At 72.1% G+C, this 224,513-nt stretch carries 216 protein-coding genes, 5 tRNA genes, 2 pseudogenes and 1 riboswitch (1 of these 224 running past the window's edge); of the genes and pseudogenes, 102 read left to right on the forward strand and 121 right to left on the reverse strand.

Annotated elements, in window-relative coordinates; genetic code table 11:
* Positions 1-204: hypothetical protein (locus J2W21_RS00005; RefSeq protein WP_307112459.1), on the forward strand; the 204-nt coding region annotated here is incomplete at its 5' end.
* A 276-nt stretch (positions 205-480) separates the two neighbouring features.
* Here J2W21_RS00005 and glgB read toward each other — a convergent pair.
* The 3 genes from glgB to J2W21_RS00020 form a co-directional block, all read right to left on the reverse strand.
* Positions 481-4,353 carry a 1,4-alpha-glucan branching protein GlgB gene (gene glgB / locus J2W21_RS00010; protein WP_307112460.1) on the reverse strand — a complete coding sequence of 1,291 codons (3,873 nt, stop codon included), beginning with the start codon at positions 4,351-4,353 and terminating at the stop codon, positions 481-483.
* Entirely contained in the window at positions 4,353-6,149 is a 1,797-nt protein-coding gene (gene treS / locus J2W21_RS00015; RefSeq protein ID WP_307112461.1) for a maltose alpha-D-glucosyltransferase, read from the reverse strand. The genes glgB and treS overlap by 1 nt, the downstream gene beginning before the upstream one ends.
* Positions 6,150-6,227: 78 nt before the next feature.
* Positions 6,228-8,255 (reverse strand): alpha-1,4-glucan--maltose-1-phosphate maltosyltransferase, encoded by a 2,028-nt coding sequence (locus J2W21_RS00020; protein WP_307112462.1) that lies wholly within the window; start codon positions 8,253-8,255, stop codon positions 6,228-6,230.
* A gap of 192 nt (positions 8,256-8,447) precedes the next feature.
* Here J2W21_RS00020 and glgP point away from each other — a divergent pair, with 192 nt between their 5' ends.
* On the forward strand, positions 8,448-11,063 hold the full coding sequence (gene glgP, locus J2W21_RS00025; RefSeq protein WP_307112463.1) for an alpha-glucan family phosphorylase: 2,616 nt from the start codon (positions 8,448-8,450) through the stop codon (positions 11,061-11,063).
* Positions 11,064-11,077: 14 nt separating this feature from the next.
* On the opposite strand, the gene J2W21_RS00030 is transcribed toward glgP, so the two are convergent.
* The 3 genes from J2W21_RS00030 to glgX are packed head-to-tail and all read right to left on the reverse strand — an operon-like array spanning position 11,078 to position 13,946.
* On the reverse strand, positions 11,078-11,410 hold the full coding sequence (locus J2W21_RS00030) for a barstar family protein (RefSeq protein WP_307112464.1): 333 nt from the start codon (positions 11,408-11,410) through the stop codon (positions 11,078-11,080).
* Entirely contained in the window at positions 11,407-11,880 is a 474-nt protein-coding gene (locus tag J2W21_RS00035; RefSeq protein ID WP_373423044.1) for a ribonuclease domain-containing protein, read from the reverse strand. The genes J2W21_RS00030 and J2W21_RS00035 overlap by 4 nt, the downstream gene beginning before the upstream one ends.
* Positions 11,877-13,946: a glycogen debranching protein GlgX gene (gene glgX / locus J2W21_RS00040; protein WP_307112993.1), complete on the reverse strand. Its 2,070-nt coding sequence runs from the start codon at positions 13,944-13,946 to the stop codon at positions 11,877-11,879. The genes J2W21_RS00035 and glgX overlap by 4 nt, the downstream gene beginning before the upstream one ends.
* A 174-nt stretch (positions 13,947-14,120) precedes the next feature.
* Here glgX and J2W21_RS00045 point away from each other — a divergent pair, with 174 nt between their 5' ends.
* Complete coding sequence (locus tag J2W21_RS00045; RefSeq protein WP_307112465.1) at positions 14,121-14,915, forward strand: carbon-nitrogen hydrolase family protein; 795 nt, start codon at positions 14,121-14,123, stop codon at positions 14,913-14,915.
* Positions 14,916-15,056: 141 nt separating this feature from the next.
* Here J2W21_RS00045 and rlmB read toward each other — a convergent pair whose 3' ends face one another.
* From rlmB to J2W21_RS00075, 6 genes are all read right to left on the reverse strand, one after another.
* Complete coding sequence (rlmB, locus tag J2W21_RS00050) at positions 15,057-16,061, reverse strand: 23S rRNA (guanosine(2251)-2'-O)-methyltransferase RlmB (protein WP_307112466.1); 1,005 nt, start codon at positions 16,059-16,061, stop codon at positions 15,057-15,059.
* Positions 16,062-17,582 carry a cysteine--tRNA ligase gene (cysS, locus tag J2W21_RS00055; RefSeq protein ID WP_307112467.1) on the reverse strand — a complete coding sequence of 507 codons (1,521 nt, stop codon included), beginning with the start codon at positions 17,580-17,582 and terminating at the stop codon, positions 16,062-16,064.
* Between the two features lie 82 nt (positions 17,583-17,664).
* Positions 17,665-17,997, reverse strand: a complete 333-nt coding sequence (locus J2W21_RS00060; RefSeq protein WP_307112468.1) for a hypothetical protein — start codon at positions 17,995-17,997, stop codon at positions 17,665-17,667.
* Between the two features lie 69 nt (positions 17,998-18,066).
* Complete coding sequence (ispF, locus tag J2W21_RS00065) at positions 18,067-18,552, reverse strand: 2-C-methyl-D-erythritol 2,4-cyclodiphosphate synthase (protein ID WP_307112469.1); 486 nt, start codon at positions 18,550-18,552, stop codon at positions 18,067-18,069.
* Between the two features lie 29 nt (positions 18,553-18,581).
* Positions 18,582-19,349: a 2-C-methyl-D-erythritol 4-phosphate cytidylyltransferase gene (ispD, locus tag J2W21_RS00070; RefSeq protein WP_307112470.1), complete on the reverse strand. Its 768-nt coding sequence runs from the start codon at positions 19,347-19,349 to the stop codon at positions 18,582-18,584.
* A 102-nt stretch (positions 19,350-19,451) separates the two neighbouring features.
* Positions 19,452-19,934, reverse strand: a complete 483-nt coding sequence (locus J2W21_RS00075) for a CarD family transcriptional regulator (RefSeq protein WP_066495480.1) — start codon at positions 19,932-19,934, stop codon at positions 19,452-19,454.
* A gap of 281 nt (positions 19,935-20,215) precedes the next feature.
* On the opposite strand from J2W21_RS00075, the gene J2W21_RS00080 reads away from it, so the two are divergent.
* Positions 20,216-20,833, forward strand: a complete 618-nt coding sequence (locus tag J2W21_RS00080) for a hypothetical protein (RefSeq protein ID WP_307112471.1) — start codon at positions 20,216-20,218, stop codon at positions 20,831-20,833.
* Positions 20,834-20,971: 138 nt separating this feature from the next.
* Here the strand turns inward: J2W21_RS00080 and J2W21_RS00085 are convergent, their stop codons facing one another.
* A complete protein-coding gene (locus J2W21_RS00085; protein WP_307112472.1) occupies positions 20,972-21,652 on the reverse strand; it encodes a response regulator transcription factor in 681 nt (226 codons plus the stop codon).
* On the reverse strand, positions 21,649-22,830 hold the full coding sequence (locus J2W21_RS00090; RefSeq protein ID WP_307112473.1) for a sensor histidine kinase: 1,182 nt from the start codon (positions 22,828-22,830) through the stop codon (positions 21,649-21,651). The genes J2W21_RS00085 and J2W21_RS00090 overlap by 4 nt, the downstream gene beginning before the upstream one ends.
* Before the next feature lie 173 nt (positions 22,831-23,003).
* Here J2W21_RS00090 and phoU point away from each other — a divergent pair, with 173 nt between their 5' ends.
* Positions 23,004-23,663, forward strand: coding sequence for a phosphate signaling complex protein PhoU (phoU, locus tag J2W21_RS00095; protein WP_307112474.1), 660 nt, complete (start codon positions 23,004-23,006; stop codon positions 23,661-23,663).
* 85 nt (positions 23,664-23,748) lie between these two features.
* On the opposite strand, the gene J2W21_RS00100 is transcribed toward phoU, so the two are convergent.
* The 4 genes from J2W21_RS00100 to J2W21_RS00115 form a co-directional block, all read right to left on the reverse strand.
* The gene (locus J2W21_RS00100; RefSeq protein WP_307112475.1) at positions 23,749-24,495 is read right to left on the reverse strand and encodes a phosphoglyceromutase; all 747 of its coding nucleotides are present in this window, start codon (positions 24,493-24,495) and stop codon (positions 23,749-23,751) included.
* Positions 24,492-25,319 carry a class I SAM-dependent methyltransferase gene (locus tag J2W21_RS00105; RefSeq protein WP_373423045.1) on the reverse strand — a complete coding sequence of 276 codons (828 nt, stop codon included), beginning with the start codon at positions 25,317-25,319 and terminating at the stop codon, positions 24,492-24,494. Before J2W21_RS00105 ends, J2W21_RS00100 begins: the two co-directional genes overlap by 4 nt.
* Positions 25,320-25,441: 122 nt before the next feature.
* On the reverse strand, positions 25,442-25,765 hold the full coding sequence (locus J2W21_RS00110; protein WP_307112476.1) for a DUF2516 family protein: 324 nt from the start codon (positions 25,763-25,765) through the stop codon (positions 25,442-25,444).
* A gap of 9 nt (positions 25,766-25,774) precedes the next feature.
* Positions 25,775-26,944, reverse strand: coding sequence for a trans-sulfuration enzyme family protein (locus tag J2W21_RS00115; RefSeq protein ID WP_307112477.1), 1,170 nt, complete (start codon positions 26,942-26,944; stop codon positions 25,775-25,777).
* A gap of 182 nt (positions 26,945-27,126) precedes the next feature.
* Here J2W21_RS00115 and tmk point away from each other — a divergent pair, with 182 nt between their 5' ends.
* The 3 genes from tmk to J2W21_RS00130 are packed head-to-tail and all read left to right on the forward strand — an operon-like array spanning position 27,127 to position 30,475.
* A complete protein-coding gene (gene tmk, locus J2W21_RS00120; protein WP_307112995.1) occupies positions 27,127-27,789 on the forward strand; it encodes a dTMP kinase in 663 nt (220 codons plus the stop codon).
* A complete protein-coding gene (locus J2W21_RS00125; RefSeq protein WP_307112478.1) occupies positions 27,786-28,928 on the forward strand; it encodes a DNA polymerase III subunit delta' in 1,143 nt (380 codons plus the stop codon). Before tmk ends, J2W21_RS00125 begins: the two co-directional genes overlap by 4 nt.
* 8 nt (positions 28,929-28,936) lie before the next feature.
* Positions 28,937-30,475, forward strand: a complete 1,539-nt coding sequence (locus tag J2W21_RS00130) for an alpha/beta hydrolase (protein WP_307112479.1) — start codon at positions 28,937-28,939, stop codon at positions 30,473-30,475.
* A gap of 13 nt (positions 30,476-30,488) precedes the next feature.
* Here J2W21_RS00130 and J2W21_RS00135 read toward each other — a convergent pair whose 3' ends face one another.
* A complete protein-coding gene (locus tag J2W21_RS00135) occupies positions 30,489-31,202 on the reverse strand; it encodes an HAD-IA family hydrolase (protein WP_307112480.1) in 714 nt (237 codons plus the stop codon).
* Between the two features lie 222 nt (positions 31,203-31,424).
* Here J2W21_RS00135 and J2W21_RS00140 point away from each other — a divergent pair.
* From J2W21_RS00140 to J2W21_RS00155, 4 genes are all read left to right on the forward strand, one after another.
* Positions 31,425-31,500: transfer RNA gene (locus tag J2W21_RS00140), tRNA-Thr, on the forward strand.
* 758 nt (positions 31,501-32,258) lie between these two features.
* Positions 32,259-32,555 (forward strand): DUF4193 family protein, encoded by a 297-nt coding sequence (locus J2W21_RS00145; RefSeq protein ID WP_307112481.1) that lies wholly within the window; start codon positions 32,259-32,261, stop codon positions 32,553-32,555.
* Positions 32,556-32,615: 60 nt separating this feature from the next.
* Positions 32,616-32,876, forward strand: a complete 261-nt coding sequence (locus tag J2W21_RS00150) for a hypothetical protein (protein WP_307112482.1) — start codon at positions 32,616-32,618, stop codon at positions 32,874-32,876.
* Positions 32,877-33,131: 255 nt separating this feature from the next.
* On the forward strand, positions 33,132-33,596 hold the full coding sequence (locus tag J2W21_RS00155; protein ID WP_307112483.1) for a hypothetical protein: 465 nt from the start codon (positions 33,132-33,134) through the stop codon (positions 33,594-33,596).
* Between the two features lie 28 nt (positions 33,597-33,624).
* Here J2W21_RS00155 and J2W21_RS00160 read toward each other — a convergent pair whose 3' ends face one another.
* The 3 genes from J2W21_RS00160 to J2W21_RS00170 form a co-directional block, all read right to left on the reverse strand.
* On the reverse strand, positions 33,625-33,963 hold the full coding sequence (locus J2W21_RS00160; RefSeq protein ID WP_307112484.1) for a hypothetical protein: 339 nt from the start codon (positions 33,961-33,963) through the stop codon (positions 33,625-33,627).
* 97 nt (positions 33,964-34,060) lie between these two features.
* On the reverse strand, positions 34,061-34,732 hold the full coding sequence (locus tag J2W21_RS00165) for a response regulator (RefSeq protein ID WP_307112485.1): 672 nt from the start codon (positions 34,730-34,732) through the stop codon (positions 34,061-34,063).
* An 824-nt stretch (positions 34,733-35,556) separates the two neighbouring features.
* Complete coding sequence (locus J2W21_RS00170) at positions 35,557-36,378, reverse strand: sigma-70 family RNA polymerase sigma factor (protein ID WP_307112486.1); 822 nt, start codon at positions 36,376-36,378, stop codon at positions 35,557-35,559.
* 153 nt (positions 36,379-36,531) lie between these two features.
* Between J2W21_RS00170 and J2W21_RS00175 the strand changes: the two genes are divergently transcribed.
* A complete protein-coding gene (locus J2W21_RS00175) occupies positions 36,532-37,086 on the forward strand; it encodes a TetR/AcrR family transcriptional regulator (protein ID WP_307112487.1) in 555 nt (184 codons plus the stop codon).
* 594 nt (positions 37,087-37,680) lie between these two features.
* Here J2W21_RS00175 and J2W21_RS00180 read toward each other — a convergent pair.
* Together J2W21_RS00180 and J2W21_RS00185 are read right to left on the reverse strand one after the other, a co-directional pair.
* A complete protein-coding gene (locus J2W21_RS00180) occupies positions 37,681-38,424 on the reverse strand; it encodes a hypothetical protein (protein ID WP_307112488.1) in 744 nt (247 codons plus the stop codon).
* Positions 38,425-38,790: 366 nt separating this feature from the next.
* Positions 38,791-39,471 carry a response regulator gene (locus J2W21_RS00185; protein ID WP_307112489.1) on the reverse strand — a complete coding sequence of 227 codons (681 nt, stop codon included), beginning with the start codon at positions 39,469-39,471 and terminating at the stop codon, positions 38,791-38,793.
* A 1,122-nt stretch (positions 39,472-40,593) separates the two neighbouring features.
* Between J2W21_RS00185 and J2W21_RS19745 the strand changes: the two are divergent.
* The 5 genes and pseudogenes from J2W21_RS19745 (at position 40,594) to J2W21_RS00205 (ending at position 46,175) form a co-directional block, all read left to right on the forward strand.
* Positions 40,594-41,011, forward strand: a pseudogene (locus J2W21_RS19745) (IS110 family transposase).
* A 259-nt stretch (positions 41,012-41,270) separates the two neighbouring features.
* Positions 41,271-41,801, forward strand: a complete 531-nt coding sequence (locus J2W21_RS19750) for a transposase (RefSeq protein WP_373423046.1) — start codon at positions 41,271-41,273, stop codon at positions 41,799-41,801.
* A gap of 79 nt (positions 41,802-41,880) precedes the next feature.
* Positions 41,881-42,486, forward strand: a complete 606-nt coding sequence (locus J2W21_RS00195) for a DUF1326 domain-containing protein (RefSeq protein WP_307112491.1) — start codon at positions 41,881-41,883, stop codon at positions 42,484-42,486.
* 1 nt (position 42,487) lies between these two features.
* Positions 42,488-43,282 (forward strand): DUF2182 domain-containing protein, encoded by a 795-nt coding sequence (locus J2W21_RS00200; RefSeq protein ID WP_307112492.1) that lies wholly within the window; start codon positions 42,488-42,490, stop codon positions 43,280-43,282.
* A gap of 250 nt (positions 43,283-43,532) precedes the next feature.
* Positions 43,533-46,175 (forward strand): PEP/pyruvate-binding domain-containing protein, encoded by a 2,643-nt coding sequence (locus J2W21_RS00205; RefSeq protein WP_307112493.1) that lies wholly within the window; start codon positions 43,533-43,535, stop codon positions 46,173-46,175.
* A 99-nt stretch (positions 46,176-46,274) separates the two neighbouring features.
* On the opposite strand, the gene J2W21_RS00210 is transcribed toward J2W21_RS00205, so the two are convergent.
* On the reverse strand, positions 46,275-46,688 hold the full coding sequence (locus J2W21_RS00210) for a hypothetical protein (RefSeq protein ID WP_307112494.1): 414 nt from the start codon (positions 46,686-46,688) through the stop codon (positions 46,275-46,277).
* Positions 46,689-47,612: 924 nt separating this feature from the next.
* Between J2W21_RS00210 and J2W21_RS00215 the strand changes: the two genes are divergently transcribed.
* From J2W21_RS00215 to J2W21_RS00225, 3 genes are all read left to right on the forward strand, one after another.
* The gene (locus tag J2W21_RS00215) at positions 47,613-48,005 is read left to right on the forward strand and encodes a nuclear transport factor 2 family protein (protein ID WP_307112495.1); all 393 of its coding nucleotides are present in this window, start codon (positions 47,613-47,615) and stop codon (positions 48,003-48,005) included.
* Positions 48,006-48,058: 53 nt separating this feature from the next.
* Positions 48,059-48,355, forward strand: coding sequence for a hypothetical protein (locus J2W21_RS00220; RefSeq protein WP_307112496.1), 297 nt, complete (start codon positions 48,059-48,061; stop codon positions 48,353-48,355).
* Between the two features lie 136 nt (positions 48,356-48,491).
* Positions 48,492-48,773, forward strand: coding sequence for a hypothetical protein (locus J2W21_RS00225; protein WP_307112497.1), 282 nt, complete (start codon positions 48,492-48,494; stop codon positions 48,771-48,773).
* A 143-nt stretch (positions 48,774-48,916) separates the two neighbouring features.
* Here the strand turns inward: J2W21_RS00225 and J2W21_RS00230 are convergent, their stop codons facing one another.
* The 5 genes from J2W21_RS00230 to J2W21_RS00250 form a co-directional block, all read right to left on the reverse strand.
* Complete coding sequence (locus J2W21_RS00230; protein WP_307112498.1) at positions 48,917-49,123, reverse strand: hypothetical protein; 207 nt, start codon at positions 49,121-49,123, stop codon at positions 48,917-48,919.
* Positions 49,124-49,456: 333 nt separating this feature from the next.
* Positions 49,457-49,723: a hypothetical protein gene (locus J2W21_RS00235; protein WP_307112499.1), complete on the reverse strand. Its 267-nt coding sequence runs from the start codon at positions 49,721-49,723 to the stop codon at positions 49,457-49,459.
* A 204-nt stretch (positions 49,724-49,927) separates the two neighbouring features.
* Positions 49,928-50,965 carry an AAA family ATPase gene (locus tag J2W21_RS00240; protein ID WP_307112500.1) on the reverse strand — a complete coding sequence of 346 codons (1,038 nt, stop codon included), beginning with the start codon at positions 50,963-50,965 and terminating at the stop codon, positions 49,928-49,930.
* Between the two features lie 142 nt (positions 50,966-51,107).
* The gene (locus J2W21_RS00245) at positions 51,108-51,311 is read right to left on the reverse strand and encodes a cold-shock protein (RefSeq protein ID WP_307112501.1); all 204 of its coding nucleotides are present in this window, start codon (positions 51,309-51,311) and stop codon (positions 51,108-51,110) included.
* Between the two features lie 178 nt (positions 51,312-51,489).
* Positions 51,490-51,837, reverse strand: a complete 348-nt coding sequence (locus J2W21_RS00250; protein ID WP_307112502.1) for a hypothetical protein — start codon at positions 51,835-51,837, stop codon at positions 51,490-51,492.
* Positions 51,838-51,963: 126 nt separating this feature from the next.
* Here J2W21_RS00250 and J2W21_RS00255 point away from each other — a divergent pair, with 126 nt between their 5' ends.
* Entirely contained in the window at positions 51,964-52,464 is a 501-nt protein-coding gene (locus J2W21_RS00255) for a hypothetical protein (RefSeq protein WP_307112503.1), read from the forward strand.
* Positions 52,465-52,487: 23 nt separating this feature from the next.
* On the opposite strand, the gene J2W21_RS00260 is transcribed toward J2W21_RS00255, so the two are convergent.
* The 3 genes from J2W21_RS00260 to J2W21_RS00270 form a co-directional block, all read right to left on the reverse strand.
* Positions 52,488-53,309, reverse strand: a complete 822-nt coding sequence (locus tag J2W21_RS00260) for an amino acid ABC transporter ATP-binding protein (RefSeq protein WP_307112504.1) — start codon at positions 53,307-53,309, stop codon at positions 52,488-52,490.
* Between the two features lie 13 nt (positions 53,310-53,322).
* The gene (locus tag J2W21_RS00265) at positions 53,323-54,087 is read right to left on the reverse strand and encodes an amino acid ABC transporter permease (protein WP_307112505.1); all 765 of its coding nucleotides are present in this window, start codon (positions 54,085-54,087) and stop codon (positions 53,323-53,325) included.
* Between the two features lie 147 nt (positions 54,088-54,234).
* On the reverse strand, positions 54,235-55,062 hold the full coding sequence (locus J2W21_RS00270) for a transporter substrate-binding domain-containing protein (RefSeq protein WP_307112506.1): 828 nt from the start codon (positions 55,060-55,062) through the stop codon (positions 54,235-54,237).
* Positions 55,063-55,278: 216 nt separating this feature from the next.
* On the opposite strand from J2W21_RS00270, the gene J2W21_RS00275 reads away from it, so the two are divergent.
* Both J2W21_RS00275 and J2W21_RS00280 read left to right on the forward strand, forming a co-directional pair.
* Positions 55,279-56,283, forward strand: coding sequence for a DUF6454 family protein (locus J2W21_RS00275; RefSeq protein WP_307112507.1), 1,005 nt, complete (start codon positions 55,279-55,281; stop codon positions 56,281-56,283).
* 89 nt (positions 56,284-56,372) lie between these two features.
* Complete coding sequence (locus tag J2W21_RS00280; RefSeq protein ID WP_307112508.1) at positions 56,373-56,681, forward strand: hypothetical protein; 309 nt, start codon at positions 56,373-56,375, stop codon at positions 56,679-56,681.
* A gap of 179 nt (positions 56,682-56,860) precedes the next feature.
* On the opposite strand, the gene J2W21_RS00285 is transcribed toward J2W21_RS00280, so the two are convergent.
* From J2W21_RS00285 to J2W21_RS00295, 3 genes are all read right to left on the reverse strand, one after another.
* Positions 56,861-57,520, reverse strand: coding sequence for a cyclodeaminase/cyclohydrolase family protein (locus tag J2W21_RS00285; protein ID WP_307112509.1), 660 nt, complete (start codon positions 57,518-57,520; stop codon positions 56,861-56,863).
* Between the two features lie 2 nt (positions 57,521-57,522).
* Positions 57,523-58,491 carry a magnesium transporter CorA family protein gene (locus J2W21_RS00290; protein WP_307112510.1) on the reverse strand — a complete coding sequence of 323 codons (969 nt, stop codon included), beginning with the start codon at positions 58,489-58,491 and terminating at the stop codon, positions 57,523-57,525.
* 71 nt (positions 58,492-58,562) lie between these two features.
* On the reverse strand, positions 58,563-59,213 hold the full coding sequence (locus J2W21_RS00295; RefSeq protein ID WP_307112511.1) for a hypothetical protein: 651 nt from the start codon (positions 59,211-59,213) through the stop codon (positions 58,563-58,565).
* Positions 59,214-59,416: 203 nt separating this feature from the next.
* Here J2W21_RS00295 and J2W21_RS00300 point away from each other — a divergent pair, with 203 nt between their 5' ends.
* From J2W21_RS00300 to J2W21_RS00310, 3 genes are read left to right on the forward strand one after another with little or no spacing between them, the layout of a single operon-like run.
* On the forward strand, positions 59,417-60,241 hold the full coding sequence (locus J2W21_RS00300) for a slipin family protein (protein ID WP_307112512.1): 825 nt from the start codon (positions 59,417-59,419) through the stop codon (positions 60,239-60,241).
* A gap of 9 nt (positions 60,242-60,250) precedes the next feature.
* Entirely contained in the window at positions 60,251-61,327 is a 1,077-nt protein-coding gene (locus tag J2W21_RS00305; protein WP_307112513.1) for a hypothetical protein, read from the forward strand.
* Between the two features lie 47 nt (positions 61,328-61,374).
* Positions 61,375-62,541, forward strand: a complete 1,167-nt coding sequence (locus tag J2W21_RS00310; RefSeq protein ID WP_307112514.1) for a cytochrome P450 — start codon at positions 61,375-61,377, stop codon at positions 62,539-62,541.
* 15 nt (positions 62,542-62,556) lie between these two features.
* On the opposite strand, the gene J2W21_RS00315 is transcribed toward J2W21_RS00310, so the two are convergent.
* Entirely contained in the window at positions 62,557-63,258 is a 702-nt protein-coding gene (locus tag J2W21_RS00315; protein WP_307112515.1) for a hypothetical protein, read from the reverse strand.
* Positions 63,259-63,428: 170 nt separating this feature from the next.
* Here J2W21_RS00315 and J2W21_RS00320 point away from each other — a divergent pair, with 170 nt between their 5' ends.
* The 5 genes from J2W21_RS00320 (at position 63,429) to map (ending at position 68,092) form a co-directional block, all read left to right on the forward strand.
* The gene (locus J2W21_RS00320; RefSeq protein ID WP_307112516.1) at positions 63,429-64,148 is read left to right on the forward strand and encodes a response regulator transcription factor; all 720 of its coding nucleotides are present in this window, start codon (positions 63,429-63,431) and stop codon (positions 64,146-64,148) included.
* Positions 64,145-65,488, forward strand: coding sequence for a sensor histidine kinase (locus J2W21_RS00325; RefSeq protein WP_307112517.1), 1,344 nt, complete (start codon positions 64,145-64,147; stop codon positions 65,486-65,488). The genes J2W21_RS00320 and J2W21_RS00325 overlap by 4 nt, the downstream gene beginning before the upstream one ends.
* A 56-nt stretch (positions 65,489-65,544) precedes the next feature.
* The gene (locus J2W21_RS00330) at positions 65,545-66,111 is read left to right on the forward strand and encodes a dihydrofolate reductase family protein (protein ID WP_307112518.1); all 567 of its coding nucleotides are present in this window, start codon (positions 65,545-65,547) and stop codon (positions 66,109-66,111) included.
* 148 nt (positions 66,112-66,259) lie between these two features.
* On the forward strand, positions 66,260-67,258 hold the full coding sequence (locus tag J2W21_RS00335) for an FUSC family protein (protein WP_307112519.1): 999 nt from the start codon (positions 66,260-66,262) through the stop codon (positions 67,256-67,258).
* Positions 67,259-67,309: 51 nt separating this feature from the next.
* Positions 67,310-68,092, forward strand: coding sequence for a type I methionyl aminopeptidase (gene map, locus J2W21_RS00340; RefSeq protein ID WP_307112520.1), 783 nt, complete (start codon positions 67,310-67,312; stop codon positions 68,090-68,092).
* Between the two features lie 60 nt (positions 68,093-68,152).
* Here map and J2W21_RS00345 read toward each other — a convergent pair whose 3' ends face one another.
* Positions 68,153-71,146: a transglycosylase SLT domain-containing protein gene (locus tag J2W21_RS00345; RefSeq protein WP_307112521.1), complete on the reverse strand. Its 2,994-nt coding sequence runs from the start codon at positions 71,144-71,146 to the stop codon at positions 68,153-68,155.
* A gap of 158 nt (positions 71,147-71,304) precedes the next feature.
* Here J2W21_RS00345 and J2W21_RS00350 point away from each other — a divergent pair, with 158 nt between their 5' ends.
* Positions 71,305-71,928 carry a hypothetical protein gene (locus J2W21_RS00350; RefSeq protein ID WP_307112522.1) on the forward strand — a complete coding sequence of 208 codons (624 nt, stop codon included), beginning with the start codon at positions 71,305-71,307 and terminating at the stop codon, positions 71,926-71,928.
* A gap of 42 nt (positions 71,929-71,970) precedes the next feature.
* Here J2W21_RS00350 and J2W21_RS00355 read toward each other — a convergent pair whose 3' ends face one another.
* From J2W21_RS00355 to J2W21_RS00405, 11 genes are all read right to left on the reverse strand, one after another.
* Complete coding sequence (locus J2W21_RS00355; protein WP_307112523.1) at positions 71,971-72,837, reverse strand: sigma-70 family RNA polymerase sigma factor; 867 nt, start codon at positions 72,835-72,837, stop codon at positions 71,971-71,973.
* Positions 72,838-73,006: 169 nt separating this feature from the next.
* Positions 73,007-73,267: a carbon storage regulator gene (locus tag J2W21_RS00360; RefSeq protein WP_307112524.1), complete on the reverse strand. Its 261-nt coding sequence runs from the start codon at positions 73,265-73,267 to the stop codon at positions 73,007-73,009.
* A gap of 37 nt (positions 73,268-73,304) precedes the next feature.
* Positions 73,305-74,264 carry a hypothetical protein gene (locus J2W21_RS00365; protein ID WP_307112525.1) on the reverse strand — a complete coding sequence of 320 codons (960 nt, stop codon included), beginning with the start codon at positions 74,262-74,264 and terminating at the stop codon, positions 73,305-73,307.
* Entirely contained in the window at positions 74,242-76,278 is a 2,037-nt protein-coding gene (locus J2W21_RS00370) for a flagellar biosynthesis protein FlhA (protein ID WP_307112526.1), read from the reverse strand. The genes J2W21_RS00365 and J2W21_RS00370 overlap by 23 nt, the downstream gene beginning before the upstream one ends.
* On the reverse strand, positions 76,275-77,420 hold the full coding sequence (locus J2W21_RS00375) for an EscU/YscU/HrcU family type III secretion system export apparatus switch protein (RefSeq protein ID WP_307112527.1): 1,146 nt from the start codon (positions 77,418-77,420) through the stop codon (positions 76,275-76,277). The genes J2W21_RS00370 and J2W21_RS00375 overlap by 4 nt, the downstream gene beginning before the upstream one ends.
* A complete protein-coding gene (locus tag J2W21_RS00380; RefSeq protein ID WP_307005786.1) occupies positions 77,420-78,178 on the reverse strand; it encodes a flagellar biosynthetic protein FliR in 759 nt (252 codons plus the stop codon). Before J2W21_RS00380 ends, J2W21_RS00375 begins: the two co-directional genes overlap by 1 nt.
* Before the next feature lie 7 nt (positions 78,179-78,185).
* Positions 78,186-78,461, reverse strand: a complete 276-nt coding sequence (gene fliQ, locus J2W21_RS00385; RefSeq protein WP_307112528.1) for a flagellar biosynthesis protein FliQ — start codon at positions 78,459-78,461, stop codon at positions 78,186-78,188.
* Entirely contained in the window at positions 78,458-79,336 is an 879-nt protein-coding gene (gene fliP / locus J2W21_RS00390) for a flagellar type III secretion system pore protein FliP (RefSeq protein WP_307112529.1), read from the reverse strand. Before fliP ends, fliQ begins: the two co-directional genes overlap by 4 nt.
* Complete coding sequence (gene fliO, locus J2W21_RS00395; protein ID WP_307112530.1) at positions 79,333-79,791, reverse strand: flagellar biosynthetic protein FliO; 459 nt, start codon at positions 79,789-79,791, stop codon at positions 79,333-79,335. The genes fliP and fliO overlap by 4 nt, the downstream gene beginning before the upstream one ends.
* Entirely contained in the window at positions 79,792-80,481 is a 690-nt protein-coding gene (gene fliN / locus J2W21_RS00400; protein WP_307112531.1) for a flagellar motor switch protein FliN, read from the reverse strand.
* Positions 80,478-81,464 (reverse strand): flagellar motor switch protein FliM, encoded by a 987-nt coding sequence (locus J2W21_RS00405; RefSeq protein WP_307112532.1) that lies wholly within the window; start codon positions 81,462-81,464, stop codon positions 80,478-80,480. Before J2W21_RS00405 ends, fliN begins: the two co-directional genes overlap by 4 nt.
* 104 nt (positions 81,465-81,568) lie before the next feature.
* On the opposite strand from J2W21_RS00405, the gene J2W21_RS00410 reads away from it, so the two are divergent.
* Positions 81,569-81,808, forward strand: coding sequence for a CsbD family protein (locus tag J2W21_RS00410; RefSeq protein ID WP_307112533.1), 240 nt, complete (start codon positions 81,569-81,571; stop codon positions 81,806-81,808).
* Positions 81,809-81,836: 28 nt separating this feature from the next.
* Here the strand turns inward: J2W21_RS00410 and J2W21_RS00415 are convergent, their stop codons facing one another.
* Complete coding sequence (locus J2W21_RS00415; protein ID WP_307112534.1) at positions 81,837-82,136, reverse strand: hypothetical protein; 300 nt, start codon at positions 82,134-82,136, stop codon at positions 81,837-81,839.
* Between the two features lie 174 nt (positions 82,137-82,310).
* Positions 82,311-82,799: a hypothetical protein gene (locus tag J2W21_RS00420; RefSeq protein WP_307112535.1), complete on the reverse strand. Its 489-nt coding sequence runs from the start codon at positions 82,797-82,799 to the stop codon at positions 82,311-82,313.
* Positions 82,800-82,953: 154 nt separating this feature from the next.
* Here J2W21_RS00420 and J2W21_RS00425 point away from each other — a divergent pair, with 154 nt between their 5' ends.
* Positions 82,954-83,415: a phosphotransferase gene (locus J2W21_RS00425; protein ID WP_307112996.1), complete on the forward strand. Its 462-nt coding sequence runs from the start codon at positions 82,954-82,956 to the stop codon at positions 83,413-83,415.
* Here J2W21_RS00425 and J2W21_RS00430 read toward each other — a convergent pair.
* The 19 genes from J2W21_RS00430 to J2W21_RS00520 all read right to left on the reverse strand — a co-directional run bounded on the left by J2W21_RS00430 (position 83,390) and on the right by J2W21_RS00520 (position 99,159).
* Positions 83,390-84,187 carry an OmpA/MotB family protein gene (locus J2W21_RS00430; protein WP_307112536.1) on the reverse strand — a complete coding sequence of 266 codons (798 nt, stop codon included), beginning with the start codon at positions 84,185-84,187 and terminating at the stop codon, positions 83,390-83,392. The genes J2W21_RS00425 and J2W21_RS00430 overlap by 26 nt on opposite strands.
* A complete protein-coding gene (locus tag J2W21_RS00435) occupies positions 84,184-84,984 on the reverse strand; it encodes a motility protein A (RefSeq protein ID WP_307112537.1) in 801 nt (266 codons plus the stop codon). The genes J2W21_RS00430 and J2W21_RS00435 overlap by 4 nt, the downstream gene beginning before the upstream one ends.
* 12 nt (positions 84,985-84,996) lie before the next feature.
* A complete protein-coding gene (locus tag J2W21_RS00440) occupies positions 84,997-85,287 on the reverse strand; it encodes a flagellar FlbD family protein (RefSeq protein WP_307112538.1) in 291 nt (96 codons plus the stop codon).
* A gap of 97 nt (positions 85,288-85,384) precedes the next feature.
* Positions 85,385-86,560: a flagellar hook protein FlgE gene (locus J2W21_RS00445; RefSeq protein ID WP_307112539.1), complete on the reverse strand. Its 1,176-nt coding sequence runs from the start codon at positions 86,558-86,560 to the stop codon at positions 85,385-85,387.
* 90 nt (positions 86,561-86,650) lie between these two features.
* Positions 86,651-87,088 carry a flagellar hook assembly protein FlgD gene (locus J2W21_RS00450; RefSeq protein WP_307112540.1) on the reverse strand — a complete coding sequence of 146 codons (438 nt, stop codon included), beginning with the start codon at positions 87,086-87,088 and terminating at the stop codon, positions 86,651-86,653.
* A gap of 13 nt (positions 87,089-87,101) precedes the next feature.
* Positions 87,102-87,839, reverse strand: coding sequence for a flagellar hook-length control protein FliK (locus tag J2W21_RS00455; protein WP_307112541.1), 738 nt, complete (start codon positions 87,837-87,839; stop codon positions 87,102-87,104).
* A 776-nt stretch (positions 87,840-88,615) separates the two neighbouring features.
* On the reverse strand, positions 88,616-89,746 hold the full coding sequence (locus tag J2W21_RS00460; protein WP_307112542.1) for a C40 family peptidase: 1,131 nt from the start codon (positions 89,744-89,746) through the stop codon (positions 88,616-88,618).
* Positions 89,743-90,192, reverse strand: coding sequence for a hypothetical protein (locus J2W21_RS00465; protein WP_307112543.1), 450 nt, complete (start codon positions 90,190-90,192; stop codon positions 89,743-89,745). The genes J2W21_RS00460 and J2W21_RS00465 overlap by 4 nt, the downstream gene beginning before the upstream one ends.
* The gene (locus J2W21_RS00470; protein WP_307112544.1) at positions 90,189-91,505 is read right to left on the reverse strand and encodes a FliI/YscN family ATPase; all 1,317 of its coding nucleotides are present in this window, start codon (positions 91,503-91,505) and stop codon (positions 90,189-90,191) included. Before J2W21_RS00470 ends, J2W21_RS00465 begins: the two co-directional genes overlap by 4 nt.
* Complete coding sequence (locus J2W21_RS00475) at positions 91,502-92,218, reverse strand: FliH/SctL family protein (protein WP_307112545.1); 717 nt, start codon at positions 92,216-92,218, stop codon at positions 91,502-91,504. Before J2W21_RS00475 ends, J2W21_RS00470 begins: the two co-directional genes overlap by 4 nt.
* Complete coding sequence (fliG, locus tag J2W21_RS00480) at positions 92,208-93,245, reverse strand: flagellar motor switch protein FliG (protein WP_307112546.1); 1,038 nt, start codon at positions 93,243-93,245, stop codon at positions 92,208-92,210. Before fliG ends, J2W21_RS00475 begins: the two co-directional genes overlap by 11 nt.
* On the reverse strand, positions 93,242-94,849 hold the full coding sequence (gene fliF, locus J2W21_RS00485) for a flagellar basal-body MS-ring/collar protein FliF (protein ID WP_307112547.1): 1,608 nt from the start codon (positions 94,847-94,849) through the stop codon (positions 93,242-93,244). Before fliF ends, fliG begins: the two co-directional genes overlap by 4 nt.
* The gene (fliE, locus tag J2W21_RS00490; RefSeq protein WP_307112548.1) at positions 94,849-95,178 is read right to left on the reverse strand and encodes a flagellar hook-basal body complex protein FliE; all 330 of its coding nucleotides are present in this window, start codon (positions 95,176-95,178) and stop codon (positions 94,849-94,851) included. The genes fliF and fliE overlap by 1 nt, the downstream gene beginning before the upstream one ends.
* Complete coding sequence (locus tag J2W21_RS00495; protein ID WP_307112549.1) at positions 95,175-95,570, reverse strand: flagellar basal body rod protein FlgC; 396 nt, start codon at positions 95,568-95,570, stop codon at positions 95,175-95,177. Before J2W21_RS00495 ends, fliE begins: the two co-directional genes overlap by 4 nt.
* Positions 95,570-95,911 carry a flagellar basal body rod protein FlgB gene (gene flgB / locus J2W21_RS00500; RefSeq protein WP_307112550.1) on the reverse strand — a complete coding sequence of 114 codons (342 nt, stop codon included), beginning with the start codon at positions 95,909-95,911 and terminating at the stop codon, positions 95,570-95,572. The genes J2W21_RS00495 and flgB overlap by 1 nt, the downstream gene beginning before the upstream one ends.
* Before the next feature lie 115 nt (positions 95,912-96,026).
* A complete protein-coding gene (locus tag J2W21_RS00505) occupies positions 96,027-96,365 on the reverse strand; it encodes a hypothetical protein (RefSeq protein ID WP_307112551.1) in 339 nt (112 codons plus the stop codon).
* The gene (gene fliS / locus J2W21_RS00510; RefSeq protein ID WP_307112552.1) at positions 96,358-96,783 is read right to left on the reverse strand and encodes a flagellar export chaperone FliS; all 426 of its coding nucleotides are present in this window, start codon (positions 96,781-96,783) and stop codon (positions 96,358-96,360) included. The genes J2W21_RS00505 and fliS overlap by 8 nt, the downstream gene beginning before the upstream one ends.
* Positions 96,784-96,805: 22 nt before the next feature.
* On the reverse strand, positions 96,806-98,215 hold the full coding sequence (gene fliD, locus J2W21_RS00515) for a flagellar filament capping protein FliD (protein ID WP_307112553.1): 1,410 nt from the start codon (positions 98,213-98,215) through the stop codon (positions 96,806-96,808).
* Between the two features lie 107 nt (positions 98,216-98,322).
* Positions 98,323-99,159, reverse strand: a complete 837-nt coding sequence (locus J2W21_RS00520) for a flagellin N-terminal helical domain-containing protein (RefSeq protein WP_307112554.1) — start codon at positions 99,157-99,159, stop codon at positions 98,323-98,325.
* Positions 99,160-99,378: 219 nt separating this feature from the next.
* Here J2W21_RS00520 and flgN point away from each other — a divergent pair, with 219 nt between their 5' ends.
* The 4 genes from flgN to J2W21_RS00540 are packed head-to-tail and all read left to right on the forward strand — an operon-like array spanning position 99,379 to position 102,548.
* A complete protein-coding gene (gene flgN / locus J2W21_RS00525) occupies positions 99,379-99,864 on the forward strand; it encodes a flagellar export chaperone FlgN (RefSeq protein ID WP_307112555.1) in 486 nt (161 codons plus the stop codon).
* Positions 99,865-99,877: 13 nt separating this feature from the next.
* The gene (gene flgK / locus J2W21_RS00530; RefSeq protein ID WP_307112556.1) at positions 99,878-101,299 is read left to right on the forward strand and encodes a flagellar hook-associated protein FlgK; all 1,422 of its coding nucleotides are present in this window, start codon (positions 99,878-99,880) and stop codon (positions 101,297-101,299) included.
* 2 nt (positions 101,300-101,301) lie between these two features.
* Positions 101,302-102,186 carry a flagellar hook-associated protein FlgL gene (gene flgL / locus J2W21_RS00535; protein WP_307112557.1) on the forward strand — a complete coding sequence of 295 codons (885 nt, stop codon included), beginning with the start codon at positions 101,302-101,304 and terminating at the stop codon, positions 102,184-102,186.
* Complete coding sequence (locus J2W21_RS00540; protein ID WP_307112558.1) at positions 102,183-102,548, forward strand: flagellar assembly protein FliW; 366 nt, start codon at positions 102,183-102,185, stop codon at positions 102,546-102,548. The genes flgL and J2W21_RS00540 overlap by 4 nt, the downstream gene beginning before the upstream one ends.
* A 70-nt stretch (positions 102,549-102,618) precedes the next feature.
* Here J2W21_RS00540 and J2W21_RS00545 read toward each other — a convergent pair whose 3' ends face one another.
* Entirely contained in the window at positions 102,619-103,464 is an 846-nt protein-coding gene (locus tag J2W21_RS00545) for a hypothetical protein (RefSeq protein WP_307112559.1), read from the reverse strand.
* 120 nt (positions 103,465-103,584) lie between these two features.
* Here J2W21_RS00545 and J2W21_RS00550 point away from each other — a divergent pair, with 120 nt between their 5' ends.
* The 3 genes from J2W21_RS00550 to J2W21_RS00560 are packed head-to-tail and all read left to right on the forward strand — an operon-like array spanning position 103,585 to position 105,462.
* On the forward strand, positions 103,585-104,070 hold the full coding sequence (locus tag J2W21_RS00550; protein WP_307112560.1) for a hypothetical protein: 486 nt from the start codon (positions 103,585-103,587) through the stop codon (positions 104,068-104,070).
* On the forward strand, positions 104,067-105,029 hold the full coding sequence (locus J2W21_RS00555; protein WP_307112561.1) for a hypothetical protein: 963 nt from the start codon (positions 104,067-104,069) through the stop codon (positions 105,027-105,029). The genes J2W21_RS00550 and J2W21_RS00555 overlap by 4 nt, the downstream gene beginning before the upstream one ends.
* On the forward strand, positions 105,022-105,462 hold the full coding sequence (locus J2W21_RS00560; protein ID WP_307112562.1) for a hypothetical protein: 441 nt from the start codon (positions 105,022-105,024) through the stop codon (positions 105,460-105,462). The genes J2W21_RS00555 and J2W21_RS00560 overlap by 8 nt, the downstream gene beginning before the upstream one ends.
* 88 nt (positions 105,463-105,550) lie before the next feature.
* Here J2W21_RS00560 and J2W21_RS00565 read toward each other — a convergent pair whose 3' ends face one another.
* From J2W21_RS00565 to J2W21_RS00595, 7 genes are all read right to left on the reverse strand, one after another.
* Entirely contained in the window at positions 105,551-105,910 is a 360-nt protein-coding gene (locus tag J2W21_RS00565; RefSeq protein ID WP_307112563.1) for an SPW repeat protein, read from the reverse strand.
* A 149-nt stretch (positions 105,911-106,059) separates the two neighbouring features.
* Positions 106,060-106,560, reverse strand: a complete 501-nt coding sequence (locus J2W21_RS00570; RefSeq protein ID WP_307112564.1) for a universal stress protein — start codon at positions 106,558-106,560, stop codon at positions 106,060-106,062.
* Between the two features lie 84 nt (positions 106,561-106,644).
* The gene (locus J2W21_RS00575; protein WP_307112565.1) at positions 106,645-107,955 is read right to left on the reverse strand and encodes an Nramp family divalent metal transporter; all 1,311 of its coding nucleotides are present in this window, start codon (positions 107,953-107,955) and stop codon (positions 106,645-106,647) included.
* A gap of 11 nt (positions 107,956-107,966) precedes the next feature.
* A complete protein-coding gene (locus tag J2W21_RS00580) occupies positions 107,967-108,599 on the reverse strand; it encodes a DUF6328 family protein (RefSeq protein ID WP_307112566.1) in 633 nt (210 codons plus the stop codon).
* A 136-nt stretch (positions 108,600-108,735) separates the two neighbouring features.
* Positions 108,736-109,626: a glycosyltransferase gene (locus tag J2W21_RS00585; protein ID WP_307112567.1), complete on the reverse strand. Its 891-nt coding sequence runs from the start codon at positions 109,624-109,626 to the stop codon at positions 108,736-108,738.
* Entirely contained in the window at positions 109,623-111,074 is a 1,452-nt protein-coding gene (locus tag J2W21_RS00590) for a PfkB family carbohydrate kinase (protein ID WP_307112568.1), read from the reverse strand. The genes J2W21_RS00585 and J2W21_RS00590 overlap by 4 nt, the downstream gene beginning before the upstream one ends.
* A gap of 1 nt (position 111,075) precedes the next feature.
* Positions 111,076-112,566, reverse strand: coding sequence for an aldehyde dehydrogenase family protein (locus J2W21_RS00595; RefSeq protein WP_307112569.1), 1,491 nt, complete (start codon positions 112,564-112,566; stop codon positions 111,076-111,078).
* A gap of 242 nt (positions 112,567-112,808) precedes the next feature.
* Between J2W21_RS00595 and J2W21_RS00600 the strand changes: the two genes are divergently transcribed.
* Positions 112,809-113,924 (forward strand): glycosyltransferase family 9 protein, encoded by a 1,116-nt coding sequence (locus J2W21_RS00600; RefSeq protein ID WP_307112570.1) that lies wholly within the window; start codon positions 112,809-112,811, stop codon positions 113,922-113,924.
* 33 nt (positions 113,925-113,957) lie between these two features.
* Here the strand turns inward: J2W21_RS00600 and J2W21_RS00605 are convergent, their stop codons facing one another.
* From J2W21_RS00605 to J2W21_RS00650, 10 genes are all read right to left on the reverse strand, one after another.
* Positions 113,958-115,721, reverse strand: coding sequence for an HNH endonuclease signature motif containing protein (locus J2W21_RS00605; protein ID WP_307112571.1), 1,764 nt, complete (start codon positions 115,719-115,721; stop codon positions 113,958-113,960).
* An 83-nt stretch (positions 115,722-115,804) separates the two neighbouring features.
* Positions 115,805-116,257: a DUF2332 family protein gene (locus J2W21_RS00610; RefSeq protein WP_307112572.1), complete on the reverse strand. Its 453-nt coding sequence runs from the start codon at positions 116,255-116,257 to the stop codon at positions 115,805-115,807.
* Positions 116,233-116,772 (reverse strand): DUF2332 family protein, encoded by a 540-nt coding sequence (locus J2W21_RS00615; RefSeq protein ID WP_307112573.1) that lies wholly within the window; start codon positions 116,770-116,772, stop codon positions 116,233-116,235. The genes J2W21_RS00610 and J2W21_RS00615 overlap by 25 nt, the downstream gene beginning before the upstream one ends.
* Positions 116,773-116,791: 19 nt before the next feature.
* Complete coding sequence (locus tag J2W21_RS00620; protein WP_307112574.1) at positions 116,792-117,532, reverse strand: SDR family oxidoreductase; 741 nt, start codon at positions 117,530-117,532, stop codon at positions 116,792-116,794.
* Positions 117,533-117,584: 52 nt separating this feature from the next.
* Complete coding sequence (locus J2W21_RS00625; RefSeq protein WP_444965503.1) at positions 117,585-118,994, reverse strand: PfkB family carbohydrate kinase; 1,410 nt, start codon at positions 118,992-118,994, stop codon at positions 117,585-117,587.
* Entirely contained in the window at positions 118,991-119,752 is a 762-nt protein-coding gene (locus tag J2W21_RS00630; RefSeq protein WP_307112576.1) for a D-sedoheptulose-7-phosphate isomerase, read from the reverse strand. The genes J2W21_RS00625 and J2W21_RS00630 overlap by 4 nt, the downstream gene beginning before the upstream one ends.
* A gap of 2 nt (positions 119,753-119,754) precedes the next feature.
* The gene (locus J2W21_RS00635; protein WP_307112577.1) at positions 119,755-121,041 is read right to left on the reverse strand and encodes a glycosyltransferase; all 1,287 of its coding nucleotides are present in this window, start codon (positions 121,039-121,041) and stop codon (positions 119,755-119,757) included.
* Positions 121,038-122,042 carry a glycosyltransferase gene (locus J2W21_RS00640; RefSeq protein ID WP_307112578.1) on the reverse strand — a complete coding sequence of 335 codons (1,005 nt, stop codon included), beginning with the start codon at positions 122,040-122,042 and terminating at the stop codon, positions 121,038-121,040. Before J2W21_RS00640 ends, J2W21_RS00635 begins: the two co-directional genes overlap by 4 nt.
* The gene (locus tag J2W21_RS00645) at positions 122,042-123,067 is read right to left on the reverse strand and encodes a glycosyltransferase family 9 protein (protein WP_307112579.1); all 1,026 of its coding nucleotides are present in this window, start codon (positions 123,065-123,067) and stop codon (positions 122,042-122,044) included. Before J2W21_RS00645 ends, J2W21_RS00640 begins: the two co-directional genes overlap by 1 nt.
* Positions 123,064-123,669 (reverse strand): D-glycero-alpha-D-manno-heptose-1,7-bisphosphate 7-phosphatase, encoded by a 606-nt coding sequence (locus J2W21_RS00650; protein WP_307112580.1) that lies wholly within the window; start codon positions 123,667-123,669, stop codon positions 123,064-123,066. Before J2W21_RS00650 ends, J2W21_RS00645 begins: the two co-directional genes overlap by 4 nt.
* Positions 123,670-123,797: 128 nt before the next feature.
* On the opposite strand from J2W21_RS00650, the gene J2W21_RS00655 reads away from it, so the two are divergent.
* Positions 123,798-124,775, forward strand: a complete 978-nt coding sequence (locus J2W21_RS00655) for a glycosyltransferase family 9 protein (protein WP_307112581.1) — start codon at positions 123,798-123,800, stop codon at positions 124,773-124,775.
* A gap of 138 nt (positions 124,776-124,913) precedes the next feature.
* Here the strand turns inward: J2W21_RS00655 and J2W21_RS00660 are convergent, their stop codons facing one another.
* On the reverse strand, positions 124,914-125,747 hold the full coding sequence (locus tag J2W21_RS00660) for a sigma-70 family RNA polymerase sigma factor (protein WP_307112582.1): 834 nt from the start codon (positions 125,745-125,747) through the stop codon (positions 124,914-124,916).
* Positions 125,748-126,375: 628 nt separating this feature from the next.
* Between J2W21_RS00660 and J2W21_RS00665 the strand changes: the two genes are divergently transcribed.
* The gene (locus tag J2W21_RS00665; RefSeq protein ID WP_307112583.1) at positions 126,376-126,786 is read left to right on the forward strand and encodes a hypothetical protein; all 411 of its coding nucleotides are present in this window, start codon (positions 126,376-126,378) and stop codon (positions 126,784-126,786) included.
* Between the two features lie 38 nt (positions 126,787-126,824).
* Here the strand turns inward: J2W21_RS00665 and J2W21_RS00670 are convergent, their stop codons facing one another.
* On the reverse strand, positions 126,825-127,808 hold the full coding sequence (locus J2W21_RS00670; RefSeq protein ID WP_307112584.1) for a DNA topoisomerase IB: 984 nt from the start codon (positions 127,806-127,808) through the stop codon (positions 126,825-126,827).
* Positions 127,809-127,888: 80 nt separating this feature from the next.
* On the opposite strand from J2W21_RS00670, the gene J2W21_RS00675 reads away from it, so the two are divergent.
* Complete coding sequence (locus J2W21_RS00675) at positions 127,889-128,773, forward strand: SDR family oxidoreductase (protein ID WP_307112585.1); 885 nt, start codon at positions 127,889-127,891, stop codon at positions 128,771-128,773.
* 89 nt (positions 128,774-128,862) lie between these two features.
* Here the strand turns inward: J2W21_RS00675 and J2W21_RS00680 are convergent, their stop codons facing one another.
* The 3 genes from J2W21_RS00680 to J2W21_RS00690 all read right to left on the reverse strand — a co-directional run bounded on the left by J2W21_RS00680 (position 128,863) and on the right by J2W21_RS00690 (position 130,442).
* The gene (locus J2W21_RS00680) at positions 128,863-129,144 is read right to left on the reverse strand and encodes a DUF2795 domain-containing protein (protein ID WP_307112586.1); all 282 of its coding nucleotides are present in this window, start codon (positions 129,142-129,144) and stop codon (positions 128,863-128,865) included.
* Positions 129,145-129,168: 24 nt separating this feature from the next.
* Complete coding sequence (locus J2W21_RS00685; protein ID WP_307112587.1) at positions 129,169-129,792, reverse strand: hypothetical protein; 624 nt, start codon at positions 129,790-129,792, stop codon at positions 129,169-129,171.
* Positions 129,793-129,875: 83 nt separating this feature from the next.
* Entirely contained in the window at positions 129,876-130,442 is a 567-nt protein-coding gene (locus J2W21_RS00690; RefSeq protein WP_307112588.1) for a very short patch repair endonuclease, read from the reverse strand.
* 120 nt (positions 130,443-130,562) lie between these two features.
* Between J2W21_RS00690 and J2W21_RS00695 the strand changes: the two genes are divergently transcribed.
* The 13 genes from J2W21_RS00695 to J2W21_RS00755 all read left to right on the forward strand — a co-directional run bounded on the left by J2W21_RS00695 (position 130,563) and on the right by J2W21_RS00755 (position 142,273).
* Complete coding sequence (locus J2W21_RS00695; RefSeq protein WP_307112589.1) at positions 130,563-131,072, forward strand: hypothetical protein; 510 nt, start codon at positions 130,563-130,565, stop codon at positions 131,070-131,072.
* Positions 131,069-131,692 carry a gluconate 2-dehydrogenase subunit 3 family protein gene (locus tag J2W21_RS00700; protein ID WP_307112590.1) on the forward strand — a complete coding sequence of 208 codons (624 nt, stop codon included), beginning with the start codon at positions 131,069-131,071 and terminating at the stop codon, positions 131,690-131,692. The genes J2W21_RS00695 and J2W21_RS00700 overlap by 4 nt, the downstream gene beginning before the upstream one ends.
* Complete coding sequence (locus J2W21_RS00705; RefSeq protein WP_307112591.1) at positions 131,689-133,389, forward strand: GMC family oxidoreductase; 1,701 nt, start codon at positions 131,689-131,691, stop codon at positions 133,387-133,389. The genes J2W21_RS00700 and J2W21_RS00705 overlap by 4 nt, the downstream gene beginning before the upstream one ends.
* 1 nt (position 133,390) lies before the next feature.
* Entirely contained in the window at positions 133,391-135,181 is a 1,791-nt protein-coding gene (locus J2W21_RS00710; RefSeq protein ID WP_307112592.1) for a thiamine pyrophosphate-requiring protein, read from the forward strand.
* Positions 135,178-136,314 (forward strand): enolase C-terminal domain-like protein, encoded by a 1,137-nt coding sequence (locus tag J2W21_RS00715; RefSeq protein WP_307112593.1) that lies wholly within the window; start codon positions 135,178-135,180, stop codon positions 136,312-136,314. Before J2W21_RS00710 ends, J2W21_RS00715 begins: the two co-directional genes overlap by 4 nt.
* Positions 136,315-136,447: 133 nt before the next feature.
* Positions 136,448-137,896 carry an MFS transporter gene (locus J2W21_RS00720; protein ID WP_307112594.1) on the forward strand — a complete coding sequence of 483 codons (1,449 nt, stop codon included), beginning with the start codon at positions 136,448-136,450 and terminating at the stop codon, positions 137,894-137,896.
* Complete coding sequence (locus J2W21_RS00725) at positions 137,893-138,417, forward strand: hypothetical protein (protein ID WP_307112595.1); 525 nt, start codon at positions 137,893-137,895, stop codon at positions 138,415-138,417. The genes J2W21_RS00720 and J2W21_RS00725 overlap by 4 nt, the downstream gene beginning before the upstream one ends.
* The gene (locus J2W21_RS00730) at positions 138,414-138,743 is read left to right on the forward strand and encodes a monovalent cation/H+ antiporter complex subunit F (protein WP_307112596.1); all 330 of its coding nucleotides are present in this window, start codon (positions 138,414-138,416) and stop codon (positions 138,741-138,743) included. Before J2W21_RS00725 ends, J2W21_RS00730 begins: the two co-directional genes overlap by 4 nt.
* Positions 138,743-139,042: a hypothetical protein gene (locus J2W21_RS00735; RefSeq protein WP_307112597.1), complete on the forward strand. Its 300-nt coding sequence runs from the start codon at positions 138,743-138,745 to the stop codon at positions 139,040-139,042. The genes J2W21_RS00730 and J2W21_RS00735 overlap by 1 nt, the downstream gene beginning before the upstream one ends.
* Positions 139,039-139,332: a Na(+)/H(+) antiporter subunit B gene (locus J2W21_RS00740; RefSeq protein ID WP_307112598.1), complete on the forward strand. Its 294-nt coding sequence runs from the start codon at positions 139,039-139,041 to the stop codon at positions 139,330-139,332. Before J2W21_RS00735 ends, J2W21_RS00740 begins: the two co-directional genes overlap by 4 nt.
* Positions 139,329-140,108, forward strand: a complete 780-nt coding sequence (locus J2W21_RS00745; RefSeq protein ID WP_307112599.1) for an MnhB domain-containing protein — start codon at positions 139,329-139,331, stop codon at positions 140,106-140,108. The genes J2W21_RS00740 and J2W21_RS00745 overlap by 4 nt, the downstream gene beginning before the upstream one ends.
* A complete protein-coding gene (locus J2W21_RS00750; RefSeq protein WP_307112600.1) occupies positions 140,105-140,452 on the forward strand; it encodes a sodium:proton antiporter in 348 nt (115 codons plus the stop codon). Before J2W21_RS00745 ends, J2W21_RS00750 begins: the two co-directional genes overlap by 4 nt.
* A 3-nt stretch (positions 140,453-140,455) precedes the next feature.
* A complete protein-coding gene (locus J2W21_RS00755) occupies positions 140,456-142,273 on the forward strand; it encodes a complex I subunit 5 family protein (RefSeq protein ID WP_307112601.1) in 1,818 nt (605 codons plus the stop codon).
* A gap of 16 nt (positions 142,274-142,289) precedes the next feature.
* Here the strand turns inward: J2W21_RS00755 and J2W21_RS00760 are convergent, their stop codons facing one another.
* From J2W21_RS00760 to J2W21_RS00790, 7 genes are all read right to left on the reverse strand, one after another.
* Positions 142,290-142,748, reverse strand: coding sequence for a rhodanese-like domain-containing protein (locus J2W21_RS00760; RefSeq protein ID WP_307112602.1), 459 nt, complete (start codon positions 142,746-142,748; stop codon positions 142,290-142,292).
* An 87-nt stretch (positions 142,749-142,835) separates the two neighbouring features.
* Positions 142,836-143,690, reverse strand: a complete 855-nt coding sequence (locus J2W21_RS00765) for an aldo/keto reductase (protein WP_307112603.1) — start codon at positions 143,688-143,690, stop codon at positions 142,836-142,838.
* Between the two features lie 107 nt (positions 143,691-143,797).
* Positions 143,798-144,238, reverse strand: a complete 441-nt coding sequence (locus J2W21_RS00770; protein ID WP_307112604.1) for a hypothetical protein — start codon at positions 144,236-144,238, stop codon at positions 143,798-143,800.
* Between the two features lie 8 nt (positions 144,239-144,246).
* Positions 144,247-144,894: a bacterial proteasome activator family protein gene (locus J2W21_RS00775; RefSeq protein WP_307112605.1), complete on the reverse strand. Its 648-nt coding sequence runs from the start codon at positions 144,892-144,894 to the stop codon at positions 144,247-144,249.
* 109 nt (positions 144,895-145,003) lie between these two features.
* Complete coding sequence (locus tag J2W21_RS00780; protein ID WP_307112606.1) at positions 145,004-145,255, reverse strand: YbdD/YjiX family protein; 252 nt, start codon at positions 145,253-145,255, stop codon at positions 145,004-145,006.
* Positions 145,255-147,573: a carbon starvation CstA family protein gene (locus tag J2W21_RS00785; protein WP_307112607.1), complete on the reverse strand. Its 2,319-nt coding sequence runs from the start codon at positions 147,571-147,573 to the stop codon at positions 145,255-145,257. The genes J2W21_RS00780 and J2W21_RS00785 overlap by 1 nt, the downstream gene beginning before the upstream one ends.
* A gap of 201 nt (positions 147,574-147,774) precedes the next feature.
* Positions 147,775-148,758: an NAD(P)H-quinone oxidoreductase gene (locus J2W21_RS00790; protein WP_307112608.1), complete on the reverse strand. Its 984-nt coding sequence runs from the start codon at positions 148,756-148,758 to the stop codon at positions 147,775-147,777.
* Between the two features lie 92 nt (positions 148,759-148,850).
* Here J2W21_RS00790 and J2W21_RS00795 point away from each other — a divergent pair.
* Positions 148,851-148,938 (forward strand) — tRNA-Ser (locus tag J2W21_RS00795).
* Positions 148,939-149,107: 169 nt separating this feature from the next.
* Here J2W21_RS00795 and J2W21_RS00800 read toward each other — a convergent pair.
* The gene (locus J2W21_RS00800; RefSeq protein WP_307112609.1) at positions 149,108-150,049 is read right to left on the reverse strand and encodes a hypothetical protein; all 942 of its coding nucleotides are present in this window, start codon (positions 150,047-150,049) and stop codon (positions 149,108-149,110) included.
* A 188-nt stretch (positions 150,050-150,237) separates the two neighbouring features.
* On the opposite strand from J2W21_RS00800, the gene J2W21_RS00805 reads away from it, so the two are divergent.
* A complete protein-coding gene (locus J2W21_RS00805) occupies positions 150,238-151,029 on the forward strand; it encodes a VOC family protein (RefSeq protein WP_307112610.1) in 792 nt (263 codons plus the stop codon).
* Positions 151,030-151,227: 198 nt separating this feature from the next.
* A complete protein-coding gene (locus J2W21_RS00810; RefSeq protein WP_307112611.1) occupies positions 151,228-155,709 on the forward strand; it encodes an ExeM/NucH family extracellular endonuclease in 4,482 nt (1,493 codons plus the stop codon).
* A gap of 201 nt (positions 155,710-155,910) precedes the next feature.
* On the opposite strand, the gene J2W21_RS00815 is transcribed toward J2W21_RS00810, so the two are convergent.
* Positions 155,911-157,908, reverse strand: coding sequence for an FAD/NAD(P)-binding protein (locus J2W21_RS00815; RefSeq protein ID WP_307112612.1), 1,998 nt, complete (start codon positions 157,906-157,908; stop codon positions 155,911-155,913).
* 38 nt (positions 157,909-157,946) lie between these two features.
* Here J2W21_RS00815 and J2W21_RS00820 point away from each other — a divergent pair, with 38 nt between their 5' ends.
* Positions 157,947-160,127: a prolyl oligopeptidase family serine peptidase gene (locus J2W21_RS00820; protein ID WP_307112613.1), complete on the forward strand. Its 2,181-nt coding sequence runs from the start codon at positions 157,947-157,949 to the stop codon at positions 160,125-160,127.
* Between the two features lie 77 nt (positions 160,128-160,204).
* Positions 160,205-160,293 (forward strand) — tRNA-Ser (locus J2W21_RS00825).
* A gap of 118 nt (positions 160,294-160,411) precedes the next feature.
* On the opposite strand, the gene J2W21_RS00830 is transcribed toward J2W21_RS00825, so the two are convergent.
* The gene (locus J2W21_RS00830; protein ID WP_307112614.1) at positions 160,412-161,392 is read right to left on the reverse strand and encodes a hypothetical protein; all 981 of its coding nucleotides are present in this window, start codon (positions 161,390-161,392) and stop codon (positions 160,412-160,414) included.
* 125 nt (positions 161,393-161,517) lie between these two features.
* Entirely contained in the window at positions 161,518-163,734 is a 2,217-nt protein-coding gene (locus J2W21_RS00835; RefSeq protein ID WP_373423047.1) for a RecQ family ATP-dependent DNA helicase, read from the reverse strand.
* A 101-nt stretch (positions 163,735-163,835) separates the two neighbouring features.
* On the opposite strand from J2W21_RS00835, the gene J2W21_RS00840 reads away from it, so the two are divergent.
* From J2W21_RS00840 to J2W21_RS00850, 3 genes are all read left to right on the forward strand, one after another.
* Positions 163,836-165,542: a thiamine pyrophosphate-dependent enzyme gene (locus J2W21_RS00840; RefSeq protein WP_307112616.1), complete on the forward strand. Its 1,707-nt coding sequence runs from the start codon at positions 163,836-163,838 to the stop codon at positions 165,540-165,542.
* A gap of 147 nt (positions 165,543-165,689) precedes the next feature.
* Positions 165,690-167,153: a phosphomannomutase/phosphoglucomutase gene (locus J2W21_RS00845; RefSeq protein WP_307112617.1), complete on the forward strand. Its 1,464-nt coding sequence runs from the start codon at positions 165,690-165,692 to the stop codon at positions 167,151-167,153.
* Between the two features lie 2 nt (positions 167,154-167,155).
* Positions 167,156-167,596 carry a hypothetical protein gene (locus J2W21_RS00850; RefSeq protein ID WP_307112997.1) on the forward strand — a complete coding sequence of 147 codons (441 nt, stop codon included), beginning with the start codon at positions 167,156-167,158 and terminating at the stop codon, positions 167,594-167,596.
* On the opposite strand, the gene J2W21_RS00855 is transcribed toward J2W21_RS00850, so the two are convergent.
* Entirely contained in the window at positions 167,545-168,489 is a 945-nt protein-coding gene (locus J2W21_RS00855; protein ID WP_307112618.1) for an EamA family transporter, read from the reverse strand. The two genes, J2W21_RS00850 and J2W21_RS00855, sit on opposite strands and share 52 nt — an antisense overlap.
* Positions 168,490-168,561: 72 nt before the next feature.
* Between J2W21_RS00855 and J2W21_RS00860 the strand changes: the two genes are divergently transcribed.
* From J2W21_RS00860 to J2W21_RS00870, 3 genes are all read left to right on the forward strand, one after another.
* Positions 168,562-169,497 (forward strand): LysR family transcriptional regulator, encoded by a 936-nt coding sequence (locus J2W21_RS00860; protein ID WP_307112619.1) that lies wholly within the window; start codon positions 168,562-168,564, stop codon positions 169,495-169,497.
* Between the two features lie 10 nt (positions 169,498-169,507).
* On the forward strand, positions 169,508-169,960 hold the full coding sequence (locus J2W21_RS00865; protein WP_307112620.1) for an RrF2 family transcriptional regulator: 453 nt from the start codon (positions 169,508-169,510) through the stop codon (positions 169,958-169,960).
* Positions 169,961-170,137: 177 nt separating this feature from the next.
* Positions 170,138-171,358 (forward strand): globin domain-containing protein, encoded by a 1,221-nt coding sequence (locus J2W21_RS00870; RefSeq protein ID WP_307112621.1) that lies wholly within the window; start codon positions 170,138-170,140, stop codon positions 171,356-171,358.
* A 94-nt stretch (positions 171,359-171,452) separates the two neighbouring features.
* Here the strand turns inward: J2W21_RS00870 and J2W21_RS00875 are convergent, their stop codons facing one another.
* Both J2W21_RS00875 and poxB read right to left on the reverse strand, forming a co-directional pair.
* Positions 171,453-172,061 carry an NAD(P)-dependent oxidoreductase gene (locus J2W21_RS00875; RefSeq protein ID WP_307112622.1) on the reverse strand — a complete coding sequence of 203 codons (609 nt, stop codon included), beginning with the start codon at positions 172,059-172,061 and terminating at the stop codon, positions 171,453-171,455.
* Between the two features lie 76 nt (positions 172,062-172,137).
* Positions 172,138-173,862, reverse strand: coding sequence for a ubiquinone-dependent pyruvate dehydrogenase (gene poxB, locus J2W21_RS00880; protein WP_307112623.1), 1,725 nt, complete (start codon positions 173,860-173,862; stop codon positions 172,138-172,140).
* Between the two features lie 155 nt (positions 173,863-174,017).
* Here poxB and J2W21_RS00885 point away from each other — a divergent pair, with 155 nt between their 5' ends.
* Positions 174,018-176,705 (forward strand): ATP-dependent Clp protease ATP-binding subunit, encoded by a 2,688-nt coding sequence (locus J2W21_RS00885; protein WP_307112624.1) that lies wholly within the window; start codon positions 174,018-174,020, stop codon positions 176,703-176,705.
* A gap of 105 nt (positions 176,706-176,810) precedes the next feature.
* Here the strand turns inward: J2W21_RS00885 and J2W21_RS00890 are convergent, their stop codons facing one another.
* Both J2W21_RS00890 and J2W21_RS00895 read right to left on the reverse strand, forming a co-directional pair.
* Positions 176,811-179,258, reverse strand: coding sequence for a PEP/pyruvate-binding domain-containing protein (locus J2W21_RS00890; RefSeq protein ID WP_307112625.1), 2,448 nt, complete (start codon positions 179,256-179,258; stop codon positions 176,811-176,813).
* A gap of 148 nt (positions 179,259-179,406) precedes the next feature.
* A complete protein-coding gene (locus J2W21_RS00895; protein WP_307112626.1) occupies positions 179,407-181,230 on the reverse strand; it encodes a phosphoenolpyruvate carboxykinase (GTP) in 1,824 nt (607 codons plus the stop codon).
* Between the two features lie 294 nt (positions 181,231-181,524).
* Between J2W21_RS00895 and J2W21_RS00900 the strand changes: the two genes are divergently transcribed.
* Positions 181,525-181,598, forward strand: a tRNA-Arg gene (locus tag J2W21_RS00900).
* Positions 181,599-181,695: 97 nt separating this feature from the next.
* Here J2W21_RS00900 and J2W21_RS00905 read toward each other — a convergent pair.
* Positions 181,696-182,652, reverse strand: a complete 957-nt coding sequence (locus tag J2W21_RS00905; protein WP_307112627.1) for an alpha/beta hydrolase — start codon at positions 182,650-182,652, stop codon at positions 181,696-181,698.
* 16 nt (positions 182,653-182,668) lie between these two features.
* Positions 182,669-183,397, reverse strand: coding sequence for a FadR/GntR family transcriptional regulator (locus J2W21_RS00910; protein WP_307112628.1), 729 nt, complete (start codon positions 183,395-183,397; stop codon positions 182,669-182,671).
* 235 nt (positions 183,398-183,632) lie between these two features.
* Between J2W21_RS00910 and J2W21_RS00915 the strand changes: the two genes are divergently transcribed.
* The 8 genes and pseudogenes from J2W21_RS00915 (at position 183,633) to J2W21_RS00950 (ending at position 193,346) form a co-directional block, all read left to right on the forward strand.
* Positions 183,633-185,261 carry an ABC transporter substrate-binding protein gene (locus J2W21_RS00915; protein WP_307112629.1) on the forward strand — a complete coding sequence of 543 codons (1,629 nt, stop codon included), beginning with the start codon at positions 183,633-183,635 and terminating at the stop codon, positions 185,259-185,261.
* 82 nt (positions 185,262-185,343) lie between these two features.
* Positions 185,344-186,303: an ABC transporter permease gene (locus J2W21_RS00920; protein WP_307112630.1), complete on the forward strand. Its 960-nt coding sequence runs from the start codon at positions 185,344-185,346 to the stop codon at positions 186,301-186,303.
* Positions 186,304-186,306: 3 nt separating this feature from the next.
* Positions 186,307-188,429, forward strand: a pseudogene (locus J2W21_RS00925) (dipeptide/oligopeptide/nickel ABC transporter permease/ATP-binding protein).
* A complete protein-coding gene (locus tag J2W21_RS00930; RefSeq protein WP_307112631.1) occupies positions 188,426-189,238 on the forward strand; it encodes an ATP-binding cassette domain-containing protein in 813 nt (270 codons plus the stop codon). Before J2W21_RS00925 ends, J2W21_RS00930 begins: the two are co-directional and overlap by 4 nt.
* Before the next feature lie 43 nt (positions 189,239-189,281).
* Positions 189,282-190,199, forward strand: a complete 918-nt coding sequence (locus J2W21_RS00935) for a dihydrodipicolinate synthase family protein (RefSeq protein ID WP_307112632.1) — start codon at positions 189,282-189,284, stop codon at positions 190,197-190,199.
* Positions 190,200-190,225: 26 nt separating this feature from the next.
* Positions 190,226-191,185 carry an ROK family protein gene (locus J2W21_RS00940; RefSeq protein ID WP_307112633.1) on the forward strand — a complete coding sequence of 320 codons (960 nt, stop codon included), beginning with the start codon at positions 190,226-190,228 and terminating at the stop codon, positions 191,183-191,185.
* Positions 191,182-191,865: an N-acetylmannosamine-6-phosphate 2-epimerase gene (locus J2W21_RS00945; protein ID WP_307112634.1), complete on the forward strand. Its 684-nt coding sequence runs from the start codon at positions 191,182-191,184 to the stop codon at positions 191,863-191,865. Before J2W21_RS00940 ends, J2W21_RS00945 begins: the two co-directional genes overlap by 4 nt.
* A 65-nt stretch (positions 191,866-191,930) precedes the next feature.
* The gene (locus J2W21_RS00950; protein WP_307112635.1) at positions 191,931-193,346 is read left to right on the forward strand and encodes a dihydrolipoyl dehydrogenase family protein; all 1,416 of its coding nucleotides are present in this window, start codon (positions 191,931-191,933) and stop codon (positions 193,344-193,346) included.
* A 61-nt stretch (positions 193,347-193,407) separates the two neighbouring features.
* Here J2W21_RS00950 and J2W21_RS00955 read toward each other — a convergent pair whose 3' ends face one another.
* Complete coding sequence (locus J2W21_RS00955; RefSeq protein WP_307112636.1) at positions 193,408-194,253, reverse strand: aldo/keto reductase; 846 nt, start codon at positions 194,251-194,253, stop codon at positions 193,408-193,410.
* Between the two features lie 56 nt (positions 194,254-194,309).
* Entirely contained in the window at positions 194,310-194,507 is a 198-nt protein-coding gene (locus J2W21_RS00960; RefSeq protein WP_307112637.1) for a hypothetical protein, read from the reverse strand.
* 205 nt (positions 194,508-194,712) lie between these two features.
* Between J2W21_RS00960 and J2W21_RS00965 the strand changes: the two genes are divergently transcribed.
* The 5 genes from J2W21_RS00965 to J2W21_RS00985 all read left to right on the forward strand — a co-directional run bounded on the left by J2W21_RS00965 (position 194,713) and on the right by J2W21_RS00985 (position 199,759).
* Complete coding sequence (locus J2W21_RS00965) at positions 194,713-195,603, forward strand: helix-turn-helix transcriptional regulator (RefSeq protein ID WP_307112638.1); 891 nt, start codon at positions 194,713-194,715, stop codon at positions 195,601-195,603.
* Positions 195,604-195,686: 83 nt separating this feature from the next.
* On the forward strand, positions 195,687-196,427 hold the full coding sequence (locus J2W21_RS00970; protein ID WP_307112639.1) for an ABC transporter ATP-binding protein: 741 nt from the start codon (positions 195,687-195,689) through the stop codon (positions 196,425-196,427).
* Entirely contained in the window at positions 196,424-198,457 is a 2,034-nt protein-coding gene (locus tag J2W21_RS00975) for a YhgE/Pip domain-containing protein (protein WP_307112640.1), read from the forward strand. Before J2W21_RS00970 ends, J2W21_RS00975 begins: the two co-directional genes overlap by 4 nt.
* Positions 198,454-199,107: a TetR/AcrR family transcriptional regulator gene (locus J2W21_RS00980; protein WP_307112641.1), complete on the forward strand. Its 654-nt coding sequence runs from the start codon at positions 198,454-198,456 to the stop codon at positions 199,105-199,107. Before J2W21_RS00975 ends, J2W21_RS00980 begins: the two co-directional genes overlap by 4 nt.
* Before the next feature lie 28 nt (positions 199,108-199,135).
* A complete protein-coding gene (locus tag J2W21_RS00985; RefSeq protein WP_307112642.1) occupies positions 199,136-199,759 on the forward strand; it encodes a hypothetical protein in 624 nt (207 codons plus the stop codon).
* Here the strand turns inward: J2W21_RS00985 and J2W21_RS00990 are convergent.
* On the reverse strand, positions 199,722-200,258 hold the full coding sequence (locus J2W21_RS00990; RefSeq protein ID WP_307112643.1) for a SixA phosphatase family protein: 537 nt from the start codon (positions 200,256-200,258) through the stop codon (positions 199,722-199,724). The two genes, J2W21_RS00985 and J2W21_RS00990, sit on opposite strands and share 38 nt — an antisense overlap.
* Before the next feature lie 67 nt (positions 200,259-200,325).
* Entirely contained in the window at positions 200,326-201,153 is an 828-nt protein-coding gene (locus J2W21_RS00995; protein ID WP_307112644.1) for a winged helix-turn-helix domain-containing protein, read from the reverse strand.
* Between the two features lie 644 nt (positions 201,154-201,797).
* A riboswitch (cyclic di-AMP (ydaO/yuaA leader) is annotated at positions 201,798-201,990 on the forward strand.
* Positions 201,991-201,997: 7 nt separating this feature from the next.
* Between J2W21_RS00995 and J2W21_RS01000 the strand changes: the two genes are divergently transcribed.
* Positions 201,998-202,831, forward strand: a complete 834-nt coding sequence (locus J2W21_RS01000) for a hypothetical protein (RefSeq protein WP_307112645.1) — start codon at positions 201,998-202,000, stop codon at positions 202,829-202,831.
* Between the two features lie 106 nt (positions 202,832-202,937).
* Here J2W21_RS01000 and J2W21_RS01005 read toward each other — a convergent pair whose 3' ends face one another.
* Positions 202,938-203,765 carry a hypothetical protein gene (locus J2W21_RS01005; RefSeq protein ID WP_307112646.1) on the reverse strand — a complete coding sequence of 276 codons (828 nt, stop codon included), beginning with the start codon at positions 203,763-203,765 and terminating at the stop codon, positions 202,938-202,940.
* A gap of 168 nt (positions 203,766-203,933) precedes the next feature.
* Between J2W21_RS01005 and J2W21_RS01010 the strand changes: the two genes are divergently transcribed.
* Together J2W21_RS01010 and J2W21_RS01015 are read left to right on the forward strand one after the other, a co-directional pair.
* Positions 203,934-204,674 carry a response regulator transcription factor gene (locus J2W21_RS01010; protein WP_307112647.1) on the forward strand — a complete coding sequence of 247 codons (741 nt, stop codon included), beginning with the start codon at positions 203,934-203,936 and terminating at the stop codon, positions 204,672-204,674.
* A gap of 2 nt (positions 204,675-204,676) precedes the next feature.
* On the forward strand, positions 204,677-206,182 hold the full coding sequence (locus tag J2W21_RS01015) for a HAMP domain-containing sensor histidine kinase (RefSeq protein ID WP_307112998.1): 1,506 nt from the start codon (positions 204,677-204,679) through the stop codon (positions 206,180-206,182).
* A 25-nt stretch (positions 206,183-206,207) separates the two neighbouring features.
* Here J2W21_RS01015 and J2W21_RS01020 read toward each other — a convergent pair whose 3' ends face one another.
* On the reverse strand, positions 206,208-206,963 hold the full coding sequence (locus J2W21_RS01020; RefSeq protein ID WP_307112648.1) for an SDR family NAD(P)-dependent oxidoreductase: 756 nt from the start codon (positions 206,961-206,963) through the stop codon (positions 206,208-206,210).
* A complete protein-coding gene (locus J2W21_RS01025; RefSeq protein ID WP_307112649.1) occupies positions 206,960-207,868 on the reverse strand; it encodes a DMT family transporter in 909 nt (302 codons plus the stop codon). The genes J2W21_RS01020 and J2W21_RS01025 overlap by 4 nt, the downstream gene beginning before the upstream one ends.
* A 231-nt stretch (positions 207,869-208,099) precedes the next feature.
* Between J2W21_RS01025 and J2W21_RS01030 the strand changes: the two genes are divergently transcribed.
* From J2W21_RS01030 to J2W21_RS01045, 4 genes are all read left to right on the forward strand, one after another.
* Positions 208,100-209,467, forward strand: coding sequence for a bifunctional glycosyltransferase family 2/GtrA family protein (locus tag J2W21_RS01030; RefSeq protein WP_307112650.1), 1,368 nt, complete (start codon positions 208,100-208,102; stop codon positions 209,465-209,467).
* A gap of 91 nt (positions 209,468-209,558) precedes the next feature.
* Positions 209,559-211,724, forward strand: coding sequence for an ArnT family glycosyltransferase (locus J2W21_RS01035; protein ID WP_307112651.1), 2,166 nt, complete (start codon positions 209,559-209,561; stop codon positions 211,722-211,724).
* A complete protein-coding gene (locus tag J2W21_RS01040) occupies positions 211,724-213,784 on the forward strand; it encodes an ArnT family glycosyltransferase (RefSeq protein WP_307112652.1) in 2,061 nt (686 codons plus the stop codon). The genes J2W21_RS01035 and J2W21_RS01040 overlap by 1 nt, the downstream gene beginning before the upstream one ends.
* Before the next feature lie 44 nt (positions 213,785-213,828).
* Positions 213,829-216,006: an ATP-dependent DNA ligase gene (locus J2W21_RS01045; protein ID WP_307112653.1), complete on the forward strand. Its 2,178-nt coding sequence runs from the start codon at positions 213,829-213,831 to the stop codon at positions 216,004-216,006.
* Between the two features lie 32 nt (positions 216,007-216,038).
* Here the strand turns inward: J2W21_RS01045 and J2W21_RS01050 are convergent, their stop codons facing one another.
* Positions 216,039-216,413 (reverse strand): VOC family protein, encoded by a 375-nt coding sequence (locus J2W21_RS01050; RefSeq protein WP_307112654.1) that lies wholly within the window; start codon positions 216,411-216,413, stop codon positions 216,039-216,041.
* A 202-nt stretch (positions 216,414-216,615) separates the two neighbouring features.
* Between J2W21_RS01050 and J2W21_RS01055 the strand changes: the two genes are divergently transcribed.
* The 3 genes from J2W21_RS01055 (at position 216,616) to J2W21_RS01065 (ending at position 218,777) form a co-directional block, all read left to right on the forward strand.
* Complete coding sequence (locus tag J2W21_RS01055) at positions 216,616-217,308, forward strand: protein tyrosine phosphatase (protein ID WP_307112655.1); 693 nt, start codon at positions 216,616-216,618, stop codon at positions 217,306-217,308.
* A 111-nt stretch (positions 217,309-217,419) separates the two neighbouring features.
* Complete coding sequence (locus J2W21_RS01060; protein ID WP_307112656.1) at positions 217,420-218,007, forward strand: RNA polymerase sigma factor; 588 nt, start codon at positions 217,420-217,422, stop codon at positions 218,005-218,007.
* Positions 218,004-218,777 carry a hypothetical protein gene (locus J2W21_RS01065; RefSeq protein ID WP_307112657.1) on the forward strand — a complete coding sequence of 258 codons (774 nt, stop codon included), beginning with the start codon at positions 218,004-218,006 and terminating at the stop codon, positions 218,775-218,777. Before J2W21_RS01060 ends, J2W21_RS01065 begins: the two co-directional genes overlap by 4 nt.
* Positions 218,778-218,826: 49 nt before the next feature.
* Here the strand turns inward: J2W21_RS01065 and upp are convergent, their stop codons facing one another.
* A complete protein-coding gene (upp, locus tag J2W21_RS01070; RefSeq protein WP_307112658.1) occupies positions 218,827-219,462 on the reverse strand; it encodes a uracil phosphoribosyltransferase in 636 nt (211 codons plus the stop codon).
* 60 nt (positions 219,463-219,522) lie between these two features.
* Positions 219,523-220,305, reverse strand: a complete 783-nt coding sequence (locus J2W21_RS01075) for a phosphatase PAP2 family protein (RefSeq protein ID WP_307112659.1) — start codon at positions 220,303-220,305, stop codon at positions 219,523-219,525.
* A gap of 96 nt (positions 220,306-220,401) precedes the next feature.
* Between J2W21_RS01075 and tadA the strand changes: the two genes are divergently transcribed.
* The 7 genes from tadA to J2W21_RS01110 form a co-directional block, all read left to right on the forward strand.
* Positions 220,402-220,899 carry a tRNA adenosine(34) deaminase TadA gene (gene tadA, locus J2W21_RS01080; RefSeq protein WP_307112660.1) on the forward strand — a complete coding sequence of 166 codons (498 nt, stop codon included), beginning with the start codon at positions 220,402-220,404 and terminating at the stop codon, positions 220,897-220,899.
* 75 nt (positions 220,900-220,974) lie between these two features.
* Positions 220,975-221,475 (forward strand): RNA polymerase sigma factor, encoded by a 501-nt coding sequence (locus J2W21_RS01085; RefSeq protein ID WP_307112661.1) that lies wholly within the window; start codon positions 220,975-220,977, stop codon positions 221,473-221,475.
* Complete coding sequence (locus J2W21_RS01090; RefSeq protein ID WP_307112662.1) at positions 221,472-222,137, forward strand: methylated-DNA--[protein]-cysteine S-methyltransferase; 666 nt, start codon at positions 221,472-221,474, stop codon at positions 222,135-222,137. Before J2W21_RS01085 ends, J2W21_RS01090 begins: the two co-directional genes overlap by 4 nt.
* Complete coding sequence (locus J2W21_RS01095) at positions 222,134-222,805, forward strand: alpha-ketoglutarate-dependent dioxygenase AlkB family protein (protein WP_307112663.1); 672 nt, start codon at positions 222,134-222,136, stop codon at positions 222,803-222,805. Before J2W21_RS01090 ends, J2W21_RS01095 begins: the two co-directional genes overlap by 4 nt.
* A gap of 12 nt (positions 222,806-222,817) precedes the next feature.
* A complete protein-coding gene (locus J2W21_RS01100) occupies positions 222,818-223,414 on the forward strand; it encodes a DNA-3-methyladenine glycosylase I (protein ID WP_307112664.1) in 597 nt (198 codons plus the stop codon).
* Between the two features lie 6 nt (positions 223,415-223,420).
* On the forward strand, positions 223,421-224,434 hold the full coding sequence (locus J2W21_RS01105; RefSeq protein ID WP_307112665.1) for a DNA-3-methyladenine glycosylase family protein: 1,014 nt from the start codon (positions 223,421-223,423) through the stop codon (positions 224,432-224,434).
* A 14-nt stretch (positions 224,435-224,448) separates the two neighbouring features.
* Positions 224,449-224,513, forward strand: a tRNA-Ser gene (locus J2W21_RS01110); it runs 20 nt beyond the window's last position.

The raw sequence follows: 224,513 nt of genomic DNA on the forward strand, positions 1-224,513 counted from the left end.
AGGATCAAACTCTCCGTCAAAGAACACGCCAACCAGGAACCCCAGGAAAATGAGGCACCCCGGCCGGCAGAAAATGATCCGGCATCAAACACCCGCCACCATGCACGGGGGTGCACAGCAACAGGCAACTTTGACAACCAAAAAAATGGCATCAACAAACTTGGCACACTATTGAGTTCTCAAACAACACGCCGCACCCGGTAACAACCAGACCAGAACCAGCCAGGCCCTCCCGGAGCAACTTCTCAAACCTACCCGCTCGCCCTCTCCGAGTCAAACCGTGCCTTGCGGCTCGATGACTGTTCGCGAACTGACGGGGTTGGTTGCGCCTTCCGGGTTGTTCCCCGGCGTCCGGCGCGGATAGAACTATACCACCGGCGCGCGGCCAACGCCAACCTGCCTTCAACGGCTGTGGGGAGGGGGCGAACCCCCTCCCCACAGCCACCGGCGATCGTCCCGGTATCCGTCGGCCGGCCCCGGCTACTCGGCGGCCTCAGCTGCCCCGTCTGCCTCGGCGGACAGGTCGGGAACGAGGTACACGACGCCCAGCGGGGGAAGCGTCAGGACTGCCGAGGCCGGCTTGCCGTCCCACTCCCTCGCTTCCGCGACCACGAGCCCCCCGTTCGTCACGCCCGAGCCGCCGAACTCTGTCGCATCCGTGTTGAGCAGCTCACGCCAGCGTCCCGCCTGCGGCAGGCCCACGGTGTAGTCGATGTGCGGGTTGCCGGCGAAGTTCGCGACGCACACGAGCGGGGCGCCGTCGTCGGACCAGCGGATGAACGAGATGACGTTGCGCTCCGCGTCGTCGCCACGGATCCACTCGTACCCGGACGGGTCGTTGTCCTTCTCGTACAGCGCCGGCGTGGACCGGTAGACCGAGTTGAGCTCGCGGAAGAGCCGCTGAATCCCCTGGTGCGGCTCAAGGTCCGCCATCCACCACTCGAGCCCGTGCTCCTGGTTCCACTCGGCCTCCTGCGCGAACTCGCAGCCCATGAAGATCAGCTGCTTGCCCGGGTGGGCCCACTGGAAGGCGTAGAACGCACGCAGGTTGGCAAGCTGCTTCCACCGGTCTCCCGGCATCTTCCGCAGCATCGACCCCTTGCCGTGGACAACCTCGTCGTGGCTGATGGGCAGGAGGAAGTTCTCGCTGAACGCGTACACGATCGAGAAGGTCATCTTGTTGTGGTGCCAGGACCGGTTCATCGGGTCCTCGTGCATGTACTGGAGCGAGTCGTGCATCCAGCCCATGTTCCACTTGATGCCGAATCCGAGTCCGTTGAGCGAGGTCGGCTTCGTGACACCGGGGAAGGCGGTGGACTCCTCCGCGATCGTCACGATGCCGGGATTCCGCTTGTAGGCGGTCGCGTTCGTCTCCTGGAGGAACGAGATGGCCTCGAGGTTCTCCCGGCCGCCGTACTGGTTGGGCCGCCACTGGCCCTCCTGGCGCGAGTAGTCCAGATAGAGCATCGATGCGACCGCGTCCACCCGCAGCCCGTCGATGTGGAACTCCTCGAGCCAGTAGAGCGCGTTGGCCACCAGGAAGTTGCGAACCTCGGTGCGCCCGAAGTTGAAGATGAGGGTGCCCCAGTCGGGGTGCTCGCCCTGCATCGGGTCGGCGTGCTCGTACAGCGGCTCGCCGTCGAACTTGGCCAGGGCCCACTCGTCCTTCGGGAAGTGCGCGGGGACCCAGTCCACGATCACGCCGATCCCCGCCTGGTGGAGGCGGTCGACCAGGTAGCGGAAGTCGTCGGGGTGGCCGAAGCGCGAGCTCGGCGCGTAGTAGGACGTGACCTGGTAGCCCCATGAGCCGCCGAAGGGGTGCTCGGCGACCGGCATGAACTCGACGTGGGTGAAGCCCATGTGCGTGACGTACTCGACGAGCTCCTCGGCCAGCTCGCGGTAGCCCAGCCCCGGCTTCCACGAGCCGATGTGCACCTCGTACACGCTCATGGGGGCGTTGTGCGGATCCTTCAGTGCCCGCGCGGCCATCCATTCGTCGTCCTTGAAGGCGTAGTTCGACTCGTCGACCCGTGAGGCGGTGAGCGGCGGGACCTCGGTGGCGAACGCCATCGGGTCTGCGCGCTCGACCCAGTGGCCGTGGCGCGTAAGGATCCCGAACTTGTAGCACATCCCTGCTACAACGCCGGGGATGAAGATCTCCCACACGCCCGACGTCCCGAGGCTCCGCATCGCGTGCTCGCGGCCGTCCCAGCCGTTGAAGTCGCCCTTCACCTGGACGGCCTGGGCGTTCGGCGCCCAGACCTTGAAGGACGTGCCCTCGACGTTTCCGAGCACGGAGTGGTGCCTCTCGACGTGGGCGCCGAGCGCCTTCCACAGCTCCTCGTGGCGTCCCTCCCCGATCAGGTGGAGGTCGAGCTCGCCGATGGTGGGCATGTAGCGATACGGGTCGTCGACGGTCACAAGGTGGCCGTCCCCGTACTCGACCTCGAGCCGGTAGTCCGGCACGTGGCCTTCGTCGGCCTCCGGAACGGTCCCGACCCACACGCCGTGCGACTCGTGGTCCAGCGGGACGCGGCCCTGGGGCGTGACGGCCGTGACCGAGCTCGCGAGGTGCTTGAGCGCGCGGATGGTCACCGTGCCCTCACCGTCGAGATGCGCACCGAGGACGGCGTGCGGCTGGTGGAAGGCGCCGGCTGCGACCTTGGCCAGGACGTCGCGGTCGACGGGGATGGGCGCCTTCTCGCCGGCGCCGGGCACGATGGCCGAGGGCGCCTCCACGGCGTCCCCTGCCAGGCTCCGGGCGCGGACCGCGCCATCGTGCTGTGCGGCAGTCTGGCCTGCAGCGCCCTGCGCCGCTCCCCCTGCGTGCTCTCCGTGTGCCACGTGCGCCTCCTCTCCGGGCGGCGGTGCCGCCGCCCCGACTGCTGTCTCGTCCGGCGTGCCTGCGGGCCCGCCGGGGATGCCTTCCCGTGATCGGTCCTGCTCCCGGCCCGGAAGCCAGGCCCCCAGCGCTGTGCGTGCCGCGTGCAGGGGGATCTCGGCCCACGCTGGCCGGTTCCGCTCCTCATAGGAGACTTCGTAGAGCGCCTTGTCGAGCCAGAGCGCGTCGAAGAGCGCGGTGCCGAAGGGGCTGTCGCCCCCGGCCACGGAGGCGTAGCCCTCCCAGTAGGCCCGCCCCGCAGCATCGGCCCATCCCTCGGGCACGCGCGCGGCGGGATCGGTGCGGCGCGCGGCCCCGGCGGCGTAGTCGAACGAGCGCAGCATCCCGACGACGTCCCGGAGCACCACGTCGGGAAGGCTGCGCTCGGCGACGGGCCGGAGCGGCTCACCCTCGAAGTCGAGGATGGCGAAGGGCCGCTCGCTGCCGGCGAAGTGGAGGATCTGGCCCAGGTGCAGGTCGCCGTGGATGCGCTGGAGGACGAGTCCCTCCCTGGCTGCGGGCAGCGCCGCCAGGAGGGCGTCGAGGGCCGCATCCGGCACGCCCACACTCCCTCGGACCTCGGCCCAGGCGGCCCGCAGGCGCTCGGAGAGGCGCTGGACGAACGCGTCGGCGGCGGGGCCATCGAGCGTCTCTGTCCCGAGCGTGGTCGCGAGCGCCGTGTGGATCCGGGCGGTGGCTGCCCCGAGCCCCCGCGCCGTGTCCGAGAGGTCCCGGCCGTCCGCGGCAGCGTCGAGCGCAACCCCCCACATGTCCGCGCCGCCGGCGAGGAATTCGTGCGCGACGGCGAACTGGCCCTGCGCGCGGCCCCCCTGGGGGCGCTCCCAGCCGACGTCGATCCAGCCGAGCGCCGTCGGGGCGTCGGTGGCGCGGGCACGGGCCAGGGCGGCCCCGAGCTCCACCTCGGGGTTGAGCCCCTCCGAGAGCTGGCGGAAGACCTTGACCATCGCATCGCCGGCAGCCGAGCGGACCACGATCGACGTGTTCGACTGCTCCCCCCGCAGGACCGAGGAGGTGAGGGCGCCGGAAGGGAGGCCGCCCTGCCCGCTCGAGGAGCCGACGGCGTCGGCGTGGTCGCCCGCGACCGCGGCACCGTCCTCCATGAGGGCGAGGAGCGCTGCCGAGAACGCGGGCTCGTGCACCGCGTCGTACACCCAGACGACCGTCCCGCCCGGTCCGCGCACCTTGCCGATGAGGGCGGCCTCGTCGCCCTCAGCGGGCTCGCGGCGCAGGCTCAGCGGCACATTGAGCACGGTGTCGAGCCGGCCGGCGCTGGCCCGGATGAGGTGCACCTCCAGGCGCGGGGCGTCGGGGCCCCCGCCCGAGAGCACGAGGCCGCCCGCCGGCTCGAACTCGACGTCGCGGCCCTTGGCCGGGAACCACCGCTGCTCGGGGATCCACTCGGCGAGAAGCGCCTCGAGTGACGGGAAGAGGGCGCGGGTCTCGGTGTCCATCACTGGACCAGCTCCCCCGCCGGGGACTCCGGGACAATGACCGGCAGCGCCGTGGTCAGCGGGCTGGTCGGCACGGAGGCGGCGTTGCGGACGCGCAGCCAGAAGTACCCGTGCGCGCCGAGCGTCACGTGGAAGCGCCCGTCCGGCCCCACCTGCGAGAACGGTTCCCCGCCGAAGATGTCCCGCAGGCCGCGCCCGGCGAACTCGGGCAGGTCGAGCGCGGTGGCCACGGGGTGCCCGGCGAGGTTGAACACGCACAGGATGGCCTCGCCGCGCCTGCCGTGCGCCTCGTCGTCGGGCATCTCCCTCAAGTAGGCCAGCACCCGCTCGCTGTCCGCGGGGACGTTGCGGTAGCCGCCCAGTCCGAACACGGGGTGCGCGCGGCGCACCCCGAGGATGTTGCGCATCCACCGCAGGAGGCTGCCGGAGTGTGCCATCTCGGCCTCCACGTTCGCCATCCCATAGTGGTAGACCAACGACTGGATCGTCGGGAGGTAGAGCTTGCCCGGGTCCGCCGTCGAGAAGCCCGCGTTGCGGTCCGGGTTCCACTGCATCGGCGTGCGCACCGCGTCGCGGTCCTCGAGCCAGATGTTGTCCCCCATCCCGATCTCATCGCCGTAGTAGAGGAAGGGGCTGCCCGGCAGCGAGAGCAGGAGCGCGTTGATGAGCTCGATTTCCGCGCGGGAGTTGTCCAGCAGGGGGGCCAGGCGGCGGCGGATGCCGACGTTGGCCCGCATCCGCGGATCCGAGGCGTACCACCCCAGCATCGCCTCGCGCTCCTCGACCGTGACCATCTCGAGGGTCAGCTCGTCGTGGTTCCGCAGGAAGGTGCCCCACTGGGCACCGCCGGGGATGGCCGGGGTGTCCACCATGGTGTCGACGATCGGCTGGGCCTTCTGGTCACGCAGCGCGTAGTAGAGGCGCGGCATGATCGGGAAGTGGAAGGCCATGTGGCACTCGGGCTCAGTCTCAGTGCCGAAGTACTCCACCACCTCGTGCGGGGGCTGGTTGGCCTCGGCGATGATGATGCGGCCGGGGTACTTGTGGTCCATGAACTCCCGCAGCCGGGCGAGGAAGACGTGCGTGGCCGGGAGGTTCTCGCAGTTCGTCCCCTCCTCCGCGTACAGGTACGGGATCGCGTCGGCCCGGATGCCGTCCACGCCCTGGTCGAGCCAGAACTGCACGACGTCGAAGATCGCCTGCTGGACCTTGGGGTTCTCGAAGTTCAGGTCTGGCTGGTGGCTGAAGAAGCGGTGCCAGAAGAACTGCCGCCGGATCGGGTCGAAGGTCCAGTTGGACTCCTCGGTGTCGATGAAGATGATGCGGGCGTCCTGGTACTTCTCGTCCGTGTCGCTCCACATGTAGAAGTCGCCGTACGGCCCGTCCGGGTCCCGCCTCGACTCCTGGAACCAGCGGTGCTGGTCCGAGGTGTGGTTGAGCGGGAGGTCGATGATGATCCGCACGCCGCGGGCGTGGGCCTCGGCCACGAGCCGCTGGAAGTCGCTGATCGAGCCGAACTCCGGCAGCACCGACTCGTAGTCGGAGACGTCGTAGCCGCCATCGCGGAGCGGGGACTCGAAGAACGGCGGCAGCCACAGGCAGTCGACGCCCAGCCACTGCAGGTAGTCCAGACGGTCGATCAGGCCCTGGATGTCCCCGGAGCCGTCTCCGTTCGCGTCGTTGAACGCCCGGACGAGGACCTCATAGAAGACCGCCTTCTTGTACCAGAAGGGATCGTGCTTGAGGCCTGGTGCGTTGACGTTGAAGTTCGGCTGTGCCTGTTGGCCGATGTTCATGGACTCTTCAGGTCTCCTTAACGGCGGGTCACGCTGGTTCGGGTCTACGCCACGTTAGCGCGGCGTCTGAAGGACCGGCTACCGACGCACGTGGAGGATGTGCGCCGGCTCGGCGTGTGCGTCGAGCCGCACGTAGTTGTGCTCCCCCCACATCCACGACTGCCCGGACAGGAGGTCGTCGACGCGGAACCTGCCCTCGAGGTCGAGGGCCTCGCGGTCGAGGTGGAGCGCGGGGAGGTCGAGGGTGACGGTGCTTTCCCGGGACGAGTGGGGATCGACGTTGACCACGACGATGAGGGTGTCCTTCGTCCCGTCCGCGTTCTCCTTGTGCTTGGAGAACACCACGGTCGCGTCGTCGGTGCTCGAGTGCAGGGTGAGGTTCTGCAGGTCCATGAGCGCCGGGTGCGCGCGCCGGATCTCGTTCAGCCGGGTCAGGTACGGCGCGAGCGAACGGCCCGCGGCCTCCGCGGCGGCCCAGTCCCGCTGCTTGTACTCGTACTTCTCGTTGTCGATGTACTCCTCGGCGCCCGGGCGGGCCACATGCTCGACCAGCTCGTAGCCGGCGTAGACGCCCCACAGCGGGCTGGCCATCGAGGCGAGGACCGCCCGGATCTTGAACGCCGGCCAGCCGCCGAACTGGAGGTACTCGGTGAGGATGTCCGGGGTGTTCACGAAGAGGTTGGGCCGGTAGAACGGGGCCCAGTCCTTCGAGATCATCGTGAAGAACTCCTCGAGTTCCACCCGCGTGTTCCGCCACGTGAAGTACGTGTAGGACTGCTGGAATCCCGCCCGGCCGAGCGCCTTCATCATTGCCGGCCGCGTGAAGGCCTCGGCGAGGAACACGACGTCGGGATTCTTCTTGGCCACCTTGCCGATGAGCCACTCCCAGAACCACACCGGCTTGGTGTGCGGGTTGTCGACGCGGAAGATCTTCACCCCGTGGTCGATCCAGAGGTTCACGATCCGCAGGATCTCCTTGGAGAGCCCCTCAGGGTCGTTGTCGAAGTTCAGCGGGTAGATGTCCTGGTACTTCTTCGGGGGGTTCTCGGCATAGGCGATCGAACCGTCGACCCGGGTGGTGAACCACTCGGGGTGGGACGTGACCCAGGGGTGGTCCGGCGAGGCCTGCAGCGCGAGGTCGAGCGCCACCTCGAGACCGAGTTCCTCGGCGCGGGCGACGAACGCGTCGAAGTCCTCGAACGTGCCCAGATCCGGATGGATCATGTCGTGGCCGCCCTCCGCGGCGCCGATGGCCCACGGCGAGCCGGGATCGCCCGGGTCGGCGGTGAGCGAGTTGTTCGGGCCCTTGCGGAACGCGCGCCCGATCGGGTGGATCGGGGGCAGGTAGATCACGTCGAAGCCCATCGCGGCCACTCCGGGGAGGCGCTCCGCCGCGGTGCGCAGCGTGCCCGAGGTCCACGCGCCGGTGGCATGGTCGCGCACGGCGCCCTCGGAGCGGGGGAAGAACTCGTACCACGCGCCGCGGCCCGCCCGCTCGCGCTCGACGAGGAGGGGGAAGTGCTCGCTCTCGGTGACGAGCTCGCGGATCGGGAGACGCTCGACGGCGGCCCGCACCTCGGGCGCCTCGCCCGCCGCGAGGCGGTCCTCGACGGAGCGGGAGGCGTCGGCGAGCGCGTACGACGCCGAGCGGAACGTTCCGCGGTCGGCCTCGCTGCGGTCCTCGTCCTCGGCCGCGGCGGCGAAGAGCGCCGCGCCCTCCGCGAGCATGAGCTCGACGTCCATGCCGGCGGCGATCTTCACGGCGGCGTTGTGGTGCCACGTGCCGTAGCGGTCATGCCAGGCCTCGATGGTGAAGGTCCACTCGCCCTCCTTGGTGGGGGTGAGGATGCCGTGCCAGCGGTCGAGGCCCTTGCCCAGCTCGCGGAGCCGGACGCGCTGCTTCTCCTTCCCGCGCGGAGAGTAGAGGACTGCGCTCACGCCGAGCGCGTCGTGGCCCTCGCGGAAGGCGGTGGCGCCGACTTCAATGCTCTCTCCGGCGACGGCCTTCGCGGGGAACGCCCCGCCCTCGACCACGGGGAAGACGTCCGTGATGGGGAAGCGGCCGAAGCGGAGCTTGCCGGGAATGTGCGGTTCGAGAGCGGGCACAGGTTGTCCTTTCGCATGGCGGGCGTGGTCCCTGAAGGCCTGTCCATCCGTCACGATAGCCCGGCTCGCGGACGATTGCGAAGGACGTGACCTGGCCGCCGGTGACCCCGCTCCCCCACCCATACCCGCAGTTCACCGCCATGTAACGTGGCGCTCTTCATCGGTGCTCGCGGCTCGGCTAGTGTGGCGCAGGTGAAGGCCATCCGTAGATTCACCGTCCGCACCGTGCTCCCCGAGCCGATCGCTGCGCTCGACACGCTTGCCACGAACCTGCGCTGGTCCTGGCACCAGCCGACCCGCGACCTGTTCGCCGGCCTCGACCCCGAGCTGTGGGAAGAGAGCCGGCACGATCCGGCGGGCCTGCTGGGCCTCATCACCCGCGAGCAGCTGCAGCGCCTGGCCCTGGACCCGGACGTGGTGGCCCGTGTGCGCGCGGCCGAGGAAGACCTGCGTGCTTACCTCGAGGAGCCGCGCTGGTACCAGGGGCTCGGGGCCGGGGCGCCGAAGTGCATCGCCTACTTCTCCCCGGAGTACGGCATCACCGAGGTCCTCCCCCAGTACTCCGGCGGCCTCGGGATCCTCGCAGGCGACCACCTCAAGAGCGCCTCGGACCTCGGTGTGCCGCTGATCGGCGTCGGCCTCCTCTACCAGGCCGGCTACTTCAAGCAGTCGCTCTCGCGCGACGCCTGGCAGCAGGAGACGTACCCGGTCCTCGACCCGGACGCGCTGCCCCTGACGCTGCTCAAGGAAGCGGACGGCACGGCCTGCGTCGTGACCCTTCCCCTGCCCAACGGCCGGAAGCTCCACGCCCACATCTGGCGCGCCGACGTGGGCCGCGTCCCACTGCTGCTGCTCGATTCGAACATGCCGGCGAACGACGACGGCGCACGCTCCATCACCGACCGCCTCTACGGCGGCGGCGGGGACCACCGGCTCCAGCAGGAGCTCCTGCTCGGCATGGGCGGCGTGAAGGCCCTGCGGATCTTCCAGCGGCTCACCGGCGGACCGGCTCCCGAGGTCTTCCACACGAACGAGGGCCACGCGGGCTTCCTGGGCATCGAGCGGATCCAGGAGCTCATGTCCGCGTCCCAGCCGCTCACCTGGGACGAGGCGCTCGTGGCCGGCCGCGCCTCCACCGTGTTCACGACCCACACCCCGGTGGCCGCCGGCATCGACCGGTTCGACGCTGCGCAGATCAAGTACTTCTTCGACGCCGGCCTGGCCCCGGCTGTGCCCACCTCCAAGGTGCTCGAGCTCGGGCGGGAGAGCTACGAGGGCGGTGACCCGTCCGTGTTCAACATGGCGGTCATGGGGCTGCGCCTCGCGCAGCGGGCCAACGGCGTCGCGAAGCTCCACGGCCGCGTCTCCCGTGAGATGTTCTCCGGGCTGTGGCCGGGCTTCGACCACTCCGAGGTGCCGATCACGTCCGTCACGAACGGTGTGCACGTGCCCACGTGGATCGACCCCAGGATCAACGCCATGGCCGAGGACCTCGCCCCCGGCGGCGGGGTCGGAGGCCGTTGGGACGTGGTCTTCAACGTCTCGGACGAGAAGATCTGGCAGATCCGCCGCGAGCTGCGGGCCCGGCTCATCGAGGACGTGCGCCGGCGTGTGCGCGCCGCGTGGCACAAGCGCGGCGCCGGCGAAGCGGAGCTGACCTGGACCGACTCGATCCTGAGCCCTGACGTCCTCACCATCGGCTTCGCCCGCCGCGTCCCGACGTACAAGCGCCTGACGCTCATGCTCCGTGACCCGGCGCGCCTCAAGCGGCTGCTGCTGGATCCCGAGCACCCGATCCAGATCGTGATCGCCGGCAAGTCGCACCCGGCGGACGACGCCGGCAAGAAGATGATCCAGGATCTCGTGCGCTTCACGGACGACCCCGAGGTCCGCCACCGCATCGTGTTCCTCCCGAACTATGACATCGCCATGGCGCGGACCCTGTTCCCGGGCTGTGACGTCTGGCTCAACAACCCGCTGCGGCCCCTCGAGGCGTGCGGGACCTCCGGGATGAAGGCCGCGATCAACGGCTCCCTCAACCTCTCGGTCCTCGACGGCTGGTGGGACGAGCTCTACGACGGCTCCAACGGCTGGGCGATCCCGACCGCGAGCGGTGGGGCGAGCGCCCATGAGCGGGACGACATCGAGGCCGCGGCCCTGTACGAGCTCATCGAGACCCAAGTCGCCCCGCGCTTCTACGGGCACGCCGGCACGCAGACGGGGGCGGAGTCCGCCGGCGCGGCGGGGCCGTCGTCGGGCCGCGCCGAGGGCGCTCCGACCTCGTGGATCTCGATGATCAAGCACACCCTCTCGTTCCTGGGCCCCGCCGTCTCGGCGGACCGGATGGTGGGCGACTACGTCAACGAGCTCTACACCCCCGCGGCCCAGGCCGGCCGGGCAGCCGTGGCGGAGGACTACCGGGCCGCGCGCGAGCTCGCCGCGTGGACCAAGCACGTGCGCAGCAACTGGTCCCAGGTCCACGTCGAGCACATCGACTCCGGCGGCCTCTCGGAGGTCCCGCAGATCGGCGACAAGCTCAACGTCAGCACCTACCTCAACCTCGGCGTCCTCAACCCCTCCGACGTGCTCGTGGAACTCGCCTACGGCAAGGTGGACGAGGCCGACCAGCTCACCGGGGTGGGCCTGACGGAGCTCGAGCCGAGCGAGCACCTCGGCAACGGCCGCTACGTCTTCGCCGGGGCGGCGATGATCGAGCACTCGGGCGCGTTCGGCTACACCGTCCGGGTCATCCCCCGGCACGAGGGCCTCGCGTCGAAGGCCGAGCTCGGCCTCGTGGTCAACGCCTGATCAGGGCCACCTGATCAGGCGTCCACGACGCGCACTGTGAGGGTGTCCTCGCTCGCGCCGACCGCGTCGGCGAGGATGCCCTCCACTGCTGCGAACGCGGCAGTGGCCCGGAAGGCCGGGTGCACGCGCCATTCGACCTCGAGCGGCGCCCCCTCGCCGTTGGCGAGCTCAGAGGCGAGGTCCTGCAGGCAGTCGTTGAGGGCGTCGAGGTTCTGGCCGTAGTAGTCGGGGAAGCCCAGCGCTGCCCCGAACGCGACGAGCACCTCGCGCTTGGACGCCGCGGCCGGCACGACCACCCGGCGGTGCTCCCCCGGGGACCGATGCTTCGGGGATCGATGTGCCGTCATTGGTCCTCCCGGATGAACCGGAACGACGCGTAGTGGTCGTCCGTGTAGTAGGAATCGCCCTGCTTCCCCGCCACGATCCGGCGTGCCCCGCGGTCCGACGAGCCTGGGGTGGGGACCGTGTACTCGTGGTAGTAGCCGCTGGGCCTGGCCGGCAGGATCTTCTCGAAGTTGCTGTACACGACGCCGTCCCGGCTGTACGGGTACGGGCCGCCCCGCGCGATCAGGGCGAGCGTGTCCCGGGCCTCCCGCGGCAGCTGGGACGCCTTCACCTCCGGGAGCCGGCTCGGGTTCGCCCGGCCGGCGGAAGCGGAAGTGGCCGCGGCGGACACGGCCGCGGCGGACGCGGAGGCGGAAGCGGATGGCGACCGCCCGGCGTCGGCCGTCAGCCCGCCGCAGGCGGACAGCAGGCCCGCGAGGGCCATCGCGAACAGCACGAGCGGCAGCGCCGCGCGGCCCAGGGTCCGCGTCACGCCGCGGACCGGGCCCGGTAGATGGTCAGGGAGTACGGCTCCGCGGCGTCCTGCTGCCCGGAGGCGAACACGGTGCCGATGCGCTGCTCGGCGTGGCGGGCGGTCGAGTAGCGCAGCTCGTAGGCCATCGCGTGCCCCTTCGCCTCGGGGAACGTCACCGCCGTCCGCGCCGGGCTGCCGTTGACCACCACGAGACCGTCGAGGTAGCCGTCCTTCGAACCGAGGAGGAACTGCAGGAGCCGCTCCCGCGGGTCCTGCCAGCGGCCCGGGTCCATGGGCTCGCCGTCCGGGCCGAACCAGTGGAAGTAGTTGCTCTCCTCGCGGGCCGGGTAGCTCGGCGGCTGGCGCTGGAGGAAGTCGCGGCGGATGCGGATGAGCCACGCCGTGTGCTCGAGCAGGTGCTGGCCCGTGGAGTCCAGGTTCCAGTTGAGCCAGGTCAGCTCGTTGTCCTGGCAGTACGCGTTGTTGTTGCCCTGCTGCGAGCGCCCGAACTCGTCCCCTGCCGTGAGCATGGGCACCCCGAGGGAGACCATGAGCGTGGCCAGGAGGTTCTTGGCGGACTGGGTGCGCGCCTCGAGGATCGACTCGACCTCGGTGGGGCCCTCGAAGCCGTGGTTGTAGGAGCGGTTGTGGGTGGCGCCGTCCCTGTTCTGCTCGCCGTTGGCCTCGTTGTGCTTGCGGTGGTAGGCCGTGAGGTCCGCGAGGGTGAAGCCGTCATGGGCGGCGACGAAGTTGACCGAGGCCAGCGCCGTGCGTCCCGATGCCGCGAAGAGCCCGTGCGAGCCTGAGAGCGCGTCGGCGAGTTTCGCCGTCGGCCCTCCCTGCCCGCCCGAGTCGAGCTGCGCCCGGTCGGAGAGCCAGAAGTCGCGGACGGTGTCGCGGTAGTGGTCGTTCCAGTCGGACCAGCCCAGCGGGAACCGCCCGGTCTGCCACCCGCCGAAGCCGAGGTCCCAGGGCTCGGCGATCAGCTTGGTGCGCGAGATCACCGGGTCGGCGGCGGCCGCGACGAGGAAGGGGTGCGCGGCCGTGAAGGAGTGCTGCCCGTCGCGGCACAGCGACACGGCGAGGTCGAACCGGAAGCCGTCGATCCTGTACTCCTCGGCCCACAGCCGCAGCGAGTCGAGGGCCAGCTGGACCACGCGCGGGTTCGAGAAGTCGAGCGTGTTGCCGCAGCCGGTCGTGTCGATGTAGCGGCCTTCCGGGTCGCAGCGGTAGTACTCGTGGTCCCCGAGGCCGCGGAAGCTGATGACCGGCCCGTCCTGGCCCTCCTCCGCCGTGTGGTTGTAGACCACGTCCAGGAGCACCTCGATGCCGGCCTGGTGCAGGAGCTTGACCATGCCCTTGAACTCGTCCTGGACCGCCTGCGGCCCGGCGGCGCGGGCGGACTCGGTGGCATAGTCCGGGTGGGGGGCGAAGAAGGCGGCGGTGTTGTAGCCCCAGTAGTTGGTGAGGCCGAGGTCCTGAAGGTGCGACTCGTCGAGATGGAAGTGCACCGGCAGGAGCTGCACGCTCGTGATGCCCAGCCGCCGGAAGTAGTCGATCATCACCGGGTGTGCGAGGCCCGCGTACGTTCCGCGCAGGTCCTCGGGGATGTCCGGGTGGAGCATGGTCTGGCCCTTGACGTGGGCTTCGTAGACGACGGTGTCGCGCAGGGGGACGGAGGGCCGCTCCACGTCGCCCCAGTCGAATCCGTTGTGGACGCGCACGTTCAGCCATTGGCCCTCGGCCTCCGCGACCGCGCGGCCGTAGGGATCGAGGAGGAGGGTCCCCTCGCCGGCGGCGGGCGCCTCCCCCGCCTCGTCGGTGCGGGCGGCGAACGCGTAGCGGGTGCCCTCGGGGATGCCTGCGATCAGGCCGTGGTGGACCCCGTCCGTGTACTCCGGCAGGGGTGCCTTGCGCCACGTGCCGTCATGGTCGAGGAAGTGGACGTCCACAGCGTCGAGCCCCGGAGCGTACACGGCGAGGTTGACCGTATGGGTTGCCTGCTGCTCGGCGGAGCGTGCAGGGGTGAGGCCGAGCGGAAACGGCTGCGACGGCGTCACCACGAACGCCAGCGGCATCGTCATGTTGCTCATGCTCATATGCATCCTTGGCCCGTTGGAGCCGGGCCGTGGTCCTTCCTCGTCGGTGTCAGGGTCGACAAGAGCGTGGGGCCACCCTCAGCATGCTCATCCTAGTATCCGGACCCGATCCGCCGAGAAGGCCGGGCCTTCTGCGACGCCTTCGGACATACTGGTGCCATGCGGATCGCACTCGTCCAGCTGACCTCCTCCCGCTCCGTCGAGGAGAACCTCGCCCTCGTCCGCGCCCGTGTGGCCGAGGCGGCGCGGCGGCACGCCGACGTCGTCGTGTTCCCCGAGGCGACCATGCGCGCCTTCGGGCACTCGCTCACGGAGATCGCCGAACCCCTCGGCGGCCCGTGGGCCGAGGCCGTGCGTGCCGCCGCCGACGACGCCGGGGTCGTCGTGGTCGTGGGGATGTTCACCCCCGGGGAGGGCGGCACCGTCCGGAATACGCTCCTGGTCCACGGCCGCGGCGTCGACACCCACTACGACAAGATCCACCTCTATGACGCGTTCGGCTTCCTCGAGTCGGACACCGTCACGGCGGGCAAGGAGCCGGTCACCTTCACGGCCGACGGCGTCACCTTCGGCCTCGCGACCTGCTACGACGTGCGCTTCCCGGACCTCTTCACCGCGACGGCCGACGACGGCGCCCAGGTCCAGATCGTGTGCGCCTCGTGGGGCCCCGGGCCCGGGAAGGCCGAGCAGTGGGACCTGCTCGTGCGGGCGCGCGCCGTGGACTCCACGTGCTTCGTTGTGGCCGTCGGCCAGTCCGACCCGGAGGCCGCGGGCGTGGACGCGAAGCACGGCGCGCCGACCGGGATCGGCCGCTCCGCGGTGGTGAACCCGTTCGGGCACCTGCTCGAGCGCGCCGGGTCGGGGCCCGAGACGCTGTATGTGGACCTCGACGTGGCCCAGGTCGCGAAGGCGCGGGAGGCCCTGCCGGTCCTCGCGAACCGCGTCCGCCTATAGCGCGAAGTCACCCCCTGGGGCGCCGAGGTCATCCCTGCGGGGTGACGTCGCGCACCCACGGGGTGACCTCGCGCACCCACGGGGTGACGTCGCGCACCCACGGGGTGACGTCACGTGCCTACGGGGTGACGTCGCGGGGCGCTACTTCGCCTCGGCGGCCGCCCGTCGGGTCGAGACCTCGTAGAGCGAGATCGCCACGGCCATCCCGGCGTTGAGGGACTCCATGTCGGAGTCGATCGGGATCGAGACGATCTGGTCGCACAGCTCGCGCGTGAGGCGGGAGAGGCCCTTGCCCTCGGACCCCACCACGAGGCACACCGGCTCGGTCGCGAGGGCGAGGCCCGGCAGCGAGACGTCGCCGTCGCCGTCGAGGCCGAGCACGAAGATCCCCAGCTCCTTCATCTGCCGCAGCACGGTGTTGAGGTTCGGGGCCTTGGCCACCGGGACGCGGACGGCAGCGCCGGCGGAGGTCTTCCATGCGGAGGCCGTCATGCCCACGGAGCGCCGCTCGGGCACGATCACGCCGTTCCCGGAGAACGCCGAGACCGAGCGGATGATCGCGCCGAGGTTGCGCGGGTCCGTGATCCCGTCGAGCGCCACGAACAGCGGGGCGTTGGCGATGTGGCCCTTGCGCCACTTCTCGCACGTCTCCTCGGCGAGCTCGAAGGCATCCGGGTAGCTGTACGGGGGGACCTGGAGGGCGAGACCCTGATGGATCGCGTCGTCCGTCATGCGGTCGAGCTCGGGCTTCTGCGACTCCATGAGCGGGATGCCCGCCTCGGCGGCCAGCTTCATGGCCTCGCGCACCCTGTCGTCCATCTCGATCCGCACGGCGACGTAGAGGGCCTTCGCCGGGACGCCCGCACGCAGCGCCTCGACCACCGAGTTGCGTCCGGTGACCATCTCCTCGGCGCCCTTGGACCGGCCGGTCCCGCCGCCCCGGCCTGCGGCGAGGCGCCCCGGCTGCCCGGTGCGCTTGGCGGCCGAGCGCTCGGCCAGCTCCTTGGCCCGGTGCGCCTTGTGGTACACGCGGTCCTCGGCCTTGGGCGTGGGGCCCTTGCCCTCGAGGGCCTTGCGGCCGTGGCCGCCGGTGCCCGTGGTGGGGCCCTTCTTCTTCCGGGTTGCTCCCGGGCGTCCCTTGGCCATCTAAGCTCCCATTCGGTTGGTCTGTGCGGTGTGCGGGGCCGCGAGGCTCCAGGCGGCACCGTCGGCTGAGTCCTCGACGGCAATGCCCGCCGCCGAGAGGGTGTCGCGGATCGCATCCGCGGCGGCCCAGTCCTTGGCGGCCCGCGCGGCGGCGCGAGCCTCGAGCTGGGCGTCGACGAGGACGGCGAGGGCGTGATGCGCTGCACTATCGGACGACGGCGTGTCGGTGCGGGCGGCGTCGAGGCCGAGGACGGCGGTCATCGCCAGCACCTCGGCCAGCGCGGCGGAGGACGTCTCCGCATCCCCGTCGGCCAGCGCCGAGTTGCCGCGGCGCACGGTCTCGTGCAGCACGGCCAGGGCCTGGGGGATGTTGAGGTCCTCGTCCATGGCCTCGGCGAACGCCTCGGGCACGGAACCGCCCGCGGCGCCGGCATGGCCCCCGCGGGGCGAGCCGCCGCCGTCGTACGCCGCATCCCCGCCGGCCCGAGCGCCCGCCTTGGCAATGAACCCGTCGATGCGCTCGACGGCGGCCGCGGCCTCGGTGAGGGACGTGGGCCGGTAGTCGAGCACCGAGCGGTAGTGGGCCTGGCCGAGGTAGTAGCGCACCACGCGCGGGCTGGCGAGGGCGAGCATCTCGGCGGGCGCGATGACGTTGCCGATCGACTTCGACATCTTCTCGCCCTCGAAGGTGACCATGCCGTTGTGCATCCAGAAATTCGCGAAGGGGTCCCCCGCCGCGGCGGACTGGGCGAGCTCGTTCTCGTGGTGCGGGAAGCGGAGGTCGAGGCCGCCGCCGTGGATGTCGAAGCGGGGGCCGAGGTACTTCGTGGCCATCGCCGAGCACTCGAGGTGCCAGCCCGGCCGGCCGCGGCCCCACGGCGAGGGCCAGGACGCCGTCACGGGCTCCCCCTCCTTGTGGCCCTTCCACAGCGCGAAGTCGCGGGGGTCGCGCTTGCCCCGCGGGTCAGCGTCCGTGGCCGCCTGCATGTCGTCGATCCGCTGGTGGGTGAGCGAGCCGTACTCGGGCCACGAGCGCACGTCGAAGTAGACGTCGCCCGAGCCGTCCTGGGCCGGGTAGGCGTGGCCGCGCTCGATGAGCCGGGCGATGAGCTCGTGCATCTCGGTGACGTGGCCCGTGGCGCGGGGCTCGTAGGTGGGGCGCTGGACGCCGAGGACCTCGTAGGCCGCCTCGAATTCCTGCTCGTAGCGGTAGGCGAGCGCGAACCACTCCTCGCGGGGGATGTAGGTGCCCTCGGGGACGAAGTCCGGCGCGAAGCTCGCCTCAGACTTGGCCAGGATCTTGTCGTCGATGTCCGTGACGTTGCGGACCACCGTGGTCTCGTAACCGCGGTACGCGAGCCAGCGGGTGAGCTGGTCGAAGACGATCGCGGAGCGGACGTGCCCCACGTGGGGGGATCCCTGCACGGTGGCGCCACAGTAGTACACCGAGGCCTTGCCGGGCTCGAGTGGGACGAAGTCACGGACTTCGGCTGTGGCGGAATCGTAGAAGCGCAGGGTCACTGGATAAGGGTATACGGGTGGGTGGGTGGGACGACGAGGAGGGGTGGGACGACGAGGAAGGTGACGACGCCTGCTGGCGGGCTCAGCTGGGGCAGACCTTGCCGATGCTGTTGAGCGCGTCCGTGAACTGCTTCTGCTGCTCGGGCGTGGCCACGGCGGTCGAGGAATCGGCGACCTTCTTCTGGACGTCTGACATGCCCTGGATGATCGTGCCGATCGACGGATCCACCTTCTTCGCCAGATCGGCATAGTGGTCGGCAATCTGCTTGGCCTGCTGGACCTGGTTGCCTGTGGGCTTGAACTGGTCGTTGCTGAGCAGCTTGCAGCTCTCCTGGACGCTGAGGCGGCCATCGCCTCCGCAGGCGGTCAGCAGCATCGTGGCCGCGAGGGCGGTGGCGAGCAGGCCTCTCTTCATGCGGTGGCTCCCTGGGGATCGGCGACGCGCGGCGCCGCGGTCGGTAGGTGGTCGGAACGGCCCACCAGTCTACCGGACGTGAGCGACGAGGGCGGTGGCGAGGGCCGCGACGCCCTCCCGTCGCCCCGTGAACCCGAGGTGGTCCGTGGTCGCGGCGCTCACGCTCACGGGCGCGCCGACGATCTCGGACAGCAGGGCCTCGGACTCTGCGCGGCGGGGCCCGAACTTGGGACGCTGCGCGACGAGCTGCACCGCGACGTTGCCGATCTCGAACCCTGCGTCCCGCACGATCCTCGCCGCCTCCCCGAGCAGCGTCGCCCCCGAGGCGCCAGCGTACTCGGGCCGGTCCGTGCCGAAGTGGGTGCCCAGGTCCCCGAGTCCCGCGGCGGAGAACAGGGCGTTTGCGGCCGCGTGGGCCACGGCGTCCGCATCCGAGTGGCCGGCAAGGCCGCGCTCGCCCTCCCACAGGAGCCCTCCGAGCCACAGCGGCCTGGGCTCCCCCTCCGGGGCGAAGGCGTGGACGTCGATGCCGATCCCGGTGCGGGGCATGGTCATGGGGTTCTCCTGGGTCGGTGTTCCGGGGCTCAGCCCTGGGCGGCGACGAGGGTCTCGGCCACGTGGAGGTCCATGGGCGTCGTGACCTTGAACGCCTGCAGGTCGCCCGGCACCACGTAGACGGGGGTGCCGATCGACTCGAGCAGCATCGCGTCGTCGGTGATCGCGGCGGCCTGCTCAGGCTCCCACGTCGCGGCCAGCTCGTGGGCGCTGCGGAGGGCAGCGACGTCGAACCCCTGCGGCGTCTGCACGGCGCGGAGCTGCTCCCGCACCGCGGTCCCGGTCACTACCTCGGCCGCGACCGCGGCCGCCTCGCCCTCCGTCGGCGCGGTGGACTTGATGGTGTCCACCACCGGGATCGCGGGCACGACGGCGCCCGCTCCCCTCTCGAGCGCCTCGGCCACCCGGTGGAACACCTCGGACGGCGTGAGCGGGCGTGCCGCGTCGTGCACGAGGACGTGGACGGTGCCGGGCGCGAGGGCTGCAAGGGCCGCCCGGACCGAGTCCGCGCGCGTCTGCCCGCCGGGGACGACGGTGATCTCCGGGGCCAGCTCGCCCAGCTCCTCCGCGAAGGTGCGGCACAGCTCGCCGAGCTCGGTGTCCCCTTCCGGGACGGCGACGCAGATCTGGCGGGCTATCCCGGCGCCGGCCGCCCCGCGGAGCGCGTGCAGGAGCAGGGGGGCGCCCGCGAGCGGAACGAGCGCCTTGGGAATGCCGTATCCGAGCCTCGTCCCCGAGCCCGCCGCCACGATCACGACGGCGGTCGGGGACGCGGGCTGGGGGGAGGCATCAGTCATGGGTTCCAGCCTAGACGAACGCGCCGGGACGCCCGGAAACGAACGAAGGCCCCGGCATCCGCCGGGGCCTTCGTGGACATCCTTGCCTCTGGGGAGGCAGCCTCAGGAGGCGAGGACCTCGTCCAGCACTGTCGCAGCCTGCTCCTCGTCCGTCTTCTCGGCGAGCGCGAGCTCGGAGATGAGGATCTGGCGGGCCTTGGCCAGCATGCGCTTCTCGCCCGCGGAGAGGCCGCGGTCCTGATCCCGGCGCCAGAGGTCGCGGACGACCTCAGCGACCTTGATGACGTCGCCGGAGGCCAGCTTCTCGAGGTTCGCCTTGTAGCGGCGGGACCAGTTGGTCGGCTCCTCGGTGAATTCGGCACGGAGGACATCGAACACGTGCTCGAGGCCTTCCTTGCCCACGACATCGCGGACCCCGACAAGGTCCACATTCTCGGCCGGTACTTCAATCGTCAGGTCACCCTGAGCCACTTTGAGCTTGAGATACATCTTCTCTTCGCCCTTGATCGTGCGCATCTTGATCTCTTCGATCTTGGCTGCACCGTGGTGGGGGTAAACAACCGTCTCGCCAACCTCAAAAACCATGTGGACATTCCCCTTTCCCGCAGACTAGTCTACCACGTCCCGCCTCCGGACCGGGCCCCCGGCCGCCCCGCGAAGCCCGGAATCACGCGGAAGTCGGGCCCTTCCGGTACCCCCAGGGGGGTTGACCCGGCGCGAAAAGCATGCTTCACGTCCGCGTCGCGCGCGCGCCGCGCGCGGTCAAGTGGGAGGATCGGGGGCGGCCGCGCCGAATCTACAGAACGTCGAAATTGGCGATACGCTAGGGGCGACCAGACACCTCACACCCTCTTCAGGAGCCAGCTGTGCGTTTTTCTGCAACGAAGCCGGCCAAGCGCGTCGCTGTCCTCGCCGCGCTGGGCGTCGGCCTGCTGACCGCCACGGGCTGCGGCTACATCAACGCCCAGCAGACCACCCACGTGTATTCCGCCTCGGACGGCGTCCGGGCGGACGTCGGCTCGCTGCAGCTGCGCAACATGCTCATCGTCTCCGCTGACGCCGCGGCCACGTCCTCCGCCTCCGCAGGCTCGGCCGGTGGCCCCGGCCGCCTCGTCGGCACGGTCTTCAACCCCACCGACCAGGACATGACCCTCACGTTCAAGGACGGCTCCTCGACGGTGCGCATCGACGTGCCGAAGAAGAACGAGGTCCAGCTGGCCAAGCCCGGCAGCAACGTGACCCTCTCGCACGCCGGCGGCATCCCCGGCGCCCTCGCGAAGGTTTCCTTCACGGCCGGCAGCACGAGCCAGGACGTCCAGGTCCCGATCGTGGACGGCACGCTCTCCGAGTACCGCCAGTACATCCCGAGCCCGTCCGGCTCCGCCTCGGCGACCCCGTCGGGCTCGGCGTCGGGCTCGGCGTCCGGCCCCGCCACGGGGCCCGCAACGCCTTCGGAGTCCGCCTCGGCCACCCCGAGCCGCTGACCCCACGGCCTCATCGGGCGCCGCGACGCGTCGCCTCAAGAAGCCGCTGACGACGCCGGCCGCTCACCCCGCGCGGGGTGGGCGGCCGGCGTCGTCCGTCAGCGGGCGGATGTCCCGCGGCCGGGCCGGGCCGGAGGCTCAGGGCTCGAACTTGTAGCCCAGCCCGCGCACGGTGACGAGGTGGCGCGGGTTCGAGGGGTCGGGCTCGATCTTGCTCCGCAGGCGCTTCACGTGCACATCGAGCGTCTTGGTGTCCCCCACGTAGTCCGATCCCCACACCCGGTCGATCAGCTGGCCCCGGGTGAGGACGCGGCCCGAGTTCCGCAGGAGCATCTCGAGCAGCTCGAACTCCTTCAGCGGCAGGGACACCTGCTCGCCGTCGACGCTCACCACATGCCGGTCCACGTCCATGCGCACGGGGCCGGCCTGCACGGTCGAGGAGATGAGTTCCTCCGGCTCGCCGTGGCGGCGAAGGACCGCCCGCACCCGCGCCACGAGCTCGCGCGAGGAGTAGGGCTTGGTGACGTAGTCGTCGGCGCCGAGCTCGAGGCCCACCACCTTGTCGATCTCGGAGTCCTTCGCGGTGAGCATGATCACCGGGACGCCCGAGCGCGCGCGGAGCTGCCTGCACACCTCCGTCCCGGGGATTCCGGGAAGCTGGAGGTCGAGGAGCACGAGGTCGGCCCCGTTGCGGTCGAACTCGACGAGCGCATCGTTCCCGTTGTCGACGACCTCGACCTCGTAGCCCTCCTTCGCCAGGAGGAACGAGAGGGGGTCGCTGAACGACTCCTCGTCCTCGACGATCATGATCCTGCTCAAGCCATCGCTCCTTGCTCCGGCGGCCGCCCGGCCGCGCTCTGGTCTTCCGTGCCGCCTTCCATGTCCGGCAGGCGCACCGTGAAGGTCGAGCCCTTCCCGGGCTGCGACCACACGGTCACCTCGCCGCCATGGTTCTCCACGACGTGCTTGACGATGCTCAGGCCGAGCCCCGTCCCGCCCGTCTGCCGCGAGCGTGCCGCGTCCGCGCGGTAGAACCGCTCGAAGACGCGCTCCTGGTCCTCGGGCGCCATGCCGATCCCCTGGTCCGTGACCGAGACGGACACGAGGCCGTCCCGGTGCCGGAGGCCGATTCCCACGGTGGTGTTCCCCGGCGAGTACCGCACGGCGTTGTCGATGAGGTTCCGGAAGGCGTTCGTCAGCAGGTCCGGGTCGCCGAAGACCTGGGTGTCGACGTGGCCGCCCACGCGGACCTCGATGCCCTTGGCCTCGGCGGCGAGCCGGGAGCGGTCGACGGCGTCGGCGACCACCTCGTTGATGTCCACTGCCTTGCCCTGGTGCACCACGTCGGCGCCCTGGAGGCGGGAGAGCTCGATGATGTCCTGCACGAGCGCGGCCAGCCGGCTGGCCTCCTTGTGCATGCGCGCTGCGAAGCGGCGGACGGCGTCCTCGTCGTCGGGGCTCGCCTCCAGCGCCTCCGCCAGCAGCGAGATGGCGCCCACCGGCGTCTTGAGCTCGTGGGAGACGTTGGCCACGAAGTCGTTGCGGATGCGCTCCGTGCGGGTGATCTCGGTCCTGTCGTCGGCGAGCAGGAGGATGTACTCGTCGCCGAGGACGGCGGCGCGCACGTTGACGATGATGGTGCCCTGCCCGAGCGGCCCGCGCGGCAGCTCGAGCTGCTTCTCGAGGATGACCCCGTTCCCGCGCACCTTCGCCGTCATCTGCAGCAGCTCGCGGTGCACGACCGTGTGGCCCCGGACGAGCCCGTAGGCGTACGCGGCAGGGCTCGCACGGACCACGCCGTCGACCGCGTCGACCACGACGAAGGCCTGGCCGAGCACTGAGAGGACATCGGCGGCGCCCTCCGGGAAGCTCGGCTCCCCCGCCGGCCCCTCGAGGAGCTGGCGCTGGCGCTGGCTCGCGCTGAAGGCGAGCACCCCGAAGGCGCCGAAGGACAGGCCGATCAGGGCCGCCACGATGCCGACGACGAGAGGGTCCACGATTCTTAGCTTAGGCCGCGGACCACCCTGCGCGGACCGCCCTGCTGGCTGGCGCGGTCCGGTTCAACTAACGTTCACCTCAAGGCGGTGAACTGTTCATTGACCGCTGGAAGTGTGACGAGTCGGAGCACCCGCCGGGGCTCTGCCTCGTCGAGCCGTGAAAGGACGCCACCGTGCGAAAGGTATTCCAGGAGGAGCTGCAGAAGGTCCACGAGGACCTCGTCGAGATCTCGCGCCTCGTGGCCACCGCGCTCGATCGCGCCGTCGAGTCGCTCACGAACGCCGACGTCGAGCTCGCCCAGGAGGTCATCGCCGCCGACGCGCGGATCGACTTCCTGCAGACCGCCCTCGACGAGAAGGCGATCGAGATCCTCGCGCTGCAGGGCCCCGTCGCGTCCGACCTGCGCATCATCGTGGGCTCGCTGCGGATGAGCGCGTCCCTCGAGCGCATGGGCGACCTCGCCCGCCACGTGGCCCAGCTGACCCGGCTCCGCTACCCCGAGAAGGCAGCCCCGGAGTCCCTCGCGGGCACGTTCGCCCGGATGGCCGAGCTGGACAAGGAGATCATCAACGAGGTCACCGCCCTGCTGGAGGACCACGACCTCACCCGCACGAGCCGCATCCAGGCCGCGAACGCCGAGCTCGACGAGCTGCACGCCGGGATCTTCCGCGCCATCGCCGACCAGACGTGGACGGGCTCGCCGTCCGTTGCCGTCGACGCCGCCCTCCTGAGCCGCTACTTCGAGCGCTTCGCCGACCACGGCGTGTCCGTGAGCCGGAAGGTCTCCTACCTCGTCACCGGCGAGTGGGACGGGGACAACACGTCGAACTGACCCGCACTGGCGCAAGTACGACGCCGGCCGCCCACCTCGCGAGAGGTGGGCGGCCGGCGTCGTACTCGGGTTTGCCTGCGGGACCCTACTTGCGGCCCTGGTTCTTGACGGCCTCGATCGAGGCTGCGGCCGCCTCGGGGTCGAGGTAGGTGCCGCCCGGAGTGACCGGCCTGAAGTCCTCGTCGAGCTCGTAGACGAGCGGGATGCCGGTGGGGATGTTGAGGCCGGCGATGTCCTCGTCGCTGATGCCGTCGAGGTGCTTCACGAGCGCGCGCAGCGAGTTGCCGTGGGCGGTCACGAGGACCACCTTGCCGGCCTTGAGGTCTCCCTTGATCTCCGACTCCCAGTAGGGCAGGAGCCGCTCGAGGACGTCCTTGAGGCACTCGGTGCGGGGGATCTCGTCGCCGAGGTCCGTGTAGCGGGGGTCGCCCACCTGCGAGAACTCCGAGTCGTCCGCGAGGGCGGGCGGCGGGGTGTCGTAGGAGCGGCGCCAGACCATGAACTGCTCCTCGCCGAACTCTGCGAGCGTCTGGGCCTTGTCCTTGCCCTGCAGTGCGCCGTAGTGGCGCTCGTTGAGGCGCCAGGAGCGCTTGACGTCGATCCAGCCGCGGTCCGCGACGTCCAGGGCGATGTTGGCGGTGTTGATCGCGCGCTTGAGCCGGGACGTGTAGAGGATGTCCGGCAGCAGGCCCTTCTCGGCGAGCATCTGCCCGCCGCGGCGAGCCTCCTCGCGGCCCTGGTCGTTGAGGTCCACATCCACCCAGCCGGTGAACAGGTTCTTGGCGTTCCACTCGCTGTGCCCGTGGCGCAGCAGGATGAGCGTGTAGGTCATGGGGCCATGCTATCCGGCGCGACCGCGGCCCACGCGACCGTTACTTCGCCCAGCCGCCATCGGCTGGGGCCGTGGAGCACCGGCCATCCGGCCGCCTTGACGGCCCGGCACATCGCGAGCCACCGCTGGCGGACCCCGAACGGGGCGAGCGGCGCGGCGGCCAGCCACGCGGCGTCGAGCGCGGTGAGGAACGCGTGCACGGGCTCCCCCGGCACATTGCGGTGGATGAGGGCCTTGGGCAGGCGCTCGGCAACGTCCGAGGGGCGCTCGAAGGAGCCGAAGCGGACGGCGAGGGAGAGCGCGCGGGGGCCGGCGGCGTCGAGCGTCACCCAGGCGGCGCGGCGGCCGATCTCGTCGCACGTGCCCTCGACGAAGATGCCCCCGGGGGCCAGACGCGAGCGGACGAGGTCCCAGATGCCCGGGACGTCGCGCTCCTCGTACTGGCGGAGCACGTTGAAGGCGCGCACGAGCGCGACCTGGCCGTCCACGGGGAGCTCGAAGCCGCCGACCCGGAAGTCGAGGCCCTCGCGCTCGAGCGGCTTCGCGGCCTCGACCCGGCCCGGCTCGATCTCGATGCCGGTCAGGCGCAGGTCCGGGCGCACCGCCCGCAGCCGGAGGAAGAGCTCGACGGCGGTGATGGGCGAGGCCCCGTAGCCGAGGTCCACCGCGTGCGGGGCCGGAGGATGCAGCAGGAGCCGTCGCGCCTGGGTTCCGGTGATCCACCGGTCGACGCGGCGCATCCGGTTGGGGTTGGTGGTGCCCCGGGTCACGTTGCCGACGACGCCGCCGCGCACCACCCGGACGGGCCTCGCCTTCTGCACCACGCAGGCCAGCCTAGCGGGCGGGGGCGGCCTTCCGGGGTGACGTCACGGTCCCCCGGGGTGACGTCGCGGTCCTCCGGGGTGACGTAGCGGTCCCCCGGGGTGACGTCGCGGGTGGGGGGGGGTCAGCGGTGGGCGACCGCGGGGCGCACGTCGGCGAGGTAGACGCCGGCCGCGGTCACGGCAGCGATGTTGAACAGGCCGTAGCCGCCGAATCCGAAGATGAAGCCGCTGCCCTGCGGCAGGAGGACCCCGAGCACCGTCACGAACGCCGCTGCTCCGGTGACGCCGAGCCAGAAGCCCTTGGTGCGCTTCATGCGCGCCTCGAACATGGGCCCCTTGCGGATCAGGCAGTCCACGAACGCCCAGACGGCGACGGCAGCACAGATCAGCCCGGTGACGTAGAACGAGGCGAACTGGATCCAGAAGATGAGGAATTTGCCGTCCACGCGCTCAGCCTACCGCCCGGAGTCGAGCGCCTGGCGGAGGTCGTCCCACAGGTCCTCGACATTCTCGATCCCGACGCTGAGCCGCACGAGCCCGTCCGGGACGGTGTGCGGCTCCGCGAGGTGGCGGCGGCGGCGCTCGATCGTCGATTCGACCCCGCCCAGGCTCGTCGCGGGCAGCCACAGCGCGACCCGGCCCACGAAGGCGTCGGCGGCCTCGGCGCCGTCGAGTTCGATGCTGATGACCGAGCCGAAGCCGGCGAGCTGGGCGGCGGCGCGCTCGTGCCCGGGATCGGAGGGCAGCCCGGGATAGCGCACGCGGGAGACCGCAGGGTGGGCGTCGAGGCGGCGCGCGAGCTCGCCCGCGGTGGCCTGGGACCGCTCGACGCGAAGGGCTAGGGTGCGCAGCCCCCGCAGCCCGAGCCACGCCTCGACCGGGCCGGCAATGGCCCCGTGCAGGGTGCGGTGCTGGTGCAGGCGCGCCCGCAGCTGCTCGTCCGCGGTCACGGTGACGCCGAGGAGCACGTCGGAGTGGCCGGCCAGGTACTTGGTCGCGGAGTGGACCACAACGTCCGCGCCGACGCCGAGGGGCTTCTGCCCCAGGGGGGTGGAGAACGTGTTGTCGACGACCACGAGCACGCCCGAGGCGTGCGCGGCGGCGACGAGGGCGGGGAGGTCGGCGACCTCCATCATGGGGTTCGTGGGGCTCTCGACCCACAGCACGTCGGCGCCGTCCAGCGCTGCGACGGTGGCGCCGATGTCCTCGATGTCCACCTCGAGGAGCGTCAGCTCGCCCCGCTCCGCCTTGAGCTGGGCGAGCCCGAGGGTGCCGGAGTACGAGTGCCGCGGTGCCACGAGGACGCCGCCCACGGGAACGAGGCCCAGCGCCGCGGCCACGGCACCCATCCCCGAGCTGAACAGCAGCGCCGGCAGCGGGGCACCCTCGAGCTTCCCCACCGCGTCCTCGAACGGCTCCCAGGTGGGGTTGGAGAAGCGCGCGTACCCGCGCGCGCCCTCGCCGACCCCGCCCAGGCCCACGAAGGTCGACGAGAGCACGATCTCCGGGTTCACCGGGGAGTCCGTGCCGCGTTCGGGGCGCCCGGCGGCGACGGCGAGGGTCTCCGGGGCGAGGGCTGCGAGCGCAGCGTCGTCGAGGTGCGGGTACTCGGGGTCGGCTCTCATGGGTCCCAATCTAGGACACGCTCGGCGTCAGGACGCGGCGTGCGCCGGGACGTGGCGGGCGCCATCCACATGGCGCCCGAGCCTTTGCGGCGACCGGCGCATCCACCGGTAACCTAGAAGCGGTGATCTCCCCTGTTGTCCCCCAGTCCAGCCCCCAGCCCAGAGTTCCGCATGGCTCAGGCCTGCGCTCCGCCCCGGGGCTCTTCGTGGCGTTCGAGGGCGGCGACGGTGCGGGCAAGTCGACCCAGGCCCGGCTCCTCGCGGACGCCCTCCGCGCCGAGGGGCACGAGGTGCTCCTGACCCGCGAGCCCGGCGGGACGGAGATCGGCGAGAAGCTGCGCGGCCTCGTGCTCGAGCACGGCCACGGTGAGATCGATCCGCGCACCGAGGCGCTCATCTTCGCCGCCGCCCGCGCCGCCCACGTGGCCCAGTCGATCCGCCCCGCGCTCGAGCGGGGCGCCGTGGTGATCACGGACCGGTACATCGGCTCCTCGGTGGTGTACCAGGGCGTGGCGCGGGGGCTCGGCGCCGGGGACGTGCGCGGCCTCAACGAATGGGCCACGGAGGGCCTCTGGCCGGATGTGACCGTGGTGCTCGACGTGGACGAGGGCGAGGGCCGCGCCCGCCGCACCGCGGGGCGGGGCGAGGAGGACCGGCTCGAGTCCGAGCCCGACGACTTCCACCGCAGCGTCCGCCGCGCCTTCCTCGACCTCGCGGCCGCCGATCCCTCCGCCTACCTCGTGCTGGACGCGGCCCGCGCTCCCGGGGACCTCGCGGCCGCCGTCCTCGGGCGCGTCCGGGCGGCGCTCGCGGCGCCCGCGGCAGCCGGCGGGGCGCCGGCATGAGCGTCTGGGACGAGCTGCGCGGCCAGGCCCCCGTCGTGGAGCAGCTGCGCCGGGCCGCCGCGGGCGACGGGCTCACGCACGCCTGGCTGTTCACCGGCCCCCCGGGCTCGGGACGCTCGACGGCGGCGAAGGCGTTCGCGGCCGCGCTCAACTGCGAGGTGGACGACGTCATGGCGCGCGGCTGCGGGCAGTGCCCCGGGTGCCAGGCCGTCCTCGCCGAGACCCACCCCGACGTCGAGTTCGTGCGGACCGAGAAGGTGACGATCACGATCGACGAGGCCCGCGAGATGGTCGCCAAGGCGGGCGACCGCCCCCAGACCGGACGCTACCGCGTGATCGTGGTCGAGGACGCCGACCGCATGGCCGAGCGGACCACGAATGTGCTCCTCAAGGCCATCGAGGAGCCCACCCCGCGCACCGTGTGGATGCTGTGCGCCCCCTCCCCCGCCGATGTGCTCGTGACCATCCGCTCGCGCTGCCGCCCGGTGGGCCTGCGCCTGCCGCCCGTCCGGGACGTCGCCGCGCTGCTCGTGGAGCGCGACGGCGCCGATGCGCCCCTCGCGCTCGAGGCCGCGCGGGCCGCCCAGAGCCACATCGGGATCGCCCGCAGACTCGCCAACGATCCCACGGCGCGGCAGCGGCGCACCGACACCGTGCGGGCGCCGCTGGCCCTCACCACCGTCTCCCAGGCCGTGGCCCTCGCCGAGCAGCTCGTGAAGATCGCCACCGAGGAGGCGAACGCGTCCAATGACGAGCGCGACGCCGCGGAGCGGGTGCGGCTCCTCGAGACCCTCGGGGTGGCAGAGGGCGACAAGCTGCCGCCGTCCCTGCGCGCCCAGGTCCGCCAACTCGAAGAGGACCAGAAGCGCCGCGCGAAGCGGTCGGTCACGGACTCGCTGGACCGCACCCTCACCGATCTGCTCTCGTTCTACCGGGACGTGCTGATGGTCCAGCTCGACGGCGGCCTCGAGCCGGTCAACGCCGAGCTGGCCGAGGACATCCGGGCCTTCGCCGAGAAGTCCACGCCGGAGGCCACCCTGGCCCGCATGGACGCCATCAACACCACCCGCCAGCGCATCACCACCACGAACGTCGCCCCGCTCCTCGCGGTCGAGGCGATGGCCGTTGCCCTGATCTGAGGAGACCCGTGACGTTCCCAGCTCCCCTCCGCCGGCGGCCGGCTGCCCTGCTGGCCGCGATCGTGACGGCCCTCCTGGTCCTCACCGGCTGCACCCCGTCCACAGGCGGCCCGCAGCCCAGCGGCGACCCCGCGGCCACCCAGGGCGCCCCGGCAGGGCTCGAGAAGTTCTACACGCAGGACGTCCAGTGGAGCCCGTGCGAGGGCGGCAAGTTCGACTGCACCACCGTCAAGGTGCCCGTCGACTACGCGAACCCGGCCGGCGACACCGCGGACCTCGCCCTCATCCGCCTCAACGGCCGCAACGCCAAGGGGAGCCTCCTGGTCAACCCGGGCGGCCCCGGCGGCTCCGGGTATGACATGGTCAAGGACTCCGCCCAGACCATGTTCTCCGCGAAGCTGCTCGACTCCTACAACGTGATCGGCTTCGATCCGCGCGGGGTCAAGCGCTCCGCACCCGTGACCTGCGTCAGCGACTCGGAGCGGGACGCCCTGCGGGAGTTCACCGCGGACCCCGACACCGACGCGGGCCTCACGGCGACGTTCGCGGAGCAGAAGAAGCTCATCGACGCGTGCCAGGCGCACAGCGGGCCCATGCTCGCCCACACCGACACCGTCAGCGCGGCCAAGGACATGGACATCATCCGCGCCGCGGCGTCCCGGCAGGTCCAGCTCGACTACCTCGGCTACTCCTACGGCACGTTCCTCGGCTCGACCTACGCGACCCTGTTCCCGGACCGCGTGGGCCGCATGGTGCTCGACGGCGCACTCGACCCCTCGCTCGACAACCACGAGATCACGCGCGGCCAGGCGAGGGGCTTCGAGGCCGCCGTGCACGCGTACGTGCGCTCGTGCCTCACGCAGTCCGACTGCCCGGTCTCCGGATCGGAGGACGCCGGGGTGGCGAAGATCCAGGCCCTGCTCGCCAGGGTGCGGCAGAGCCCCCTGCACACCAACAGCGGCCGCACCATCAACGTCACCGACTTCGTCAACGGCTTCATCCTGCCGCTGTACAACGACAAGAACTGGCCGGCCCTGACCCAGGCTCTCGTGGGCGCCTTCAAGGGCGACGGCAGCGGCATGCTCCGGCTCGCGGACATCGCGGCGGACCGCGAGCAGGACGGCAGCTACAGCTCGAACAGCAACTTCGCCTTCATGGCGTACAACTGCCTCGACTACTCCACGGACGCCTCCCCTGCCGCGATGCGGGCCGAGGCGGCCCAGCTCAAGCAGGACTCGCCCACCCTCGGGGAGTTCTTCGCGTACGGCGGGGTCAACTGCCGGGACTGGCCGTACAAGCCCGTCCGCACCCCCGCCCCCGCGCACTACACGGGCCAGAGCCCGATCCTCGTCGTGGGGACCACCGGCGACCCGGCCACCCCCTATCAGTGGGCCGAGAACCTCCGCAGCCAGCTCGGCAACGCGGCCCTGCTGACGTGGAAGGGCGAGGGCCACACCGCGTACGGGCGCGGCTCGTCCTGCGTGGACAACGCCGTGGACTCCTACCTCGCGGACCGGAAGGCGCCCACCGACGGAACGCGCTGCTGACCGGCCGGCCCGCTCAGCGGGGGACCCGCTCGGGCCACAGGAGCCCGGGCAGGTCCGCGATGGAGGGCACGACGGCGTCGGCTCCGGCGGCGTGCAGCTCGCCGGCGGTCTGGGCTCCCGTGAGGACGCCGACGGCGGCGCCCGCTCCCGCCCTCCGGCCCGAGACGATGTCCGCCTCGGTGTCTCCGACCACGACGACGTCGCGGACGTCCTCGACGTCCAGCGCGAGGACCGCCGTGAGGACCATGTCCGGGTAGGGGCGGCCGCGGCCGGCGTCCTCGGAGCAGAGCGAGAGGTCGGCCAGGCCCATCCACCCGAGCGCCTCGAGGACGCTGTTCTGGGTGTGCCGGCCGAACCCCGTCGCGAAGCAGACCTTGACGCCACGCTCCCGCAGCAGGTGCACGGTCTCCTCGGCCCCCGGGACGGCCGCCACGGCGCCCGCGGCGATCATCCTGTCGTACGCCCCCGCGAAGGCGCGCGAGGCCGCCCGGGCGGTGTCGGCGTCGTCCGTGAAGACGCGGGAGAAGAGCTCGGCGCGGTCGAGGCCCGCGCTGCGGCGGGACTGGGCGAGCGCGTCTGCGAGCCGCGTCCCCTCCACACCGCACGCGTGCAGCACCTGTTCGACCGCGCGTTCGGCGGCGCCGCCGTCCGTCACGGTGGTGCCGTTCATGTCCAGCACGGCAAGGCGTGGCGTGCGCTCGGGAGCCGGCCGCAGGTGCAGCGTCACGGATGGACCTCGTTCCTCTCGTTGGCCCGGGGGCGGGCCGGGGTCTGCCGAGCATCCCAGCCGCCGCGGTCAGGCGCCTGAACGCGCCGGGTACGCGGGGTGAACACCTCCCGGGGCGCCGGGCCGGGCACGCCCGCGGGGGCGGCGACCGTTTTGACCCCGGGCGAGGCGCTCGACTACAGTAGTCTCTCGGTGGTTCGACGAACGGCGGACCGCTGGAACGCCTCCTTAGCTCAGACGGTAGAGCGTCTCACTCGTAATGAGAAGGTCAGCAGTTCGATCCTGCTAGGAGGCTCCAAGAGCCCCTTCTGCCCTGCGGAAACGCAGACAGAAGGGGCTTCTTCATGCCCAAAGGTCCGATTCATGGTCCGACTTTGCCGCCATCGGCGGTGAGGGCGCCGCACCTCTCCGGACACATGCTGTGCATGACAGGAAGACCAACGCCGCGCACACGCGACGACTTCCCCGAGATCCTCCTCACCCGCCAGGAGGCGGCCACCTACCTGGGCCTGTCCAAGGCGTGGGCTCGGTCGGATGAGAGAGCAGCAGGCTGGCAAGAGTGGCCCCCGATCCCCCACCTCTTGCCTCGGCTTGGCCTCTTCATTGAGGTCCAGTCCGAGCATGGCCTCCTGGCGCCTTTCGGCGGCGAGGCGCACCTTTTGGCGGGCACGCTCCGACTGTTCGGCGTAGCGCTCCTGTTCTGCGAGGAGCGACTCGATGAGGCCATTGGGCACATGGGCGGGGCAGTGCCCTACACCCACCGGCGCCCGAGCCACGTCCACCTGATTGATCAACAGGCCACGCACGGGCCGGGTTGGCTGGAGCGGCCCGCCTCCTGCTGGGTGGCCGGGAAGTAGAAGCCAGGATCCCCGTTGGAATAACGGGACCTGGCTTTCGCGTTCCACGGACAACCGCTCAGGAGCCCGCCTCCTCAAGGCAGGGCCTCACCACTTGTCACCCCTGACCTGCGCCGCCGGCCTCCTGAGCCTCCCGCGCGCGCCGTGGTGTACAGTGACGGCTCGCATCCCACCCCATGAATGAAGGAGACCAGGCCCTGTGGCCACCGATTACGACGAACTTCGCACTGATGTGAAGGAATCCCAGCATGAGTCGCTGGAGGCCGCGAAGTCGGCCAACAAGCCCGATCCGCGGTCCGTGGTGCTCGAGCTCGACGGGGACGACTCCGCCGAGGAAGGCCTGTCCGGCGGCGAGATCGTCAACGACGAGCTCACCGTCATGGTGATCCCCCAGGGCGCGGACGAGTTCGTGTGCCAGTCCTGCTTCCTGGTCCACCACCGCTCCCAGACGGTGGTCCTGGGCGGGGTCGAGTACTGCCGCGACTGCGAGGGCTGACCCACGGGCCCTGCCGTGCCCCCGGTTTCTCCTCCCGGCCGTTCGGGCAATGACCTCTCCATGTTTTCACCGGAACCGGCCCTGCCGCTGCACGAGACGATGCTCGAGATGCTGCACGCCGCGCGCCTGCGCGGCCTGGGGCATACGGAGCACTCCCTCGCGGTCTGCGACCTCCTGCTGCAGATCCACGCCCCGGCCGGAGGCATGCTTGGGGAGCCCTGTGCCGGCTGCCGGGAGCCGTGGCCGTGCCAGACGGTGCTCGGCATCCTCGGTGGCCTCGCACCCTCTCCCCTGCCGGCGCCCGCGCACCCGGGCCCGTGACACCGGGCAGCTGAAGCGGCCACCCCGCCCGGGGTGGGGGGAGGTCCGGGACGGGGCGCCGCGTGCCGGCTTCCCATCCCGTCAGGCGGCAGGCCGGCCACCTCCAACGTAGGGCTGTGGGGTCGTTCACCCCAGAGGACTTCGGCCCGCCACACAAAGCGCCCACTTCAGCGGCCGGTGCTGCTTCCATCGGTCAAGGTGTGGGAGGCTCGGTGCGGGGACCCGCTGGGTCTTCTCATCAAGGTGGAGGTTCCTTTGGACATTGATGACGAGATCGGCGGCGTCAGCGCGCGTGCGTTCCCCGACGACGCATTGGCCACGGTCATGGACCTGTTCTTCGGGGTGGACGACGAGAACGGCCCAGAGGCATCGTTCCTGATCACGGTCAACGTGGGCAGCAGCGTGGTGCGCGGGGTCGCCATCCCTTTCAAGGCATGGCTTCTGGGCGTGTGCGAGGGCATTCGCGGAGCGGAGGGCGCGCAGCCGGCTATAGCGAGAGCCTTCGGAGACGCGTACGAGACGGTACTCGGTGCAGCGGTGGAAAACGGCCGGAGGACCGGCGCCGAGCACCCGGCCGACAGACATTGGCTGCACCTGCGTAACGCCACCACCGATGACCCCATCCGCGCCCAGTACAGCCCAGATGGAGGCGCCGCCGCGCCCGACTTCCGGTACATGCGGGTGAGGATCGACCGCGTGAACGCCTGGTCCTTGGCCTGAGGCCTGGGCCGGCCCGAGGGGTGGCCCCTCACCCGGGTCCTGAGGACCGGCCGGGGGACTGGAGTCGCGACATGTCCCGCTGCCTGTAGTGGCCTCCCTCCATTCTCGCGTCGTGGACAGCACTCCGACGGGTGGCGGCGTGGCGAAGGAGGCCCGCCGCGGGCCGGCGCGGGCGCGCGCTGGTCTTGCCGCCCCGGCCGAAGGGGTAGTGCGATGCGAGCCTGGAGAGCGCGCCAGTCACTCCCCGGAGGCAGCTGGCGACCGCCAGCGCCGCAATGAACGCCAGCGCGAGGAACAGTGCCGAGGCTGCGGCCAGGGCGACCGTTCCCGAATACACGAGGTCCATCACCGCAAGCGTGTCGTCCATGCCATTCCCTTGTTCCAGAACTCAGAAGACAAGTGGTGGCTCCATCGGCGGCCTGGTCCACCTTCGAACTGCTCTCCAGACCGGAGTTTGGCCGCCTTCACGGGTGCTGCCTCTGCCTCTGGGCCTGGGCGACGTAGAGGGCGGCCTGGGTCCTGTTCTCGAGGCCAAGCTTGGTCAGGACCGTGGAGACATAGTTCTTCGCGGTCTTCTCGGCGACGGCCAGTTCGCGGGCTATCTGGCGGTTCGTCATCCCTTGGCCGAGCAGCTCCAGCAGACGGGACTCCTTGGGGGTCAGGCCGTCGTAGACCGGCTGCCTGGGCGGCCTGGCGTCGGGAGCGCCGGAGAGGATCCTGTCCTCCTCCTCGGGGTCGATGAGGACCTCGCCCGCGGCGGCCCGGCGGACCGCGGCGGCGATGTCCTGGCCCGTGAGCTCCTTGAGGAGGTAGCCGGAGGCCCCGGCGAGCACGGCGTCGCGGAAACCCTGCTCGTCGTGGTCCTCGGCGAGTATCAGGCACCTGATGCGCCGGTCGACCAAGAGGACGCGGCGGCAGACGTCCGGTCCCGTGCCGTCCCTCAGTCGGGCGTCGAGGACAGCGACCTGGGGGCGCAGGGCCGGGATCCTCGCCACAGCTTCCGCGGCCGAGCTGCTCTCGCCCACGACGACCATGCCCTCATCCTCGAGCACGTCTCTTAGGCCCCTCCTGATCACCTCGTGGTCGTCCAGGAGGTACGCCCGTATAGGCTCGGTGGCCTTGTCACTGCTGTCCATGGAGCATGCCTCGCGCTCTGCCCTCTGAACGGGGGGCACTGGCCGTCGCCAGAGCGTGCGGGGTGCGGCGCACGCCAGGCGCCCGTTCAAGGGGTCTCACGATAGGGAGCGAGTCTGGTTCAGAGCTCCCCGCAGGCGCAGTTCTCGACCCGCAACCATGCTAGGACGCGGGTCCGATTACGAGCCAGTACGCGGCGTGGCGTGGCTCACATGGCCGGAACCCTACGCCGCGTGGTCCGACATGCCAGTCCAGGGTGAACGGCTCACGGCATCGCCGCGCAGCCCGAGCGAGTGGATGCGACCGGAACGGGCCGCGAGACGGAGGCCTTCTGCGGCGATGGGCTCTCCGGTCCACTGGCCCGAATGGGAGGGCAGGAACACGTCATCGACGGGGAAGCTCCTGCGGCGCTGCCGCCCCGAGGCCACGGCCCACACTACCTCTACGCGGGAGCCGCTGAGGCCGACGGCGTAGCCGTGGATCTCCCGACCGCCGTGCTGGACGACGACTTCCTGCGCCCTCGGAACCGGACCGGGCTCTCGTCCTCCTCGGCCAGTCTCCATTGCGGCCGTGCTGCCGTCGCCATTGTGCACTTCTGTCTCCCGTTCCACAGCCCCTGGTCGGGCTGCCGCCGCGGCGAGCGGCGATCTTTCTATGTCTCTATGTCGATCGGATCAGCGGCCCGCGGTCCCAGCGTTGGGCGACGGGGTCGTTCCGATACCGAGCTGGTGCCGATCAGGACCGGGCCCTCAGGTGTGCTGCCCCGCTGCGTGGGGTCCAGCACCTCCTGCTGAGGCGGTCCGGCCAGTCGGCCCGCGGCGGCGGTTCAGGCGGCGAGGTTGCGGCGCATGCGGTCCAGGAGCCGGCCCAGCAGGCGCGAGACCTGCATCTGGGACACCCCCAGCTCTACGCCGATCTCGCGCTGGCTCATCTCGTCCACGAAACGCAGCTTCAGCAGCCGCCGCTCGAAGTCAGTGGCGCCCTCGAGCGCGGCGGAGACCATCTGGCGCTCCTCGACCTGCTCGAACCCCGGATCGACCACGGGCAGGACGCGCGCCGGACGCGCGCCGTCGTCCTCCCCGGAGGAGTCGAGGGACTCGATCTGAACGGACCCCATTGCAGCACCGAGGCTGCGTGCCTCCGCGGCCTGCTCTGGGCTGCACCCGGCCGCCTCGCCCAGCTCGGCCAGGGACGGCTCCCGGCCCAGCTCCTGCACCAGCCGGCCCCGAGCCTCCTTGACCCCCAGCCGCAGCTCCTGCAGCGACCGCGGCGGGCGCACCACCCACGACTGGTCCCGCAGGTAGCGCTTGATCGTGCCCGAGATCGTGGGCACCGCAAACTGCACGAACCCGTGCCCGGCACCCTCCCGGTACCGCTGCGCCGCCATCACCAGGCCCATCCGCGCCACCTGCCGGATGTCCTCGAAATCATGCCCGGGCACCCGGTGCCGCCGCGCGAGCGCATCCGCCAGCCCCAGATGCTCGAGCACTAGGGCGGCAGTCCGCGCCCGGTCCGCCGGGCCTGCCGAGCCAGCCTCGGTAGCGGCCAGCGCGCCAGCGACGTCACCGGCGACGTCCTCCCCGCCGGAGGTGTCCGGCACAGCTTCCAGACGGACTTCGGGACGCATCTCCAGGTTCACAGCATTCACAGCGACCTACCTCTCCACGTTCCCACACCTCACGGCCTCCAACAGCCGATTTCAAGCCTTCGCCAACGAGACAGACCTGTCTGTGCCGCTGAGAAGGTTATATGCGTAGACAGACTTGTCTGTCTAGCCCGTCCGAAATATTCTCGGAGGACCATGGAGAACGTGAACGAGAGCGGCGCCGGGGCTGCCGCGCCGCGCAGGCCGGCACGGGAGCGCATCCTCGAGACCGCCTACGGGCTCTTCGCCCGGCGCGGGATCAGGGCCGTCGGCGTCGACGAGATCATCGCCGAATCGGGGGTCGCGAAGGCAACCTTCTACAGGCACTTCCCCTCCAAGGAAGCCCTCGTCCTGGCGTACATGGACCGCTGGTACGAAGTGCGCGAGAACGCCATCGAGGAAGCCGTCGCCCACGCGCACAACCCCGACGATGCGATCCTGGCCGCCTTCACCGTGCTGGACGACTGGTTCAGCCGCGGCGGGGACGAGGTCAACACCTTCCTGCACGTGGTGATCGAGTTCGGCCCCGGCCACCTCCTCGGCCGAGCGGCGATGCGCCACCTGACCGACATCCGCGAACGCCTCGCCGCCCGCGCCCGCAAGCTCGCCCGCGCCCTCATCGACCTCCACCGCCCCCAGGAGGGGACCGGTCGAGGCCTCGGCAGCAGCCACGGACGCGGGACCCGGCAGGCGAGCAGGGCCAGCGCCTGACGGCCAGCGACGGCCAGCGCCCAGTCACCGTGCCGCCGGGCGGCCGTCTTTGCAGGCCAGAGGCCCTCGGGCGCTCGACGATGAGCTAGGACCAGTCCCGTCCCAGGATGCCCTGCAGGGCTAGGGCGCCGCGGCGCGCTGAGCCTGCCGCGCCGGTCGGCCGCCCGCTGCGCGTCCAGCCACGCACCGAGCCTCGACTCCGCGAGGTCGCGGGCGGAGTCCCCTGGTGTACGACCGCGATCACGGGCGAATGCGGTCAGCTTTTTGACCGCCGCGGAGAAGTCGTTGTGGTCCTGCTGCCGAACTCCGGGCAGCCCTGCCTCCGGCACAGGCTGTGTGACTATGGCAGCTCGACTCAGGACCGGTGTGACGGCTTGATTCAGGACCGCCCGCCGAGGCCGGGACAGACGACGGCGCACCATTCAGACCGCTGAGGGAAGAAGATCACCGAAGATGCAGGGCGAGGTGCCCGTGGTGAGAGCCGAGGAAGCCGAGGAGTATGTTCTCGCCCGCGCTCCCTATTCGGGGCTGGGCTTGAATGTGGATTGGGGTATGCCGCGTTGGCGGACGGGCTGAGGATGCTGCCCCGGGCCGTCAGTGGAGTGCGATGAGCAGCATCTGCGACGTCCCGGGGATGCAAGTCTGGAGGAAGATGGGCGGGTAGCCGCCGGCGAAGCCCCCGAGTACCCCCTCCCCTGCGCCCTTGGGGACCACCATCCGCGCGAAGGCCGTGAAGGTGCCGTACCCCTGCACTGTGACCTTGGTGCCTGGCTGGATCCAGCTCATCCTGTTCCACCCACCGCACAGGTCGTGTTCGGCGATGCTGATCGACACCGTGACGGGAGTGAAGCGGACAGGTCCCTGGCAGGCATCCACGGAGGCCTGCCCTCCGGCGCCCACCACCGGGATGAAGGCGCTCGGCGGCTGGGCGGGTGCGGGCGCTAGCCGGACCGGGGCGGGCGGAGCGGCCGCAACCTGCGCCGGCTGCGTGCGGGCGGCCTGCGCCTGGGCCTGTGCCCGGGCCGCGGCCTGCTGCTGGGCCTGCCGTGCCGCCGTCTGCTGGGCGACAGCTCCCTGCGCAGCGCGCTGGCGGGACTCTTTTACTCGGGCGTTCTCGACAATCTGTGCCGCCTGCAGGTCAGCTGCTTCATGGGCCAGCTGGGCCAGCGTGCGTTGCTCCCCCGCGGGATCGGGAACCGGAGTGGCCTCCCGGACCGCGGTGGTCGGAACAGACGGAGTCGGAATGACGACGGACAGTCCCCCGATGGCCAGTAGGCAGGCGACGACCGCTGACGGCACGACGACGTGCGAGCTCTTGAAGGCTGGGAGTGCGGCCATGGCGACGACCTCTGATCGGGCCGGTACTGGGCTCCGGCGTCTGATCTCCAAGGTCCTCAGTTGCAGGAATGACGGTAAAGGCGGTCGAGCCGAATAGCGTCCTGGTCAGGCCCAAGTCGAGTAGAAGAAACCTCGCTCCCGGTGGCTACCAAGTACTGAGAGCGCACAGAGCAGGTAGGAGCGCCCCTCGCCCAACATCGCCGGCGATTGGCCAGCGGCGCCAGCCCCGCTGGCCATGCTCCGGCCCGTGCGTCAGAGGACCGGATCTGAAAGGCGGGCCCGTCGAAAAGCCACGCTGCAGCGGGTTGTCGCCGCTTTCGGCACGACGCCTGCAGGGGCCGAACCCGAGCCGGACCCGGGCCGTGGTCACACTGCCCGGCCGCCGTTGCCGTCCTGTGCGTCGCGTTCTGCTTGGGCGAGGTACAGGGCCGCTTTCGTCCTGTTCTCGAGGCCGAGCTTCTCCAGGCCGTCGGAGACGTAGTTCTTGGCGATCTTCTCTGCCAGAACCAATTCGTGGGCGATCTGCCGGTTCGTCATCCCCTGGCCGAGCAGCTCCAGGACACGGGACTCCTTGCGTGTCAGGCCGTCGTAGATCCGCGGCCTGGGCTCTGTCCCCTCGGTGGCGCCGGAGAGGATCAGGGCTTCCTCCTCGGGGTCGAAGAGGCTCTCCCCAGCCGCGGCGCGGCGGACCGACGTTGCGATGTCCTGCCCGGTGAGCTGCTTGAGGAGGTAGCCGGATGCCCCGGCGATGACGGCGTCCCGGGGCCCGTCCCTGTCGTGGTCTTCGGCCAGGATCAGGCAGCTGATGCTCCGGTCGATGGAGCGGATGCGCCGGCATACCTCCGACCCGGTCCCCTCCCGCAGTCGGGCGCCGAGCACGGCGACGTGCGGCCGCAGTGCGGGGATCCTCGCCGAAGCCTCGACGGCGGCGCGGCTCTCGCCCACTACGACCAGGCCCTGGTCCTCGAGCAGTTCCCTCAGGCCCCGCAGGACGACGTCGTGGCCGTCCAGGATGTAGACCCGGATGGGCTCGTCGCTGCTGTCCACGGTGCACGCCTCTTGGCTGGGCCCTGGGCGGTCGGCAGTAGCCGTCAGCGGGGCGTGCGGGGTGCGGCACACGCCTGGCCTGTCCGTCCGAGGAGTCCTACGGTTGGGAAGCCGGTTTGGTTCAAGGCTCCCCGCAGTCGCTTTCTTCACCTGCACTGAGGCTCGGAACCGTACGGGATTACGGGCCAGTACGCGACACTGTGCGGCGCGGCGGGAGGGGATGGCCGGCGCCGTGGACGCGCTGGACGACCGGGGCGGACCCGAACCCCGGCGCTGTCGTCGTCCCGCTCGAGTCGCTGACGGAGGGGCCCCGGCTGCCCGACCCTCTGGTGTCCCCCAGGGCGGGCAGGGCCTTCGACGACGGCCGGTCCGAGCGCGCCGAGGCCGCCTCCGCCCTGCACCTGGACAGCTCGGCACGTCGCAACCAGGTCATCTGGCAGGCTCGGTGCTGCAACGGGCGCCCGCGAGCTCCCAGTGGGGGCGGCCGGCCGCAATAGCTGTTCACCGGCCGTTGCGGCCGACAGCCGCCAGCGCTGCCCTCCCGCATACCCGGGCGCTTGGTCCGCGACGCGCCGTCCGTTTTGTGGGCGACGTGGGGGGCAGAGTGCAGCTTCGCGCCCCTGATGCGGCCGATCCATTCGCCCTTCGAGTTCGCGAGGGGCCCGGACTGCTGCCGGTTCCGGTCGGCCTTCTTCAGCTCCTCGCTGTGCGCCTGGAGCTCGGCTGCGAGCTTCTTCCGGCCGCCCCTGTAAACGTAGTCGGCCATGCTTCTGCCTCCTGGTGGTCGGTGGGCCGGGAGGTTCGTGGTGGCCAGCCGGGCCTCCCTCCTCCGTTCGTTGTTCTTACGGTGTTTGGGGTGTCGGTCCGGGGGTTCCGTAGGCTTCTGATCGTCCAAGGGTGCGGGTATGGCCTCCTCGTTTTCGCCCTCGCCGTGGCTTAGCCGGAATGGCCGCCCGCGTCCCACGACGACTCGCCCGCTGATTGAGAGATGCGCATCGATCGCTGTGTAAGGAAACGACGGCGTGGTTGTCCGTAGGCGCCCCAGAAGACTGAAAAGGAGAAAGGCGTACTGTGGCCGAACTGTGGGCCGGATCCGGCGCAGGCAAGACCCACCTCCACTGCATGGTCATCGACCAGGACGGGAGCCGGCTGTTCTCCCGGAGGCTGGCCAACACCGAGGACGCGATCCTCGCCCTGATCGCAGACGTCCTCGCTCTGGCCGCGGGCAGGGAGGTTCATTGGGCCACCGACCTGAACCAGGGCGCGTCGGCGCTGCTGATCAGTGCCCTCTTGGCGCACGCACCATGCCGCACGCATCTACAGCGGCGAGGGCACGACCGAAGCGAGGGACGTCGGGATCATCGCAGACCAGGCCAAGATGCGCCGCGACCCGCAGCCGGTGAGGGCCGAGGACGAGACAATCGTCGAATTGCGCCTGCTCACAGCCCGCCGGGCAGACCTCGTCCACGACCGGACCAGGTCGTACAACAGGTTCCGGGCCACCCTGCTCGAGTACTTCCCGGCGCTGGGGGCCTCATAAGACTTCTACCAGCGCAAGGCCGCCGCCATCCTCCTGACCAGGTACCAGACGCCCGAGGGGATCCGGCGGGCCGGGCAGGGGCGGATCGAGGACTGGCTGCGCAAGCAGGGCTGCTACCGCACCGACAAGACCGGCGGGACCGCCGTGGAGACGGCCGGGCAGCAGTCCACGACCGTGGTCGGGCAGACCGCCGCAGCGGCCCTCGTCGCGCGGATCGCCCAGAACATCCTGTCCCTCATCGAGCAGATTGCAGAGGTCGGTGGCGAGATCGAGACCCGCTGCAGGCGCACGCCCACTTCGAGATCCTCCGGAGCGTGCCAGGTTTCGCGCCGCAGCTCGCGGCCGAGTTCATCGCCACCGGCGGAAATTGGACCGCTTCGGCAGCGCAGACCGCCTCGCCGGAATCGCCGGAGTCGCGCCGGTTCCAAAGGGCTCAGGCAAGATCAGCGGCAACTGCCGCAGCGCCACGCGCTACGACCGAAGACTCCTCCGCACACGCTTCCTCGCCGCACAGAACGCCGCCGGGTACTGCCCCGAATCGCGCAGCTACTACGACCCGAAGCGCGCCGAGTGGAAGAACCACAAACAGGCCCATGGATGGGGACGGAGCGAAGCGGAGGCGCCGGCCAGGACCCGGGCCACAGCCCGAGCGCAGCGAGGACCGAATGTCAGGCGCGGCGCTGGCCACCTGCCCGGCGGGGCCGGGGTGTGGCCGTTCCTGCTGCCGCCGGCGGGCCGGGGTGCCGGGTTCCAGAGGCCGCGCTCGGAATCGCGGCCCACGGGGCCTTGACGCCTGTGCGTGCCGGGAGGACAGTGCCGACCGTAGGGGTTCGGTGTGCGGGGAGGTCCTTCGTGGAAAGGAGCCCGCAATGGCATGGCGGATCGAAGGAACGTACTTCGAAAACTGCAACTGCGACATGGTCTGCCCGTGTACGACCTCCGGCCTCACGGCGCCGGCCGACAACGACCGCTGCAAGGTGGCGCTGGCGTTCCACATCGACACGGGCGACGTCGACGGGGTCGATGTCGGCGGCCTGACCGTCGCCGTCGTGGCGGAAACCCCTGCCCTGATGGGTGAGGGCGGCTGGCGCATGGGGGTGCTGATGGACGCCGCGGCAACGCCGCAGCAGGCCGAGGCGCTCGGGGCCGTCTTCGGCGGCCAGCGCGGCGGACCGATGGAAGGCCTCGGCCCCCTGGTCGGGGAGATGCTCGGCATGGAGTCGCGCGAGATCGACTACGCCGACGACGGCCGCGCCCACCGGGTCAGGATCGGGAGCGCCGTCGACATCTCGGTGGAGGACTTCGTCTCCCCGCTCGACCCCACAGGCGCCGGAGTGAAGGTCAGCGGAGTCGGCTTCCCCGCCGACACCCTGGCGGCCGGGCACGCCACGGCCTCCAGCGTGGACGCGTTCGGGCTCTCGTGGGACAACACCGGGAAGAACTCCTTCTCGGCGCCCTTCGCCTGGTCAGCCTGAAGTGGAAGGGCAGGCATCTCCGGCCGTCCGCAGCCGGGCCGCACTGCTCGTGCTGCTCGGCTGCGCGGCCATCGCCTGGTACTTCACCGTCCTCGGGACCGGGGGCATGCCCCCGGGGCCGGGAACGATGGGGCTGGACCTCGCAGGCTTCCTGCTCGTGTGGTCCCTCATGATGTCCGCCATGATGCTCCCGGCCCTGGCACCGTTGGCCACCGCGTACCTGCGCTCCCTCCGCGCGGTGCCCGACGCGAGTGTGCGTGCGGTGCGGACGACCGGCCTCGTCCTGGGCTACCTGGTGTCCTGGGCCGTCTTCGGGGCCGGCGCCTTCGTGCTGGCCCTGCTCGCCGCCCAGCTCGCGATGGCCGCCCCCGAGGCCGCCGCGTGGACGGGCGCCGGAATCGTGGCCGCCGCCGGCGCCTACCAGCTGACTCCGCTGAAGGACTTCTGCCTGCGCCACTGCCGCTCCCCCATCGCTTTCCTCCTCCATGTCTCCAGCTTCAGAGGTCCCCTCCGGGACGTCCGTGTCGGGGCCTACCACGGCGTGTACTGCATCGGATGCTGCTGGGGCCTGATGGCCGTGCTGACCGCCGTCGGACTGACGAACCTGGCGTGGATGGCCGCCATTGCCGCGACCGTGCTGCTGGAGAAGACCTGGAGCCACGGCCGTGGACTGAGCAGGGCCGTCGGGGTCGCGCTCATCGTCTTCGCATGCTTCGTCCCGGCCAACCCCGCACTGCTTCCCGGGCTGCACGCGTCACAGATGCAGACCGCGGCGGCCCTGGTCCACCATCCCTGACGCCCGTCCGCCGGGGCGCTCCGGCTCCCGGCCAGACGTCGTCCGGGGCGCCCCGTCGACCGCGACTGTGTTCACCCGAGGATCATCGGCCGGTGCATGGCCATGGGGAGCTGGTTCCGCCCATCGCGGGCGCGCCAGGTACCGGATCGGCGTCCGGAGCCGGGACGACCCGGCGGGTGGGAGGGGCAGCAGCCGTCTGCTTCGCCCGCACGGCCTTCCGGGGCGCGGTCCCGGGTGCGAGGCTGGGGGCATGGAGAACGACCCTGGCCCTCTGGTCATCGGCCTGCGGGATCCTGCGTCCGCGGATGCGGCCGCAGCGGGAGGGAAGGCGGCCAATCTCGGCATGCTCATCCGTGGCGGGCTCCCGGTGCCCGAGGGATTCGTGCTCACCACAGCCGCCTACCGGCTCGCGGCCCGGCCGGGGATCGGAGAGCACGGTTCCTCGGCGGCCGCCGCTGCCGCGCTCCGGGAGGCTCCCGTTCCTCCCGCCGTCGCAGAGGAACTGCTGGACGCGTACCACACGCTGGGACCGGGACCGGTGGCCGTCCGCTCGTCCGCCACCGCCGAGGACCTCCCGGAGGCGAGCTTCGCCGGGCAGCACGACACCTACCTCGGAATCGTCGGCGACGACGCGGTCCTCGATGCCGTCCGCCGGTGCTGGGCCTCCCTATGGACCGACCGGGCGGTGGCCTACCGGCAGGCCAACAGGATCGACGGGCAGAGCATCGCCATGGCCGTTGTCGTGCAGAAGATGGTCGACGCCGCCGCGGCCGGGGTCCTGTTCACCGCAGATCCCGTCACCGGGACACGGCGGCGCGCCGCGGTCGACGCGGTCCCGGGCCTGGGCGAGGCCCTGGTGTCGGGAGAGGCCACCCCGGACCACTACGTCCTCGACACGGCGACGGGCTCGGTCCTCCAGTCCCGGCCCGCCGGGACCGACGCCGTCCTCACCGAGCCCGAACTGGTCGAGCTCGCCCGCCTCGGCGACCGCGTCGAGGGCCTGTTCGGCGCACCGCAGGACATCGAGTTCGCACTCGACGCCGGGCACCGGATCTGGCTCGTCCAGTCGAGGGACATCACCACCCTGTACCCAGTGCCAGCCGGCGCTTTCGATCCGGCGGACGGGCTGCACGTCTACCTCTCGGCGAATGTCATCCAGGGCTACTTCGACCCGATCACCCCTATGGGTGTGCAGTTCTTCCGCCTCCTCGGCTCGGGCGTGGCCCGGGCCATCACCGGGCACGACCCAGCAGCCGCAGGCGCGGGGCCCGATCCCGCGGCTGGGCCGCGGATGCTGGCCGAAGCGGCGATGCGCCTGCACCTCGACGTCACAGCAGCCCTGCAGGACCCGATCGGGCACCGGCTGCTCCAACTCGTGGCCGGCGTCGCCGAATCCCGCAGCGCGGCCGTCCTCTCCACCCTGGCCCACGACCATCGGTTCCGCATCCGGGGCGGCTCCCACCTCGCCTCCCTCCGCCGGATCGCAGAGCCCCTGCTGCGGCTGGGAGTGCCGCTCATCGCCCTGCGCACCTTCCTCGCCCCGACCTCGGCGCCCGCCCGGCTCGCACGGGAACTCGAGGCGGCCGTGCGGCCCCTCCTGGAGGCCGACGGCGCCCCCGACCGTCATCTCGATGCCGTGGAACGGCTGCTGCTCGAAGCACCGGCCCGCATGTTCCCACGGCTCGTGGGCCTCCTCGCCCCGGCGATGCTCTCCCTCGGGCTGGCCGGGCGCCTCCTGCGCGGACGGGCGACCCCCGACGAACTCAGGACGGTCACCCGGGGCGCCCCGCGGAACCCGACGACCGAGATGGACCTGGCCCTCTGGCAGGTCAGCGCGGCCGCCCGCCGCGACCCGGCAGCCAAGCAGGCGCTGACCGGGCGCACGCCCGCCGAACTCGCCGACGCCTACCGCACAGCATCCCTCCCGGCCACGCTGCAGTCACAGCTCGCCCGATTCCTGACCCACTACGGCTTCCGCTGCATCAGCGAGATCGACATCGGCACGCCCCGCTGGTCCGAGGACCCCACCCACCTCCTGGGCGCCCTGGCCAACTACGTCCGCCTCGGCGACGAACTGCCCGACCCCGACGCCCAGTTCGCCAGGAGCACCCGCGAAGCCGAGGCCATGGTCCAGGAACTGCTCGGCCGGGTCCACGGACCACAGCGCGCCGCCCTCCGCTTCGCGCTGCGCCGCGTCCGGCTGCTCATCGGCTCGAGGGAAGCCCCCAAGTTCCACCTCGTCCGCCTCCTCGCCACCCCGGCCCGCAACCTCCTCAAGCCCGTCGGGACGCAGCTCGCCGAAGACCACCGGATCGCCGACCCGGCCGACGTGTACTTCCTCACGCTCCCCGAAGCCAGACGCGCCCTCGGCGGGGAGGACCTGCGCGCCCTGGTCGCCCAGAGGCGCGCGGCCTTCGAGCGCGAACGGAAGCGGAAGCACATCCCGAGGGTTCTCCTCTCCGACGGGACCGATGCCGAAGCCACGACCGCCTCGACTCCCACGGGACAGGACCTGACCGGCACACCGGCCTCACCCGGCGCGGCCACCGGCCCGGCCCGCGTGATCCTCTCTCCCGAGGGGGCCCGCCTCGAACCCGGGGAGATCCTCGTCGCCCCCTCCACCAACCCGGGCTGGACCCCACTCTTCCTCACCGCGGCAGGGCTGGTCATGGAGATGGGCGGAGCCATGTCCCACGGCGCGGTCGTCGCCCGCGAATACGGGATCCCCGCAGCCGTCGGCGTCCCCGGGGCCACCGAGAAGGTCACCACCGGGACCATCATCACCGTGGACGGATCCCTCGGCACCGTCACCCTCCACCCGGCGACGGCACCTGCCCCACAGCTGCGCGGGCCCGAACCCGCTGCCCTCGAGGGCGGGCCGAAGGCGCCGTAGACGCTCCGCGCCGGCAGGGGGCACACGGGCCGGCGGCGACATCCGCGTCCTGCCACGGCCGTCCCGTCCAGTCGGCTCCGGCCGAGAGGGAGGACCGGCTCAGATCCGGACACCGCCGCCGCGTCGGATGCGGACCCTCCCCTGCCGGGGAAGCCTCCAGCCCAGGACGGCGATGGCGATCCCGATGCCGCCCACCAGAGGATGCAGGACAGGATGGAAGACCTGCATCCACAGCAACTGGACGAGAATCCATCCGACCAGGCCCGCCCCGGAGAGAACGGCAAGGAGCCGGGCAAGGCCCCAGCGGAGCACCACCGCCGCCCCGGCAACCAGCTCGCCGAGGCCCGGCAGGAGCATCAACGCGATGCCCGGGAACGTCCAGTCCTGGAAGGACGTCGTCTGCAGCCAGCCCTGCTGGAGCTCCATCCTTCCGATCAGCATCAGCCAGCCCCCGACGACCGCGAAGCACCCGACAAGAAACTGGAGGAACGCAAGCGGTGCCCGGATCTTCACTGCTCCTCCAAGAACGAGGCGGACGGATGCCGTTTCATGGTCGCCAACCGCGCCGGCCGCCCGGCAGTGCCCATAGTCCCCACCGCTACCTGCCCCGGCCGTCGCCCGCCGCGGCGGAGGAGCACGGGCATTCTGGCTGCCGGCCATGAGCAGGCGCAAGGGCTGCCCGAAGGCTGTCCCGCCGCATTCGGCGCGCGGAGCCGGACCACCCCGGATGACATGGCCAGCCGATGGGAGCCCGGCGCCGCGCGGTCCAGCTCCCCCCATGGATGTGAGCACAAGCTGGACGATCCTGAACATATGGGGGCTGGACGCACCAGTCAATGCAAGTGTTCCCACGTCACGTCACAGCGCCAGGGACGACAGCCGATCGCCCCTCAGAGCCGGCACCCGGGCGTGGCCGTAGACTGGTGCAGCAGTGCTCCGGCCATCCCCCCATGGACCGGAGCGCTGCCGTCTCCAGCGCGAGAGCCGAAGGCCTCTGGGCGGCCCGCGCTCCCAGACCTATCGTCGAACTGTGCCGGCCTGCCGCCCCCAGGGATGGGAAGCCGGCACACGGCGCCCCGCCCTGGCGTCCCCCCACGCCGGGCGGGGCGACCGTCCCCCGGTCGCGGGCCCATCGGCACCCCAGCCTTCCAGAGCCTCTTCGACGGCCCCGAGATACAGGCCTTCGTGGGGAACCCGGGTGGAGACCCAACATGCCGCCGGAATCACCTTCCGAAAGGCAATCGGCTCCCCCGACCAGTTCTGACGGCTCTGCAGCACTAAACGTCCGAACGGCCCTACCGGGCTGCTCCTCGGGCGCGTAATCATCAGGAGGAGGTGCTAGGGCCACCCGCCGGCGCAGGCAGGACCCTGCATGCAGCGAAGTCCTGCATGCGCCGAAGCGCCTCCGACAGAGAAGGATGACGGAAAGGTACCGACATGGGCGCAAGTGAGAACGCCGAAGTGGTCCGGCGCGGGTATGAGGCCTTCAACGCAGGCGATCTGGCGGCACTGAGCGAGCTGTTTGCCGAAGACGCGGTCTGGCACGCCGCCGGAAGCGGCGCACTGTCCGGGACCAAGCAAGGACGCGACGCCATCCTGGCCTACTTCGGCGAGCTGGGCGCGCGTTCCCAAGGTTCCTTCCAAGCGGCAGTCAAGGACATCGTCGGCGGAGAGAGCCACACGGTAGGGATCCAGCGAAGCCGCGCCGAGAACAACGGCAAGACCATGGACCTGGCCACGGCAATCGTGTTCGTACTCCGCGACGGAAGGGTCGTCGAAGGCCGGGAGTACTTCGAGGACACGGCCACGGCGGACGACTTCTGGAGCTGACCGTCCAGCAGCACAGCAACACACACTACACACGCACCGTCCAAGGAGCAGACATGGGAACCACCCCATACGGAGTCGTGCACTTCTTCCCAGGAGGCACAAAGGACCAGTACGAGGCCTCGATCGCCGCCGTCCACCCCGGCGAAGGCCTCCTCCCCGAGGGCCAGACCTTCCACGCCGCAGGACCTTCAGCCGGGGGGTGGACGATCATGGCCGTCCACGAGTCGAAGGAGAGCTGGGAGAAATTCCGCGACGGCATCCTCATGCCCCGCATGCAAGAGGGCATCGAGGGCGGATTCGCCTCGCCCCCGGAGGAGACCGTCATCGACCTGTACAAGATCATGCCCTGACCAACGCGCCATTCCACCCGGGTTCCGTCAGACGGAGCCCCCCAGAGCTCCACGAAGCGGACCTCGCTTCGAGCGCCCGGCGATCCTCGCGCGACCATGAGGAGGCCCCATAGCTTCTCTAAGGCTCCGTTGCTGAATGAGACGAGGCCCCCGCGACGGGCACTTGACTTGGCGCGCCGCCACCAGCCAGCAAAGGCTTGCCGGCAGCCTCTCCGAACTCGCCGAGGCCGACACCTCCGAGGTGTTCGCCGACCCGGACGCGGAGGTCTTCGAGCTCGTCTACGGCACCACCACGTTCGGGTGGTTCGCCGCCCGCGTCCGCGACACCGAGAGGACGCAGGTGACCCCGAGCTCGCCGGCCGGCCCGGACCCATCCACGAGATGGCCCTGTCCGTGGAGATCGGCCGCACCCGCATGAACGTCCGCGACGCCCTCGAGTGACGAACAGGGCCGCGGTGGCGGCGGCGGACGCGGTGCCGTGACCGGCGACGGTGAGGCCGGGGACGGGCAGGACGGCGGCGAGGCTGTCGGCGGCGCCCCGGGCGGTGGTCTGGTTGGTGGTCACGGGCGGTTCTCCTCGGTGGTGACGATCTGGGCGGCGACGCGCGAGCCCTTCAGGACGGAGACGGCGCAGGCGAGGTCCTTGCCGCCGACGGCGACGCGGAAGGGCTCATGCTCCGGACGGTCCCGAGCGCGTCGGCGGACCTGGGATGGCTCGGCCCGGGCGGCCATTAAGAACGTCTGCGAGGCGGTGAGCTTCACTGACACGCCGCGCTGGTCGATGAGAAGGACATCCCAAGCTGCTGAACTCCGCCGGCTACGACGTTGTCGTGATTACTGGGGCCGAGCAGCTTGGGTCATTCAGGGTCCGATTTATGGTCCGCCATTGAGGCAAACTAAGGCTATCGGGGTGCACCGCCCCGAAGAGTCGAATGACGAGTCTGCGCACTTCAGAAGCGGTTTGTATATCAGAGCCGACCCTAGTCAATCGTCGAGCTGTAATGAGAAGGTCAGCAGTTCGATCCTGCTAGGAGGCTCCGAGAGCCCCTTCTGACCTGCGGAAACGCAGTCCAGGAGGGGCTTCTTCGTGCTCGGCGCCCCCTACCCGGCTTTGCGCCATTCGTCGCCGACCACCTGCTGGATCCTCTCCCTCCGCTTCAGGGAGAGGGCGCCGTGTTCGTCGGCGGCCCGTTCTGCATCCAGCCAGGACCCCAACCGGGCCTCGTACGCATTCCGGGCCCGGGGATCGGGAAGGTGCCGGTAGTCCGCCAGGAATACCTCGACGCGATGCAGCGCCGCCGCGAAATCCGCCTCGTCCTGCTGTGCGGGAACCGGCAGCCCGGTGATCTGCCACGCCAGCTCATGCATGAGGTCTCTGTCCACGTCCGGCCCTCTCAGCCGGCCCCTCCCCGCATTGGAGTGTAGGAAACGGTGAGGGCGGTGGTGGAGAGGCGAAAGTCCTGTCCCAGATGAGCGGGGTCGGCGCACGCCCGGCGAACGGGGATGGAGTTCCCTGGGCGTTCCTGCTCAGGAGCGGGACGTGCACCCGCGTGACATCCGCCCGCGATCCGGTCAGACCAGCCAGCGGCGCCACCAGGGCTGATTCTCCGGTTCGGGCGTCGGTTCTGGCTCCGGGCCCTCGCCCAGGGCGAGCGCGGCCTCGGCGACATCGTCCGCGGTGAGCGTCATGACGGCCTCACGGCCGAGCGCGTCGAGGCTCTGTTCCTCGTCGCGCGAGAGCCGCAGCGCCTGACGGTTGAGCGCCTGCTCGAACAGCGTGCGGGCGAATCGAGCGTTGCCCGAGTCCTCGTCCGCGTGGAGCCCGGTGAGGATGCGATGAAGCATCTGGTCCGCCTCCGGCGCCAGTGTGTACTCGTGCTGGGCCAGCATCTGGTGGAAGATCGTCTGGAGTTCGTCGACCGAGTAGTCGGGGAACGTGATCTCGCGGGCGAACCGGGAGCGCAGTCCGGGGTTCGAGAGCAGGAAGGACTCCATCAGCCGCGGATAGCCGGCCACGATCACGACGAGGCGGTGGCGGTGGTCCTCCATCCGCTTGAGCAGGACCTCGATCGCCTCGGGGCCGAAGTCCATCCGGCCGTCCTCCGGTGCCAGCGCGTAGGCCTCGTCGATGAACAGGACGCCGTCCAGCGCGCGCCGGATCACCCTGTCCGTCTTGATTGCGGTGGCGCCGACGTACTGCCCCACCAGGCCCGAACGGTCGACCTCGACCAGGTGACCTTTCTGCAGCAGGCCGACCGCGCGGTACATCTCGGCCAGGAGCCGCGCCACGGTGGTCTTTCCCGTGCCCGGGTTCCCGAGGAACACCAGATGCTGGGATGTGGCCACCTCCGGCAGGCCGTGCGCCTTACGGCGGGCCTGGACCTGGAGCAGTGCGACGAGGGCACGCACCTGTTCCTTCACGGTCTCCAGTCCCACCAGCGCGTCGAGCTCGGCCTGCACCTCGGACAACGGCCTGGCCGGCCCGGGCCGCGCGCCGATGAGATCCCCGACCAGCTCGTCCATGCGCTCCGAACCGGGCAGTTTGAGCTGATCAGCCAGATGGCTGATGGTTCCGCGCAGGTCGTCGAGTGGATTGCGGCTGGCAGCCATGCACCCATGGTAGTGCTCAACTCCCGACGGGGGCGGGGGTTGATCACTTGGGCCTCAGGGTGGCGGCCGCCGCTGACCCCGCCGGGCAGCAGAAGAGGGGGAAGCCGCCGACAGCGCGGCCTCCCCCTCTCGGGCGGGTGGCTCAGATCGGGCGGATCTGCTGCGCCTGCGGGCCCTTCTGGCCCTGCCCGACCTGGTACTCGACCTTCTGGCCCTCTTCGAGGTTCTTGAAGCCGCGCCCCTCGATTTCGGAGTAGTGGGCGAAGAGGTCCGCCGAGCCGTCGTCGGGCTGGATGAACCCGTAGCCCTTCTCGGAGTTGAACCACTTCACGGTGCCTGTTGCCATTGGTGATGCCTTCCTGCGAACGGTGCCGTGGCCGCACTCCGGCCGGGTCCCGCACCGTCCACCATCAACAATCCTATGTGTGCAGGACCACATGCATATGCCGAGTGCTTGGCGTTCGCAACGAGGACGATGGGGCCGTGGCCGCCGACGACGACGAAGCGAGGGCGGCGCGGCTGCGTCACGTCTCCTGCACGGAGTGTCCACGCCGGAAGATGGCCTTGAGCACCTCCTGCTTGGTGACGCCGCGTTGCTGCGCGGCGAGGTCGGCGGCGAACGTGAGAGCGTCAGCCCTTTCCCCTTTGCGCAGGTCGGCCTTCACGGTCGTTCGCCCCAACTGCTCAGCAGCGGCAACACGGTGGTGGCCGTCCGCGAGCAGCAGCACGCCGCCGATGTCGAAAACCACAACGGGCGTGGCTTCGTCGAAATGCTCGACGTAGTACGACACCCGCTCCGGATCCAGATGAGGGCGGCTTCGTTCGATCGAGTCCGGTGAGAGCCGGGCGATGGGGAGCTCCACAATGGGCATGTGCCCAGTCTGGGGCGCTCGAGTTCCGCCGTCCACGCGCCTGTCTCCGTGATCCTCTGGCCGGCTGCGGGCCCATTCGGTGCTCAGGCATGGACAGAACCTCCGGGCGGGGGCAGGGTTTGGGCCATGACGCTCAAGCGAGGCCGCGGACCCCGGCCACCGGTCTGCGCATCGCTCGGCGCCCTGGCTATGACGGCCGCGCTGCTCACCGGCTGCACCACCGCGGCCGGCCTCCAAGCCGTGCCCGGGGCCCGGAACGGAACGGCGGTCACGGCCAGCCCGGTCGCGCCCGCGTTCTACAACCTGGTCACCGATCTCTTCTTCGTGACCCTGCCTCCAGGGTCGACGAGGACCGGGCAGAAGTGCCCCCGGCCGACGAGCGCCTCGCATGGCGGCGACTGCACCATCGAGTTCACCAGCGCCCTGCCGCCCCAGGACGTGTACGCCGACTTCGCCAGAAGGGCCGCCCAAACCGGCTGGGCGCCCGAGCGGAAGAACTCGGACGGCAGGGTCGTGGCGTGGGCGAAAACCTTCGCCGACGGCAGCAGTGCCCACCTCCTGCTGAGGCCGCTCGACCCCGGGCAGACGTCCCCTCCCTACAGCTACTCCGTCACCGGCTCCATCTGACCGCAGGGCTGTTCGCCGTCCGCTCAGTTCGCGGTTGCTGCGTTGTCCTCGGCCGTGACCTCCTCAGGAGCAATCACCATCGGATTGAGGACACGGTGCAGGAAGGATTTGGTCCGCGGCTCCTGAGGGTCGCCGATGACGTTGGCCGCGGGCCCCTGCTCAACGATGTAACCCCCGTCCATGAACACCACCCTGTCGGCGACCTCGCGTGCGAAGGCCATCTCGTGGGTCACGATGATCATCGTCATTCCCTCGGCAGCGAGGGCCTTCATGACCGCGAGGACTTCCCCGACCAGTTCGGGGTCGAGTGCAGAGGTGGGCTCGTCGAACAACATGAGCTGTGGGTCCATCGAGAGGGATCTGGCGATGGCCACCCGCTGCTGCTGGCCGCCGGAGAGCTGCGCCGGGTATGCGCCCTCCTTGTGGGACATGCCGACCCGATGGAGATTGCGCCGGGCAATGTCACGCGCTTCCGACTTCGGGCGCTTGAGGACTTTCGTCTGCGCGACCGTCAGGTTTTCCAACACCGTCAGATGTGGAAACAGGTTGAACGACTGGAACACCATGCCGATGCGTTGGCGGATCCGGTCAAGATCGGCATCAGGGTGGGTGATTTCCTCGGGCCCCACGAAGACCGTCCCGGAGGTGGGGGTTTCCAGGAGGTTGACGCAGCGGAGCAGGGTGGATTTTCCCGATCCCGAGGGGCCGATGATGCAGACGACCTCGCCGGGCTTGACGTCGAGGGAGATGTCCTTCAGCACTTCGTTGTCCCCGAAGGACTTCTTCAGGTTGCTGATCGAGATCGCTGTGACCGCATGAACATCCTCGGCTCCGGTCTCCGGCATTGTCGGCATGATTTCAGCGGGCTTTCGCGTAGCGGCGCTCGAGCCTGCGCACGAGCATGGACAGAGGGAGGGTGATGGCCAAGTAGCAGATGGCCGCCACAATGAGGGGGGTCGCGTTGACCGAGCGGTTGAGGAAGTCCTGGGAGAACTTGGTCAGTTCATACTGCGCGGCAGTCACACCGACGACGTAGACGAGGGATGAGTCCTTGACCAGCAGGATCATCTCGTTCGTCAGGGGCGGGACAACAATCCGGAACGCCTGGGGTATGACGATGCTCGCCATGGTCCTGCTGTAGCTCATGCCCAGCGTCCGGGCCGCCTCGGTCTGCCCCTTGGGCACCGCCTGGATTCCCGCCCGGAATGTCTCGGCCATGTAGGCGGCGGCTGTGATTCCCAGGCCGACCATGACCATGCCGTACTTGTCGCCGGGGAATTCGAATCCCGGGAACGCATTCGGGATGCCGTACGCGACCATGAACAACACGACGAGGGCCGGGACCCCGCGGAAGAATTCGACGTAGGCGCTGGCAAACCAGCGGTAGGGCCCGATTGAGCTGAGGCGCATGAGGGCCAGCAGGAGCCCGAGGCAGAAGGCGAACACGAAGGCGAGCAGGGTGTAGATGATCGTGTTCACGAGGCCGACCGTGATGACCCTGGGCAGCTCGCGAAGGAGGATGTCGGCCCGTAGGAAGGAGTTGCTGAAGGTGGGCCAGTCGGTCTTCGCCACAACGAGTGCGACGATGATGAGGCCGATGGCGTACTGGACGCCTCGCCCCACGCGGGCTCTCTGTCGTCGGGTGAGCCTGGGCTTGCCCGCAGCAGGCGCCGTCGTCTGTGTACTCATTGCCGCCCTCACTGGTCCCGTCTGCTCTGATCGCTGCGATGGGCGGCTGACACCGTGCGGCCTGCCGCCCATCGTGGTGGATTAGCTCTTCGGGACGTCTCCGATCCACTTCTTGTACATCTGGTCGTAGGTGCCATCGCCCTTGGCCTTGGAGATGGCATCGTCGACGACCTTCTTCAGCGCGGTGTTGCCGAGCTTCATGCCGAAGCCGTATTGCTCGCCCGTGTTGAACTGAGTCCCGATGGTGGCCTTGCCAGGATTGCTCTTCATGGCCTCGCTCCACACCGGCAGGTCATTGATCGCGGCGTCGACCTGCCCGGTGAGCAGGGCCTGGGTCTGGGAGGCCAGGTCCTGGAACTCGACGATCTGGCACCCGCATTCGGCCTTGTGCGCGTTCGCATAGTCGAGGCCGGTGGTCGCGGTCTGGGCACCCAGCTTCTTGCCCTTCAGGTCGCCGAGGGACTTGACGGTCGCGCTGCTGGGGGTGAGGAGGGCCTGTGTGGCGTCGAAGTACGGGGCGGAGAAGAGGATGACCTTCTGGCGGGCTTCGGTGATCGTCATGCCCGCGGCCGCAATGTCGCACTTCCCTGTCGACATGTCCTCACCGGACTTGATGCCCTCGAAGGGAGTATCCACGACCGCGACCTGCGCCCCCATCTCCTTGGCAGCCAGATTCATCAGGTCGATGTCGAATCCGACGGTGTTCCCGGAGTCGTCATTGGATTCGAAGGGCGCGTAGGGCAGGTGGGTGCAGACGGTGAGCTTGCCCGGGGATACCAGGCTCACGCCCTGCGCGCTGCCGGCCGAGGCGTTGTTCGCTGGGGCGGCCGATCCGCTGCCGCAGGCAGCGAGTGCGAGGGTTCCCGCCCCAAGCAGGGCGGCGATCTTCAGCCGTCTGAGTGACTTCACTGTTGTCTCCTTTGTTGGACGCTCCAAGGCCGGTCAGGCTGACTGCCCTACGGGTGATTCACTATGGCCACATCCTCCCCTCCCCCGGATCCTTACCGATCGCTGGACACGCCGTCGAGCTCCTGACGCGGTTCACCCTGCGGCCACGTGCGGTTCATCACCGGCGCCTAGCCTCTGAAGCTCATCGTGGCCGAACCACCGGAAGGTCCCACCATCGTGAGCACAACCCGAACTCGCACCCTCCTCGCAGCCGGCATCGCCATCCTGATCGCCGGATCCGCAGGCACCGTCGTCGCCGCCCAGGCAGCACCCCCGGCCCCGGCGCCCGACCACCACCAGGTCAGCACCGCCCTCGCCGACGACTTCAACGCCGTCGACCGGAACACCACATGGCAGCTCACGAGCAAGCTCAAGCTGAACTTCCCGACCTACCACACCGAGGGCATCGCCTTCAGCGGCGACCACATCTTCCTCTCCGCGGTCCAGATCATCGAGCCCACGCAGAAGTACGCGACCCCGCAGGGCGGCTACGACCGCACCCCCGGCAAGGGCATCGGGCACCTCTTCATCATGGACAAGGCCGGCAACCTGCAGAAGGACGTCACCCTCGGCGAGGGCGACATGTACCACCCGGGAGGGATCGACTTCGACGGCGCCAACGTCTGGGTCCCCGTCGCCCAGTACCGGCCCAACAGCAGCGCCATCATCTACCGCGTCGACGCGAACACCCTCAGCGTCCACAAGCAGTTCGAGGTCAAGGACCACTTCGGCGGCATCGTCATGGACCAGCAGACCGGCCACCTCGTCGGCAACACCTGGGGCTCGCGCCGCTTCGCCGAATGGGACCTGAAGGGCAAGCAGCTGGCCACCTGGGAGAACCCCAACTACTTCATCGACTACCAGGACTGCCAGTACGTGCCAAACTCCGCCATGCTCTGCGGCGGCATCACCAATCTGCCCCAGACCCCGGCCGCCGGCGGCGCGAACAGCACCTACGAGCTCGGCGGCATGGCGATGCTCGACCTGACCAGCCACCAGGTCACCCGCGACGTCCCTTTCCAGAAGTGGTCCACCGCCGGGCACGTCGCCACCCGGAACCCCTTCAAGATGACCGCGGACGGGCACCACCTGACCATGAAGGTGGCCCCTGACAACGGCGACGAGGGCAACGGCACCGAGATCCTCACCTACGAGGCCACCGTCACGCCGGCGGCGCGCTGACGATTCCAGTACCAAAGTCTCATCACACGGCTCGCTTTCACTGGGACATTGGGACAAGGAAGCAACAGCGGCATCAGGAGGGCCGGGCCATGGTGGGCATCGATGACGTGGTCCGGGCCTGGAGCCTGACCGGCACACCCGCGACCCAGGACCGCCTCAACAGCTACGCCCGGGCACTCGTTGCCGCGCGGCCCCTCGGCGCCTACAGGCCCCTGGATGACGATCAGGAGGATCTGGCGATCCTCGCCCTGTACCGCGTCGACCGACCGCACGCGACCATGGCGGACCTCCACCAGGTTCCCCCGCTGGCTCTCTCCTCGTACCACCAGATGCTCCACGACCTGGCGAGCGAAGGATTCGGCCCGCTCAAGCGCGTTCCCGGCGTTCTGGCTCCCTAAGGCCGCGACGCAGAAGCGGAGGGGCCCCAGCTGCCAGGGCCCCTCCATTCCGGTGCGGGTTACCAGTCCGCGATGAGAATCCTGTTCCGGGAGAGGAAGCTCGACCACACTCCTACCCGACGGGCCGCCCCGCCAAACGCGGCACCCGGTGCGTGGTCTCCGCTCGGGGTCCGGACCCCTTAGACGGTGCCGGTGGGGGCCGCGCGCCCGTCGACCTCGGCGGTCAGACTGTCGATGCGTTCCATCGCACGCTCGAGCTGTTCGACGGTCGACCACAGATCCGGGTGCAGGTCCCGGACCTCCTCGAGGCTCTTCCCGGCCGACCGGAGCGAGGCGAGATCGAAGCTGACGTTCGTTCGGGCTCCTGCAACGGCGGCCCGGAGGGCGCCGCAGGCGACCACGACGTCGGCAATGAGGGCCCGATTGCCGTTGGCCGCGAGCCACGCGAGATCTCCGATCGCTTCCACGGCGTGCTCGCCGAGGACGGCCGAGGCTTTCGCGGCGTCGACGCACGCGCGGTGGATGGCCTCGTCGCGCTCGGGACCCGGCTCCAGACGGAACGCGGCGCCAAAGGCGCGCGACGCGGAGGCGTCGTCGTCGGCAAGCCGGAGCGCCGTCCCGCGGAGGGACTGCGCCCGTTCCCGCAGCGACTCGACCTCGGCGCGCCGGGACCCCTCCGCCTCGGTGTAGCCGGCGACCATGGAGGCCAGCGACGCCGCCACGGCGAGCATCACCCCTGTTCCGGCGCCCCCTCCTGGGGAGCCGGTGGACTGCGCCAGGGCGTCAGTCCAGGCGTCGACGGTCGAGGTGCGGGTGGTGACATCTTGGGGTTCGTCCACGATCAGATCCACTCCTTGCGGCGGAACAGGATGTACAGTGCGACGCCGCCTCCGGCGATCAGGCTCAGGGACAGGACGAGCCCGAGGGTGCTCTGGAACCCGAGGAAGGGCACGTTCTGCCCGAAGAACCCGGTGACGGCGGTGGGCACCGCGATGATCGCGGCCCAGCTCGTGAGCTTCTTCATCACCAGATTCATCCGGTTGCCCTGGATGCTGACGTGGGTCTCGAGGATGCTGCTGACCATGTCACGCAGCGATTCGGTCCAGTCGGACGCCCGCAGGACGTGGTCGTAGACGTCCTGGAAGAACGGCTGCATCGCCGGGTCTGCGATGTCCAGGTCTCGGCGCAGGACCGTGTTGAGGACCTCGCGCATCGGGAGCACGACCCTGCGGAGCCGCAGGAGGGCCTTGCGGAGCTCGAACGAGCGCCGCTGCAGGTCGTGGTCGGCGGAATGGTCGTCGAAGAGCGCGTCCTCGAGGTCCTCGATGCGCTCGTCGAGCTCCTGGACGACGTCGAAGTGGCCGTCGACGAGCAGGTCGATCAGGCCCCAGAGCAGGAAGGCGACTCCGTGGCCGGCGACGTCGGTCTCCCGGTCCCACCGCTCGGTGAGCTGCTCGGCGGAGAAGCCCGGCCCGTGCACGGTGACGAGGGCGCGCCGGGTGATGAACGCCTTGACCTCGCTCACGGCCACCTCATTGACCCCGGGCGCGAGCGTCGCCTCGTAGGCGGCCAGGAACAGGTGCGTCCGGTATCGATCGAGCTTGGGGCGCTGGTGGTCGTGGAGGGCATCCTCGACGGCGAGGCGGTGGAGTCCGAGGATTGTCTCCATGGCGCCGAGGTCGTCCTCGGTCGGCGACTCGTAGTCGATCCAGACCGTCGCGCCCTCCTCACCGAGGAGCCCCTCGATCTCCTCGAGCGCGAGGTCCTCGCGCTCGACCTTGCCGTCGCGGTACAGCCGGGTACGAACCATTCGGCAATCCTAGTCAGTGCCACCTTGGGGCCAGCTGGGTCCGAGGCCGGCCCGGGCGGCACCGCACTGCGTCAGAGGCCCAGGACGTGGAGGGCCGTGGTCCAGTCGTGCGCGATGGCAGTCTGGGCGGCTGCGAGCCGGACCTTGTGGGCGCAGACCGCCCTGTGGAGGGCGTCCTCGACGGCGTCCTTGGGGTTGGTCGTGCCCGTGGCCCCGGCCCGGTTGGGCTCGGGCCAGAGGTTGGAGACGGAATTCGAGCCGCCGAGCTCGAGGCTGACCAGGTGGTCGTACTCCGTCGATGCCGACCCGCTCTCGCCGTACTCGCGCAGGCTCTCGGCCTTCACCTTCGCGGTGGCCGACGACGGCGGGCGGACGGCAGCGGTGTAGCCGGCCCTGCAGATGGTCGAGTCGATGGTGGCCTGGGTCACGGCCGGGTCCACGGCACCCGGCGTGCAGGCCGGATCGGGCAGGTACTTCCCGGCGGACGCGTCGACCACGCGCGCGCGGCAGTGGCCGGGGGCGAGCTGCTCGTCGACGGTGACCCGGGAGGGCGAGTGGACCTCCTTGACCTGTCCTTGGCCGGCAGACTGCGAGGGCTGGGAGGACGCGGTGGGCCGGCCGGCGGCGATGGCGGTCCCGAGGGAGGCCGCGGAACAGGCGGTGGCCCCGGTGACGAGGGCCGCGGCTGCCGCCGCGGAGGCAAGGAGGCGGAGAGCATTCATATCCCTCCATGTGTAAGCCGTATGCGGTGCCGGCGCGCGTCGGCGCGCCGTGCGGGCGCGCAGGTCAGCAGGCTGGGGTCAGGCGCGCCCGCAGGGCCGTCCGCCCCTAACCCTCTCGACCGGCCACAGGGAAGATGGATGTCAGGACCGTTGCGCTGCCAGACGGGAACCTCCTGCGGTCCGCGCTCCAAGGAGGGATCGCGATGGACGCCGTCTCCCTGACCGTCCTCATCATCGTCATCGTGGTGCTCCTCATCGCGGCGAGGATGTCCATCCGGGTCGTCCGGCAGTACGAACAGGGAGTCCTGTTCAGGCTCGGCCGGGTCGTCGGGGTGCGGCTCCCCGGGCTCAGGTTCATCATCCCGATCGTCGACCGCCTGCCCCTCGTGAGCATGCGGATCGTGACCATGCCGATCCAGTCGCAGGGCATCATCACCCAGGACAACGTGAGCGTGGACGTCTCCGCCGTCGCGTACTACCGGGTGGTGGATGCCGTGAAGTCCGTCGTTGCGATCGAGAACGTCGCGGCGGCCATCGACCAGATCGCCCAGACCACCCTCCGGAAGGTGGTGGGACAGCACACTCTCGACCAGACGCTTTCCGAGACCGGCCGCATCAACGCCGACATCCGCCAGATCCTCGACGTCCTGACCACCGAATGGGGTGTCGAGGTCACCCTCGTCGAGCTGAAGGACATCCAGCTGCCCGAGAGCATGAAGCGGGCCATGGCACGGCAGGCCGAGGCCGAGCGGGAGAAGAGGGCCAAGATCATCGCCGCAGAAGGCGAGGCCATCTCGGCCACTGCTCTGGGTCAGGCCTCCGACACGATGATGGCCCACCCGCTCGCCCTGCAGCTGCGCAACCTCCAGAGCCTCGTGGAGATCGGAGTCGACAAGAACACCACCGTGGTCTTCCCTGCGCCGCTCATGAGCATGATCGGCGAGCTCTCGGCCTTCATCGCCCGGGAGAACCAGGCCGCAGCCTCCGCTGCGTCCGCAGACGGGAAGTCCCCAGTCAAGGCCGCGTGAGACGAGTCGATGGACCGCGCCGCAGCCCCCACCCTCGCTGGTCCGCCCGTCCCCGCCCGCCGGTCCACGACGGCGTTCGAGGACGCCCTGTCCCTCGTGGCAGGGCTGTGGCTCCTGACCGGGACGTACATCGACGGCTGGGCCCACAACAATCTCGCGCACCTCGAGACCTTCTTCACCCCGTGGCATGCGGTCCTGTATTCCGGCTTCGCCGCGAACGCCGTGTGGATCGGATTCCTCGTGTGGCGCCGTCATCGTCGGGGAACCCCGTGGATGGACGCCGTCCCCGCGGGCTACGGAGGCGCGGTCGTCGGCGTCGTCCTCTTCCTCGTCTCCGGCGTGGCTGATTTCGCGTGGCACACCGTCTTCGGCATCGAGCAGGACATCAAGGCACTCTTCAGCCCGTCCCATCTCGGCCTGGCCACCGGCGGATTCCTCATCCTCGGCGCGCCCTTCGCCGCGGCTTCCGCGGCACCGCCGGGAAGGACCCGCGCCCGGCTCGCCCCCGCCCTCCTCAGCGCCGCCCTGTGCGGCATGGTGGCGATCTTCATCCTCCAGGAGTTCGCGGTGTTCGCCCGCCACGGGCTCATCCAGACCTATGGCCAGCCCCTCGGAGGGACCCGGCCCGTCATGCCGGGCACGTCGGCCAGCACCATCGTGGCCCTGGGCTCGTTCCTCGTCTCGACGGCCGCGCTCTTCGTCCCCATCCTCCTGACGGCGTCCCGGTGGCGGCTCCCGGCTGCCGTACCGGCGCTGCTGACCTTCGTGCCTTCGGCCGCCCTGCAGGCCATGGTCGGGTTCCGCGACGGATGGCTTGTCCTCGCTGCGGCCGCGGGAGCGGCCCTGGTCGGTCTCGCGTGGCTCGCCCTGAGGCCCCGTCCCGTCCGCCCCCTCCGCCTGCGGGCCGCCGCGGCCCTCGCGCCCCCGCTCTTCTGGGGCCCCTACTTCGTCGCCGTTGCCTGGGCCGACGGCAGGCTCAGCTTCTCCCCGGAGATCTGGGGCGGGATCCTCGTCTGGACCGCGCTCGAGACGCTCGCGATCGCCGTCCTCGTCTCTGGCACGAGGAGGGCCGCAGGAGCAGGATGAGCGCCAGAGAGTGAGCCCCGGCCACCCGCAAGCCAGCTGGAGGAACCATGAGTCTCGTGTCCGAGCTGCCAGGACGCTTCGATCCCTTCCCGCTGTACCGAGAGCTGCGGGAGGAGTCCCCTCTGCTGCTCGACCCCGCGCAGGAGGTATGGCACGTCTTCCGCTACGACGACGTCCAGCGGGTGCTCTCTGAGCACGCCGTCTTCTCGTCCAGGATGCGCGCGGGCCGGGAGCCGGACCAGAACCATCTCTTTGCCTCGAGCCTGATCAGCACGGACCCTCCGAGGCACCGCCAGCTCAGGTCCCTGGTCTCCGAGGCGTTCACGTTGCGGGCGGTGGCCGCACTGGAACCGCGGATCGCCGAGATCGTGGCCGAGCTCCTGGACCGGGTGGCCGGAAGGGGGTCCATGGACCTCATCGACGATTTCGCGTATCCACTGCCCGTGATCGTCATCGCGGAACTCATGGGCATCCCCGCCGAGGACCGTGACCGCTTCAAGCGGTGGTCGGACATCGTGGTGAGCCAGGTCCGCGAGTACGAGAGCAGCCCCGCCCGGGCGGCCGCCCAGCAGGAGATGGCCGAGTACTTCTTCGCCATGATCGAAAGACGGCGGCGCGATCCGGGAGAGGACCTCATCAGCAGGCTGCTCGCAGCCCAGGTCGACGGCGAGCACCTGAGCGTGATGGAGCTGCTGGGCTTCTGCGCGCTGCTGCTCGTGGCCGGCAATGAGACGACCACCAACCTCCTCGGCAACGCGGTGCTGACCTTCACGGAGTGGCCGGGCACCATCGAGCGGCTCGGGGCCGAGAGCGGTGCCCTGCCCTCGGCGATCGAGGAGGTGCTCCGCTTCCGGTCTCCGGTCCAGTGCATGTTCCGGATCACCACCCAGGACACGACCCTGGGCGGCACCCCGATCCGGGCCGGTTCGCGCCTGGCGGCCTGGATCGGGTCGGCGAACCGCGACGGCCGGCAGTTCCCGGACCCGGAGACCTTCGCCGTGGACCGCCACCCGAAGCGGCACCTCGCGTTCGGGCAGGGTATCCACTTCTGCCTGGGGGCACCGTTGGCGCGGCTCGAGGCGCGGGTCGCGCTGTCAGCCCTTCTCGCGCGCCTGCCCGGCCTGCGCCTGGCGCCGGGCGCCTCCCTGGAGCGCATCGACAGCACGATCATCTTCGGCCCCCGGCAACTGCCGGTGGAGTGGCAGGCGGCCTGATGCGCCGGGCGCTGCTCAGTTCCCGGCGCCGGGAGAAGGCGACGGCGACGCAGGTGCCGACGGGGAGGCCGACGGCGCGGCGGGCGTCTTCTGCTTCGCCGGAGCCTTCTGGATCGCCTCCGCAAGCTTCTTGACTGCGTCGCCGTAGGTCCCGTCCAGCGCATGCGCCTTGATGGCCTGCGCGTCCGCGACCTCCTGCCCGGAGGGAGCCCCCGCCAAGGTCCACAGGTCCTCGCGGAGCTTCGCGGGGAGGTGCCGGAAGGCAGCCGGGTACCGGTTGGCTGCTGCCCGCGCGATGGCGTGCGCGCGCTGGCCGTACTGGGCGCTCCCGTCCTGGCGGATCACGACGGCGAGCACACGCCGGAGCGCCGCCCTCGCCGGATGCTTCGCGGAGGAGGCAGAGGCGCTCTGCGACGGCGCCGCGCCTGCCGCGGGACCCGCCGTCTGGATGAGCGAGGCGTCCTGGGCAGTCACAGCTCCTGAGTCCGCCGCGCCGACGTCGTCGCCGAGGCCGTCGAGCGAGGTCAGGTCCGCCAGCGACTCGTCGGCTTGCGGCTGGGCCGCCTGCGCGGCCTGGACCGGGGCGCTGTGGGCCTGGAGCGCGACGGCGATGCCGCCGCCCGCAAGGAGTGCTGCGGCGAGCGCGGAGGCGGCGCCGGCGGCCCAGCGCCGGCGAGGGCGCCGCGGAGAGGTGGCGGGGTTTGGCTGGGGGAACATCGCGATGCCTTTCGGAATGCTGTCGGGAGTTGCTCCGATCGGCACTGTCGGCCGATCCGCCGCCCAGCATGGCGGAGCGAGGCAAGCGGGGTGTTCGGCGGATGTTCGGGGAATGTAAAGTCTGCGGCGAGCGGCGGCCGCCACGCGCCGTCGTGCGCTTGAATGAACCCGTGGAAGATCGCAGCGGGAGCACCGGCGGAGAGCGGGGGCTGGTTCTCGTGGTCGAGGACGAGCACGCGATCGCGGACCTCGAACGCCTCTACCTCGCGCGGGCCGGGTACGGGGTTCACGTCGAATGCGACGGCGGAGCCGCGCTCGCCCGGGTCCGGCAGCTGCGGCCGGTGGCGATCGTGCTCGACGTCGGGCTGCCGGGGCTCGACGGGATCGACGTATGCCGGCGCCTGCGGGAGGCCGGAGACTGGACGCCCGTGATCTTCGTGACGGCGCGGGACGACGAGGTGGACCGGGTCCTCGGCCTCGAGCTGGGTGCCGACGACTACCTCACCAAGCCGTTCTCCCCGCGCGAGCTCGTGGCACGGGTGAAGGGCCTGCTGCGCCGGGCGGCCGGCCCTCAACCGCCGCGCGTGCTGGCGGTCGGGGCCGTCCTGCTCGACCTCGATCGGCGCACGGCCCAGGCGGACGGCCAGCCGGTGCCGCTGACGGCGATGGAATTCGATCTCCTCGCCTACCTCATGTCCGAGCCCGGGCGCGTCTTCAGCCGCGGGCAGCTCCTCTCGGCCGTGTGGGGGCAGGCGGACTACGGCGGCGGCCGCACCGTCGATGTGCACGTGGCCCAGCTTCGGGCCAAGCTCGGCGCGGCGAGCCCGCTGCGCACGGCCCGGGGCGTGGGCTACAGCGCTTCGGATGAGCCCGACCGGGGACGCCCGTGAGGGGCTGGCTCGGCTCCCTGCACTTCCGGGTCACCCTGGTCATGGCCGCCGTCGCCGCGGCCGCGACCCTGATCGCCGGCCTCGTCGGGGCCCAGCTCATCCGGTCCGCGGCCGTGGACCAGGCCCGCTCGAGCCTGGCCCGGGAGGCCACCGCACTCAGCGCCTCGGGCAGCGTGACCGACCTGGCGTCCCTGCGCGAGCTCGCCTTCGGGGAGGCCGGGCGGATCGCCCTCGTGCAGCCGGACGGCACCGTGACCGGCGCCGGGCGGCGTCTGGTCAGCGCCGACGCCGCGGCGAAGGTCCGCGCTGGCCGGGCGGTGTCCCAGACTGAGACCGTCGCCGGGATCCCCGTGGTCGTCGAGGCCCGGCCCATCGCCGCCGGCGGAGGGCTGGTGCTCGCCGAGCCGGTCTCGGCGGTGACGCAGGCGGCCGGGGCGCTCGTGGGACGCCTGGCCTGGGCACTGGTCCTGGGGTTCTTGTGCGCAGTGCTCGGTGGGGCGCTCGTTGTCCGCTGGGTCGCGACGCCGCTCACCCGCCTCGCCTCCGCCGCGCGGCGGCTGGCCGGGGGCGAGCGGGGGGTGGCGGTCGACGGCGGCGGGCCGGCTGAGGTCGACCAGGTCTCCCGCGCACTGGCGGCCCTCGACGGATCGCTCGCGACCAGCGAGGCACGCCAGCGCGACTTCCTCCTGTCCGTCTCGCACGAGATGCGTACCCCCCTCACGGCCCTCCAGGGGTACGCTGAGGCCCTCGCCGACGGGGTCATCCCGGCCGAGGAGGTCCCGCGGGTGGGCAGGACCCTCTCCGCCGAGACCGAGCGGCTCGACCACTTCGTCCGGGACCTGCTCGAACTCGCCCGCCTCGAGGCGGACGACTTCCGCATCGACGTCCACGAGGTCGATGCCGCGGAGCTCCTGCCGTCCATCGTCGAGGCGTGGCGCGGCGTGTGGGAGCCCGTCGGAATCGCTATGCGCGCCGAGGCAGCCGGCCCCCTCCGCGTCGCCACCGACGCGAGGAGACTCCGGCAGCTTCTGGACGGGCTGGTCGAGAACGCGCTCCGCGCCACGCCCACGGGTTCGCCGGTGGTGCTGGCCGGGCACCGGGAGCCCGGCGCCGTGGTGCTCGAGGTGCGCGACGGCGGTCCGGGGCTGAGCGAGGAGGACGTGGCCCGGGCCTTCGACCGCGGCGCGCTGCGGGACAGGTACGCCGGCGAGCGCAGGGTGGGCACCGGGCTCGGCCTCTCCATCGCCGCACGGCTCGCCTCCCGACTCGGGGCCGAGCTCGCCGCCGGCCACGCCCCGGAGGGCGGCGCGGCGTTCGCACTGCGGATGCCCGCACTCTGACCCCCGGTGCCGGCCCGGTTCTGGACACGTGGGCTGGGGCGCGGAAGGCTTGCGCCATGCGGAAGCTGAGCTACGGCATGAACGTCACACTGGACGGCTACATCGCTGCGCCCGGGGACGACATCGGCTGGAGCGGACCGCCGAGCGAGGAACTGTTCCAGTGGTGGCTCGAGACCGAGCGGGCGAACACCCTGTCCCTCTACGGACGCAAGCTGTGGGAGACCATGAGCTCCTACTGGCCCGCCGGTGACGAGCAGCCCGACGCCACCGCGGCGGAGACCGAGTTCGCCCGGATCTGGCGCGACACCCCCAAGGTGGTCTTCTCCTCGACCCTCAGCACGGTCAGCTGGAACTCCCGGCTGGTCACCGGAGACGCGGTCGCCGAGATCGCCCGCCTCAAGGCCGAGGACGGCGGCCCGATGAGCATCGGCGGCGCCACCCTCGCCGGGGCCGCCATGCGGGCCGGACTCATCGACGAGTACGTCCTCGCCGTGTATCCCGTGCTGGTGGGCGGCGGCACCCCGTTCTTCACCGCACTGGACAGCCGGGCGGATCTGGACCTCGTCGAGACGCGGACCTTTCCCGGCGGCGTGGTCCTGACCCGGTACGAGACGAGGCGCTGAGCGCTTCCCGCCGCTGCCGGGCGCCTGGGCCCTCAGGCCTTGGCCCTCAGTCGCGCGCCCTATGCTTGAACAGCAGGGGCCCCGTGCCCGACGTCAGACGCAGGTGTCCAACCCGCGGATGGCGCGGTGGCAAGGAAGGAAGTACTCGGTGCGGCTGCTGGCAGCGCGTCTCCGCGGCTTCGCGGCGCTCGGCCCCGCGGAGGAGGACCACTGGCCCGCGCTGAGGATGGTGCTGGGAGTCGGCATCCCCACGGTCGCGCTCCTTGTGGCCGGACACCCGGAGCTCGTGATCGACGCCGTGTTCGGCGGCTTCGCGGGAATGTACGGCCGCGGCGCGAACCGAATGCTCAGGCTGCGGCACCAGTCCTCCGCGGGCGTGCTGCTGGTGGCCGGCGTCGGGCTCGGATCGTCACTGTCCGCGCTGCAGGCCCCGGAACCGACGCTCGTGCTGGCAGAAGCGGCGTTCGCAGGGCTCGCCTCGCTGGGCGCCGACCTGGCCGGCTTCCGCCCGGCCGGACCCTTCTTCCCCCTCTTTGCCTTCGGGGCATGTGCCGCCCTCCATCGGGCCGATCCCGGGGTCGCGACGGCGGTTGCACTCGCCTCGGCCGTGTTCGCCATCGCGATCGGCGCCTCGTCCCGCCGCGCGGCGGCACGGCGCGCCGTGAGGCTGCCCCGCACGCGTCCATCCCTGTGGAGGGCCGGCGGCTATGTGCTCGCGGTCTCGGTGTCTGGTCTTGCCTCCTTGGCGCTCGGCATTGGGCACCCCCATTGGGCCATGGCCGGCGCCGCGGTGCCCCTCTCGGCCACCGGGTTCCACGGACGGCTGCGGCGCGGCGTGCACCGGGTGGTCGGCACGCTGGCTGGTCTCGCCCTGACGGCGGTGATCCTCGCCTTCCATCCCTCACCGCTGATGATGGGCGCCCTGGTGGTCGTGCTCCAGTTCCCGACCGAGCTGTTCATGGCACGCCACTACGCCCTCGCCCTGCTCTTCTTCACACCGCTGATCCTGCTCATGACCCGGCTCGCCCTGCCCGGGCCGGCCCAGACGCTCATTGCGGACCGGGCCGTCGAGACGGTCCTGGGGGTGCTCGTCGGGTTCGGCGTCATCCTCATCGACGCAGGCCTCCGGCGGCCGGCCCGGGTCTGATCGGCCAGTGCATGATCAGCTAGTGTCAGTGACCACGAGGAGAGGCATCACATGGTCGAGATCCTGAGTCCCACGGAGCTAGAGCGGGCGAGGCGCGCAGGGGCCCTCGTCGCCGACATCCTGCAGGCGCTGAAGGCCCGAAGCGTTCCGGGCACGAACCTGTTGGACATCGACCGGCAGGCCCGGACGATGATCGCCGAGGCGGGGGCGGTGTCCTGCTATGTCGACTACGCGCCGGCCTTCGGCCGCGGACCTTTCGGGCACTACATCTGCACCGCCGTCAACGATGCGGTGCTGCATGGGCTGCCCCACGACTACACGCTGGCCGACGGCGATCTGCTCACCCTCGATCTGGCCGTCACCAAGGATGGGATCGCCGCAGACTCCGCCATCAGCTTCATCGTGGGCGGATCGGACCGCCCTGAGAGCGCCGCGATGATCAGGGCCACCGAGCGGGCTCTGGACGCCGGCATCGCCGCCGCGGTGCCCGGGGCCCGCATCGGCGACATCTCGTACGCGATCGGCAGCGTCCTCAGCGCCGAGGGATATCCGATCAATACGCAGTTCGGCGGCCACGGGATCGGATCGACCATGCACCAGGATCCCCACGTGCCGAACAGCGGGCGGCCTGGCCGGGGCTATCGGCTGCGGCCCGGACTGCTGCTCGCGCTGGAGCCGTGGATCATGGAGGACACCGCCGAGCTCGTCACCGACGCCGACGGCTGGACGCTGCGGAGCGCCACCGGCGCCCGCACTGCCCACAGCGAGCACACGATCGCCATCACCGAGGACGGGGCCGAGATCCTGACCCTGCCGAAGGCCCTGCGCCGCTAGAGACACGACGTGGAGGGGCCGGGGACCCTCCACCGGGAAGCCGCGGCCGCCGCCCGGGGCTCAGAACTTGGCCATGCGGGCCTTCACCTGGGCGACATAGACCTTGGTGTCGTCATACATGCCCCGGCTCTGGACCGATCCGAGCCCCTGGTAGTAGCCGGCGATGGCCTCGTCCAGGTTCTTCGCCTCGGCTTTGAGCCACCGGAGCATCGCGACTCCGCCGGCGATGTTGTCCGCGGTCTTGTTCAGGTCCAGTGTTGGACGTCCGGTCATCCCGGCGAGCCAGTCCCGGTTGGCGGGCATGATCTGCATGACGCCGATCGCGCCCACCGGGGAGGTGACGTTCTGGCGGAAACTCGATTCCTGCTCCGCGACCGCGAGAGCCAGCGCCGGGTCGACGCCCATCTGCACAGCGGTCTGACGGACCATGGACTGGATCTGGGCAGAGGTCTCAGTGTTCACGGCGGGCGGCGGGGTCGGTGTGGGCGAGGGGCTCGGCGTCGGGGCCGGAGCGGGCGGCGGGCTGGGGATCGGCGTGACGGTCCCGCTGGCCGCGCCCACCGACGCGACGGCCTTGATCCCCGAGCTCCTGTTCCACTCGATCCTCCCGCCCTCGAAATTCTGGGCGACGCCGCCGCTGATCGCGTACTCGCCGCTCGTGGGGTAGCCCATCTTGCCGTTCTCGTAGCCCATGCTCCCCCAGGCTGCCCGGATGGCGCCCATGGACTCGTGGGCCCCGGTCTTGGGCGACCACATGATGGCGCCGCCCTCGTACTGCTGGTAGACACCCCCGTTCTTCAGACCGCCGATCTCGCCGCTCGTGGGGTACCCGAGCGTGCCGTTCTCGGCTCCCATGCTTGACCACAGACCGCGGATCGCCCCGAGGGACTCGTGCGCCCCTGTCCTCGGCGACCAGACGATGCTCCCGCCCTGGAACGACTGCGAGGCTCCGCCGCCCTTGAGGCCGGTGACCTCTCCCGAGGTGGGGTAGCCGAGCTTCCCGTTCTGGGAGCCGAGGCTTCCCCACGCGGCGCGGATGGCACCCACCGATTCGAAGGCTCCGGTGGCGGGTGAGAACACGATGGCGCCGCCCTCATAGGACTGGGAGATGCCGCCGCCCTTGAGGCCGGTGACCTCGGCAGAGGTGGGATAGCCGAGGTCACCGTTCTGGGCACCGAGCTTCAGCCACCTCTCGCGGAGCGGGCCCGTCGACTCGAAGGCGCCGGTCTGGGGGGACCAGACGATCGCGCCGCCCTCATACGACTGGGAGACGCCGCCGTTCCTCAGCCCGCCGACCTCCCCCGACGTCGGATAGCCGAGCTTGCCCTTCTCGAGGCCGAGCCGCTGCCACGCCCCGCGGATGGCACCCACGGACTCGAAGGCGCCCGTCTGGGGCGACCAGACGATCGCCCCGCCCTCGTACATCTGGGAGACGCCGCCGTTCCGGAGGCCGCCGACCTCGCCGGAGGTGGGGTAGCCCATCTTCCCGTCCTCGAGACCGAGCCGCTGCCACGCGCCGCGGATGGCACCCTTGGATTCGAACGCACCGTTCTCCGGAGACCAGACGATCGCGCCGCCCTCGTACATCTGGTAGATGCCGCCGCCCTTGAGTCCACCGATCTCGTCCGAGGTGGGGAAGCCGAGCGACCCGTTCTCGAACCCGAGGCGCTGCCAGGCCCCGCGGATCGCCCCCTTGGAGACGCGGGCGCCCCCGGAGGGCGTCCAGACCACGGCCCCGCGCTGGTACATGTGGTACAGGCCGCCGTCCCGGAGGGTGCCGATGCCGCCGAAGCCCGGTCCCAGGCCGAACTGCGCCGCCTTGGCATCCATCAGTGCAGCCACGTTGTCCGGAAGTGCCCCCTTGGCCGTGATGCTGACCGTCGCGGAGGCGGCGCCGGCGGTGTTGACGCTCACGCGGGTGCCGCCGGCGGTGGTGAAGGTCTGGCCCGGCTGCCAGGCGAGATTGGCCGCGTAGACGCCGGAGAACGGCTTGGTGCTCGGCGGGATGAGGAGGGACTCGGTCTCGTCGAGGCCGCCCTTGATGATCTGCACGCCCTTGTTGCCCGCCAGGGCCGTAGGCGCGTCGTAGCCGACAGGTGCCCTGTACTGCAGGTAGTACCACTCGCCGGTGGCGGGGTCCTTGAATTTCGCTGCCCGGCGCGCGGCGCCGCCGGCCCAGGGCGTGAGGGTGTGGGTGGCGGACGCACTGGGGGTGCCGAGGTTGGCGATCTCGTCCCCCCGGCCCATGCCGCCGTACTCGTAGAGGTAGGCGTTCAGCTGCGGCTGGCTGTAGCGGGAGATGCCCATGACGTCGGTCCCGTCCCCGTACCCGCGGGTGCCACAGGCGCTGTCCGCGAAGCGGGCCCCGGAACGCACGGCGTCCACCGCCCCGCTGCTGCACTGGAGGGTGTTGGCGTGGCCGATGCCGAGGATGTGGCCCATCTCGTGCGCGGTGACCGGCCCGGTGAAGCCTGACGGCCGCGGGAGCAGGATCCGCCCGCTGGTCTGGCTCGCCGCCCACCCCGCCCCGAGGTTCCCCTTGCTGCCGGAGACCACGACGTCGTCCCGGGGCACGGCGAGCAGGAGGACCGTTGCAGAGCCGGGGGTCCAGCCGAGCTCGCGGGACACCGTGCTCATGATGGACGCGAAGTCGTCGCCCGACGAGGCCGAGGTCTTGAATCCCGCCACGACCTTGGTGACGCGCAGGCTGATGCGGCCGGCGGACATCGCGGACCAGTAGCTGCTCGCCGAGGCGACCGCGTTGCGGTACGCGGTCGTGTCCAGCGCCGCGGCGTCGGCGGCGCTCTTGTCCTTGGTCTGCAGGGTCACGATCGTGACCCCCACCTGGGCCGTGCGCTGCGGGTAGCCTGCGGTGACCGCAGGGGCGAGGGCGGCGTGCGCGGGCGCCCCGCCGAGCAGGGACGGGGCCAGCGCGACCGCGAGCGAGGCGGCGGTGGAGGCGACGGCGCGCGCGTTCTTGGCAGCGTGGCCCCCCAGAGCATCGCCCAGGGGCCGACCGGCGGGCTCGGCGCGGTGCTTCGGACTGCGGCGCATCGGGTAAGTCCTCCATGGGCGACTGGTTCCAGTCCGAATACTACGGTGAATTTGACATGTAAAACTAATTCCCGGACATTTCTCGGTCCAGCTCGCTTTGACATGTACAATCAGGCGTGCCCGGGAGGGACAGCCCGGGACCGAGGAGACATGCCCGCATGACCCAGATCAGCCCTGCCATCGCCGCCATCGTGCTGGAAGAGGGCGACCGCTTCGCGCTGCTCGCCGGGGGCGAGGAGCGCACCGGCACGGTGGCCGGAAGGACCGACACCGGATGCCTCCGCTTCACCGATGACGCCACCGGACGGACCGTCCTGGCGGACCTGTCCCACTGGGACGCGGTGCGGCTCGACAGCACGAGGCTCGCCCGGCGCCCCGACATCCGCCCCCACTGGCTCCGCGACGAGATCGCCGCGGACCCGGGCCTGCTCGGCCTCGGGGCGCTGCGGCACGCTCCCCTTTCCCCGAGGGGAATCCACAGCCTCATCCTCGACGATCCGGCCACGGGCATCCGGTACGCCGTCGACGTCCAGCATGGCTCCTGCGACGAGGACCAGCTGGCGCGCTCATCTGCCGCCGCGCACGCCGAACAGCTCCGGAGCCCCCACACCACCGTGGTCCCTGTGGTCGTCGCCGAACGGATCCCCGCGCAGGTGCGGGCGAGGGTCGAGCTGGGCATCGAAGCGAGGGCCACCGCCGTGGGCCGCGGGATCAGCCTCGAGCTGGTCCCGGTCCCGAAGGACTGCCCCGAGCCGTTCGCCGGGCTCATCGGCGCCGCCTGACCCCACCCCTGCCGACCCAGAGGCCCTGCCTCTGGGGAGCCCCTACGACTCCGCGGCGAAGACGGCCGGGCCGGCGAACGCGCGGGCGGCCATGGAGGCGGCCTCGCGCCGGAGGCCGCCCCGGCGGATGCCGCTGGCCGCCGCCGCGAAGGCCTCGAGGTACGGCGCCATCCTTGCCGAACCGGCCGCCGGGGCCTCCAGCGCCCCCGGGCCCTCGGACGCAGCGAGTCCCTCGTGGTCGGAGAAGTGCCGCTCGAGCCCCTCGCGCAGGAGCCGCATCGCCTCGCTGCGCTGCTGCGACACCGCGGATGAGGTGATGCCGAGCTCCGCGGCGATGTCCTTGACGGCGCGGCCCTCGAGGTAGATGGCGGTGACGATGGAGCGCAGGCGCTCGGGAAGTGCCTGCACTGCGGCCCGGAGGTATCGGGTGCGCTCGGCGGCGAGCACCGCATCCTCGGGCGCGACCGCCTCGGCCACGAGCGCTTCCGCAGTGTCGTCGAGCGTTCCCACGGTGCGGGCGGCGTCGGCGAAGCTGTCGCGCACCTGCTCGCGCGTGAGGCCGAGGGCGGTGGCGAGCTCGTCCTCGGTGGGCTGCCGCCCGAGCCCTCCGGCGAGCGCCTCGGCGGTCGCCTGGACGGCCTTGATGCGCTTGCGCGTGCCGCGCCCTGCCCAGTCGAGCGAGCGGAGCTCGTCCGAGAGCGCCCCCGTGATGCGCCGCCGGGCGTACGCGCCGAAGGGGACGCCGGTGGAGGGGTCGTAGGAGTCTGCCGCGAGGACGAGGCCCAGGGCGCCGACGGAGGCCATGTCCTCCCGCGAGAGATGGGTGGCCCGCGCGCACAGGTCGGAGACCAGGTAGCCGACGAGCGGCAGATTCTGCAGGACGAGGCTGTTGCGCTCTCCGATATCCACGTGCACCCCTGTGAGACCAAGCCAGCGTGAAGCCCGTGGAGGGACATCGACGACCCCAGCCGTCACCTCGTTGGACATGTACATTCTTATCCTGACAACGTTGTACATGTCCATTCGTGGCGCGTGACACGCCGTGTCACGCGCGAAAAAGAGGGGTGCCGCGCCGGCCTCAGGCCTTCTCGCCGGGCAGCGCCGCGGGGGGCAGCGCCGCGGGGGGCAGCCCGCGCAGGACCTCCGCGGCGTCGGCGTGGGTCGCGGCGCGGTTCGCGTCCGCCACGGCCTCGAAGATCTCCTCGCGCTTGACCGTGAGGTGGCGCGGGGCCTCGATGCCGATGCGGATTCCCTCGCCGCCTCGGCTCTCGAGGAAGGTGATGACGATGTCCTCGCCGATCATGATCTTCTCACCGGGCTTGCGGGTCAGGACGAGCATGGGTTCCCCTTCCGTGGGTGGCGGGCGCAGCCCGCCCTCAGAGCACCGTCCGTGGTGCTGGCGATCCGTCCACCCAGCCTAGGGGAATCCCCAGGCGGTTGACGGTGTGGGCGGTGCGGGTCTCCCCCGCGTCGAGGACCGCGAGCGCATCGACCGGCAGGGTGCCGCGCACCCGGTCGGTCCACTCCGCGGTGTCCTCCGGCTTGTGGCGGGCGTCCACCACGAGCCAGACCTGGTCTGCGGCGAGCTCGGCGGCGGCCTCGAGGTGCGGCAGCCCGTCGGCGACCCTGCCGAGCGAGCAGGCCACGAGCGCGGCCGTGCCCTCCTCGACGGCGGCGGCGCGGGCAGCGACGGCGTCCCACCGGCCGGTGAGGTGGGGACGGTCCGCGAGGCCGACGGCGCCCGCCCTGTACAGCGTCCACCTCGCCTCCGGCCCGGGGTGCTGCGCCGGCCCGGGGTGCTCCGCCGATGCTGCGTGCTCCGCCATCGTCTGGACGACGGCTTCGGCCGCTCCCCCGACGCCGAGGACCAGGACGAGGTCGCCGGGCGCTGAGAGCGGCGCGGGGACGGCCCCGGCGTCGACCTCGCGGCGCAGCCGCTGCAGGAGGGCGTCGAAGTCGGTGGCCTCCGTCGAGACCGCGCGCCGCGGAGCGCCGGCCACCGCTTCCGTCGCGCCGGCCCCTGAGCGGCCTGCGTGCGGCGCGTGGCCCACGTGCAGGGCGTCCTCGGCGCTCTCGGCCTCCTCCAGGAGCGCCGCGATCCCGGTGCGGGCGGTGAGCACGTGCGGGACGGCGGGCGCGACCGCCGCGGCCGGCGCCTCGCCGTCGTCCGGGACGTGCACGGTGACCTCGATGTGGCGGCGCCCGAGGAAGCCGCCGAGGCCGCCGTCGAGGACCCGCTCGGCGCGGACGATCCGCGCCGCGGCACCGTAGGTCTGGGCGGCCTCGCGGGCGAGGTCCTCGAGGGAGGCGCCCCTAAGCTGGAACTGCTGTGCCAAGGCGCACCACCCCGACGGTCTCGATGGCCAGCTCCGCGGAGGTCACCTCGGCATAGGAGAGGACCGGCACCCCTGCGGGCGGATGGGGCACGAGCCTGCGCAGCGCCGGCCGCAGCATCGGCGCGCACACGAGCACTGCGGCCTTGCCCGCCGACTCGGCCGCGGCCACCGCGGAGCTGAGCGAGGTCAGGATGGCATCGAGCTTCGACGGGTCCATGACGAGCTGGGTCCCGGTCTCCCCCGGGCGCAGGTCCTGGACGAGGGTCTGCTCGAGCACCGGCTCCACAGTGATGACGGACAGGCGGCCGTTCTCGGCGAACCGCGCGACGAGAGCCGGCCCGAGCGCGAGCCGTGCGGCCTCGATGAGGCCCTCCGGGTCCGCGGAGGCCTTGGCCCGCAGCGCGAGGGCCTCGTAGATGCGGGTGAGGTCGTTGATGGGCACCTGTTCGGACAGCAGCCCCTGGAGCACGCGGTGGATCTCGGCGAGGGTCAGCAGCGCCGGGGTGAGCTCCTCGACCGCCGCCGGGCTCGCGGCCCGCACCCCTTCGGTGAGCACCCGGACGTCCTCGCGGGAGAGGAGGCGGGCGGCGCTGGCGGTCACGATCGAGGACAGGTGCGTGACGAGCACGCTCACGCGGTCGATCACGGTGGCCCCGGTCATCTCGGCGCTGTGCCGCATCTCGGCGGGGATCCACTTGCCGGCGAGGCCGAAGACGGGCTCGACGATCGCCGTGCCGGGCAGCGCGTCGAGGAAGTCGCCGAGCGCGAGGAGCCTGCCGGCGGGGGCGGTGCCGCGCCCGGCCTCGACGCCGGCGACGCGGATCGCGTACGTGGCAGGCGGCAGCTCCACGCTGTCGCGGGTGCGCACGGCGGGGATGACGACGCCGAGGTCCATGGCGACCTTGTGCCGCAGCGCCTTGACCCGGGCCAGGAGGTCGTCCGGCGAGCCGCCCACGAGGTCCACGAGGTCGGGGGCGAGCAGGATCTCGAGCGGGTGGACCCGCATCTGCTCGATCAGCAGCTGGTTCGCGTCCGGCTCCGGCGCGGCGTCCGCGGAGGCGGCGGCAGCAGCGGCGTCGTCCGCGGGCTTCACGCGGCGCGAGGCGAGGACGAGGACGGCGCCGACCCCGAGGAAGGGCAGCGGCGGCATGCCCGGGATGAGCGCCATCACCACGGCGGCGCAGCCGGCGATGAGGAGCGCGTTGCGGGACTGGGAGAGCTGCTTCGACGCGGCCTGGCCGAGGTCCGCCTCGGCGTTGGAGCGGGTGACGATCATGCCGGTGGAGACGGCCATGAGCAGCGCGGGGATCTGGGTGACGAGCCCGTCGCCCATCGTCAGGAGGCTGTAGGTGCCCACGGCGTCGCCGAGGGAGAGGCCGCGCTGGGCCATGCCCACCCCGATGCCGCCCACGATGTTCACCACGATGATCACGATCCCGGCGATCGCGTCTCCCTTGACGAACTTCGAGGCGCCGTCCATGGCTCCGTAGAAGTCGGCCTCTGCGGAGACCTCCGCGCGCCGCTGCCGGGCCACCACGTCGGTGATGAGCCCCGCGTTGAGGTCGGCGTCGATGGCCATCTGCTTGCCCGGCATGGCGTCGAGGGTGAACCGGGCCCCGACTTCGGCGACGCGCTCGGCGCCCTTGGTGACCACGACGAACTGGATCACCACGAGGATCACGAACACGACCGCGCCGATGATGAGGGACCCGCCCACGGTGACCTTGCCGAACGCGGCGATGACCTGGCCCGCGAAGCCCTGCCCGAGCACGAGGCGGGTGGAGGCGACATTGAGGCCGAGCCGGAACAGGGTCGCGACGAGCAGCAGGGACGGGAACACGGAGAAGTCGAGCGGCTTCTTGACGAACATGCTCGTCAGCAGGATCACCAGCGCGAGCAGGATGTTGCACACGATCAGGACGTCGAGCAGCGGCGCCGGCACGGGCACCACGAGGAGCAGGACGATGCCGACGATCCCGATCGGCACGGCGAGCCGGGAGAGGGTGCGGTTCACAGCGGGGCTCCTCGGGACGGGTCAGGGAGGGCGGGCAGCTTCGGGCGGGCCGTGCGCGCGAGCGCCGGCCGCTGCGGGACGGTGTGCACGCCGGCCGCGGCGCCGCGGCCCTTGAGGGCCATGACGAACGCGAGGACGCCGGCCACGGCGGTGTAGAACTCGAGCGGGATCTCCTGCCCGAGGTCGCACGCGCCGTGCAGGGCCCGCGCGAGCGGGACATCGCGGACCATGGGCACGCGCTCCTTCTCGGCCTCCTCGCGGATGCGGGCGGCGACGGTTCCGGCGCCCTTGGCGACGATGCGCGGGGCGGACTTGCCGGGGTCGTAGCGCAGGGCCACGGCCACGTGGGTCGGGTTGACGAGGACGACGTCGGCACTCGCCACCGCGGCGATCATCCGGTTGCGGGACATCGCCAGCTGCCGGGAGCGGCGCTGGGAGCGCACGAGCGGGTCGCCTTCGCTCGTCTTGGCCTCCTCCTTGACCTCCCGCTTGGTCATGCGCGTCTTGGTGCGGTTGCGCCGCATCACGACGGCGACGTCCGCGATGGCGAGCAGCACGCCGGCGGCGACGGCGAACTGCAGCAGGGACGCGGCGCCGCTGCCCGCCTCCGCCAGCAGGCCCGAGACGGGCAGCCCGCCGGCCGAGAGCAGGACCGGCACGAGCCCCTGGACCACGTTCCACAGCACGAGCCCCACCACGGCCGTCTTCGCGAGCGACTTCACGCCGCCCCAGAGGGCCTGGACGCCGAACATGCGCTTGAGCCCCTGGGCGGCGTTGAAGTTCTCGAACGAGGCCTTGAACCGCTTCACGTGCACGCCGCCCTGCAGGGCCGAGCCGGCGAGCACCGCGGCGAAGACGGCCGCGACGAGCGGCCCGACGGTGCCGGCGAGGGAGCCGAACCCGTCGGCGAGCGCCGCGAGGGCCTTGGCCGGGTCGGGGCTCGCCGCGACGGAGGCGGCCGTGAACAGCTGGGCGGCCCCCGCGTCCGCGGCGCGGGAGACCGTGGAGGGCAGCATGATGGCGCCGACGCCGACGGCGAGCCACGCGGTGAGGTCCTGCGAGCGCGAGAGCTGGCCCTTGGACCGGACTTCGCGCAGGCGCTTGTCGGTGGCCTTTTCGGTGCGCTCCTGGGAGTCCGCCATCACCTCACCCCCATCAGGAGGGAGGCTGCCTGCTGGGCGAGCGCGGCGACGACGCGGGGCAGGGCGAGGAACATGACGCCGGCCAGGCCGAGCGTGATGAGGACCTTGAGCGGGAAGCCCATCTGGAACGCGTTGAGCGCGGGCGCCACGCGGGTGAGGAGGCCGAGCCCCACGTCGGCCAGGAAGAGGACGGCCATGAGCGGCCCGGCGATCTGGACTGCGGAGACGAACATGCCGGTCGCGGCCGTCGCCATCGCCGCCACGGGCTTGGCCAGGTCCAGGCCCCCGCCGAGGGGGATGGCCGTGACGCTGCCGGTCAAACCCGCGAGGACCACCTGGTAGCCGTCCGAGGAGAAGAGCAGGGCCAGGGCCGCCATCTGCACGAGCCGGGTGAACTGCGCCCCGTTGACCATGCTCTGCGGGTCATACCCCTGCGCGAGCTGGAACCCGCCGGAGAGGTCGATGAGGGAGCCGGCGGCCTGGAGGGCGGCGAACACGAGGTAGACGAGGAAGCCGAGGGCGAGGCCTGTGACGAGTTCGAGGACGAGCCCGGTGACGAAGCCGGCCGTGTCGAGGGGCTGCCGCCCGGCGGCCGCGCGGGAGGACACGGCGAGCCCGAGCCCGACGCCGAGCATGGCCTTGATCCGGGCCGGGAACGCATTGTGGGAGAACGGGGGCGCGATGAAGAGGAACGCCGTCATGCGGACCGCGGCGAGCATGACCGCCTCGATCCAGCCCTGGTCGATGGGGATGTCCATGCGGCCCTCACGCCGATCCGAGGAGGGAGGGCAGCCGGGCGAAGAGGTCGTTGGTGAAGGAGACCATCTCGGTGATCATCCAGTGCCCGCAGACCACGAGGGCCACGGCGACGGCGAGCGCCTTGGGCACGAAGGAGAGGGTGGCCTCCTGCAGCTGGGTGATGGACTGGACGAGGGAGACCGCGAGCCCGACCACAAGGGCCGTGACGAGGACGGGCGCGGAGAGCTTGGCCGCGGCGATGAGGCCCTGCAGGAGGATGTCGAGGACGGCGGAGGTGTTCACGAGGGGCCGCCGTGGTAGCTCTGGATGAGCGAGGTGATGATGAGTCCCCACCCGTCCACGAGGATGAAGAGCAGGATCTTGAACGGCAGCGAGATCATCACCGGCGGGAGCATCATCATGCCCATCGACATGAGCGCGGCGGAGACCACGAGGTCGATGATGAGGAACGGGATGAAGATGACGAACCCGATGATGAACGCCGAGCGCAGCTCCGAGATCATGAACGCGGGGATCAGCGTCTGCAGCGGGGTGGCCGCGGGCGTGGCGGGGTTCTCGAGCCCGGCCGCCCGGGTCATGAGGGCGATGTCCTCCTGGCGGGTGTGCGCGGCCATGAACTTCGACAGCGGGCCGCTCGCCGCCGTGAATGCGTGGCCGAAGTCGAGGTGGCCGCCGAGGTAGGGCTGGACGGCGAGGTTGTTGATGTCGCTCACCACCGGCCACATGATGAACAGGGACAGGAACAGGGCCAGGCCCGCGAGGACCTGGTTGGGCGGCACGGAGGCGAGCCCGAGCGCGTTCCGGGTCATCGCCAGGACCACGAAGATCTTGGTGAACGAGGACATCATGAGCAGCAGCGCGGGCGCGACCGAGAGCAGCGTGATGCCGATGAGGGTCACGACCGCGGAGGACGGCGCGTTGTCCGGGGTGTTGATCTGCAGGGTCAGGCCCCCGGTGCCGCCCGGCGCGGCGGGGGCGGTCGGGTCGCCGGGGCCGGCCGGCCCGGCGGGCTCGAGCGGCAGTCCTGCGGCGTGGGCCGCCGCGGCGGCGGCGAGCAGGAGCGCGATCGCGGCGAGGGCCGCGACGGCGAGGAGCACGACGGCGCGGGGCGCCCACGCGGGCACCCGCACCCTCCGCGCGTCCACGGCGAGGGTCACGGCCGCCGTCCGGCGCGGAGCGCGCCGGCGGCGAGCCGCCACGTGCCGGGGTCGAGGATGGAGCCGGCCAGCGGTGCCGGCTGCTCGGCGAGGCGACCCTGCTGGGCCGCCAGTTCGGCGTCGAACCGTTGGGCGCCGAACGACGCCGCGTGGCGGGCTGCGCGGCGCGTCGCGGCGGCGGGGGCCTCGGCCTCGGCAGGCTCGGGCGCGGGCACCTCGGCGGTGTGCAGGACGCTGATGCCGTGCTCGGTGACGCCGAGCATGAACCGCTTCCCGTCCGTGTCCACGAGCACCACGGACGCCTTCGGCCCCACGCTCTGACGGGAGACCAGGCTGAGGGGCCGGCCCTTCGCCGCCGCGGGGCCGCGGCGCAGGCGCCGGTACAGGAGCCACATGACCCCCAGTACGGCGCCGAGCGAGACGAGGACCCGCAGGCCCAGCATGAGCGAGTCCATTCAGCGCTGGGCCTCGGCGGTGTCGAGGATCCGCGAGATGCGCACGGCGTAGTCCTGGTCGACGACGACGACCTCGCCGAGCGCGATCCGGCGCCCGTTGAGGAGCACGTCCACGGGCGCGCCTGCCGAGCGGTCGAGCTCGATGACCTTCCCCGGCTCCATCGCGAGGGCCTCACGGATGCTCATCCGGGTGCGGCCGATCTCCACGGTCAGCGCCATCTCGACATCCTGGATGCGGCCGAGCCTGTCAGCGAAGGTCCCGGGGTCCTCGGACTGCCAGGCCTGGTCCGCGACCCGGACCGCGAACCAGCCGAACGGCGCGGCGCCGTCAGAGATCTCGTACACGGCGACGCCGTCGGCCTCGGGGCCGCCGGCGAGGAGCCCGGCGGGGTCTCCCTCGACCAGCTCGGACAGGACCCCGTCGCCGAGCGCCGCAGCGGCGCGCTCGAGCGCGGGCCGGAGCACCGCCGTCGTGCGCGCGGCCGGCCCGCCGCCCGCCTCGGCGACGAAGCCGGTGTCGGCGAGCCCGAGCACGATCTCTGCCGTGGCGGGCCCGATGAGGGAGGCCGAGACCACGGCGGCCACGGGGGCGGGCGCCCCGGCGAGCTGGCCCGAGACGCGCAGGCCGGGGACGGGGAGGGCGGCCGCGAGCTGCTCGGCGGCGGAGGCGGTGCGGGCCGGAGTGCTCACGGGCGGGGCTCCTTGTGGGGGACGGCGGAGTAGTGGGCTGCGGGATGGGCGCCGGCGGGCGGCGGGGCGGGTGGCCCCGGCGGCGCGCTCTCGGGCGGGGGCGCCGTGAGCGCGACGATGCGGGCGGCGGCCCGGGATCCGCTGCGGACCACCATCGCCTGGGCGAGGTCGCGGCCGCCCACGCTCACCCGGAACGGCTCGCGTTCGTGGTGGGGCAGCGGGATCGTGTCCCCGACGGCCAGGGCGAGGACCTGCTCGGGGGTGATGGTCGCCTCGGCGAGCCGGACGGCGACCTCGACGGGCACCTCGGCGAGCTGACGGCGCACGAGCTGGGGGGCGTCCTCGGCGCTGGCCACCGGGTTCACGGCGCCCAGCTGCGGCAGCAGCGCATCGGCGGGGATCGCGACCGTCACGGCGGTCGCGGACTCCCCCACCCGGACGGTGAATGCCACGACCACCATGAGGTCCGCGGTCGCGGCGGCCTGGGCGAACTGGGAGTTGTGCTGGATGGACTCGACCCGGGCCGTGGCGGGCAGGAGCGGGCCGAGCGAGTAGGCGAGGACGTCGAGGGCCTCGTCCACGAGATTCTTCACGAGTGCGTGCTCGAGGGGGGTGAACTTCCGCTCGAGGCCGGCCTTGTCCACGTGGCCGCCGAGCATCCGGGCCACCCAGCCGAGCGCGGCCGGTGTGGGGAACTGGACCACCATCTTGGCGGGGTGCTCACCGAGGACGCAGCGGACCATGGTGGTCACGGGGGCCAGGGAGGCGACGTACTCGTCGTAGGTCTGCACGAGCAGGGACTCGGTGGTGACCGTGGACTTGGTGCGGACCTTCGCGGTCAGCTGGGTGCCCCACTGGCGGGCGAACGAGTCGAAGGCCGCTTCGAGGATGCGGCTGTGCTCGCGCGCGAGAGTGGTGGGGCGCCGGAAGTCGTACGGCTCGGCGGTTCTGGCCTGGGGCATGCCGAGGTCCTGCACAGTCACGCCCCGGACTATCGGCAGGCGTGGCCGAGCGGTAAGGGGCTCTGGCGTCTTCCGCGCTCACGGGCGTAGCGTCGTCTTCATCCACACCGTTGGGAGGATCAGCCATGGGACTCGAGGACAAGTTCGACGCGGCCGCGGACAAGCTCAAGGGCAAAGTCGAAGAGGCCGTCGGCAGGGCCACCGACGACCGTTCGAAGGTGGTCAAGGGCAAGGTGGACCAGGCCAAGGGCGGCCTGAAGGACACGGTCGCTGACCTCAAGGCCCACACGAAGGACAGCGTCGACGAGGCCAGCCCAGACCGCCGGCGCACCGGCGAAGCGGGCGGGGACGGGCTCGTCCCCTAGCCCGCCCGCGCTGGGCAGCTCCTCGGGCCTACTCCTCTGGGCCCTCGTCTTCGCCGGTCGAGGGGTATTCCTCTTCCTCGGCACCTGGCGGGTAGTCCTCGTCGCTGCCCGGGATCCCCTCGGCCTGCTCCAGCAGGTCCGCCTCGGAGGCCTCGGCGTCCATGCGGGGGCGGGACGTCTCCTCGGACGGGAGTGCCGGGGCGTGCTGCTCTGCATAGTCCGCCTCCGGCGCCTCCACGGGCGGCGTGCCGACGGGATCGGCCTGCGCGGCGGGTTCCGCGGGCAGGGCCTGCTCGAAAGCGTCGGCCTCGGGCTTTTCCTCAGTCATCGCGATGCCTCCAGCTGTGAGTTGCGGGGGGGTCCGGCTGGATTTCCCCCTGTCCATGACACCAGTGTGCGTTCCCGTCCCTGGGCGTCCTCAAACCGGCTGTGCTCCCCGGCCCTCAGGACCGCCGGCACACCATGAGCGGGTTCGTTGGATGGGGCTGTCCATGGTGGGAATCTAGCTCCCGAAGGTCAGGCCGACGGTGAGCGGCGCCGAGGGGAACTGGGTGCCGACCGTGAAGGACTGCGCGCCGAGCGCCGCGGCGACCGGACGTAGCGGGCCGGCAAGCACGAGGCCGATCGAGCCGAGGACGGCGACGGCCTTCTTCGCGGCGGTGGCGAGGCCGTGATGCCACGGGCTCCTCGGCCCGTAGACGCGGGCGACCACGTAGGACGCCAAGGCCGCCCACGCCTGGACCGCCGCGTAGAGGTCCATGGCGTCGTCACGGTCCAGGGCCGCGTCGCCGGCGGCGAACCGCCCGTCCGACTCGACGTCGTGCCGGCATTCCTCCAGGACGCGGTCGACCAGCCGGACGACGTCCTCCTCGATCTCCCGGACCCACGCGCTGATGTCGGGAAGCCTCTGGTCCGCCTCGGCCAGCTCGCGCTCGAGGGAGTCGATGCGCCGCTCGACCTCGGTGCGGAGTTCCTCGCTGGGCCCGTTCATCGCGCGCCTTTCAGGTGCAGGTGGAGCACGATTCTGCGCTATCTCCGTGCCGCGGTCCAGAGGCCGATGGCCCGCCCGGGGCACGTTCGCGGCCGGGCATCTGCTTCCCCCGCCCGGCCGCGGGCCCCTGGTGCTCGAGGAGAGCCCTGCGATGATGGCGCGCGTGGAGAACGTCGAAGTCGTCGTCGCCCATCAGGCCCGCGCCACCGTGAGGGTCGGCGACGGGTTCCTAAAGATCGACGCCGACCAGGCGCACCTCGACACCGAGGTCGCGGCCATAGCGCTCTCGCCGATCCCGGCCCCGGAGGTCCTGTGGCAGCAGCCGTCCGTGCTGGCGATCAGGGCCGTCACGGGCGTGATCGACTGGTCGGAGGCGGGCCGAGGCGATCCGGTGTTCGACCTCGCCACCCTGACGCTGGGCCACCCGGAGCGACTCGGAGACGTCCTGGCCGGCTACGGCGAAGACGTGGACGCCGAGGCGGTCCGGGCGGCGTGGTCGCTGCGGAGCCTGCTGGCCGCGGGCCCGCATGTGAGCGGCGCGGGTGCCCGGCCAACAGCCCCCCCCCCCCCCCCCGTCGCTGGGGGCCCACCTACTTCTGCCCGGCCCGGGCCTTGAGCGCCTCCGTGATGAGGGCGCGGACCTGCTCTGACTGGTCGGAGAGCACGACGACGTCGACGCGGCGGTTCTGCTCGTAGTCGGCGTCGCTCGTGCCCGTGTTGGCGGGGCGGGAGGAGCCGTAGCCGGTGGCGCCGATCCGGGCACCGGGCAGGTTGTCGCGCTCGACCATCACGCGCAGCACCTTGGTGGCGCGCTCGGAGGAGAGCTCCCAGACCGAGGGGTAGCCCGTGATGAGGTTCGCGGCGTGGCCCTCGACCGAGACGTGGAGCGGGGTCGGGACGATCACGGGCGTGATGGCGTCGAGCACGCTCACCGCGCGCGGCGTGAGCGCCGAGCTGTCCGGGCTGAAGAACGTCTGCGATCCGACGAGGCGCACCGTGAGCCCGCGTTGGTCGATCGTGAACTGCACGTCCTTCGTGAGGCCCTTCGCGTCGAGGCGTGCGGTCATCTGCTCCTTCAGGGCGGTGAGCCTCTCGACCTCCTTGGTCGCGAGGGCCAGGCTCGAGAACCCCTCGGTGTCCTTGCTGGCCTGGTCCGGGGGCACTACGGTGCCGGTGGCGGTGTCGATCTTCTGGGTGACGGTGGTGCCGAAGCCCGTGGCCAGGGAGTTGCGCAGCTTCTCGAACCGGTTCTGGTCCACGCTGGACATCGCGTAGAGCACTACGAACAGGCAGAACAGGACCGTGATCATGTCCATGTAGGAGATGGCCCAGCGCTCGTCGACGTGGAAGGGCTCGGGGGGCTTGCGCGGCGAGCGGCGTCGGCTCACGCGGCGGCCCTCATCTTCTCCTTCGCATCCGCACGCCCCCGGTCCTTGACGTGGTGCTCAGGGACCATGGCGCGGAGGCGGTCCGCGAGGAGCATGGGCTGGGCCCCTCCCTGCACGGCCAGGATGCCCTCCATGATGAGCGTCATGCGCTCGATCTCGAGCTCGGACAGGCGGGCGATGCGGGCCGAGATCGGCAGCCAGATGAAGTTGGCGGAGAGCAGGCCCCACAGGGTCGCGATGAAGGCGCTGGCGATCATCGGGCCCAGCGACGTGGGATCGGAGAGGTTCTCGAGCACGTGGGTGAGCGAGACTACCGTGCCGATGATGCCCATCGTGGGGGCGTACCCGCCGAGGGCGGCGAAGAACTTGGAGTCGGCGTGGTCCGCACGGGACTTCGTGCCGATCTCGTCCTCCATCATGATGCGCAGTTCCTCGGCGTCGGTGCCGTCGGCCACGTTCTGCAGGGCGCGGGAGAGAAAGGGATCCTTCGTGTCGGTGGCCTCGGCCTCGAGCGCGAGAAGCCCCTCGGCGCGGGCCTTCTCCGCGAGCGCGATGATCTTGTCGATGCTCTCCTGCGGCTTCGGCGCGCGGCCGGTCGCCGCCCGGGGGACGGCGCGGAAGGCGCGCAGCGTGTCCTTGAGGGTGTTGCCGGCGAGGCCGACGGCGAGCGTGGCGCCGAAGACGAGGATCATGGGCGGCGGGAGGATGAGTGCCGTGACGCTCGCGCCCTCCATCGACACGATCGCGACGACGGACCCGAACGCGAGGACGAGTCCGACGATGAGTGACGGGTCCATGGTGGTGTTCTCCTAGCGCTGGGTGGGGCGCAGGGGTGTGGCCCCCGGGCCTGGATCGTGCTCCGTTGTCCCCCGCACGAGGCTGAGCTGCTGCCCCTGGCCCACCGTGAGCCCGCGTGCTGTGGCGAGCACGAGGGCGCGGTAGTCCGCGATGAGCCCGATGATCTCGGCGAGGCTCTCCCGCACCACGTAAGTGGCGCCCCCGACCATCACGAGGGTCGTGTCAGGGTTCTCCTGCACGCGCTCGATGAGGTCTGGGTTGACTGCGAAGCGTGACCCGTTGAGGCGGGTGACTGCGATCATGGGGCCGTTCTTCTGCTCGGGGGGCGAGGCTCAGTGCCTCGCCCCCCACTATCGGCCGCCGAACCCGCGGCGTAAGGCCGGCATCCTTCCCGGAGAACTAGCGCTTGAGGTCCACGAGCTCCTGGAGGACCTGGTCCGAGGTAGTGATGATGCGCGCGTTGGCCTGGAAGCCGCGCTGGGCCACGATGAGGTTGGTGAATTCCTGGGAGAGGTCCACGTTGCTCATCTCGAGCGCTCCTCCGGCCAGGGTGCCGAAGCCCGGGTCGCCGGCCTGCCCGACCTGGGCCGTGCCGGAGTTCGCGGTCACCGTGTAGGAGGAGTCCCCGGCCTTCTCGAGCCCGGAGGCGTTGGTGAACTTCGCGAGGGCGATCCGGCCCACGGTCTGCTTCAGCCCGTTGCTGAAGGAGCCGATGAGGGAGCCGTCCGAGCCGAGGGTGAAGGCCTCGAGCGTGCCGGCAGAGGAGCCGTTCTGGCTCGTCGCCGCCACGGTGGTCATCCCCGCGTAGCCGGTCACCGCACCGAGGTCAACCGTGATGCCGCCGACGGTGAGCGCCGCCCCCGCTGCCTGCTTGCCGCCGGTGAAGGCGAGGGAGCCCGCCCCGGTGGCCCCGTCGGCGTCGGCCGCGGCGACGTTCCACCCGCCGGCGGTCTTCGTGAAGGTGAGCGCGAGGTTCCGGGCGGTGCCGTTCGCGTCGTACACCTTGATGTCCCGCTCGAGGGAGGTGCCGGCCGCGGCGTCGGAGGGCAGGTTGCCGTCCACCCCGACCTGGCTCGTGGCGACCGCAGGGATCGTGGCGGTCGGTGAGAGCGTGACGTCGCCGATCGGGGAACCGGTGTTGACCACCCCGGCGGCATCCGCGGTCCAGCCCTGGAGGATGCCGCCGTCGGGCCCCACGAGGCGTCCGCCGGCGTCGAAGCCGAAGGAGCCGGCGCGGGTGTAGAGCTGCTGGCCGCCGCGGCTCGTGATGAAGAACCCGTCCCCGGAGATCATCATGTCCGTGGCCTTGCCCGTGGTCTGCGCTGAGCCCTGGGTGAAGTTCGTGGTCACGGCCGCGACCTTCACGCCGAGGCCGATCTGCGCGGGGTTGGTGCCGCCCGTGGCCGGCTGCGGGCCGCTGGCGCCCTGGGTCAGCTGCGAGAGGGTGTCCTCGAACTGGGTCGAGGATCCCTTGAAGCCGGTGGTGTTGACGTTGGCGATGTTGTTGCCGGTGACGTCCAGCATGGTCTGGTGGGCGCGCAGGCCCGAGATGCCGGAGTAGAGCGAGCGGAGCATGGTGGCTGCCTTTCGTCGGGCGGTGAGGGGGGCGGATCAGGGAGGGCGGGTGGGTCAGGGAGGGCGGGCGAACCTGAGAGGACGTGCGGGTCAGGCGCCGGCGATGCCGGTGATCGAATCGAGCGGGATCGAGGCGCCGCCGATCGTCACCGTGGGCGCGGAGCCGGTGTAGGAGACGCTGCTGGGGGTGCCGACGCCGGTGGAGCCGTCCGCGGCGAGGTACGTCACGGCCTTGCCGATGAGGGCTGCCGCCGCGGCGCGCTGCTGCATGCTCAGGCCCTGGGCGCTGTCCGTGGCCAGCTGGGTGAGCTTCTCCATCATGGACAGCTGCGTGGTCTGGTTGATCATCGCGTTGGTGTCCATGGGCGAGCTCGGGTCCTGGTTCTTCAGCTGCGTGACGAGCAGGTCCATGAAGACCGTCGAGTCCATGGTCTGCTTCGGTGCGCGCACCGGGGCCGAGGAGGTGAGGCTCGTGCTCCCGACGGAGCCGATGGGGCTCCCGACGGGGGCGATGGGGCTGGTGCTCATGGATGCCTTTCTCTCAGACGAGGATGTCGAGGCCGGTGGCCGTGGGGGCGGTGGTGGGCGATGGGCTTAGGCCCGCGGGCGACGCCCCAAGGAGGCCGTCCCTGAGGATGCCGCCGCTCCCCCGCCCGGAGGCGTAACCTCCCGGGGTGGCGCCGGGCTGGCCCTGGGCGGACCCGCCCGCGGCGCCGCCCGCAGTGCCTCCCGCTTGGCTCCCGGGCTGGCTGCCCGGGTGCCCGCGGTCCCCCTGCCCGCCCGGCTGCTGCGGGGTGCCGCGCTGGGAGAGGTCGAGGCTGGCGCCGAGGCCGGTCCCGGCGAGGTCGCGGCGCAGGTCGGGCAGCACGGCCTGCACGGCGGCGCGCCCGGCATCGGTCGGGGCGAACAGCTCGATCCGCACCCCGTCCGCGCCGATGCGCGCCTGAACGGTGACCGGGCCGAGGTTCTCCGGGGTCACCTTCACGGTCATGATGTGCTCGCCCGGCCCCGCCTGCGCGAGCGTCGCTACGGGCCGCGAGAGCTGGCTGGCGAACGCCTGCGGCGGCGCCGCCGGTGGACGCACGACGGCGGTCGGCAGCACTGCGTCGAGCGTCGCCGCCGGGACGGGCACCGCCGCGGGGAGCCCCGCGGCTGCAGACACCGCAGCGGAGGCCAGGCCGTCCTGGGCCTGGCCGGCCAGCCCTGAACCGGCCAGCCCTGAACCGGCCAGCGCAGAACCGGCCAGCGCGGAACCGGCCAGCGCAGAACCGGTCAGCACTGCGCCAGGCTGGTCTGGACCTGGCTGTGCCCAACCTGACTGTGCCGAACCGGACTGGGCCGAACCGGACTGGGCCGAACCCGGGCCGCCGGTCGAGACGCCTGCGGGGGCGGTGGCAGGTAGGGCCGGGCCCGGTGCCGTCCCTGTGCCGCCGGAGGACACGCCGCCCACGGGGCCGGTGGCCCCTGCAGCCGATGGTCCCGGAGTACCGGCCCCCATCGCCGGTACTCCGGAAGTCTGTATTCCGGAAGTCTGTCCGGGCCCCGCAGCGCCGAGCCCCGCAGCACCCGGCCCTGCCGCGGCCGCGGGTCCCGCCGCGACGGGCGCCGCACCCGGGACGGCCGCCATCCCGCCGCCGGGGGCCACGGCACCGATGCCCGGACCACTGCCGGGTGCGCCGGGGGCGGCAAGCACCCCGGCGGCGGCCGAGGACGCCGACGCGGTGGCGAGGGCCGGCGTCGTGCTTGCGGCGTCGGAAGGTGTCGCCGGGACCGTGCCCGCGGAGGCAGCGGCGGCCACCTGGGCGGCGACGAACCCGGCCAGTGCGGCTGCACCGGCGGAACCGGAGTCTGCTCCGGCGTCGGGCGTCGCGTCGGCCGCGCGGCGCGGCTCGGCCGGCCGGGCCCCGGAGCGCGGGGCCGGCCGCCCCTGGACGTCGGCGAGCGCCGCGGCGAACTGCCCCGGTCCCCCGTCCGCGGACGTGGCACCACGAGGGGCAGGCCGGGCGGCCGCAGCGGGCGCCGGGACGGCGGGCGCGGCGGAGATGAGGGCGGCCATCAGACGCCTCCGGGGTAGAGGGCAGCGACGACGGCGCGGGCCGTGGGCTCCCACTTGGCGTAGGCGTCGGGGAAGGCGGAGCGCTGCACGGCCTGGTCGGCGGCAGTGACGGACATGCTCTGCCACCCGGGGAGCGCGGTGAGGCGGTCCAGGAACATCCGGGTCGAGGCCCGCGGGTCCATCGCGTCCGCGACGCTGCCCCACGAGAACTGGCTCCCGTTGACCTGCTGCTGGAACAGGCCCACGGAGTAGCCGTCGGTGCCCACGGCGGACGGATCGGGCGCGAGCGCCTGAGACCCCGCGACCTTCGGGTTCCAGTACATCTTCAGGGAGGACTCCTGCAGCGCGGTGGAGACCGCGTTGACCGCGGCCTGCGCGGGAAGGCCGCGGGCCCGGACCTCGCCGACGATCGTGCGGGCGTAGCCCAGCTGGGACGCAGTGAGGCCGGCCACGCCCGACGGCTCTGATCCGGCAGCCGCAGCGCCCGCCGCGCCGATGCCTCCCGCCCCGGGGACCCCGCCGTCCGGCACGATCCGCCGGATCGCCGTGAGCCCGGTGTACTTCTCCCACGCGTCGCGGACCTGGATGGTCTTGCCCGGCTCGGGGGCGTCGATGGCCTTGCCGTTGCCGAGGTAGATGGCCACATGCTCGCCGCCGAAGTCGATCAGCAGGTCGCCCGGCTTGGCCTCGGCGAGAGACGCGACCGGCGTGCCCTGGGTCATCTGATCGTGCACAACCCGCGGCAAGGAGATGCCGAGGTCCTGGTAGACGCGCTGGACGAACCCGGAGCAGTCCATCCCCGTGGCCGGGTTGGTTCCGCCCCACACGTAGGGCACGCCCACGTACTTCTGCGCCGCGGCGGCGACCTGGTCCCCGGTGACCCCGCCCGTGCTCCCGGCTGCGGCGAGGGGCGCCGCGGCGTCGGCGGCCGCCGGGGCGGGGGCGAGCAGGCCCGCGAGCGCCTGGGCGAAGGCCGCGGCGGTCTGGGGCGTGGCGGTGGTGGAGCCCGGGCTGGCGGCGCCCTTGGCGCCCGCCGCGGACGACGCCGGCCGTTGGGCTGCCGCCGGATCGAACCCGGCGATGGTGGTCTGGATCTGGGCCACGCGCCCCATGGCCTCGGTGATGCTCATGCGCCCGAGCCTCCGGAGCCGGGCTCGTGGGCGCCGCGGAGCCGGGCCGCCGAGCCGAGCTCGTCGAGGACCACCTGCTCGGCGGCGAGCGCGGAGGCCGCGGCCGCGGCGGCGTGGCGGGCCTCGAGTTTCTCGAGCCCCACGGTGCGGGCCCGGGCGGCGCCGAACTCGCGCTCCGCCTCGTCCCGCTCGGCCTCGACCGTGGCGGCGAGGCTGCGCAGCTCCGTGAGCATGCTCATCGAGGAGGCCCGGGCGGCGGCGACGGCCAGCAGCGCGGCCGAGGTGTCGGCGTCGGACGGGATGCGCTCGGCCTCCGCGACGGTCCGGCCCTCGCGCGCGGCGATCGCGGCGAGGCGGGAGTTCGCGGCGCCGAGGTGGCCGGCGGCCTGGTCCTGCTCGAGCCGGCGCAGCCTGAGCAGTCCGGCGAGGGGGAAGGGTGCCGTCATCGGGGACCTCCGAGAGTCGTGGCGAGTCGGGAGAGCCGGGCCCATGCGTCCTCGGACGCGGTGCGCTCGTCGAGGCCCTGGCGCAGGAACGCGTCGATCTCCCCGGCGTGGTCGAGGGCGGCGTCGACGAGCGGGTTGCCGCCGCGCTGGTAGGCGCCCACGTCGATGAGGTCCTGGGCGGCGGTGCGGGCCGCGAGCACGCGGCGCAGGGCCGCGGCCCACGCGGTGCGCTCGGGCGGGTTGACCTTGGCTGCGACGCGGGAGACGGAGCCGAGGACGTCGATGGGCGGGAAGTGGCCCATGACGGAGAGCTTGCGCTCGAGCACCACGTGCCCGTCGAGGATGGAGCGGGCGGCGTCCGCGACGGGCTCGTTGTGGTCGTCGCCGTCCACGAGGACGGTGTAGATGCCGGTGACGGACCCGGTGCGCGCGGTCCCGGCCCGCTCGAGGAGGCGGGCGAGGAGCGCGAAGGCCGACGGCGGGTAGCCGCGGGTGGCGGGCGGCTCGCCGGCGGAGAGGCCGATCTCGCGCTGGGCCATCGCCACGCGCGTGAGCGAGTCCATCATGAGCAGGGCGTGGGCCCCCTGCTCGCGGAACGATTCGGCGATGCGGGTGGCGGTCGAGGCCGCGCGCAGGCGCATGAGGGCCGGCTCGTCCGAGGTGGCGACCACCACGACCGAGCGGGCCAGCCCTTCGGGGCCGAGGTCGTCCTCGAGGAACTCGCGCACCTCGCGGCCGCGCTCCCCCACGAGCGCGATCACGGAGACCTCCGCCTCGGTGCCGCGGGCCACCATGGACAGGAGCGAGGACTTCCCCACGCCGGAGCCTGCGAACAGGCCGAGGCGCTGGCCGCGGCCCACGGTGGCGAGGGTGTCCAGGGCGCGGACGCCGGTCTGCAGCGGGGTGTCGATCCTGGCCCGCTCGAGGGCGGACGGTACGGCGCCCTCGTCGGGCACCCGGGGGCCGGCGATGGGCCCGCGCCCGTCGATCGGGCGGCCGAGGCCGTCGAGGACGCGGCCGAACAGCGCCGGGCCCGTGGGGACGAGGGCGCCGCCGCGGTGGGCCCGCACCGGGTGGCCCACGCGGAGGCCGCCGAGCGGTCCGAGCGGCATGCACGTGAGCGTCCCCCGCGCGGAGGCGACCACCTGGGCGCCGGTGACCGATCCGGCGTCGCCCGTGATCTCCACGAGGTCCCCGACGGCGCAGCCGAGCCCGGCCACCTCGAGCCCGAGGCCGCGGACCGCAGTGACGGTGCCGACCCGTTCGGGCGCCGCGGCGGCGACGGCGCCGGGGAGGCCCTGCAGGACGCTCATGCCGGCGCCCCCGGCGGCAGGGCCCCGTCGCCGGGCCCGGTCAGGGCCGCGGCGGCGCGGGCGAGGGCGGTGCCGATCCGGGCGTCCAGCTCGCCATCGGGGTAGACGGCCACGGCGTCGCCGCGGGCGAGGGACGGGTCCGGCTCGAGGGTGACGCCCGCGGGGACCGAGCCGGCGGACGGGCCGAGGAGGGCGAGGTCCGCCGGGTGGAGGCGGACGGCGAGGACGGCGGCCGCGTCCGGCGCGGACAGGGCGCGGGCGAGGGCGGCGCGGGCGCTGCCGGGGGCGTCGTCCAGTTCGCGGCCGATCACGGCCTCGGCGACGGCGAGGGCCGCGGCAGCGAGCTGGGCCTCGGCCTCGGCGAGGACCGGAACCGTGCGCGCCTCGAGGGCACGGGCGGCGGCGGCGAGGATTGCCACGGCGGCGTCGGCCCGCGAGCGTGCGGCGGCGAGCGCGGCCGCGTGCTCGGCACGGCGCTGCTCCTCGCGCTCGGCGGCCTCGGCGGCGGCGCGGCGCAGCCCGGCGGCGTAGCCGGCGGCGTGGCCGCGCGCGTACCCCTCGGACTCACCGGCCGGGTCCAGATCCGGGAACACGACCGGGCGCACCGGGGCCCCGGGCAGGAGCCCACCGGGCACGGGCGTACCGAATTCGGGTGCGCCGAGCACGGGCGTACCGAACCCGGGCGCGCGGACGTTCGCGGTGTCAGTAGACAAGGTCGTCCTCCTCGCCGCGGCGCATCGTGATGGCCCCGGTAGCCTCGAGCTCGCGGATCGAGCGGACGATCTCGGCGCGCGCCTCCTCCACCTCGGAGGCCCGCACCGGGCCCAGGGCCGCGATCTCGGAGGTGAGGATGTCCCGGTTGCGGTCGGAGACGTTGCCCGTGATCGCGTCCAGCACCGGCTGGGAGGCGCCCTTCATCGCGCGGGCGAGCAGGCCGGCGTCGACCCCGCGGAGGATGAGCTGGATGTCCTTGCGCTCGAGCTTGACGATGTCCGCGAAGGTGAGCATCTTCGAGCGGACCTCCTCGGCCAGCTCGGGGTCGCGCTCGGCGAGCCCGTCCAGGACGGTGCGCTCGGTGGCCACGTCGGAGCGGTTGATGATGTCCACGAGCGGCTGGACGCCGCCCATGACCTCGACCTGCCGCTGGCCGGGGCTCAGGGCCGTGCCGGTGCGCGCGCGCAGGCTCTCGGCCACGACGCTCACGGCCTCGGGGGTCGCGGAGCCCATGGTGGCCAGGGCGTGCGCCACATCCGTGGCCTGCGCCGGGCCGAGCCCCGCGACCACGTGGGAGGCCTGCTCGGGGCGCAGGTGCGCGAGCACGAGCGCGATCGTCTCGGGCAGCTCCCCGTCGAGGAGGGTCAGCAGCTGCGCGGGATCCACGGTGTCGAGGAACTCGAAGGACTTCCCGGCCATGGTGGAGGCGAGCCGGTCCATGACCCCCGCGGCCCGGTCGGGGCCGAAGGAGGATTCGAGGAGGCCGACGGCGAAGTCCCGGCCCCCGCGCGTCATGCGCCGCCCCGAGACGGCGATCTCGTGGAACTCGGCGATGACCTCGTCGGAGACCGCGGGGTCCACGCGGCTGAGCCGGACGATCTCGGCGGCGATGTCCTCCGCCTCGGCCTCGGTGAAGTGGGCCATGACCTTTGCGGCCGACTCGGGGCTCATCTGCATGAGCACGATCGCGACCTTCTGCGTCCCGGTGAGCCTGAGCTCGCCGGCCTGGGCCAGCGCGGGCGTCATACGGTCTGCCTCTCGTCCATGAGCGCGCGCAGGTACTCGGCGGTCTTCTGGGGCTCCGTGGCGCCCAGCCGGTCCACCTGGGCGCGGCGCCGCTCGGCGTCGAGCACCTCCTCGCCGGGATCGGGCAGGGCGGGCACGAGCGGCTCCACCGCCGGCAGGGCCGTCGTGACCGAGGGCTCGATGGCGACGGGGACCGGCAGCTCTTCGAGGAGGATGTCCCCGCCGAGCTCCAGGGGCTCGCGGGCTGCCATGCGGCGCCGGCGCATCCACAGCAGCACGGCCGTGACGATGAGCGCCAGGATCGCCACCCCGGCCCAGATCATGGTGGCCAGCAGCTGGCCCTGCAGCCTGGCGGCCTCGTCGGCCTGCTGCTGGGCGAGAGCGGCCTTGGCCTGGTCCGCGGCTGCGGTGCTGAAGGGGACCACCTGCATCGAGAGCACGTCGCCGCGGGTCGTGTCGATCCCGGCGGCGGCGGAGACGAGCGCGTTGAGGTTCTGGATGTTCACCCCGGTGGCGGCCGAGGAGTTGACGGCAACGGAGACCGACTGCCGCTTGAGCGCCCCGGCCGGGATGGTGCGGTCCTCGGTGACCTTGTTCACCGCGTTGTCCCGGGTGTCCTTGGTCGAGTCGTACGTGCCGTTGCCGCCGGCCGCGCCCGAGGGCACGGCGATGTTGTCCGGCCCGAGGACCCCGGAGGCGCCCGAGGCGCCGGTGCCGCTGTACTTCTCGGTGGTGGTCGACTGGCTCAGCGGGGCCGCCGAGGCGCTCGCGTAGGTCTCGGACTTCTGCTGGGCGGACTGCTGGTCCACCTCGGGCACCACGGCCACGGTCGCGTTGCCGGGGCCGAGCACGCGGTCGAGCACGGCCTGGACGGCGGCCTGCGTGCGCTGCTGGTAGTCGGAGGCCTGCTTCGCGCCGTTCGCGCTCAGGCCGGCGCCGACGGCGGAGAGCACGTTGCCCTGGGCGTCCACCACGGAGACGTTGGCGGCCTTGAGGCTCGGCACGGCCGCCGAGGTCAGGTGCACGATCGCCTCGACCTTGTCCGCCGAGAGGGTCTGCCCGGGCACGGTCTCGACGAACACGGACGCCGTGGGGTCGACCTGCTGGGACGTGAACACCGTCTTCTGCGGCAGGGCGAGCTGCACCGTGGCGGTCTTGACGCCGTCGAGGTGCGAGATCGTGGTGCCCAGCTCCCCCTCGATGGCCCGCTTGTAGGTGACGTCCTGCTGGAACTCGGAGGAGGTCACGCCCATCTTGTCCAGGAGCGAGTAGCCGGTGGCGGGCGCGGCCGGGAGGCCGGCGGAGGCGGCCTTGAGCCGCTCGTCGTAGACCTTCTCCTGCGGCACGAGCACCGTCGCCCCGCCGTCGGCGAGCTGGTAGGGCACGTTGTCCTTGCCGAGCTGGGCCACCACGGCGCTCGCGTCCGAGCTCTGCAGCCCGGTGAACAGCGGCGCGTACGTGGGACGGCCCAGCCAGGAGACGAGGGCCACGGTGCCCAGGGCCAGGACGGCGAGGCCGATGACGGCGAGGGTGCGCTGCCCGGTCGTGAAGCCCCTGACGGTGACCGCGAGGCGCCTGCCCGCGGCCAGGAGGAACGGCGGCATCAGCCCTGCATCCTCATGATCTCGTTGAACGCGTCCACGCCCTTGTTGCGCACGGTGGCCGCGAGCTCGAGGGTGACCTGGGCGCGGGTCGCGGCGATGGTCGCGTTGTGGATGTCATCCAGGTTCCCCGTCACCGCCTGGACGGAGAGCTGGTTCGAGGTGGACTGGAGCTGCTGCAGGTTGTCCACCGCGCCGGCGAGGCTCGCCGCGAAGCCGCCGCCCGCCGTCGTGCTCGCCGAGGTCCCGGTGACTCCGGCGGCTCCGGTGATCCCGTCGAGGCCCTGCACGCCCTGCAGCGGGGAGACCGGTCCGATGGGTGCGATGCTCATGATGACTTGCCGATCTGCAGCGCGGACTCGTACATGGTGCGGGCGCGGTCCACGACCTGGGCGTTGGCCTGATAGCCGCGCTGGGCCATGATGAGCGAGCCCATCTGCTCGTTGAGGTCGATGTCCGGGTAGCGCACGTAGCCCTGCGCGTCGGCGACCGGATTGGTGGGCTCGTAGACCATGCGGCCGGACGCGCTGCCCTGCGGAGTGCTCTTGACGTACACGCCGGAGGTGCCCGGCCCGGCCTGCGCCTCGATGAAGCGTGCCTGGAACGCGGGCCCGCTCGTGGGGGCGGCGTCGTTGACGTTGGCGAGGTTGTCCGAGATGGCGTCGAGCCACTTGCGGTGGACTGTGAGGGCGGTGCCGGCGATGCCGATCGCGTCGAAGGTCATCAGGCCGTCCTCATCGCCGTGCGGAGCCCCGTGAACTGCGCGTTGATGGCCTGCGAGGCGAACTGGTAGCGCAGCACGGTGTCGACGTTGGACAGGGTCTCCGTGTCGAGGTTGACGTTGTTGCCGTCGGTGCGGGTCGGCTCCGCGGAGACGGACGTCGTGGCGGACGCGTGGCCGTCGCCGGCCTGCACGGACGCGGCGAGCGCGGACTCGAAGGAGACACGCTGGGCGTGGTAGCCGGGGGTGTTGACGTTCGCGATGTTGTCCGCGATGGCGCGCTGGCGCTGCGAGAGTCCGTCGAGGGCGCTGGTGAGCGCGGCGGACGTCACGGATTCGAGCACAGTTCTCCTGCCCAAGAGGAACGCGAGGAGGCCGGTCCGTGGCCTGGTCTGAGAGCAATCCGTGCTCGCAGGGCACTATCGGCAGGGGATGCGCGGGCGTTAGCGCTCGGGAGGTTCAGCCTCGGACGTCGAGGTACACCGGAGCGTCGCGCCGCGCTGAGGGAACGGCCCGAAGCGCGCCGAGGTGGGTCGCCACGGTCGAGCGCGCCTCGGCGAGCCTGGCCGCGAGGTCCTGTTGGGCCGCCTCAAGCGCGCGGGCCCGCTCGGCGAGGCTCTCGGGCAGCGGTCCGAGGCCAGCAGGCGGGGCCCAGCGCACGACGGCGGGTGGGAGCCCCGCGGGGGCCGGCCGGCCGCCGTCGTGCTGGCCGAGCAGCCGCCCGCACGCGGCGACACCCTCCTCGAGCGCCGCGAGCACCGACTCCCACGTTCCGGTCGCAGGGACAGCGTCACCCAACGGCGTACCCCTGGGAGGCCTCGATCCCGGCGGACTCCTGCTCCGCCACCACTCCCGCGGCGGCGTGCCAGGACTGCTGCAGCGGCTCGAGCAGGGTGATCGCCTCGCGGGTCCGCTCCGGGTCGCGGTGGATGTTGGCGTTCACGAGGGCCACGCGCACGTACTCGTAGATGGCCCGCAGGCCGTCCGCGCCGTCCCAGACGCCCGGCCGGAGGGTCGCGGTGAGCTCGCCGATGATGTCCTGCGCGTGCAGGAGGTTGTCGCTCGCCGCCTGCCAGTCCGCGGACCCCTGGGCGAGCTCGGCGCGGCGCAGGTCCAGCAAGAGCCGGTCGTAGAGCATGGTCAGCAGCCGGGCGGGGCTCGCGGAGAGCACCGCGTCCCGGGTGTACTGCTGCCGAGCGTAGGATGCGCCTCTCACGGGCGGTCCCCTTTCTTCGGGCTCACTTCGAGCTCTGGCTGTAGGTCGGGAGCCCGGCGATCTGGCTCGTGAGCCAGGACTGCTGGGCCTTGAGGGTGCCGAGGGCCGTGTCCATCGCGTTGTACACCGCCGTGAGGGACGCCTTGCGGTCGGCGAGGCGCAGGTCCCAGTCGCTGATCTGGGTGCCGAGGTCGCTGACGGTGCTCTGGTGCCCCTGGATGAGCGAAGTGATCGACCCTGTCACGGGATCCGAGGCGTTCTTGGCCGCCGTGGCCACGCGGCCGGCGATCTCCGAGAGGGCCGCCTGCGTCCCGGCCGGGTCCGCCGCGAGGGCCGCGGAGAACTTGGTCGAGTCGAAGGAGAAGGTGCCGTCGCGCTGGATCACGATGCCGATCTGCGAGGGCGACTGCCCGTTCGAGGTCGGCATATAGACGGCGTCGGTGATGGCCGAGCCGACCGCGCGGACGCTCGAGTCGCCCGTGAAGAGGCCGCCACTGGCCGACGAGGTGCCCGCCGACGTGCTCGTCGTCGTGACCGCCGAGTTGCTCGCGATGGTGCCGAGCAGATCGTTGACCGAGGCCACGAGGTCGCTGGCCTGCTTCGAGACGCCTGCCGAGTCGCTCGCCACCGTGACCGCCACCGTGCTGCCCACGGCCCCCGCGGAGGCGGTGACGTTCACGCCGGGGAGCAGGTTCGTGAAGGTGTTGGTGGAGGAGGTGATGGTCTGCTGGGCGGCCGTTCCGGCGTACAGGGTCGCCTTCGCGTCTTGCGCGGTGGTGACGACGGCGGCGCCCGGCTGGGACATGAGGTCCGTCGCCGTGCCGGCGCTCACGTCGGCGGACGTGCCCTGGTAGGCGGTGAACGCGCCCGCGGCGCCCGACTGTGCGGCCGTGAGCTGGAGCCGGTAGAGTGGATTGCCGCTCGCGTCTGTTCCGGCGGCGACCTTGAGGGCCTTGGCCGGTCCACCTGAGGCGTTGATGGCCGTGACCACGTCGTCGAGGGACGTGCTCGCCGGCGTGATCTGGGTCTGCTTCCCGGTGGAGTCGACGAGGGTCAGCGCCGAGGGCGCCCCGGTCGAGTCGGTGGGCCACGAGGCCATGGCAGCGGTGACGTCGACCTGGGTCTGCGCGAGCTGGTTGACCGTCACGCTGAAGGTCCCCGCGGTCGCCGTGGTGCCGGCCGTCGCGGTCGCCGCGGTGTTGTCCGTCGTCGCGGTGAAGAGGTTGGTCGCCCCGGGCATTGAAATCTTGGTGGCGAGGTCGCTGAGCGCGGAGGCCTTGCTGTTGAGGCCCTGCAGGGCCGTGATCATGCTCTGCTGGTCCGATTGGGCCTGCTTGAGCTGCTGCTGGGGAAGCGCCTCGACGTTCATGAGCGAGGTGATGATGGACGTGATGTCCAGGCCACTGCCCAGTCCGTTGACCGATACTCCCATGGGTGTGCTCCTTCGGTCCGGCCTCCGCGACGGGGCCGGCTACGGGTGGGACGCCGAGGGCGGCCAGGCCGTGGAGGGCCTGGCCGCCGTTGGCGCTATTGCACTGATCAGCCGAGGAGCTTGAGGATGCCCTGGCCGGACTGGTTGGCCTGGGCGAGCATCGCCGTGCCGGCCTGCGAGAGGATGGAGTCCTTCGTGTAGTTGACCATTTCGGACGCCATGTCGGTGTCCGCGATGTGCGACTGCGAAGCCGCGAGGTTCTGCGCCGAGACGTTGGCGATGTTCATCGCGTGGGACAGCCGGTTCTGGGAAGCGCCGAGGCTCGCCCGGTCGGTCGAGATCGCGGTGATCGCGGTATCGATCGCCGTGATCGTCGTCTGCGCACTTCCGTTCGAGGTCACGTCGAACCCGGTCGCTCCCGCCGCGCCGCCGAGCGTGCCGACGGAGGTGGCCACGTCAGCCAGCGTCACCGCAATCGTGTCATTCGCGGTGCCCCCGGCGCCGACCTGGAACGACTTCGACCCACCCTTGAGGAGGTCGATGCTGTTGAAGTTCGTCCCATTGGTGATGCGGTCGAGCTCCTTGCCGAGTTCGTCCGCCTCGGCCTTGATCGCGGTGCGCGAATCAGTGTTGTTCGAGTCGTTTGCGCCCTGCACCGCGAGGTCGCGCATGCGCTGAAGGATCGAGTGCACCTCGCCCAGGGCACCGTCGGCGGTCTGGATCAGGTTGATGCCGTCCTGCGCGTTGCGGGCACCGATGCCGTAGCCGTTGACCTGTGCCTTGAGGCCCTCGGAGATCGAGAGGCCCGCGGCGTCGTCCGCGGCGGTGTTGATGCGGAGGCCGCTCGAGAGCTTGGCCATGGAGTTGGCCATGCTGATCGAGGTCTTGTTGAGGTTCTGGTAGGCCTGCATGGCCGAAAGGTTGGTGTTGACGGTCAGTGCCATCGTGGGTTCCTCCGTGAGTGGGTAGGGGTACTGCTCCGGGCCCGTCCGTGGGCCCTCCACCGCACCTATCGGCGGCCGCGAGGAACGCGTTAGCTGCACGCCGAAAAATGTGCCCGCCTAATTTTTCGCCCCGCCCTGCCGACAGTCCTCTGTACACGGCGCGCGTGCACGCCACGCACCCGGCACTGTTTGCCTCATGGATGAGGAGTTGGCCAAGGAATGGCGATCCACGACCTGTCGGCCCAGCTCTGGCATGAGCGCGAGCTGCTGGACCTGCTGACGTTCAAGCTCGAGGAAGAGCAGCTGCTGCTGACCGCGGGGAAGACGCGGTGGCTCTCGCACGCGACCCGCGAGGTCGAGCACGTCCTCGAGCGCCTCCAGGCGGCGGGGCTCGAGCGGGCGGTGACGGCCGCCGCCGTCGCCCGGGAATGGGGTCTGGACGAGGAGGCGACGCTCCGCGACCTCGCCGCAGGCGCTCCCGACGCCGCGTGGGCGGACATCCTCTCGGCCCATCTCAAGGCGATGACGGACCAGGCCGCCCTCATCCGGCAGCTGCGCGATGCGAACGCCCAGTTCCTCCGCGCCGCCGCCCGGTCCACGCAGGAGACCCTCGCGGAGACCGAGGCCTCCGTCACCACCCTCTACGACGCGCGCGGGCGCTCGGCTGCCCAGGGCAGCGCGCGCCTGTTCGACCAGAACCTCTGAGCGAAGGAACCCCGTGAGCACCTTCGGCGCCCTCAACACCGCCTACCGCGGCCTCTCCGCCGCGCAGCAGGCCATGGACCTCGCCGGCCACAACATCTCCAACGCCGGCACCGACGGCTACACGCGCCAGCGCATCGAGCAGTCCTCCGTGGCGGCGCCGGCGGCGATGGGCCTCGCCGCGACCGGCCCTCAGGTGGGCCAGGGCGTCTCGGTGGACCGGATCGCCCGCCTCGGCAACGCTCTGCTGGACGCGTCGGCCCGCACCACCGCGGCCACGGCCGGCTACACGGCGCAGCGCTCGTCCGCCTACCAGCAGATCGAGGCGACCCTGAAGGAGCCCGGCACCGACGGGCTCTCCGCCCGGCTCCAGTCCTTCTGGTCCGCGTGGCAGGACGTGGCCAACCAGCCCGGCGAGGCCGCCCCGGCGAGCGCCCTGATCCAGGCCGGGAACCAGCTCGCCTCCACGCTCTCCGCCGGCTACGGCGCCCTCGACGCCCAGTGGTCCGCCACCCGCGCCGACGCCCAGTCCATGGTCGCCTCGCTCAACGACGCCGCGTCCCAGGTCGCGGCCCTGAACAAGAGCATCCGCTCCACGCTCGGCGCGGGCGGTTCGGCCAACGAGCTCATCGACGCCCGCGCCAAGCTCACCGAGTCCATCGCCTCCCTCGCCGGCGGCACGGTGCGCGAGGAGGCCGACGGTACCGCCACGGTGTACCTCGGCGGGAACGCGTTGGTCAGCGGCGACTCCGCCCGCTCGGTCCAGCTCGCCGGTGCGGCCACCATGGCGGACACCGCCTCGGGCGCCCTCACCCTCGTGTGGGCGGACCGCCCGGCTCAGGGGGTGGGGCTCGATGGCGGTTCAATCGCCGGGGCCCTCTCCGTCCTCGCCCCCGCGAACGGCGGCAACGGCGGCGCGATCGCCGAGGCCGCCGCCCAGTACAACGCGGCCGCCGCAGCGCTGGCTGCCTCCGTCAACGCAGTCCACAGCGCCGGGCAGACCACCACCGGGACCCCGGGCGGACCCTTCTTCGCCTTCTCGGCCTCGCTCCCCGCCGCCCAGGGCCTCACCGTGGCCGTCACCGGCGCGGACCAGATCGCCTCCGGCGCGCCGGGCGCGGGCGCCCTCGACGGCTCGACCGCGGACGCGATCGCCCAGCTCGGCGTCGCCCCGGGATCGCCGGACGCCAGCTGGGCCGCGTTCGTCACGGCCACCGGCTCCGCCTCCCGCGCCGCCCAGCAGCAGGGCGACCTCGCGGACACCGCGGCCGCGAACGCCAAGCAGGCCCAGGCCTCCGGCGCGTCGGTGAGCCTCGACGAGGAGAACGTGAACCTGCTTGCGGCCCAGCACGCCTACCAATCCGCGGCCCGGGTCCTCACGGCCGTCGACCAGGCGCTCGACACCCTCATCAACCACACCGGAACGGTAGGACTGTAGCCATGCTCCGCGTGACCGACCAGACCATGACCCTCGCGGCCCAGCGCGCCCTCGGCGCCCGGCAGGCGAGGCTCGCCGCGGCCCAGGCCACCGCGACCTCCGGCGCCCGGATCACCCGGCCCTCCGACGATCCCGTGGGCACGGGGGATGCGATGCGCGTGCGGGCCCAGATCGCCGCGGGGGCGCAGTACAAGCGGAACATCGACGACGGCACCGCCTGGCTCGGCACCCTGGACTCGGCCCTCGGCTCCGCGACGGACCTGCTCCGGCAGGTCCGGGACGCCACGATCCAGGGCGGCAACGGCTCGCTCAACCAGGACGGCCGCGCCGCCCTCGCGACCCAGATAGACTCCCTCCGGCAGGACCTGCTGGCCACCGCCAACACGCAGTACATGGGCCGCAGCGTCTTCGCCGGGACCTCGGACGCCGCGAGCGCGTTCACGGACGGGACCCCGCCCACCTTCAACGGCACCCAGGGAGGCACCGTGCAGCGCCGGATCGGACCCGACCAGACCGTCCGGGTGGACGTCGACGGCGCGGCCGCCTTCGGAACGGGGCCCGGCTCCGTCTTCGCGGTCCTGGACCGCATCGCCGCCGATCTCCGCTCGGGTGCGGACCCGACGTCGCGCCTCACCGCGCTCGACGACGGCATGAAGGCCGTGGCCGCCGCGCGCTCCGACGTGGGCGGGCGGCTCTCCCAGCTCGCCCGCGCCGGCCAGGCCACCGCGGATGCCGCCACCTCGCTCGAGGCGCGCCGCAGCGGCATCGAGGACATGGACCTCGGCAAGGCCGTGCTGGACCTCCAGCTGCAGCAGACCGCCTACCAGGCTGCACTCGCCGTCACCGCGAAGGTGCTCCAGCCGAGCCTGACGGACTTCCTCCGGTGAGCGCCCTCGCCTTCGCGGAGCCCCTCCCCGGCCTCGCCCCCCACACGGACTACCTGCTCGAGGCGGTCGACGGCGCCCCCGGGCTCTTCAGCCTCTGCCCCCCAGGGGATCCGGCGATCAGGCTCTTCGTCCTCGACGCGGCAGTGTACGTCCCGGGCTACTCCCCCGATGTCGCGGCGCCGGCTGCCCGGATCGGGCTCGGGGCGCAGGACCGGCCGCGCATCCTCGTCGTGGCGACCCCCGCGGGCGGGGCGACGACCGTGAACCTCGCGGCCCCGGTGCTGGTCAACGACGCCGACGGGCGGGCGGTGCAGGCCGTGCTCGACGGGTGGCCCGTGCGGGCCGGGCTCGGCGCCCAATAAGCGTCGGGCACAGCAGGGTCGGGCACAGCAGGGTCGGGCACAGCAGGGCGGCCCTTCCGTGGGGTTGCGGCTAGTCCTGGTTGCCGCGGCCAGCGTGGCCGTTGCCCTTGCCCTGGTTCCTGCCGTTGCCCTGACCGTTGCCCTTGGCTGGGCCGTTTCCATTCCCCTGGCCCACGGAGACCGAGATTCCGTAGGGGTCCGTCAGACCGAGGATCCGGTCGAGGGTGCTCACGAGCTGTCCGGCAGCGGCCGCGTTGCCGTTGCCCTGCCCCCTGGCGCCATTCCCGTTCCCAGAGCCGCGGCCGTTTCCGTTGGCCTGGCCGCTTCCGTTGGCCCGGCCGTCACCCTTGCCCTGGCCGTTTCCGTTGCCCTGGCCGCTCGCGTCCGATGCCGCCCCGCCCTGGCCGCGGCCGTTCGGCCCGCCGTTGCCCTGGCCGTTCCCGTTCGGGCCGTTGGCGCCCGCGCCGGCGCTGCCCTGGCCCTTGCCCGCGGCGCCCGGCTGGCCGCCCGTGGAGTCCCGATCGTGGCCCGGCGCGCTGTCCTGTCCCCCGCCGCCGCTGCTGTCGGGGCTCCCGTCGTCACCGCCCTGGGCGGCCGCAGGGCCGCCGTCGGCCGGTGACGTCGCGGCAGGGGTGAGCACGACGGAGGGGTCACCGCAGAGGGCATGGATGCAGGGGTCGGGGGGCGGCATTGCGACGGGACCGGAGCCGCCGGCAGCCGCGCCCTCTGAAGGCGCCAAGGAGGCGGGCACGGCACGGAGCGCGGCGGCCGATGCGCTGGCCCGCGCCGACTGGACAGTGGCACCGTACTGCTGGAGCGGGCCGTTCATGGCCGCCTGCAGGGTGCTGACGCCGCAGAATGTCAGAACAGCTGTCCCGCCGACCACGGCCGGCAGCTGCCACACCAACTTCTTCATTTTTCAGCCTTGATGTCGCGCGGCCGTTCATCCGGCCCTCACGCAGACCTTACACTGTGTCCAGTGGTGCTGGTGCCACTGGTGCTGGCGGGACCACGGGGGACTAAGGGGGGTTGTGTCATGGACACAGACGTTCTCCGGCGGCAGGCGGCCGCCGCGTTCGAGGCGCTCGGCGCGCCTGATCATCTTACGCTCGACTCGCTCGCGGAGCGGATCGAACAGCATCGTGGCCGGAAGATCGTGGTCCGCGCGGTCGACCATCTCGGTGCCGACAAGGTCTCCGGCCTGTGGCTCTCGCTGCCCGCAGCCGAGCTGGTGCTCCATGCCAAGACCGGCTCGGAGCTGCACCGCGAGCAGATCATCCTCCACGAGCTGGCCCACATGGTGCTCCAGCACGACCTCCTCGTGGGCGAAGACCGCCACGTCTCCTCCCTCCTGCCGGACCTGGACCGCAGCATGGTGTCGCGGGTCCTGGCGCGCTGCCGGCGGCAGTCCGAGCCGGAGATCGTCGCGGAGTCCCTCGCCGACCTCTTTGCCGGCGCCATCGCCCGCGGCCGGCGGGCCCGCCGGGACGAACCCCTCAACTTCCGGGGCGTGTTCGGGTGACGCCGCTCGCGGCCGCGACCGCGGCACTGTGGATCCTGGTCCTCACGCGGCTCGGACCGTTCCTGCGAAAGCGCGGGGACCTGGTGTTCTTCGCCGCTCTTGCCGGGGCCGCCGCAGCGGTGCTCATGGCGCCCGCGGTGAGCGACACCGTCTTCGCTGGGGGCGCGGCGGTGCCCACGGTCGGATCCCTCATCATGCTCGGCCTCGGGCTCGTGCGCGCGGCGATCGTCCGGGCCGTCGTGCTGCCCGCCCACCAGGCCCCGGTGCTGCAGCGCGGCCTCCTCCAGACGGCCGCGGCGATGACGGCATACTGCTCGGCCTACGCCTGCGCGGCCATAGTCGGCGCCGTCCCCCTGCGCGGACTGCCGGCGGTCCCCGAGGCGCAGGTGGACGTCGGGGTGTTCGTGTTCACCACGACGCTCTCCATCTACGTCATCTTCGCCGCCGTCCAGATCGCGCTGGTGTGCCTGCGCTATGTGCCGCAGATGGCTTCCGGCCTGTTCAGGATCGGCTTCACCACCGTGGCAGTCGGGTGCGGCTCGGCGGTCGCCGGCATGGCCGCCAACGTGCTCCGCGAAGCCGGAGACCTCACCTCGCTCGGCCTCGACGCCGGGCCTGCGCTCGAGGCCTCCTTCGAGTGGTTCGCCGGCTGCGCCGGCGTACTGCTGCCGCTGGGGCTCGCGCTCCCGTCGCTGACGCGGTGGGCCGATGCGTGGCAGGTGTACGAGCGCTACTGCCTGCTGCGGCTCGACCGGGTCTGGCGGCGCGCGGCCGACACCAACCTCGTGATGGACGCACTCACGGCGCCCCTCAGCGGCGTCGTCAGCAGGGATCCCCGATCCCGCCTGCACCGCGCCCTCGTCGAAATCATGGACAGCGAACTCGCCGCAGGCGGCTCGCTCCTGACATCATCGGAATCGAGACTCGTCAAGAAATCGGAGGAAGCCTTCTATGCCTGAGAATCTCCCGCCGGAGCCACAGGAAGTCTTGGCGGAACGCCTCAACACGCTCCTCGACGTCGTGGCTGCCGAGGGCGGCAACCGCTACACGTTCCCGGAGATCAAGACCGCCATGGAGGCCCGCGGCGTCCACATCTCCCGCCAGCGTTGGCACTACATGCGCGCCGGAACCGGCCCCATGACCACGGACACGCCCCTCCTCGAAGCCCTCGCCGACTTCTTCGGCGTCCCCGTCTCCTTCCTCACCGACGCCGACGCCGCGGTCCCCTCGCGCGTGACGGCCCAGCTTGAGCTGCTCCGCACGCTCAAGGAGGCCGAGGTCAAGAACTTCGCTGCCCGCGCCCTGACGAGCGACCTCTCCCCCGAGACCCTCCTGGAGATCCGCGACATCATCGACCAGACCCTCAACCGGCAGTCGCACGACCACGACTGAATCCCGCTGGCCCGTCGCAGGCACGGCCTCGGGACGTGAAAGGGCCGCGGCCCCTGCGGGCCGCGGCCGGTGGTGAAGGATGATTCGCTCAGTGCGAGGGCATCACGCGGTGGTGCCTGGCGTCGTTGGCCGGTTTGAAGGCCGCAGCTGTCACTCCAGCGGCGACGATGCCGGCGATCCACGAGGTCCAGGACGCTCCCGTATGAGTCGTGTACATGCCCATCCACGGGGACACGAACAGCAGGACGCCCAGAGCGCACTGCACGTATTCGAGCCACGGTGTGCCGGGCAACGACAGGTTGAGGACGGCCGATGCGATCAGCAGGATCCCGAACACGAGCATGAGCGAAGTCGACGACGCGGTCTGCGACGTCCACATCGTTGCAAGCGCCGCGTAGAGGCCGCAGATGAGCGCGACGTAGTCCTCCCAGCGCGTCCACTTGTTCATGGGTTTGCACTCCTCCCAACTCTCCACCCCCGGTCCCCCCGGGGGACTCGGTCAGTGCTCGGCTGGTCGGTGCAACTGCGCCGGCGCATGGGCGCTGGCCACTTCAAGTACACGCCGGAGAACGCGGGCTGTAAAGGGCGGAAGTCCCCCTAGCTGCGGGTGAGCTCCTGCGCGTCGAGGGGCTCTCCCGCCTGCTCGTCGCCCTGCGCGTGCAGCACCATGACGGGGCAGGAGGCGTGCTCGGCGACGGCGCGGCTCACCGAGCCGAGCAGCATGCCCATGAATCCGCCGAGGCCGCGGGAACCGACAACGAGCATGGTCGCCTCGCGGCTGGCCCGGATGAGGACCTGCGCCGGGCGCCCCTCCACGGTGAGCGCCCTCAGGCCCTCCGGCTGGTGGTCCCCGTAGGCCTCCTTGAGGGCAGACTGCAGCACCGTCGCCGCGTCCTCCTCGGGGTTCCAGTCGATGCCTGGATAGGAGACGTACCCGGCGCTGCTCGTGGGGATGTGCCAGGCGGCGATCGCGGTGATCGGGCCGCCTACCGTGGGCTCGAGCCGCGCAGCCCATTTCAGGGCCTCGATCGAGAGGGGCGAACCGTCGACGCCGACGACGATCCCTTGGACGGGGGCAGACTCCTGTGCTTCGCTCATGGCCAGAGCCTAGGGCCGAGGCCCGTCCGGAGCTAGGGAACTTGGGCCCCCGTGCACGGCAGCCCCGGCTGGCGGAGCCCGACCCTAGTGAGAGCCAGCGAGCTGCGACCAGAGGGCCAGGACACCGCAGACGGCCATGGCACCCGCGGTGGTCCATCCCAGCACGTTGGAGAGGACTCCGTTGCGGGCATTGCCCATGATCTTCCTGCTGCGCGCGATGAGGAGGACCACCACGAGGAAGGGCGCGGCAGCCACGGCGTTGATCATGGCGCTGAGCACGAGCATGGTCATCGGGTTGGGGAAGAGGCTTGCGAGCAGCGTGCCGCCCACCGTCCCCAGGAGCACGAGCCCGTAGAACACCGGCGCCCTGCGCACACTGCGCTCGAAACCCCAGGACTTTCCCGTCAGGCTGCTCAGGCCGATGCAGGCGGCGGACGCCAGCACCGGCACGCCGAGGAGGCCGGTCCCGATGAACCCCACGGCGAAGACCGCGCCGGCCAGCGGGCCCGCGATCGGGCTGAGGGCCTTCGCGGCATCCGCCGCCGTCTGGATCGACTGGCCATGCTGCCCCAGAGTGGCGCCCGTGGCCACGATGACGGCGAACATCACGACCACCGAGAGGGTCATCCCGGTCACGACGTCGATCCGGCGCTCGTTCCTCCTCCGGTGGGCACGATGGAGCGGCATATCACGGCCCGGCACGGCCGAGGGGCCTCCATGGCGCTTCTCGGCCCGCATCTCCTCGACCCTCTGGCCACTCTCCCAGAAGAAGAGGTATGGCGAGATGGAGGTGCCGAAGACGCCGGCGACGAGGCCCCAGTAGGGGAGGTCTCCCGTGAGCTGCTGGAACGAGAGTCCCTTCAGGACCTCGAGCCAGTCGACATGGGCCACGAACATCACGGCCACGTACGTGAACAGTGCGAGGCAGAGGCCTGTGAAGATGCGGGAGACGATGCGGTACGAGCCCGCAACGAGTAGCACGGCGATGGCGAGGCCCGCGAGTGCGCTCCACAGCTGGGCGGGACCGGCACCGAGGAGTTCCATTCCTCCCCCGACGGCCATGAGATCGGCGGAGAGGTTGACGGTGTTCGACACCAGCAGGAGGACGAGGAGGATCCCGACGGTGATTCTTCCGGCGCGGGGAAAGCGCTCCCGCACGATCGCGCCGATGCTCTTGCCGGTTGCCGCGGCCGTGCGGTCGGACATCTCCTGGGCGGCGATCATCAGCGGGAGCACGACAGGGGCCGTCCAGACCATGCCGAAGCCGTACAGGGCCCCGGCCTGGGCGTAGGTCGCGATGCCGGAGGGATCGTTGTCCGAGGCGCCTGTGACCACCCCGGGTCCGAGGGTCTTCGCCGCGCACTTCCACCACGGGCCCGCGCGCTTGCTGCTCATGTGGCGCCGCCTCACTCCGCCGGCAGTCCGTGTGCCTCATGGTCGTGCGGCGCTGGTTTCTGGTGCGCTTCCTGGCCCGGTTCGGCCGCCTGCTCCTGGCCCGCGGTCTCCGTCTCGGGCAGCTTGGTCGGCTCAGGGAAGCGTGAGATCGCGGCCGGCACCGCGAGGAACATCATGATGCAGAGCACGCAGAGCACTCCCCCGGCCACGAGGGACTGCCACCGCCCCAGCACCACATCGAAGATCAGCGACGAGGTGCCCATGATGAGCAGGGCAGCCAGCCCGAGGGCCACCTTCGCTGCCCAGGACCCGCTCGCCACAAGGCGGTCCTTGACCTGCTTTCGGAAGAGCCACCGGTGCACGCTCAACGGCGTGAGCACCACGAGGAGGGCGATCGCCGCGACCACGACCAGCACGAGGTACAGCGTCCGGGCGTACTCGTCCAGCGCGGTGAAGCGGGCCTGGAACGGCAGCGTCATGAGGAATCCCGCGATGAGCTGCAGGCCCGTCTGCAGGATGCGGAGCTCCTGCAGGATTTCGGCCCAGTTCCGGTCCAGCTTCTCCGCGTACGTCTCGCGCCGGTGGTAGAGGAGGTGGCGCTGGGACTTCCGCTCGGCGGTCCGCTCAGTGGTTCCGGAGGGCATCGATGAGCTCACTCTTGCGCAGGGACGAGTACCCTTTCAGGCCGAGCGCCTTCTCCGCCGGCATGGCCGTTCTCCTTCCATCGCGGGCCGCGTCTTCCAGCCCCGCTGAGATGTTCTTTCCCTTCCAGTACCGGGTTCACACCTCTTCGGGACCCTGGCGGCCGTCTCCCGCCAGGACCACGGACGCCTCAACTGAACGGTCCGTGACCGTGGTAGGGCTCTCGAGGTGCACGGCCTGGGACGGAATGATGCCGGCACCGCCGTACCGCTCCATGACCCGCCACTGCGCCACGACATCCTCGCCGGCGTGGGCAGGCGGAAGGTCGCGCCAGAACCGGAATCCGCCGCATTCCTCGAGGGCCTCCCGCCGGTACAGCACGCATCCGCCGACCCAGGCCACGCGGTACGGGAGCCACTCCCCCGCACGCAGTCGGCCCGTACGGCGCAGCTCGGCCGCGAGATGGGCCAGATTCGCCGCGTTGTGCAGGCTCCACCGCTCGAACCCCGGAGCCCCGCGCTCCATCCGCTCGGGCCGCACCGGCCCATCCCACAGCGAGAACGACTCGACCTCCTCCGGGCGCGGGTCGTCGAGGTAGGAGAGGCCTTGGACCGCCATCCCCACGAACCCGCAGCCGAGGGTGCCGAGCGCCTCTCCCAGGGTGCGGACGGCACCGGGAGCCAGCCACACGTCGTCGTCCAGGAAGAGCACCCGCGGGGCGGTGGAGGCCTCGAGGAGGAACTGCCGATGCTCGGCCAGGCCCCTCCGAGGGTGGTGCCGGAGCGCGCGCACGGGGCGGCCCTGCGCTTCGAGCAGCCGCAGCATCGCGGCGGGCCCCTCGTACTCCCAGCCGGCCGGCCCGTCGCTCTGGTCGCTCACGACGACGCCGAAGCCGTCCGCGTCCTGGGCGGCGAGCCCGGCCAAGGTGGTCGCGAGCTCGGTGGGGCGGTTGCAGGTCGGGATGAGGACCTCGAGGAGCGGCTCGCTGTCCGGACCGGGCGCGGCCCAGTCCTCGGGCCCGCGGTTCACCGGTCCACCGTGCTGCCGGTCGGGCGGCTGTCGGTCGGGTGACGCTGCCCGCGCTCGGTCCAGCCCAGAGTCTCGAGGCGTCCGCCGACGGCCTCCACGGCACCCGCCTCGGCCAGCATGCCCGGAAGGTAGTCGCCGCCCTTGACGTACACGTCCGGGGCGAGGGCCTCGATGAGCGGAACCGCCGTCTCGGAGTCGAAGACGAGGGCATGGTCCACGGACGCGAGGGCCGCGACGACGGCGGCCCTGTCGCCCTCCGCGGTCAACGGCGGGGCGCCGTGGAGGCGGTGCGCGGACTGATCGGAGTTGACGCCGACCACGAGGAGGCCGCCCATCCGTGCCGCCTCCTCGAGGAAGGCGGTGTGGCCGCGGTGGAGCCCATCGAACACCCCGTTGGTGAGGACCACCGTCTGCCCGGCGGCCCGGGCCGCGGCCACGGCCTCGCGGGCGGCCTCGAGGGTGCTGACCTGACGGGCCGGTTCGCGGCGGAGGGCGGCGGCCAGGCGCTCCCCCGTGCACGTGCTCGTCCCCGGGAGGCCGACGACGACATCCGCGGCGGCCTGCCCGACGTCAGCGGCAGCCTCGACGGGCAGGCCCAGTGCAAGGGCGTAGGCGAGTCCGGCCACGAAGGTGTCCCCGGCTCCGACCGCGTTCTGCTCGGGGGCCGGGCGGGCCGCAGTCGCGTGCACGCTCCCGGGCCGCCCCAGGAGCACCGTCCCGTCCCGGTCGAGGGTCACGAGCGTGTGTGCGGCGCCGGTCGCCGACCCGAGCTCGCGCGCATGGCCCTCGGCCCAGGCTCGGCGGTCTCCGTGGGGCGTCGGCTCGCCGAGGAGATCGGCCGCTTCCTGGGCGTTGGGGGTGGCGACGTCGGCCCTGAGGCTGGCCCAGTCGTGGAAGCGCCGGGCGTCCACCACGAGCGCATGGGCTCCGCGGCGGATCGCGGCGCGGTCCAGCGCCGCGAGCGCGCCGAGGCCGTAGTCGCATACGACGACGGCGTCGGCCCAGGCCAGCGCGGCGAGCGAGCGGTCCGAGACCTCGCGGGCCTCGGCCTGGTCCGCAGGCCGGCACGAGTCCACCCGCAGGAGCAGCTGGCCGCCGGCGAGCATCCGGGACTTCACCGACGTGGAGCGGCCGGCACGCCGCACGAGCGTTCCCTCGGTGCTGATCCCCGCCCGATCCAGGCACGCGGCGAGCGCGGCGCCAGGTTCGTCGTCGCCCGCTACCCCGGCGAGCACCACCTCGGCGCCGAGCGCGGCGAGGTTCATTGCGGTGTTCCCGGCTCCTCCCGGCGCGTCCACGACGCGGGCCACGTCCAGCACAGGGACGGGCCCCTCGCGGCAGAGCCTTTCGGCGCCGCCCTCGCACCAGCGGTCGAGGAGCACGTCCCCGAGCACGAGGATCTTGGGCCGGCGGCGGCCCAGGGCGGTGAGGATCTCAGCGGCGTCCACCTCAGATCACCAGCCCTGGCCCGGGCCGGGAGACCACGGGCGGCTCGAGGTGGATCACCTTGGGGCGGCTGAGCTCGTCGAGCAGACGCGGGCCGAACCCCACGGGACTGCCGGTCTGCGGCAGGCCGGGCGCATCGGTCCCCGTGGCCCCCTGCGCGACGCCGTTCACCACGACGGTGCCGACCGGCAGCTCGGCCGCGGCGATCTGGGCGTGGGCGATGTCCCGGGTGAGCACGGTTGCGGATGCGCCGCAGGGGCAGTGGGCGGCCTCGGCGATCGCCTCGCCGAAGCTTCCTACCCGGATGACTGCGGCCACGGGACCGCGGACCTCCTCGGTGAAGCCCTCGAGGGTGGCGGCGGGGCCGCTGAGGATGGTCGGCGGGTAGTAGGAACCGGGCCCGTCGGGGACGGCGCCGCCGGCGAGGCGGAGGGCGCCGCGGTCCATGGCGTCGGCGACTGCGCGGTGGACGTCCTCCCGCGCGCCGGCGTCGACGAGCGGACCGAGCCGGTCGCCCCCGGACCATTGGAGGGCCTGGTCGGCGAAGGCCGCGAGGAAGTCCTCGGCCATGTCCTCGAGCACGTAGATCCGGCTTGCGGCGGAGCGCAGCTGGCCTGCGTGCCGGAAGGCCGCCTCCGCCGCGCACGAGGCGGCCCAGCCGGGATCCACCTCTCGGTCCACGATGAAGACGCCGTTGCCGGGCCGACCGCGGACCAGATGGGCGCCGGTGCTGCACGCCAGGCCGGCCAGGCTGTCCGCCACCTCCGAGGAGCCGAGGTGGACGATCGCGTCGACGCGTCCGTCCGCGGCGAGGGCCGCGCCCACGGCGCCGCTGCCGGTCACGGTGCCGATCACCCCGGCGGGGACCGCGGAGGCGAAGAGGCGGCCGAGGCGCCGGCCCAGCGCTGGGCAGCGGCCACTCGGCTTGAGGACCACGGCGTTGCCCGCGGCCAGGGACGCCCCGACGACCGCGCAGGACACGGCTACGGGGTCGTCCCAGGACGTCAGCCCGAGCACGACTCCGCGGGGCTCGAAGACGGTGAAGTCGAGCCCGGAGAAGGCTCCGGCGAGGCTCGGGCCCGAGCGAAGCAGGCCAAGCTCCGCGAAGCGGCGCAGGGCCTCGGCTCCCGAGCGAACCCCCTCCAATGCGTCGTCGAAGAGGCGGCCTGTCTCCCGGGAGTTCAGGTCGGCGAGCTCGTGGGCCGCCGACTCGACGGCTGCGGCGATCTCACGCAGCGCTGTGGAGCGTTCCGCCTGGGGCGTGCGTCGCCACAGCGCTGACGCCCGGCGAGCCGATTGGAGTGCGCTCTCGGCCCGCTGCGCGTCGGGCGCGGCCAGCGCCTCCGCCCCCGTGTCCGGTCCGGGGGTGGCTCCTCCTGCTGTGTCCGCTCCTCCTGCTGTGTCCGCTCCGGCCGCGTCCGTTCCGGCTCCGTGTTCTCCTGATGGGTGCGGCGCACCCGCGTAGTCTGCCTCGTCCGGCAGGACAGCGCTCATGTCGACCTCCTGTACAGCTTCTCTCGGCCTACTACCCCTGCCTTTCGCTCCCAAGCGGCCCCTTCCGGGGACTTCTCCGGGCGCGTTTGCACCCGGGCCGCGGGGGTAGCGGATCCGCACGGCGCTGTCTGCGGCGGCGCCGACGATCGATCGGGACGAGCCGGCGATCGATCGGGACGAGCCGGCGAGAGACAGCGTCAACGGGCACGACCAGGTGAGAACAACGGCGAGAACAAGGAGGCATGATGGCGCGAGCCGCCCACGGTGAGGACGGGCCCTTCGACGGGGTGGAGCGGATCGCGGTGCTCCGCGGCGGCGGGATCGGGGATCTGCTCTCCGCCCTCCCCGCGCTGGAGGCCCTGTCGGAGACCTACCGGCCCACGCACCTGACCCTGCTGACGACGCCGCTCCTGGCGGCGCTGCTCCAGGACCGGCCGGGTCCGTGGGACCGCGTGGCCGTGGTCCCGACCTTCCCTGAGGCCCCGGACGCGTCGGGGCGCACCTGGCGGGATGACCCGCGTACGGGCGAGCTCGTCTCGGCCCTGCAGGCCGAGCGGATCGGGCTCGCCGCTCAGCTGCACGGCGGCGGCAAGAACTCGAACCCGTTCGTCCTCGCCCTCGGCGCCGCCCATACGGTCGGCTGCTCGACCCCGGATGCAGACCCGCTCGAGCGCCAGCTCGCACACGTCTACTATCAGCGCGAGGTGGACCGCTGGCTCGAGGTTGCCGCTCTCGCCGGGGCCGAGACGAGCCACCTCGAACCGCGGCTCACTGCGGTCCCCGCAGACGCCGAGGCTGCCGCACCCTGGGTGCAGGCCGAGGCGAGGGGCCTCGTCGTCGTCCATCCCGGGGCGACCGATCCTCGGCGCCGCTGGCCGGCGCCCCGTTTTGCCCGTGTGGCGGCGGCGCTCGCAGACGAGGGCTGGCAGGTGCTCGTGGTGGGCGATCCGGGAGAGCGTGACCTCGCCGAAGGGATCGCGCACGACGCCGCGGGGGCGGCTCCCAGCGCTGCGCACCTGATCGGGTCGGCGGCTGGGCGGACGGACTTGCACGGGCTGGTGGGCCTGCTCGACGCGGCGCGGCTCGTGGTCGCCAATGACAGCGGTCCGCGGCACCTCGCGCAGGCGCTCGGGACCCCGACTGCGTCCGTCTACTGGGGGCCCAATCTGGTCAATGCCGGGCCGCGCCAGCGGAGGATGCACCGAGTCCAGATTTCCTGGCGCCAGCTGTGTCCGGTGTGCGGGGCGGATGGCACCGACCCGTTCGGCAGGTCCTGCGATCACTCCGAACCGTGGGTCTCCGACGTGCCCGTCGAGGGTGTGCTTGCCGATGCCCGAGCCCTCCTCGCCGGGCGGTAGGCAGGACCTCCGACCCCCTCCGCCGAGTCGGCGCTAGAAGGGTGGGGGTGGGTCGTGGTGGGGGTAGGTGGTGTAGGGCAGTCCTGCTGGTGAGGTCCAGTGGAGGGTGCCCGGTGGTGTGAGGGGTCTGGGTGGGCCCGGTGCCTTGGGGCTGGGTGTCTTGGGGGTGGGTGCTGGTGGGCTGTGCGGGGCGTTGTGGCTCTGGGCGGGCGGGGTGGGCTGGGCGGTATCCGCCTGGGTGAGGGTCCAGTGGCGTTGTGTTTTGAGGTGGTGGTGTTCGCGGCAGAGGAGGGCGAGGTTGGCTACGGCGGTGTGGCCGCCGGTGTGCCATTCGGTGGTGTGGTCGGCCTCGGTGGTGGGGGCGGGGCGGTCGCAGCCGGGGAAGCGGCAGGTCGCGTCGCGGGCGCCGAGGTAGCGGCGCATGGCGGCGGTGGGGGTGTAGCGGGCGCGGCCGATGGCCAGGGGCGCCCCGGTGGCGGGGTCTGCCCACAGGCGGGTCCAGGTGGCGGCCTGGGCGGCGAGGAGGCGGGCCGCGCCGGGGTCGATGGGGCCGTAGCCGAGCAGTTCGGCCGGGGTGTCGGCGGTGCCGGCGGCGGTCGCGGCCGGCAGGACGAGGACGACCTCGCACCGCACCCCCGACCCCGCAGCACCCGCAACACCCGCAGGCCCCCCATGACCCGCAGGGCCCGCGGGCCCGGGAGACCCGGCGGGCCCGATGGGCTGTGGGGTGGGGTTGTCGGGGAGGGTGTGGGCGGTGGTGAGGAGGTCGGCGAGGGCGTCGGCGCGCAGCTGCGGGAGGGTGCGGGCCTCGTCGGGGCCCTGGAGGGAGCGGGCGATGGCCTCGAGGCGGGTGTCGACCGCGGCCCCGTGTTCCAGGGGCAGGTAGGCGGTGAGCCAGCACATCCCGTCCGGGGCGGGGTCGAGGTCGACCCGGCGGCCGCCGGCGGCGTGGGCCCTGCGCACGGTCAGGGGTTCCTCGGCGTGGTCCTCGACGAGGCGGCGCAGGCGCCGGGTGAGCGCCGCGGGGGACAAGGTCCGGTCGGGGTCGGCGGGGCAGGCGGCCTCGGTGGCGGCGGCCAGGAAGGCCGCCGCGCGGGCCGGGGGGACGGGGACGGCGGCGTCCAGGACGGCCCTGGCCCGGCGGCGGGAGAGCCGCCCGGAGGCGAGCGCTGCCAGGACGGGGGCGGCGGCGGGGTCGGTCAGGGACAGGGCCTCGCTGACCAGGCCCTTGGCGGTGCGGGCGGAGACCTTCAGGGCCGCGGATACCTCCGAGGCCGCGACCGTGGCCGCCTCCGCGGTGCGGAGGGGGTCGGTCCCGTCGCCGGCGCAGAGGTCCACGAGCGCGCCCAGGACGGCGGCCTGCTCGGCCAGGCGGGCGGCCTCGAGCTGCTCGAGGCGGACCAGACGGCGCACGAGCCCGGCCGCGGCCACCTCCCGCAGCTCCGCCCGCACCACCGGGGCGGGGAAGACCTCGAGCTCCTCCGGGGAGGCGAACAGCCCCGCATCCACCCCGCTGTCCCACGGACCCGACCCGCCGCCCGAGGGACCCACGCCCGAACGGCAGACCCCGCCGCGCTCCAGAGCCGAGGCGGCGAGCTCGCGGTCCGGGGCTCCGCGGAACGCCGCCCAGAGCACCGGCCCCAGCTCCTCGGCGCCGGCCCCCTGCGGCCTGGCCCGGTCATTGAGCTCCCACTCCAGCCGCAGCCACTCCGGCGGCTCCGGCGGTACCCAGGCAGACGACGCGCCGGCACCGGGAGGCCCTTCCGCCCCCGCTGCCAGACCACCGTCTCGTTCCATGCACCAATTTTAGTACATAGATTCGATTAAATGAAGAAGATTAGATCGCATATTCGACCATGGGCCCGCTCCCCGCCAGAACCTCACAGTCCTTCGTAGCTCTGCCCGTGGGGACCGGCGAGCCCGCGAGGACGCCCGTTCACCGCGACGACCGTCCTCCCTCGGGCGGGCGTGACGAGGTCCCCACCAACGGTGGGCAGGACGCGCTCGCCCTCGTTGCTGATCCAGGTGACTCCTGGCAGCGAATGCATCAGCTCAATGAATTGGGCCCGCCGAACCCGGTCGAGGTAGACGAGCGCGGAGCTGTGGAAGACCACCACGTGCGCACCGGGCGGGGCCTCCTCCACGAGCCCCGTGATGCTGTCCACGAGGTCGCCGCGCAGGATCCTCGGGGGATCCGCTGCCGCGGCTGCCGCTGCGGCGCGGAGACGATCACGGCGGTCCTGGTGTTCGGGCCAGATGAGCGTCTCGAGCCACTCCATCTCGGATGCGTCGCCGACGTCGAGCGGATTCAGGTCGATGCCGCAACGCGCCACACGACCTCGGGCAGCCGCGCAGGGACGCTCCCCGCATCGATGCGGCAGGGCAGCTCAACGGCGCTCGCCCCAGTGGCGGGATCGAGGGACACGGTGCGGTCGCCGAGGTCGTAGCGGTAGCTGTACCTGTCCGGATAGAGGCACAGTCCCGCGGAGGCGCCGGCCTCAATGAGCGCCAGCGGCCCCTCCAAGCGGCTCAGCACCGGGAGGAGGACCGCGCACCGGCCCGCCTCGTTGGTCTGCGTGGACCGCGTCAGGACCACGGGCTCCACCGTGGCCCAGTGGGACAGCAGCCACGAGCGGAACCCGGAGTAGGGCCCCACCGGCGCCCCCCGCAGACGGGCCGCCGCGAAGACGAGGTTGGGCTGCCGCTTGGCTTGCGGGAGAGACTCGAGGAGTCCGACGACGGCGGCATCCTCCGCGATGGAGCTCGCCCAATCGAAGAAGACGTCGGACACCCCTTGCGCCTCGACCTCGGCGAAGGCCCGGTAGACCTCGGCGGTCCCGTTCTGCATGGACCCAATCTATGCCGGCCTACGGCCAGGAATCCTCCATGGAACCTGCCACGAGCAGCTCGCGGACCTCGCAGCCCCGCGGCTGCGAGAGGGCGAAGATCACCGATCGGGCCACGTCCGAGGGCCGGTTGAGGGTGCTGCGGTCATGGGGCTTGTACTCCTCGGGCCGGTCATCGAAGAAGGCCGTGTCCATGCCGCCGGGGATGAGCGTCGTGACGCCCACCCTGCCCTTGAGCTCAGCGGCCAGGGCCCTGCTGAAGCCGATCACGCCGAACTTGGAGGCGCAGTAGGCCGTGGCGCCCGCCGCCCCGCGGAGGCCGAGGGTCGACGCGACCGTCACCACCCGGCCGTGCGACTCGAGCAGATGCGGAACGGCGGCGCGCACCACGGCGGCAGTCCCGAGGAGGTTCACGCGCAGCACGCGTTCCCACTCATCCGCGGGCACCTCCGCCAGCTCGCCGCAGCGGTCGATGCCCGCGGCGCACACCACCGCATCGAGCCCGCCCGCCTCTTCGACGGCGCGGGCGACGGCGGCCTCCGCCTCCTCGCGCACGGAGAGGTCCGCGACCACGCCGGTCACGCCTTCGGGGGCAGGCTGCCGGTCGACGACGATCGGCCGGGCGCCCTGCCCGGCGGCGGCTTCGACGATGGCAGCGCCCAGCCCCGAGGCTCCTCCCGTCACGAGGATTCGCGCCCCGCGCAGGGGCTCCTGGGCGGACTGGTCGGTCTCGTGGCTGATGCTCGTATCCGTGGTGGTCATGGGAGTCCTTCCGGTTCTGTGGTGATGGTCTTTGGTCTGGCGGCGCCCAGCGTCAGCCGAGCCCCGCGATCGCGGAGGCGAGGCCCGTCGTCGACCGTCCCGGCTCGAGCGGCACGGTCACGACGTCGCCGCCCCACCTCCGCAGGAGCGAGGTCTCGGGCAGCTGCTCGGCGTCGTAGTCGGCGCCCTTGACCCAGACGTCGGGCCGGAGCTCGTTGAGCAGCTGCTCCGGAGTGTCCTCGGAGAAGACCTCGACGGCATCCACGCAGCTGAGCCCGAGGAGCAGGTCCACCCTGTCGGCCTGGGACATGAGCGGGCGGGAGTCGCCCTTGAGGCGCCGGATCGACTCGTCGGAGTTGAGGCACACGATGAGGCAGTCGCCGAGGCCGCGGGCGGCCTCGAGGAGGCGGAGATGGCCCGCGTGCAGGAGGTCGAAGCAGCCGCCCGCGGCGACCACCCGGCCGCCGGTGGACTGGATGCGCCGGGCGAGGGCGAAGGCCGCACTCTCCTCCGGCTCGCCCTCCCCCGCGGACAGCGCCTTGGAGCTGTCCCCGGACGCCGCGGGAGGCAGGGGCGCCTGGCTGCGCTCGAGCGAGGAGACGCCGCCTGCGCCGAGGAACTCCACCGCCCCGGAGATGGCGGCCTCGACCGCCTTCTCAAGTCCGTGGCCGGCGCCGAGCGCGACGGCAAGCGAGGCGGCGAACCGGTCCCCCGCACCGCACGAGTCCTCGATCCTCAGCCCGGCCGCGGGGGCCGCGATGTGGGTGTCGGTCTCGGATCCGCAGATGAGGGCGCCCCGTTCGGCGAGGGTGACGACCACCGAGTGCGCGTTCCAGCGCTCCCTCAGCCGCCCCGCCGCGGTCGCGACAGCGCCGAGCCCGTTGACCGCACGCCCGGAGAATGCGAGCAGCTCGGGCAGGTTCGGGGTCACGGCGGCGGCCCTCGAGACGGGCCGGGCACCCTGGGGGTGCGGGTCCCACACCACGGGGACGTGCCGGGCCGCCGATTCGATCGCCGCCCGGAGGGTGGGGGCTTCCGCGAGCCGCCGGCCGTAGTCGGCGACGACGATGGCGTCAGCGCCGGCGATCCGCTCGAGCATGGCCTCGTCGACGAGCGGGAACGGCTTCTGGCCACAGCCCTCGTCGATCCGCGCGACCCGCTGGCCGTCCGCGATGACCCGCATCTTGACCGGCGTCGGGCCGCCGAGCGCGCCGGCCGTCACCCGCACCCCGCTGAGCAGGGCGCGAAGCCGTGCCGCCGCGGGGTCAATCGAGAGGGCGGTGACGAGGTCGACGTCGTGCCCGTCCTCCGCGAGCATCGTCGCCACGAGCCCCGCCCCGCCCGCGCGCTCGAGGCGGCGGGCCACCTCGACGATGGGCGCCGGCGCGTCCGGGCAGAGGCGGCTCGCGTGGCCGTGCAGGTCGATGTCCATGAGGGTGTCTCCCACCACGGCAATTCTCATCGGGGGTCCCTTCCTGGGGCGCTTCGGCCGGACCGGGGCTGCGGCGCCGGGAGGTCTGCGATGCACGCGTCGAAGCACACGCACAGCGCATGGATCGCCACAAGCTGGGACTCCTGGACGTGGCAGTTCCTCCCGTCGAGGAGCACGGCCTCGTCCACGGCGGAGGAGAGCGGGTTCGGTCCCGGGCCCGTCATGGCCCAGCTCACCGCCCCGACTTCCCGCGCCGCCGCGGCCGCGCAGAGGAGATTGGGGCTCTTCCCGGACGTGGAGAGGAGCACCACGACGTCGCCTTCGCGAGCGTGGGCCCGGATCTGCCGGGCGAAGACCTCGTCGTAGCCGTAGTCGTTCCCGATCGCCGTCATCGCGGAGGTGTCCCCGTGGAGGGCGATCGCCGAGAACGGGGCCCGCTCGCCGTCGTACCTCCCCACGAGCTCGGCCGTGAGGTGCTGGGCCTCGGCCGCCGAGCCGCCGTTGCCGGCCACGAGGAGCCTGCCGCCCTGGGAGAGCCGATGGGCGAGATCGTGCCCCCACCGGGCGAGCACGAGGGAGTGGCGCTCGAGCACCTCGAGGGCCACCATCGATTCCGCGATATGGGCGGCCACCGTGCGTGCGAGCGCAGCGGTGGGGTCGCTGCCGGCCCGGGCGCGCTGGGCGGCGGAGCGGAAGGCGCCGCTCGCGGCGCCGGGTACGGGCCGCAGGGCCGCGCGGGAGCGGGGCGCAGTCCGGGCGGCGTCCAGTCCTCGGTGAGCTGCACACATCCTCAGGCTCCCTCCTCGACGCGGCGCAGCCTGCGCCGGGACCGGAGGACATCCGGCTCGGGCTGCTGCCAGTGCTCGCGCACCACCCGATAGATGCGCTCGGTGTCCGATGCCACCTTGTCCCACGTGTAGCGGCTCCGCGCGCGCTCGACCCCGGCCGCGCCGAGGGCGGCGCGCCGCTGCGGATCGTCCGCGAGGGCGGCGACCGCGTCTGCGAGGGCCTCGGGGTCCTTGGGCGGGATGTGGAGACCGGTGACGCCGTCGACCGTGGTCTCGGCGAGGCCGCCCACGGCCGCCACGATGGTGGGGACGCCGCAGGCCATCGCCTCGAGCGGCACGATGCCGAAGGGCTCGTACCAGGGGCAGCAGACCACAGCATCGAGGCTGCGCATGAGCTGGGGCATGGCATCGCGGGCGACCTGGCCCGTGAAGATGATCTGGCTGCCGATCCCGAGGGAGTCGGCGAGGTCCCGCAGGCGCCGCGCCTCCGGATCGCCGGCGACGCGCTCCTTCTCCACGGAGCCGCCGACCACGAGGAGCTCGATGTCCCTGCGCCCCGACGCGGCGAGGAGGGCGAGCGCACGGATCACGGTGTCCACGCCCTTGCGCGGCACGAGGCGGCCGATCGTGGCGATCCGGAACCGCTTTCCCCGTGCTCGGGCAGGGCCGTCCGGTGTGAAGAGCGCCGTGTCCACGCCGCACGGCGCAATCGAGATGTGCCGGCGGCTCACCCCCATGGTGCGCAGCTCGAACGCCTCGTCAGGGCAGGTGGCGATGACGCGGTCCACCGAACGGGCGACCCACGGCTCGAGGGTCTCGCGTTCGGGAGGACTCGTGTCCTCGACTCCCTGGTGCCGGCGCTTGACCACGCCCAGGGCGTGGAAGGTCTCCGCCACGACCGGCGGCGTCAGCCCCAGGCGCTGCACCTTGTCCGCAGCCTCGATGCAGGCGACTCCGGACATCCAGAAGTGCCCGTGCACGACGTCCGGCGTGTCCTGCGCCCAGTACTCGCTGATCCGGTCCGCGAATTCGGGGATGAAGGGCAGGAGCTTGTCCTTGGGAACGGCGCGCGGAGGCCCGGCGTCGACGTTGACGAGGCCCACGCCGGTGGGGAGCATCTGCTCCCAGTGGAGCCTGTTGCTGTCACGGCGGGTGAACACCGTGACCGCGTGCCCGCGGCGGACGAGCGCCGCGGAGAGCTCAGCGACATGCACGTTCTGCCCTCCCGCGTCCTCGCCTCCGATGACGGCGAGCGGGCTCGCGTGCTCCGAGACCATGGCGATCTTCATCGTTGTGCTCCTTTCAGCGTGCTCGCGCCGCGGACACCTTTCGCGGCCTCTGCGAGCACCTCGTCCCACGCGGCGTGGAACCGATGCAGCCCGTAGCGGGCCAGGGCGGCCTCGCGGGCGTTGAGCCCTGCCTCGACGGCCTCGTCCGGGCGGGTGAGCATCCGGCGCGCGGCGGCGAGGAGTTCCTTAGGGTCGGAGCTGACGCAGCCCGCCCCGGGGGGCACGGCCCGCCACGCCTCCGTGGAGCCCACTACGAGCACCGGAAGTCCGAGGAACATGGCCTCGATGAGGGCGAGCCCCAGAGAGGTCCAGCGGAAGGGGTGGAGGTAGGCCCGGCGGCGTGCGAGCTCGGCGTGCAGCGTCCCGGAGGGCAGGTCCCCGGCCCAGACGAGGCGGTCCGGGCCGACCCCGGTGGCCTCCTCCAGGCCGCCGCCGCCCATGCCGAAGACATCGATGGGCGCTGCTTCCGAGAAGGTGGGCAGCAGGTCCGTGCCGGCGACCCGGCGGCGCCGGACGGGCTCGTTCACGGCCGCCCCGAGCCTCTCGAGTTCTCCCGTGTAGGCCAAGCCGGGGTCGTTCACCCCGTGCTCGACCACGAAGACGGGGGCGCTGCCGCTGTCCCACATCAGCGCGTTGAAGTGGGTCACGTGCACGATCGGGATGTCCGCCTGGTCGGCGAGGGGATGCCGGGTCTCCGGGACGGAGCCCTTGGGCGTGTTGTGCTCGACGAACACCGCGGGGACGTCGATTCCGGGCCGCAGCCCCGTCAGGGACTGGACCAGCCCGATCTCCTCGGTGCGCTGGAGCACGACGACGTCGATCTCGCCTCCGCGGGCCGAGAGCTCCTCGGCTGTGGCCTCCACGGCGCGCGGCCACGGCCTGCCCGCGAGGCCGAGCCCCCAGGGCCCCCGCTCGGGGTCCACGGGCACCACGTACTCGTGCGGGCCGCGGACGAAGCCGTCCATCCAACCGCCGTGGACGTGCCACACCAGGACGCGCATCAGGCCACCGCCCCGGTCTGCGCGGTGAGGAGATCCTGCACGGCCTCGACGACCTGCTCGGCACGCACGCCGGCCAGGCACGGATGGCCCGGGATCGGGCAGATGCGGGCACGGCTGCCTGCGCACGGCGCCGTCTGGTCGCCGAGGAGGACGGTGGGCGCCCCCCGGGGCCGCCATACCTCGGCAGGCACCACGGGGGCGAAGAGGCTCACCACGGGGGTCCGGACGGCGGCCGCGAGGTGCGCGGGGCCGGTATTGCCGGCCACGACCACGCTCGCGCCCGCGAGCACGTCGACGAGGCCGGGCAGGCCCGTGCGGCCGCCGAGGTCGACGCCGCGGGAGCCCGCCACGCGGGCGGTCAGCGCGCGCTCGTCCGGCCCGCCCGTGACCAGCACGCGCAGGCCCGCGGCGGCGAGCAGTTCGACCAGCGCCGCGGCGTTCTCGGCCGGCCAGGACCGCGCGGGCGCGTCCGCGCCCGGGTGCACCACGACGTAGGGGCCCTCGGGCCGGATGCCGCTGCGGTGCTGCGTCACGAGGGCCGGCAGACCGTCGTCGTCCGCCGGAAGCGGGAAGCCCGCTGCAGCCGCGATGCCGAGCGCCCGGTCCACCTCATGGGTGTTCCAGGGGAGCTCGCTGGAGGTCACCCGCACATCGAGCAGGGAGCCGGGGTAGTCCTCCGAGAGCGCCGTGATCCGGGGGACCCCGCAGAGCCGGAGTTCAAGGGCAAGGGGCAGGGGGGACTGGTGGAAGGACGTGAAGATGACGGCCTCGTCCGGGACGATGTCCGAGACCAGCCGCTCGAGCCTGCGGAGGTGGCGCGGGGTTGCCTCGGGCGCCGGGTTGCCGATCCACGGACAGTCCCATTCCCGCGTGTGGCGCACCTCGGGAAGCAGGCGGGCGGCGCCGCTTCCGCGCGGTCCGGTGAGCAGGTAGGGCTCCGCGTGGGCGGCGATCGCCCGGACGGCGGGGCCGGCCATGACGACGTCTCCGAGGCTGTCGAGCCGGACAACGAGGACGCGCCTCATGCTGCACTCCCGAGGGACGGGGCCTCGCCGCCGGACCCTGTGCTGTGCACGGGCTCGGGCCCGAGCGCGAGCATGACCGCAGAGGAGAGGTCTCCGGCGACCGCGGGCGCCGCGAGGATCTCGGGACGCAGGGTCACGGGGGTGGGCACCAGGATGCCGCGCGCGCCGGCTCGGCGGGCTGCCTCCATGTCCTTGCCGATGTCCCCGATGACCACGACGTCCTCGGGCTCGACCTCGAGGTCCCGGCACGCGGCGTGCACGAGGCCCGGCTTGGGCTTGCGGCACTCGCAGCGGTCCTCGGGAGCGTGCGGGCAGACCTGCCAGGTGTCGAACGGCCCGAGGATCCTCTCGATGCGGTCGTTGACGGCCCGGAGCTCGCGCTCGGTGATGAGCCCGAGGCCGACGCCGGACTGGTTGGTCACGACCCCGCAGGCGATCCCGAGGGCGCGGAGCCGGCCGAGCGTCTGCAGCGCTCCCGGCATCGGAACCACCAGATCGGGGTCCGTGTTGTAGGGCACGTCGGCGACGAGCGTGCCGTCGCGGTCGAAGAGGATCGCAGACGGCACAGGCCGCTGCTTCCTCTCGCCATTGGTCTTCCTCATAGGAGAAGCAGTGCCCTTGCAGCAGTACACTAAACGGAACTGCAAGGACTTCTTCTCCTCCTTCTCCTTCCCTCGAATTCGCTCAAGCCGCGGGCGTACCGTCACATCCCCACACTCAGGGAGCAGCCGTGGCACAGCGCGCAACGAAGCCGACCGTCCTCGCCCTCCGGGCACTCAAACTGGGCGACCTCCTTGTCGCCGTCCCGGCCCTCCGGGGCCTCCGTCGGGCTTTCCCCGACCACGAGCTTGTCCTCGCCGCACCACGCTGGCTCGCACCGATCGTCCCCCTCATCGGCGGCATCAACGCGCTCCTGCCCACTCCTGGCCTCGATCGCCCGCTGGCCTGGCGCCGTCCCGTGGATGTGGCCGTCAACCTGCACGGCAATGGCCCCGAGAGCAGGGGCCGGCTCGAGGCGCTGAAGCCCACCTACCGGATCGGCCACGCGGCACCGGGCTGGGCCGGGCCCGAATGGGACGACTTCCTCCATGAGCGTGACCGCTGGGTGCGCCTGCTGACATGGAACGGCATCGTGGCCGACTCCTCCGACTTCCGCCTCTGCCCGCCCGAGACGCCGGCGCCGGTGGACCGCGCGACGATCCTCCACGTCGGCGCCGCGTACGGCAGCCGGCGCTGGCCCATCGAGCGGTTCGCGGACGTCGCAGCCGTGCTCGCCCTCCGCGGCCATCAGGTGATGGTCACCGGCGGGCCGGACGACGTCTTCCGCGCCTCCGCAGTGGTCAAGGCCGCCGGGCTGCATGCCTCGGCCTGCGTGGCCGGACGCTGGGAGCTCGACCAGTTCGCCGCCGCGATCGCTGCGGCGCGGGCCGTGGTCACCGCCGACACGTCGGCGGCCCATCTGGCCACGGCCTACGGCACGCCGTCGGTGGTCATCTTCGGGCCCGCGGCCCCAGAGCAGTGGGGGCCTCCCGCCGAGGGACCGCACGTGGTCCTCACGGACCCTCTCGTACGCCTGGGCGACCCGTTCGCCGAAGACCCCGACCCGGCGCTGCTCGCCGTCCTGCCTGGCCACGTCCTCGACGCGTTGGACGGGCTGGAGGAGGACGACGCCGCCGGCCGGGAGGGCGGCGAGGTCGCCTTCACGTAGGGCCTGCCGAGCTGGTCCGGGCGGCGGGACGCCCGGGCACGCAGGAGGGCGCGGTGCACGCACCGCGCCCTCCTGCGTTCCCCGTCCGGACCTCATGCCGCCCCCCTTGCTCCGGCATGAGTCCCGGACGGACGGGTCTCAGGCCGCCATCCTCCTCCGGAGCCTGTCGAGCAGGCGCTTGAGGAGCCGCGAGACCTGCATCTGGCTCACGCCGAGCTCCTTGGCGATCTCGTCCTGGGTCATCTCCTGGACGAACCGGAGGTCGAGGAGCTGCTTGTCGTTGTCCGTCGCGTCGGACATCGCCCCCGCGAGGGCGTGCATCTGCTCGACGTGCTCGTAGCCGGGGTCCTCAGCACCGAGGACGACGTTCAGCCGGCGTTCCTCCGGGTCCTCGGATGAGTCCCCGTGCTCGACCGGCTGGCCGACCATGGCCGAGTCCGCGATCTGCGCCTCCGCGATGTCCGAGGCGGGGACTCCGGCTGCCTTGCTCAGCTCGGCCGTGGTCGGGTCGTGGCCCAGCTCCTGGGCGAGCCCCGGGCGCAGGCCGTTGACCTTGAGCCGGAGTTCCTGGAGCGCACGGGGCGGGCGGACCACCCAGGACTGGTCGCGGAGGTAGCGCTTGAGTTCCCCGGTGATGGTGGGCACCGCGTAGGGCACGAACCCGTGGCCGAGGGGCTCCCGGTAGCGGTGGGCCGCCTTCAGGAGGCCCAGGCGCGCCACCTGGCGCAGGTCGTCCGCATCATGCCCCGCGCAGCGGAACCTGCGGGCGAGGGCGTCGGCAACGCCGAGGTACTCGACGGCGAGCTGGCCCGCTGCCGCTGCCTCAGTGCCGGCAGTTGGAGGCTCGCTGCGGCGTGCCGGGCCTTCGGGCGCGGCTCCCAGGACGACGCCGTTGACGCTGTCTGGAGCGCCGGCAAGGTCTGGATCGTTGGGCACTGGGAGCAGATGGTTCTGCCGTGGAGCTTCCTGCATGGCGAGTTGCCTCCTCGCTGGGATTGGAAAGATTGTGGGGCGTCAGTGACTGCCGGGCGCCTCCTGAGACGAATGGTCCGCGGCGTGCGCGGGGAATTGTGCGGGCCAGGTCCCGGTGTCTCGAGTCCTGGTATCGGGGTTGTCTGCGTCGCCTCGAGCGGAAGAGGGACACCGGCTGGCCACGGCGGCTGGAGCGTGCCTTGTTTCGCGCCCTGAGGTTTCGCACGCCAAGGCGCGACGGGCGTCTTCGGTGATGCGCTCGCGGCGACCGGTGGGTCGCGACGCTTGGGTCATAGTGACGATGAGTCTCCAGTCAACTGGCCACGCGCTTTGGTGGTACGGGCGTGGTGATCCGGGCCAGCTGCTTGACTCCGGCTTCCACCGTAGGCACGGCTGTCCTTCAGATACAACAGCTCGAGAAGGAGCAATGCTGTCTCTTGGCATCTGGGGTGCAGATTATCTGGCGCGCTTAGCGATCGGCACGCTCCCGGTTGGGCCGACAATCCGAGGAAAGGCGGCCGTGCCGCGCCGCCGGTCTCCTCGATGGCGGCGGTTTTGACGCGGAGCCGAGGCGGGTATGAACACGTGAGCGGACCACCCCCGCCTTCCACCGATTCGAGAGGACGCCATGGACCAGCGGAATCTTCCTGACGAGCCCGAGCGCCGGGAGGGCACGCCCCTCGAGGGCGGCGAGGCCACCCACGCAGACCGGGAGGCCGGCGAGGACCGCCCGGCGGAGGGCTCCGGCCCGCACCCGGGCACCCCGGTCCCGCGGCACGGGGTCGACGACACCGTGGCCGACGGCCCCACCGACGTCACTCCGTCGTCCCAGGGCGTCGGAGCGGTCTGGGGCGATGCCGAGCGGACCCCCAACCCCGGCCCTGTCCGCCCGCCCGGGCCCGACGACCAGGCGCGCATCGATGCGGTCGCCGAGGAGTACGAGATCGCGACCACCGAGGAGGGCGAGCACTACCTCACGCCTCGGGAGGACGCAGAGACGTCCTCGCAGCCGGCGCGCGACGACTTCCCGGACCACTGATCCGGGAATGCAGCGCCCGTGTGGGCCCGGGTCGCGCCCTACGTGCCCGGACCGGTCCGCGGCGTCGAGTCGAGCAGCTCGGCGAGGGCGGCGTCGGAGACCTTGCCACCCGGCGTCGTGAGCTTCCTGCCCTCGTGGTAGGCGAGGAGGAGCCGCGGGTCCACATAGGATCCGCGGGCCACGGCGATCGTGTTGTGGAGCCAGTCGGCGGCGTCCGCGATGGCGCGGCGCCACGCCTCCTCGGCGTCGAAGCCCTGCTCGCCGCTGCGGGCGAGGGATTCGGCGGCGATCACGGTGCCGCGCCACGTCCGCAGGTCCTTGGCGCTCGCACCCATCCCGGCCCTCACGCGCAGGTACCCGTTGAGGGACTCGGATCCGATCCGCTGGAACCCCGTGCCGGACTCGTAGCCGAGGGCAGCCCGGGACTTCCCGCCCTTCGGCAGGCTGCGGAGGTATTCGGCCAGATCGTGGTCGTGCAGCTGCACCGACCACTGCATCCCGGACTTGCCCGGGAACTCCAACGAGATCGTGTCGCCGTCGAGGCGCAGGTGCCGGCGCTGGATCGTCGTGACGCCGAAGGAGCCGTGCTGGCGGGCGTACCTGCGGTTTCCCACCCGTACCCCGAGCCTGTCCACGATGCGCAGCGCCGCCGCGAGGGCCTGGTCCTTCGGGCCGTGCTTGCCGCGGAGGTCTTCTGTGACCGCCCGGCGGATGGCGGGGAGCCGCCGGGCCAGAGCGACCGCGCGGTCGAACTTGCGGGCTTCCTGCCGCTCGCGCCACGTGCTGTGGTACAGGTACTGCTTCCGGCCGGCGGAGTCGATGCCGGTGGCCTGGACCCGGGCACGCTGAGATGCCGCGATCCGCACGTTCCGCCACGCCGGCGGTATGGCGAGCGCGTCGATCCGCGCGAGGACCTCGGGCGAGTCGACCCGCTGGCCGTCCGCGTCCCGGTAGCTGAACCCTTTGCCCGCGCGGCGCCGGGTGATCGTCCCGTGCGCCGTCCGCCTGCTGCGCGTCTTCATCGGCAGCTACTTACCCACAGCCCCACGGATGGAATCAGCCCGGTCGGCCGCCGACCGGGCCGTCACGGAAGGAGTCACACATGAACGCATCACAACCCCAGGACCCGCGCAGCGCCCGGGTGACGGGCACCATCCCTCCCCAGGACCTCGAGGCGCCGGGGACCACCGGGGCGACCGAGCCGCGCCCGGACCACGGTGAGAGCACCTACGAGGGCCATGGGCGCCTCACCGGGCGCGCCGCCCTCATCACGGGCGGGGACTCGGGGATCGGCCGTGCCGTCGCCCTCGCCTTCGCCAGGGAAGGGGCAGACGTCGCCATCACCGCCATGCCCGAGGAAGCCCAGGACGCGGCCGAGGCCACCGCTGCCATCTCCGACGCCGGGACGCGCGCAGCGCACTTCGAGGGCGACCTGCGCGACGAGGACTTCGCCTCCTCCCTGCCCGGGCGCACGCTGGAGGAATTCGGGAAGCTGGACATCCTCGTCCTCAACGCGGCCTACCAGCAGGCCCGGGACGGCATCGACACGGTCTCCACCGAGGAGTTCGACCGGGTGATGCGCACCAACCTCTACAGCCAGTTCTGGCTGCTCCGCGCAGCGATCCCCCATCTCCAGCCGGGCGCATCCATCATCATCACGAGCTCGGTGCAGGCGGCGGAGCCCTCGGCCGGGCTCTTCGACTACGCGATGACCAAGGCCGCCCAGGCCGCCCTCGTCAAGGCCCTGGCCCCCGAACTCGGCAAGAAGGGCATCCGCATCAACGCGGTCGCGCCCGGGCCGGTCTGGACGCCGCTCATCCCCTCGACAGGCTGGCCCGAGCACGTCCCGGAGTTCGGCAAGGACTCGCCCCTCGGACGCCCCGCCCAGCCCGCCGAGCTGGCGCCGGCGTACGTGCTGCTCGCCTCGGACGAGGCCTCCTACATCTCCGGAGCGGTGGTCCCCGTCACCGGCGGGAAGCCCTTCTAGGCCAGATCACCCGAAGCCAGTCACGGCGAAGAGGAGCGCCGGTCCATCAGGACCGGCGCTCCTCCCCTCTGCTGCGGTGCTCCCGCAGGTCACCCCGCGTCGAAGCGGTCGCCGCCGCGCTCGTCGTCGTCATCCTCTACCCCGGCGTCACCGGCGCCCGCCCGTTCAGGGTGGTTGCCCACCTCCGAGATCGCCTGGCTCACCTCGGTGGGCTTCGCGTAGGAGCGGTCCGGGATGGCTTCCAGCGAGCGGAGCACGTTGCTGTCGGCGCCCTCCTGCTTGGCCCGGGCAACGAGCGCGCCCTTCTCGGCCGGGTAGTCGACGCCCTCGAGGAACTTCTGGATCTGGATGGGGTTCGCGGAATCGGTCATGGCTCTCCTCTCATGAGAACCCGCTCAGCGGGTTCCCTCGGTCGGTGTGGTGGTCCCGGTCGCACCGCCGCGCTCGGCGCCGGGCGGCAGGGTTCCGTCGGTGCGGTCGGTGCGGTCGGTGCGGAGGCCTTCCTGCGCCGTCCCGTGGCCGCCGTGCCGGCCCGGAGCGGTCTCATCGAGCACCGCCTCCTGGCGGGCAACTCCCTCGCGGGCGGCCTCCTCGCGGCGCTCGGCCACGGCCTCCTCGCGGCGCTCCTGGTGGACCTCCTGGCGGGGGGCCGCCTGCTCGCGGGCGGCGTCGGTTCCTCCGCGGCGGTCCGGATCGAGCTCGTCCGCCTTCCGGCGCTGCTCCTCGATCCGCTCGCGGTCCTCGCGGGTGCTCTCGCTGTGTCCCTGGGCCTCGTGGCGGAGGCGGGCGGCCTCCACCTCCGCGCGCTCGGCGCGCACCTGCGCCTCGCGGGCCTTGACCTCCCGGTCGCGGACGTCGATCTCGCGGCGCGCTGCCTCGGCACGCAGCTCCTCGGCGTGCTCGCGCTGGCGCTGTTTGCGGGCCTCTCCCCGCTTCCGGGACACCGCGATGGCCACGATGATCGCAATGACGACGATCACTGCAATGACAATGACCGCCGTGAGCTGGGTCGGATCCATGGGTCAACCTCCTGAGGTCAGGTTTCCCTCCCAGTACCCATCAGGCTGTGGATCCAATCACTCCGGGCCCAGTCGGCCGCGCCTTAGTCCGCTCCCGCGGCGCCGGGCCCCGCTGCGCCGGTCCCCGCCGGGCGCACCGCCGCCGCGATCGCCGAGGCCACCAGGGCGGGGTCCTCGTGGCTCCAGAACCGCAGGACCTGCCACCCGGCCGCGCTGAGCGCGGCGGTCGTCTCGGCGTCCCGCTCGCGGTTGCGGGCGATCTTGGGCCGCCAGTAGTCCACGTTGCTCGCCGGCTCGATGTAGTGCTCGGGGCACCCGTGCCAGTAGCAGCCGTCGATGAACACCGCCACGCGCGCCCGCGTGAACACGAGGTCCGCGGTGCGCCGGAGGGCGGGCACCGGGCGGAAGGCCACCCGGTAGCGCAGGCCCATCGCGTGGACCGCCCGGCGCACCTTGAGCTCGGGCGCGGTGTCCCGCGAACGGTTCCCGAGCATGGTGCGGCGGATCGCCGGCGTCGTGGCCCAGGACGGCTCGCCCTTCCGGCTCCGCCGCGTCCGGTCTCCGTCGCGGACGGACGACGCCGGTGACTCGCCCGCCGCCGGTGCGTCACCGGCGTCGTGCGTGTCCTCGGGGACCCCGGCCTGGCTCATGCGGCCAGCGTACGCCGGCGGCTGGGAAGGTGCTGGAAGCGCGTTTTGCCCGCTCGGCCGCGGGTAGCGCTGAGGAAGGAGGGCTGGACACCGCCCGGTCCGAGCACGGAAGGAACCCCGATGGGAACACTGGCATTCCTCGCCGCGAAGCGCCCGGGGCGCGGGCCCCTGAACCGCGGCGGTCCGCTCAGCGTGGTGGAGCCCCGGGGAATCCAGAGGCTCGTCCGCAACGTCGAGACGGGCCGGTTCGAGCGCACCCTCTCGGGCCTCACCGCCGCCGGGGCGCTCGTGACCGCCGCCGAGATCTACCTCGAGCACGACAAGGCAAGCTTCGGCAATCCCTGGATGTGGGCCCCGGTGGCCCTCGGGCCGATCGGCGCCGCAGCGGGGATCGGCGGGGTGTTCAGTGCGAGGCTCGCCCACACCGCCCTGCCGATCGCGAGCGCGGCGATCATCGCGAACGGGCTCCAGGGGACCTACCTCCACCTGCGCGGGATCGCACAGCGCCCCGGCGGCTTCAAGGAACTGCGCTACAACGTCGAGATGGGCCCGCCGCTGCTGGCCCCGCTGCTCGTGACCCTGGTCGGGGGGATGGGGATCCTCGCTTCGATCCTGAGGAGGGAGCCGTGACGCTGCCGCTGCCCGCCGAGGACGGCGGCGGACGCTTCCCCGGCCAGCACGCGCTCGACGAGCGCGGGCACTGGGACGAGGCCACGGAGGCGCTGGTCCTCTCCCGGACGCAGCGGCCGCCGGACATCAGCTTCTTCACGGCCCAGGAGCAGGCCATCGCCGCCGCCCTGCTCGACCGGCTCGTGGGCCAGGAGACGGACGCGCAGCCCCGCATCCCCCTCGTGAACTTCGTCGACGCCCGCCTCGCGGCGGGTGAAACGGACGGCTGGCACTACGCGGACCTGCCCGAGGACGGCGAGGTGTGGCGCCAGGGCCTGCGCTTCCTCGACCAGGACGCCCGCGAGCGCTGCGGCACCGGGTTCGCGACCGCGGGACGGGAGCAGCAGGAGGCCATCCTGACCCACCTGCGCTCGACGGACGGCCCTTGGCACGGCTTCCCGGCCGGTCACGTGTGGAACCTGTGGCTGCGGTACGCGTGCACGGCGTTCTACTCCCACCCGTGGGCGTGGGACGAGATCGGGTTCCCCGGCCCCGCCTACCCGCGCGGGTACGCGAACCTCGGGATGGGCCGCCGGGAGCACTTCGAGGTCCGGGACGCGCATCCGGGTGAGAGCGCATGAGCGCCGCCCGCGGACTGCGCGGGGTCCGGGCACGCAACGAGTCGGCCTGGCTCCTGCCCCTCGCCGACCCGGACGTCAGCACCACCATGCGCCGCTTCGCGGACGACGACGAGGTTGACCTCGTGATCGTCGGCTGCGGTGCCGGCGGATCGACCATGGCGCAGCGGCTCGCGCGCGCCGGCTGGAGCATCGTGGTCCTCGAGGCGGGGCCATTCTGGGAGCCGGACCGCGACTGGGTGAGCGACGAGGCCGGGTCCCACCGGCTGTACTGGACGGAGCCGCGGGTGATCGACGGCGACGACCCGGTGCCGCTCGGCTCGAACAACTCCGGTCGCGGGGTGGGCGGCTCGATGGTGCACTTCGCCGGCTACACCCCCCGCTTCCATCCGAGCGACTTCCAGACCGAGACCCTCGACGGCGTGGGCGCCGACTGGCCCCTGCGCTACGAGGACCTCAAGCCGTACTACGAGGACATCGAGGAGGAACTGCCGGTGGCCGGGCAGGACTGGCCCTGGGGCGACCCGCACAGCTATCCGCACACCCCGCATCCGGTGGGCGGCAACGGCCAGGCGTTCCTGCGGGGGGCGCTGGCCTGCGGGATCGAGGCCCGCGTGGGGCCGGTGGCGATCTCCAACGGCCGCTTCGGCCACCGCCGGCACTGCATCTACCGCGGCTTCTGCCTCCAGGGCTGCAAGGTGGACGCGAAGGCCTCCCCCCTCATCACGCACGTGCCCGACGCGATGGCGCACGGGGCGGAGATCCGGGCTGACTCGATGGTCACCCGCGTTGCCGTGGATCCCCGCACCGGTCTCGCCACCGGTGTGCACTACGAGCACGGCGGCGTCGAGCATTTCCAGCGCGCGCGGAACGTCGCGGTGGCGGCCTATTCGATCGAGACCCCGCGGCTGCTGCTCAACTCGGCCTCGCCGCAGTTCCCGGACGGGCTGTGCAACGACCACGACCTCGTGGGCCGCTACCTCATGGTGCAGGGCGCCCCGCAGACCGGCGGCCGGTTCGAGGAGGAGGTGCGCATGTACAAGGCGCCTCCGCCGGAGGTCAGCAGCGAGGCCTTCTACGAGACGGATCCCACCAAGCCGTACAAGCGCGGCTACTCGATCCAGACCGTCTCCCCGCTGCCGATCACGTGGGCCGAGCACATTGCCGCGCAGGGACACTGGGGCACCGAGCTGCGCCGCCGGATGACCGACTTTGTCCACTGGGCCTGCCTCGGGGCGCTTTGCGAGTTCCTCCCCCAGCCGGAGAACCGCGTCACGCTCGATTCCGAGACGGACCGCCGCGGCCTGCCCGTGGCGCGCTTCACCTACAGCCGCTGCGGCAACGACCGCCGGCTGATGGCGGCCGCCGCCTCGACGATGGAGCAGATCCTCACGGCCGCGGGGGCGAGCGAGGTCATGACCATCGAGCGCTACGCCCACCTCGTGGGCGGGGCCCGGATGGCGGCGGACGAGCGGCACGGCGTGGTCGACGGCGACTGCCGCACCTTCGCCGTGCCGAACCTCCTCATCACCGACGGCAGCGTGCTGCCCACCCAGGGCAGCGCCAACCCAGCACTGACCATCATGTCCCTCGCCGCGCGCACCGCGTCCCGCCTGGCCGCGGGCGCGCGCGGGGGGATGCGCCAACCACAGCGCGAAACAGCACGCGAACCAGCACGCGAACCAGCAAAGGAGAGCTGACATGGCCGAGAAGAATGTGGCCGAATTCCTGCTCGAAAGGCTCAAGGCCTGGGACATCAGCACCGTGTTCGGCTACCCCGGGGACGGCATCAACGGCATCGTCACCGCCCTCGGGAAGGGCGAGGGCCCCCGGTTCGTGCAGGCGCGGCACGAGGAGATGGCCGCCTTCGAAGCGGTGGGCTACGCGAAATTCACGGGCAAGGTCGGAGTGTGCATGGCCACCTCCGGCCCCGGGGCGGTCCATCTCCTCAACGGCCTCTACGACGCCAAGCTCGACCACGTCCCGGTGGTCGCGATCGTGGGCCAGGCCGCGCGCACCTCGATCGGCGGCTCCTACCAGCAGGAGATCGACCTGCCCTCGCTGTTCAAGGACGTCGCCTCGGACTACGTCCAGCTCGTCACTGTCCCCGAGCAGCTGCCCAATGTGATCGACCGCGCCATCAAGGTCGCCTGCGCGCGGCGGGCGCCGACCGCCGTCATCATCCCCTCCGACGTCCAGGAGCTCGAGTACTCGGCGCCTGCGCACGAGATGAAGATGGTGCCCTCGAGCCTCGGCATCGAGTGGCCGGAGCTGGCCCCGGACACCGAGGGACTCCGCAGGGCCGCCGCGGTGCTCAACGAGGGCAAGAAGGTCGCGATCCTCATCGGCCAGGGCGCGCGCAACGCGGCCGCGGAGGTCCAGCAGGTGGCCGAGCTCCTCGGCGCCGGCGTGGCCAAGGCGCTCCTCGGGAAGGACTCGCTGCCGGACACCCTCCCCTTCGTCACCGGCTCGATCGGGCTTCTGGGGACGAGGCCGAGCTACGAGATGATGCGCGACTGCGACACCCTGCTCACGATCGGCTCGAGCTTCCCGTACCTGCAGTACATGCCGGAGCCCAAGAAGACCCGGGGAGTGCAGATCGACGTCGACGCCACCATGATCGGCATGCGCTACCCCTACGAGGTCAACCTCGTGGCCGACGCCGCCGCGGGGCTGCGCGCGCTCATCCCGCTCCTGAACCGCAAGGAGGACCGTGGGTGGCGCGAGGACATCGAGGACAAGGTCTCCAAGTGGTGGTCGGACATGCGGGACGAGGCCCTCGTCGAGGCCGATCCGGTCAACCCGCTGCGGGTGTTCTCGGAGTTCTCCGAGCGCATCCCGGCTTCGGCGATCGTCACCTCGGACTCGGGCAGCGCCGCCAACTGGTACGCGCGGCAGATCCGTTTCCCCGCCGGAGTGCGCGGGAGCCTGTCCGGGAACCTGGCCACGATGGGACCTGCCGTGCCGTATGCGATCGGCGCCAAGGTGGCCCACCCGGACCGCCCGGTCATCGCGTTCGAGGGGGACGGCGCGATGCAGATGAACGGCCTCGCCGAACTCATCACCATCGCCCGCTACTGGAAGGACTGGTCCGATCCCCGGCTCGTCGTCGTCGTGCTCCACAACAACGACCTGAACCAGGTCACGTGGGAGCTGAGGGCGTTCAGCGGCTCACCCACCGTGCCGATGACGCAGGAGCTGCCGGACGTGGACTACGCCGGCTTCGCCGCAAGCCTGGGCCTCGGGGCGATCTCCGTGGAAACCCCGGACGCGCTGGGGGCCGCATGGGACAAGGCGCTCACCGCCACCCGTCCCACGCTGCTCGACGTGCGCACCGACCCCAACGTGCCGCCCATCCCGCCGCATGCCACGCTCAAGCAGGCCCTGAACACGGCCAAGAGCGCCGCCAAGGGGGATGAGAACGCGTGGCAGTTCATCAAGGAGGGCCTCAAGGTCAAGGCCCAGGAGCTCCTCCCGGGACACCGGGAATGAACGCGCCGGCGGGCGCCCCGATGCACGACGTCGGATCGGGCGCCACGGTCTCGGCCGTCACCGCTGCCGCGTACACCGTCCCGACGGACGAGCCCGAGGCCGATGGGACCTTCGCGTGGGACTCCACGACCATCGTGGTGGTGCGGGTGGAGGCGGGCGGCACGCACGGGACCGGGTACACGTACGGCCCGGCGGCCCTCGTGGGCGTGGTGCAGGAGCTCCTCGCGCCGGCGGTCATGGGCGCGGACGTCTTCTCCGTCCCGGCCTGCTCCGAGGCCATGGCCCGGGCCCTGCGCAACGCCGGCCAGTCCGGCGCCGGCGCGTACGCGGCGTCGGCCCTCGACTGCGCGCTGTGGGACGCCGCCGCGCGGCACGCCGAGCTGCCCCTGCACCAGTTGCTCGGTGCCGCCCGCGCCGAGGTGCCCGTCTACGGCAGCGGCGGATTCACCACGTACAGCGACGCCCGCATGGCCGAGCAGCTGACCGGCTGGACGGCCCGGGGCATCCCCCGGGTGAAGATCAAGATCGGGCAGGACCGCGGCGCGTCGGAGTCCCGCGACATCGCACGCATGCTCGCCGCGCGGGAGGCCATCGGCGGTGACCCCGACCTGTTCGTCGACGCCAACGGGGCGTACACCCCGAAGCAGGCCGTGCGCGTGGCGGACGCCGCCGCGGAGGCCAGGATCACGTGGTTCGAGGAGCCCGTCTCGAGCGAGGACCTCGACGGGCTGCGGTTCGTCCGCGAGCGCACCTCCCCCGACGTCGCAGCGGGCGAGTACCTCACCCGGCTCAAGGACGCCGAGCGGATGTGCGCCGCCGGCGCGGTCGACTGCCTGCAGGCCGACGTGACGCGCTGCGGCGGGATCACCGTCTGGCTGCGCATCGCCGCGGTCGCTGCGGCGCACGGCGTGGGCTTCTCCGGCCACTGCGCCCCGGCGATCTCGACGGCCCCGGCCGCCGCCGCACCGGGGCTGCGCCACCTCGAGTGGTTCCACGACCACGTCCGCCTCGAGTCGATGCTCTTCGACGGCGTCCCGGACCCGGAGGGCGGGGCCATCGCCCCGGATCCCTCCCTGCTCGGCAACGGGCTGGTGCTCCGCTCGGCCGACGCCGAGCAGTACCGGGTCGCCTGATGAATCCCGGCGCCGGACCGCTGCGGGCCGCCACGGCCCCGGGGCCGCGCGCCGTTTCGCGCCGCGGGCGTGCGGGTAAGAACGGCGCGCCTGTTGGCGGGGAGCGCCGGGAGGGTTTCGTTCAGGAGGGACCATGAGTCAGAGCACGCTCGGCACCATCCGCACCAGCATCCCGGGCAGGCTCGACCGCCTGCCCTGGGCCAGATGGCACTGGATGGTGGTGATCGGCCTCGGCACAGTCTGGATCCTCGACGGGCTCGAGGTCACGATCGTCGGATCGATCAGCGACCGGCTGACCCAGCCCTCCGCGGGGCTGGGCCTCTCCCCCGCCGGGATCGGCCTCGCAGCCGCGATCTACGTGGCGGGCGCCTGCGTGGGCTCCCTCGTCTTCGGCTACCTCACGGACCGGTTCGGCCGGAAGCGGCTGTTCATCATCACCCTCGGCCTGTACCTGCTGGCCACGGTCGCCACCGCGTTCTCCTTCAACCCGGTCTACTTCTACATCTGCCGGTTCTTCACCGGCGCCGGGATCGGCGGCGAGTACTCCGCGATCAACTCGGCGATCGACGAGCTCATCCCCGCCCGTCGCCGCGGGCTCGTTGACCTCGCCATCAACGGCTCCTACTGGCTCGGCACCGCCTTCGGGGCCATGCTCTCGGTGGTCCTGCTGAACACCGCGCTGTTCCCCGCCGAGCTGGGGTGGCGGCTCGCTTTCGGGCTCGGCGCCGTCCTGGGCCTCCTCATCCTGCTCGTGCGGCGCAACGTGCCCGAATCGCCGCGGTGGATGTTCATCCACGGCCACGAGGATGCGGCGGAGAAGACGGTCGAGGACATCGAGTCGGAGATCGAGAAGGAGACCGGACGCCGGCTCAGCGACGTCGACGACTCCATCACGATCAAGCAGCGCCGCTCGATCGGGTTCGGCGAGATCATCCGTGTCTCCCTCGAGCGGTACCCCAAGCGCGTGGTCCTGGGCCTGTCGCTCTTCATCGGCCAGGCCTTCCTCTACAACGCGGTCTTCTTCACCTACGCGCTCGTCCTGACCAAGCTCATGCACGTTCCCGAGGACGTGGCGCCGTGGGCCCTCGTGGCCATCGCGGTGGGCAACTTCGCCGGTCCGCTCACGCTCGGCCACCTGTTCGACTCCGTGGGCCGCAAGGTCATGATCTCGGTGACCTACATCGGCTCCGGCGTCCTCCTCGCCGTCGTGGGCGCCCTGTTCCGGGCGGGCGCCCTGGACGGGTTCTGGCTCACCGCCTGCTGGACCATCGTGTTCTTCGTGGCCTCGTGCGGCGCGAGCAGCGCCTACCTCACCGTGAGCGAGGTCTTCCCGCTCGAGACCCGGGCGCTCGCCATCGCGTTCTTCTACGCGGTGGGCACCGGCCTCGGCGGCATCATCGGCCCGCTCCTCTTCGGCAGCCTCATCGGTCAGGGAGTCGGCGCCGTGGCCGTGGGCTACTTCATCGGCGCGGGGCTGATGGTCGCCGCAGGCCTCGTCGAGGTGTTCCTCGGCGTCGAGGCCGCCCGCACCTCGCTCGAGGAGGTTGCGCGGCCCATCACGGCACAGCAGGAGGCGGTGTGAACCGGCAGGCGGCCGGCGGGGCGGACCAGCCGGCGTCCCGCGCCGCCCCCGCCCGCGCCGCTGGAGAGTACGCGGCGTGGACGGCCGCGGGAACCCTCTTCTGGCTCGCGACGGCCTCGACCGTCACGGCCGTGGAGACCGTGGCGGCAGCTGCAGTCTCCTTGGTCTGCGCGGTGCTCGCGAGGCTGGCCCGCCGGGCCCTGCCATTCCGGGCACGCCCCGTCCGCGGGTGGCTGCGGTGGGCCGCCGTGGTGCCGGTGGCAGCGGTGGCGGACATGGTCCGCCTGCCGCGCTGGCTGCGTGCGGGGCAGCCGGAAGAGCTGCGCGAGGCCACCATGCCCGCGGGCGGCCCCCGGCAGACCGGCTGGCGTGCCGGCGGCATCGTCGCCCTCTCCGCGACGCCGGGCTCGGTCGTCGTCGCGTCCGACCCTGACTCCGGAGCGGTGACGGTCCACTCGGTCACCTCCGGCTGGCCCCGGCTGGACGAGCAGGTTCTGAAGGAGCAGGAGCCTGAGCGATGACGTCCGCATCCCTGTGGGCGGCCGCCGCCCTCGCGCTCCTCATCGTCGGCGTGGCCCCGGGCCTGCTGCTGTGCGCCCGCGGGACCGCGATCGGGCGCCTCATCGGGCTCGAACTGCTGGGCGCCTCCGCGATCATGGCGATGGTCGCGCTCTCGGTGGCCGTCAACCAGTCCTCGTACCTCATCGTCCCGCTCGTCCTCGCCGTGCTGACGGCGACCGGCACCCTCGTCTACACGCGCCTGCTTACCCCGGAGACTCCCACCACGGGGAACGCCTCCGCGGGAAGTGCGGGCGCGGAGAACGCCGGCGCGGGAGGTGGCACCTGATGCTCGCCGCGCAGACCGTGTTCGCCGCCCTCGCCATCCTCGTCGTGGCCTACGCCGCCGGCGGGGCCCTGCTCGCCCGCACGCCGTTGGGCCGGCTGCATTTCCTGGCCCCGGTCACGACCCTCGCGGTGCCGCTCCTCGCTGTGGCGGCCGTGCTCGCCCTCGGAGTCTCCTTGGGGAGCGCCTCGGTGCTGGTCACCGCGGCGGCCATCGCCCTGAGCGGGCCGGCGCTCACCGCCGCCGTGGGGCGGGCGCTGGCGGCCGAGGCGGGGGCGGATGTCGGGAAGGAGCCGGAATGAGCAGCTCCCCCATCACCGACCTCCTCGTGGCCGTGAGCCTCACGCTCGTGCTCGCCGGCGCCGTGGCCGTAGTGCTCACGCGCCGGCCCGCGCGCCAGGCCGTGGTGCTCTCCGCCTACGGCCTCGTGCTGTCGCTGATGTTCATGGTGCTGCAGGCGCCGGACGTGGCGCTGAGCCAGGTGGCGATCGGGACCGCCGTCGTGCCCCTCATCGTCGTGCTCGCCATCCGGAAGATCGAGAGCGTCCGCTCGGAGCAGGCCGAGTCGCGCGGCGCGGAGGGCGAGCCGTGAGCCGCCGCGTGCGCCTGGGCTTCCTGGCCGTGGCACTCGTGGCCTTCGGCACGATGCTGTGGGCTGCCTTCGCGCAGCTTCCCGGGTTCGGCGGCGCGAGCCACCCCTACCGGGACCTCTCCGTCGCCGCGACCTTCGCCCACGCGACGGCGAACGCGGTCTCGAGCGTCAACTTCGACCAGCGGGGCTTCGACACGTTCGGGGAGGAGACGATCCTCTTCTGCGCCGTCGCGGGCGTGGTGGCCCTCCTGCGCCCGGTCCACCGCGAGCGCCGGCGCGAGGTGGGCAGTGGCGGCCGGACCCTCGAGTCCACAACCCTCGTGGTCTACGTCCTGTTCCCGCTCACGCTCGTGCTCGGCGTCGATGTGGTGGCCCACGGCGCGATCACCCCGGGCGGCGGCTTCCAGGGCGGCGTGGTCCTGGCCACGGGCATACACCTGCTGTACGTCGGCGGCCACTACCGGCTCCTGGAGCGGCTGCGCCCGCTCGACTGGTTCGCCCAGGGGGAAGCGCTCGGGGTGATCCTGTTCGGCGCGCTCGGCCTCGCGGGCGCGGCCCTCGGGGCGGACCTGTTCGCCAACGCCATCCCGCAGGGCCAGCTCGGGGACCTCGTGTCCTCGGGCACGGTGCCCCTGTTCAACATCGCCGTGGGCATGACGGTGGCGAGCAGCGTCGTCATCCTCCTGTCCGGGTTCCTCGACCAGACGCTCGCGATCCGCGCGGCGCCCGGGGAGGATCCCGCGCAGCCGGACAAGGACGAGGAGGGAGCGGCATGACCGTCTACGCCTACATCGTGGCCGGGGCCGTCCTGCTCGTCGGCATCGCGGGGATCGCCACGAGCCGGAACCTCGTGCACGCCGTCGTCTCGCTGTCCGTGGCCCAGTCCGCCACCTATATCCTGCTCATCGCGGTCGGCTACCAGAACGGTGGCCTCGCGCCCATCTTCGGCTCGCAGGTGGGCCGGGACACGCCCGTAGTCGACCCCGTCGTGCAGGCGCTGACCCTGACCGACATCGTGGTCTCGGCAGCCGTGACCTCCATGCTCCTGGCCCTCGTGATCCAGATGGCCAAGCGGCGGCGCGCCGTCGACCCCGACGACCTCGGCCCGTTGAAGGGCTGAGCCGTGCAGACCGGGATGGCCGCGCTCATGCCGGCCCTTGTCGTGGGGCTCGTGCTCTCCGCGGGCGTGCTCATGGCGGTCGGGAGGTACGTCCGCCGGCCCTTCGCGGACTTCCTCGCCATCGCCGCAGCCGCTGCCGCGGTCTGCGTGGACGGCGCGCTGCTCGCGGGCGCCGCGTCGTCCCGGCACGTCTACTGGATGGGGGGCTGGTCCGCGCGCGACGGGCGGACCGTGGGCATCGCGCTCGTGGGCGACGGTGTGGGGGTCGGGCTGGCCCTGCTCGCCGCCGCCCTCATGGTCGCCGCCCTCGTCTTCTCCTGGCGGTACTTCGAATCGGACAGCTCCCACTACCACGGCCTCATGCTGCTGTTCCTCGCCGGCATGACCGGGTTCGCGTTCGCCGGGGACGTCTTCACCATGTTCGTGTTCTTCGAGCTCATGGGCGTTGCCGCCTACGCGCTCACCGGGCTCAAGAGCGAGGACCCCTCCGCGGTCCACGGCGCCATCAACTTCGGCATCATCAACTCGCTCGCCGCCTACGTGTCGCTGACCGGCGTCGGGCTCGTCTACGCGCACACCGGAAGCCTCAACCTCGCCGCCCTCTCCCACCAGCTCGAGGGCGACCATAGCCTCCTCATGCCCCTCGCATTCGTCCTGCTGTGCACGGGCTTCCTGGTCAAGGGCGCGGTGGCCCCGTTCCACTTCTGGCTCGACGACGCGCACGCCGTGGCGCCCTCCCCCGTGTGCGTCCTCTTCTCGGGGGTGATGGTCGAGCTCGGGCTGTACGGGGTGGCGCGGGTCTACTGGGCGGTGTTCAGCGGCACCCCGGCGGCCGCGGGCATCCAAGCCCTGTTCCTGGTCCTCGGCGTCCTCACCGCCGTGGTCGCGACGCTCATGTGCTTCATCCAGCGCCATCTCAAGCGCCTCCTGGCCTACTCGACCATCGCCCACATGGGCGTCTTCCTCGTGGCCCTCGGCTCGGCCTCGGAGTCGGCGCTCGCCGGCCTCGCGGTCTACGTCCTCGGGCACGCCGCGGTGAAGGGCTCGCTGTTCCTGCTCAGCGGCGTGGTCCTCGACCGGTACGGCAGCGTGGACGAGTACACCCTTCAGGGCCGGGGACGGGACGCCCCGGTGCTCGGCGGGGCCTTCCTGGTGACCGCGGCGGCCCTCGCCGGGGCTCCCCCGTTCGCCACCGGCCTCGGCAAGGCCGTCACCGAACATGCCCTCACCGAGTCGGGCCGCGTGTGGGGGATGGCGCTCATGATCGCCGTCTCCGCCCTCACGGCCGGTGCGGTGCTGCGCGTGGGCCTGCGGATCTTCCTCGGGCTCGGCTCCCCGCCGGAGGGCATCGAGGCCGAGGGCATGAGCGGAGACGAGGAGATGATCGAGGTGCGGATCGGCCGGGAACGGGTCCCGCTGTCGATGAGCCTGCCGGTGGCCGCGCTCCTCGGCGCCGGCGCCCTGCTCGGCTTCGTGCCCGGGATCGCGGACGCGGCCGCAGCGGCGGCGCGGCAGTTCATGGACCGGGCCGGGTACGTCGCGGCCGCCCTCGGCGGCGCGGCCGGCGCGGTGCCGGGAGGCCCATCGTCCGAGTGGGACGCCGCCGGGATCCTCTGGGGGTGCGTCACCACGCTCGCGGCGCTCGGGGTGGCCGCCGCGGACCTCTACCGGCATCGCCTGCCGGGGGCAGCCGGCCGCCCCCTTGCGGTGCTCGACCCGCCCCTGCGCCTCCTGCGGAGCCTGCACTCAGGGCGCGTGGGCGACTACACGGTCTGGCTCGTGCTCGGCGTCGCGGCCTCCGGCGCGATCGTGCTCTTCTAGCACTCGGCAGCAGCGGTCAGCGCTGGGCCTGCTTCCGGAACGCGGCCCAGGCCTGGAAACCGCCCACGAGGTCGGTCGCCCTGCTCAGGCCGAGCCGCTGCAGGGTGTGGGCAGCGAGGCTCGAGCTGTACCCCTCGTTGCAGACGATCACGATCCGACGGCTGGGATCATCCGAGATCGGCAGCCGGAAGGGGCAGGTCGGATCGAGGCGCCATTCGAGGACATTGCGGTCGATCACCATCGCCCCGGGGAGGGCGCCGTCGCGGTCGCGCTGGTCGACCGGGCGCGTGTCGACGACAAGGGCACCGGCGGACATCTCGCGGTCCAGGTCCTCGGGATGGACACGCTCCAGTCCCGCGCGGCTCTCGGCGAGCAGGAGATCGATCGCCGCCCTCCCCTCGTCCACGCCGCCCTCGTCCACGCCGAAGGACGCCACGCCGACGGACGCCACGGACGCGATGCTCTGCTGTTCCACCGTCTCCTCGATTCTTCCGGGCGCACGACGGAAGGTGACCCGCCTCGTGAGAGCGGGTCACCTTCCGTCGTGCTTCTGATGCGGGGATCAGGCGAAGTCGGCCTCGGCGGGGTCGGCGCCGATGCGGCCGGCCGCGCCCTTGTCGAGGCCGTTGATGGCCTCGATCTCGGCTGGCTCGAGGGTGAGGGCGAGGGCCGTCCAGTTCTGGGCGATGCGCTCGGGCGTGACGGACTTCGGGATCACCACGTTGCCGAGGGCGAGGTGCCAGCCGAGGACCACGTTCGGAACGCTCACGCCGTGGTTCTCGGCGATCTCGCGCAGCACGGAATCCTCGAGGAGGTCCTTGCCCTGGCCGAGCGGCGACCAGGACTCGTGCAGGATGCCCTTGGACTCCTCGTAGGCGCGCAGCTCGGACTGCGGGAAGTACGGGTGCGTCTCGACCTGGTTGATCACGGGGACCACGCCGGTCTCGCGCTCGATTTCCTCGAGCGCTTCGACGGTGAAGTTGGAGACGCCGATCGAGCGGACCCGGCCGGACTCCTTCAGCTTCGCGAACTCCTCCCACGTCTCGAGGTAGAGGCCACGCTTGGGCTGGAGCCAGTGGATGAGGTACAGGTCCACGTAGTCGAGGCCGAGCTTGTCCAGGGAGGTCTGGAACGCGGGGGCGACCTTGTCGCGGCCCTGGTCTGCGTTCCAGAGCTTCGTGGTGATGAAGAGGTCTTCGCGGTCCAGCCCCGAGGAGGCGATGGCGCGGCCCACGCCGGCCTCGTTGCCGTAGATCGCGGCGGTGTCGATGTGGCGGTAGCCCACGTTGAACGCCTCGCCGACCACGCGCTCGGCGACGTCATCCTCGACCTGCCACACCCCGTACCCAAGCTGCGGGATGGTGCGGCCATCGTGGAAGGAGAGGACAGGGGAAGTCAGGGTCTCAGCAGAAGTCATGCTGCCCATCCTGCCACCGCATGCTGCCCAGGCCACGGGTTCTGCACGATTTTCCGCGGCACTTCGCGGACCGCGAACCGCGGAATAGATCCGGGTGGCGGCACGGCTCAGCGGCGCATGAGCTCCTCGGCCTCCTGGACGTGCTCGAGCACGGTCGCGGCGCGGCGCTGCACCGAGAGCGCACCCACGGGCACGGGGCCGACGGCGAGGCGCAGCATCGCGGCGGCCTCGGCCGTGGTGGCGAGGGCATTGCCGGCACGGGACAGGGCCCGGTGCACGGCGGCGTAGTCGCCCGGAACGTCGAGCCCCTCGCTCGGGGAGCGCCGCTGCGCCTCGACGCAGACCGCCCGCACCCGGGGAAGGAGCCCCGCGAGGCCGTCGGCGATGACCACGAGTTCGCTGTAGAGCGCGTCGTCGTCGATCCCCTCGAGGACCTGGTGGTACCGGTCGAGGCCCCTGCGGAAGCGGTCGTGCGCGCGGCGCCACAGGCCCTTGCCGAGCTCGGCGTCGTCGCGCCGGCCGGTGAGGGCGGACTTGATGAATCCCACGGAGGCGCTCAGAGGTACTGGCCCGGGCCGTGGTCCGGGTCCCGGGGAACGCCCTGCCGCTGGCCGGGCACCTGCCCGGGGCCCTGGGCCGCGCGCTGGGGCTCGCCGTTCGGGCCGATCACCACGCCCGGCGCGATCATCGTCCCGGGCGGGAGCTGGCGCAGCTGCACCTGGGCCGCCGCGAGCTGGTGGGCCGCCTGCTGCGCGGCGATGGCCGTCTGGATGCCGTGGAAGAGGCCCTCAAGCCAGCCCACGAGCTGGGCCTGCGCGACGCGGAGCTCGGACTCCGAGGGCACCGACTCGTCCGAGAACGGCAGCGAGATGCGGTGGAGCTCGTCGACGAGCTCGGGTGCGAGGCCGTCCTCGAGCTCGCGGATCGAACGCTCGTGGATCTCGGCGAGGCGCTCGCGGGCGGCCTCGTCGAGCGGGGCGCCCTTCACTTCCTCGAGGAGCTGGCGGATCATCGTGCCGATCCGCATGACCTTCGCCGGCTCGTCCACGAGCTCCTGCAGGCTCGCCCGCCTCGGCTGCTGCGCGGGCGACGCCGCGTGGCCGGCCTCCGCGGCCGCGTCGCCGTCGATGGCGGTCCCCTCGACCGGATCCTCCGCGTGGCCCGGTCCCATCCCGTCCGTGTGCTCGTTCCCCGCTGACGTCATAGCGCCATCCTCTCACGCGGCCGGTGCCGGGCCATGGGCCGGACGGCCGGGTGGCGACGGCCTCGCCCGACGCCGCTCAGCTCGTGCCGCCGCTCAGCAGGACCGGCACTCAGCAGCACCGGCCCTGGGGATTGGCGTCCTGGCGGTCGGCGTGGTCGCGCCAGAATTCCCGCTCGGTCATCGCGGGCGCCGCACACCGGCCCGCGGCCTCCTCGGAGCGGTGGTGCTCGAGATACCTCTCGTACGCGTCGGCGCCCATGACCCCGCGCGCGTAGGCCCGCGCCCCGGCGAGGACCGAGCGCACGGCGGCGATCGCCGTCGTGCGCCCGGCGCCGCCGGAACTCCCGGGTGAGGGGGACATCAGCGGTGACCGGCCGGCGTCGTGGTCATCCCGGCGTCCCTCCACTCGGCCAGGATCGCGCGCTCGGCCGCGGTCGGCACCAGGCCGGCGGGCGCGAAGACGCGCGAGGGCACGGCCGGGTCCTCGTTGTCGGCCACGGCGGCGCTGCCGGCCGGGGTCCCGCCGACCGCAGCTCGGAAGGCGCGGACGGTGGCGACGAGGCCCGCCACGATCACGATGATCGAGAGCACCACGAAGACCACGCTCAGGACGCCCTGGACCATGGTGTTGCGGACCACGGCCTCCATGGCGGCGACGGTCTTGGCGGTGCCGAAGGAGGTCTTCCCGTCCGCGAGGGCCTTGGCGAACTGCGCGTTCTGCGCGAAGTAGCCCACGGCGGGGACCGGCGAGAAGATCTTGTAGGCGCTCGCCGTGATGGTCACGACGGCCGCGAACGCGAGCGGCACGGCCACGACCCACAGGTGCCGGAACGAGCGGCGCTTCGCCGCGATCGCGAGGCACACCGCGAGCGCGATCGCCGCCAGGAGCTGGTTCGCGATGCCGAACAGCGGGAAGAACGTGTTGATGCCGCCGAGGGGATCGGTCACGCCGAGGATCAGGATGTAGCCCCAGCCCAGCACCATGACCGCGGTGCACAGCCAGGCGCCCGGGCGCCACGAGGTGTCCTTGAACTTCGGGACGAAGTTCCCGATCGAGTCCTGCAGCATGAACCGGGCCACGCGGGTGCCGGCGTCCACGGCGGTGAGGATGAACAGGGCCTCGAACATGATGGCGAAGTGGTACCAGAAGGCCGCGAGGCCGGCGCCGCCGATGAACTGGGCCATGATGTGGCTGAGTCCGACGGCGAGGGTCGGGGCGCCACCCGTGCGGGAGACGATCGAGGCCTCGCCGACGCCCTGGGCGGTGGCGGCGAGCTCGCCCGGGGCCACGTTGACCCCGGCCAGGCCGAGGCCGTTGACCCACGCGGCGGCCGACTCGACCGTGCCGCCGGTGAGGCTCGCCGGGGAGTTCATGACGAAGTAGAGGCCGCGGTCAATCGAGACGGCGGCGACGAGGGCCATGATCGCCACGAAGGACTCCATGAGCATGCCGCCGTAGCCGATGAAGCGCGTCTGCCGCTCCTTCTCGATCAGCTTCGGGGTGGTGCCCGAGGAGATGAGGGCGTGGAAGCCGGAGAGGGCGCCGCACGCGATGGTGACGAACAGGAACGGGAAGAGGCCACCGGCGAAGACGGGGCCGTTGTCCTTGAACGCGTACTCGCTGAACGCCGGGGCGCTGATCTCCGGGCGCACCACGATGATCGCGACCGCGAGGAGCGCGATGACGCCGACCTTCATGAAGGTCGAGAGGTAGTCGCGCGGGGCGAGCAGGAGCCATACGGGCAGGACCGCCGCCACGAAGCCGTAGACGATGATGCCCCACGCGATCGGGAGCCGGTCGAGGTGGAAGATCGCCTGGCCCCAGTCGGTGTGCGAGACCCAGCCGCCGCCGATGATCGCGGCCATGAGGAGCACGAACCCGATGACCGAGACCTCCATGACCTTCCCCGGGCGGATGAACCGCAGGTAGACGCCCATGAAGAGTGCGATCGGGATGGTCATGGCCACGGAGAAGACGCCCCACGGGCTCTCGCCGAGCGCGTTGACCACCACGAGGGCGAGGATGGCCACGATGATGATCATGATGAGCAGGGTCGCAAGCAGCGCGGCCGTCCCGCCGACCACGCCGAGTTCCTCGCGGGCCATCTGGCCGAGCGAGCGGCCGCCTCGGCGCATCGAGAAGAACATCACGAGGTAGTCCTGCACCGCCCCGGCGAGCACGACGCCCACGATGATCCAGATCGTGCCGGGCAGGTAGCCCATCTGGGCGGCGAGGATCGGTCCCACGAGCGGTCCGGCGCCGGCGATCGCGGCGAAGTGGTGCCCGAAGAGGACGTTGCGGTCGGTGCGGACGAAGTCCTTGCCGTCGGCGTTGTACTCCGCCGGCGTCGCGCGGACGTCGTTGGGCTTGAGCAGGTGCTTCTCGATGTACTTGGAGTAGAACCGGTAGCCGATGAGGTACGTGCAGACGGCCGCGAAGACGAACCAGATCGCGTTCACCGTCTCGCCGCGGACCAGCGCGAGCATGACCCACGCGAGCCCTCCGAGGAGGGCGATGGCGGCCCAGAGGGCGATCTTGGCCGGGGTCCAGCGCTTCTCCTCCGCCTCACGCTTCGCGGGGTCGACGGCGACCGGCGGCAGTGCCGGGTCCTGGACGAGCTCGGCCTCGGCTGGGTCGGTCCCGCGCGCTCCCCCAGCGCCGCGTGCGACGGTACTCATGGTGCTCCTCCTCGAGCGAGAGTGATGGATACTCCCGACCCTAGCCAGAGGGCGTGGCCGCCAGCCGCCCTCGGGTCCGGCCCGCGGGGGCGCTGCGGTGAGCGGTAGGGACCGCGCGGTGAGCGGCTCGAAGGCGAGCACGACGGCGGGGGCGCACCCGCGCGAGACGGGTGGCCGGCGTCGTGCGGGCCGGTGCTCCGGCTACATCGTGAGGAGGATCTTGCCCACGTGCTCGCCCGAGTCGAAGTACTCGTGCGCGGCGGACACCTGGGCGAGCGGGAAGGCCTTGTCGACGAGCGGCTTGATGCGGCCGTCCGTGACGAGCGGCCACACGTGGTCCTTGACGGCGGCCATGATGGCGCCCTTCTCCGCCACCGGCCGAGGCCGGAGCGCCGTGGCGATCACGGCGGCGCGCTTGCTCAGGAGCGTGCCCAGGTTGAGCTCGGCCTTCGCTCCGCCCTGGAGCCCGATGACCACGAGCCTGCCGTAGGGGGCGAGCGCCTCGACGTTGCGCTCGAGGTACTTCGCGCCCACGACGTCGAGGATCACGTCCGCGCCGCGGCCGCCGCTGGCCTCGCGCACCGCCTCCACGAAGTCCTGCTCGCGGTAGTTGATGGCGACGTCGACCCCGAGGAACGCGCGCGCCGTCGAGACCTTCTCCTCCGTCCCCGCAGTCGCCGCGACGCGGGCGCCGAAGGCCTTGGCCATCTGGACGGCCATCGTGCCGATCCCGCCGGTGGCCCCGTGGATCAGCAGAAGCTCACCGGGCTGGAGCTGGGCGGTCATGAAGAGGTTCGAGTAGACGGTCGCCGCCGTCTCGGGCAGCGCGGCGGCGGTCACGAGGTCCACACCCTCGGGGATGCGGACCACCTGCTCGGCCGGGACCGCGACCTTCTCGGCGTAGCCGCCTCCGGCCAGGAGGGCCACGACCCTGTCCCCCACGGCGAAGGGCCGGGTGACCTCGGGCCCGAACCCTGCGATGCGGCCGGAGACCTCGAGGCCGGGGATCTCCGAGGCGCCCGGAGGAGGCGGGTAGAAGCCGCGGCGCTGCTGGACGTCCGCGCGGTTGACCCCCGCGGCCACGACGTCGATGAGCAGCTCGCCCGGGCCGGGCTCCGGCGCGTCGACCTCGCGCACCTGCAGTACCTCCGGCCCTCCGGGCTCGGTGATGAACACGGCCTTCATGTCGGTGCTCCTCCTCCCCCGGGGGGCGTGAAGTTTTCACAAGATCACTGGTTTTCACGAGATCACTCGCCTATGAAACACTACTAGGACACGGAAGGTTGTCCGAGCGGCCTATGGAGCTGGTCTTGAAAACCAGTGTGCGGTCACCCCGTACCAAGGGTTCAAATCCCTTACCTTCCGCCTCAGGTGCAGCGCCCCCGGTCCACGCGGCCGGGGGCGCTGCCGTCTTCCGGGGTTCCGAGGGCGTGGGCAGCGGGGCGGGGCAGCGGGGCGGGGCAGCGGGCGGCAGCGCGAGTGTGCGGTAGTTGTGGGTCCCGCGCTCGCGCACCCACAACTACCGCACACTCGTTCAGGGCCGGGTGTCCTCCCAGCCTTGGCGCCGCAGCACTTCTGCCACCCGCGCCGCGACCCAGGCATCGCCCCGCCGCACGTCGCCCTTCGTGATGACCACAAGCCGCCATCCGGCATCGGCGATCTCCTGTGCGCGCAGGGCGTCGCGGGTCTGCTGCGCGGGCGTGAGGTGGTGGGAACCGTCGTAGTCCACGGCCAGGCGGAACCTCGGGAATCCGAGGTCCGCGTACGTGTGCCGGCCTGACTCGCCCTCGATGAGACACCCCACCACGGGCTCGGGCAGCCCGGCCCGTGCGAGGGCAAGGCGGAGCCGCGTCTCCATCGGGGAGTCGACGCCCACCCGCACCAGCGCGAGCACCTCGCGGGCCTTGGCGCTCCCCCGGCGCCCCGACGCAGCCTCCACGGCGGCGCGGAGGCCGGGCAAGCGGACCACGGCCGCCGTGCCGTACACCGACCGCCGGTGCTCGCTGACCAGGGCATCGCCCAGGACGACAAGGTCTTCGGTCGTGACGCCGGGCAGCGCGGCGATGTCGAGGAAGGTGCGTGCGGGCGAGGTGACCGGAACGCCGTCGACCGTCTCCGTGTCCTCCGGCCCCAAGGCAGCCCGGTGCCCCGCGACGCCGCGGCGGCGGAACTGCACGCCGCCCGGCGGGACGGTGAGATGGAGGCGCACATCGTGCCTGAGCGCCTCCGGGAGCGGCAACCCCCGCAGCGCGAGCGCGCTGAGGTGCGAGAGCACGGCCTCAGGCGCCAGGACGAGGTAGGGCGCCGCCCGGCGCGCGAGGCCTTGCTCGGCGGCGCGCGGCACTCTGATTCCGCGGCTTGGCAGCGCCAGATCGAGGGCGCGCAGTCGTGAGGCCGAGATCCCCGCGGCCCTGGCGTCCCGCACGGTGAACGAACCGGCCGCCAGATGGGCGGGGAGCTCGGATCGACGTGTCATCGACCCATTGAGCCATAGCTGGCCCCGGCGGCGCCGGAGTTATCCACAGCTCCCGGTCCTCCGGACCAGCACGCTGAGCCTGGGACGGACCCTGCGGATCCTTGAAAAATGTCGGATGCGCCACATAGCGTCTGTCTCGTTCGGCTAGTTCGGCAATCATCCAGACAGACCGACCCAAGGAGCTCCCATTGCCCACCCCCCACTTCGTCGCCGGTGCGCCCTGCTGGGCCGACCTCATGACGAGCGATGTCGACAAGGCGAAGGCGTTCTACGCCGACCTGTTCGGCTGGACCTATGAGACCGGTGACCAGGAAAAGTACGGCGGCTACATCACGGCCTTCAAGGACGGCGCCATGGTGGCCGGCATGATGGGCAAGATGGAGGAGCAGGCCTCCATGCCGGACGTGTGGACCGTGTACTTCAAGACGGACGACATCGCCGCCACCGCGGACGCGGTCTCCGCGGCGGGCGGGCAGGTGTGGTTGCCGCCGATGGAGGTCCCCGAGCAGGGCCACATGGCAGTGTTCGGCGACACCGGCGGGGCCGCCTTCGGCTCGTGGCAGACCACGGGCCACACGGGCTTCGGCACCCTCGCCGAGCCGGGGGCTCCCGCATGGTTCGAGCTCCACGCGCGGGACTACGACGGCGCCGTGGAGTTCTACCCGAAGGCCCTGGGCTGGGACCTGACGGTCATGAGCGACACCCCGGACTTCCGCTACTCCACCTACGGTGACGGCCCGGAGTCCAAGGCCGGGATCTTCGACGCCGTCCGCGACCTTCCCGAAGGCGTCCCCGCCCACTGGGTCGTCTACTGGGCGGTCGAGAACGCGGACGAGGTCATCGACAGGGCCACCGCCCACGGGGCGACCGTGCTCATGCCCGCCGCCGACACCCCGTTCGGCCGCATGGCGGCGCTCGCCGACCCGTTCGGGGCCGTCTTCCGCATCACGCAGGACCTCGGACAGGCGAGCCAGGGCTAGGCCCACGCGCCCGCGGGCGCCCAGCGGCTAGGGGGCCGCGGCGCCCGCCCCACTCAGACTCCGCCACCCGCGGGCTCCCGGTGTCACGCCGCGGCCCGGAGTGCGAAACCTTCCGTTCACATCCCGCTGCTTGGATCCAGCCTGTTCCACCTCGCTCCAAGCACCTCACTCACCCACCCTGTGAAAGAGAAACCGAATATGGGGAATCCCTCGTGGAGAGCGGCAATCGCCCTCTCTGCGGTGGCCGTCGTGTCACCGCTGGTCTCCGCCGTGCCCGCCACGGCCGCCGAGCAGCCGCCCGGCATCGTCATCAATGAGGCGTACCTCTCCGGCGGCAGCGCCGGAGCCGCCTTCAAGAACAAGTTCGTCGAACTCCGCAACACCTCCACCCAGGACGTCGATCTGAGCACGTGGTCGCTCCAGTACCGGTCGGGGACCGGCACTGGAGCAGCGAACACCACCGTGAGCCTCGCCGGCAAGAGCATCAAAGCCGGCGGCTACCTGCTCGTGTCTGGCGGCTCGAACGGCACCGCAGGGGCCGACCTCCCTGCCGCGGACGTCACGTCCGGCCTCAACCCGTCCGCAACCACCGGCACCCTCATCCTCGCCCGCACGACGACGGCACTCAGCCTGCCGACCGGCAGCCTCACGGGCAGCCCAGATGTCGCCGACCTCCTCGGCTACGGCACATCGAACACGTTCGAGACCAAGGCCGCCGCCGCCCCGTCCAGCACCACCGATGTCCGGAGCCTCAACCGCACCGGTGGGAAGGACAGCGACGACAACTCGGCCGACTTCACGCTCAGCGCCGAGATCACCCCGCAGGGCTCCCGGTCCGCCGGCGGCGGCACAGACCCCGGCACCGGCCCGGGGACGGGCCCCGACCCAGCCGGGGTGACCGCAATCGCCGACATCCAGGGCACCGGGCCCGCGAGCCCCCTCGTGGGCACCACCGTCACGACCCGGGGCAAGGTCACCGCCGTGTACGCCACGGGCGGCTTCAACGGGTACTACATCCAGACCCCCGGTTCCGGTGGCACGGCCGGCGAGCGCGCGTCGTCGGACGCGATCTTCGTCTACTCCCCCGCCACGGCGGGCAGCGTCCACCGCGGCGACTACGTCGAGGTCACCGGGCCCGTCAGCGAGTACTACAACCTGACCCAGCTCTCGGTCCCCTCCGCGGCGGGGCTCAAGGTCCTCACGGACGCGGCGCCCGAGGTCAAGCCGACGTCGTTCACCCTCCCGCTCTCCGACACCGCCAAGGAGGCCCTCGAGGGGATGCTCGTCGCTCCCGAGGGGCCCTTCACGGTGACCGACAACTACTCGCTCAACCAGTACGGGGAGATCGGCCTCGCCGCCGGCAGCTCCGCGCTCGTGCAGCCCACCGCGGTCGCCCCATACGGCTCAGACGACTACACCGCGGCCGTCGCCGACAACGCGGCCCGCAGGGTCACGCTCGACGACGGCGCCACGACGAACTTCCTCTCGGGGGCCAACAAGTCCCTGCCGCTGCCGTACCTCACCACGGCGGATCCGGTGCGGGTCGGCTCCCCGGCGACCTTCACGGGCGAGACGATCTTCGACTGGCGCAACAGCGCCTGGAAGCTCCAGCCGCTCGAGCAGCTCACGCCCTCGAACGCGGCCGTGGTCCAGCCGGCCCACTTCGGCAGCACCCGCCAGGCCGCTCCCGCTCCCGTGGGCGGCAGCCTCAAGCTCGCCACCTTCAACGTGCTGAACTACTTCACGACCACCGGCGACCAGCTCACCGGCTGCACGTACTACACCGACCGGGCCGGCACCCCGATCACGGTCAGCGGCGGCTGCGACGCCCGCGGCGCGGCCAACCAGGCCAGCCTGCAGCGCCAGCAGGCCAAGATCGTCGCGGCGATCAACGCCTCCGGCGCGGACGTGGTCTCCCTCGAGGAGATCGAGAACTCCGTCAAGTTCGCCAAGGACCGCGACGCCGCACTGTCCACGCTCGTCGACGCGCTCAACGCGGCGGCAGCGGACACGTGGGCCTTCGTCCCGAGCCCGGCCGTGGTGCCCGCCCAAGAGGACGTGATCCGCACGGCCTTCATCTACCGGAAGGCCGCTGCGGTACCGGTCGGCGGGTCCACGATCTTCGACGACGCGGCGTTCACGGGGCTTGCCCGCCAGCCGCTCGCCCAGGCGTTCAAGCCCGTCGGCGGGGGCAAGGACTCCGTGTTCCTCGCGATCGTCAACCACTTCAAGTCCAAGGGCTCCGCGGCCACCCCGGAGGACACGGACAAGGGCCAGGGCGCTTCCAACCTCGCGCGCACGGCCCAGGCCAAGGCCCTCGTGGGCTTCGCGGACAGCATGAAGTCCTCGGCGAAGACGGACAAGGTGTTCCTCCTCGGCGACTTCAACGCCTACAGGTACGAGGACCCGATGCTGGTCCTCGCCCAGGCCGGGTACATCGAGCAGTCCTCGCGCACCCGCGGCAAGCACTCCTACGCGTTCGGGGGCATGGTCGGTTCGCTGGACCACGTCCTGGCGTCCCCGGCCGCTGACGCCACGGTGACGGGCGCCGACATCTGGAACATCAACTCCGTCGAGTCGGTCGCCCTCGAGTACAGCCGCTACAACTACAACGTCACGGACTACTACGCGGCGGACCAGTACCGCGCCTCCGACCATGACCCGTTCGTGATCGGGATGGACCCGGCCCCGGCCTCCTCCCAAGCGGACCTGCGGCTCATCAACATCAACGACTTCCACGGACGGATCGACGCGAACACGGTCAAATTCGCGGGCACCGTGGAGAAGCTCAAGGCCGAGGCACCGGGCGGCAACGCCCTGTTCCTCTCCGCGGGCGACAACATCGGCGCCTCCCTGTTTGCCTCGGCGAGCCAGGGCGACCAGCCCACGATCGACGTCCTCAATGCGCTCGATCTCAAGGCCAGCGCGGTGGGGAACCATGAGTTCGACAAGGGCTTCGCCGACCTGAACGACCGGGTCGTCAGCAACGGCTCCAACGCGAAGTTCCCCTACCTGGGCGCCAACGTCTATCAGAAGGGCACGACGACGCCGGCGCTCCCTGAGTACCAGGTCGTCACCGCGGGTGGGCTCAAGGTGGCGGTCATCGGGGTCGTGACGCAGGAGACCCCGACCCTTGTCTCGCCGGGCGGGATCTCCGGGCTCGACTTCGGCGACCCGACGGACGCCGTCAACCGCGTGGCCGCGAAGATCAAGTCCGAGAACCTGGCCGACGTCATCGTGGCCGAGTACCACGAGGGTGCGGGGGCCGGAACGCCGGACGGCGCGACCCTCGAGCAGGAGGTCGCAGCCGGCGGCCCGTTCTCGAAGCTCGTCACGCAGACCTCCGCGGACGTCGCGGCGATCTTCACCGGCCACACCCACAAGGAGTACGCGTGGGAGGGCCCCGTCCCCGGCCAGCCCGGCCAGACCCGCCCCGTGCTCGAGACCGGGAACTACGGTGAGAACGTGGGCCTTATCGACCTCACGGTGGACCTGGAGACCAAGCAGGTGGTCAAGCACTCGCAGTCCAACGTCAAGCGGTCCACCGTCGCGGACGCAGACCTCGTCGCGGCATTCCCGCGGGTGGCCGCGGTCAAGGGCATCGTGGACGGCGCGCTCGCCAAGGCCGACGAGATCGGCAGCCAGCCGATCGGCAAGGTCACCGGAGATGTCACGACCGCGTTCTCCGGCGGCAAGCGGGACGACCGCTCGTCCTCGTCCACCCTCGGCGCGCTCGTTGCCGATTCGCTCCTCGACTCGCTCAAGGACCCGTCCCTCGGCGGTGCCGAGATCGCCGTCGTGAACCCGGGCGGGCTCCGCAGCGAGCTGTACTACGCCCCGGACGGCGTGGTGACGTACGCCGAGGCGAACGCGGTCCTGCCGTTCGTGAACAACCTCTGGACCACCTCGCTCACGGGCGCGCAGGTCAAGACGATGCTCGAGCAGCAGTGGCAGCGCGACGCGGCGGGCGCGGTCCCGAGCCGGCCGTACCTGCAGCTGGGCACGAGCAAGAACCTCACCTACACGTTCGACTCGACCCGGGCGGAGGGCGACCGGATCACCTCGGTCCGGGTCAACGGCGAGGCGGTCGACCCGCAGCGCTCCTACCGCGTGGGCACGTTCAGCTTCCTGGCTCAGGGTGGGGACAACTTCCACGTCTTCGCCCAGGGGAAGGACGCCCGTGACTCGGGCCTGATCGACCGCGACGCATGGATCGGCTACCTCACGGCCCACAGCCCGGTGTCCCCCGACTTCGCCAAGCGCAGCGCCGAGGTGACCGGAGCGCCGTCGTCCGTGACAGCCCGCCAGACGCTCTCCGTCACGGTGGGCCAGCTCGACCTGACCTCGCTCGGCAGCCCGGCGAACACCCAGGTCTCGCTGACGTACCGCCCGGCCCAGGGCGATCCGGTGCTCGTAGGGACCTACGGGGTGACCGGAGGCAGGGCCGTCCTGGACTTCACGGTCCCGGACTACCCGCAGGGTGGCAGGTATGTCGTCTCGGCGCTCGAGTCGGGCACGACCCTCACACTGCCCCTCTCGGTGCCGGTCGCCGACCGACCGGCACCGGTGCCGGCGTCGGCCCAGTGCGCGGCGCTCAAGAAGAACCTCGACGATCCGGGCAACCGCTCCGCGAGGGCCATCGAGGCGCTGACGAGGAACTACGCGAGGCTCTGCCTCTGACCCCGGTTGCGGGTACGCATCTCGTCGCCCGTGACCCGTTTCGGGTACGCATCTCGACGCGCTTTCCGCGTTCCGGGTACGCGGCAGGGTGACGGGCGACGGCGGCCGGCGGCATCCCCAGTGGAGGTCGCCGGCCGCTGTCGTGCTGTCCCGGGCCACCTCTGGGAGCCACCTCCCAGAAGGTGACCTTCAGGGGTGTCCTCAGGAGGTGACCTTCAGAATGTGCCGCGCGATGGCGTCCGCGTCGCGGAGGGTGCGCTGCCCGCTCGGGTAGGGCGCGCCGTCGTGCGCCTCGCCGGGCGCCGCGAACGGATGGGCCTCCGCGGCGATCGCGGTGCCCCACTGCACCGCGGAGAGCTGGAGGCCCAGCACGTAGAGGCCCTCGACCGGCAGGCCGTTGACGTCGAGTGCCCGGTACGGCGGCGCGGTCACGTCCAGCCCGGTGGCCGGCTGAGGCACCCCGTCCGCGCCGGCGAGGAAGCGAGGCCGCACCAGCCCGTCGGCCAGGAGCCCGGACAGCAGCGGCGAGTCGGCCCGCGCCACGGCGTTCGCCGGAGCGAGCGCCTCGACGAGCCAGCGCGAGCGTACCGCGGGACCGCCCACCCAGGGCGAGGCGGCGGTGAACGTGCGCGCGGAGCGGTCCACGGAGAAGCGGGGCTCGGGACCCACGGTGCTCACGATCCCGGCGCGCAGGAGCGCTGCCAGCTGGCGGATCCTCTGGGCTGGCGGCCCGCTCGCGAGCCCCTCGGCGAGCCCCTCGAACCAGCCGCGCAGGCCCGAGATCCATGAGGCCTCGGTGATCCCCCCGTCCGCGACGGCCTCCTTGAGCACGGCCCGGCCCCGGTGGAGGGCGGCGATGGCCATCTTGACCGGATCGTCCTCGCCGCGGGCGGATCCGGCGGCGTCCTCGTCGAGGTAGGCCAGGACCCGGGCGTCCAGCTCGGCACGGTCGGCGGCGTGCCAGCCGGCCAGCGGCGCGCCCAGCGCGCGGAGGTCGAGCCGCCGGGCCGGGACCACGCCGTCGTGCACCACCTCCGAGGCGCGCGGCTCCCAGCCGGGCCCCTCCACGGCCAGCGCCGCCGAGAGCTCCGCGAGGAAGCCCTCGGACACGGCCGCGGGCTCCACCCGGGCGAGCGTCGAGTAGTACGCCCACAGGGTGTCGCGGTGCAGGAGGGGCCACAGGTCCTGGTCGAAGGAGGGCTGGATCCCGGCACGCCGCGGAGCGAGGGCGGCGGCGCGGGTGAGCCAGCGCAGCTCGACGGAGGGTGCGTAGTACGCGTCCAGCTCGGCCTTGCCCCGGTAGGGCACCCCACGCCGCGAGGCGGCGACGATGGAGGGCTCGCGCCCGGACGGTGTGTACACGAGCCGGCCGTCGTGGCCCTCGGCGAACCGGCCGCCGCGGCCCTCGGTGAGCGAAGCCATCACGTCGAAGAAGTTCAGCCCCATGCCCCGCACCAGCACGGTCTCGCCCGCGGGCAGCCGGTCCCAGTCCACGTCGGCGGGCGCGGCCGGCGGCAGGTAGTGCAGGCCCAGGTGGGCCGCGGCGTCGGCGAGCGCCGCCTGCTCCGGGCTCGGCTGGGCCGGCACGTGGCCGAGGGCGAGCACGACGGCGTCCGCCTCCTGCGCGCGCCCGTTGGCGCAGGTGACGGCGAACCCGTGGGGGGTCCGCCCCACCCGGGCGACCTCGGCCGGCACGTGCCGCACCGTCGTGCCGGGTGGGGCCGCGGCGAGGACCGCGTCCCACGTCTGGGCGAGGTAGCGCCCGTAGAGCGCGCGCGGCGGGAAGTCGCTCGACTCGAGGCCCTTGAGCTCGGCCTGCTCCTCGGCCGCGAGGGTGCATGTGCCGGCCTCGATCGCCTCGCGCTGGGCCGCGCGCCACGCGTCGAAGCTGCCGCCCGCGAGCGGGGTCGCGAGGCCGGGCTCGCTCGGGATGAGCGTGGGATAGAAGGACTGGGTGTTCATGAGGAACAGGCGCGGCTGCCCGGTGCGCCAGACCTTGCCGGGGCCGGGGCTGAACGGGTCGTACACGGTGATCTCGAGGCGCGCGGCGCGGACGGCGGGACGGCCGCCCGGGGAGGCGTCGGCGTCGGGCGCGGGCCCGGCCTGCTGGGCGCGCACGGCGAGGAGCCGCTCGACCGCGGAGGCGCCGCGGGGGCCGCCGCCCACCACCGCCACACGCAGAATCCCGCCCCGAACCATAGGGTTGAGCTTAACCTGCGGCGTGGAAGGATGGCCCCATGACTGCCCAGCCGCCAGAGTCCGCCGCGGACACCGCCACCCTCGCCCCGGCCGCCCCCGTCCCCGCAGACCAGCCCGTCGACGAGAACCTGTGGCTCGAGGACATCCACGGCGAGGACCAGCTCGCGTGGGTGCGCGAGCAGAACGCCCGCACGGAGGAGCTGCTCGAGACGGGCGACTACCCCGAGCTCGAGGCGCGGATCCTCGAGGTCATGGACTCGACGGACCGGATCCCGATGGTGGCCAAGCGTGGGGACTGGTACTACAACTTCTGGCGCGACGCCGAGCACCCCAAGGGCCTGTGGCGCCGGGCCCGCTGGGAGTCCTACGTGACCCAGGCGCCGGAGTGGGAGACGGTGCTCGACATCGATGCGCTCGCTGCCGCGGACGGGGTCGAATGGGTGTGGGGTGGGGCGAACTTCCTGCGCCCGGCCGACGGCGTCTCGTGGCGCCGCTGCATGGTCCGGCTCTCCCCCGACGGCGGGGATGCCGCGGCCGTGCGGGAGTACGACGTCGAGGACCGGGCCTTCATCGACCCTGCCGAGGGCGGCTTCGCCCTCCCGGCCGCGAAGGGCGGGGTGGACTGGCTGGACGCGGACACGCTCCTGGTCTCCTCGACGCTCGGTGAGGACGCGGTCACCACCTCCTCCTACCCGCGGATCGTGCGCAGGCTGCCCCGCGGCACGGACCTCGCCGACGCCGAGGTGATCTTCGAGGTCCCCGCAGAGCACATGATGGCCGGTGCCGGGTTCGACGACACCCCCGGCTTCGAGCGCCTCATCGCGAGCGACCGGATCAGCTTCTTCGACGTCGAGCACTCGATCTGGTGGGACGGCGCCTGGCAGCGGATTCCCGTGCCGACTGACGTGGACGTGGACCTGCACCGGGAGTGGATCCTGTTCCGGCCCCAGCGCGACTGGCACCTCGAGGGGCGCACGCACCCCGGCGGCTCGCTGCTCGCCGCCGACTTCGAGGCGTTCATGGCCGGCGCGCGGGACATCACGGTGCTGTTCGCCCCGGACGCCCACACCTCGCTGCAGTCCTGGTCGTGGACCAAGGGCCACCTGCTGCTCAACCTGCTCCGCGACGTCTCCTCCGAGATCCGCGTCCTCACTCCGCCCGCACGGGGGGGGGGCGGCGCGGGGACGGCTGCTGTGGAGTCCGCGGACGACGCCGGGTGGTCGCCCCGGGTGCTCGACGCGTGCCCCCCGCTGCACCTCGTCGAGTCGTACGCGGTGGATGACGAAGACCCCGAGGCCGGGGACGACTACTGGCTCGTGGCCACGGGCTTCCTGACCCCGACCACCCTGCTGCGCGGCACCCTAGGCGGGGAGCACGCCGAAGTGAAGCGCGCGCCGTCGTTCTTCGACGAGTCGCAGTTCGAAGTCGAGCAGCACTTCGCCGTCTCGGCAGACGGCACCGAGGTCCCCTACTTCCAGGTCGGCCCCAAGGGGCTCGTCCTGGACGGGGTCGCCCCGACCCAGCTGTCCGGGTACGGCGGGTTCGAGATCTCCCGCACCCCGGCGTATTCGGGCACCGTGGGGCGCGCGTGGCTCGAGAAGGGCGGCGTGTACGTCGTGGCGAACATCCGCGGCGGCGGCGAGTACGGGCCGGCGTGGCACCAGGCCGCGCTCAAGGAGAACCGGCACCGCGCCTATGAGGACTTCGCGGCGGTTGCGCGGGACCTCGTCCGCCGCGGGGTCACCTCGCCCGAGCACCTGGGCTGCGCGGGCGGCTCCAATGGCGGCCTGCTCGTGGGGAACATGCTGGTGGGCTACCCCCAGCTGTTCGGGGCCATCTCGTGCGGGGTGCCTCTGCTGGACATGCGGCGGTACACGAAGCTCTCCGCCGGCTACTCGTGGATCGCCGAGTACGGCGACCCGGACAACCCGGACGAGTGGGAGTCCATCCGGACCTTCTCCCCGTACCACCTGCTGCGGGACGGCGTGGACTACCCGGACACCTTCATCTGGACCGCGACCTCGGACGACCGGGTGGGGCCCGTCCAGGCGCGCAAGATGGCCGCCCGCATGGAGGCGATGGGCATCCCGAACGTGTGGTTCCACGAGGCCCTCGAGGGCGGGCACGCCGGTGCCTCCGACAACCGGCAGGCCGCTGCCCTGCAGGCCCGCAGCCAGACGTTCCTGTGGCGCGCCCTGACGGGGACCCTCAGGAGGTGAGCCTCGGACTCGATGCGGCGAGGGATTTTTGCTCTCGCCGCACGGGTTGGGTACGCTTGTCAGGCTGGCGACAGCAAGGAGACGTGCCAGAGCGGCCGAATGGACTTCACTGCTAATGAAGGGTCCGGGGAAACTTGGACCGGGGGTTCAAATCCCCCCGTCTCCGCCGAATGATGGAAAGGCCCCCGGTTCATGGAACCGGGGGCCTTTCTGTGTGCTCCGACCACCGCCGGCCGCACCGTGAGGCGGGGAATCGGTGCGGCTGGGGGTCAGTGCAGCTGGGGTCAGTGGCGCGTCTTGAGCCAGAAGGCGATGCCGCCGGCCAGCGCGATCGCGATCATGATGCTCCACTCGAGGGGGCCGGGGCCGCCCACCGACGCCTGCATGGCGGGTTGGGCGGCCGAACGTGGGGCGGAGTCGTTGGGCTCGGGCTCGGGTGTGGGAGCGGGAGCCGACGGGGCGGCCAGCGCCGCGGACGGGCCCGCCTGGGAGGTGCCGGGAGCGGGACCCGCCGGCGGGGCGGCAGGGGGCGGCGCAGCGGCCGCAGCATCCCCCTGCGGAGCAGGCGACGACTGGGCGGAGGCTGCGCAAGGCTCGGCCGAGAACGTGTGGGTCCACTGCGAGGGCCCCTTGAGGACATAGCCCGGCCGGGCGCTCGCCTCGACCGTCACCATCCCCACGGCGGAGTTGGCCCCGGGCGCGAGGACCGTGCCGCCTACGCGGTAGTCCACTCCGATGATCGTGGGCGCCACGACCGCGTCGGCCTGGGTGCCGCAGGGGTCATCGAACCCGGGGGCGTCGGCGGTGACGGAGACTGGGCAGGCCTCTCGCAGGCTGGCGGGCGAGGAGGTCGCGAGCGGAGCGGCGCCCGCCGGCCCGACAGCTGCGGTGTAGTCGTGGCCGGTCGAGAGGGAGAGGACCCGGTCCACTGATCCGGAGAAGGTGCCGGTCGCGACGACGTTTCCGGCCTCGTCGGCCACGCGATAGGTCAGGGGCGCGGTGTTATCTGTCCGGGCCGTGAGCCGCACCGAGTCGCAGGCCGAGCGCGCCAGGGCCACCTGGGCAGACGGCGGGGGCGGAGTCGGGGTGGCGGGAGTGGTCGAGGGGGACGGGGTCGGGTCCGGGACGCTCGGCGACGCGGGCACGCGCCCCTCCACCGCGGAGGCCCCGGGAGCCAGTGCCACGGGGAGCAGGATGGCAAGGGCACCCAGAAGCACGGCAAGGAAGGCCAGACGCCGGGCGATCGGCGGGGCCGGGTGGCTCACGAGGGCCCTTTCGTCTAAGTCACAGATGTTCTCTTGCGACCTAGCCTACCGAACCGTGATCAATCCGTGATCATCCTGTGACGTGGGGCGTGTCACATTGGTCGGCTGCCGGCCGCATCGCGCGCCTACCCCGCCTGGGCGAGCGCGAGGGGCAGCACGGCTCCGACCCCTTGCTGACGCAGCAGGCGGCCGGCCACCGTGACCGTCCACCGGCTGTCCACCAGATCGTCCACGAGGAGCACCGGCTGCCCCGCGATCCCGACGAGCTCCTGGCGCAGAGCGGGACCGACGGCGAACGCCTCCCAGACCCCGGCGAGGCGGAACGCGCTGTTCCCCCCGCCCTGGCCGGCTCGAGCGGCGTCCGTGCGCTCGAGCGCGCCCAGATACGGCAGGCGCCCCACCTGGGCGATCCCGCGCGCGAGCGAGTCGACGAGACGCGGACGTGTCGCCGAGGGCACGCTCACGACGGCGGCGGGCCGCCCGGCGCCGCTCCATGGCCCCGCCGCGGACTCGCCGCGGGCCCACGCCGAGAGGAGCTCTACGCAGGCCCGGGCCAGCGCCGGCGGGACCTCGGCGTCCGGCGCTCCCGCGGCGAAGAGCTCCCTGAGCGGGCCCCCGTAGCCGAGGTCGGTGAGGCGGGCGAGCGCCCGCCCCTCGGTGAGCTGCTCCGCCGCCGCGATCCTGCCCTTGACGCCCACGCCGAGTTTGTCCATGCCCGAGGGCCACTGCGCGCGCGGCTCGATCGGGATGCCCGCATGGCGCAGCTGGGTTCCGGCGCGCTCGAGGAGGGAGGGGTCGACGTCGTCCGGGAACCACCGCCCGGCGCACGTGTCGCAGCGGCCGCAGGGGGCGGCGGTGTCGTCGTCGAGCACGCTCGTGAGGTACTCCATGCGGCACCCGGCGGTCTGCTCGTAGACCACCATCGAGTCCTGCTCCGCGACCCGCGCCTCGGCGATGCGCGCATACCGCTCGGCGTCGTACTCCCACGGCAGACCGGTGGCCTGCCAGCCGCCCCCGACCCGCTCGACCGCCCCGTCCACGGCGAGGACCTTCAGGAGCAGCTCGAGCTGGGTGCGGCGCAACTCGACTGCAGATTCCAGGGCCACCGTCGAGAGGGGGCGGCCGGCCTCGGCCAGCACTGCGATCACGGCCTGCGCCTTGTCCTGGTCCGGCATCGACGCGGTCGCGAAGTAGCGCCAGATGTCGCGGTCCTCCGGGCCGGGCAGGAGGAGGACGTCCGCGTTCGCGGCGCCTCGCCCCGCACGGCCCACCTGCTGGTAGTACGCGACGGGACTCGACGGCGCCCCCAGGTGCACGACGAACCCGAGGTCCGGCTTGTCGAAGCCCATGCCGAGCGCGCTCGTGGCCACGAGCGCCTTGACCTCGTTGTCCTTGAGCAGCTGCTCGGCCCGCTCGCGGTCCTCGGTGTCGGTCTTGCCGGTGTAGGCCAGCACCCGGTGGCCGGCCTCGGAGAGGATGCGGGCGGTGTCCTCGGCGGCGGAGACCGTGAGCGTGTAGATGATCCCGCTGCCCGGCAGCCCCTCGAGGTGGGCCAGGAGCCACGCGAGGCGATGGCCGGCGTCCGGCAGCGCCAGCACGCCGAGCCGCAGGGACTCGCGCCCCAGCGGGCCGCGGAGCGTGAGGACATCGGAGCCGAGCTGCTCCTCGATGTCGTGGACCACGCGGGCGTTGGCGGTGGCCGTCGTGGCGAGGACCGGCACCGAGCCCGGCAGCTCGTCGATGAGGGCCGCGATGCGCCGGTAGTCGGGCCGGAAGTCGTGCCCCCAGTCCGAGATGCAGTGTGCCTCGTCCACGACGAGCAGCCCGGTCCGCGCCATCAGCTCGGGCAGGTGCTGCTCACGGAACGAGGGGTTGGTGAGCCGCTCCGGCGAGATGAGCACCACGTCCGCCGCGTCCGCCTCGAGCGCCGCGTGGACCTCGTCCCACTCGAGCCGGTTGGCGGAGTTGATGGCGACGGCGCGCACTCCCGCCCGCGCCGCCGCCGCCACCTGGTCCCGCATGAGGGCCAGGAGCGGGGAGACGATGAGCGTGGGCCCGGCGCCGCGGGCGCGCAGGAGCAGGGACGCGACGAAGTACACGGCGGACTTCCCCCAGCCCGTGCGCTGCACCACGAGGCTGCGCCGGTGATGGGCCACGAGCGCCTCGATCGCCTCGAACTGCCCCGGGTGGAAGTCCGCCGCCTCGGTGCCCACGAGGCTGCGCAGCACCGCGAGCGCCTCCGCCCGCAGCTGCTGATCCCCGATCCCCGCGCCTCCGGGCGGAACGTCACGGTCCGTCACACTTTCCGCTGAATGGACACTTTCACGCGCGCTGCCTGCCATGCCTTCCAGTATGGCCGTGACCTCCGACACTTCACGGCCCCGCGGGCCCAGCGGGCCCGATACCGTAAGGGCATCTCAGTGCCAACGAGAAGGAACGTGACATGACGGCAACGGTGCCGCCCCTTTCTGATGCCCTCCACCCGGCCGAGTCCGGCCAGTCCGCACCCACCGCGCCCGCGCGCAAGTCCGCCGGGCACGTGATCGTCGACTCCCTCGCAGCCCACGGCGTCAAGCGCGCGTACGTCGTCCCGGGCGAGTCGTTCCTGGACGTCCTCGACGGACTGCACGGAGCGGACATCGAGACCATCGTGTGCCGCCACGAGGGCGGCGCCGCCTACATGGCCGAGGCCGATGGCAAGATGAACCAGCTCCCCGGCGTGGCCATGGTCACCCGCGGCCCCGGCGCCGCGAACGCCCACGTCGGCCTGCACACCGCATGGCAGGACTCGACCCCGATGGTCCTGTTCGTGGGCCTCATCCCGTTCGCCCACCGCGACCGCGAGGCCTTCCAGGAGTTCGACATCAAGTCCTGGTTCGACACGGGCGCCAAGCGCGTCATGGTCCTCGACCACGCCGAGCGGGCCTCCGAGATCGTCGCCGAGGCCATGTTCGCCGCGATGAGCGGCCGCCCCGGGCCCGTCGTCGTGGGCCTGCCTGAGGACATCATCCAGCAGGAGATCGACGCGACGATCCACCCGGTCATCCCCGTCGCCGAGGGCGGCATGACCGTCAGCGACTGGAAGGCCCTCAAGGCCGCCCTGGCCCAGGCGGAGAAGCCGCTCTTCGTCGTCGGCGGCAACGACTGGACCCAGGAGGGGGCCACGGCCCTGACCAACTGGCTTGAGGACCACAGCATCCCCGCCGCCGCGGAATGGCGCTGCGAGGGCACCATCCCGTTCGACTCCCCCTCCTACGTCGGGCCCATCGGCTACGGCCGCCCCAAGCCGACCTACAACCTCCTCGAGGAGACCGACCTCCTCGTGTTCGTCGGCACCGTGCCCGGGGACGTCATCACCGACGGCTTCCTCGTGCGCCAGGACTGGGCCAAGAAGAACTTCCTCGTCACAATCGACCCGTCCCTGCGCGGGCGCTCCGGCCCGGTCTCCCACCAGATCGTGGCCAAGCCCGACTCGTTCGTCCGCGACCTCATCCTCATGAACCTGCCCGCCCGCGAGCAGTGGAAGGCCTGGACGGAGCGCATGCGCGGCGAGCAGGAGAAGTTCGCCGCGCTCCCCCCGGCTGCCCCGGCGGACGGGCCCGCGCGGATGGACACCTTGATGGCCCACCTCGTCCCGTCCCTGCCCGAGGACGCCATGGTCACCCTCGGCGCCGGCGAGCACACCAACTGGGCCCACCGCTATTTCCCCACCCAGCGGTACGCGTCCATGATCAGCGCCCGCAACGGCTCGATGGGCTACTCCGTGCCCTCTGCGATCGCCGCCTCGCTCGCGCACCCGGGGCGCCGCGTGGTCACGATCGCCGGCGACGGCGAGTTCCTCATGAACGGCCAGGAGCTCGCGACCGCCGCCCAGTACGGCGCGACCCCGCTCGTGGTCGTCATGGACAACCAGGAGTACGGCACCATCCGCTCCCACCAGGAGCGCCACTACCCCCACCGCATCTCCGGCACGCAGCTGAAGAACCCGGACTTCGCCCTCATGGCCCAGGCCTTCGGCGGCTTCGGCGTGCGCGTCGAGAGGGACGCCGACGTCCCGGCCGCGCTCGACGCCGCCCTGCGCGCGATCGACGAGGAGGGCACCTTCGCCCTCATCCACCTCATCGTGGAGCAGCGCGTCAAGGCCTACTGAGCCCCCTGCTGAGCCCGCAGGCGGGCCGCAGGCGAGGCGACGCACGACGGCGAGTTCCCCACTCGGGTGGGGAACTCGCCGTCGTGCTTTCTGGCCGCCCCGCGCCGCGACCCTGCAGTGTCGGAGCCCGCCAGTAGAATCAAGCCCGTGACCAGCAACGTGAACGCCGCATCCAGCCTGCCCGGCAGCGCCCGGCCCTCCATCGACCTCTCGGCCTCGTTCAAGGCCTATGACGTGCGCGGGATCGTGGGCGAGACCATCGACGCGGGCGTCGTTGAGGCCGTCGGGGCGGCGTTCGTGGACGTACTGGGCCTCGCGGGGAAGACCGTGCTCGTGGGCGGCGACATGCGCCCGTCCTCGCCCGAGTTCATCGCCGCGTTCGCGAAGGGCGCCGCGGCCCGCGGGGGCAACGTCGTGACGCTGGGCCTCATCTCGACCGACGAGCTCTACTACGCGTGCGGCGCCCTCGGCGCGGCCGGTGCGACGTTCACGGCCAGCCACAACCCCGCACAGTACAACGGGATCAAGATGGCCAAGGCCGGTGCGCAGCCGGTCTCCTCCGAGACCGGGCTCAAGGAGGTCCAGGCCGCCGCCGAGGCGTACCTCGCGGCCGGCCAGGGCGGCGCCCCCGCTGTGCCCGCGGTCGCCGAGCCGGGGTCGGTGGCCCAGCGCGACATCCTGGCCGACTACGCCGCATACCTGCGCGGCCTCGTGGACCTGTCCGGGGTCCGGCCGCTCAAGGTGGTCGTGGATGCCGGCAACGGCATGGCGGGCATGACCACGCCGGCCGTCCTCGGCGACCAGCTCCTGGCCGCCCTGCCCCTTGAGATCGTCCCGCTGTACTTCGAGCTGGACGGGACGTTCCCGAACCACCCGGCCAACCCGCTCGAGCCGGAGAACCTGCGCGACCTGCAGAAGGCCGTCGTGGAGCACGGCGCGGACCTGGGGCTCGCGTTCGACGGCGACGCGGACCGCTGCTTCGTCATCGACGAGCTGGGCCAGCCGGTCTCCCCGTCGGCCATCACGGGGCTCGTGGCGCGCCGGGAGATCGCCCGGGCCAAGGCCGCCGGCGAGGCCGAGCCGGTCATCATCCACAACCTGATCACGTCCCGGGCCGTGCCCGAGCTCGTCCAGCACGACGGCGGCCGGCCGGTCCGCACGCGCGTGGGGCACTCGTTCATCAAGGCCGTCATGGCCGAGGAGTCCGCGGTGTTCGGCGGGGAGCACTCGGCGCACTACTACTTCCGCGACTTCTGGAACGCCGACACCGGGATGCTCGCCGCAATGCATGTCCTCGCAGCTCTCGGCGAGCAGGAGGGCCCGCTCTCCGAGCTCGCGGCCGAGTACGAGCCGTACGTGGCCTCGGGCGAGATCAACTCCGAGATCGAGGACAAGGCCGCCGCCGTTGCCCGCGTCCGCGAGGAGTACGAGGGCGACGACGTCGCGATCGACGAGCTCGACGGCACCACCTTCTCCGCCGCGGATGGCTCGTGGTGGTTCAACCTCCGCCCGTCCAACACCGAGCCGTTCCTGCGCTTCAACGGCGAGGCCAAGGACCGCGAGACCCTCGAATCGATCCAGGACACCGTCCTCGCGATCGTGCGGGCGTGACCATGCCGGAGGAGATCCCGCTCGAGACCCAGCAGGCCCAGCTGCGCGAAGTGCTCGGGACCGCGCTGGGCCTGGCCCAGGAGCACCTCGAGCAGAACGGCGGCTTCCTGCCCTTCGGCGTGACCCTCGACCTCGAAGGTGAGCTGCGGCTCGTCATGGTCACGCCGCCCGAGGCCGGAACGGACGGGGACTACGACGCCGAGACCATGATGGCCGACGTCCTCGAGCTCCTCCGCCAGGGCCGCGACGGCTGCCAGGCCGTGGCGTTCGCCTCGGACGTGCACCTCCCCGAGCACGGCCCTGGCGGCTCCGACGGCATCCACGGCGCCGCCGAGCACCGTGGCGGCGGGGTGATGGCCGCCGTCGTCCCCTACGAGCTGACAGCGGAGGGCTACGCGTTCGGTGCGCTCGAGCCGGACGGCCACGAGGCCACGGTCTTCTGAAGGCCTTCTGAAGGTCCGCCTCTGGGGCTCACCTTCTGAGAGCGGCGGCGGAAGACGGCCGTGGCCACGCCGGCCAGCAGGACGGCGCCGCCCACGAGCTCGAGCGGCTCGGGCACCTCGCCGAAGGCCAGCCACGCCCCGGCCATCCCGACCGGCGGCACGAGCAGCGTGTACGGGACCACGGCCGCGGCCGGGTACGTCCCGAGCAGCGTGTTCCACGCCGAGTATCCGACCAGCGAGGCGAGGACCACGGTGAAGAGCGTGCTCAGCCACACGGGCAGCGTGAGGTGGCCGAGCGCGCCGAGCAGCGCCGCAGGCCCGTCGACGAGGGCGGAGAGCGCGAGCATCGGCACGGGCACCACGAGCGCGGACCAGACGACGAGCCCGAGTCCCGACGTGCCCTTGGCGGCGCGCGAGATCGTGTTGCCGATGCCCCATGACAGGCCGGCGAGGACCACGAGGAGCAGCGGGCCGAGGGGTGCCACGGCCCCGCGCCCGGCCGCGACGAAGCCGAGGCCGACGACGCCGGCCCCCACCCCGGCGAGCTGCGCCGCCGTCGGCCGCTCCCGCAGCACCGCCGCGGCGAGGAGGATCGTGAAGAGCATCTGGCTCTGGAGCACGAGCGGCGCGAGTCCGGCGGGCATCCCGAGGTGCATGGCCAGGTAGACGAGGCCGAACTGCCCGGCGCTCATGAAGATCCCGACCCCTGCGATCACCCGCCAGGGAAGGTCCGGCTTCTTCACGAAGAAGACGGCGGGGAAGGCCACGAGGGCGAACCGCAGCGCGACGAAGGCGAGCGGCGGGACGTCCCGGAGCCCGAGCTCGATCGCGATGAAGTTCAGTCCCCACAGGACGGCGACGAGAACGGCGAGGGCGGCGTGGCGGGGCTTCACCCCTCCATCATCCGGGCCGCGACCATGCAGTACCAGCGTTGATTCCTGCATGAAATCATCTACGCTTTCTTCATGATCGACCTCCAGGCGCTTCGGTCGCTCGCCGCCGTCGAGCGGCACGGCTCGGTCGTTGCCGCGGCGGACGCTCTCGGCTTCAGCCCGAGCGCGGTGTCGCAGCAGATCAAGAAGCTCGAGCGGCAGTCGCGGGCGGCGCTCCTCGAGCGGCAGGGCCGCGGCGTCCTGCTGACGGAGCGCGGACGGACCCTCGTGGAGCACGGCTCGCGGCTGCTGGCCGATCTCGAGCGGGTCGAGGCGATGCTCACGGCCGGCGACGCGCCGCAGGGGACGCTCTCGGTCGCCTCGTTCTCGACGGCAACCCGCGCGCTGTTCGGGCATGTGGCGCGCAGGCTCGGCGACGAGGCCCCACGGGCGCGCCTCGACGTCACGAGCGTCGACCCGGTCGACGCCGTCGCCCTCGTGGCGCACGGAGAGGCGGACATCGCGGTCGTGCACAACTGGAACTCCGTCCCGCTGGAGATCCCGGCGCAGGTGAGGGTCGAACAGCTGTGCGAGGACGAGGCCGACGTGGTGCTCCCCCGTGAGCACAGGCTCGCCGACCGGCCCGCGCTCGACCGCCGAGACCTGCTCGATGAGACCTGGTGCGCCACCCCGAAGGGTGCGATCTGCCACGAGGCCCTCATGCGCCTGTTCCAGGCCGAGGGCGCGGTGCCGCGCATCGCCTTCACCGATCCCGACTTCGCAACCCACGTGGCCCTCGCGGGCGAGGGCGTGGCGCTGGCCCTGGTTCCGAGGCTCGGCCGGCCCCCGCTTCCGAGCACCGTCGTGGCACGGCCCGTGACGGGCGAGCGGCCACGCCGCGTGATCTCTGCGGCGTACCGGCGGACCATGGCCGCGAGTCCCGGCGTGCAACTGCTCGTGCGGCTGCTCCACGAGGCGGCTGCCGCCGCCGTTCCGACCGGCTCGGCGCCGGGGGAAACCGGCGCGTAGACTATCCGCCATGCGCATGACGGCCTTCGAGGATGTGAGCCTGCGCGCCCTCATGCTCCTGGCCGCCAATGACTCGGGCCTCCCGCTCGCCACGCGCACCATCGCCGAGGGAGTCGGGACCCCCTACAACCACGTCAGCAAGGCGGTCCTCCGGCTCCGCGAGCTCGGCTACCTCGAGGCGACCCGCGGGCGCGCGGGCGGCGTCCAGCTCAGCGCCAAGGGGCGCACCGCCACCGTGGGCGGCGTCCTGCGCGACCTCGACACCCGTGCAGACCTCGCAGACTGCGAGACCCCCAACGGCACCTGCCCACTGAACTTCCAGTGCGGGCTGCGCGGCGCCCTCCGCCGGGCCCGAGAGGCCTTCTACCGCGAGCTCGACGGCGTCGTGGTCGCCTCCCTGCCGCACGAGCGCCAGATGGACCCCGTGCTCGTGCAGATCGGGCTGCGGCCCCCCGCGGCCTGACCGTCCGCAGACCACCTCTAACACCGAATCCGGCCGCAGGATTCGTGTGACCACCCCCACACTCCGTCGAATTGCCATTTTCTACGCGACGTAGAAAACTGGAGTTAATTCAGCATCACAGATGCCGAATAACCAAGTCCCCGCCGCGGGGACCAGCCCCACGCTTGAGGAGTCGCAATGCTCTCGGATACCGCGCGCCCCGTCATCGAAGCCACCCTGCCCCTGGTCGGCAGCCGCATCGGCGAGATCACGCCGCTGTTCTACCAGAAGATGTTCGCCGCGCATCCGGAGCTCCTCAACGGGACCTTCTCCCGGGCCAACCAGGCCAACGGCACCCAGCGCCAGGCACTCGCCGGCGCCATCGCGGCGTTCGCGAGCCACCTCCTCACCAACCCGGACACCCTGCCCGAGGCGGTCCTGAGCCGCATCGCCCACAAGCACACCTCCCTCGGCATCACCGAGGACCAGTACCAGATCGTCTACAAGTACCTCTTCGAGGCCATCGCCGAGGACCTCGGCGAGGCCGTCACCGACGAGGTCGCCGCCGCCTGGACCGAGGTCTACTGGCTCATGGCGGATGCCCTCGTCAAGATCGAGAAGGGCCTCTACGCCAAGCAGGCCAACACCAAGATGTGGATGCCGTGGCGGGTCGTGGAGAAGACGCCGGCGAGTCCGACCACCATGACGTTCGTGTTCGAGCCCGCCGACGAAACCCCGGTCACCCCGGGCGAGCCCGGCCAGTTCGTCTCGGTGCGCGTCCCGGTCGCGGACGGCCTCCTCCAGGCCCGCCAGTACACGCTCTCCGCCGACGCCGAGTCGACCGAGCGCCGCGTCATCACCACGAAGTTCAACGACGGCGGCGAGGTCTCCCCGGTCATGCACGAGAAGATCCAGGTGGGCGACGTCGTCGAGCTCTCCAACCCGTACGGAGATGTGACGCTGGACGACGGCGACGGCCCCCTCGTGCTCGCGACCGCCGGCATCGGCTGCACCCCGGCCGCCTCGATCCTGCGGGCCCTGGCCACCAACGGCTCGGGCCGCGAGGTCATCGCCCTCCATGCCGACCGCAGCCTCGACACGTGGGCGCTCTCCGACCAGATGCTCCGGGACGTGGAGAAGATCGACGGGGCGCACCTGGCGGTCTGGCTCGAGCAGGCCCAGCCGGAGCTGACCGCTGTCGGCGCGGGATCCGTGGGCGCGTCGCCGCGGCTCGACACGCACGAGGGCTTCATGAACCTCGCGGAGATCGACCTGCCCGAGGACGCGAGCGTCTACCTGTGCGGCCCGCTGCCCTTCATGCAGAAGGTCCGCTCCCAGGCCATCGCCAAGGGCATCCCGGCCACGAACATCCACTACGAGGTCTTCGGCCCCGACCTCTGGCTCGCCTCGGCGAACTGAGCCCCGGCACAGACTTCCCAAGACGGCGTCGAGCCGCCACCCTGCGCTCTGGAAGGCATCTGGGTGGCGGCTCGACGCGCAGGTGCGGCCAGCGTCAGTTGGCGGCGGTGAAGAACTTCCCGCGGAACTGGGGCTGCTCGAGCTCGTCCAGCGCCGCGACGGCGAAGTCCTGTGACGAGATCGTCTCGCCCGCGGCCGGCACGCCGACCGCGGTGACGTACGCGCCCGTGCGCTCCCCCGGGGCGATGACCGCCGCGGGGGCCTGGGCGGTGAGGTCGGTGCCGGCGTCGCGCAGGGCCTCGTAGGCGGCGAAGGCCGCGTCCGATTCGCCCTTGTACTCGGCAGGGAAGCCCGGGGTGTCCTTGATGCGGGTGCCGTCCGGGGTCGAGAGCCCGCCGAAGCCGCCTACCAGGTAGAGCCGGGCGGTGGTCGGCACCGCCGCGATGGCGCGGTGCGCGTCGACGTACGGCTCCCGCGGGCCGCCGGTGCGGTCGGGCGCCGTCGCCAGCACCACGGCGTCGTTCGCGTCCGCGATCTCGCGGAACGCGGCGGTGTCGGCGAGCTCGGCGGCGCGCACGACGGCGGCCCCCTCCACCGGGGTCCCCTTGCGGCTGATGGCGGTCACCTCGTGGCCGCGGCGCACGGCCTCGGCGACGATCTGGGTCCCTACCATTCCGGTGGCTCCGTAGACGGCAATCTTCATGAGGGCTCCTAAAACTTGACGGTACAACCGTCCCAACGCCCCCGGTGCCCGGCCCTATTCCGCCGGCAGGGCCGCCCTAGAGCACGCGCCGCCAGTTCGCCTTGGCGAGGTCGAGCACCTCGTCTCCGCGGCCGGAGAGCACGGTCCTCAGCGCGTACAGCGTGAAGCCGCCGGCCTGCTGCGCGGTGATGGTCGGCGGCATCGCGAGCTCCTCGCGCATCGTGGCCACGTCCACGAGCGCCGGCCCGTCGTGCGCGAGCGCCTCGGCGAGGCCTGCCTCGAGCTGGGAGGAGTCGTCCACCCGCACACCCTTGATGCCCATCGCCTGGGCCACCGCCGCGAAGTTCGGGTTGTCCAGGCCCGTGCCGAAGTTCACGAACCCGACGGACTTCATCTCGAGCTCGATGAAGTTCAGGGAGGCGTTGTTGAACACCACGAGCTTCACCGGCAGCCGGTTCTGCACGATGGTCAGGAGCTCCCCGAGGAGCATCGAGAGGCCGCCGTCGCCCGCGAGCGCCACGACCTGCCGCCCCGGGAACGCGGCCTGGGCGCCCATCGCGTGGGGCAGGGCGTTCGCCATGGAGCCGTGCGTGAACGAGCCGACCAGCCGGCGTCGGCCGTTCATGGTCAGGTAGCGGGCCGCCCAGATGACGGGCGTGCCCACGTCCGCCGTGAAGACCGCGTCGTCGGCGGCGAGCCGGTCGAGGGTGCGGGTGACGAACTGCGGGTGCAGCGGCTGCCCCTTCTTGGTGGGGGTTGCGAGGTCGTCGAGCTTGGACCGGGCCTTCGCGTAGTGCTTGAGCGAGGACTCGAGGTGGGTGCGGCGCTTCTTGCGCGGCACGAGCGGGAGGAGCGCCGCCGCGGTGTCCCGCACGTCCCCGACGAGGCCGAGGTCCAGCGGCACGCGCCGGCCCAGCTGCTCGCCGCGGAGGTCGACCTGGATGACCTTGGCCTTCGACGGGAAGAACTGCTGGTAGGGGAAGTCGGTGCCGAGCATGAGGAGCGCGTCGCAGTCCTCCATGGCGCGGTAGCCCGAGGAGAAGCCGAGCAGGCCGGTCATGCCGACGTCGAACGGGTTGTCGTACTCGATGAACTCCTTGCCGCGCATGGCGTGGACGATCGGCGCGGCGAGCGCGTCCGCGAGCGCCACGACCTCGTCGTGGGCGCCCTCCACTCCGGCGCCGGCGAGGATCGTGACCTTGCCGGCGGCGTTGAGGATCGCGGCCGCCTCGCGGAGCTCGGCGTCGTTGGGCACTACCCGCGGCCGGGCCCGGCGCACCACGGTGACCCGGTCCGAGCTCATGGAGGTCAGCCCCACGTCGCCGGACAGGACCACCACCGCGACGCCCCGCTTCTCGACCGCCGTGCGCATGGCGATCTCGAGGATGCGCGGCATCTGCGCGGGGTCGGTGACCTGCTCGGCGTAGACGCTGCACTCGCGGAAGACCTCCTGCGGGTGCGTCTCCTGGAAGTAGTTCGAGCCGATCTCGGTGCTGGGGATGTGGGCGGCGATCGCGAGGACGGGCACGCGGGAGCGGTTGGCGTCGTAGAGGCCGTTGATGAGGTGGAGGTTCCCCGGGCCCGCGGAGCCGGCGCAGACGGCGATCTCCCCCGTGAGTGCGGCCTCGGCCGCAGCGGCGAACGCCCCAGCCTCCTCGTGCCGCACGTGGACCCACTCGATGCTCGGGGTGGCCCGGAGTGCGTCGGTGAAGCCGTTGAGCGAGTCGCCCGGGAGGCCGTAGACACGGCGGACGCCGTTGGCTGCGAGGGTCTCGACGATGTTCTGCGCGATGGTCGTCATGGTCCTCAACCTACTGGCGTGGCGCAGAGCGCGGATACCCCTCGGGAATATCTCGTGGGCCACAGTGTTGAACTTGAGCGTAAGTCACTCAACTTCTACCGTTGTAGCCCGACCGGCTCCGACGCCACCACCAGATCTCCCTCGGAGGACAACTGATGCCACTCTTCTTCGGCCCCGCCGCCGGCAATGGCTCCTTCGACGAGTTCCTCGCCCGCTACCTGCAGGGCCAGGGCGCTCGCCGGCCTGGACGCCCCATCGACATGACCAGGCTCGTGAGCCGCGGGACCCAGACGGTCCTCACTGCCGCCGGCCGCTACGCCCGGGAGCACGGCCACCGCGAAGTGGATGCCCTGCACCTGCTGCGCGCCCTGACCGAGACGGAGCAGGTCGCCGCGATGATCGCGCACGCCGGCGCTGACCCGGCCGAGATCGCCGCCTCCGCCGAGGAGCGGCTGCCCGGCACGGTGGGCGGCGACCTGAACGAGGCCGACGGGATGCCCTCGCTCACCACGAGCGCCCAGCACGCGTTCCTGGACGCCTACAAGGTGGCCCGCTCGGTCGGCTCGACCTACATCGACCCCGAGCACCTCTTCCTCGCCCTCGTGCTCAACTCGGACGCCGCCTCGGGCCAGATCCTCGCGGCCGCCGGGGTCACCCCGCAGTCGCTGCAGGACGGCGAGTCCTCCCCTGCCGCCGCGGACCCCGCTGACGACGCCGGCCCCTCGCCGCGCGCTGCCAAGCGCCCGCTGCGTGCCACGGCCGCCCAGAAGGGACGCCGCAAGAAGGACTCGATGCTCGAGCAGTTCGGCACGGACCTGACGGCCCTGGCCCGCGAGGGACGGCTGGACCCCGTGATCGGCCGCGCCGCCGAGATCGAGCAGGCCATCGAGATCCTGGCCCGCCGGACCAAGAACAACCCCGTGCTCATCGGGGAGGCCGGCGTGGGCAAGACCGCGATCGTCGAGGGCCTCGCCCAGGCCGTCGCGGCCGGGGACGTCCCGGCCCAGATCGCCGGTACGACCGTCATCTCCCTCGACCTGCCCGCGATGCTCGCCGGCACCCGCTACCGGGGCGACTTCGAGGAGCGCCTGACCAAGACCATGGACGAGATCGCCGAGGACGGGAACATCATCGCGTTCGTCGACGAGATCCACACCGTGGTCGGCGCCGGGGGCGGCGGCGAGGGCGGCATGGATGCCGGGAACATCCTCAAGTCCCGGCTCGCCCGCGGCGAGCTGCACCTCGTGGGGGCGACCACCCTCGACGAGTACCGCAAGATCGAGAAGGACCCCGCCCTCGAGCGCAGGTTCCAGCCGGTCACGGTCGGCGAGCCGAGCGTCGAGGACGCCGTCGCGATCCTCGAGGGGCTCAAGGACCGCTACGAGGAGCACCACGGCGTCACCTACGCCGAGGACGCGATCCGCGCGGCGGTCGAGCTCTCACACCGCTACATCACGGACCGGCACCTGCCCGACAAGGCGATCGACCTCATCGACCAGGCCGGGGCACGCCTGAGCCTGGCCCGCGGCCCGCGCGTGGACCTCGAGGCCCTCGGGGCCCGGGTCGCCGAGCTGACAGCGCAGAAGGAGGCCGCCATCGCCCGGGAGGCCTACGAGGAGGCCTCCCGGCTGCGGGACGAGATCGACGCCATCGCCGCCACCATCGAGGCCGAGGCCACCGGGACGCCCCTGGCCGCCACCGCGGAAGGCGGTGACGCGGGCGGAAGCCGGCCGGACGCCGTCGTGCGCGAGGCGGACATCGCCGCGGTCGTGGCCCGCGCCACCGGCATCCCCGCGGCCCGCCTCACCGAGGGCGAGCGGGAACGGCTCGCACGCCTCGAGGACGAGCTCCACGAGCGCGTCGTGGGGCAGGAGGACGCGGTCACGGTGATCGCCAAGTCGGTCCGGCGCAACCGCACCGGCCTCGGCGACGCCAACCGCCCCGTGGGCAGCTTCCTGTTCCTCGGCCCGACCGGCGTGGGCAAGACCGAGCTCGCCAAGACGCTCGCGGCGTCCCTGTTCGGCGACGAGTCCGCCATGGTGCGCTTCGACATGAGCGAGTTCGGCGAGCGGCACACCATCTCGCGGCTCGTCGGCGCCCCTCCGGGGTACGTCGGCTACTCGGAGGCCGGGCAGCTGACGGAGCGCGTCCGCCGGCACCCCTACTCCGTGGTGCTCCTGGACGAGGTCGAGAAGGCCCACCCGGACGTGTTCAACCTGCTCCTGCAGGTCCTCGACGACGGGCGGCTCACCGACGGCCAGGGCCACACGGTGGACTTCCGCAACACCGTGGTGATCATGACCAGCAACCTCGGCTCCGAGTTCCTCGCGACCCGCGGCGCGGCGCTGGGCTTCGCGGCCGGCGGCGCCGAGGGCGGGCCCTCCGAGACCGAGCTGCGCGCCCGGGTCATGGGCCGCCTGCGCGAGACCATGCGGCCGGAGTTCCTCAACCGCATCGACGAGATCGTGCTGTTCCGCAAGCTCACCCGCGAGCAGCTGCACGACATCGTCCGCCTGCAGCTGCGGGGCACCGAGGCGCGCCTCGCGGCGCAGGGCATCGCCCTGGCCGTGGACGAGGCCGCGGTGGACTGGATCGCCGACCGCGGCTACGAGCCCGAGTTCGGCGCCCGCCCGTTGCGGCGCGTGATCCAGCGTGAGCTCGAGGACCGGGTTGCGGACCTGCTCGTCACCGGGGCGGTCGCCGACGGCGGCCGGGTCACCGTGGGCGTGTCGGGTTCCGCGCCGGACGGCGGGGCGCCGTTCGGTGACAGCGCGCACGACGGCGCGGTGCTCACCGTCCGCGCGGACGTCCCCGACCTCGCCGGGGCGGCCCCCGCCGCCTGACGGTGAGGGGTCATGTCCCCGCGTTGAGGGGTCAGGTCTCAAGAGGACCTGACCCCTCATCGCTGTGTTCTGACCCCTCAAGGCAGGGACATGACCCCTCAACTGTCACAGGGGGTCGACGCGGCCCCGGGTGCCGTCGACCCTGACCCGCTGCCCGTCCTGCAGCACGGACGTGCCGTGCCCCGTCGCCATGACCGCCGGCACCCCGTACTCCCGCGCGACGATCGCGGCGTGGGACCCGAGGCCGCCAGTGTCCACGACCACGGCCACCGCCCGGGCGAACAGCGGCGTCCACGAGGGGTTCGTGCTGGGGCAGACCAGCACCTCGCCGGCCCGCAGCGAAGCGAAGGCCTCGGGCCCGGGCACCACCCGCACCGGGCCCTCCGCGACCCCGCCGCTCGCTGGCGTCCCCGTGAGCAGGGCACCGCCCGTGGCGGCGCCACCGGCCGGGGCGAAGAGGCCCGGGTCGAGCATCGGCACGCCCCCGTACTCCCGCCTCAGCCGCGCCCTGCGGGCGGCGAGGCCGCGCACCCGGGCGGCCTCGGCGTCGTCCATCACCACCGGATCCGTGAGGGCTTCCAGCTCCTCGAAGCGGAGGTGGAAGACGTCCTCAGGAGCGGCGAGGGCGCCCACCTCGGTGAGGCGGCGGCCCAGCTCGAGGAACGTGTGGCGCAGCGGGGGCAGCACCCGGCAGGCCTGGAAGTGGGTGTCCTCGCGGAACGCGATCCCACGGCGGCAGGCCCCGACCACCGCCCGCGCAGCCTCCGCAGCGCGCCGCGGCCGCAGGAGCGGGTGCGCGAGGAGCTCCGCGAGGGCCCCCGCGGCTCGGTCCGGCGGCGGGGCACCCGGCGGCGCCGCCGCAAGGGAGAGCAGGATCGCGGCGACGGGAGTGGGGTCGTCGCGCCAGGTGGGCGCCGTCGCCAGGAGCACGCTGACGGACTCGCGGTGCCCGTACTCGGCGAGGAAAGCGTCCAGCTCCGCCGCGAAGCCGGCGAACTCCGGGCGGTCCCGGACGGCGCGGAGGAACCCGGCGGCGCCGAGCACGGCCGCCGCGTGGGCCAGTTCCGGATCGGCGCGGACGACGCCGGCGAGCGCCTCGAGCGCGTCGTTGCCGTCTCGCGTCCGGGTCCTCTCGCCCGCGACGAGCGGCGACGCGAGCTGGCCGAGCCCGAGGGCAGCGAGCAGGAGCCGCAGCGGGGCGAAGGGGACGAAGGCCGAGGGCAGATAGCGCACCCGGATCCGGGCGATCGGCTCGAGCGCGGCGTTGCAGCGGTCGACGCGCCGCACGAGGGCCGGCCAGGGCAGCGCCGCGGGGTCCTCGGCCTCGAGTCGGGCGATGGCGGAGTCGAACTCGGCCAGGAGCGGGTCCGAGGTCCACCGCCGGACGTCGTACCGGCGCATCCTGCGGGCCACGGAGAGCGGCGCGCCGACCATGAGCAGGCTCGGCCTGGGCCGTGGCGGGACGAGCTGGAGCGGAACGCCGTCGCGCTCCCGGATCACCTGCCCGAGCGGCGGGAAGCGGACCCCGACGCTGCCGGCCATGAGGTGCAGCATCGGCAGCACGCCGCGTGCGAGCCATCCGGTGACGTCCAGAGGATGCGGCCGGACGGCGAACATCTCGAGGAAGAAGGGGCCCACCGTCCGCTGGACGCGGTCCAGTTCCGGCGGCTCGGGCGGGAGGGCCGTCATGGGGCGTGCCTGGACGAGGCTGATCCGCCCCTCTGCGAGCGCCCACTCGATGTCCTGCGGCGTCTCCTCCCCAGCGAGGCCGGTGAAGTGGCGCTCGGCCCTGACTGCGAGGGCGGCCAGCTGTGCGGCCGCGGCGTCGGAGAGGACGCGGGGCGCGCCCTCGTACCGTGGTGCGACGGAACGCACGGCGCCGTCGCGCCCGAGGACCAGGTGCTCTGGGGTGGCCTCGCCCGAGACGACCGCGTCCCCGAGGCCTGGGGCCGCGTCCACCACGAGCTCATCGCGGCGCCCCGTGAGCGGATTGGCCGTGAACAGCACCCCGGCAGCCTGGGCCGGGACCATGCGCTGGACCACGACGGCGATCGCGACCTCGCGCTCGTCGATGTCCTGGCGCTTCCGGTAGTCCACCGCGCGGTCGGTCCAGAGGGAGGCCCAGCAGCGGCGCACCGCGTCGAGTACGTCGTCGGCGCCGGCGATGTCCAAGAAGGTGTCCTGCTGCCCGGCGAACGCGGCGCCGGGCAGGTCCTCCGCCGTCGCGCTGGACCGGACGGCCACGCGCGTCCCCTCGGGGCCGAGGTCCGTCAGTGCCGCCGCGATCTCGTGCCGGGCAGCGGAGTCGAGGGGCGTGCGGGTCAGGAGGTCGCGGGCGCGGGCGGGATCTGCCGCGGCCGCCGCTGGGTCGAGCCCGGCCGCGGCGGCGTGGGCGCGGTAGGCCTCCGTCGTCACGGCGAAGCCGGCCGGGACCGGGAGCCCGGCGGCCATCAGCTCTCCGAGGTTTGCGCCCTTCCCGCCGACCGCGGGCAGGTCCCCGGCGCCCACCGAGGCGAGGGGAAGGACCAGAGGTGAGACGGCGCCGTCGTCCATCACTTCAACGTACCGCCGCATCCCCCGGACCGGGAGGGCAGCAGCAGGAGGTGGGCCTCAGAAAAGGGGTGGGAGGGCTGCCCCGTGTGCAGCGGGGCAGCCCTCCCGAAAGACCGGCGCCGTCTAAACCGCCGGGGTCATGGCCGTCTCAGGCGAGACGGGTCTTGAGGGAGTCGAGCTCGGCCGTGATGCTCTTCGGCAGCGAGCCGCCGAACCGGTCGAACCAGTCCTCGAGGCCGGGGAGCTCGTTGAGCCACTCGTCGCGGTCGAAGCGGACGGCCTCCTCGACCTCGGCCTCGGTCATGTCGAGGCCGGAGAGGTCCAGGCTGGACGGCGTCGGCACGAAGCCGATCGGCGTCTCTTCCGCGTCCGCCGCGCCCTCGATGCGCTCGATGGCCCACTTGAGGACGCGGCTGTTGTCGCCGAATCCGGGCCATGCGAAGCCGCCGTCCCTCGTGCGGCGGAACCAGTTCACGAGGAAGATCTTGGGCAGCTTCTCGGGGTTGGCCTTGGCGGAGACCCGCACCCAGTGGGCGAGGTAGTCGCCGGCGTCGTAGCCGATGAACGGCAGCATTGCCATGGGGTCGCGGCGCACGACGCCGACGGCGCCGGCGGCGGCTGCCGTGGTCTCCGAGGAGAGCGTGGCGCCGTAGAAGATGCCCTGGGCCCAGCTGCGGGACTGCGTCACGAGCGGCACGGTGGTCTTGCGGCGGCCGCCGAACAGGATCGCGTTGACCTCGACGCCGTCCGGGGCGAAGTACTCCGGGGCGAGCATGTCGATCTGGTCGATCGGGGTGCAGAACCGGGAGTTCGGGTGCGCGGCCGGCCGGTCGGCGTCCGGGGTCCAGTCGTTGCCCTGCCAGTCCGTGAGGTGGCGGGGGACCTCCTCGGTCATGCCCTCCCACCACACGCCGCCGTCGTCGGTGAGGGCCACGTTGGTGAAGATGCTGTTGCCCTTGGCGATGGCGCGCATCGCGTTCGGGTTGGTGCCCCAGCCGGTGCCGGGGGCCACGCCGAACAGGCCGGCCTCGGGGTTGACCGCGCGGAGCTCGCCGTTCTTGCCGAAGCGCATCCAGGTGATGTCGTCGCCGAGGGTCTCGACCTTCCAGCCCTCGATGGTGGGGTCGAGGAGCGCGAGGTTGGTCTTGCCGCACGCGGACGGGAACGCCGCGGCGACGTTGTAGACCTTGTTCTCGGGGCTCGTGAGCTTGAGGATGAGCATGTGCTCGGCGAGCCAGCCTTCGTCGCGCGCCATGACGGAGGCGATGCGCAGGGCGTAGCACTTCTTGCCGAGCAGGGCGTTGCCGCCGTAGCCCGAGCCGTAGGACCAGATGGAGCGCTCCTCGGGGAAGTGCACGATCCACTTCTCCGGGTTGCACGGCCACGGCACGTCCTCCTGGCCCTCCTCGAGCGGGGCGCCGACGGAGTGCAGGGCCGGCACGAAGAACGCGCGGGTCTCCTCGATCTTCTGCAGCACGTCGGTGCCGATGCGGGCCATGATGCGCATCGAGGCCACGACGTAGGCGGAGTCGGTGATCTCGACGCCGAACTTGGGGTCCTCGGCGTCGAGGTGGCCCATGACGAACGGGATGACGTACATGGTGCGGCCGCGCATGGAGCCGTCGAAGAGGCCCGTGAGCTTCTCCTTCATGGCGTCCGGGTCCATCCAGTTGTTGGTGAAGCCGGCGTCGCGCTCGTTGCGCGAGCAGATGAAGGTCTGCTCCTCGACGCGGGCCACGTCCGCGGGGTCGGAGAAGGCCGCGAAGGAGTTGGGGAACAGCTCGGGGTTCAGCCGGGTGAGGGTTCCAGCGGCGACGAGCTCGTCGGTCAGCTGCCGGTACTCCGCCTCGGAGCCGTCAACCCAGTGGATGCGGTCGGGCCTCGTCAGTTCGGCGATGTCCTCGACCCAGGAGAGCAGGGGCTCGTACGTGGTGGGGGCTTCCGCGAGCAGCGGCAGACGAGTTTCGCCCATGTCGGTCTCCTTCGGTGGGGTCGGCGTGTCCTTCAATGCTAGGGAAGGTGGTCTGTACCACCCGGGGCGAAAGTCCCTGATTTGAGAGCATGGCTTCCGAAAATCGCGTGTTTCCGGGGATAAACAGCGAGATCAATCCCGGTTAAGTGATGAAGGTCACGTAGACCGGTCTAGCAAATATGGCTTCACGTGGCGGTGGCGACTGCCACACCCGGGCAATTTGGAGTTGGCGGGGTGTTCGCGTAAAGTTATTCGAGGCCGAACGGGGTGGGAGCACACCGAACGGCAACGCAAGCGCCCATAGCTCAGCTGGATAGAGCGTCTGTCTACGGAACAGAAGGCCGGGGGTTCGAATCCCTCTGGGCGCACACACGAAGGACCCGGTCATCGCGACCGGGTCCTTCTTCCGTTTCAGGTACGCATCTCGCCGGCGCAGCTCCGCCCTCGTTCACTGTCCCAGTGCGTTCACTCCCCCAGTGCGCGGCGCAACGCGCCGTGGAGCCCGTCGGCGGCCCGGCGGGTGATCGCGGCCTCGCGCACCGCGGTGAACCCGTGGAAGGCGCCCGGCCAGCAGTGCAGTTCGACCGAGACCCCTGCCGCCAGGAGGCCGACCGCGTAGGCGAGCCCCTCGTCCCGCAGCGGATCCAGTTCGTTGACCGTGAGGTACGCGGGCGGAAGGCCAGCGAAGTCGCGGGCCCGGGCGGGGGCGGCGTACTGGTCCGCAGGGCGTCCCGCGAGATAGTGCTGCCAGCTCCGCCGGGCGTTGTCGTAGAACCACACGGGCGTGTCCGTGCCCTCGAGCATCGAGCGCGTCTGGAGCCGGTCATCGACGTCCGGCTCGAGAAGGGCCTGGAAGGCCAGCGGGGGCCCGCCGTGGTCCCGCGCGTGCAGGGCGAGCGCTGCGGCGAGGCCGCCGCCCGCCGAGTCTCCGACCACAGCGAGCCTGCCCGGGTCGGCCCCGAGCCTGCCGGCCCCCTCGTGCAGCCAGCGCAGCGCGAGGACCACGTCGTCGAGTCCGGCCGGGTACGGGTGCTCGGGCGCCAGCCGGTAGTCCACGCTCGCCACCACGGCGCCCACGGCGGCCGCCATCTCGGACGCGACGCCGTCGTCATAGCGCGCCGCACCGGTGCAGAATCCCCCGCCGTGGAGGTAGAGCACCCCTGGGAGCGCGGCGCGGCCGCGCGCGGCGCGCCCGGCCTTACCAAGCCGGGGCGCACCCGGGCCCTGCGTGGGCGTGAAGACGCGGATCTCGAGGCCCGTGCCGTCGGCGCGCACGGCACGGTGGACAGTCAAGGCCACCCCGTCGGCGAGCACGGGCGGCCGCGCGGCATACTCGCGCTCGGCGGTGCTGCGCGCCCGGGGGAGGTCGGAGAACCCGTAGACGGGAAGGCCGGGGAGCGCCGCGGCGAGCTCGCGGTCCATGCCGATGCGGCGCCCGCTATGCGTGGCGATACTCGGCGAGCCGGCCGCGGATCCCGTCGAAGTGCCGGTTGAGCAGCTCCGACGCCGCGGCCTTGTCGCCGTCACGCACGGCCTCGAAGATCGATCGGTGCATCGCGGCCGTCTCGATCAGGTTGGCCTTCTCGGGGCCCACCTCGAGGTGGATCTTGCGGTAGACCTTCCAGAAGACGCCCATGAGGTTCAGGAGCAGCTCGTTGTCGAGCGGCTCGAACAGGCACCGGTGGAACCGTGCGTCGGCGTCCATGAAGCTCTCGCCGCGTGCGGCGGCGGCCTCCATGTCGGACACCGCGGCCTCGATGCGCGCGAGCTGGGCCTCGGTCATGGCGTCCATCGAGCTGCCGACGAGCCCGGACTCGAGCGCCTGGCGCACGTCGACGAGTTCGAGGGCCTCGTGCCCCTCGTGGCGCAGCGAGAGCCGCCCGTGGAAGGAGAGGCTGTCGGCGAGCGCATTGAAGCTGCTCGGCGCGACGAACATGCCGAACCCGTGGCGGATCTCTATCACGCCCAGCGCCTGCAGCACCTTGAGCGACTCCCGCAGGGTGTTGCGGCCCACGCCGAGCGAGGCGGCGAGCTCGCTCTCGGTGGGGAGCGGGTCACCGGCCTCGAGGCCGCGCTCGAGGATGAGGTCCATGATGTCCGCCTGGAGCGCCCGCAGGCGCGTCTGGGCACTGAATCTGGCCGCCGGTGCGGCGCTGCTCGTGGCCATGGGCTTCTCCCCGTAGTGTCAGGTCTGCAGCGGACCGTGTGTCCGTGCTTACGCCTGATGATATCGGATGTCCCACGTCTTGTCGCACACCGCTCCGGGCAGCGCCGCACGCGGCCGGGGCTTTCTTGACGCCCCCTGTGACCGCCCTTACAGTGGACCCTGACTTCGGACATCCCACATCCGATATTCTCGTGGTCCGGAGTCCACAGGCATCCGAAACGAACGGTGAGGCACAATGAAGAACCCCATCACGAACCTGCCGCTGGTCAGCGACTCCAGCCGCCGCTCCTTCCTCAAGCTCAGCGGCGTGCTGGGCACGGCGGCTGCGATCTCGGCGTCGATCGCCGCGTGCTCGCCCGCGAGCCAGACCTCGAGCGGGACCTCGTCCTCGGGCGCCTCGGCGGACCCCACCAAGGAACTCGTCGCCGGCATCTCGTTCGCGCTCTCCACCGGCTTCGACCCCGGCACTGCCTCCGGCGCGACCCCGGTGGCCGCGAACAACCACATCTTCGAAGGCCTCGTGGACCTCCACCCGGCCACCCGGAAGCCGTACCTCGCGCTCGCGGCCTCGGAGCCGAAGAAGGTCAGCGACACCTCGTGGGAGGTCGAGCTCAAGCAGGGCGCCACCTTCCATGACGGCTCGCCCGTCACCGTGGACGACGCCGTGTGGTCCTTCAAGCGCATCCTCGACCCCGCGCTCAAGTCGCTCTTCGCGGGCTTCCTGCCGTTCGTCAAGGACGTGGCGAAGAAGGACGACAAGACGGTCGCCTTCACGCTCAAGACGCCCTTTGCCGAGTTCGCCCAGCGCATCGCCGTGGTCAAGATCGTGCCCAAGGCCCTCACGGACAGCCCGGCCAAGGCCAAGGCCTTCGATGCCAAGCCTGTGGGCTCCGGCCCCTACAAGTTCGTCTCCGCCACCGCGAGCGACAAGATCGTGTTCGCGAAGTTCGACGGCTACAAGGGCCAGTACCCTGCCCGCGCCAACTCCATGACCTGGCTCCTCATCTCCGACGGCACGGCGCGGGTGAACTCGATCCCCTCGCGCACCCAGGCCGTCGAGGACGTGCCCTACCTCGACGTCGACTCGCTCAAGAGCCGCGCGACCGTGCAGGCCGTGCAGTCCTTCGGCCAGCTGTTCCTCATGTTCAACTGCGCCAAGGCGCCGTTCTCGGACAAGCGCGTCCGCCAGGCGCTGCACTATGCGCTGGACACGGAGAGCATCATCAAGAAGGCCCTCCTCGGCAACGCCAAGGCCGCGACCTCCTACTTCCAGGAGGGGCACCCGGACTACACGAAGGCCTCGACCCAGTACACCTACGACCCCGGCAAGGCCAAGCAGCTCCTGCAGGAGGCCGGCGTCTCGAACCTCTCCCTGCGCGTGACCTCGACCCAGAACTCGTGGATCGACCCGATCATGCCGCTCGTGAAGGAGAACTGGGACGCGGTCGGCGTCACGACGACCCTCGACATCGTCCCCTCCTCGACGGTGTACAGCAACCAGCGCGCCGACGGCGGCGACTACGACGTGGTGTGCGCCTCCGGCGACCCGAGCGTGTTCGGCAACGACGGGGACCTGCTCCTGAGCTGGTTCTACCGGCCCGGCACGTGGATGAAGACCCGCGCGCGCTGGGACGGCGCGCCCGAGTTCGGCCAGGTCCAGACCCTCCTGGACCAGGCAGCGCGGTCCGACGCCGCCAAGGCCAAGGACCTCCACGCCCAGGTGGTCGACATCATCGCGGAGCAGGCCCCCCTCTACTCGGTCTTCCACCGCCAGCTCCCCACCGCATGGGACGAGAAGCAGCTGCTCGACTTCCAGCCGCTCCCCACCACCGGCGTCTCCTTCATCGGAGTCGGCCACAAGTAGCCGAGCGCACGCCGGGCGGACGACGGCGGGTTCCCCACCGCCGTCGTCCGCTCCCCCTTCTAGATCTGGAGCCTGAGAAACCGTGAGTACGCTGACGCGACTGCTGGGGCGGCGCCTCGCCGCCCTGCCGTTCATGCTGCTGGGGGTCACCATCCTGGTGTTCCTCGTGCTGCAGGTCGCCCCGGGCGACCGTGCCACCTTTGTCCTCGGACCCGACGCGAGCGAGGCCGCGAAGGCGGCCTGGCGGCACGACCACGGGCTTGACCAGCCCCTCGTCGTGCAGTTCTTCGCGTATCTGGCCAAGCTTGTGACCTTCGACTTCGGCGTCACGAACCCGCCCGAGGAGCCCGTCGGGGCGAAGATCGCCGCGGCGTTCCCCATCACCCTCGAGCTGACCTTCCTCGGCGTGCTCATCGCCGTGGCGCTGGCCCTCGTCCTCGGCATCCTCGGCGCCCTCTACCGCGACCGCTGGCCGGACCAGCTCATCCGCATCTTCTCCATCGCGGCCATCGCGACCCCGTCCTTCTGGCTCGGCATCCTGCTCATCCAGTGGTTCGCGCTCCCGGCGGGCTCGCTGTTCCCGGTCGGCGGCCTCGCGTGGGCGGACCAGTACGGGTTCGTCGGCTGGCTCTACTCGATGGCGCTGCCCTCCCTCGCGCTCGGCCTGCCCGTGGCCGCGTCGCTCATCCGCGTGGTGCGCACCTCGATGGTCGAGGAGCTGGACAAGGACTACGTCCGCACCGCGATCGGCAACGGCGTGCCGTACCGGACGGTCGTGGCCAGGAACGTGCTGCGCAACGCCCTCGTGACCCCGGTGACGGTCCTCGGCCTGCGCATCGGCTACCTGCTCGGCGGCGCGATCGTGATCGAGGCGATCTTCGACCTGCACGGCATGGGCCAGCTCATCATCAGCGGCCTCGCCGGCAAGGACGTCAACCTCGTGGCCGGCGGCGTGATCACGATCGCCGCGACCTTCGTCCTCGTCAACATCGTGGTCGACCTGCTGTACCTGCTCATCAACCCGCGGATCCGGACGGTCTGAGACATGAACACTCCACGCACCGCAGCCCTCGGCCCGCGCGCGGGCCTCGCCGAGCGCCTCGCCACCGGTGGCGCCCGCTTCCGGGCCATGCCCCTGGGCTCCAAGATCTCCCTCGGCTTCCTCGTCCTCATCGTCCTCGTGGCGGCCTTCGGCCCGATGCTCGCCCCCTATGGGGAGAACGAGTCCTTCATCCCGAAGACGGCGCCGGGCCCCGAGCACTTCTTCGGCACCGACCTCGGCGGCCGCGACGTCTTCACCCGGCTCCTCTACGGCGCGCGCGTCTCGATCATCATCGGCCTCGGCGCTGTGGCCCTCGCCGTCGTCATCGGCGCGGTCCTCGGCGCGGTCGCGGCCACGAGCCGCAAGTGGGCCGACGAGACGGCCATGCGCATCCTCGACGTCGTCATGGCGTTCCCCGGCATCGCGCTCGCCGCGGCGCTCATGTTCGCGCTCTCCGGCGGCGCCCTGGGCCTGTTCGGCTCGACCGTGCCCGTGATCATCCTCTCGATCGCGATCGTCTACTCCCCACAGCTGGCCCGCGTCGTCCGCGCCAACGTGCTCGCCCAGTACGGGGAGGACTACGTCCGCGCCGAGCGCGTGATCGGCGCGGGCCGGTTCTACATCCTCACGAGGCACATCGTCCGCAACACGGCAGCGCCCGTGCTCGTGTTCGCCACCGTCATGGTCGCGGACGCGATCATCCTCGAGGCCTCGCTCTCCTTCCTCGGCGCCGGCGTGCAGCAGCCCGCGGCCTCGTGGGGCAACGTCATGAGCGACGGCCGGCAGCTCGTCTTCGCCGGCGGCTGGTGGCCCACCACCTTCGGCGGCATCACGATCCTGCTCACCGTCCTCGCGCTGAACATCCTCGCCGAGGGCCTCACGGACGCGATGGTGAATCCTCGCCTCCGCCGCGCCCCGCGGGTGAAGGACGACGACGGCTCGGCGGCCAGCGTCGCCGGCGCGGCCGTCGAGGGGCTCGCCGCCGGGAGGCCTGCGCCCGCCGACGCCGCCGGCGAGCTCGGCACGGGGGCGATCGGCGCCGTCGGGCGCCTCGACGCGGACCCGACCGCCCTGCTGGACCTCGAGCTGGCCAAGCTCGCCGAGGCCGAGGCCGGCCGCACCGACCGCCTCCCGCAGGTCGCCCCGGGCGCGAAGACCGTCCTGACGGTCGAGGACCTCTCCATCCGGTTCCCCTCCCGCTACGGCGACGTGCCGCTCGTCGACGGGGTCTCGTTCACCGTCCGCGAGGGCGAGACGATGGCGCTCGTCGGCGAGTCCGGCTGCGGCAAGTCGATCACCTCGCTCGCCGTCATGGGCCTCCAGGCGCCCACCGCCGTGCTCTCCGGCTCGATCCGCTTCGAGGGCCGGGAGCTGCTGACCAACAGCCCCAAGGAGCGGAGCAGGCGCTACGAGGGCCTGCGCGGGGAGCAGATCGCCATGATCTACCAGGACTCCCTCAGCGCGCTGAACCCGTCCATGCTCATCAAGGACCAGTTGGAGCAGCTCACGCGCCGCAACGGCCGCAAGACCCCGCGCGAGCTCCTCGAGCTCGTCAGGCTGAACCCGAACCGCACGCTGCGCTCGTACCCGCACGATCTCTCCGGCGGCCAGCGGCAGCGCGTCGTGATCGCGATGGCCCTCTCCCGCTCGCCCAAGATCGTGGTCGCGGACGAGCGCTGGACGTCACCGTGCAGAAGCAGGTCATCGAGCTGCTCAACGAGCTGCGCGAGCAGCTGGGCTTCGCGATGGTGTTCGTCAGCCACGACCTCGCCCTCGTCGCAGAGCTCGCCCACCGCGTCACGGTCATGTACGCGGGCCAGGTGGTCGAGACCGCCCGGACCTCGGACCTGCTGCGCAACCCGCGGCACGAGTACACGCGCGGCCTGCTCGGCTCCGTGCTCTCGATCGAGGCGGACGCCCCGCGGCTGCACCAGATCAGGGGCACCGTCCCCTCGCCGCGCGACTTCGCCCCCGGCGACCGGTTCGCCGAACGGTCCCTGCGCCCGGACGCCGATCCGCGCCAGCGCCTCGCCTTCGTCCCGGTCGAGGGCGAGGCCGAGCACTACTGGGCCAGCCACGAGGCCCCGGCCCGCACCATCGATCTCGTCACGGAGGCGGCCCAGTGAACCAGGCCCAGCCCAGCACCCCGGTCCTCGAGCTGCGGGACCTCGAGGTCCACCACCGCGCCCGCGGCGGCTCCCTGTTCCGGCCCACGATCGTCAAGGCGGTCGACGGCGTCGACTTCTCCGTGCGCCGTGGGGAGACCGTCGGCATCGTGGGCGAGTCCGGCTCCGGCAAGTCCACCCTCGCCAACGTGCTCGTCGGCCTCCAGGAGCCCACCGCCGGCACGTTCCTGTTCCGGGGCAGGGCCGTCAAGCGCCTCGACGGGCGGGCCCGCCGCGAGTTCGGGCGGACCGTCTCGGTCGTGTTCCAGGATCCCGCCACCGCGCTGAACCCGCGCATGACGATCCAGGACATCCTCCTCGACCCGCTCGTGGTCCACGGGATCGGCACCGAGGCGGCCCGCCTGGCCCGGGTGAAGGAACTGCTCTCCCTCGTCGGACTGCCGCAGTCCGCCGCGGAGGTCACGCCGTCGAACGTCTCGGGCGGCCAGCGCCAGCGCGTCGCGATCGCCCGGGCGCTCGCCCTCGAGCCGGAGATCATCATCGCGGACGAGCCCACGAGCGCCCTCGACGTCTCGGTCCGCGCCCAGGTGCTGAACCTCCTCAACGACCTCAAGCGGCAGCTCGGCCTCGGCATGGTGTTCATCAGCCACGACATCCAGACCGTCCGGTACGTCTCCGACCGCATCTGCGTGGTCTACAAGGGCCGGATCGTCGAGGAGGGCTCCGCCGCCGAGGTCTTCGACTCCGCCACCAACGACTACACGCGCAAGCTCCTCGGCGCCGCGCCGAGCCTGCTGCACGCGTCCTGAGCCCCGCTTTCCCCCACCGAGTACACAACCTTTGGAGTTTTCTGTGCCTGCCACCTTCCACGGCGTCATTCCCCCGGTCGTCACCCCGCGCCACGCGGACGGCACCCTCGACACCGACTCGCTCAAGAACGTGGTCAAGCACCTCGTCGACGGCGGCGTCACGGGCCTGTTCGTCCTCGGCTCCTCCGGCGAGGTGCCCTACATGACCGACGCCGAGCGGGAGCTCGCCGTCCGCACGATCGCCGAGGCCAACGCCGGCGCCGTGCCGCTCGTGGTCGGCGCGAACGAGCAGACCACCCACCGCGTGATCGACGAGGCCAAGAAGATGGTGGACCTCGGCGCCGACGCGCTCGTGGTCACCTCGATGTACTACGCGATCGGCGACGCCGCGGAGACCGAGACCCACTTCCGCGCGATCCACGAGGCCGTCGCGACCCCGATCTTCGCCTACGACGTCCCGGTGCGCACGCACTTCAAGCTCCCCGCCGACGTCCTGGTGCGGCTCGCCAAGGACGGCGTCATCGCCGGCGTGAAGGACTCCTCGGGCGACGACGTGACCTTCCGCCAGCTCCTCCTGGCCACCCGCGGCCTGCCCGGCTTCTCCGTCTTCACGGGCCACGAGGTCGTGGTGGACGGCGCGCTCCTGGGCGGCGCGGCCGGCGTCGTGCCCGGCCTCGGCAACGTGGACCCGGCCGGCTACCGCCGCCTCTACGACCTCGCCCAGGCCGGCGACTGGGCCGGCGCGGCCGCCGAGCAGGACCGCCTCGCGCGCCTGTTCGAGATCGTCTATGCCCCGGGCGGCCGGGTCTCCGGCGGCGCCTCGGGCCTCGGCGCGTTCAAGACCGCCCTGCAGCTCATGGGCATCATCGAGTCGAACACGATGAGCGTGCCGATGCCCTCGCTCAACGAGGCCGAGGCGGAGACCATCCGCGGCATCCTCGTCGAGACGGGCCTGCTCTGAACCACGTCTCCAGGGAGGGCAACGGCGTGAGGCACGCGATCGGCGTCGACCTCGGCGGGACCAAGACCGCCGCGGGGCTCGTCACGGACAGCGGCGAGGTGCTGTTCTCCGAGACCATCCCGACCCTGAACCGCTCCGGCGGCGAGGCGATCCTCGACGCGGCCGCCCGGCTCGTCCGCCGCGTCCTCGACCGGGCCGCGGCGGAGGGGCTGGAGGCCGCCGGCATCGGGGTCGGCTCCGCTGGCGTCGTCAACGCCGCGCGCGGGGTCGTCGTCTCCGCGACGGACGCGATCCTCGGCTGGGCCGGCACCGACCTCGCCGGCGGCCTCGCCGCCCGGACCGGGCTGCGCACCGCCGTCGTCAACGACGTCCACGCCCACGCCCTCGGCGAGGCATGGCGCGGGGCCGCCGCGGCGACGTCGTCCTCGCTCCTCCTCGCGTTCGGCACGGGGGTGGGCGGCAGCTTCGTGGTCGACGGGCGGCCGCTGCTCGGCCACCGCTGGGTTGGCGGGCATGTGGGGCACCTCGCCTCCCCCTACGCACACGACGCCGGGGGCTCGCCCCTGCAGTGCGTGTGCGGTTCCGCGGGGCACGTCGAGGTGGTCGCCTCCGGGCCGGCCCTGCACGCCGGATACCTCCGGCGCGGCGGCGATCCCACCGCGCCGGACGCCCGCGCCGTCGTCGCCCGCGCGCAGGACGGCGACCCCGTGGCCCACGCGGCCGTGACCGTCGCCGCGCGGGCAGCCGGCCAGTGCGCGGGCGGGCTCGCGAACGCCCTCGACCCCGAGGTGATCGTGGTCTCGGGCGGCCTCGCCGGCGCCGGGCCCCTGTGGTGGGAGGCCATGGAGGCCGCGTTCCGCGCCGAGCTCATGCCGCCCCTGGCCGGGATGCCGCTCGTGCCCGCGGCCCTCGGCGGCGCCGCCGCCCTCGTCGGCGCCGCGAGCCTCGTCCTGTCCCCCACCCCCTCTTGGAAGGCGCCCCAGTGATCCTCACGCCCGAAGCCCTCGAATCCCTGCGCGGCCGGCTCATCGTCTCGTGCCAGGCCTACCCCGGCGAGCCCCTGCGCGAGCCGCGCATCACCGCGGCCATGGCGGCGTCGGTGGTGCGCGGCGGGGCGGCGGCCGTCCGCGTCCAGGGCATCGCGGACGTGCAGTTCGCGCGCACCGCCGTCGAGGCGCCCGTGATCGGGCTGTGGAAGGACGGCCATGAGGGCGTGTACATCACCCCGACGCTGCGGCATGCGCTGGCAGTCGCCGCGGCGGGGGCCCACGTCGTCGCGATCGACGGCACGCGCCGGCCCCGCCCGGACGGGCTCTCGCTGGCCGAGACCGTCGCCGGGGTCCACGCCGAGTCCCACGCCCTCGTCATGGCGGACTGCGGGTCGCTCGACGACGCGCTCGCCGCCGCCGACGCCGGGGCCGACCTGATCGGGACCACCCTTGCGGGCTACACCGGGGAGCGGCCCACGACCGACGGCCCGGACCTCGAGCTGCTCGCCGCCATCGCGGCCGCGGACCTCGGCCGGCCGCTCATCGGCGAGGGCAGGCTGCGCACGCCGGCCCAGGCACGGGCCGCGCTCGATGCGGGGGCGTTCGCCGTCGTCGTCGGCACCGCCATCACGCACCCGGCCACGATCACGGGCTGGTTCCGCGACGCCCTCGCCTGACCCCGCCCGCGCCCCTCCTGAGACGTTGGGGCGCCGGCGGCGGAGGGGTCCCGTAGCATGCTGGGGTGGACACCGAGTACGACGTCATTGTGATCGGCGGCGGCGCGGCCGGCGAGAACGCCGCGGACCGCGCAGTCAAGGGGGGCCTCACGGCGGCCATCGTGGAGCGCAGCCTCCTCGGCGGCGCCTGCTCCTACTGGGCCTGCGAACCGTCCAAGGCGCTCCTGCGCCCCGGCACCGCCCTCAACGCCGCCCGCCGGGTCCCCGGAGCCCGGGAGGCGGTCACCGGCAGCCTCGACGTCCGCGCGGTCCTCGCCCACCGCGACGAGGCCTCGAGCAACTGGGACGACTCCTCGCAGGTCGAGTGGGCCGAGGGCGCCGGCATCACCCTCATCCGCGGGACGGCCCGCCTCACGGGCGCCAAGCGGCTGTGGGTGACCGGCGACGACGGCAGCCACTTCGCGCTCACGGCGCGCCACGCCGTCGTGCTCGCGACCGGTTCGGTGCCCTCCATCCCCAAGATCCCCGGACTGGCCGGGGTCCACCCCTGGACCACCCCCGACGCGACGAGCGCCCAGGAGATCCCCGAGAGCCTCGCGGTGGTCGGCGCGGGCGTGGCGGGCGCCGAGCTCGCGCAGGCCTTCGCGCGGCTCGGCTCGAAGGTCACGGTCCTCGCACGCGGGTCGTTCCTGAGCGCGTTCCCGGAGGACGCCCGCAACCTCGTCGCCGACGGGCTGCGCGCGGACGGCGTGGAGATCCTCGAGGGGGTCAGCCCCGAGCGCGCCGAGCTGACGGACGACGGCGCCGCGCGGCTCACGCTGCCGGGCGGCCGCGAGCTCGTGGCCGAGCGGGTCCTCGTCGCCGCCGGCCGCCGCGCGGCGCTCGACGGGCTCGGCCTGCCGGCCTTCGGGATCGAGCCGCCGTCGCTCAAGGTCGACGAGTCCGGCCGCGTCCAGGGGCTCTCGTGGCTGTACGCGGTGGGCGACTGCTCCGGGGGCCCCAAGCTCACCCATCAGGGCAAGTACCAGGCCCGCATCACGGGAGACGCGATCGGGGCCCGCGCCCGGGGCGAGCTCGGGGGCGCCGCCCCGGGCGCGTGGAGCCGCTGGGCCCGCACCGCGGACGTCCTCGCGGTGCCGCACGTGGTGTTCACCGACCCGGAGGTCGCCTCGGTGGGCCTGACCGAGGAGGACGCGTGGGAGGCCGGCATCCGCGTGCGCCCCGTCGAGCTGCCGATCTCGGTGGCCGGCGCATGGCAGCATGCGGAGGGCTACGAGGGCTGGGCCCAGTTCCTCGTGGACGAGGACACGCGCACGCTCGTCGGCGCATGCTTCGCCGGGCCCGACGTGGCCGAGCTCCTGCACGCTGCGACGATCGCCATTGTGGGCGAGGTCCCGCTCGAGCGGCTCTGGCACGCCACCCCCGCGTTCCCGACGGTCAGCGAGGTGTGGCTGCGGTTCCTCGAGGCCTACGGCCTCTGACCCGGGGCCGGGACCGTCAGGCCCTCGGGAAGGAGCGCCGCCCCGAGCGGGACGGCGGCCGTCAGAACTGGCTGTGGGCCGCGGTGGCAGGGTCGCCGCCGATGCGCTCGCCCGTCTCGAGCGCGCTGATCGCCTCGACCTCGGCGGCGCTGAGCGTCAGCGCCGCGGCGGCCAGGTTCTCGGCCATCCGCTCCCGCGTCGCCGTCTTCGGGATGACGATGGTGCCCTGGGCGAGGTGCCACGCGAGCACCGCCTGCGCCGGGGTGGCTCCGTGCGCGGCCGCGGCATCCCGCACCGCCTCGGCGTCGAGGTCTGCCCCCTGGCCGAGCGGGCTGTAGGCCTCCACGGCGATGCCCCGCGAGCGGCACAGGTCCGCGAGCGCGCGCTGCTGGAAGGTGGGGTGGAGCTCGATCTGGTTCAGCGCCGGGGTCACGGTCGCTTCCGCGAGGAGCGTGTCGAGGTGCTCCGCGAGGAAGTTCGAGACCCCCACAGCCCGCACCAGGCCCTGGGCGTAGACCTCCTCGAGCTGGCCCCACGCCGCGGTGTACAGGCCCTGCGAGGGGACCGGCCAGTGGATGAGGTAGAGGTCCAGGTAGTCCAGGCCGAGGGCCGAGCGGCTGTCCTCGAATGCCTCCCGGGCCCTGCCCTGGTCGCCGTTGCGCAGCTTCGTGGTGATGAACAGCTCCTCGCGCGGGATCCCGGACGCGGCGAGGGCGGCCCCCACACCGGCCTCGTTCCGATAGGCGGCGGCGGTGTCGATGTGCCGGTACCCGGCCTCGAGCGCCTCCTCGACCACGCGCTGGGTCTCCTCAGGGGGCACCTGGAAGACGCCGAAGCCCAGCTGCGGGATCTCGACGCCGTTGTTCAGCGCCACGGTGGGGATGGAGCTCTGCGGTGCAGGGGACATGTGGTCTCCTCCTTCTCTGGTGGGTGGTCCTGCTCTGGCCTCTGGCTCGGCTGCTGCTACAGGGCCCGCTCCCGGGGCTCCACGGCCCAGGCGAGCCGGTGGAGCGCGGTGGCGAGCCGGGCGCGGACGGCGGCGGTCCGGCGGCCGAGGTCCCCGCGGTCGTCCACGACGGGGGCGTCCGGCAGGGCGCTGCGCGCCTCGTGGTGGCGGAGGGGCATGACGAGGGCATAGGCGATCGACGCCGAGTGGTCCATGGTCCTTCTTCTGCGAGGGTGGGGGCGTCGGCCTGCCCGCGCGGGGCCGGCCTCCGCCCCGGTGCGGTACGCGTTCCACGCTAAGGGGGCCGGCACGCCCTTGTCATCGCGCGAGCGGTGCCCTGTGCTTCCTAGGAGTGGCAGGCCTACCCTCAGCCCGCGCTGGCCGTGGAACCGCGGCGCGCTCCCGGCCAGAATGGACCCCATGGGTCAGAGCGCGGAATTCGGTCGGTTCCTCAGGGCAATGCGCGGGCGGCTCTCGCCGCAGGAGGCGGGACTCCCGGCGGCGGGCGGCCGGCGGGTCCCCGGCCTGCGCCGGGAGGAGATCGCGCTCATGGCGGGCGTCAGCACCGACTACTACACCCGGCTCGAACAGGGGCGCAACATCCACCCCTCCCGCTCGGTCCTGGACGCGGTGGCGCGCGCCCTGCGCCTCGACGAGGGCGAGCGCGCGCACATGGTGGACCTGCTCGAGCACTGCGCCCTCTCCCAGCGGGCGCCCCTGCCGCCGGAGACCGTGCGCCCCGCGCTCCGCCAGCTGCTGGCCTCCGTGGGCAGCGTGCCGGCGCTCGTGCTGGGACGCCGCACGGACGTCCTCGCCGGGAACCGGCTGGCCTTCCTGCTCCTGGCGGACTTCCCGGCCATGCCGGTGGCCGAGCGCAACCTCACCCGCTGGATGATCCTGGACCCGGCCGCGCGCGAGCTCTTCAGGGACTGGCACACGGTCGCGGCGGAGGCCGCGGGGGCCCTGCGCGTGGACATCGGGCGGCATCCCAATGATCCGCAGGCGAACCAGCTCGTGGGCGACCTGGCCGTGCACAGCGAGGAGTTCAGGCAGTGGTGGGCCGGCCACCGGGTGGTCACGACGCACGCCGGGACACTCCGCCTGCGCCACCCGGTGGTGGGGGACCTCGAGCTGGCCTTCGAGGACCTCGCCCCGCGGCACGACCCGGACCAGACCCTGCGGGTCTTCACCGCCGCCCCGGGTTCGGCCTCGGCGGACTCCCTCGCGCTGCTCGGCAGCTTCGGCGCCGAGGGCTTCGGCGAGAAGACGTCCGACGGCGCCGACCGGCCCGCCGCTCCCCGCATTCCCTGAGCGCCGGGACCGTGAGGAGGGGCGGACGGAGCGCCCCGTCCGCGACTTTGTACTGACCGGTCAGTTTCCCTATAATCGGTAGCATGCTTTCAGTTCGTGCCCTGCGAGTCGCCGGCCGGCACGGCGACCTCGTTCCCCCCACCTCCTTCGACGCCGCCACCGGCGAGCTCACCCTCGTGCGCGGCGACGGCCAGGAGCACCGCACGGCCCTCGCCCTCGCCGCCACCGGCCGCTGCACCCCGAGCGACGGAACGGCCCGATGGGGCGTTCCGCGCGGGAGCGCACGGAAGGACCTCACAGCGCTCCGCCGCGCGAGCGCGATCGTCGACGCCCCCGCGATCAACGAGGCCGAACTCCACCTGCGGGTGCGCGACCTCGTCGCCGAGGACCTTGCCCTCCTCCCGCGCCGCTACCGCGGCCCCGTCCGGCCCGAGGCGTGGCTCACCGTCAATGCCTTCGCCGACGTCGCGGACGAATGGGCCCAGAACCTCCCGGCCGCGCGCCGCACCGAGCTCCTCACGGCGCTCGCGCTCGCCAACCCCGAGGCCGGGCTCCTCGTGCTCGACTCCCCGGATCGCCACTCCGACGACCCGTCCGCGTGGCTGCCGTTCCTCGCGGCGACCGCCGCGCGCGCGGGGCGGCCGCTCGCCGTCGTCGCCGTCGTCGCCGAGCTTCCCGAGGGCTGGGGCGGGCCGGTCACGGAGATCGGCAACGCCGTCGAACCGGGGCCGGAGCGGGAGGCGGGCGCCGAGCCCGCGCCGGAGCCCAGCGGAGCGGTGCCCGGCGCCGACGCGCCGGCGGCCCGGGCGGAGGTGGACGCGTGACCGTCCTCCGCCTCGCGCGCTCCGAGCTCAAGCGCATGACCTACGGGCTGCTGCCGAAGCTGACGATCCTCGCCCTCACGGTGGTGCCGCTCCTCTACGGTGCCGTGTACCTGTACGCCAACTGGGACCCGTACAAGAACCTGGACCGGATCCCGGCCGCCCTCGTGGTCGAGGACCAGGGCGCGCAGCTGCCCGACGGCTCGCGCCTCGAGGCTGGCGGCCAGGTGGCCGAGAGCCTCGTCGACGGGCGCCTCTTCGACTGGCACCGCGTCCCCAGCACCGCCGAGGCCGACGAGGACGTCAGGAAGGGCACCTACTCGTTCTCGCTCATTCTCCCGGCGGATTTCTCCAAGAACCTCGCCTCCCCCGCGGGCTTCGACGCGGCGCACCAGGCCATGCTCAAGGTCACGACCAACGACGCGAACAACTACCTCCTCTCCACGATCGTGGACAAGGTCACCACCGCGGTCCACGACTCCGTGGCCAAGGAGGTCGGTACCGACACGGCGGCCCGGCTCCTCTCGGGCTACGGCACCATCCACGCCCAGCTCGCCACGGCCTCCGACGGCGCGGACAGGCTCGCCGCCGGGCTGGACACGCTCAAGGGCGGTTCGGCGCTGCTCGCCGACGGGGCCTCCCAGCTGCACGCCAGGGCGGACCAGCTCGTGGCCGGCCAGGAGCGGCTCAGCAGCGGCGCCGCCCAGCTGCGCGATGGCTCCGCCCAGCTGGCCTCCGGCCTCGATACGCTGCGGGCCAAGACCGGCTCGCTCCCCGCCGACACCCGGCGCCTCGCCGACGGCGCCGCCCAGGTCGCCGCGGGCAACGCCGCACTGAACGAGAAGGTCCAGGCCGCGGTCAGCGCCGCGGACGCCGCGAATGCGGCCCTCCCCGACCGCGCCCGCCAGACGGCCCAGGCCCTCGTGGCCTCGGGCGTGCTCACCCAGGACCAGGCGGACAAGGTGGTCTCCGACCTTGCCGCCCAGGCCTCGGCTCCGGCCTCCGATGCCGCGAAGCAGCTGCACACCGCCGCGGGGCAGGTCCAGCAGCTCGCGGCCGGATCCCAGCAGGTGGCGGATGGCGCCGCCCAGCTCGCCTCAGGCATGCCGGCCCTCACCGGCGCGATCGGGCAGGCGGACGACGGCGCCCGCTCGCTGTCCGCGGGGGCGGCCCAGCTCGCGTCCGGGGAGCAGACAGCAGTGGACGGGACCCGCGCGCTCGACGCCGGGGCCGCGAAGCTCGATACCGGCGCGGCGCAGCTCAGCGACGGCGCGACCCAGGCCGACTCTGGCTCCCACGACCTTGCGAGAGGCCTTGCGGCCGGGGCGGGGAAGGTCCCCAACCCCTCACAGCAGCAGACCCGGCAGCTCGCGAACGTGATGGGCGATCCCGTCGCGGTCGAGCATGCCGCGCAGACCAAGGCCGCCTCCTATGGCGCGGGGCTCGCCCCGTTCTTCCTCTCCCTGGCCATGTGGGTGGGCATCTTCATGCTGACCCAGGCCATGCGCCCCTTCACCCTGCGCGCCTTGGCCTCGAATGCCCCGGCATGGAAGGTGGCACTGGGTGGCTGGCTGCCGTTCGCCGTGGTGGCCGCCGCACAGGCGACGCTCCTGACGGCGGTGGTGGACTTCGCCCTCGGCCTGGATCCGGCGCACCCGCTGCTCATGTGGCTGTTCCTCATGCTCGGGGGGACCGCGTTCAGTGCCCTGATCCAGGGCATCATCTCGCTGCTCGGCACCAGCGGGAAGTTCGTGGTGCTCATCCTGCTCATCCTCCAGCTCGTCTCCTCGGGCGGGACGTTCCCCTGGCAGGTGACCCCCGCGGCGTTCCAGGTGGCGCACCAGATCCTCCCGATGGGCTACATGGTGACGGGCATGCGGCACCTCATCTACGGCGGGGACATGTCCGGGATCCTGCCGATCGTGCTCGGCCTGGTCGGCTACACGCTGCTGGGCGCGGTGCTCAACCTCCTCGGCACCCGCAAGAACATGACGTGGCGCCTCAAGACCCTCCAGCCGGAGATCACGGTATGAGCCGGACGACAGCCCGGACGCTCGGGACCCGGCAGCGCCTGTTCGACGCCGCCATCGAGCTCATCGGCCAGCGCGGGGCCGAGGCTGTGACGGTCGACGAGATCGCCGCGGCGGCCGGGGTCGCCAAGGGCACGGTCTACTACAACTTCGGCAGCAAGAACGAGCTCGTCGCCCAGCTCCTCGAGTACGGCATGGGCATCCTCATGGAGGCCCTGCGGGGCCCGGACGACGCGGCTGGGCCGGGCTCGGACGCGCTCGCCGAGGTCCGCGGCATGGTGGGCCGGGCGCTGGAGTTCATCGAGGCGTACCCGGCGTTCGTCCGGCTGTGGATGGGCGAGCAGTGGCGCGCCGGGGGCACGTGGCAGCCGGTGCTGGCCGGGATGCGGTCCGTGGTGCTCGCCGAGATCCGTGCGGCCCTCGAGCGAGTGGCCGGGCAGGTCCCGCCGGCTCCCGGCCAGGACCTCGGGGTCGTGGCGGTGGCCCTCTTCGGGGCGGCGTTCATGGTGGGCGTGGACCGGGTCTCCGCGGTCCCGGCGAAGCCGGCGGCGCCCGCCGTCGAGGCTGTCGTGGCGGTGGCCGCTGGGGCCTTCGGCCTCGGCCAGCGAGCAGGCGACACGTCCCAACACAAGTACCACCAGCAACAGCAGTAACGGCGAAGGCTGCTGTCACACTTGAGGCATGGCCAGCCGTTTCCGTCCCCTGCGCACGAGCGCCCGGGCGACGCTCTGGGCCGCCGGCGCGGCCGTCCTCCTGTGCGTCATCGCGGCCCTCACCCTGGACGGCAGCGCGGCCTCCTTCGCGCTCGCGGGCCTCGGCGCGTTCGTGGCCTGCGCGCTCTACGCCGTGCTCGGCATGTCGCGCTATCTCGTCGCCGGTCTGGCGGTGGTGAGCTCGTCGCTGGCGATCGGCTCGGCGCTGGCCTTCCTGCGCCTGCTCGGCCTCGCATGGGACCAGGACCCGAACACCGTCACGACCGTCTCCAGCCGTGACGCCGACCCGTTCTTCTTCGGCGCCCTCCTCGCCGCCGCGGTCACCCTCGCGGTGCTGCTGGGCGGAGCCGTCTGGCCCGAGTCCCGCAGGCCTCCCATGCGGCGACGCCCGGCCGCCGCCGCGGGGCCCCGCCGCCCGGGCCGCGCGCCGTCGTCCGCCAAGAAGCCCCTCCCCAAGGCGCCGGCGCCGGCCCGCGCCCGCACCGCCACGGTGCGGACACCCTCGCCCCAGCGCACCGCCGCGCCGCGCACGCCCTCGCCGACGCGCGGCCGGGTCAGCCCTTCTTCTTCGAACGCGGCACGGCGAAGCTGACCAGCCGGGCATCCTGGCCGTCGAGCTCGGCCCACGGGGTCTCGGTCTCGAACACGGCCAGCCCGGTGGTCGGGAAGTGGCTCGCGGCATCCATGTAGGCGTCCTGGTCGGAGTCGCGGGAGGCGAGGCGCAGCGCGAGGTCCTGGACGCCGGGCATGTGGGAGACGATCAGCAGGGACCGCACCGTCTCGGGGACGTGGTTCACGACGGCGAGCATCCGCGCCGCGCTCGCGGCGTACAGGCCGGACTCGAGCTTGGGGGTCGGCGCCTTGTCCCCCAGCTCCTCGCACACCCAGGTGGTGGTCTGGCGGGTGCGCAGCGCCGTGGAGCAGAGGATGAAGTCGGGGATGATGTGGTGCTTGACGAGCCACTTCCCCGCTTCCGGGGCGTCCGCGTGCCCGCGCTCGGCGAGCGGGCGGTCTGCGTCAGGGACCCTCTCAGGCCAGGCGGCCTTCGCGTGGCGGAGGACGATGAGGCGCTTGAGGTGGTGCTTGCTCACGCCACTAGCCTACGGCCGGGCTGCCGGGCCCGGCCGCCGGCCCGGTCCGGCGGCCCGCCCGGCTGTGCTAGATCGAGTACTCGGGCGCCGCCCAGACGATGACCTCGGGGTGCTCGTAGAAGCGGTAGCCCTGGCCCCGCACGGTGCGGACGGTGTTCGCGAGCCTGCCGAGCTTCGAGCGCAGGCGGCGGATGTGGACGTCGATGGTGCGCTCGTTGGGCACCTCTTCCGCGTTCTTCCACAGGCTCTCGAGGAGCTCGTCCCGGCTCACGGTACGGGTGCCGTTCTCGACGAGGTAGTTCAGGAGCTCGAACTCCTTGAAGGTGAGGTTGAGCGTCTCGCCGTCGAGGTGCACCTCGCGGCGGGCGAGGTCGATGAGCACGCCTGCAGGGCGCGGGTCCGAGGCCGCGGGGCGCGGCTCCGGGCGCTGCTGCCGCACGGACACGGTCGGGTCACCGAAGGTGGAGCGCACGACGTCGAGCGGGGAACCCGGCGCGCTCGCAGGCGCCACCGCGACCGCTGCGTAGCTCTCGACGCCCTCGACGAGCGACTGGGCGTAGGCGCGGATCTCCTGGGCGATGCGGGCGATCGAGGTGCCCGCAGCGGCGGCCTGCTGCTCGGAGAGGCCCACATAGAGCACGAAGCCGTGCGCGACGTTGTCCGCGGCGACCGCGCGGACCGGCTCGGTGCCCGGCTGGATCACCGGGGTCGGGGCGGTCATGGGTGCGACGTCCTGGCCGGCCGCCAGTGGCGACGTGCGGGCCGTGGCGGCCGCGCCGTGCTGGTACGCGTCGGCGCCGCCGAAGTGCGCGTTGAAGGGCTGGCGGTGGCCCGGCTTCTGGGCCTTCTGGGCGTTGCGGACAGAGATGTGGACGTAGCCGGATGCAACAGACATGGATGAACCTCGTGAGGACTGCTAGCCGTGAAGGCTTCGAATGCGGAGCAGATGCGCCCGCCTGGCGGTGGATGCCCGACGCTGGGCGGCGAAAAGACTGGGGCTGAGTGCTGGGGTGGTGCAGTTAGCTCGACATTCGACAGCAGCATGCGGATCGACCGGAGGGTGTCCCGGCGAGGCGGCGGTCTGCGGCTGCAGGGGCTGCTGAGTCTTTGTTCACAGTGAGAGTGTGTCCCGTAACAATGGCTACAGGCAAGTAACAATGTCGGCTTCGTCTCACGATACGAGACGAACGACGGTTGATGTGGCGAGAATCACGATTCGGCGCCGCGAGAATGTGAACAGATATTTTCAGACTTTCGAACTCTGGGACAGCTGGAATCGAACATTCTTCGATCTGCATGGCCTTTTGCTCCGTTTGTGCGGCCGTGCGGTCGATCTCACACCGTGGACGCGACTCGATGCGGGGCGCGCCGCCCGCTTGCGACGCTGGACATGGCTGGGTTCTATCGTCTACTTCGCACGAGGGCGCAGGTGCGACCGGCGACCGGGTTCTCAGATGAATCTGCTGTTACCCAAATGTGACAATCACCGGCCGGTTCCCTTATGGTGGTCTGGTGCCCGCCCCACGGCTGGCATCTCCCAGGCCATGTCCGCCGAGCTCTGCCGACGGTCTGGGGGGACGTAGAAGGCAGAGACGGAGGACCCACTCAGCGGCCGCGCCCAGTGCTACGGGCACTCATGACGGCCTCGGGGTGAAGCCCGTGCCACTGGCAGGGCCGGATGACTCTCATCCGAACCCGACAGCTAACTTCGCAGGCGCAAACGAGAGGCCCTTACGCTTGTGAGCAAGACCCCAGACCGCGCTTCCGCGCGCCCTCATGGCCGACGCCGTGCCGTCGCGCCCAACCGTTCCGCCCTGGCCCGCGCTGCGAGGAAGGGAACTGACCGCTTCGGCAACCGGAGCGCCGTCGTTGCCCTGTCCCTCGGCCTCCTCGCCGTTGCCGGCGGCGGGGCGGCGGCCACCGCGAACTCCGCGGACCTCGCCCGCACCGCCTCGGTGACGGCCCCTTCTGCGTCCGCCGCCCAGAGCCCGAGCCCGCTGGCCCAGGCCAGCAGCGACGCCCGCGCAGCGGCCGACAAGGCTGCCGCGGACAAGGCTGCGGCCGACAAGGACGCCGCTGCCAAGGCTGCTGCGGACAAGGCCGCGGCCGACAAGGCCGCATCGGACAAGGACGCCGCTGCCAAGGCTGCTGCGGACAAGGCCGCGGCCGACAAGGCCGCATCGGACAAGGCCGCGGCCGACAAGGCAGCCGCGGATCAGGCAGCCGCCGCCACCGCCAAGGCCGCCGCTGCGGCGCAGCCGGTGAACGATCCGGCGGCCGCCCAGGCCTACGCCGCGAGCCGGCTCTCGGCCTTCGGCTGGGGCCAGGACCAGATGAGTGCCCTGGTCACGCTCTGGAACAAGGAGTCGGACTGGTCCACCACGGCCACCAACGCGAGCTCCGGCGCCTACGGGATCGTGCAGGCCCTGCCCGGCAGCAAGATGGCGTCCGTGGGCGCGGACTGGCAGACCAACTACAAGACCCAGATCGACTGGGGCCTTGACTACATCAAGAAGAGCTACGGCTCCCCTGCGAACGCGCTCGCGTTCCACCTCGCCCACAACTGGTACTGAGGGCTGCAGCGCGGTACGGCGCTGACCGTTCCCGCTGCGCACGACGGCGCCGCCCGCCTCACGTCCGAGGCCGGCGGCGCCGTCGTGGCGTCCCGTGGCCGGAGCCTCAGTTCGAGGTGCTCCCCGAGCTGGTGCCCGTGCCCGTCCCTGTGCCGAGGATCATGACGGTCTGCGCTGCCAGGCCGTCCTTGAGGGCCATCACGTTCACGCTCTCGCCTTCGGCGAGGGACTCGGTGGTGGAGGTCCCGCTGCCCGACGTACCCCGCCCCCGCATCCCGCGGGCCGCGATCTGGGTGGAGGACGAGAGCGCATAGGTCTGCTGGAAGCCGTCGCTGCTCTTGACCGTCACGGACTGCCCCGACACGGCGGTCACGGTGCCGGTCTGCTCGACCATCGTGACGTTCGCGTTGTCCTGGACCACGACGAACTCGCCGTGCAGCATCTGGCCGAGCGTGCCGATGCCCATGCCGCCGGCGCCGCCGAACCCGCGCGTGCCATTCTGGAAGCCCTGGGCATTCTGGCCGCCCTGGGCCCCCGTGCCGCCCTGCGGACCGAATCCGCCCTGGCCAGCGGCGGCGCCGCCGAAGCCGTTCGCGGCGCTGCCGTCCGCGGACGAGCTGGAGGAGTTGGCGGCCCACACGGCGGCGCCCGCGCCCCCGGCAATCACGACGGCTGCCGCCGCGGCGGCGACCCCCTTCTGGGTTGAGGTCAGGCCGCGCCACCGCGCGGCCGCGGGGTGCGGGCCCTTGCCCGGGGCAGCACCCCAGCCCGGGCCGGGCTGCGCGTAGAGCTGCTCGGGCGGCGCGCCCCAGCCCTGACCTGGCTGGCCCTGCTGCGGGGCGCCCCACCCGGGGTACTGCTGCGTCGGCTCCTGCGGGCCGATCGGCTCGGCGGGGCGGTGGTCGTCCGTGCGGGGTGCATCGTTGTGGGCCATGGTGTCCTCCTTGAAGGTGGGGCGTTCTGGTCTCAGGGTTGGCGCGGATGCTGTGTCCGGGCTGTGCCGACCGCCTGCGGCCACTGTGACCGGGGCTAGGCTGGCGTGCACAGGGCGTTCACAGCCCGCGCTCAGGCTCGGACAATCCGTCACAGGGAGGCTGGAACCATGGCAAGCCCCTTCTCCACCAACAACCTGCCGGCGCTGACGCACCCCGACGGCACGCCCATCCGCGCCCTCGTGGTGGACGACGAGCCGAGCCTGTCCGAGCTCATGAGCATGGGCCTGCGCATGGCCGGTTGGAGCGTCCAGGTGGCCGCGGACGGGCCCTCGGCAGTCAAGGCGGCCCGGGAATTCAGGCCCGACGTCCTCGTGCTCGACGTCATGATGCCCGGCTTCGACGGCGTCGAGGCCCTCACACGCATCCGCCAGTTCATGCCCGAGGTGCCCGCGCTGTTCCTCACGGCCAAGGATGCGGTCGAGGACCGCATCACGGGGCTCGCCGCGGGCGGGGACGACTACGTCACCAAGCCGTTCAGCATGGAGGAGGTCATGCTCCGCCTGCACCGGCTCGTCCAGCGGTCGGGGGTGGCCGCGCAGGACGACGCCGAGCTCGTGGTCGGCGACCTCGTGCTCAACACGGACACGCGCGAGGTGACCCGCGGGGGCGACGACATCCAGCTCACCGCGACCCAGTTCGAGCTCCTGCGCTACCTCATGGAGAACCCCAAGCGCGTGGTCAGCAAGGCGCAGATCCTCGACCGCGTGTGGCAGTACGACTTCGGCGGCCAGGCGAACATCGTGGAGCTCTACATCTCCTACCTGCGCAAGAAGATCGACGTGGACCGCGCCCCCATGATCCACACCGTCCGCGGCGCGGGGTACGTCATCAAGCCAGCCGAGGCATGACCATGAGCAAGCTCTCGGGCGCGGAGCCGCGTTCGGGGCGCAGCTGGCTCCATCCCGACACCTGGCACCTGAGGACCAAGCTCGTCCTCGTGGTGATGCTCCTCCTCGTGGGCATCTGCACCGTGGTCGGCACCCTCCTCTACGCGACGATGGACCGGGTGCTCACGCAGCAGCTCGACGGGCAGCTGGCGCAGGCGAGCCACCGCGCCGTGGAGTTCGGGACTGCCTCGAGCGGCCTGCGCCGCGATCCGCTGGACGCGCCCGGCCAGGGCGCCGGCACGCTCAGCGCCAGGATCAGCAACGGGGTCCTCGTCACGAGCGGCCTGCGCACGGCGGACGGCAAGATCGTCTCGATCACGCAGTCCGACGCGGACGCGCTGGCTTCGATCCCGGTCGGCGGCCAGGGGCCCGGAGGCCCCCCGGGCGGCGGCGCGACCGGGGCCGTCGACCGGCACCTCAGCCCCGGATCGTTCCGGCTGGTCGCCATCCAGGTCCCCAACGGCGACGTCGTGGTGACCGGCCTCCCGCTGGCCTCCATGCAGGCGACCCTCGGCTCCCTCGTGCTCACCACCGTCACCGTGTCCCTCGGGGGGCTCGTGCTCGTAGGGCTGCTCGGCACCGTGATCATCCGGCGCACCATGAAGCCTCTGGACGAGCTCTCCCGTGTGGCCGGACAGGTGGCGCAGCTGCCCCTCGAGGCCGGAGAGGTGGCGCTCGCGGTGCGGGTCCCCGACTCCGCCTCGAACCCCGGGACGGAGGTCGGCCAGGTCGGGAACGCGCTCAACAGGATGCTGGACAACGTCGCCGGTGCCCTCGAGGCCCGCCAGGCCTCGGAGACGAAGGTGCGCCAGTTCGTCGCCGACGCCTCGCACGAGCTGCGCACCCCCCTCACGGCGATCCGCGGCTACACGGACATGCTGCGCCTGACGGAGCCGCTCACGGAGCAGGGCGCCGAATCGCTCGGGCGGGTTGAGTCGCAGTCACTGCGGATGTCCCGCCTCGTGGAGGACCTGCTGACCCTGGCGAGGCTCGACGAGGGCCAGCCGCTCAAGCGGGGCCCGGTGGACCTCACCCAGCTGCTCGTGGAGACGGTCACCGACCAGAAGGTCATTGCACCGGACCATGTGTGGCGCCTCGAGCTGCCCGAGGAGCCGGTCGAGATCACGGCGGACGGCGCGAAGCTCCACCAGGTGCTCGTGAACCTGCTGAGCAACGCCCGCAAGCACACGCCCGCCGGAACCACGGTCACCGCCGCGGCCGGCCGGTCGGCGACCGGCGAGGCGGTGCTGACTGTGACCGACAACGGCCCGGGGATCCCCCCCGACCTGCGGGACACCGTATTCTCCCGCTTCACCCGCGCGGACAAGGCCCGCACCTCCACGGGCGAGGGCTCCACGGGGCTCGGGCTCTCGATCGTCGACGCCATCGTCAAGGCCCACGGCGGGTCCATCGACGTCACCTCGAGGCCGGGCCGGACCGAGTTCGCCGTGTACCTGCCCGCGGCGTAGCCCTCGGCCCACGGCCGGGCGGCGTTCAGGCTCCGCGGGCGCCCCGGCCGCCGTCCACCGTGAGGACCGCCCCGGTGGTATAGGACGACGCCGGGGATGCGAGCCAAAGCACAGCGGCCGCCACCTCCTCAGCGGTCCCGATGCGCCCCATCGGGGAGAAGGACCCGATGCGCCGCCGGACCTCCTCGGGCTGTGCTGCGGTTCCCCCCGACTCGACGGACCCCGGCGCCACCGCGTTCACGCGGATCCCCCGCTCGGCGTAGTCGAGGGCAGCGGTGCGGGTGAGGCCCACCACGGCGTGCTTGGCCGCAACGTAGGCGGACATGCCGGGAGCGCCCGCGATGCCCGCCGTGGAGGCGATGTTGACGACCGTGCCGCCCGATGGAAGGGCCGGCAGCTCGTAGTGCATCGCCACCAAGGTCCCGCGGAGTGTCACGCCGAGGACCCGGTCGGCCTCCTCGAGCGCGAGGTCGCCGAGCGGGGCGGGGCGATGCGCCGCCCCGGCGTTGTTCACCGCAATGTCCATCCCGGCCGTGGCGGCCCGCTCCACGAGGGTCCGCACCCCGATGTCTTCCGTGATGTCCGTGGGCATGGACTCCGCCTCGATCCCTGCAGAGCGGAGTTCCTCCTCGAGGCTGCGGAGGTCCGCCGCGGTGCGCGCAGCGAGCACGAGCCGGGCGCCCGCGTGCCCCAGGGCAGTCGCGATCGCCCGGCCCAGGAGCCCGTTGGCCCCGACGACCAGCGCCGTGCGGCCCGTGAGGACCCCGCCCGCTCCGGTCATCCCGAGGCCTGGGCGGACGTGGCCTGCGCGGGGCCGGCTGGGGCGGGCTCGGCCTCGTGCCTGCTGCGGCGCGTGGCCATGAAGGTCCCCGCGAGGACGAGCACCGCGCCGGCGCCGATCAGCGGCGTGAGCGGGTCGCCGTGGAGGGCCACCCCGAGCGCGAGGGCCACGACCGGGTTGACGTATGCGATCGCCGTCGCCCGCGCGGGGCCGGCGTCCGCGATGAGGCGGAAGAAGAGCAGGAACGCGAGGGCGGTGCACAGCAGCCCGAGGAGCACGAGCGAGCCCGTCGCGAGCGCCGACTGGGGCTGGGCGGGCCAGGACATCACCGCGAAGGGGGAGGCGATGATCGCCGCGATGCTCAGGCAAGCCGCCGTCATGGGCAGCGCCGGCACCTCGCGCAGCTTCGTGGCGGCGATCTGCGGGGCGATCGCGTAGCCGACCGCCACGAGCATCATCTCGACCACAGGCCATGGCCCGGCGGCCTCCATGCCGCCTCCGCCGAGTGCCGCCACTCCGCCGATCGCGACCACAAGTCCCGCGATCCGCAGCCGGCCGATGCGCTTCTCGAGCCCGATCAGCCGCGCAACGACGAGGGCGAGCACCGGTGCGAACGCGATGAGGAGCCCCGCGAGCGAGCTCGTGATGAAGCGCTCGGCGTCGCTGAGGAGGAACCACGGGCCCACCATCTCGAGCAGCGCGAACGCGAGAACGGCCCAGCGGTGCTCCCACACGATGCGCATCCCCCGCCGGGCGAACGGCAGGAGCACGACGGCGCCGATCGCCGTCCGCGAGAACACGACGACGGCGGGGCTCACTTCGTGCACCGCGTCGCGGATGAGGAGGTAGGGCACGCCCCAGATGAGGCTCATGGCCGCGAAGAGGATCCAGGCCCGGCGGCTCATCGGAGCCCCCTCCGGCAGCGGGTGGAGTGCGTCACGGACCACACTCTAGGCGCGGCCTCCGACATCGGAAACGATTCGGGCTCGGCCGAATCCTCCGCCGACGTCACCCCGCAGGAGCGCGAGGTCACCCCGCAGGAGCACGACGTCAGGGGCGCGGGCAGGCGCCGCCCTCACAGCAGCACCACAGCATCGCGCTAAGGCCGTCAAAAGGTGTCCCGCGACAGTCATTACATGACGCTCACCGACCCCAGCATCACGGACGCAACCCCCGGAGCCCCAGCCCCCGGCTCCGGCTCCGGCGAGCGGACCGCGCAGGCGGCCGGCGGCGTCGTCCATCCCGGCAGCGTTCCGGTCCTCACCCGAGACCTCCGTCCCGGCACGGCCATCGACGCGCACGCGCTCGACGCCGCGGGCATCCCCGTCCTCGACGTCACCATCCCCGTCTACAACGAAGAGGAAGACCTCGAGGAGTGCGTCCGCCGCCTCCACGCCCACCTCTCCCGCACGTTCGAGCACGGCTTCCGGATCACGGTCGCTGACAACGCGTCGACGGACTCGACCCTCCGCGTGGCCGAGCGGCTCGCCCGCGAGCTGCCCGAGGTCCGCGCGGTCCACCTCGAGCAGAAGGGCCGCGGCAACGCGCTCCGCCGGGTCTGGCTCGCCTCGGACGCCCCCGTGCTCGCCTACATGGACGTGGACCTCTCCACCGACCTCGCGGCGCTCGGCCCCCTCGTGGCCCCGCTCCTGTCCGGCCACTCGGACCTCGCGATCGGCACCCGGCTCGCGCGGACCTCGCGGGTGATCCGCGGTCCCAAGCGCGAGTTCGTCTCGCGCTCCTACAACTTCCTGCTGCACTCCCTCATGGGGGCCGGGTTCTCGGACGCGCAGTGCGGGTTCAAGGCCATCCGCGCAGACGTGGCCCAGCAGCTCCTGCCCCACACCCTCGACACCGCCTGGTTCTTCGACACGGAGCTCCTGGTCCTCGCCGAGCGCTGCGGCCTGCGCTGCCACGAGGTCCCGGTGGACTGGACGGACGATCCGGACTCGAAGGTGGACGTGGTCCGCACGGCCCTCGACGACCTCCGCGGCATGTACCGGCTCACGAAGGACCTGGCCCGCGGACGCATCCCCCTCGCCGAGCTGCGCGATGCCCTGGCCCGCGGCCCGCTCCCGGCCGGCGAGCGCGCCGCGGAGGCCGGGCGACGGCAGAGCCTGTTCGGCCAGCTCGCGCGGTTCGCCGCGATCGGGATTGCCTCGACGCTCGCATACGCCGCCCTGTTCGTCCTGGGCCGGGAGTTCATGGACGCGCAGGCCTCGAACTTCGCGGCCCTGCTCATCACCGCCGTGGCGAACACGGCAGCGAACCGCCGCTTCACGTTCGGTGTGCTCGGCGCGGAGCGGCTGGGGCGGCACCACGTCGAGGGGCTCGCGGTCTTCGGCCTCGGCTGGGCCCTCACTGCCGGGGCGCTCGTGTGGATGCACACCGTCGCCAACCCGGCCACGTGGCTCGAGCTCGGCGTCCTGATCGTCGCCAACCTCGCCGCCACCGCCCTCAAGTTCCTCCTCTTCCGCCACTGGGTGTTCCGCCGCCGCGCCTGACCCGCGGGAGGTGACCTCCGGGAGATGACTCCCAGAAGGTGACCTCCAGAAGGTGACTCCCCGACGTAGCCTGCTGACCGAAAGGCCCCCCATGACAACCTCGCTCACCCCGGACACCGGCTCGGGTTCCGGCGCCGGCGTCGTCGACACCACGCCCCCCGCAGCCCCGGGTGGGCGGACAGCGGCGGCCTCCTCCCGCCGTCGTCCGCCCGCCCGGCCCACCTGGCGCCGCGTCGCGTTCGGCGCGGACCAGCCCCGCTGGGTCCGCCCGTCGGCGTTCGGCCTCCTCGTCGCCTCGGGGTTCCTCTACCTCTGGAACCTGACGAACTCAGGCTGGGCCAACGAGTTCTACGCCGCGGCGATCCAGGCCGGCAGCAAGGACTGGACCGCGTGGTTCTTCGGCTCCCTCGACGCCGGCAACGCCATCACCGTGGACAAGCCCCCGGCGGCCTTCTGGATCCCCGGGCTCCTGGGACGGATCTTCGGCTTCAACTCGTTCACCATGCTCCTGCCCGAGGCGCTCATGGGCGTCGCGTCGGTCGCCCTGATGTACGCAGCGGTGAAGCGGGTGAGCGGCCCGGCCGCCGGCCTGATCGCCGGGGGCGCGCTCGCGGCGACCCCGGTGGCCGCGCTCATGTTCCGGTTCAACAACCCCGACGCGATGCTCACGTTCAGCCTGGTCCTGGCCGCCTCCATGACCGTCCGGGCGATCGAGAAGGCCGGCTGGAAGTGGCTCGTCGGCGCGGGCGCCGTCCTAGGTCTCGCCTTCCTGACCAAGATGCTCGCGGGGCTCATCGTCGTCCCCGCGCTCGGCCTGGCGTACCTGTGGGCCGCGCCCACCACGTTGCGCCGCCGGATCCTGCACCTGCTCGGCGCGCTGGGCGGCCTGATCGCCGTCGCGGGAGCCTACATCGCCGCCTTCACGCTCACCCCCACCACCGTGCGGCCCTACATGGCAGGCTCGCAGACCAACAGCTTCCTCGAGCTCACCTTCGGGTACAACGGGCTCGCCCGCATCTTCGGCAACCGCGGGGGCGGCTTCGGCGGCGCGGTGCGGGACCGGGCGTCCGACGCCGGTGCTGCCGCCGGCCCGGACGCGGCGGGCGGCGCGGGATTGGGCGGCTTCGCCGGCGGTGCGCCCGGAGGCGGGGGGCCGGGCGGGGGCAACTCGATGTTCGGGGGCAGTGCGGGCCTGGCGCGGATGTTCGGCTCGAGCTTCGGCACCGAGATCTCCTGGCTCCTGCCCGCCGCCCTGATCCTGCTCGTGGCCGGGCTCTGGTTCACGCGACGGGCCGCACGCACCGACCGGGTGCGGGCCTCCCTCATCGTCTGGGGCGGCTGGACGGTCCTCACCGCAGCCGTGTTCAGCTTCATGACCGGCACGGTGCACTCCTACTATGCGATCGCGCTCGCTCCGGGCATCGCCGGGGTCGTGGGACTCGGCGCCGCCGAGCTGTGGCGCGGGCGGGCCTACTGGCCGTCCCGGATCGTCCTGGCCGTGGTGGTGCTCGGCACGAGCCTCTGGACCGCGGTGCTGCTCGGGCGGGATGCCTCGTGGCTGCCCTGGCTCCGCGTGGTGACCGTGGTCCTGGGCGTCCTCGCCGCCCTCGGCTTCCTGATGCGGGCGGACCGGTTCGGGGCGGGCAGGGTCCGGACCGGGGCCGTGGCCCTCGGCGTCACCGCGCTCCTGGCCGGTGGCCTCGGCCCCGCCGCGTTCACCGTCGCCACGGCGTCGGTGGGCCACAGCGGCGCGATCCCGACGTCGGGCCCGTCCGGCGCGGGCGGCTCCGGAGCGCGCGCGGGGTTCGCGCAGTTCCGCGACCGCCTGGGGGCCACCCGAGACGCTTCTCCGGCCGAGGCCTTCGGCGGGTCCTTCGGCGGCCAGCCCCAGGGCGGTCCCGGAGGCGGGGCGACGGCCTCGAGCGAGGTCGTGGCGCTCCTGAAGCAGGCCACCACCAAGTGGTCCGCGATCACCAACGGCTCGAACTCGGCCTCGTCCCTCGAGCTCGCGTCGAACACCAATGTCATCGCGATGGGCGGCTTCACCGGGAGCGACCCGTACCCGAGCCTGGATGAGTTCAAGAACCTCGTGGCGAAAGGCGACGTGACGTACTACATTGCCGGCGGCGGCATGGGCGGCAGCTTCGGCGGCCGCGGCGGGGGGACCACCGACGCCTCCGCGATCACCCAGTGGGTCGAGGCGAACTTCCAGCCCCAGACCGTCGGCTCGACCACCGTCTATAAGCTGGTCAAGTGATGGCCAGCATGCTCCGCTTCGAGCCGCCCGGGGCGCCGCCGCGCCGCCCCGGGCGTCCGGGAGCCAGCTCCTGGAGGTCACGTCCCGCGGGTCCTCGCGCGGAGCGCGCCCAGGGGCCCGGCGCCGTGCGGCGGCGCGCGCAGCTCGCCGCGGTCCTCGCGGCGATCACGACCCTCTACCTGTGGAACCTCACGGCCAACGGCTGGGCCAACGCGTTCTACTCCGCGGCGGCTCAGGCCGGCAGCCAGAACTGGGAGGCGTTCTTCTTCGGCTCCTCGGATGCCGGGAACTCGATCACGGTGGACAAGCCCCCGGCGTCGCTGTGGATCGTGGACCTGTCGGTGCGCGTGTTCGGGCTCAGCTCTGCCTCGATCCTCGTCCCCGAGGTCCTCATGGGCGTCGCCACGGCGTGGATCCTCTACCTCGCGGTCCGCAGGGCCGTCAGGGCGGCGACCGGAAGCGACGCCGCCGGGCACCGCGGCGGGCTCCTCGCCGCCGTCGTGCTCGCCCTGACCCCCGTGGCGGCGCTCATGTTCCGGTTCAACAACCCGGACGCGCTGCTCGTGCTGCTCATGACGGCGTCCGGCTATGCGGTGGTGCGCTCGGTCCAGGACGGGAGGGCCCGCTGGCTCATCGCGGCAGGCGCACTGCTCGGCCTCGGATTCCTGGCCAAGCAGCTCCAGGTCCTCCTCGTCGTGCCGGGGTTCGGACTCGCGTACCTGTGGGCAGCCCCGCATCCGCTGCGGCGCCGGCTGCTCCACCTCCTCGGTGCGCTCGGGGCGGTGGCCGCCGCGGCGGGCTGGTGGATCCTCGCCGTCGAGCTGACCCCCGCCGGGTCGCGGCCGTTCATCGGCGGCTCCCAGACCAACTCGATCCTCGAGCTCACGTTCGGGTACAACGGGTTCGGCCGGCTCGACGGCAACGAGGTCGGCTCCGTGGGCGGCGGCAACGGCTGGGGCCGCCCGGGCCTCTTCCGGCTCTTCTCAGACACGTTCGGCGGCCAGATCGCGTGGCTCCTGCCCACCGTCCTCATCCTGGGGGCCGCGCTCCTGTGGGTGGGCCGCCGCGCGCCGCGGACCGACCCGGTGCGGGCGTCGGTGATCGTGTGGGGTGGCTGGGTCCTCGTCACGGGCCTCACCTTCAGCCTCATGGCGGGCATCATCCACGAGTACTACTCGGTGGCGCTCGCGCCCGGCATCGCGGCCCTGGCAGGCACCGGCGCGGGAGTCCTGTGGCACCGCCGCTCCGGACGGGCGGAGGCGGCGGTCCTGGCCGCGGCCGTCCTCGCGGCCGGGGTGACGGGCGCCATGCTGCTGGGCCGCGCCACAGGGTTCGTGCCGTGGCTCCCCCCGGTGGTGGCGGCCGCGGGGATCGTCGCAGCCTTCGGCATGGCCGCAGGGCCGTTCGGCCTGCGCCTCACCCCGCGGTGGACCGGGTGGGCCTCGCGGACGACGGCGTCACTCGCCCTCGTCGCGGGCCTCGCCGGCTCGCTGGCGTTCACCCTGCAGACCGTGTCCACCCCGCACACGGGGGCGATCGTGAGCGCGGGCCCGTCCTCCGGGTTCGGCGTCGGCGGGCCGGGCGGGTTCGGTGGCCGGCGCCAGTTCATCCAGGGCCAGTTCGGCCTGAGCACGGGCGGACCGGCCGCGGGCGGCTTCGGCCCGCAGGGCGGGGCCTCGGGCGGCTTCGGCGGACGCGGCGGCGGGGCGGGGCTCCTGGGCGCCAGCACGCCGTCGTCCGCGCTCGTCGCCGCCCTGACCGCCGACGCGGCCAAGTACACGTGGGCCGCGGCCGTGGTCGGATCGAACAACGCGGCCGGCTACCAGCTGGCGACTGGGCAGCCCGCCATGGCGCTGGGCGGGTTCAACGGCACCGACCCCTCCCCCACGCTCGAGCAGTTCCAGCAGCTTGTCGCCGACGGCAGGGTGCACTGGTTCATCGCGGCCTCGCTCATGGGAGGCGATTCGGGCTCCGACGCTGCCCGGCAGATCGCCCAGTGGGTCGAGGCCAACTACACCGCGCAGACCATCGGCGGGAAGACGGTCTACCAGCTCGGGTGAGAGTGGGGTGCCGGAACAGCGGCTGCTGCGGCTACGGTGGGCCCATGGCGGATTCCGAAATCCTGCGCGTTGACGGTCCCGACGGTGTGCGGGAGGTGAAGCTGACCAGCCCGGACAAGGTGCTCTGGCCCGGCGTCGGCGGTGACGGCCCCCTCACGAAGCGCGACCTGGCGGAATACCTCGTCGCGGTGGCGGCGCCGTTCCTCCACCTCAACGGGGACCGGCCCATGACGCTGCAGCGTTTCCCCGAGGGGATCGACGGCGAGGAGTTCTTCTCCAAGCGGCCGCCGCGCGGAGCCCCCGCCTATCTGAGGACGGTCACGTGCACCTACCCGTCCCGCCGCCGCCACGACCAGCTCGTGTTCGATGAGCCCGCCGCGCTGGCCTGGGCGGCGCAGATGGGAACGGTGACCTTCCATCCCTGGCCCGTGCGCACGGCCAATCTCGACAACCCGGACGAGCTGCGGATCGATCTGGACCCGCAGCCCGGGCGGACGTTCGCCGACGCCGTCACCGCGGCCCAGGCCCTGCGGGAGGTCATGGCGGAGGCCGGGCTCACGGCCTACGCGAAGACCTCCGGCAACCGGGGAGTGCACGTCTACGCGCGGATCCGGCCCACGCACGAGTTCCTTCACGTGCGCCACGGGGTCATCGGGATCGCGCGCGAGCTCGAGAGGCGCCTGCCGGAGCTGGTCACGACGTCCTGGTGGAAGGAGGAGCGCGGCGAGCGCGTCTTCGTCGACTTCAACCAGGCCAACCGCGACCGCACCATCGCCGCCGCCTATTCGCCCCGGCCGCTGCCGCATGCGCCGGTCTCGACCCCCCTGACGTGGGAGGAGCTGGCCGACGCCGACCCGCGCGACTTCACGGTGCGCACCGTCCCGGCACTCCTGACCGAGCGGGAGTGCCCCTGGACGGGCATCGACGACACCGCGGGCGACGTCACCGGGGCGCTGGCGCTCTGGGAGCAGGACCTCGAGCGCGGGCTCGGCGAGCTGAACTTCCCGCCGGACTACCCCAAGATGCCCGGCGAGCCTCCGCGTGTCCCTCCGAGCAAGCGCAGGGCCGACCGCGTGGACGCGGACTACATGGCGCCCAAGGCGGAGCGGGACGCCGAATGGGGCACCGCCATCGCGCCCCCGTATGGCCCGATGCTGGCCAAGCCGGTCAAGAAGCTCCCGGAAGGGGACTTCCTCTACGAGCCCAAGTGGGACGGCTTCCGCTCGATCGTGTGGCGCTCCGGCGACCGGGTCGAGATCGGATCGCGCAACGCGCTGCCGATGACCCGCTACTTCCCCGAGCTCGTCGCCGCCTTCGTGGAGAACCTTCCAGACCATTCGGTGATCGACGGCGAGATCATCCTGATCGATCCCGAGTCCGGTGACCGGCTCAACTTCGATGCGCTGCAGCAGCGTATCCATCCCGCGGCCTCGCGCATCGCCAAGCTCAGCGCCGCCACGCCTGCGAGCTTCGTCGCGTTCGACCTGCTCGCGCTCGGGCAGACCAACTACGTCGAGCGGCCGTTCGCCGAGCGCCGCGCGGCGCTCGAGGAGGCGCTCAAGGACGCCGCGCCCCCGGTGTACCTCACGAATGCGACGCCGGACCCGGCCGTCGCCCTGGAGTGGTTCAGCACGTTCGAGGGCGCCGGCCTCGACGGTGTCATCGCCAAGCCGCTCGGCGAGCTGTACGCCGAGGACAAGCGGGTCATGGCAAAGCTGAAGCACGAGCGGACGGCGGACTGCGTCGTCGCCGGGTACCGGCTGTACAAGGACGAGCCGGACGCCATCGGCTCCCTGCTGCTGGGACTGCATGACGACCAGGGCCAGCTCCACTCGGTGGGGGTCATCGGGGCCTTCCCGATGGCCCGCCGGCGCGAGCTGTTCGCCGAGCTGCAGCCGCTCGTCACGACGTTCGAGGGCCACCCGTGGGCGTGGGCGCAGCCCGCGGAGGAGAAGCCTGACAACCGTGACCAGTCGACCCCGCGCACCCCGACCGCGGCGGCCCACTCGCGCTGGAACGCGAACAAGGACCTCTCGTTCACCCCGCTGCGGCCGGAACGCGTCGTCGAGGTGCGCTATGACCACATGGAGGGCGACCGGTTCCGGCACACCGCACAGTGGGTGCGGTGGCGCGAGGACCGCTCGCCCGAGTCCTGCACCTACAGCCAGCTGGAGGAGCCGGTCAGCTACGACCTCTCCTCGGTCCTGAGCGGGGACCAGTAACCTGCCGCGGCGCCGGCCGGCCCACGGGATGCTCAGCCGTTGGGGCGGTGGGGGAGGTACTGGATCGCCCAGCGGTTGCCGTCCGGGTCCTCGAAGCTCACGAAGTGGCCCCAGTCGAGGACCTGGACGTCGCTGACCTCGACCCCGCGCGCGGCGAGCTCGTCGTGGGCCTTGTGGATGTCCGCCACGACGATCTGCAGGGCGGCGGTGCCCGGAGGCTTCTCTGACAGGCCCTCGCCGAAGGCGATCGAGCACGCAGACCCTGGCGGGGTGATCTGCACGAAGCGCAGGTCCTCGCTGACGCGCTGGTCGTAGTCGAGGTGGAAGCCGACCTTGCTGACGTAGAAGTCGATGGATCGGTCGACGTCGCTCACGGGGATGAAGGCCAGTTCGAGTTTCCAGTCCATGCCCTCAAGCTAGACGCGGCGGCACGGGGCGGGAAGACGCCGCCGACCGGCTGCGGACAGCGCCGGTCCGCAGCCCCGGGAAAACTTCTCAAAGAAATTCTCCGAACCGAGTGACCTTTCCGCGGCGCCGGTCGGTTCAAGGGGTGTAGGGCGCACGGTTCGCGTCCTGTCCACTGACTTCAACCCCTTTAGGAGCCGATCCATGTCGATCCTCACCGTCATCACCTCTGGCCTCACGTCGAGCAAGATCGCCGCCAGCGCCGCCGCGCTCGGCGTCCTCACGGTCGGGGGCGTGGGAACCGCTGCCTACACCGGCACGCTTCCGACCCAGGCCCAGGGCGTGGCCCACCAGATCCTGGGCGCCCCGGCCCCCCAGACCGCCGTGGACGACGCGAAGGGCGACGCCACCGCTGCCGGCCAGAAGGTCCAGGACGTCGCGTCCAAGGGTGCCGCGCAGGCCAAGGACGCCGCCGCGAAGACCGCCTCCGAGGCCAAGGGCGCGGCCGCCGACGCCCAGAAGGCCGCGGGCACGGCCGCGTCCTCCGCCGAGGGCTCCTCCACGGGTGCAGCGGACCTGGACCTGGTCGGCCTGTGCCACGCGAACGCCCAGGGCTCGCTCAACGCCTCCTCCGCCGGCTTCAAGAGCCTCGAGGTCGCGGCCAAGGGCCAGGCCAACATCGCCGCCTACTGCCAGGGCCTCGACGCCCAGGCGGCCACCGGCACCGTGAAGCAGGCCGCCGGCAACGCCGTGTCCGCCGCCAAGGCCGCCGTCCCCGGCACCCCCGCCCTCCCCTCGGTCCCGGCCGTCCCCGCCCAGGGCACGCTCCCGAGCGCCCCGGCCGTCCCGAGCGTCCCCGCCGTGCCGTCCGACCTCGGCAGCGCCCTGCACCAGTAACCTGCGGTAGGGTGTTTGACCGTGCCGGGGCCCGCCCCTGTGGTGGCCCCGGCACGCACCGGCACGGCGCCCGCTCCACGCGGGCACCACGTGCCGTGACCGATGGACAGGATGGAGTGGTTGCACACGAGCGAGGATCCCGGAGTGGTGATCGCCGCGGACGATCAGGACAGCCCGGAAGCACTCTTCACCGCCGCCTACCGCGAGTACTCGGGCCCCGTCAGGGGCTACCTGCGCGCGCGGGGCATTGACGACCCCGACGCCGTGACCCATGACGTCTTCCTGGCCCTCTACACGCGGCTCACCCAAGGCGGCACCGACGAGGAGCCCGGTTTCACGGGGGGCCTCGCGGGAACGAAGGCCCTCGCGTTCACCATCGCCCACGGACGCGCCGTCGACCATCACCGCCGCAGGGCGAGGACCCCCTATCTGGTGCCCCACGAGGCAGAGACCGATCCCCGGCGCACGGCCACGACCCCCGAGGACGCCGTCGTCGCAGACAGCGGCGCGCTCGCCCTCCTCGGCACGCTCTCCGAGGACTACCGCGAGGTGCTCCTCCTCCGCATCGTCGCCGACCTCTCGATCGACGAGACCGCCGCGGTCATGGGCCGGACCACAGGCGCCGTCAAGCAGCTCCAGCGCCGGGCGCTGAACGAACTCCGCACGCACGTGCCGACCACAGAACTGAGCAGGCCATGACTTCCGCCTTTGACCCGGACGACCTCAGCGTCGTCGACGAGCTCCTCGAGGGACTGGACGCCGAGGACGCCGAGTCCCTCCGCCCGGTCCTCGCCGAGCTCCGCGGGCTCGCAGAGTCCGAGCCCGTGCTGCCCAACCGGCGCCTGGCCAGCCTCCTCGCCGCCGCGCCCGGCCCCTCCGCCGCTGCCCTGACGTCCGCCGACGAGCAGCCGTCCGCCGACGAGCAGCGCCCCGAAGCCCGGCACGAGGCCGCCCCGGCCACGGTGGTGGACCTCGAGGCAGTCCGCAGCACCCGCAGCCCGTCGCGGCGCCGCCGCGGCCGTCCGGCCACGACCGCGCTCATCATCGCGATCGCCGCCGGCGCCGCCTCCGCCGGCGCCGCCGCCGCGGCCCAGGGCGGCTTCCACCTCTGGCCGGGCAGCAACACCAACGCCGTGGACAACGCGCCCGGCCAGGCTCCGTCCACGGCGGGGACGGGACAGGCGTCCCTCCCTGCCCGGGTGGCGCCCGCCGTCCCGGCCCCGGGCAGCTCATCTGCGCCGGAGGGCACCCAGGCGCCGGCCACGGTGGCACCCGCGTCAGCGCGGCCGGCGTCGCCCGTCACGCCGTCTGCTCCCGCGCCCGCCGGCAGCGTCCCCGCTGTCCCGCTCCCGCAGCTGCCGCTCAGCCCGCCCTCGCTCGCGCCGAGCGCAGTGCCCACGATGCCGCACCTGCCGCCCGCACCCACGCCGCCGTCGCTGCTGCCCGGCCTGCTGCCGAAGCTGCCGTAGGACGGGCCGGCCGCCGGCGCGGGCGGCCCGCCCGCGCCGGCGGGCCCTGCTATTTGGCCAGGCCGTAGAGGCGGTCTCCCGCGTCGCCCAGTCCGGGGACGATGTAGGCCTTCTCGTTGAGCCGCTCGTCGATCGAGGCGAGCACGATCTTCACGTTCGAGTCCCCCAGCCCCTTCTCGAGGCGCGCGAGCCCTTCAGGGGCGGCGAGCAGGCAGATGCACGTGACATCGCTGGCGCCGCGCCGGAAGAGGAACTTCACGGCCTCGCTCAGGGTCCCGCCGGTGGCGAGCATGGGATCGAGCACGAACACCTGGCGGCCCGTGAGGTCCTCGGGGAGCCGCTCCGCGTAGGTGACGATGTCGAGCGTCTCCTCGTCACGGGCCATCCCGAGGAAGCCGACCTCTGCCGTCGGCACGAGCTTGACCATGCCCTCGAGCATGCCCAGGCCCGCGCGCAGGATGGGCACCACGAGGGGTGTGGGCTTGGTGAATGCCGTCCCCACCGTGGTGGTGACGGGCGTCTCGATCGTCACTGGCTCGGTGCGCACCTCCCGGGTGGCCTCGTAGGCCAGGAGGGTCACGAGCTCCTCGGCCAGCTGCCGGAACACCGGGCTGGGGGTGTTCTTGTCCCGCAGCACGGTCAGCTTGTGCGCGACGAGGGGGTGGTCGACGACGAGAGTTCGCATGGCAGAGAACCTACCAGCCCCTCCTGACAGGCTCACCCCGTCCGGCGCCCCGCCTCCCCCTCAGAGGGAGGACGACGGCGGCACCCTGCCGCCGCCGTCGGGCGCAGCCTCCGCGGTGGCCCGCTCCGCCCGTGCGCGGCGCACGAGATGGAAGACCTGGTGGGCGATGATCACGACCGTGAGCCACGCGCAGCCGAGGAACCACGCGGCCACGACGTCCGTGAGCCAGTGGTGGCCGAGGAAGACCCGGGAGAGCCCGATGGCGAGCGCGTAGAGCGCGCCGAGGCAGATGACCGCGGCGCGCGTCCACGCGCTGCGGACCCTGAGGCAGACGAGGTAGACGACGATGCCGGCGATCACTGTCGCATTGAGGGTGTGCCCGCTCGGGAAGGACGCGGAGTACTCGTACGGCGGGACCGCGAGCTCGTGCGGCGGCCGGGCCCGCGCGGTGAGCTGCTTGCCGAAGATGGTCGCGAGCAGCGAGCCGAGGGCCGCCGCCGGGACGAGGACGAGGGGCCTCCAGTGCCGCATCCACACGGCCAGCAGCACCATCGCCACGGCGGCGACGATGGGCGCAATCACCCCTCCGCCAATATTCGTGACCACCGTGACCGCCGTGTCGAGGGCCGGCGTCCGGGCCGCGACGGCCCACGTGAGCACCGGCTGGTCCAACGCTGCGAGCTCGTCCTTCTGGACCACGGACTCGTACACCTCGCCGCCCGCCCACGAGAACCCGAGGGTCAGGACCGCGCCCACGGCGAGCAGCACCCACATCGTGGCGTTCGGACCGAGCCGACGGCCGATCGCGGCGATCCAGCGGCGCAGCCCACTTCCCTCGTCCACGTCCGACTCCTCTCCGCCGCAGTCGGCTCGGTGCGGCCTGCAGGAGCCGGGCCGCACCGGGCCGCGCTGTCTGCGCCCGAACCTATCATTGGAGCCATGCCCACCCCCGGACCGCACACGCAGGATCGCGCCCACGCCTCGTGGATGCGGCTCGCCCTCAAGCAGGCGCGGGCCGCCGAGACGACCGGGGACGTCCCGATCGGGGCAGTCGTAGTGGGGCCCGACGGGGCGGTGGTCGCCACCGGGCGCAACGAGCGCGAGGCACTCGGCGACCCGACGGCGCACGCGGAGGTCCAGGCGATCCGCTCGGCCGCGGCCGCCCTGGCGCACGACGGCGCGGGCGACGGCTGGCGTCTGGCCGACTGCACCCTGGTGGTCACCCTCGAGCCCTGCGCGATGTGCGCCGGCGCCATCGTCCTGGCGAGGATCCCGCGCGTGGTGTTCGGCGCCTGGGACGAGAAGGCCGGAGCCGCCGGGAGCGTGTTCGACGTCCTCCGCGAGCGGCGCCTCAACCACTGGGTCGAGGTCTACCCGGGCGTGCTCGAGGAGGAGTGCGGGGCGCTCCTGCGCGGGTTCTTCGCCCAGCACCGCTGACCCCGTGGGTGGAATGATGGGCGGGACATCGGGCGGCAACCTCACATTTCCTCCTTCCCCGGCGTCTTCATGGTGATGGACACGAAACAGCCCTTCGAAAAGCTCGTCGAGCTCCACGGAGCCGCGGTGCTGCGGGTGTGCCGTGCGGTCGTCGGCCCGCTGGACGCCGAGGACGTCTGGCAGGAGACCTTCCTCTCGGCCCTGCGCGCCTACACCGACCTGCCGCCCGATGCCAACGTCGAGGCGTGGCTCGTGACCATCGCCCACCGCCGTTCGCTCGACGCCGTACGGGCAGCGGGGCGCCGAGCCGTCCCCGTCGAGTCCGTGCCGGAGGGACGCTCGCCGCTCGGGAACCCTGCCCCGCCGGACGACGGCGTGTGGGGCCAGGTCGCGCGCCTGCCCGACAAGCAGCGGCGCGTCATCGCCTACCGCTACCTCGGCGATCTTCCCTTCGGGGAGATCGCCGCGATCGTCGGCGGCACCCCCGCCGCCGCCCGACGCTCCGCCGCGGACGGGCTCAGGAAGCTGCGCACCCTCGTCTCGGCAGACCTGCTGCCCGAAGGAGACCCCTCATGAACCGCCCCCACATCGACACGGCTGCAACCGGTGCCGACTCCCCGTCACCGGGCCCCGGCGCCGTGGACCTCGCCTTCGCCCCCCACCTGACGGTGATCGAACCCGGCACCCTCGAGCGGCTCCGGGGCTCGCTGGCGGCCGAGGCCGGCCGGGAGGGACTGCTCGACGTCGCCTACCGGGTGGTCGACTCGCCGCTGGGCCAGCTCCTCATCGCCGCGACCGAACGCGGCCTGGTCCGCGTGGCCTTCGAGCGGGAGGGCCTCGACGCCGTCCTGCAGACCCTCGCCGACCGGCTGAGCCCGCGCATCCTCGAGGCCCCCGGGCGCCTGGGCTCCGCCGCCCGCGAGATCGAGGAGTACTTCGCCGGCCGGCGCACGAGCTTCGATCTGCCCTTGGACCTGAGCCTCTCCGCCGGGTTCCGCCGCACCGTGCTCGCCCATCTCGGTGAGATCCCCTTCGGCTCCACCGAGAGCTACACCGAGGTTGCCCGCGCCGTGGGGAACCCGAAGGCCGTCCGCGCGGTCGGATCGGCATGCGCGACCAATCCTCTCCCGCTCGTGATCCCGTGCCATCGGGTGCTGCGCTCCGACGGGAGCCTCGGCGGCTACATCGGCGGCCTGGAGGCGAAGACCGCGCTGCTCTCGCTCGAGGCGGCCGCATGAGCGGGGCGCTCTTCGGTGACGAGCTGCTCGAGAGGCCCCGCCGCGAGCTCGCCCCGGGCGCCGTCCATGTGCCCGGCTGGCTCACCCTCGAGCAGCAGGCGTGGATCGCCGAGCGGTTCCGCGAGTGGTCGGCCGGCCCGGTGCCCCCGCGGGCGGCGGCCGTGAGGGGGCACGAAATGTCCGTGAAGACGGTGTGCCTGGGCTGGCACTGGCAGCCCTACCGCTACACGCGCGAGGCGACCGACGTCAACGGCGCCCGGGTGCTGCCGCTGCCCGACTGGCTCGAGCGCGTGGGACGGCTCGCTGTCGCCGAGGCCTACGGCCCCAGCAAGACGGTCCGCCAGTACGCGCCCGACACTGCACTCGTGAACTACTACGACGAGGACGCGCGGATGGGCATGCACCAGGACAAGGACGAGGTCTCCCGCGCGCCGGTCGTGTCCCTGTCCGTGGGCAACAGCTGCCTGTTCCGCTTCGGCAACTCGGAATCACGGGCGCGGCCGTACGAGGACCTCGTGCTGGCCTCCGGTGACCTCTTCGTGTTCGGCGGCCCGGCGCGGCTCGCCTTCCACGGCGTGATGAAGACCTATCCGGGCACTGCGCCCGCCGGGTGCGGTCTCGAGACAGGGCGCATCAACATCACCCTCCGCGTGACCGGACTGGACTGAAGGAGCATCCCCATGGCCGAGGCAGCACTCATCACGGGCGAGGACGGTCTCTCCCGGCCGCTCTGGGCGAGCGCGGACGCGCTCATGCGCGAGTACTACGACACCGAGTGGGGCATGCCCGTGCGCGATGAGCAGGGCGTGTACGAGCGGATCTGCCTCGAGGGCTTCCAGGCCGGCCTCTCCTGGGCCACGATCCTGCGGAAGCGGCCTGCGTTCCGCGCGGCCTTCGCCGGCTTCGACCCCGAGGCCGTCGCACGGTTCACGTCCGAGGACGTGGAGCGGCTCATGCTCGACGGGGGAATCGTCCGCAACCGGGCCAAGATCACCGCCTCCATCACCAACGCGCGCGCCACCCTCGCGCTCCGCGACGAGGGGGGCCTGGCTGAGTTCGTGTGGTCGTTCCAGCCCGCCGAGACGCCTGCGCCGGCCTCCTTCGCCGAGATCCCGTCCACCTCGCCGGAATCCATCGCCCTCTCGAAGGCGCTGCGCAAGAAGGGCTTCGCGTTCGTGGGCCCCACCACGATGTTCGCCCTCATGGAGGCCATCGGCATCATCGACACCCACCTCGTGGGCAGCCACCGCCGCGGCAGCTCCGGCGTGTGGGGCTAACCCACGGTGCTCGAGCGCAGCGACGCGGAGCCGAAACCCCGCCGTCCCGGGACGGCCGCGGCCGCCACGGCACCCATCCGGCTGGAGGCCCCCGGCGGCCTCGCGTCCTCCGCGATGCTCGCGAGCCTCGCGGCCCACACCGTGCCGGGCGCCGAACGCACCGACCCCACCACGGGCACCCACGAGCGGCTCGTGCACACCGCCCAAGGAGCGGTCGCCGTCTCGGTGCGGCTCGACGACCACGGCGTCGACCTCACCGTCCACGCTTCCCCAGACGTCATGGCGGCTGTGGTGCCGGCGGTCAGGTCATGGCTGGACCTCTCGACCGACCTGGGCGCCGTCCGCACGGCCCTGCGCGCCGATCCGCTCCTCCGACCTCTCGTGGACGCCCGGCCCGCATTGCGGGTCACCGGAACCACCGACGTCTTCCAGACCGCTGTGACAACCGTGCTCGGCCAACAGGTCTCCCTCGCGGCAGGACGCACCTTCGCGGGGCGCCTCGTAGTCGCCTACGGGCAGCCCGGTCCTCACCGGTTCACCCAGTTCCCCACCGCCGCCGTCCTCGCCGAGGTCCGGCCGGAGGAACTCCAAGCCGCCGTCGGCCTGACGTCCTCCCGCGCCCGCACGGTCCGCGCCCTCGCGGAGGCCTTCGCGGACCGGGGCCACTCTCCCGGTGACGCCGGCCTCAGGCTCACGCGCGACGAGCTCCTCGCCGTCCACGGGGTGGGGCCCTGGACCGCCGATTACCTCGAGGTCCGCACCGGCAGCCGGGACGCCTTCGCCCCAGGGGACCTCGTGCTGCGCCGCGCCCTCGGCGGCATCAGCCCAGCTGAGGCTGCCCGCCGTGCGGAGGCCTGGCGGCCCTTCCGCGCATATGCGCTCGTCCACCTATGGACAGCCACCGCCTACGCGCCTGACACCGGCAGCGGCCGCCGGACCCAGGCGGGATCGGACGCCCTCCGTCAGGAGGTCGAGCTCGCGCCGAGGTCCCAGTTTGGACACACGGGCTCGACTCGGTAGAGTAGATGCCTGCTGGTGGTGTGTCCGAGCGGCCGAAGGTGCATCACTCGAAATGATGTTTGGGGCAACCCAACGGGGG

It is taken from the genome of Sinomonas atrocyanea (assembly GCF_030811715.1).
Taxonomy (GTDB): Bacteria; Actinomycetota; Actinomycetes; order Actinomycetales; family Micrococcaceae; genus Sinomonas; species Sinomonas atrocyanea_A.

Bases quoted from the DNA above. Each gene is read 5' to 3' on its own strand.
- glgB (WP_307112460.1), bottom strand. From the start codon at position 4,353: ATGGACACCGAGACCCGCGCCCTCTTCCCGTCACTCGAGGCGCTTCTC.
- treS (WP_307112461.1), bottom strand. From the start codon at position 6,149: ATGAACATCGGCCAACAGGCACAGCCGAACTTCAACGTCAACGCACCA.
- J2W21_RS00030 (WP_307112464.1), bottom strand. From the start codon at position 11,410: ATGACGGCACATCGATCCCCGAAGCATCGGTCCCCGGGGGAGCACCGC.
- glgX (WP_307112993.1), bottom strand. From the start codon at position 13,946: ATGACGATGCCGCTGGCGTTCGTGGTGACGCCGTCGCAGCCGTTTCCG.
- J2W21_RS00045 (WP_307112465.1), top strand. From the start codon at position 14,121: ATGCGGATCGCACTCGTCCAGCTGACCTCCTCCCGCTCCGTCGAGGAG.
- rlmB (WP_307112466.1), bottom strand. From the start codon at position 16,061: ATGGCCAAGGGACGCCCGGGAGCAACCCGGAAGAAGAAGGGCCCCACC.
- J2W21_RS00060 (WP_307112468.1), bottom strand. From the start codon at position 17,997: ATGAAGAGAGGCCTGCTCGCCACCGCCCTCGCGGCCACGATGCTGCTG.
- ispF (WP_307112469.1), bottom strand. From the start codon at position 18,552: ATGACCATGCCCCGCACCGGGATCGGCATCGACGTCCACGCCTTCGCC.
- ispD (WP_307112470.1), bottom strand. From the start codon at position 19,349: ATGACTGATGCCTCCCCCCAGCCCGCGTCCCCGACCGCCGTCGTGATC.
- J2W21_RS00075 (WP_066495480.1), bottom strand. From the start codon at position 19,934: ATGGTTTTTGAGGTTGGCGAGACGGTTGTTTACCCCCACCACGGTGCA.
- J2W21_RS00100 (WP_307112475.1), bottom strand. From the start codon at position 24,495: ATGACCTACACGCTCATCCTGCTGCGCCACGGGCACAGCGAGTGGAAC.
- J2W21_RS00115 (WP_307112477.1), bottom strand. From the start codon at position 26,944: ATGAGAGCCGACCCCGAGTACCCGCACCTCGACGACGCTGCGCTCGCA.
- J2W21_RS00125 (WP_307112478.1), top strand. From the start codon at position 27,786: ATGAGCGTCTGGGACGAGCTGCGCGGCCAGGCCCCCGTCGTGGAGCAG.
- J2W21_RS00150 (WP_307112482.1), top strand. From the start codon at position 32,616: ATGTTTTCACCGGAACCGGCCCTGCCGCTGCACGAGACGATGCTCGAG.
- J2W21_RS00160 (WP_307112484.1), bottom strand. From the start codon at position 33,963: ATGGACGACACGCTTGCGGTGATGGACCTCGTGTATTCGGGAACGGTC.
- J2W21_RS00165 (WP_307112485.1), bottom strand. From the start codon at position 34,732: ATGGACAGCAGTGACAAGGCCACCGAGCCTATACGGGCGTACCTCCTG.
- J2W21_RS00175 (WP_307112487.1), top strand. From the start codon at position 36,532: ATGGAGAACGTGAACGAGAGCGGCGCCGGGGCTGCCGCGCCGCGCAGG.
- J2W21_RS00180 (WP_307112488.1), bottom strand. From the start codon at position 38,424: ATGGCCGCACTCCCAGCCTTCAAGAGCTCGCACGTCGTCGTGCCGTCA.
- J2W21_RS00195 (WP_307112491.1), top strand. From the start codon at position 41,881: ATGGCATGGCGGATCGAAGGAACGTACTTCGAAAACTGCAACTGCGAC.
- J2W21_RS00205 (WP_307112493.1), top strand. From the start codon at position 43,533: ATGGAGAACGACCCTGGCCCTCTGGTCATCGGCCTGCGGGATCCTGCG.
- J2W21_RS00215 (WP_307112495.1), top strand. From the start codon at position 47,613: ATGGGCGCAAGTGAGAACGCCGAAGTGGTCCGGCGCGGGTATGAGGCC.
- J2W21_RS00220 (WP_307112496.1), top strand. From the start codon at position 48,059: ATGGGAACCACCCCATACGGAGTCGTGCACTTCTTCCCAGGAGGCACA.
- J2W21_RS00225 (WP_307112497.1), top strand. From the start codon at position 48,492: ATGAGACGAGGCCCCCGCGACGGGCACTTGACTTGGCGCGCCGCCACC.
- J2W21_RS00235 (WP_307112499.1), bottom strand. From the start codon at position 49,723: ATGCATGAGCTGGCGTGGCAGATCACCGGGCTGCCGGTTCCCGCACAG.
- J2W21_RS00240 (WP_307112500.1), bottom strand. From the start codon at position 50,965: ATGGCTGCCAGCCGCAATCCACTCGACGACCTGCGCGGAACCATCAGC.
- J2W21_RS00245 (WP_307112501.1), bottom strand. From the start codon at position 51,311: ATGGCAACAGGCACCGTGAAGTGGTTCAACTCCGAGAAGGGCTACGGG.
- J2W21_RS00250 (WP_307112502.1), bottom strand. From the start codon at position 51,837: ATGCCCATTGTGGAGCTCCCCATCGCCCGGCTCTCACCGGACTCGATC.
- J2W21_RS00255 (WP_307112503.1), top strand. From the start codon at position 51,964: ATGACGCTCAAGCGAGGCCGCGGACCCCGGCCACCGGTCTGCGCATCG.
- J2W21_RS00260 (WP_307112504.1), bottom strand. From the start codon at position 53,309: ATGCCGGAGACCGGAGCCGAGGATGTTCATGCGGTCACAGCGATCTCG.
- J2W21_RS00280 (WP_307112508.1), top strand. From the start codon at position 56,373: ATGGTGGGCATCGATGACGTGGTCCGGGCCTGGAGCCTGACCGGCACA.
- J2W21_RS00290 (WP_307112510.1), bottom strand. From the start codon at position 58,491: ATGGTTCGTACCCGGCTGTACCGCGACGGCAAGGTCGAGCGCGAGGAC.
- J2W21_RS00295 (WP_307112511.1), bottom strand. From the start codon at position 59,213: ATGAATGCTCTCCGCCTCCTTGCCTCCGCGGCGGCAGCCGCGGCCCTC.
- J2W21_RS00300 (WP_307112512.1), top strand. From the start codon at position 59,417: ATGGACGCCGTCTCCCTGACCGTCCTCATCATCGTCATCGTGGTGCTC.
- J2W21_RS00305 (WP_307112513.1), top strand. From the start codon at position 60,251: ATGGACCGCGCCGCAGCCCCCACCCTCGCTGGTCCGCCCGTCCCCGCC.
- J2W21_RS00310 (WP_307112514.1), top strand. From the start codon at position 61,375: ATGAGTCTCGTGTCCGAGCTGCCAGGACGCTTCGATCCCTTCCCGCTG.
- J2W21_RS00315 (WP_307112515.1), bottom strand. From the start codon at position 63,258: ATGTTCCCCCAGCCAAACCCCGCCACCTCTCCGCGGCGCCCTCGCCGG.
- J2W21_RS00330 (WP_307112518.1), top strand. From the start codon at position 65,545: ATGCGGAAGCTGAGCTACGGCATGAACGTCACACTGGACGGCTACATC.
- map (WP_307112520.1), top strand. From the start codon at position 67,310: ATGGTCGAGATCCTGAGTCCCACGGAGCTAGAGCGGGCGAGGCGCGCA.
- J2W21_RS00345 (WP_307112521.1), bottom strand. From the start codon at position 71,146: ATGCGCCGCAGTCCGAAGCACCGCGCCGAGCCCGCCGGTCGGCCCCTG.
- J2W21_RS00350 (WP_307112522.1), top strand. From the start codon at position 71,305: ATGACCCAGATCAGCCCTGCCATCGCCGCCATCGTGCTGGAAGAGGGC.
- J2W21_RS00360 (WP_307112524.1), bottom strand. From the start codon at position 73,267: ATGCTCGTCCTGACCCGCAAGCCCGGTGAGAAGATCATGATCGGCGAG.
- J2W21_RS00375 (WP_307112527.1), bottom strand. From the start codon at position 77,420: ATGGCGGACTCCCAGGAGCGCACCGAAAAGGCCACCGACAAGCGCCTG.
- J2W21_RS00380 (WP_307005786.1), bottom strand. From the start codon at position 78,178: ATGGACATCCCCATCGACCAGGGCTGGATCGAGGCGGTCATGCTCGCC.
- fliO (WP_307112530.1), bottom strand. From the start codon at position 79,791: ATGGACTCGCTCATGCTGGGCCTGCGGGTCCTCGTCTCGCTCGGCGCC.
- J2W21_RS00410 (WP_307112533.1), top strand. From the start codon at position 81,569: ATGGGACTCGAGGACAAGTTCGACGCGGCCGCGGACAAGCTCAAGGGC.
- J2W21_RS00415 (WP_307112534.1), bottom strand. From the start codon at position 82,136: ATGACTGAGGAAAAGCCCGAGGCCGACGCTTTCGAGCAGGCCCTGCCC.
- J2W21_RS00420 (WP_307112535.1), bottom strand. From the start codon at position 82,799: ATGAACGGGCCCAGCGAGGAACTCCGCACCGAGGTCGAGCGGCGCATC.
- J2W21_RS00425 (WP_307112996.1), top strand. From the start codon at position 82,954: ATGGCGCGCGTGGAGAACGTCGAAGTCGTCGTCGCCCATCAGGCCCGC.
- J2W21_RS00435 (WP_307112537.1), bottom strand. From the start codon at position 84,984: ATGGACCCGTCACTCATCGTCGGACTCGTCCTCGCGTTCGGGTCCGTC.
- J2W21_RS00440 (WP_307112538.1), bottom strand. From the start codon at position 85,287: ATGATCGCAGTCACCCGCCTCAACGGGTCACGCTTCGCAGTCAACCCA.
- J2W21_RS00445 (WP_307112539.1), bottom strand. From the start codon at position 86,560: ATGCTCCGCTCGCTCTACTCCGGCATCTCGGGCCTGCGCGCCCACCAG.
- J2W21_RS00450 (WP_307112540.1), bottom strand. From the start codon at position 87,088: ATGAGCACCAGCCCCATCGCCCCCGTCGGGAGCCCCATCGGCTCCGTC.
- J2W21_RS00460 (WP_307112542.1), bottom strand. From the start codon at position 89,746: ATGAGCATCACCGAGGCCATGGGGCGCGTGGCCCAGATCCAGACCACC.
- J2W21_RS00465 (WP_307112543.1), bottom strand. From the start codon at position 90,192: ATGACGGCACCCTTCCCCCTCGCCGGACTGCTCAGGCTGCGCCGGCTC.
- J2W21_RS00470 (WP_307112544.1), bottom strand. From the start codon at position 91,505: ATGAGCGTCCTGCAGGGCCTCCCCGGCGCCGTCGCCGCCGCGGCGCCC.
- fliG (WP_307112546.1), bottom strand. From the start codon at position 93,245: ATGACGCCCGCGCTGGCCCAGGCCGGCGAGCTCAGGCTCACCGGGACG.
- fliF (WP_307112547.1), bottom strand. From the start codon at position 94,849: ATGCCGCCGTTCCTCCTGGCCGCGGGCAGGCGCCTCGCGGTCACCGTC.
- fliE (WP_307112548.1), bottom strand. From the start codon at position 95,178: ATGAGCATCGCACCCATCGGACCGGTCTCCCCGCTGCAGGGCGTGCAG.
- J2W21_RS00495 (WP_307112549.1), bottom strand. From the start codon at position 95,570: ATGACCTTCGACGCGATCGGCATCGCCGGCACCGCCCTCACAGTCCAC.
- fliD (WP_307112553.1), bottom strand. From the start codon at position 98,215: ATGGGAGTATCGGTCAACGGACTGGGCAGTGGCCTGGACATCACGTCC.
- J2W21_RS00520 (WP_307112554.1), bottom strand. From the start codon at position 99,159: ATGGCACTGACCGTCAACACCAACCTTTCGGCCATGCAGGCCTACCAG.
- flgN (WP_307112555.1), top strand. From the start codon at position 99,379: ATGGCGATCCACGACCTGTCGGCCCAGCTCTGGCATGAGCGCGAGCTG.
- flgL (WP_307112557.1), top strand. From the start codon at position 101,302: ATGCTCCGCGTGACCGACCAGACCATGACCCTCGCGGCCCAGCGCGCC.
- J2W21_RS00545 (WP_307112559.1), bottom strand. From the start codon at position 103,464: ATGAAGAAGTTGGTGTGGCAGCTGCCGGCCGTGGTCGGCGGGACAGCT.
- J2W21_RS00550 (WP_307112560.1), top strand. From the start codon at position 103,585: ATGGACACAGACGTTCTCCGGCGGCAGGCGGCCGCCGCGTTCGAGGCG.
- J2W21_RS00560 (WP_307112562.1), top strand. From the start codon at position 105,022: ATGCCTGAGAATCTCCCGCCGGAGCCACAGGAAGTCTTGGCGGAACGC.
- J2W21_RS00565 (WP_307112563.1), bottom strand. From the start codon at position 105,910: ATGAACAAGTGGACGCGCTGGGAGGACTACGTCGCGCTCATCTGCGGC.
- J2W21_RS00570 (WP_307112564.1), bottom strand. From the start codon at position 106,560: ATGAGCGAAGCACAGGAGTCTGCCCCCGTCCAAGGGATCGTCGTCGGC.
- J2W21_RS00575 (WP_307112565.1), bottom strand. From the start codon at position 107,955: ATGAGCAGCAAGCGCGCGGGCCCGTGGTGGAAGTGCGCGGCGAAGACC.
- J2W21_RS00580 (WP_307112566.1), bottom strand. From the start codon at position 108,599: ATGCCCTCCGGAACCACTGAGCGGACCGCCGAGCGGAAGTCCCAGCGC.
- J2W21_RS00595 (WP_307112569.1), bottom strand. From the start codon at position 112,566: ATGAGCGCTGTCCTGCCGGACGAGGCAGACTACGCGGGTGCGCCGCAC.
- J2W21_RS00600 (WP_307112570.1), top strand. From the start codon at position 112,809: ATGATGGCGCGAGCCGCCCACGGTGAGGACGGGCCCTTCGACGGGGTG.
- J2W21_RS00605 (WP_307112571.1), bottom strand. From the start codon at position 115,721: ATGGAACGAGACGGTGGTCTGGCAGCGGGGGCGGAAGGGCCTCCCGGT.
- J2W21_RS00615 (WP_307112573.1), bottom strand. From the start codon at position 116,772: ATGCAGAACGGGACCGCCGAGGTCTACCGGGCCTTCGCCGAGGTCGAG.
- J2W21_RS00620 (WP_307112574.1), bottom strand. From the start codon at position 117,532: ATGACCACCACGGATACGAGCATCAGCCACGAGACCGACCAGTCCGCC.
- J2W21_RS00625 (WP_444965503.1), bottom strand. From the start codon at position 118,994: ATGAGAATTGCCGTGGTGGGAGACACCCTCATGGACATCGACCTGCAC.
- J2W21_RS00630 (WP_307112576.1), bottom strand. From the start codon at position 119,752: ATGTGTGCAGCTCACCGAGGACTGGACGCCGCCCGGACTGCGCCCCGC.
- J2W21_RS00635 (WP_307112577.1), bottom strand. From the start codon at position 121,041: ATGAAGATCGCCATGGTCTCGGAGCACGCGAGCCCGCTCGCCGTCATC.
- J2W21_RS00640 (WP_307112578.1), bottom strand. From the start codon at position 122,042: ATGCGCGTCCTGGTGTGGCACGTCCACGGCGGTTGGATGGACGGCTTC.
- J2W21_RS00645 (WP_307112579.1), bottom strand. From the start codon at position 123,067: ATGAGGCGCGTCCTCGTTGTCCGGCTCGACAGCCTCGGAGACGTCGTC.
- J2W21_RS00650 (WP_307112580.1), bottom strand. From the start codon at position 123,669: ATGAGGAAGACCAATGGCGAGAGGAAGCAGCGGCCTGTGCCGTCTGCG.
- J2W21_RS00660 (WP_307112582.1), bottom strand. From the start codon at position 125,747: ATGCAGGAAGCTCCACGGCAGAACCATCTGCTCCCAGTGCCCAACGAT.
- J2W21_RS00665 (WP_307112583.1), top strand. From the start codon at position 126,376: ATGGACCAGCGGAATCTTCCTGACGAGCCCGAGCGCCGGGAGGGCACG.
- J2W21_RS00670 (WP_307112584.1), bottom strand. From the start codon at position 127,808: ATGAAGACGCGCAGCAGGCGGACGGCGCACGGGACGATCACCCGGCGC.
- J2W21_RS00675 (WP_307112585.1), top strand. From the start codon at position 127,889: ATGAACGCATCACAACCCCAGGACCCGCGCAGCGCCCGGGTGACGGGC.
- J2W21_RS00680 (WP_307112586.1), bottom strand. From the start codon at position 129,144: ATGACCGATTCCGCGAACCCCATCCAGATCCAGAAGTTCCTCGAGGGC.
- J2W21_RS00685 (WP_307112587.1), bottom strand. From the start codon at position 129,792: ATGGATCCGACCCAGCTCACGGCGGTCATTGTCATTGCAGTGATCGTC.
- J2W21_RS00690 (WP_307112588.1), bottom strand. From the start codon at position 130,442: ATGAGCCAGGCCGGGGTCCCCGAGGACACGCACGACGCCGGTGACGCA.
- J2W21_RS00695 (WP_307112589.1), top strand. From the start codon at position 130,563: ATGGGAACACTGGCATTCCTCGCCGCGAAGCGCCCGGGGCGCGGGCCC.
- J2W21_RS00705 (WP_307112591.1), top strand. From the start codon at position 131,689: ATGAGCGCCGCCCGCGGACTGCGCGGGGTCCGGGCACGCAACGAGTCG.
- J2W21_RS00710 (WP_307112592.1), top strand. From the start codon at position 133,391: ATGGCCGAGAAGAATGTGGCCGAATTCCTGCTCGAAAGGCTCAAGGCC.
- J2W21_RS00715 (WP_307112593.1), top strand. From the start codon at position 135,178: ATGAACGCGCCGGCGGGCGCCCCGATGCACGACGTCGGATCGGGCGCC.
- J2W21_RS00720 (WP_307112594.1), top strand. From the start codon at position 136,448: ATGAGTCAGAGCACGCTCGGCACCATCCGCACCAGCATCCCGGGCAGG.
- J2W21_RS00730 (WP_307112596.1), top strand. From the start codon at position 138,414: ATGACGTCCGCATCCCTGTGGGCGGCCGCCGCCCTCGCGCTCCTCATC.
- J2W21_RS00735 (WP_307112597.1), top strand. From the start codon at position 138,743: ATGCTCGCCGCGCAGACCGTGTTCGCCGCCCTCGCCATCCTCGTCGTG.
- J2W21_RS00740 (WP_307112598.1), top strand. From the start codon at position 139,039: ATGAGCAGCTCCCCCATCACCGACCTCCTCGTGGCCGTGAGCCTCACG.
- J2W21_RS00750 (WP_307112600.1), top strand. From the start codon at position 140,105: ATGACCGTCTACGCCTACATCGTGGCCGGGGCCGTCCTGCTCGTCGGC.
- J2W21_RS00765 (WP_307112603.1), bottom strand. From the start codon at position 143,690: ATGACTTCTGCTGAGACCCTGACTTCCCCTGTCCTCTCCTTCCACGAT.
- J2W21_RS00775 (WP_307112605.1), bottom strand. From the start codon at position 144,894: ATGACGTCAGCGGGGAACGAGCACACGGACGGGATGGGACCGGGCCAC.
- J2W21_RS00780 (WP_307112606.1), bottom strand. From the start codon at position 145,255: ATGTCCCCCTCACCCGGGAGTTCCGGCGGCGCCGGGCGCACGACGGCG.
- J2W21_RS00785 (WP_307112607.1), bottom strand. From the start codon at position 147,573: ATGAGTACCGTCGCACGCGGCGCTGGGGGAGCGCGCGGGACCGACCCA.
- J2W21_RS00790 (WP_307112608.1), bottom strand. From the start codon at position 148,758: ATGAAGGCCGTGTTCATCACCGAGCCCGGAGGGCCGGAGGTACTGCAG.
- J2W21_RS00800 (WP_307112609.1), bottom strand. From the start codon at position 150,049: ATGACACGTCGATCCGAGCTCCCCGCCCATCTGGCGGCCGGTTCGTTC.
- J2W21_RS00810 (WP_307112611.1), top strand. From the start codon at position 151,228: ATGGGGAATCCCTCGTGGAGAGCGGCAATCGCCCTCTCTGCGGTGGCC.
- J2W21_RS00815 (WP_307112612.1), bottom strand. From the start codon at position 157,908: ATGGTTCGGGGCGGGATTCTGCGTGTGGCGGTGGTGGGCGGCGGCCCC.
- J2W21_RS00820 (WP_307112613.1), top strand. From the start codon at position 157,947: ATGACTGCCCAGCCGCCAGAGTCCGCCGCGGACACCGCCACCCTCGCC.
- J2W21_RS00835 (WP_373423047.1), bottom strand. From the start codon at position 163,734: ATGGCAGGCAGCGCGCGTGAAAGTGTCCATTCAGCGGAAAGTGTGACG.
- J2W21_RS00840 (WP_307112616.1), top strand. From the start codon at position 163,836: ATGACGGCAACGGTGCCGCCCCTTTCTGATGCCCTCCACCCGGCCGAG.
- J2W21_RS00850 (WP_307112997.1), top strand. From the start codon at position 167,156: ATGCCGGAGGAGATCCCGCTCGAGACCCAGCAGGCCCAGCTGCGCGAA.
- J2W21_RS00860 (WP_307112619.1), top strand. From the start codon at position 168,562: ATGATCGACCTCCAGGCGCTTCGGTCGCTCGCCGCCGTCGAGCGGCAC.
- J2W21_RS00865 (WP_307112620.1), top strand. From the start codon at position 169,508: ATGCGCATGACGGCCTTCGAGGATGTGAGCCTGCGCGCCCTCATGCTC.
- J2W21_RS00870 (WP_307112621.1), top strand. From the start codon at position 170,138: ATGCTCTCGGATACCGCGCGCCCCGTCATCGAAGCCACCCTGCCCCTG.
- J2W21_RS00875 (WP_307112622.1), bottom strand. From the start codon at position 172,061: ATGAAGATTGCCGTCTACGGAGCCACCGGAATGGTAGGGACCCAGATC.
- poxB (WP_307112623.1), bottom strand. From the start codon at position 173,862: ATGACGACCATCGCGCAGAACATCGTCGAGACCCTCGCAGCCAACGGC.
- J2W21_RS00885 (WP_307112624.1), top strand. From the start codon at position 174,018: ATGCCACTCTTCTTCGGCCCCGCCGCCGGCAATGGCTCCTTCGACGAG.
- J2W21_RS00890 (WP_307112625.1), bottom strand. From the start codon at position 179,258: ATGGACGACGGCGCCGTCTCACCTCTGGTCCTTCCCCTCGCCTCGGTG.
- J2W21_RS00895 (WP_307112626.1), bottom strand. From the start codon at position 181,230: ATGGGCGAAACTCGTCTGCCGCTGCTCGCGGAAGCCCCCACCACGTAC.
- J2W21_RS00905 (WP_307112627.1), bottom strand. From the start codon at position 182,652: ATGGACCGCGAGCTCGCCGCGGCGCTCCCCGGCCTTCCCGTCTACGGG.
- J2W21_RS00910 (WP_307112628.1), bottom strand. From the start codon at position 183,397: ATGGCCACGAGCAGCGCCGCACCGGCGGCCAGATTCAGTGCCCAGACG.
- J2W21_RS00915 (WP_307112629.1), top strand. From the start codon at position 183,633: ATGAAGAACCCCATCACGAACCTGCCGCTGGTCAGCGACTCCAGCCGC.
- J2W21_RS00955 (WP_307112636.1), bottom strand. From the start codon at position 194,253: ATGTCCCCTGCACCGCAGAGCTCCATCCCCACCGTGGCGCTGAACAAC.
- J2W21_RS00960 (WP_307112637.1), bottom strand. From the start codon at position 194,507: ATGGACCACTCGGCGTCGATCGCCTATGCCCTCGTCATGCCCCTCCGC.
- J2W21_RS00965 (WP_307112638.1), top strand. From the start codon at position 194,713: ATGGGTCAGAGCGCGGAATTCGGTCGGTTCCTCAGGGCAATGCGCGGG.
- J2W21_RS00970 (WP_307112639.1), top strand. From the start codon at position 195,687: ATGCTTTCAGTTCGTGCCCTGCGAGTCGCCGGCCGGCACGGCGACCTC.
- J2W21_RS00980 (WP_307112641.1), top strand. From the start codon at position 198,454: ATGAGCCGGACGACAGCCCGGACGCTCGGGACCCGGCAGCGCCTGTTC.
- J2W21_RS00985 (WP_307112642.1), top strand. From the start codon at position 199,136: ATGGCCAGCCGTTTCCGTCCCCTGCGCACGAGCGCCCGGGCGACGCTC.
- J2W21_RS00995 (WP_307112644.1), bottom strand. From the start codon at position 201,153: ATGTCTGTTGCATCCGGCTACGTCCACATCTCTGTCCGCAACGCCCAG.
- J2W21_RS01005 (WP_307112646.1), bottom strand. From the start codon at position 203,765: ATGGCCCACAACGATGCACCCCGCACGGACGACCACCGCCCCGCCGAG.
- J2W21_RS01010 (WP_307112647.1), top strand. From the start codon at position 203,934: ATGGCAAGCCCCTTCTCCACCAACAACCTGCCGGCGCTGACGCACCCC.
- J2W21_RS01015 (WP_307112998.1), top strand. From the start codon at position 204,677: ATGAGCAAGCTCTCGGGCGCGGAGCCGCGTTCGGGGCGCAGCTGGCTC.
- J2W21_RS01020 (WP_307112648.1), bottom strand. From the start codon at position 206,963: ATGACCGGAGCGGGCGGGGTCCTCACGGGCCGCACGGCGCTGGTCGTC.
- J2W21_RS01025 (WP_307112649.1), bottom strand. From the start codon at position 207,868: ATGAGCCGCCGGGCCTGGATCCTCTTCGCGGCCATGAGCCTCATCTGG.
- J2W21_RS01030 (WP_307112650.1), top strand. From the start codon at position 208,100: ATGACGCTCACCGACCCCAGCATCACGGACGCAACCCCCGGAGCCCCA.
- J2W21_RS01035 (WP_307112651.1), top strand. From the start codon at position 209,559: ATGACAACCTCGCTCACCCCGGACACCGGCTCGGGTTCCGGCGCCGGC.
- J2W21_RS01040 (WP_307112652.1), top strand. From the start codon at position 211,724: ATGGCCAGCATGCTCCGCTTCGAGCCGCCCGGGGCGCCGCCGCGCCGC.
- J2W21_RS01045 (WP_307112653.1), top strand. From the start codon at position 213,829: ATGGCGGATTCCGAAATCCTGCGCGTTGACGGTCCCGACGGTGTGCGG.
- J2W21_RS01050 (WP_307112654.1), bottom strand. From the start codon at position 216,413: ATGGACTGGAAACTCGAACTGGCCTTCATCCCCGTGAGCGACGTCGAC.
- J2W21_RS01055 (WP_307112655.1), top strand. From the start codon at position 216,616: ATGTCGATCCTCACCGTCATCACCTCTGGCCTCACGTCGAGCAAGATC.
- J2W21_RS01060 (WP_307112656.1), top strand. From the start codon at position 217,420: ATGGAGTGGTTGCACACGAGCGAGGATCCCGGAGTGGTGATCGCCGCG.
- J2W21_RS01065 (WP_307112657.1), top strand. From the start codon at position 218,004: ATGACTTCCGCCTTTGACCCGGACGACCTCAGCGTCGTCGACGAGCTC.
- upp (WP_307112658.1), bottom strand. From the start codon at position 219,462: ATGCGAACTCTCGTCGTCGACCACCCCCTCGTCGCGCACAAGCTGACC.
- tadA (WP_307112660.1), top strand. From the start codon at position 220,402: ATGCCCACCCCCGGACCGCACACGCAGGATCGCGCCCACGCCTCGTGG.
- J2W21_RS01085 (WP_307112661.1), top strand. From the start codon at position 220,975: ATGGACACGAAACAGCCCTTCGAAAAGCTCGTCGAGCTCCACGGAGCC.
- J2W21_RS01090 (WP_307112662.1), top strand. From the start codon at position 221,472: ATGAACCGCCCCCACATCGACACGGCTGCAACCGGTGCCGACTCCCCG.
- J2W21_RS01095 (WP_307112663.1), top strand. From the start codon at position 222,134: ATGAGCGGGGCGCTCTTCGGTGACGAGCTGCTCGAGAGGCCCCGCCGC.
- J2W21_RS01100 (WP_307112664.1), top strand. From the start codon at position 222,818: ATGGCCGAGGCAGCACTCATCACGGGCGAGGACGGTCTCTCCCGGCCG.